Raw genomic sequence first — 230,686 nt, 5'->3', positions numbered from 1 at the left:
CAAGTGCGGCCTGCGCGAGACCGTGATCTTCGCCGACAAGCTGCTGCAGTCGGGCTTCCGCCTGGCAACCCGCGCCGGTATCTCGATCGCGATCGACGACATGCTGGTGCCGCCCGCCAAGGAGAAGATCATCGCCGAGGCCTCGGCCAAGGTGAAGGAATACGACAAGCAGTACATGTCGGGTCTGGTGACCGACCAGGAACGCTACAACAACGTCGTGGACATCTGGGGCGCCGCCGGCGACCAGGTGGGCAAGGCGATGATGGAGCAGCTCCAGCACGAAGACGTGGTCGACCGCGATGGCAAGACCGTGAAGCAAGAGTCGTTCAACTCCATCTACATGATGGCCGACTCGGGCGCACGGGGTTCCGCGGCGCAGATCCGCCAGCTGGCCGGTATGCGTGGCCTGATGGCCAAGCCGGATGGCTCGATCATTGAAACGCCGATTACGGCGAACTTCCGTGAAGGCCTGAACGTTCTGCAGTACTTCATCTCGACCCACGGTGCCCGTAAGGGTCTGGCGGATACGGCACTGAAGACCGCGAACTCGGGTTACCTGACCCGTCGTCTGGTCGACGTGACCCAGGATCTGGTCGTGGTGGAAGACGATTGCGGCACCTCCAACGGCGTGGCCATGAAGGCCCTGGTCGAAGGCGGTGAAGTGATCGAAGCCCTGCGCGACCGTATCCTCGGCCGTGTGACCGTGGCCGACGTGGTGAACCCGGAAACCCAGGAAACCGCGATCGAATCCGGCACGCTGCTGGACGAAGACCTGGTCGAGCTGATCGACAACATCGGCGTGGACGAAGTCAAGGTCCGCACCCCGCTGTCGTGCGACACGCGCTACGGCCTGTGCGCCAAGTGCTACGGCCGCGACCTCGGCCGCGGCGTGATGGTGAACTCCGGCGAAGCGGTTGGCGTGATTGCCGCCCAGTCGATCGGTGAGCCGGGCACGCAGCTGACCATGCGTACGTTCCACATCGGTGGTGCGGCATCGCGTGCGGCGGTGGCATCGAGCGTGGAAGCGAAGGCAACCGGTACCGTGCGTTTCACGGCGACCATGCGCTACGTCACCAATGCGAAGGGCGAACTGATCGTCATCTCGCGTTCGGGCGAGGCGCTGATCACCGACGACCACGGCCGCGAGCGCGAGCGCCACAAGATCCCGTACGGCGCGACGCTGCTGGTGCAGGACGGCCAGGCCATCAAGGCTGGCACGCAGCTGGCCACGTGGGATGCACTGACTCGCCCGATCGTCTCGGAATACACCGGTACGACGAAGTTCGAGAACGTCGAAGAAGGCGTGACCGTCGCCAAGCAGATGGACGAAGTGACCGGCCTGTCGACCCTGGTGGTGATCGACGCCAAGCGCCGCACGGCTGCAACCAAGGGCATCCGCCCGCAGGTGAAGCTGCTCGACGCCAACGGCCAGGAAGTGAAGATCCCGGGCACGGACCACTCCGTGACCATCGGCTTCCAGGTCGGCGCGCTGATTACCGTGAAGGACGGCCAGCAGGTGCACGTGGGTGAAGTGCTCGCACGTATCCCGACCGAATCGCAGAAGACCCGCGACATTACCGGTGGTCTGCCGCGTGTGGCCGAGCTGTTCGAAGCGCGTTCGCCGAAGGACGCCGCCGTGCTGGCGGAAGTCACGGGCACGACCTCGTTCGGCAAGGACACCAAGGGCAAGCAGCGCCTGGTCATCACTGACCTGGACGGCAATGCCCACGAGTTCTTGATCGCTAAGGAAAAGCAGGTGCTGGTGCACGACGGCCAGGTGGTGAACAAGGGCGAAATGATCGTGGAAGGTCCGGCGGACCCGCACGACATCCTGCGCCTGAAGGGCATCGAAGAGCTGGCGCACTACATCGTGGACGAAGTGCAGGACGTGTACCGTCTGCAGGGCGTGAAGATCAACGACAAGCACATCGAGGTGATCGTTCGCCAGATGCTGCGTCGTGTGCAGATCGCCGATGTGGGCGACACCAAGTTCATCCCGGGTGAACAGGTGGAGCGCTCGGAACTGCTCGACGAGAACGACCGCGTGATCGCCGAAGGCAAGCGTCCGGCAACCTACGAGAACCTGCTGCTGGGTATTACCAAGGCGTCGCTGTCGACCGACAGCTTCATCTCGGCGGCATCGTTCCAGGAAACCACGCGCGTGCTGACCGAAGCCGCGATCATGGGCAAGACCGATGACCTGCGTGGTCTGAAGGAAAACGTGATCGTGGGTCGTCTGATCCCGGCCGGTACCGGCCTGGCCTACCACCGTGCCCGCAAGGCGCGCGAGGCCTCCGAGCGCGAACGCGCCCAGGCGATCGCCGAAGAAGAGCAGTCGCTCTTCATCGAGCCGCCGCCGGTGGTGCAGGCGACGACCGAGGGTGAAGGCGACAACGCCTGATCTCGCAGTAGTGAATGCCCGCCGCAAGGCGGTCAAAAAGCCCGGCTGATCCAGCCGGGCTTTTTTTTATCCGCGCGTGGCGTGACCTTTCGTGAGAATCGTCGGAGAGTTTGCCCGCGAGGCGCGGTAGCCGGGTCCCTTAGTGGTAAGGTTACGGCTTTTCCGGCTTCAGCAATTCCGCAGTCCATGTCGCAAGCACTGGCGATCCTCAAGGATGTCTTCGGCTACCACGCCTTCCGCGGGCGCCAGGCCGAGATCATCGACCACGTTGCCGAAGGCGGCGACAGCCTGGTGCTGATGCCGACCGGCGGCGGCAAGTCGCTGTGCTACCAGATTCCGGCACTGCTGCGCCAGCGCTCAGGGCAGGGCGTCGGCATCGTGGTATCGCCGCTGATCGCGCTGATGCAGGACCAGGTCGCGGCGCTGACCGAAGCCGGCGTGCGCGCCGCGGTACTGAATTCGACGCTGACCGGTTCGGAAGCGTCCGCCGTCGAGCGCGACCTGCTCGCCGGCAGGGTGGAGATACTCTACGTCGCACCCGAGCGGCTGATGACGCCGCGCTTCCTCGACCTGCTCGAGCGTACCCGCGTCGGGCTGTTCGCCATCGACGAGGCGCATTGCGTATCGCAGTGGGGCCACGATTTCCGGCCGGAGTACATCCAGCTGTCGGTGCTGCACGAACGCTTCCCGTACGTGCCGCGCATCGCGCTGACCGCGACCGCCGACGCGCTGACGCGCAACGAGATCATCGAGCGGCTGGCGCTCGACGACGCCCGCGTTTTCATCTCCAGCTTCGACCGGCCGAATATCCGCTACCGCATCGTCGAGAAGGACAATGCGCGCCAGCAGTTGCTGGCCTTTATCAAGGCCGAGCACACCGCCGCCGACGGCACACACGACAGCGGCATCGTCTACTGCCTGTCACGCAAGAAGGTGGAAGACACCGCGGCGTGGCTGGAAGGGCAGGGCATCAACGCGCTGCCTTACCATGCCGGCATGGACCCCGGCACGCGCCAGCGCCACCAGGCACGCTTCCGCGAAGAAGAAGGGCTGGTGATGGTGGCCACCATTGCCTTCGGCATGGGGATCGACAAGCCGGACGTCCGCTTCGTCGCTCACCTTGACCTGCCCAAGAGCATGGAAGGCTACTACCAGGAGACGGGACGCGCCGGGCGCGACGGATTGCCCGCCAATGCCTGGATGGCCTACGGCCTGGGCGACGTGGTGCAGCAGAAGCGCATGATCGACGAGTCGGAGGCGGACGAGGCGTTCAAGCGCGTGTCGTCGGCCAAGCTCGATGCGCTGCTGGGTTTGTGCGAAACCGCCGGCTGCCGGCGCCAGCGCATCCTCGCGTACTTCGACGAAGCCAGCGAGCCCTGTGGCAACTGCGACACCTGCCTGGAGCCGCCGGCCACCTGGGATGGCACGCGCGAGGCGCAGATGGCGCTGTCTTGCGTGTACCGCACCGCGCAGGCAAGCCGCATCCACTTTGGTGCGACCCACCTGGTCGACGTGCTGCGCGGCAATGCCTCGGAAAAGATCAAGCAGTGGGGCCATGACAAGGTATCGACCTTCGGCATCGGCAAGGACCGATCGGTGCATGAATGGCACACGGTCTTCCGCCAGCTGATCGCCCAGGGTCTGCTGATGATCGACCATGGCGGTCACGGCGCGCTGCTGCTGGGCGAACGCGCGCGCGAGGTGCTCAGGGGCGAGCGCCAGATCATCCTGCGACGCCAGGCTGCCAAGCCGGCCAAGTCCGGCGAGCGCGCGGCGCGCGGCAACCGCATCGACCATACCGCGGACATGGACGCCGATACGCTGGCCAACTGGGAGGCGCTGCGCCGCTGGCGCACCGAGGCCGCGCGCGAGCACGGCGTGCCGGCCTACGTGATTTTCCACGACGCCACGCTGGCCGAACTGGCGCGCACGGCGCCGGACTCGCTGTCGGCGATGCAGGGCATTCCCGGGATTGGTGCATCCAAGCTGGAGCGCTACGGGCAGGGCATCCTCGACACCCTGCGCGGGGTCTAGCCGGCGCTGCTTGTCAGCCGGGTATACGGCTTGACGGTATACGATTCCCCTGCTAGAGTGCCAGATTCGAGTTTTTGGCTTTGGATTTCGCTCGCCCGTCGGATATGTGGCTTTCATGCCGCTGCCGGCAAGCCTTCCGGACCGGTTTTGATGGACCGGTGGCGGCAGATGCGGGATCCGGATGCCGGCTCGCGCTCTTTGGCATGCTGTTACCGCACAGTCCCGTCTCCAGAGCGCGTCCGCTCATCTCTCCCGCCCAAAAACTTGTAGTTGCCTCTCCATCCTGGTTCATGCCGGTGCGAGGGGCGTTTTTCGTAAAACCAAGCTGGATTGAACAATGCCAACTATCAACCAACTGGTTCGCAAGCCGCGCGTCTCTGAAGTCGTCAAGAGCAAGAGCCCGGCGCTTGAGAACTGCCCCCAGCGCCGTGGTGTGTGCACCCGCGTGTACACCACGACGCCGAAGAAGCCGAACTCGGCACTGCGTAAGGTCGCCAAGGTGCGCCTGACCAACGGTTTCGAAGTCATTTCGTACATCGGCGGTGAAGGCCACAACCTGCAGGAACACTCGGTCGTGCTGATCCGCGGCGGCCGTGTGAAGGATCTGCCGGGTGTGCGTTACCACATCGTCCGTGGCTCGCTGGACCTGCAAGGCGTGAAGGACCGCAAGCAGGCCCGTTCGAAGTACGGCGCGAAGCGTCCGAAGGCGGCCTAAGCTTAGGGTGCCTGGGTCCGAAAGACCCACAGCAGCAACAACCGATAGCCTGTGGCGCAAGTCATGGTGCTGTCACCAGGCGGCGGTACAACGGAGCGCCTTTTTGGCAACCGTGCCGTCGAGTAAGTGGTCACCCGGCGAATTTGCTGTCTATTGCATGCAAGCTAGTTGGTGGCCGGAGAGCGGAAACAACTGACCGCGCTCTCAACTGAATCTAAAGGAAAGAAGATGCCACGTCGTCGTGAAGTCCCCAAGCGGGATGTTCTGCCTGATCCGAAGTTCGGCAACGTTGAAGTTGCCAAGTTTATGAACGTGCTGATGCTGGACGGCAAGAAGTCGGTTGCCGAACGTATCGTCTATGGCGCGTTCGACCAGATCGAAAAGAAGGCAGGCAAGGCCCCCATCGAAGTGTTCTCCGTTGCCATCAACAACGTGAAGCCGGTGGTGGAAGTGAAGAGCCGTCGCGTGGGCGGCGCCAACTATCAGGTTCCGGTCGAAGTCCGTCCGTCGCGTCGTCTGGCATTGGCGATGCGTTGGCTGCGCGAGGCCGCGAAGAAACGCAGCGAGAAGTCGATGGCGCTGCGCCTGGCAGGTGAGCTGCTGGAAGCATCGGAAGGCCGTGGCGGCGCGATGAAGAAGCGCGACGAAGTGCACCGCATGGCCGAAGCCAACAAGGCGTTCTCGCACTTCCGCTTCTAAAGCGCGCGAAAACACTGTTGGTTGCCGGGCGGGCTGTGTTTTCACACATCTCGCCCGTTTGTGTTAAGGGCGCAGGTCATGAGATCTCTGCGCCTCATGGACGAATAGAGGATTAAAGTGGCTCGTAAGACTCCTATTGAGCGCTACCGTAACATCGGTATTTCGGCTCACATTGACGCGGGTAAAACCACCACGACCGAGCGGATCCTGTTCTACACCGGTGTGAACCACAAGATCGGTGAAGTGCATGATGGCGCGGCCACCATGGACTGGATGGAGCAGGAGCAGGAGCGCGGCATCACCATCACGTCTGCTGCGACCACCGCCTTCTGGAAGGGCATGGGCGGCAACTACCCCGAGCACCGCTTCAACATCATCGACACCCCGGGCCACGTGGACTTCACCATCGAGGTGGAGCGTTCCATGCGCGTGCTGGACGGCGCCTGCATGGTCTACTGCGCAGTGGGTGGCGTGCAGCCGCAGTCGGAAACCGTCTGGCGTCAGGCCAACAAGTACAAGGTGCCGCGTCTGGCGTTCGTCAACAAGATGGACCGTACCGGCGCGAACTTCTTCAAGGTCTACGACCAGCTGAAGACCCGCCTGAAGGCCAACCCGGTGCCCGTCGTGGTACCGATCGGCGCTGAAGACGGCTTCCAGGGCGTCGTCGATCTGCTGGAAATGAAGGCGATCGTTTGGGACGAAGCCAGCCAGGGCGTGAAGTTCGAATACCAGGACATCCCGGCCGAGCTGCAAGCCACCGCTGACGAATGGCGCGAGAAGATGGTCGAATCCGCCGCCGAAGCCAGCGAAGAGCTGATGGAAAAGTACCTGGGCGGCGAAGAGCTGACCCGCGCCGAGATCGTCAAGGCGCTGCGTGACCGTACCATCGCCTGCGAAATCCAGCCGATGCTGTGCGGCACCGCGTTCAAGAACAAGGGCGTGCAGCGCATGCTCGACGCCGTGATCGACTTCCTGCCGTCGCCGGTCGACATTCCGCCGGTTACGGGCACGGACGAGGACGACAGCGAGAAGAAGCTCGAGCGCAAGGCTGACGACAACGAAAAGTTCTCGGCACTGGCGTTCAAGATCATGACCGACCCGTTCGTTGGCCAGCTGATCTTCTTCCGCGTCTACTCGGGCAAGATCAATTCGGGCGACACCGTGTACAACCCGGTCAAGAGCAAGAAGGAACGCCTCGGCCGTATTCTGCAGATGCATGCCAACCAGCGCGAAGAAATCAAGGAAGTGCTGGCCGGCGACATCGCCGCTGCAGTGGGTCTGAAGGACGCCACCACGGGCGACACGCTGTGCGATCCGGCTGCACCGATCGTGCTCGAGCGCATGGTGTTCCCGGAGCCGGTGATCTCGCAGGCCGTCGAGCCGAAGACCAAGGCTGACCAGGAAAAGATGGGCATCGCCCTGAACCGCCTGGCCGCCGAAGATCCGTCGTTCCGCGTGCGTACCGATGAAGAATCGGGCCAGACCATCATTTCGGGCATGGGCGAGCTCCACCTCGAAATTCTGGTCGACCGCATGAAGCGCGAATTCGGCGTGGAAGCCAACATCGGCGCGCCGCAGGTGGCCTACCGCGAAACCATTCGCAAGACGGCCGAAGGCGTCGAGGGCAAGTTCGTCAAGCAGTCGGGCGGCCGCGGCCAGTACGGTCACGCCGTGATCACGCTGGAACCGCAAGAGCCGGGCAAGGGCTTCGAGTTCATCGACGCCATCAAGGGCGGTGTGATTCCTCGTGAATACATCCCGGCGGTCGAGAAGGGTATCGTCGACACGCTGCCGAACGGTATCCTGGCTGGCTTCCCGGTGGTGGACGTGAAGGTGACGCTGACGTTCGGTTCGTACCACGACGTGGACTCGAACGAAAACGCGTTCCGCATGGCCGGCTCGATGGCTTTCAAGGAAGCCATGCGCAAGGCCAGCCCGGTCCTGCTCGAGCCGATGATGGCCGTGGAAGTGGAAACGCCGGAAGACTACACGGGTACCGTGATGGGCGACCTGTCGTCCCGCCGCGGCATCGTGCAGGGCATGGACGACATGGTGGGTGGCGGCAAGATCATCAAGGCCGAAGTCCCGCTGTCGGAAATGTTTGGTTATTCCACGTCGCTGCGCTCGGCCACGCAAGGCCGCGCCACGTACACCATGGAATTCAAGCACTACGCTGAGGCACCGAAGAACATCGCCGAAGCCGTGATGACGGCCAAGGGCAAGTAATTCGAAGTTTGCCGCCGCGCCTGCCGGTGCGGCGGCGCGATGAAACAACAAGACTGCATTCCTATCAGGAGCTAAGAAATGGCAAAGGAAAAGTTCGAGCGGACCAAGCCGCACGTGAACGTTGGTACGATTGGTCACGTTGACCATGGCAAGACCACGCTGACCGCAGCGATCGCCACGGTGCTGGCTGCCAAGTTCGGCGGTGCCGCCAAGAAGTACGACGAAATCGACGCAGCGCCGGAAGAGAAGGCACGCGGTATTACCATCAATACCGCCCACGTCGAGTACGAGACGGCCAACCGCCACTACGCGCACGTTGACTGCCCGGGCCACGCCGACTACGTGAAGAACATGATCACGGGTGCCGCCCAGATGGACGGCGCGATCCTGGTGTGCTCGGCCGCTGACGGCCCGATGCCGCAGACGCGCGAGCACATCCTGCTGGCCCGTCAGGTTGGCGTGCCGTACATCATCGTGTTCCTGAACAAGTGCGACATGGTGGACGACGCTGAACTGCTCGAGCTGGTCGAGATGGAAGTTCGCGAGCTGCTGAGCAAGTACGAGTTCCCCGGCGACGACACCCCGATCATCAAGGGTTCGGCCAAGCTGGCCCTGGAAGGCGACAAGGGCGACCTGGGCGAAGAAGCCATCATGCGCCTGGCCGACGCGCTGGACACCTACATCCCGACGCCGGAGCGTGCCGTTGACGGTACCTTCCTGATGCCGGTGGAAGACGTGTTCTCGATCTCGGGTCGCGGCACCGTGGTGACCGGCCGTATCGAGCGCGGCATCATCAAGGTCGGCGAAGAAATCGAAATCGTCGGTATCCGCCCGACCGTGAAGACCACCTGCACCGGCGTGGAAATGTTCCGCAAGCTGCTGGACCAGGGCCAGGCTGGCGACAACGTCGGTCTGCTGCTGCGCGGCACCAAGCGTGAAGACGTCGAGCGCGGCCAGGTGCTGTGCAAGCCGGGTTCGATCAAGCCGCACACGCACTTCACCGGCGAGGTGTACATCCTGTCGAAGGACGAAGGCGGCCGTCACACCCCGTTCTTCAACAACTACCGCCCGCAGTTCTACTTCCGTACGACCGACGTGACCGGCTCGATCGAGCTGCCGAAGGACAAGGAAATGGTCATGCCGGGTGACAACGTGTCGATCACCGTCAAGCTGATCGCCCCGATCGCCATGGAAGAAGGCCTGCGCTTCGCTATCCGCGAAGGTGGCCGTACCGTCGGCGCCGGCGTCGTGGCAAAGATCCTCGACTAAGCACTTCCTGGGACATGCCTGCGGGCATGTCCCCATTTAACTGGGCACCTTGCCCAATCGCTCTTTTAAGGAAATATCATGCAGAACCAGAAGATCCGTATCCGCCTGAAGGCTTTCGACTATCGCCTGATCGACCAGTCGGCTGCCGAAATCGTGGATACCGCCAAGCGTACCGGCGCAATCGTCAAGGGCCCGGTGCCCCTGCCGACCCGCATCCAGCGCTTCGACATCCTGCGTTCGCCGCACGTCAACAAGACCAGCCGCGATCAGTTCGAGATCCGCACTCACCAGCGCCTGATGGACATCGTCGATCCGACCGACAAGACGGTTGACGCGCTGATGAAGCTCGACCTGCCGGCCGGCGTGGACGTCGAGATCAAGGTGTAAAGATGCTTTGGGCCGCGTTGGTGGCCTGATGCAGCAAAAACGGCGAACCGCAGGGTTCGCCGTTTTTGTTGGCTGACAAGTTTGAATCGCCGATTGTTTGCTCCCCTCTCCCACTTCGCGGGAGAGGGGAGCCTCTACCAGGGGCGTTGGCTTGCGTTCAGCGCGTGGTGCACGTATGCCGGTACAGATCGGACGTCAACCCGCCCCACGCCGCCGCAGCGTCTGCGCCGGACATTCACCGAATGCCCGCCGATATTCGGCGCTGAAGCGCCCCAGATGCGCAAAACCCCAGCGCAATGCCGCGGCGCTGACCGATGCCACCGATGCATCGTTCAGCAGGTCGTGCCGCACCCGCTCAAGCCGCACGGTGCGCAGGTAGGCCATCGGCCCAGTACCGCGATGCTCGCGAAAGCCGGCAAACAGGCTGCGCACACTGACGCCGGCCACCTCCGCCAGCAAGGCCGGGTTCAACGCCGCATCAGCGTTGGCATGAATGTACTCCTCCACCACCTTGACATGGCGCGGCGCCAGCGGCTTGCCGTGCTCGCGCAGCGCGTCCGACAGGCTGTGCGGCTGTGCGGTCAGCAGCGTACCGATCACCAGTTGCTCGAGCTGGCAGGCGGTGAGGGGATGCCGGGCCGATTCCGGGGCCGTCTCGAGCATCGCGGCGAGGTAGCGCATCAGCTCGTACCAGGCGCCGGTGCGCCACGCCATGCCGAGCGCAAAGCGCAGCGCGCGCTCGGGACGCCGGCCCAGGTGGGCGGCGCAGATCCGGTCGAGCGCACTGCGCTCGATGCGCACGATCAGCTGGTCGCTGTCCGCGCTCCAGCGCATCGCGAGCGCGTCGGCCGGCGTCAGCACCGAGGCGCTGTCCGGCGTGGACAGGATGTGCTGGTCGCCACAGCGGATATCGGCCTGGCCCGACAGCGGCATCTGCACCAGCAGGAAGTCGCCCAGCGGACCGGGATCGATGGTGACGTCGGCGCCGTACGCCAACCGGTTGAACGACACCGCGCCCAGCGGGGCATGGTGCATGCGCGCCTGCAGCCGGGTACCACGCACTTCCAGCCGATGCGGTTTGAACACGCGGCCGACGGCGGCGCGCGTCTCGGCTACGTCGGTCGAGGCAAACACGCACCGCGCGGGGTCGCCGAGCAGGGCGCGCACCAACGGTCCGGCGGCCGTGGCGGCGGGGGGCAGCTGCATTGTCTCGCTCCTCTGGCGTGGACCGCGGTGCTGCCGGGCAGGCTGGGCCTGGCGCCGTGCGCGCCGCATGGTCAGGGACCGGGCCGGCGGTCGAAGTCCGCCCGGCAAACGGTTTCCCACGCGATCCACTATAGCGGATGGGCCCCGGCCGCCGTGTGCCGCCGGCGCCACAGCGTTGACCGGGTCGGCAGTTTCCTGCACTAATCGGATAGCCGCTGCGCCCAGCGGCTAGTTTGCTGCGGTGCGGAGCCACCATGATGGATTCCAGCACGGCAGCCGCCCACAGGTACCGTAAAGCGAAAACGACAAGGAGAGCAGGCCATGGGCCAGACCATCCAGATCCAGACCCCAGAAGGCAGTTTCAGCGGTTATCTCGCCGTCCCGGCGGCAGGCAAGGGCCCGGGCATCGTGCTGTGCCAGGAGATTTTCGGCGTCAACGCCACCATGCGCCAGGTTGCCGACTACTACGCCGAAGAGGGCTACACGGTGCTGGTGCCCGACCTGTTCTGGCGCATCGCCCCGGGCATCGAGCTGATTGATCGCGGCGAAGACTTCCAGCGCGCGCTCGGCCTGTACCAGCAGTTCGACGAGGCCAGGGGCGTGCAGGATGTGGGCGCGGCCCTGGACGCGCTGCGCGCCCGCCCGGAATGCGCCGGCCAGACCGGCGTGCTGGGCTTCTGCCTGGGCGGCAAGCTGGCCTACCTGGCGGCTTGCCGGCTGCCGGACGTGGCTTGCGCAGTGGCCTACTATGGCGTCGGCATCGAGCATGCGCTGGCCGAGGCCGCCAATGTGCGCGGCCGCCTGGTGCTGCATATCGCGGAGAAGGACGGCTTCTGCCCGCCGAAGGCACAGGCCGCGATCCGCGAAGCGCTGGCCGGGCGCGACCACATCGAGGTCTATGTCTACCCGGGCGTCGACCATGCCTTCGCGCGCGTGGGCGGCGAGCATTTCGACAAGCCCTCCGCGCTGATGGCGCACCAGCGCGCGATTGCCGCGCTGCGCCGCGAGATGGGGCCGCACTACGATTTCTCCACGCTGTGGGACAAGCACTGCGAATATGAATTCGCCACGCGCGACGTGGATGCCACCATGGCGACGATGGTGCCGCAGCCCTACGTGAACCATATCCCGACCATGACCGGCGGCGTCGGCTACGCGCAGCTGCGGCGCTTCTACCAGAACCACTTTGTCCACAGCAATCCACCGGATACCACGCTGATTCCGCTGTCGCGAACGATCGGCACCACGCAGATCGTCGACGAACTGCTGTTCTGCTTCACGCATACCTGCGAGATCGACTGGATGCTGCCGGGCGTGCCGCCCACCGGCAAGCGCGTGGAGATCCCGCTGGTCGCCATCGTCAAGTTCCGCGGCGACAAGCTCTATCACGAGCATATCTACTGGGACCAGGCCAGCGTGCTGGTGCAGATCGGCAAGCTCGACCCGGCGGGTCTGCCGGTGGCGGGCGTGGAGACCGCGCGCAAGCTGCTGGATGAAACCTTGCCGTCGAACACGCTGATGGCGCGCTGGCAGGAGAGCGAGGGTAAGTAGCGAGCGCAAGTAGCGAGCACAACAACGATCCGGAGCGGGCCCGCAGAGGCCTGCCCGGAACACGGACACGGATGGCAAACAAGGAGACAACCATGAAGGGATTGCAGGACAAGGTGGCCATCGTCACCGGCGGCGCCACTCTGATCGGCGCTGGCGTGGCGCGGGCCTTCGTCGAGGCTGGTGCGCGCGTGGCGATCTTTGATATCGACGCCGCCAACGGTGAGCGCGTTGCCGCGGAGCTGGGCAAGGACGCGCTTTTTATCGCGGCCGATATCACGCAGGACGAACAGGTCCGCGATGCCGTGGGCCAGGTCGCGCAGCGCTTCGGCGGCGTGGACTTCCTGGTCAACCTGGCCTGCACCTATCTCGACGACGGCTTCCGCTCCAGCCGTGCCGACTGGCTGGCGGCGCTCGACGTCAACGTCGTGTCCGGCGTGATGCTGGCGCAGGCGGTGGCGCCGCTGATGCGCGCGCGCGGCGGTGGCGCCATCGTCAATTTCACCAGCATCTCGGCCAATGTCGCGCAGACCGGGCGCTGGCTATATCCGGTATCCAAGGCGGCCATCGCGCAGCTGACGCGCAATATGGCGATGGATCTGGCGCCCGACCGCATCCGCGTGAATTCGGTGTCGCCGGGCTGGACATGGTGCCGGCTGATGGACGAGGTCAGCGGCGGCAACCGCGCCCGTACCGATGCCGTCGCCGCGCCATTCCACCTGCTGGGCCGCGTGGGCGAGCCCGACGAGGTCGCGCAGGTGGTGCTGTTCCTGTGCTCTGACCATGCCAGCTTCGTCACCGGCGCGGATTACGCCGTCGACGGTGGCTACAGTGCGATGGGCCCGGAGCAGAACGTCCCGGCAATCGGCAAGCTGGCCGGCTGACGCCATCGCCGCACACGCCATCCCCATCCAATCAGGAGACCACATCATGCGCCAACGCATCGCCATCGTAGGGGCCGGGCAATCCGGCCTGCAAATGGCCCTCGGGCTGCAGGCGGCCGGCTACCAGGTCACGCTGCTGTCCAATCGCACGCCGGAGCAAGTCCGCACCGGCAAGGTCATGTCGAGCCAGTGCATGTTCGACCGCGCCTTGCAGACCGAGCGCGACCTCGGCCTCAACTGGTGGGACGAAAACTGCCCGCCGGTCGAAGGCATCGGCCTGGCCGTGCCGCATCCCGAACTACCCGGCGCGAAAGCCATCGATTGGGCCGCGCCGCTGGACCGGCCGGCACAGGCGGTCGACCAGCGGCTGAAGATGCCGGCGTGGATGGAAGCCTTCGCCGCGCGCGGCGGCGACCTGCGCATCGTCGATGTTGGCGTGGACGAACTGGAAGCGCTGACCGGCGAGCACGACCTGGTGCTGCTGGCCGCCGGCAAGGGCGAGATCGTCAGCCGCTTCGAGCGCGACGCGCAGCGCAGCCCGTTCGACAAGCCGCAACGCGCGCTGGCGCTGACCTATGTCACCGGCATGGTACCGCGCGAGCCGTTCTCGCGGGTTTGCTTCAACCTGATCCCGGGTGTCGGCGAATACTTCGTCTTCCCCGCGCTGACGCTGTCGGGGCCGTGCGAGATCATGGTGTTCGAGGGCATCCCCGGCGGCCCGATGGATCGCTGGGCCGAGGCACGCACGCCCGACCAGCACCTCGCAGAGAGCCTGCGCATCCTGCGCACCTATGCGCCGTGGGAGGCCGAGCGCTGCGAGCGGGTGGCGCTGACCGACGACAACGGCATCCTGTCGGGCCGCTTCGCGCCGACGGTGCGCAAGCCGGTGCTGACGCTGCCTTCGGGCCGGCTGGTATTCGGCATGGCCGATGCCGTGGTGGTCAACGACCCGATCACCGGGCAGGGTTCCAACAATGCCGCCAAATGCTGCAAGGTCTACCTCGACGCCATCCTCGCCCATGGCGAGCGGCCGTTCGACCGTGACTGGATGGAGCAGACCTTCGCCCGCTACTGGCAATACGCCGGCGATGTCGTGGCCTGGACCAACTCGCTGCTGACCCCGCCGCCGCCGCATATCCTGGCGCTGCTGGGCGCGGCAGGGCAGGCGCCCGCGCTGGCGGCGCGCATCGCCAACGGCTTCGACAATCCACCGGACTATTTCCCGTGGTGGATGGACGAGCAGGCTTGCCACCAGCTGATCGACCACCACCTGCCGCAGGCTGCCTGACATGGACACCACCAATCATGCCGCGCCCCTGCTCGATCCGCGCGAGTTGCGGCGGGTTTGCGGCCGCTACGCGACCGGCGTGGCGGTCATCGGTGCCTGTACCGCGCAGCTACGGCCGGTCGGCATCACCGTCAACTCGTTCGCGTCGCTGTCGCTGGCGCCGCCGCTGATCCTGTGGAGCCTGGCGTCGCACTCGCCCAACGCCGGGTTGTTCGAGCCAGGCCGGCCGTTCGGTGTCAGCATCCTGCGCGCCGGGCACGGCGACCTGGCGCGCCGCTTCGCGGCGCCGGCTGTAGACAAGTTCGCCGGCGTGCGCCATACGCGCTGCGCCCAGGGCGTGCCTTACCTTGACGAGGCGCTCGCCACGCTCGCGTGCCGCGTCGAGCGTGCCGATCCCGTGGGCGATCACCTGCTGATCGTCGGCGCGGTGGAGTCCATCTCGGCGGAAGAAGGCGAGCCGCTGGTCTTCTATAGTGGCGGCTTCGTGCGCGTCGCCGCCTGAGCCGCATGCCGGCGAGCGGCGTCTGCTGCCCGCCGCGCCGCCTTCGTGCCAGCTTTTGTGCACATCTGCTTGAATCCTGCCTACAACACCCATCGGCAAATCACAATTGCTTATTGCCCTTTCCTCGGGGAAGGGTTATAGTGTAAGGCTACCCGTGTCTCCGGGTAGTGGGTTGGCCGTTTTGGCCAGGCGCAGTCCTCTTTAGCGCAGCCCATCCGCGCACAAGCGCAAACACAGTTTTCGTGTATCAATCAGCCCCGGCCAATCGCAGCTGGGAATGGAGCAAACCATGAGCCTTGGCCTTGTAGGTCGCAAGGTTGGCATGACCCGTATTTTCACGGACGACGGTGAAGCGATTCCCGTGACCGTGGTCGAGGTCGGCGACAACCGCGTGACGCAAATCAAGACGGACGAGACCGACGGTTATACCGCGGTTCAAGTCACCTTCGGCGCACGACGCGCAAGCCGCGTCACCAAGCCGCTGGCGGGTCACCTCGCCAAAGCCGGCGTGGAAGCCGGCGAAATCATCCGCGAATTCCGTATCGATGCAGCCAAGGCTGCCGAACTGCAAGCTGGCGGTTCGCTGTCGGTCGACCTGTTCGAAGTCGGTCAGAAGATCGACGTGCAGGGCGTGACCATCGGTAAGGGCTACGCCGGTACCATCAAGCGCTATCACTTCGCCTCCGGCCGTGCCACCCACGGTAACTCGCGCTCGCACAACGTGCCGGGCTCGATCGGTATGGCGCAGGATCCGGGCCGCGTGTTCCCGGGCAAGCGCATGACCGGTCACCTGGGCGATGTCACCCGCACCGTGCAGAACCTGGAGATCGCCAAGATCGACGCAGAGCGCAAGCTGCTGCTGGTCAAGGGCGCCATCCCTGGCTCCAAGAACGGCAAGGTCATCGTTACCCCGGCCGTCAAGGCCAAAGCCAAAGCTTAAGGAGCGCATGTAATGGAACTCAAGCTCCTCCAGGACAATGGCCAGATCGGCGCGGGCGTTGCCGCTTCGCCCGAAGTGTTCGGCCGTGACTACAACGAAGCCCTCGTTCACCAGATCGTCGTCGCTTACCAGGCCAACGCGCGCAGCGGTAACCGCAAGCAGAAGGATCGTGAAGAGGTCAAGCACACGACCAAGAAGCCGTGGCGCCAGAAGGGTACGGGCCGTGCTCGTGCCGGTATGTCTTCCTCGCCGCTGTGGCGCGGGGGCGGCCGTATCTTCCCGAATTCGCCGGAAGAGAACTTCAGCCAGAAGGTCAACAAGAAGATGTTCCGTGCCGGCATGCGCTCGATTTACTCGCAGCTCGCACGTGAAGGTCGTATCAATGTGGTGGACGGTTTCACCGTCGACGCGCCCAAGACCAAGCTCTTGGCCGACAAGTTCAAGGCCATGGGCCTGGACTCGGTGCTGATCATCACCGACAGCCTCGACGAAAACCTCTACCTGGCTTCGCGCAACCTGCCGCACGTGGCAGTTGTCGAGCCGCGCCAGGCTGATCCGCTGTCGCTCGTGCACTACAAGAAGGTGCTGGTGACCAAGGCAGCCGTCGCGCAGATCGAGGAGTTGCTGAAATGACGCAAGTAGCCAAGAACGATCATCGTTTGATGCAGGTGCTGCTCGCGCCGGTGGTTTCCGAAAAGGCAACCCTGGTCGCCGACAAGAATGAACAAGTCGTGTTCGAAGTGGCCCGCGATGCCAACAAGGCAGAAGTGAAGGCCGCCGTCGAACTGCTGTTCAAGGTCGAGGTGCAGTCCGTTCAGATCCTGAACCAGAAGGGCAAGCAGAAGCGCTTCGGCCGTTTCATGGGCCGTCGCAACCACGTGAAGAAAGCTTACGTGTCGCTGAAGCCGGGTCAGGAAATCAATTTTGAAGCGGAGGCCAAGTAATCATGGCACTCGTCAAGACCAAGCCGACTTCCCCGGGTCGTCGCTCGATGGTGAAGGTCGTCAACAAGGACCTTCACAAGGGCGCCCCGCACGCTCCGCTGCTGGAAAAGCAATTCCAGAAGTCGGGTCGTAACAACAATGGTCATATCACCACCCGCCACAAGGGCGGTGGTCATAAGCACCACTACCGCGTGGTCGACTTCAAGCGCAACGACAAGGACGGCATCCCCGCCAAGGTCGAGCGCCTGGAATACGATCCGAACCGCAGCGCCAACATCGCGCTGGTCGTGTTCGCCGACGGCGAGCGCCGCTACATCATCGCCACCAAGGGCATGGTTGCCGGCCAATCGCTGCTGAATGGCTCGGAAGCGCCGATCAAGGCTGGTAACAACCTGCCGATCCGCAACATTCCGGTCGGTACCACGATCAACAACGTGGAAATGCTGCCGGGCAAGGGCGCCCAGATCGCCCGCGCTGCAGGCGGCTCCGCCGTGCTGCTGGCCCGTGAAGGCCTGTACGCCCAGGTTCGCCTGCGCTCCGGCGAAGTGCGCCGCGTGCACATCGAGTGCCGCGCCACCGTCGGTGAAGTTGGCAACGAAGAGCACAGCCTGCGCGTCATCGGCAAGGCCGGTGCGACCCGTTGGCGCGGTATCCGCCCGACGGTCCGCGGCGTTGTGATGAACCCGGTCGACCACCCGCACGGTGGTGGCGAGGGCAAGACCGCTGCTGGCCGCGATCCGGTGTCGCCGTGGGGTACCCCGACCAAGGGCTACCGCACCCGCAGCAACAAGCGCACGGACAGCATGATCGTCCAGAAGCGCCACAAGCGTTAATCGGTAGGTAGGAGCTAAAGATATGACTCGTTCCGCTAAAAAGGGTCCGTTCTGCGACGCCCACCTGCTGAAGAAGGTGGAAGTTGCAGTCAGCGGCAAGGACAAGAAGCCCATCAAGACTTGGTCGCGCCGCTCGACCATTCTGCCGGAGTTCATTGGCCTGACGATCGCCGTGCACAACGGCCGTCAACACGTGCCGGTGTACGTGACGGAAAACATGGTTGGCCACAAGCTCGGCGAATTTGCGATCACCCGCACGTTCAAGGGCCACGCGGCTGACAAGAAAGCGAAGAGGTAAGGTGCCATCATGGAAGTGAAAGCGATTCATCGCGGTGCCCGCATCTCCGCCCAGAAGACGCGCCTGGTCGCTGACCAGATCCGTGGTCTGCCGATCGAGCGCGCGCTCAATGTCCTGACGTTCAGCCCGAAAAAGGCTGCCGGGATTGTGAAGAAGGTGGTCGAATCGGCCATCGCCAACGCTGAGCACAACGAAGGCGCCGACATCGACGAACTCAAGGTCAAATCGATCTACGTCGACAAGGCGACCTCGCTCAAGCGCTTCACCGCACGGGCGAAGGGCCGCGGCAACCGCATCGAGAAACAAACCTGTCACATCACTGTGACGCTCGGCAACTAAGGAGTCACGATGGGACAGAAGATTCATCCGACTGGCTTCCGTCTGGCTGTCAGCCGTAACTGGGCTTCGCGCTGGTACGCCAGCAACACGAAGTTCGCCGGCATGCTGAAGGAAGACATCGAAGTTCGCGACTTCCTGAAGAAGAAGCTGAAGAACGCATCGGTTGGCCGCGTCGTCATCGAGCGCCCCGCCCGCAATGCCCGCATCACCATTTACAGCTCGCGTCCGGGCGTGGTGATCGGCAAGAAGGGTGAGGACATCGAACTGCTGAAGGCCGAACTGCAGCGTCGCATGGGCGTGCCCGTGCACGTGAACATCGAGGAAATCCGCAAGCCGGAAACCGATGCTCAGCTGATCGCCGACTCGATCACCCAGCAGCTCGAGCGCCGCATCATGTTCCGCCGCGCCATGAAGCGCGCCATGCAGAACGCGATGCGCCTGGGTGCCCAGGGCATCAAGATCATGAGCGCCGGCCGTCTGAACGGTATCGAAATCGCACGTACCGAGTGGTACCGCGAAGGCCGTGTGCCCCTGCACACCCTGCGCGCCGACATCGACTACGGCTTCTCCGAAGCAGAAACCACCTACGGCATCATCGGTGTCAAGGTGTGGGTCTACAAGGGTGATCACCTCGGCCGCAATGAAGCGCCGGTGGTGGAAGAGCCGCAAGACGACCGTCGTCGTCGCCCGGGTCGTCCGGAAGGCCGCCGCCGTGAAGGCGAAGGCCGTCCGGGTGGCAACCGCCGTGGCGGTGCCGGTGCCGGTCGTCGCGCTGCGCCTGGCGCAGATGGGAAGAGTGGAGAATAACGATGCTGCAACCTAAGCGCAGAAAATACCGCAAGGAGCAGAAAGGCCGCAACACGGGTAAGGCTACCCGTGGCAACGCCGTGTCTTTCGGCGAATTCGGCCTGAAGGCCATGGGCCGTGGCCGTCTGACGGCTCGCCAGATCGAGTCGGCACGTCGTGCGATGACCCGTCACATCAAGCGTGGCGGCCGCATCTGGATCCGGATCTTCCCGGACAAGCCGATCTCGAAGAAGCCCGCTGAAGTCCGTATGGGTAACGGTAAGGGCAATCCGGAGTACTACGTGGCTGAAATCCAGCCGGGCAAGATGCTGTACGAAATGGATGGCGTGAGCGAAGAGCTGGCGCGTGAGGCGTTCCGCCTCGCAGCGGCCAAGCTGCCGATCGCCACCAATTTCGTGGTGCGCCAGGTCGGGACGTAAGGAGAGCAGGGATGAAAGCATCCGAACTTCGCGGCAAGGACGCCGCAGGCCTGAACCAGGAGCTCTCCGAGCTGCTGAAGGCCCAATTTAGCCTGCGCATGCAAAAGGCAACCCAACAGCTGCAGAACACCAGCCAGCTGAAGAAGGTTCGCAAGGACATCGCGCGCGTGCAAACCGTGCTGACTGAAAAGGCGAACGCGAAATGACTGAAGCTGCACAAACGGAAAAGTCGCTTCGCCGTACCCTGGTCGGCCGTGTCGTGAGCGACAAGATGGACAAGACCGTTACGGTCTTGGTGGAAAACCGCGTCAAGCATCCCCTGTACGGCAAGTACGTGCTGCGTTCCAAGAAGTACCACGCACACGACGAAGCCAACCAGTACAAGGAAGGCGACAAGGTCGAAATCCAGGAAGGCCGTCCGCTGTCGCGGACCAAGTCCTGGGTGGTTTCCCGGCTGGTAGAGGCTGCACGCGTCATCTAAGAACAACACGTTCTTAGCTTGACTTGCAAGTCCAGGATTATGTAGCTATAATCCTGGACTTCCGCTTTATTGCGTTCGCCTTAGCAGTACCACCCGGGCGGGCCTGTTGAGCGAGCCAGGGCCAAGCGATTCGACATCAGTCAAGTTGCCAGGCTCCTACCGACTTCAAAGTTGATCAACCCATACGGTGCTGGCGCAAGGCCGGAACCGACGGGACCAAGACTGACCGACGGGCGCTATGGCACCTGGCGGATTAAGTTGGGAAGACAAACACCATGATTCAGACAGAAAGCCGGCTCGAAGTGGCCGATAACACTGGTGCGCGCGAAGTGCTGTGCATCAAGGTGCTGGGTGGCTCCAAGCGCCGCTACGCAAGCGTTGGCGACATCATCAAGGTGACCGTCAAGGACGCAGCGCCGCGCGGTCGCGTGAAGAAGGGCGACATCTACAACGCCGTCGTCGTGCGTACCGCCAAGGGCGTGCGCCGCGCTGACGGTTCGCTGATCAAGTTCGACGGCAATGCCGCCGTCCTGCTGAACAACAAGCTCGAGCCGATCGGCACCCGTATTTTCGGGCCGGTGACTCGTGAACTCCGTACCGAGCGCTTCATGAAGATCGTGTCGCTCGCTCCGGAAGTGCTGTAAGGAGCCGACATGAACAAGATTCGCAAAGGCGATGAAGTCATCGTCCTGACCGGCAAGGACAAGGGCAAGCGCGGTACCGTGCAGGCCGTGCTCGGTGACAAGGTTGCGGTGCAGGGCGTGAACATCGCCAAGAAGCATGCGCGCCCGAACCCGATGCTGGGCACCACCGGTGGCGTGGTTGACAAGGTCATGCCGCTGCATATTTCCAACGTTGCGCTCGTGGATGCCAATGGCAAGCCGTCGCGCGTCGGCATCAAGGTGGAAGACGGCAAGCGCGTGCGCGTGCTGAAGACCACCGGCGCCGTCGTGGCAGCTTGATTCTGGGCACGTTTAGGAGTTGAGCATGGCAGCACGTCTGCAAGAGTTTTACAAAGAACAGGTTGTGCCGAAGCTGATCGAACAGTTCGGCTACAAGTCGGTCATGGAAGTGCCGCGCATCACCAAGATCACCCTGAACATGGGCCTTGGCGAAGCGATCAATGACAAGAAGATCATTGAAAACGCCGTCGGCGACCTGACCAAGATCGCCGGTCAGAAGCCGGTCGTGACGAAGGCCAAGAAGGCCATCGCCGGCTTCAAGATCCGCCAGGGCTACCCCATCGGTGCGATGGTGACCCTGCGCGGCGAGCGCATGTTCGAATTCCTCGATCGTTTCGTCACCGTGGCCCTGCCGCGCGTGCGTGACTTCCGTGGTGTGTCGGGCCGTTCGTTTGACGGTCGTGGCAACTACAACATCGGTGTGAAAGAGCAGATCATTTTCCCCGAAATCGAGTACGACAAGATCGACGCACTGCGTGGTCTGAACATCAGCATCACGACGACGGCAAAGAACGACGAGGAAGCCAAGGCACTCCTCGGTGCGTTCAAGTTCCCGTTCCGCAATTAAGGGGTAACCGTGGCTAAACTGGCTCTGATTGAACGTGAGAAGAAGCGCGCCAAGCTGGTGGCGAAGTACGCCGCCAAGCGCGCCAACCTCAAGGCCATTATCGACGACCAAGAGAAGTCGGAAGAAGAGCGTTACAGCGCGCGTCTCGAGCTGCAACAGCTCCCGCGCAACGCGAACCCGACTCGCCAGCGCAATCGCTGCGCGATCACCGGTCGTCCCCGCGGTACCTTCCGCAAGTTTGGCCTGGCGCGTAACAAGATCCGCGAAATCGCCTTCAAGGGCGAAATCCCGGGTCTGACGAAAGCCAGCTGGTAATTACGCACAGGCTACAGGAGAAACAGTATGAGCATGAGCGATCCTATCGCCGATATGCTGACGCGCATCCGCAACGCCCAGGGCGTGCAGAAGGCGTCGGTTGTCATGCCGTCGTCGAAGCTGAAAGTGGCAATCGCCAAGGTCCTGAAGGACGAAGGCTACATCGACGATTACGCCGTCCAGGAAGATGGCGGCAAGGCACAACTGAGCATCGGCCTGAAGTACTACGCCGGCCGTCCGGTGATCGAGCGCATCGAGCGCGTCTCGAAGCCCGGCCTGCGCGTGTACAAGGGCCGCAGCGACATCCCGCAAGTGATGAACGGCCTGGGTGTGGCGATCATCTCGACCCCGCAGGGTCTGATGACCGACCGCAAGGCTCGCGCCACCGGCGTGGGCGGCGAAGTTCTCTGCTACGTCGCTTAAGGAGAGAACCATGTCCCGTGTAGGTAAGGCTCCCATCGCGCTCCCCAAGGGCGCGGAAGTGAACGTGGCAGCTGGCGTGCTCTCCGTGAAGGGTCCGCTGGGTACGCTGTCGCAACCGATTCACAGCCTGGTCAAGGTCAATGTCGAGAACGACACGCTGACCTTCTCGCCGGCTGACGAGTCGCGTGAAGCAAACGCCCTGCAAGGCACCATGCGCGCCCTGGCGGCGAACATGGTCAAGGGCGTGACCACCGGTTTCGAGCGCAAGCTGAACCTCGTTGGCGTGGGCTACCGTGCCCAGCTGCAAGGCGCTGCGCTGAAGCTCCAGCTTGGTTTCTCGCACGACGTGATCCATGAGATGCCGGAAGGCGTGAAGGCGGAAACGCCGACGCAGACCGAGATCATCATCAAGGGTGCGGACAAGCAGAAAGTCGGTCAGGTTGCCGCGGAAGTCCGCGCGTACCGCCCGCCCGAGCCCTACAAGGGCAAGGGTGTGCGCTACAGCGACGAGCGCGTCATCCTGAAGGAAACCAAGAAGAAGTAAGGGGTGCAATGATGAACAAGAAAGACGCTCGTTTGCGCCGTGCACGTCAGACCCGCGCCAAGATCGCGGAGATGAAAGTCAATCGTCTGACCGTGTTCCGTACGAATTCGCATATTTACGCCCAGGTCTTCTCCGAGTGCGGCACCAAGGTGCTGGCTTCGGCTTCGACCGCAGAGGTGGAAGTGCGCAAGGAACTGGATGGCAAGGGCGCTACCGCCGCTGCCGCCACCGTGGTTGGCAAGCGCATCGCCGAGAAGGCGAAGGCTGCCGGCGTGGAAACCGTCGCGTTCGATCGCGCCGGCTTCCGTTTCCATGGCCGCGTGAAGGCCCTGGCAGACGCCGCCCGCGAAGCCGGCCTGAAGTTCTAAGCGCATAGAGAGAGATACGTCATGGCAAAGATGCAAGCAAAAGTCCAACAGGACGAACGCGACGACGGCCTCCGCGAGAAGATGATCTCGGTCAACCGTGTCACCAAGGTGGTGAAGGGTGGCCGGATTCTCGGTTTCGCAGCGCTGACCGTGGTTGGTGACGGCGATGGCCGCATCGGCATGGGCAAGGGCAAGGCCAAGGAAGTGCCGGTTGCTGTTCAGAAGGCAATGGACGAAGCCCGTCGCAAGATGGTCAAGGTCTCGCTGAAGAACGGCACGCTGCAACACGAAGTCGTTGGCAAGCACGGCGCCGCCAAGGTGCTGATGATGCCCGCCAAGGAAGGTACCGGCGTGATCGCCGGCGGCCCGATGCGCGCGATCTTCGAAGTGATGGGCGTCACCAACGTGGTGACCAAGTCGCACGGCTCCACCAACCCGTACAACATGGTTCGCGCCACGCTGGACGGCCTTCAGAAGATGAGCACGCCGGGCGAAATCGCCGCGAAGCGTGGCAAGTCGGTCGAAGACATCCTGGGTTAAGGTGAACGCAATGTCGCAGAAAACCGTAAAAGTGCAACTCGTGCGCAGCCTGATCGGCACGCGCGAGGATCATCGCGCCACCGTTCGTGGCCTGGGCCTGCGCCGCATCAACTCGGTGTCGGAGCTGCAGGACACGCCCGCCGTGCGCGGCATGATCAACAAGGTCTCGTACCTGGTGAAGGTTCTGGCCTGATCGGGACTTGGAGAGCAAGATGCAACTGAACAACCTGAAACCGGCTGCCGGTTCGAAGCACGCCAAGCGTCGCGTCGGCCGCGGTATCGGCTCCGGCCTGGGCAAGACTGCCGGTCGCGGTCACAAGGGTCAGAAGTCGCGTTCGGGCGGCTTCCACAAGGTGGGTTTCGAAGGCGGTCAAATGCCGCTGTATCGTCGCCTGCCGAAGCGCGGCTTCACCTCGCTGACCAAGGCGTTCACCGCCGAAGTCACGCTGCGTGACATCGAGCGCCTGGAAGCGGCCGAAGTCGACCTGCTGGTTCTGAAGCAGGCTGGCCTGGTCAGCGACCTGGTCAAGAGCGCCAAGGTCATCAAGGCCGGCGAGCTGACCCGCAAGGTGACGATCAAGGGTCTGGGCGCCACCGCTGGCGCCAAGGCCGCGATCGAAGCCGCTGGCGGCCAGATCGCAGCCTGACAAGGCATTTATCGCAGCATAGGCAGTTATAGTCGGAGCATCGTTTGGCCACGGCGAAACCCAATGCAAGCGCGCAAGCCAGGAACACGGCGAAGTACGGCGACCTCAAGCGCCGGCTGATGTTTCTGGTGCTGGCCCTGATCGTGTACCGCATCGGCGCTCATATTCCGGTGCCCGGTATCGATCCGGAGCAGCTTGCGAAGCTTTTCCAGAGTCAGTCGGGTGGCATCCTCGGGATGTTCAACCTGTTCTCGGGCGGGGCGCTGTCGCGCTTTACCGTCTTCGCGCTCGGCATCATGCCGTACATCTCGGCGTCGATCATCATGCAGTTGCTGACGATCGTGCTGCCGCAGCTGGAGTCGCTGAAGAAGGAAGGGCAGGCAGGCCAGCGCAAGATCACGCAGTACACGCGCTACGGCACCGTGGTCCTGGCCACGTTCCAGGCGCTGTCGATTGCGGTGGCGCTGGAGTCGCAGCCGGGGCTGGTGCTGGATCCTGGCCTGATGTTCCGGGCCACGGCGGTGATCACGCTGGTGACCGGTACGATGTTCCTGATGTGGCTGGGTGAGCAGATCACCGAGCGGGGTCTGGGCAACGGCATCTCGATCATCATCTTCGGCGGTATCGCGGCGGGCCTGCCCAACGCGATCGGCGGACTGTTCGAACTGGTCCGCACGGGTTCCATGAGCATCATCGCGGCGATCTTCATCGTGGCGATCGTGATCGGTGTGACCTTCGCAGTGGTGTTCGTCGAGCGTGGCCAGCGCAAGATCCTGGTGAACTATGCCAAGCGTCAGGTCGGCAACAAGGTGTACGGCGGACAGTCGTCGCACCTGCCGCTGAAGCTGAACATGGCAGGGGTGATTCCGCCGATCTTCGCGTCGTCGATCATCCTGTTCCCGGCAACGATCGCGGGCTGGTTCACGTCTGACGCGACTGGATCGGTGGGCGGGTTCATCAAGGACCTGGCTGCCACGCTGTCGCCGGGCCAGCCGGTCTACATCCTGCTGTACGCTGCTGCGATTGTATTTTTCTGCTTCTTCTACACGGCCCTGGTCTACAACAGCCGTGAAGTGGCAGACAACCTGAAGAAAAGCGGTGCCTTCATTCCGGGCATTCGTCCGGGCGAGCAGACGACGCGCTATATCGACAAGATCCTGGTGCGTTTGACGCTGGCTGGTGCGATCTACATCACACTGGTCTGCCTGTTGCCGGAATTCCTGGTGCTGCGCTGGAACGTTCCGTTCTATTTCGGCGGAACCTCCCTGCTGATCATCGTGGTCGTCACGATGGACTTCATGGCCCAGGTTCAGTCCTATGTCATGTCGCAGCAGTATGAGTCGCTGCTGAAGAAGGCGAATTTCAAGGGTAATCTGACCTTGCGCTGACTTCGGATCGGTACAGGCTAGGTATGGCAAAAGACGACGTCATCCAGATGCAGGGCCAGGTCCTGGAGAACCTGCCCAATGCGACGTTCCGAGTCAAGCTGGAGAATGGCCATGTAGTGCTGGGCCACATCTCCGGCAAGATGAGAATGAACTACATCCGGATTCTTCCGGGTGACAAGGTGACGGTCGAGCTGACCCCATATGATCTGTCGCGCGCACGAATCGTCTTCCGGACGAAGTGAGCGAACAGGAATTGAAGGAAGAGGAAAATTATGAAAGTGCTGGCTTCTGTTAAGCGCATTTGCCGCAACTGCAAAATCATCAAGCGCAACGGTGTCGTGCGCGTGATCTGCTCGTCGGATCCCCGCCACAAGCAACGCCAAGGCTAATCGGAAAGAGGATTGACGAATGGCACGTATCGCAGGGGTTAACATCCCGAACCACAAGCATACCGAAATCGGCCTGACCGCCATTTACGGTATCGGCCGCTCGCGCGCCCGCAAGATTTGCGAGGCCACCGGTGTACCGTTTGACAAGAAGGTCAAGGATCTGACCGACGCCGACCTGGAAAAGCTTCGTGACGAAGTGGGCAAGGTCACGGTCGAGGGTGACCTGCGTCGTGAAACCACGATGAACATCAAGCGTCTGATGGACCTTGGTTGCTATCGTGGCATGCGTCACCGCAAGGGCCTGCCCATGCGCGGTCAGCGTACCCGTACCAACGCACGTACCCGCAAGGGTCCGCGCAAGGCCGGCGTGGCTCTGAAGAAGTAAAGCCGAAGGCAGAGGAAGAAACTAATGGCAAAAGGTCCGAATAACGCCGCTCGCGCGCGTAAGAAGGTCAAGAAGAACGTTGCCGACGGCATTGCGCACGTCCACGCCTCGTTCAACAACACCATCATCACGATCACCGACCGTCAGGGCAATGCCCTGTCGTGGGCGACCGCCGGTGGCCAGGGCTTCAAGGGTTCGCGCAAGTCGACCCCGTTCGCTGCCCAGGTTGCTGCCGAGAACGCCGGCCGCGTGGCGCAAGACCAGGGCATCAAGAACCTGGAAGTGCGCATCAAGGGCCCTGGCCCTGGCCGTGAGTCGGCTGTCCGCGCGCTGAACGCGCTGGGCATCAAGATCGCGATCATCGAAGACGTCACGCCGATTCCGCACAACGGCTGCCGTCCGCCGAAGCGCCGCCGCATCTAAGCGATGGCGTGTCCGAGCTCGGTGGGTTTACCTGCCGGTTTCGGATATGGTAGTATCGTGCGTTGACCTGCTGCATTTGATGCGGCAGGTTTTCGTTTTGCATCGAGGGAATGTCGCATAAAGCACATTTCGGTGTCGATGCACTGTAAATGCTTTCAGCGTCGTATCCCGGCCCCAACAGGCCAGGTCGCGCTTCATAAGCCCACCGTCCGTCACGGTCTTCCCGGGTTTCCGGGAGGTACTGCGTTGGCGGACTCGCGGCGCGTCAAGAAGGCGCCGTGATCGATCAAAGGAAGACAACGTGGCACGTTATACCGGCCCGAAGGCCAAACTTTCCCGCCGTGAAGGCACCGACCTGTTCCTGAAGAGCTCGCGCCGCTCGCTGGCCGACAAGTGCAAGCTGGACAGCAAGCCGGGCCAGCATGGCCGCACCTCGGGTGCACGCACCTCGGACTACGGCAACCAGCTGCGCGAAAAGCAGAAGGTCAAGCGCATCTACGGCGTGCTCGAGCGCCAGTTCCGCCGCTACTTCGCCGAAGCCGATCGCCGCAAGGGCAACACCGGCGAAAACCTGCTGCAACTGCTGGAATCGCGCCTGGACAACGTGGTGTACCGCATGGGCTTCGGCTCGACCCGCGCTGAAGCGCGCCAGCTGGTTTCGCACAAGGCGATCCTGGTGAACGGTCAGACCCTGAACGTGCCGTCGGCCCAGATCAAGTCGGGCGACATCATCGCCATCCGCGAGCAGTCGAAGAAGCAAGTCCGTATCGCCGAAGCGCTGTCGCTGGCCGAGCAGTCGGGCTTCCCGACCTGGGTTGCCGTGGATGCCAAGAAATTCGAAGGTACCTTCAAGCAAGTTCCGGATCGCGCCGATATCTCTGGCGACATCAACGAAAGCCTGATCGTCGAACTGTACTCGCGTTAATCCGCGAGGCAGACGGCCCAGCGCTTGCGTTCTCCGCAAAGCTTCTCTTTCAGCCCGACGCGCGCTACGCGCGGTCGGGCTTCGCCCATCGTTACGATGGGTATTTTCAGGTTCCAAACGTCAGCCTTATCGGTGTAACGAGCCGAGGGTATTGAAAAGGACAACCTAATGCAAACAGCACTCCTCAAGCCAAAAATCATCGCCGTCGAGCCTCTGGGCGACCATCACGCCAAAGTCGTGATGGAGCCGTTCGAGCGCGGCTACGGCCATACGCTCGGTAACGCCCTGCGTCGCGTGCTGCTGTCGTCGATGGTCGGCTATGCCCCGACCGAAGTCACGATCGCTGGGGTGGTCCACGAGTATTCCACCATCGACGGCGTGCAGGAAGATGTCGTCAACCTGCTGCTCAACCTGAAGGGCGTGGTGTTCAAGCTGCACAACCGTGATGAAGTCACGGTGTCGCTGCGCAAGGATGGCGAAGGCGTTGTCACGGCTGCCGATATCGAGCTGCCGCACGACGTCGAGATCATCAACCCGAACCACGTGATCGCCCACCTGTCGGCCGGCGGCAAGCTGGACATGCAGATCAAGGTCGAGCAGGGCCGTGGCTACGTGCCGGGCAACGTGCGCAAGTTCGGCGACGAGTCGGGCAAGGTCATCGGCCGCATCGTGCTGGACGCCTCGTTCTCGCCGGTGCGCCGCGTGTCGTACGCCGTTGAATCCGCTCGCGTGGAGCAGCGTACCGATCTGGACAAGCTGGTGATGAACATCGAAACCGATGGCGTGATCTCGCCCGAGGAAGCGATCCGCCAGTCGGCCCGCATCCTGGTCGACCAGCTGTCCGTGTTCGCCGCGCTGGAAGGCACCGAGTCGGCAGCCGAGGCTGCTTCGAGCCGCACGCCGCAGATCGATCCGATCCTGCTGCGCCCGGTCGACGACCTGGAGCTGACAGTGCGTTCGGCCAACTGCCTGAAGGCCGAGAACATCTACTACATCGGCGACCTGATCCAGCGTACCGAGAACGAGCTGCTGAAGACCCCGAACCTGGGTCGCAAGTCGCTCAACGAGATCAAGGAAGTCCTCGCCTCGCGTGGCCTGACCCTCGGCATGAAGCTCGAGAACTGGCCGCCCGCAGGTCTGGAAAAGTAATTGTGGCGCGGGGGCGTTAGCCCCTGCACCGCGGTAACCGCCCTGGCTTCGGCCGGGGCTCGTATGACTACCGGCCCGCGTCCGCCCGTATCGGACGATAGAAGAGCTGGTCAAACACTTAACTGAAAGGAATCATCATGCGTCACCGTCATGGTCTGCGGAAACTGAACCGCACCTCGTCGCACCGCCTCGCGATGCTGCGCAACATGTCCAACTCGCTGTTCCAGCACGAGCTGATCAAGACCACCGTGCCCAAGGCCAAGGAACTGCGCAAGGTCGTCGAGCCGCTGATCACGCTGGCCAAGAAGGACACCGTTGCCAACCGCCGCCTGGCCTTCGCCCGCCTGCGCGACCGCGACATGGTCACCAAGCTGTTCACCGAACTGGGCCCGCGCTACGCCACCCGCCCGGGCGGCTACACGCGTATCCTGAAGTTCGGCTTCCGTCAGGGCGACAATGCGCCGATGGCGCTGGTCGAACTGGTGGATCGCCCGGAAATCACCGAAGCCCCGGCCGAAGAAGCCGCGGAATAAGTGCGTTTCCTGCCCGCTGCCGTCGTGAGACGGTTCCGGGCACACCGCTTACAATCGAGCCAGGCATCCGCCTGGCTCTTTTGTTTTGGGCGCCAGCCGCCCGTGCCACCCTTGCCAGCCGTACCAGGAGAGTGCCGATGCCCGATGCCAGCAAGTCACCCGACCCCGCGGAGGTGCTCGTGGTGATCACCAATACCCCTGATGCCGAGACGGCAGCGCGGCTGTCCCGGACAGTGCTGGAGGCGCGCGCGGCGGCCTGCGTGAACCGTCTGGCCCCGGTGGAATCCGAGTACTGGTGGCAAGGCGTGCTGGAGCAGGCGCGCGAATGGCCGCTGCTGATCAAGACCACGCGCGCGCGCTACGCTGCACTCGAGGCCGTGATCCGGCAACATCACCCCTATGACGTGCCGGAGATCATCGCCGTGCCGGTGACGGCGGGCTTTGCACCGTACCTGGCGTGGGTTGGCAGCGAGACGGATACCGGCGCGCAGGCGGCGGGATAATGGACGAAGGGGGCTGCCGCGCAGCAGTGGGTACGGCAGGGCCCATCGGCCAGGACAGACAGGAAACAGCTTCATGAACATCGGTTTGGCACTTCCGGAGCGGGCACGCGGGCTGGTTCAGGCGCGGCATATTGCCGCAGGCCTGCTGGCGGTACTGGCCTGGCTTTGCCTGGCTGGTGCGGCGCTGGCGGCAACGGAGGACGACTTCCTGCCGCCGGAGCAAGCCTTCCGCTTCGCCGCGCGCCAGATCGACGACAACACCGTGGAGGTGCGTTTCGATGTCGCGCCCGGCTACTACATGTACCGGGAGCGATTCGCCTTTGCGACGGAGCCTGCCGCCGTGAAGCTCGGCACGCCGGACCTCCCGCACGGCAAGGTCAAGTTCGACGACACCTTCGGCAAGGAGATGGAGACGTACCGGGACAGCGTGACCATCCGCGTGCCGGTGGCGGCGGCGCCGGCGGACGGCAAGTGGACGCTGACGGTCACCTCGCAGGGCTGCGCCGACAAGGGCCTGTGCTATCCACCGATGGAAAGCGTCTACAAGGTCGGTGGCACCGGCCTGGCCGACCTGTTCGGCAAGCGCGGGCGCTCCGATGCGACCGCTGCCGCCCCGCTGCAGGCCCAGCCAGCCCAGCCGGCTGCCGCCGCATCGCTGCGTGCCGACGACTCCGACCGCATCGCCGGCGCGCTGGCGAGCCGCAACATGGGCCTGATCGCGGCGCTCTTCTTCGGCCTGGGCCTGCTGCTGACCTTCACGCCGTGCGTGCTGCCGATGGTGCCGATCCTGTCGTCGATCGTCATCGGCGAGCATGTCACGCGCAGCCGTGCGCTGGTGGTGTCGCTGGCCTATGTACTGGGCATGGCGGTGGTGTACACCGCCGTCGGCGTGGCTGCAGGGCTGCTGGGCGAAGGCCTGTCGGCCGCGCTGCAGACGCCATGGGTGCTGGGCCTGTTCGCCGCGCTGATGGTGGCGCTGGCACTGTCGATGTTCGGCCTGTACGAGCTGCAGCTGCCGCAGCGCTGGCAGGCGCGGCTGACGGAATCGTCCAACCGCCGCCAGGGTGGTCAGGTGGCTGGCGCGGCAGCGATGGGCGCGATCTCCGCGCTGATCGTCGGGCCCTGCGTGACCGCGCCGCTGGCGGGGGCGCTGGCCTATATCGCGCAGACGCGCGATGCGGTCATCGGTGGCGCAGCGCTGTTTGCGATGGCGATCGGCATGGGCGTGCCGCTGGTGCTGGTGGGCGTGGGTGCGGGCAACCTGCTGCCGCGCGCAGGCCGCTGGATGGAGGTGACCAAGCGCTTCTTCGGCTTCCTGCTGCTGGGGGTGGCGTTGTGGATGCTCGGGCCGGTGCTGCCGGCATGGACGACGATGCTGCTTTTGGCGGCATTGCTGCTGGTGGCCGCGGTGTTCCTCGGCGCCTTTGACGGGCTCGGGGCCGATCCGCGCAACCTGGCGCGCGTGGGCAAGGGGCTTGGTGTCTTGTTCGCGATCGCCGCGGCCATCGTGCTGATCGGCGTGGCGTCGGGCGGGCGCGATCCGCTGCAGCCGTTGTCGCACCTGAGCGCAGGCCGCGGTGGTGTGGAAAGCGCGGGCGCCGCTCAGGCGGTGCGCTTCGAGCGCGTGCGCAGCGTCGCGGAACTGGATGCCCGCGTGGCGCAGGCCGCCGCGGCCGGCAAGCCGGTGCTGCTCGATTTTTATGCCGACTGGTGCGTCAGCTGCAAGGAAATGGAGCGCATGACCTTCGTCGACCCGCGCGTGCGCGCGCGGCTGTCCGAGATCGTGCTGCTGCAGGCGGATGTGACCGCCAACAATGCCGACGACAAGGCGCTGCTCAAGCGCTTCGGGCTGTTCGGGCCGCCGGGGATCATCCTGTTCGGATCGGATGGACGCGAGCGGCCGGTGCGGGTGATTGGCTACCAGTCGGCCAACCGCTTCCTGGAGAGCCTGGAGCGCGCCTTCGGCAAGCGCACCAGCACCTGAGGCGTACCTGCGCCTGCGCTAGTGCTCCAGCTGCCGCGCCACGGCCCACAGCGCGCCCAGCACCACCACCACCGCCCCCATCAGGCCGATCGACCACCAGAATCCGTCCGGCGCCTGCAGCCAGGGCATGCGCTCGAAATTCATGCCGAAGATGCCGGTGATCAGCGTCAGCGGCATGAACAGCGCCGTGATCAGCGTCAGCATGCGCATGGTGCGGTTGGTGCGGTGGGCCACCGCCGAAAAGTGGATCTGCACCGCCGACTCGATTGAATCCTCCAGCCGCCGCGCATGCGCGAGCACGCGCTGGATATGTTCCATCACGTCGTTGATGCGCACCAGCAACAGTTCGTCGCGACCCGGGACATCTACCGGGGTGCCGTGCTGGTCGCTGCTGTAGCGGTTGTCGAGCAGGCTGTCGCGGAATTCCTGCAGCGCGTCGCGCTGTTCCTCGCTCAGGTGCTCCAGCTTGCGCAGCTGGATGCGCGCGTCGAGCAGCCCCTCCCAACTGGAAAAACTGCGGCGCGAGTTCAGCAGCGCGCGCTGCCAGCGGTCGAGCTGGCGCGTCAGCGGGGCGCGCAGTTCCAGATAGCGGTCCACCATCGCATTGAGCAGGCGCAGCATCAGATCCTCGGGCCGGTTGGGCGGGCGCACGCCGTGCAGCAGCGTCTGGCCGTTGCCGCGCGCGGGCGACGCCTGCGGCCGCGGCGCCTGGCAGAGCTCGAGCAGGCGCTGGCGCACCTGGTCGACGGTGCGCGACGGGCCGTTGCGTACCGTGACCAGCAGCGTATCGAAGACGAAGAACGTGACCGGCTGCGTATCGATTTTGGCCAGTGCGGGCAGGAAGCCGGGCGGATACCGGCGCGCACGCGCCGTCGTCGCATCGCCAGACGCTCTGGGCGCATTGGCCGGCGTTGCCTCCTGCGGCTCGGCCTCGGCGATCGCGCGGCTGGTCTCGAAGGTCAGCTTGCGGAAGATCACCATGTCATACGCGTTGGTCGTGTCGAAATACGACGGATGCGCGGCATTGGTGGCGTCGGCCAGGTGCAGGTCGAGGACCGAAGCGCCGGCGAGCTGGCGCACGTTCTCGCGCCAGGCGTCCGGGGCAGCCGTGACTTCCTCGGTGGAAAAGTCCGCCCAGACGAACAGCGCGGCGGCATTGCCGCCGAGGAAGCTGGCCGCTTCGGTCAGCGAGGCGAGCGGGTGTACCTGGCTGGCCGAGAAGCCGAGCAGTTCCATAGGCGCTTGGGTTCCCACAGAGCGATAGAGCGATCGTGCGATGCAGGTCAGGCGGCCAGCAGGCGCGCGGCGTCGCGTGCGAAATAGGTCAGGATGCCGTCGGCGCCGGCGCGGCGGAAGGCCAGCAGCGATTCCATCATGACCTTGTCGTGGTCGAGCCAGCCGTTCTGCGCGGCGGCCTTCAGCATCGCGTACTCGCCGCTGACCTGGTAGACGTAGGTCGGGAAGCGGAACTCGTCCTTCACGCGGCGCACGATATCGAGGTAAGGCATGCCGGGCTTGACCATCACCATGTCGGCGCCTTCGAGGATGTCCTGCGCCACTTCGCGCAGCGCTTCGTCGGTGTTGGCCGGGTCCATCTGGTAGGTCATCTTGTTGCCCTTGCCCAGGTTGGCGGCCGAGCCCACTGCATCGCGGAAGGGGCCGTAGAAGGCCGATGCGTACTTGGCCGAGTAGGCCATGATGCGGGTATGGATGTGGCCGTTGTCTTCCAGCGCCGTGCGCACCGCGCCGATGCGGCCGTCCATCATGTCGGACGGGGCCACGATATCGACGCCCGCGTCGGCCTGGGCCAGCGCCTGGCGCACCAGGATCTCCACGGTGGTGTCGTTGATGACGTAGCCGTTTTCATCCAGCACGCCGTCCTGGCCGTGGCTGGTGTAGGGGTCGAGCGCAACGTCGCAGAGCACGCCGAGTTCGGGAAAGCGGTCTTTCAGCGCCCGCACCGCGCGCGGCACCAGGCCGTCGGGATTGATGGCCTCGATGCCATCGGGCGTTTTCAGCGAGGGGTCGATCACCGGGAACAGCGCGAGCACCGGGATGCCGAGCTTGACGCAATCTTCGGCCACCGGCATCAGCAGGTCCACGGAGACCCGCTCGACGCCCGGCATCGACGCCACGGACTGGCGCTGGTTCTGGCCGTCGAGGATGAACACCGGGTAGATCAGGTTGTCCGGCGACAGGCGATGTTCGCGCATCATGCGGCGGGAGAAATCGTCGCGGCGCATGCGGCGCGGGCGGTACTCGGGGAAGGTCGACATGGCAGGCTTCTTGTGCTGGAGACGGGACAGAAATGTCCAATTTGCCAGCCGGCAAGCACTGCGCGCGCGGCGCAAAGTTGCCGGCTGAAGAAAAACTAAACTTTTATGCGTGCCCGCCATCATACTCGCGGACACTATGTGCGTTGCGCTTGCGTGGCGCGGTGTCCCCCGCTACTCCTCCCTGAGCGGGTACCCGCCCCAGCGGCGGGAAAGTTCGCCCCCGTTGCTTGCAACGGGGCTTTTTTTGCGCGCTGGCTACGCTGCGGCGTTATGCCGCAGGGTCTGTGGTGGCAGGAGGTTCAGCCGCCGTTGGTGCCGTGGCACCGTCCTGCGCCGCGTTCTTCTGCGCTTCCGGCAGGTTGAGCCAGCCGGCGATCACGCCCTGCGCTTCTTCGATGCCGCGACGCTTGAGGCTCGAAAACAGCTGTGCGGTCAGGGGCACCGGCGTTTCCAGCTGCTCTGCGTAGCCCTGCAGCATCTTGCGCGTCTCGCGCAGCGCCTTGGCGTTCTCGCTGTTGGTGAGCTTGTCGGCTTTGGTCAGCAGAACGTGGATCGGCTTGCCGGTGGGCAGGAACCACTCGACCATCTGGCAATCGAGATCGGTGAACGGACGGCGCGCATCCATCATCAGGATCAGTCCCGAGAGTTGCGGCCGCGTCTGCACGTAGTCGCTGAGCAGGCCCTGCCAGTGGTATTTGGCCGAGCCCGACACCTCTGCATAACCGTAGCCCGGCAGGTCGACCAGGAATGCCTGCGGGTCCGGTGCCTTGACCGGGGCCACCGTGAAATAGTTGATGTGCTGCGTGCGCCCGGGCGTGCGCGAGGAAAACGCCAGCCGCTTCTGGTTGCACAGGATGTTGATGGCGGTGGACTTGCCGGCGTTGGAGCGGCCGGCGAACGCTACTTCGGGCACGGCCGTGGCGGGCAGGTCGCGCAGGTGGTTGACGGTAATGAAGAAGCGGGCCTGGTGGAGTAGGGACATGCGCTGGAGAGGTAGGGCGGGGCGCCGCGCGGCGCGCATTGGCGCGGCCGTGGCCGGGGTACCGCCAGGGGTGGGCAGGGCTGCGGCCGGGGCCGCTCGCCGGGCTTTGATCTGGCGCAGCCCGCGGCCGGTTCAACACGGCACAGCAGGGCGCAAGGCATCAATCCGGCACATAACTTATTGTACAATACGCCGGTTTACGGTCTCCTGACCGGGTGACGCGCGACATCCTTTGCCGCGTGGCTCGGCTGCCGTTGTCCGGACGGGAAGCCTCGTTGTGTCGTCCTATCGTGGGCACGGCCTTGTTTCGCATCACGCGTTGCACCTCGGGTGCCGCGGCGGCGGAGCAGGGGCTGGCGGAGGTCTGCCGCCAGGCAAACCGCAGCGGATCGGTCATCCGCGCGGGTCGCCCCGATGTCAGGCCTTTGCCCCGGCGCGTCCTCACCGCCGGCAGAGTGCCGGTCGGCATGCATCACGGTATCCAAAACAATTCAGAGAAGGTGTGCGAATGAACCGCATTGCGAAGATTCTGGGTGTCCTGGCACTGGCCGTTCCTGCAGCCGCCCTTTCCGGACTGGCATCTGCCGCAGAGCAGGCCGCCGCGAAGGCCGACCCGGCCAAGGGTGAGACGCTGTACACGCAAGGCGCCCCCGATCGCAATGTGCCTGCCTGCCTGAGCTGCCACGGCGCAGCCGGCAACAGCGCGGCCGCCGCCAACCCCAAGCTGGCCGCCCAGCATCCGGAATACGTCCACAAGCAACTGGCCGATTTCAAGTCCAAGGCGCGCAACAACGCGATCATGGTGCCGATGGCATCGGTGCTGACCGACGACGAAATGCGCAACATCGGCGCCTACCTGGCCAAGCAGCCGATCAAGCCGGCCACCGCCAAGAACAAGAACACGATCGAGGAAGGCCAGAAGATCTACCGTGGCGGCATCGCCGCCAAGGGCGTGCCGGCCTGCGCCGCCTGCCATGGCCCCACCGGCGCCGGCATTCCGGCCCAGTATCCGCGTATCGGCGGACAGTGGTCGGAATACACCGAGGCACAGCTGGTGGCGTTCCGCCAGGGCACCCGCAAGAATAATTCGGTCATGACGACCATCGCTGCCAAGATGTCGGATGCCGAGATCAAGGCGGTGGCGGACTACGTCGCCGGCGTCCGGTAACGACGTTAGCGCAGTACGCTGGCGCCGCCGGGCGCCGGCGCTTCGGCGTGCAGCCCGCGCGGCATGCAACCGAACGCGCCTGTCAAAATCGAAAAGGGTGGCCTGCTCGTTCAAGCAAGTCCACCCTTTTTCATTTCAAAGCAGCATGTTGTCTTAGGTGTCACTGCACATGTCGACCGCTTCCACTTCAGGGCTGCACCTGAAGACCTCTCACCGCGTGTTGCGCGACGTGGTCGAATTGTTGTCCTCGATGCGCTTCGCGATCGCGCTACTGACGGTGATCTCCATCGCCAGCGTGATCGGTACCGTGCTCAAGCAGAATGAGCCGTATCCGAACTACGTCAACCAGTTCGGTCCGTTCTGGGCCGATGTGTTCCATACGCTATCGCTGCAGAAGGTCTACGGCTCGTGGTGGTTCCTGCTGATCCTGGCCTTCCTGGTGGTGTCCACCACGCTCTGCCTGGTGCGCAACACCCCCAAGATGATCGGGGACATGCGCTCATGGAAGGACCATGTGCGCGAGCGCAGCCTGCGCGCCTTCCATCATCGCGGCGAGTTCGACGGCGCGCGCGCGCGCACCGAGGCGGTCGGCAGGCTGTCGGCGCTGCTGCGCAACCGCGGCTACCGCATCAAGGCCGTCGACCATGACGGCGCCACGCTGCTGGCGGGCAAGGCGGGGGCCGCCAACAAGGTCGGCTATATCCTGGCGCATACCGCCATCGTGGTGATCTGCATCGGCGGCCTGCTCGATGGCGACATGCTGATCCGCGCGCAGATGTGGCTGGGTGGCAAGACCCCGATCAGCGGCAACGCGGTGATCAGCGAGATCCCGCCGCAGCACCGGCTGCCGGCGACCAACCCCGGTTTCCGCGGCAATGCCTATGTGCCCGAGGGGCAGACCGTGTCCACGGCCATCCTGAACGTCGCCGACGGCGCGCTGGTGCAGGACCTGCCGTTTGCGCTGACGCTCAAGAAGTTCTCGATCGACTTCTACGAGACCGGCATGCCCAAGCTGTTCGCCTCGGACGTGATCGTCACCGACCGCGTCACCGGCAAGCAGACCGAGGCCACCATCAAGGTGAACGAGCCGTTGATCGTCGACGGCATCGCCATCTACCAGTCCAGCTTCGAAGATGGCGGCTCGCGCCTGAAGTTCGTCGGCTACCCGATGCAGGGCACCGCTCGTGGCACCTTTGCCATCAATGGTGCCGTGGGCGGCAATGCGCCGCTGAAGGGCACCGGCACCGGCGCGGACAACGAAGGCGTGACGGTCGAGTTCAGCGACTTCCGGCTGATGAATATCGAGAACGTCACCGATGCCTCGGGCAAGCCTGACGCACGCGGCGTCGCGCGCAAATCGCTGAACGAGACGCTGGAAAAGCACCTGGGTGCCGCGGCCAGCGCCGACCGCGCCAAGACGCTGCGCAACGTAGGCCCGTCCGTGCAGTACAAGCTGCGCGATCGCACCGGGCAGGCGCGCGAGTACAACAACTACATGGTGCCGGTGCAGATGGACGGGCAGTCGGTGTTCCTGGCCGGCATGCGCGAATCGCCGAGCGAGCAGTTCCGCTACCTGCGCATTCCCGCCGACGACCAGGGCAGCGTTGCCGACTGGATGCGCCTGCGCGCCGCGTTGCAGGACCGCGCGCTTCGGGGCGAGGCCGCCCGCCGCTTTGCGCTGGCGTCGATGCCGGGAGACGACAAGGCCGACCTGCGCCGCCAGCTTGCCGAAAGCGCACTGCGCGCGCTCGACCTGTTTGCGGGCGCCACGCGCCCGACGCCGGACTCGCCCCCGGGCGGCTTCACCGCAATCGCGGCATTCCTGGAAAAGTCGGTGCCGCAGGCCGAGCAGCAGAAGGCCGCCGACGTCCTGCTGAAGATACTGAATGGCTCGATGTGGGAGCTGTGGCAGCTGGCGCGCGCCCAGGACAAGCTGCCGGTGGTGCCAAACAGCGCACAGAGCGGCACCTTCCTGCAGCAGGCGATCAGTGCGCTGTCAGACAGTTTTTTCTACGGCGCACCGGTATTCCTGCAACTTGACGAGTTCAAGGAGATCAAGGCCAGCGTGTTCCAGATGACCCGTGCGCCGGGCAAGAACATCGTGTATCTTGGCTGTCTGCTGCTGACACTGGGGGTGTTCGCGATGTTCTATATCCGCGAGCGCCGCGTCTGGATCTGGATCAAGGACAAGCCCGCCGAGGGAGACGCCGTGCCGTCCAGCAGCCATGTACTGATGGCGATGTCGACCCAGCGCCGCACGATGGATTTCGAAAAGGAATTCACGGCACTGCGCGACGACATCGGCCGTGCTGCCGGCGGGACCCCCGCGGAAACGCCACATCAAAACGGCAGCGATTAAACGAGCAGGTACGCTATGTCTTCAAATCTGAATCCCGGCGACCAAACCATGCGCGGCGCCACGCAAGCCACGCGCGCCACGCCTGCCCCTGGGGGCGCCGGCGACGAGGCCTATCTCGAACCTTCCTTCCTGCGCCGGCTGACGTGGGTGGATTGGCTGTTCGCGCTGGCGCTGGCCGTCGGCGCGGGCGTTGCGCTGTCGCGATACGGGCAGTGGATGGATGGCTACGACAAGGCGGTGCTGATCGGCGCCGTGCCTACCTTTGCACTGCTCGGCTGGCACTGGAAGGCGGTACGTCCGCTGATGCTGGGGCTGACGGTGCTGTCGCTGTTCGCGATCCAGCTCTACCAGGGCCAGCTCGCGCGTGCGGACCAGGCGTTCTTCCTCAAGTACTTCCTGTCGAGCCAGTCGGCCATCCTGTGGATGAGCGCGCTGGTGTTCCTGTCCACGCTGTTCTACTGGGTCGGGCTGGCCACACGCTCGAACACCGGCTACAGCATCGGCAGCAAGCTGTGCTGGGGCGCGATCGTGCTGGGCTTCACCGGCATGCTGGTGCGCTGGTACGAGTCGTACCTGATCGGCACCGACATCGGCCATATCCCCATCTCGAACCTGTATGAAGTGTTCGTGCTGTTCACGCTGATCACTTCGCTGTTCTACCTGTACTACGAAGGCCGCTACGGCACGCGCGCGCTGGGACCGTTCGTGATGCTGGTGGTATCGGCCGCGGTGGGTTTCCTGCTGTGGTACACGGTCACCCGCAACGCGCAGGAAATCCAGCCGCTGGTGCCTGCGCTGCAGAGCTGGTGGATGAAGATCCACGTGCCGGCCAACTTCATCGGCTACGGCACCTTTGCGCTGGCGGCGATGGTGTCGGTCGCATACCTGCTCAAGCAGCGCGGCATCCTGGCAGAACGGCTGCCGTCGCTGGAGCTGCTCGACGACGTGATGTACAAGGCCATCGCGGTCGGGTTTGCCTTCTTCACCATCGCCACCATCCTCGGCGCGCTGTGGGCGGCAGAAGCCTGGGGCGGTTACTGGAGCTGGGATCCGAAGGAGACCTGGGCACTGATCGTGTGGCTGAACTACGCGGCGTGGCTGCACATGCGGCTGATGAAGGGGCTGCGCGGGACGGTGGCTGCGTGGTGGGCGCTGGTCGGACTGCTGGTGACGACCTTTGCGTTTCTCGGCGTCAACATGTTCCTGTCTGGCCTGCATAGCTACGGCGAACTCTGACCGCCACTTACGACGCACCATGGTGCGATGCAAGAAAACCTGCCTCCGGGCAGGTTTTTTTTCGACTTTTTTACAAGGTGACGGAATAAAGGCATCACATCCGGTGTTTACTGTAGGAGCGGTGCCGGCTGGCGGCACCGGTTAGCATGGAGAACAAGATCATGGCACGTGTGCGTCTTACCTCTGCAGCATCCCTCGTTCGTCCCGCCGCGCTGGCGCTCGGCTGCGCGGCTGTCCTGCTCGCCGGCTGTTCCGGCATGGGCATGGGCATGGGCGGCAGCAGCGCCGGCACCATGCCGCCCACGGTGAAGGTGACCGGTGGCGTGCTGACTGACCCGCAGGGCCTGACGCTGTACACCTTCGACCGCGACACCGCCAACAGCGGCAAGAGCGCCTGCAACGGCCCCTGCGCCACCAACTGGCCGCCGCTGATGGCCGCGCCAGGCACCAACGCGTCGGGCCAATACACCATCATCACGCGCGATGACGGCGGCAAGCAGTGGGCCTATCGCGGCATGCCGCTGTACCGCTTTGCCAAGGACGCCAAGCCTGGCGACAAGACCGGCGACAACCTCAACAACGTCTGGCACGTCGCCAAGCCCTGATGGGCTGATGCCCCGGACGTACTGAAGCAAGCCACGGCATGGAAGGCTTTGAAGGCCAGCTCGTCGCGCTGGCGCCGCGGCTGCGGCGCCACGCGCGCGGCCTCACCGGCGACTCGGCGCAGGCCGACGACCTGGTGCAGGACACGCTCGAGCGCGCGCTGCGCTACCGCTGGCGCTTCCGCCTGCGCCCCGGCGCCTGGTGGGGCGACGGCGCCGACGGCCTGTTGCCGTGGCTGCTGACCCTGATGCACCGGCTGCGCCTGAACAGCTTGCGCCGCAAGGACCTGGTGGTGGCCACCGATACCCTGCCCGAGGTCAGCGCGCCCGCGGCCGACCCCGGCCTGCGCCGCGATCTGCTGCAGGCGCTGGCGCAGCTGCCCGAAGCCCAGCGCGCGGTGCTGCTGCTGGTCAGCCTGGAACAACTGACTTATGCCGAGGCGGCGCGCGTGCTCGACATCCCGCAAGGCACGGTGATGTCGCGCCTGGCGCGTGCGCGCGAGCAGATGCGGCGGCTGCTCGACGGCGGTGCCCCCGCCCAGCCGATACCTGCCGCCAGCTCACTGCAGCGGGTGAAATGATGTCCGCGATCCACGAAGCCGATCTCCATGCCTACGCCGATGGCCAGCTGTCTGGCGCGCGCCGCGCCGCGGTGGAAGCGTACCTGGCGCAGCACCCGGATGCAGCGGCGCAGGTCGCCGCGTGGCGCCGCCAGGCCGATGCGCTGCACGGCATGCTGGATCCCGTATTGAACGAGCCGGTGCCGATGGCCGCGCTGCCGCCCGCCCTGCATGGCGAGCCGCGCCAGGCCGGGCGCCGCCGCGCGCCGCGCTGGACCATGGCGCTGGCCGCGAGCTGTGCCTCGGTGGCATTGCTGGCGCTCGGGGGCGCGCTCGGCTGGATGGCCCACGATCGCATGGACACCACCACCACCGTGGCGATGGCACCCGGCGAGCGCTTTGCGCGCGAGGCGCTTGCCACGCATGTGGTGTACGCGCCGGAAATGCGCCACCCGGTGGAAGTCGCCGCCAGCGACGAGGCGCACCTGATCGCGTGGTTGTCCAAGCGCCTCGGCATGGCGCTGCAAGTGCCCGACCTGCGCGCGCAGGGCTTCCACCTGATCGGCGGACGGCTGGGCGTGGCCGAAGGCGGCCCGTCGGCCATCCTGATGTACGAAGCGGACGACGGCACGCGCCTGTCGCTGCAGTTGCGGCGCATGGCGCAAGGCACGCCCGACACCGGCTTCCGCGTCGAACGCATGGCGCGCGAAGGTTCTCGGCGGCCGGCTCCAGGCCCGGCGCCGATGGCGTTCTACTGGATCGACCGCGACCTCGGCTTTGCGCTGGCCGGGCCGCTGGAGCGCGCCCGGCTGCTGACGCTGGCGCAGGCGGTCTACCAGCAATACCAGGGCGGCTAGCCCCTGGCGTGGTGACTACGCCGCATCGAAAAAATCTGTCAGGACTGGCCCGCACGCCACGACCAAGCACTGAGTCCAACCCTGCAAGCGCCAGGCAACGAGGAAAACCATGTTGATTCCTTCCCCCAAATGGCTCCGCGGCGGCGATATCGCCGCCGACGAGATCACCCCCCGCGATGTCTTCGAGTCGCGCCGCCGCATGCTCGCGCTGGCCGCTGCAGGTGCCGCCGGCGCCACGCTGGCGCCATGGTTTGCCCGCAACGCCTGGGCGCAGGGACAGCACGGCCCGAAGCTGGCGGCCACGCCCAACAACGCCTACGTCGTGACCGAGAAGCGGACGCCCTATGAGGACGTGACCAACTACAACAACTTCTACGAGTTCGGCACCGACAAGTCCGACCCGGCCCGCAACGCCGGCACGCTGCGCCCGCGCCCGTGGCAGGTGTCGGTGGAAGGGCTGGTGAAGAAGCCCAAGGTCTACGATCTCGATGAGCTGATGAAAGTCGCGGCGATGGAGGAGCGTGTCTACCGCCTGCGCTGCGTCGAAGGATGGTCGATGGTGATCCCCTGGATCGGCTATCCGCTGGCCGAGCTGATCAAGCGCGTCGAGCCGCAACCCGGCGCGAAATACGTGCAGTTCATCACGCTCGCCGACAAGAAGCAGATGCCCGGCGTCAGCAGCAGCGTGCTCGACTGGCCCTACAGCGAAGGCCTGCGCATGGACGAGGCGATGCACCCGCTGGCGCTGCTGACCTTCGGCCTGTACGGCGAGGTGCTGCCCAACCAGAACGGCGCGCCGGTGCGCATGGTGGTGCCGTGGAAATACGGCTTCAAGAGCGCCAAGTCGATCGTGAAGATCCGCTTTGTCGACAAGCAGCCGCCCACCAGCTGGAACCTGGCGGCGCCGCAGGAATACGGCTTCTATTCCAATGTGAACCCCGACGTCGACCACCCGCGCTGGAGCCAGGCGACCGAGCGCCGCATCGGCGAGGACCGCGGCGGCGGTTTCGGCGCGCTGTTCGCGCCCAAGCGCAAGACGCTGCCGTTCAACGGCTACGGCCAGCAGGTGGCATCGCTGTACCAGGGCATGGACCTGAAGAAGAACTTCTGATGCCGGGTGAACGCATGGCCTCCACTTCCAACGCAGTGACCGCCGCGGGCGGCGTGGCGCGCAAGCCGGCCGGCCTGGCTGCCTTGTCGCCGCAGCGCGTGCGCGCCATCAAGATCGTACTGTGGCTGCTGGCCCTGTTGCCGTTCATCCGCCTGCTTTACCTGGGCGCAACCGGGCAATATGGCGCCAACCCGCTGGAATTCGTCACCCGTTCCACCGGCACCTGGACCCTGGTGATGCTGTGCCTGACGCTGGCGATCACGCCGCTGCGCCGGCTGACCGGCTGGAACTGGCTGATCAGGCTGCGCCGCATGCTGGGTTTGTTTGCGTTCTTCTATGGGGTGCAGCACTTCCTGCTGTGGATCGGCGTGGATCGCGGCTTCGACCTGGCCTACATGATCAAGGACGTGTACAAGCGCCCCTTCATTACGGTGGGGTTCACGGCCTTCATGCTGATGGTGCCGCTGGCGTTGACGTCGACCAACGGCATGGTGCGCCGCCTGGGCGGCAAGCGCTGGCAGGCGCTGCACAGGCTGGTCTATGCGACCGCCGTGCTGGCGATCCTGCACTACTGGTGGCACAAGGCGGGCAAGAACGACTTCGGCGAAGTCTCCATCTATGCCGCGGTGATGTTCGTGCTGCTGGGGATGCGGGTCTGGTGGTGGGCGCGCAAGGGCAGGGCTGCCTGATGAACTGCAGCACCGCAGCCGGCCCCATAGCCGGCTGCGCTGCGCAGATCAGTCCTGCAGCAGGCGCTCGTCGCGGAACAGGTCTTCGACCAGTTCGCGCTCGCGCACCAGGTGCACGCGGGCGCCGTCCACCATCACTTCGGCGGCGCGCGGGCGGGTGTTGTAGTTCGAGCTCATGGTGAAGCCGTACGCGCCCGCGGACATGACCGCCAGCAGGTCGCCCGGCTGCACCGACAGCGCGCGGTCGCGGCCAAGCCAGTCGCCCGACTCGCACACCGGCCCGACGATGTCGTAGGTCACCATCGCAGCGTCGCGCAGCGCGACCGGCTCGATGCGGTGGTACGCCTCGTACATCGCGGGGCGGGCCAGGTCGTTCATCGCCGCATCGACGATGCAGAAATTCTTGGCTTCGCCAGGCTTGAGGAATTCCACCTGCGTCAGCAGCACGCCGGCATTGCCCACCAGCGAACGGCCCGGCTCGAACAGCACCTCGCGGTGGCCGTGGCCTCGCGCGGCCACGCGTTCCAGCAGCGTGGTGGCAAAGCCGGTGATGTCGGGCGGGGTCTCGTCGGTATAGGTGATGCCGAGGCCGCCGCCCACGTCGATGTGCTCGAGGTTGATACCCTCGCGCTCGAGCGCCTCGACCACGTCCAGCACCTTGTCCAGCGCTTCCAGGTAGGGCTCGACCTCGGTGATCTGCGAGCCGATATGGCAGTCGATGCCGGTCACTTCCAGGTGCGGCAGCGCGGCCGCGGCGCGGTAGGTCGGCAGCACGTCCTCGAAGGCGATGCCGAACTTGTTACCCTTCAGGCCGGTGGAAATATACGGATGGGTCTTGGCGTCGACATCCGGGTTGATGCGCAGCGACACCCGGGCGCGCTTGCCGATACGGCCGGCAACCTCGTTCAGGCGGTCCAGCTCAGGGATCGACTCGACATTGAAGCAGCGTACGTCGTGCGCCAGCGCCAGTTCCATCTCCGCCGCGCTTTTGCCCACGCCCGAGAACACCACCTTGCGTGCGTCGCCGCCGGCGGCCAGCACGCGCTTGAGTTCGCCGCCCGAGACGATGTCAAACCCCGCCCCCAGCCTGGCGAACACTTGCAGCACGGCCAGGTTGGAGTTGGCCTTCATGGCGTACTGGACCTGCGCCTTGCGGCCCTGGCAGGCGGCGGCGTAGGCCTGGTACGCGGCGGTCAGCGCCGCGCGCGAATAGACATAGGTGGGCGTGCCGAACTCAGCGGCGATCTGCGCCAGCGGCACCTGCTCGACGGCAAGCGCACCGTCCTGGCGATGGAAAAAAGCGGTCATGGTTATCGGGTAGTGGGGGCGGCGGGCGACGATGCCGGCTGGCTGGCCGGAGCCTGCGCCGGAAGGGGCACCGCGTCGGTACGGCCCAGGCCGGGATCGGCCGCGGTGGGCGCAGTCGGCTCGGGCGGTACCTTGGGCATGGTCAGCGGCCCGCGGATGCCGCATCCGCCCAGCAGGGGCATCGCAAGGGTGGCGGCAAACGCCGATACAATCGCAACACGACGCAGCATCGGTTGTCCCATCGGTCGTCCTTTAGGCTGTTGGCATGACGTTGGCGGAGTCCGGCGCGGCCGGATCGCCGAGGCGCTGCGCAACATGAATTCTCAACAAAAAAGCCGTTCGCGCCACGTACGCCCGGTCCGGGCAGCGGCGGCAACGGCGGTCTCGGAGTTTAGCATGCCCCCCTTGAGCGAAAGCGAGTTCCTGGCCCTGGCCACCGAGGAACTGGACCGCATCGAAGCCGCGGTCGAAGCGGCCGCCGACGCGGCCGATGCCGATGTGGAAATCAGCCGCACCGGCAACGTGATGGAACTGGAGTTCGAGAACGGCTCCAAGATCATCATCAACAGCCAGGCGCCGATGCAGGAACTGTGGGTGGCGGCGCGCTCCGGCGGCTTCCACTTCCGCCGCGACGGCGAGCGCTGGGTCGACACGCGCAATGGCGGCGAACTGTACGCGGCGCTGTCGGGCTATGTGAGCGAGCAGGCCGGCGCCATCCTCAAGCTGGGCTGAAGCAAAGCACGCGTTGCGCAAAGAAAAAGCCGGCCATGGCCGGCTTTTCTGCATTCTGGCGATACTGCGGAGCAATCAGGCGCCGCCGAACATTTCCAGGATCTTCTTCTTCTCCTGCTCGGTATCCGGCGCCGGTGCCGTCGAGGATTCGTCCGGCTTGCCCGGCCACGGGTCGCCCAGGCCGACCGAGGCCACGCCGGCTCCGCCCGCGTTCTCCTCAAAGGTCCAGTCGCCGCCCACCATCAGCACGCCTTCGGGCGCCGGCCGCTCCGGCGACTCGGGCACGCCCTTGAGCGCCTTGCTCATGTAGCCGACCCAGATCGGCAGCGCCAGCCCGCCACCGGTCTCGCGCACGCCCAGGCTCTTGGGCTGGTCGTAGCCCATCCAGGCAATCGCCACCAGGTTAGGCGTGTAGCCGGCGAACCAGGCATCGACCGCATCGTTGGTGGTACCGGTCTTGCCGGCCAGGTCGTTGCGGCCCAGGCGCTGCTTGGCGCTGTTGGCGGTGCCAAAGCGGACCACGTCGCGCAGCATGGTGTCGGCGATAAACGCGGTGCGTGCGTCGAGCACGCGCACGGCATCGGTGCCGGCGCGTTGCGGATGGGTTTCGGAGATCACGTTGCCGCGCGCGTCCACAACCTTCTGGATCAGGTAAGGGTTGACGCGGTAGCCGCCGTTGGCAAACACCGAGTATGCGCCCGCCATCTGCAGCGGCGTCACGGCGCCGGAGCCCAGCGCCATCGGCAGATAGGCGGGATGCTTGTCGGCCTCGAAGCCGAAGCGGGTGATGTAGTCCTGCGCATACTGCGTGCCGATCGCGCGCAGGATCCGCACCGAAACCAGGTTCTTGGATTTGGCCAGCGCGCGGCGCATGGTCATCGGGCCTTCGAAGCGGCCGTCGTAGTTCTTCGGCTCCCACACCTGCCCGCCGGTATCGGGACCGATCGTCAGCGGCGCGTCGTTGATCACCGTGGCCGGCGAGAAGCCCTTCTCCAGCGCCGCCGAATAGATGAACGGCTTGAAGCTCGAACCCGGCTGGCGCCAGGCCTGCGTCACGTGGTTGAACTTGTTGCGGTTGAAGTCGAAGCCGCCCACCATGGAGCGGATCTCGCCGTCCTGCGGGTTCAGCGACACGAACGCGGCGGCTACTTCCGGCAGCTGCGTGACCGACCAGTTGCCCTTGTCATCCTGCGTCACGCGGATGATCGCGCCGGGGCGCATCTTCATCTTGGGCTGCGCGTTCGCCGACATAGACGGCGAGATAAAGCGCAGCGCCGAGCCTTCGATGGTCGCCACCTCGCCCGACAGCAGCGTGGCCTTGACCTGCTTGGATGACACGCTGGTGACCACGGCCGAGCGCAGGTCGCCGCTGCCCGGGTGCTCGACCAGCGCATCGTCGATCGCCTGCTCGCGCTCGGCCGGATCGGAAGGCAGGTCGACAAAGGCCTCGGGGCCGCGGTAGCCGTGCTTGCGCTCGTAGTTCATGATGCCGGTGCGCACGGCTTCGTACGCGGCATCCTGGTCGGGCTTGGTCAGCGTGGTGTAGACGGTCAGGCCACGCGTGTAGGTTTCTTCACGGTACTGCGCGTACATCAGCTGGCGCACGATTTCGGCGACGTACTCGGCATGGGTCGAGAACTCGTTGCCCTCGGTGCGCACCTTCAGTTCCTCGCGCACCGCCGCGTCGTATTGCTCGGGGCTGATGTAGCGCAGGTCGCGCATGCGCTGCAGGATGTATTCCTGGCGCACCTTGGCGCGGCGGGGGTTGACCACCGGGTTGTACGCCGACGGCGCCTTGGGCAGGCCGGCCAGCATCGCGGCCTCGGCCGGCGTCACGTCGCGCACCGACTTGCCGAAGTACACGCGCGCGGCGCTGTCGAAGCCGTATGCGCGCTGGCCCAGGTAGATCTGGTTCATGTACAGCTCGAGGATCTGGTCCTTGTTCAGGTTGGCCTCGATCTTGTACGCCAGCAGCATTTCGTAGATCTTGCGGGTGTAGGTCTTCTCGCTCGACAGGAAGAAGTTGCGCGCCACCTGCATGGTGATGGTCGACGCACCTTGCGACAGGCCCCCGCGCAGGTTGGCCAGTCCCGCGCGCATCACGCCGACGAAGTCGACGCCGCCGTGTTCGTAGAAGCGGTCGTCCTCGATCGCCAGGACGGCCTTTTTCATCACGTCGGGGATTTCGGCGATCGGCACGAAGTTGCGGCGCTCTTCGCCGAACTCGCCGATCAGCACATTGTCCGCCGTGTAGATCCGCAGCGGGATCTTGGGCCGGTAGTCGGTGATGGTGTCCAGCGAGGGCAGGTTGGGCGCGGCCACCAGCAGCGCATAGCCGAGCAGCAGCGCGATCATGACGGCACCGGCAACAACCAGCCCCACCGCCCAGAACATGAAGCGCGCCCAGATCGGGCGGCGGGCAGGATGCTTCTGTTGTGCTGTGGCCATAAGGAAAATACCTAGTCAGGGGTGCCGGGCATTATATCTTCCGGCATCGGGCGTGCCGGGCGCGCAGTGCCCCGCGCGTCGCTACAGTGCTGTTACAAGATGTAAGACAGCGGAAGGCGGCATGCAGGGCGAAGTTACATGCAGCAAGCTTAGGCGGAAGGGAACCCGACGACCGTGGGGTTTTGACAACGGATTGGCGAGAGCCGTCTGAAAAAGGAATCGTGGTCAGACCGGCACATTGCCACCGGTGCCGGTTTTTGTGAGAATCGGCCAACATATAAGAGCAAGTGTTTCGGTCAAGAAACAAGGCTCGCCCGATTAGAGCGTACAAGCCGTGGGCGAGTTCAAAGTCAGGGGGGTCACCTTGCGACGGGGCATTTTGTCGGGGCTTCTGCGCCGGACTACGGTCGGCGTGGATATCGGGTCTTCCAGTATCAAGGTAGTCGAGTTGTCCGTCGGTGGCGGCAAGCACGACTATCGGCTGGAAAAGTGCGCCAGCGAACTGCTGGACCGCAATGCCGTTGCCGATGGCAACGTCATCAACATTGAAGCCGTCGGGATCGCGCTCAGGCGTGCGCTCGGCAAGGCCGGCATCCGCTCGAAAGACGTGGTGCTGGGCGTGCCGTCCATGCTGACCGAGTCGCAGACCGTCAGCCTGCCGGACAACCTGTCCGAGGACGAACTGTATTCGCAGGTCGAGTCCGAGGCACACCGGCTCTATCCGCCATCGCAGGCGGTCAATTTCGACTTCGCCGTGATCGGCCCCAGCGAGACCGAGGGCGGCATCGGCGTGCGCGTCACCGCTGCCAACAGCGACCGCGTGCAGGAGCGCGTGACCGCCGCCGAGATGGCCGGGCTCAAGCCGCAGGTGATGGACGTCGAAGAGTACGCGGTGCAGCGCTCGATCGTGCAGATGCTGGGCGTGCCCCAGGAGATGTCCGAAGCCGATGCCCGCGCGCTGCCCGTGGTGGCGGTGGTCCACCTGGGCGGCAGCCGCTCCAAGGCGATCTTCTACCAGGGCTGGAAAGAGCTCTACGAACAGCCGCTGAACAGCTACGGCGACCAGCTCACGCAGAGCGCGGCGCGCATGTTCACGCTCGATGCGCTCAAGGCCGAGATCAAGAAGCGCAAGAACACGCTGCCCGAAGCGTGGCGCGCGCAACTGCTCAAGCCGTCGCTCGATGCGCTGGCGCTGGAAGTGCAGGCCGCGATCGGCAACTTCATCGCCAGCTCCAGCCTGGGACGCGTCGACGAGATCCTGCTGTCGGGCGGCCATGCCTCGCTGCTGGGCGTGCAGGCGGCGATCCAGCAGCAGACCAAGATCACCACCACGCTGGCGAATCCGTTCGCCAACATGGCGACCAACGCCAAGGTCAACGAGCGCTACCTGCAGCGCGACCTGCCGGCGTATATCGTCAGTGCCGGCCTGGCCCTGCGCGGCCTGCAATAACGCACCGGAGGCATTCGAATGTCCACGAACACGCTGCCTTCGGTCAACCTGCTGCCTTACCACGAAGCCCGCAAGGCGGCGCGGCGCAAGAAGGTCTATTCCCTGCTCGGCGGTGCGGCCGCGGCCGGTGCCGCCGTCGTGCTGCTGGGCGGGCTCTATATCGACGGTCGTATCGACTCCGTGGTCGCGCTGAACCAGGTGCTGAGCGCGGAGAACGCCAGGCTCGATGGCCAGATCCGCGAGGTCAACAACCTCAAGAAGGATATCGACGCGCTGCTGCAGCGCCAGAAGGCGGTGGAAAGCCTGCAGACCGAGCGCAACCGCCCGGTCCAGCTGCTGGAAGAACTGGTGCGCCAGGTGCCGGAAGGGGTCTACCTGACCAGTCTGAAGCAGGCGGGCGAGGCCTTCACCATCGCCGGCGTGGCCCAGTCCAACGAGCGCATCTCCGAACTGCTGCGCAACCTTGGCGACGTGCCGTGGCTGGACAAGGCCGAGCTGGTCGAGTCCAAGGCGGTCACGATGACCAACAACCTGCGCGAGCAGCGCCGGCTGTTCGATTTCTCGATGCGCTTCGCGTACCGCGCGCCGGAGGCGCCGGACGCCAATGGCAAGAAGGGTACGGCGGGCAATCCCGCCGGCGCACCTGCTTCAGCACCCGCTTCAGCTCCCGCACCTGCAGCCGCATCCGGAAAGGCAGCCTGACCATGGCGCTCAATACCGAAATCAACCTGGCCGACCTGACGAGCCAGTTCCGCGGGCTCAACCTCAACGAGCCGGAAACGTGGCCGGCCGCGCCGCGCGTGCTGTTCGCCGTGATGGCCGCGGCGCTGGTGCTGCTGCTCGGCTGGCAGTTCTACTGGAGCGGCAAGTTCGACGAGCTCGGCCGCCAGCGGCTGGAACAGGAAAACCTGAAGCAGGCGTACCAGACCAAGGTGGCGCAGGTGGCCAACCTCGACGCATTGCGCGAGCAGAAAAAGCAGGTCGAGCAACGCGTCGCGCTGCTGGAGCGGCAACTGCCCAACAAGACCGAGATGGACGCGCTGCTGGCCGACGTCAACCATGCCGGCGTGGCGCGCGGCCTGCAGTTCGAGCTGTTCAAGCCACAGGCGGCGGTGCTCAAGCCTTACTTTGCCGAGATCCCGGTGAACCTGCGCGTGACCGGCCGCTACCACGAGGTGGCGCAATTCAACGCCGACGTGGCCGCGCTGTCGCGGATCGTGTCGATGCAGAGCCTGCAGCTTGCCCATACCAAGGAGGGTGGACTCTCCATGGAGGCGGTCGCAATGGCGTACCGTGCGCTCGATCCTGACGAGCAGGCCGCGCAACGCAAGGCCGCCGCGGCTGCCGCCGCGGCCAAGACGGGAGGTGCCAAATGAGCCGCACCCATCGCACCCATTGCGCCCATCGTCCTGGCGGCCCGGCATGGCGGCGCCTGCGGGCATCGCCCCGCGTGATGGCGGCAGCGGCGCTGGCCGTCGGCCTGCTGGGCGCGTGTGGCGCCAGCGACGAAGACGCGCTGCGCCAGTGGATGGACGCCACGCGCAACGCCCGCGCCAAGCCGCCCGAGCCGTTGCCCGAAGCCAAGCCCTACGTGGCGCGCGAATATGCCGCGGCCAATGCGCCGGAGCCCTTCGCCCAGGCCAAGATCGGCGAACTGAACAAGACGCTGTCGGATTCGCCCGAAGCCGGGCGGCCGCGCCAGCCGCTGGAAGACTACCCCCTCGAGAATTTCAAGATGCTCGGGATGCTGAAGAAGCAGGGGGAAACCTTCGGCATCGTACGCGTCGATAACAAGATCCACCACGTAAAGGTGGGTCAGTATCTCGGCCAGAGTTACGGCCGGGTGGTCCGCATCACCGATCAGGAGATCGTGTTGCGCGAATTAGTCCGGGAGGGGGTATCCGAGTGGAAAGAGAAAATGACCAGCCTCAAGCTGGAGGTGTCGGCATGACCCCCGCGCGCTGGTACCGTGCGCTCGCGGGCGCCGCAAGCGCGACGCTCGCGCTGTTGCTGCTCAGTGCCGCACCGGCGGCACTGGCACAGAGCAACCGGATCAAGGCGGTGGACGTCAGCACGGTCGGCGAGCAGACCGTGTTCACGGTCGAACTCGAACGGCCGCTGGCGCAGAAGCCGATCGATTTCACCACCCAGAACCCCGCACGGCTCGCGATCGATTTTGCCGATACCGGCGTTGCCAACGGGCGCGCGCAGTATGACTACGGCGGCAAGCTGGTCAAGGCCGCCAACGTGCTGCAGATCGGCAACCGCACCCGCGTGATCCTCGAGCTTACCCGCAACGCCACCTATCGCACCGACCAGCGCGGCAATGTCTTCGTGGTGGCGCTGGATAATGTGGCGCCGGCGGTCAAGAACGCCGTGCCCACGTTCGCCCCGGCTGCGGCGACGACGCCTGCAGCCGCGGCGGCGCGGCCGTCGGTGCGCCATATCGACTTCCGGCGCGGCGCGGACGGGGCCGGGCGCGTGGTGGTGGACCTGTCCTCGCGCGATTCGGGCATCAATATCGCGCAGCAGGGCAAGAACGTGGTGGTCGATTTCCTCGGCACCACGCTGCCTGACCACCTGCGGCGGCGCTTCGATGTCAGCGACTTCGGCTCGCCGGTGCAGAGCATGCTTGCCTCCGACACCAACGGCAATGCGCGCCTGACCATCGAGCCGCGCGGCCACTGGGAATACAGTTCCTACCAGACCGACACGCAGTTCGTGGTCGAGGTGCGGCCCGTCAAGGAAGACCCGACCAAGCTGATCAGCGGCCCGGGCTACCGTGGCGAGCGCCTGTCGCTGAATTTCCAGAATATCGACATCCGTTCGCTGCTGCAGGTGTTCGCGGACTTCACCAACCTGAACATCATCACCAGCGAAAGCGTGCAGGGCAATATCACGCTGCGGCTGAAGGATGTGCCGTGGGACCAGGCCCTGCAGATTGTGATGGATGCCAAGGGGCTGGCGTCGCGCCGCAACGGCAATGTGCTGTGGGTGGCGCCCAAGGCTGAACTCCAGACCAAGGAAAAGCTCGAGCTCGAGTCGCAGCAGCAGATCAATGACCTCGAGCCCATCCGCAGCCAGGTGTTCCAGCTCAACTACCAGCGCGCCGAAGACGTGCGCCGGATGCTGTTGGGCATGGGTGCCGGCGGCGGCAGCGCTGTGACCCCCGTTGGGGCGGCGGGCGGCGCGGGGGCGAGTGCGCGCATGTTGTCCAAGCGCGGCTCGCTGACCGCCGATGCGCGCACCAACCAGCTGTTCGTGTCGGATATCGCCAGCAAGCTCGAAGAGGTGCAGAGCTTTATCGGCAAGATCGATATCCCGGTGCGCCAGGTCATCATCGAGGCGCGCATTGTCGAGGCCACCGATTCCTTCAGCCGCAACCTCGGCGTGAAGCTGGGCTTTGCCGGGCAGTACAACAACGCCAAGGTCGGCAACACCTATAACAACGTGCTGCCGGGCTCGACCTCGGACAACGGCCCGTTCCTGAGCCTGCCGGCCGCCTCGATCAACGGCACCAACCCGGCCAACATCGCGGTCAGCCTGTTCAACAGCGCGGCCACCCGTTTCCTGGCGCTGGAGCTGTCGGCGCTCGAGGCGGACGGCAAGGGCAAGATCATTTCCAGCCCGCGCGTGGTCACGGCCAACAACATCAAGGCGCTGATCGAGCAGGGCACCGAGCTGCCGTACCAGGCCGCCACCTCCAGCGGCGCCACCTCGGTGCAGTTCCGCAAGGCCAACCTGAAGCTGGAAGTGACGCCACAGATCACGCCTGAAGGCAATGTGCTGCTGGACGTGGACGTGAACAAGGACAGCGTCGGTATCCAGACCACGTCGGGCTTTGCCATCGACACCAAGCACGTGCAGACGCAGGTGCTGGTGGAAAACGGCGGCACCGTGGTGATCGGCGGCATCTACACGCAGACCGAGTCCAACGACACCGACAAGGTGCCGCTGCTGGGCGATATCCCGGTGCTGGGCTACCTCTTCAAGAACAACGCCAAGGTCCGCAACCGGACCGAGCTGCTGGTGTTCCTGACGCCGCGGATCCTGAACGAAAGCGTGTCGCTGCGGTGATCGCACCGGGGGTTCGACGCCGGATACAGTAGACTGGCAGGCCGCATCGACAGATGCGGCCTTTTTTGTTGCCGCCGGGCTGGACCGGTGGCCAGCCAGGCCAGGAGGAGGCCGGCATGCGCGGCAATACACGCGGGGATGTGGTCGATGCTGCATCCGGCACTTGCCGTGCGCACCACAACATAAGAAGATGATGCAGTTCCTAACCGGGGAGGGCGGCCCAGGCGCCGCGCTCCCGAACGACAGTCCCGTGACAGCTTCTGCGACAGGGTCGGCACCGCGCCCGCACCCCGATCGACAGGAATCCGACCGACCGGAATCCGATCGACCCAATCTCTTTTTCGTCGGCCTGATGGGCGCCGGCAAGACTACCGTGGGCCGCACGGTGGCGCGGCGTCTGCATTATCCGTTTTTCGATTCCGACCACGAGATCGAGGCGCACTGTGGCGTGCGCATCCCGGTGATCTTCGAGGTCGAGGGCGAAGCCGGCTTCCGCGACCGCGAGACCGCGATGATCCGCGAACTGGCCGGGCGCCAGGGCATCGTGCTGGCCACCGGCGGCGGCGCGGTGCTGCGCGCCGAAAACCGCGAGGTGCTGAAGGCCCGCGGCACCGTGGTCTACCTGCGCGCGAGCCCCCACGACCTGTGGCTGCGCACCCGCCACGACCGCAACCGCCCGCTGCTGCAGACCGAAGACCCCAAGGGCAAGCTCGAGGCGCTGTACGCCCAGCGCGACCCGCTCTACCGCGAGGTGGCGGATTTCATTATCGAAACCGGCAAGCCTTCGGTGGCGCAGCTTGCTAATATGGTGCTGATGCAACTCGAAATGGCCGGCTTCGCGATCGATCCCCCGCAACCGGCGCCGCAGGACCCCACCCATCCATGATCACGCTTGAAGTCGACCTGGGAGCGCGCAGCTACCCCATCCATATCGGTACCGGCCTGCTCGACAACGCCGAACTGCTGCGCCCGCACGTGCGCGGCCAGCACGCCGTCATCGTCACCAATGAGACCGTGGGGCCGCTCTATTCGGCGCGCGTCGAGGCCAGCCTGAAGTCGCTCGGCAAGATTGTGCGCACGGTCACGCTGCCCGACGGCGAGGCCTTCAAGCAGTGGGAAACGCTGAAACTGATCTTCGACGCGCTGCTGCAGGCCGGCGCCGACCGCAAGACCACGCTGGTCGCGCTGGGCGGCGGGGTGGTGGGCGACATGACCGGGTTTGCCGCCGCCTGCTATATGCGCGGCGTGCCGTTCATCCAGGTGCCGACCACGCTGCTGTCGCAGGTGGATTCATCGGTGGGCGGCAAGACCGGCATCAACCACCCGCTTGGCAAGAACATGATCGGCGCGTTCCACCAGCCCAACGCGGTGATCGCCGATATCGACACGCTGCGCACGCTGCCCCCGCGCGAACTGGCCGCCGGCATGGCCGAGGTGATCAAGCACGGCGCCATTGCCGACGCCGAGTACTTTGCCTGGATCGAGCGCAATATCAAGGCGCTGAACGACTGCGACCCCGAGCTGATGGCGGTGGCGGTGCAACGTTCGTGTGAAATCAAGGCCGGCGTGGTGGCGCAGGACGAGCGCGAGGGCGGCCTGCGTGCCATCCTCAATTTCGGCCACACCTTTGGCCATGCGATCGAGGCCGGCATGGGCTACGGCGCCTGGCTGCACGGCGAGGCGGTGGGCTGCGGCATGGTGATGGCCGCAGACCTCTCGCACCGGCTGGGCTTTATCGACACCGAGACCCGCGCCCGCATCCGCGAACTGACGCTGGCAGCCAACCTGCCGGTGGTGGCGCCGGAACTGGGCACCGACCGCTATATCGAAATGATGAAGGTCGACAAGAAGGCCGAGGCCGGCAGCATCAAGTTCATCCTGCTGAAGAAGCTCGGCGAGGCGTTCATCACCACGGTGCCGGACGCCGACCTGCGTGCCACGCTGCAGCACGCGGTGCTTAAACCTCCCACCGAGGCCACGGTCGCTTGAGTGACCGGTTATGCCTCGCAACCCAGGCCCACAAACCTACAGCCAACGGATTGCCGCATGACCGACTTTGAAAGCCACCTCGCCCCGTACGCCGCCCGCTCCGCGCAGACGCGCGGGCGGGTGCACGCCGAACCTGCGTCGCAGTCGCGCAGCGAATTCCAGCGCGACCGGGACCGGGTCATCCACAGCACCGCGTTCCGGCGGCTCGAATACAAGACCCAGGTCTTCGTCAACCATGAGGGGGACCTGTTCCGCACCCGGCTAACCCATAGCCTGGAGGTGGCGCAGATTGCCCGCTCGATCGCCCGCAACCTGCGCCTCAACGAAGACCTGGTCGAAGCCATCTCGCTGGCGCACGACCTTGGCCATACCCCCTTCGGCCACGCCGGGCAGGATGCGCTCAACGCCTGCATGAAGAACCATGGCGGCTTCGAGCACAACCTGCAGAGCCTGCTGGTGGTGGATGAGCTGGAGGAGCGCTATGGCGGCTTCAATGGCCTGAACCTGACCTTCGAGACCCGCGAGGGCATCCTGAAGCACTGCTCGCGCGTCAATGCCGCGGCGCTGGGCGAGCTGGGCCGGCGCTTCCTGGAGGGCACGCAGCCGTCGCTGGAGGCGCAGCTGGCCAACCTGGCGGACGAGATCGCCTACAACAACCACGATATCGACGACGGCCTGCGCTCCGGCCTGCTGACGCTGGAGCAGCTGGACGAGGTCCCGATGTGGGCGCGCCATCGCGCCGAGGTAGCCGATGCCTTCCCCGGCGTGAATGGCCGGCGCGCCATCAACGAGACGGTCCGGCGCATGATCAATACGCTGATCGTGGACCTGATCGAGACCACCAGCCGCAACATCGCCGCCGCCAACCCGCGCAATATCGACGCGGTGCGGGCCGCCGGCCCCCTGGTGGGCTTCAGTCCCCAACTCCATGAGGAAGCGGCGGCATTGAAGCGCTTCCTGTTCCGGCACCTGTACCGGCATTACCTGGTGATGCGAATGTCGGCCAAGGCCCAGCGCATCGTCGGCGACCTGTTCGGGGCCTTCATGTCCGATCCGCGCCTGCTGCCGCCCCAGTACCAGGCCGGCCACGGCGCCGACCAGCCGCGGCTGATCGCGCATTACATCGCCGGCATGACGGACCGCTATGCAATCCGCGAGCACCGGCGCATCTTCGCGGTCAGCGAGGGCAACTGATACGCAAGGAAGGGCTTGGGCACCTTCGGATAATTGGGGACGGATCAGGCTATCATGCGGGCATCGACGCTCGCATGACCTGCCATGGCCCGCCTTCCCCGTTTCTCCCCCGCCGGACTTCCCGCCCTGGTGTTGCAACGTGGCAACAATCGCCAGGACGTCTTCCTCGGCCCGGACGATTACCTGCATTACCTCGACTGCCTGCGCATGGCCGCGCGCGAGCATGACCTCGCCGTCCACGCGTACGCGCTGCGGCCCAATCATGTCCACATCGTGGCCACGCCCAAGGGGGCGGACTCGCTAAGCCTGACCATGCAGGCGGTCGGCCGCCGCTATGCACGCTACTTCAATCGCGTGGCCAACCGCACCGGCACGCTGTGGGAAGGGCGCTTCCGCTCGGCGGTATTCGAACCGGCGCCATGGATGCTGCCGGCCATGCTGTATGTCGAAGGCAATGCGCTGCGCGCGGGTGAGGTCTCGACGCCCGAGGCCGACCGCTGGAGCAGCTATCGCCATCACGCCGGCATCGAGGCAAGCCCACTTGTGAACGATCACTCCGCGTACTGGGAGCTGGGCAATACCCCGTTTGAACGCCAGTCGAATTACCGCATGCTGACCGCCGAGGGGCTTTCCGGCCGCACGCTGCAAGCGCTCCGCAGCCATGCCCACAGCGGTTGGCCTCTTGGTGACGAGGTATTCTTGGCGCAGCTTGAGCGGGGTGCAACGCGACGCGTGCAGCCGCTCCCGAAAGGGCGCCCCAAAAAGGTGCAAGTTTCGGCGGAAGAGGTGCTGCCCGCCACGCAAAAGTGATGTGTCCCCATTTAAGTCCGTCACCGAAACGGTGCGATATTAAATGTGTTCTGACCCCATTTAAAATTTTTGCGGGGTTTTCAGGATTCCCATATAGTTGCTCCACCCACAGTCATTGTGCGGCGCGTCACGCTCGTGTACGCCGCTGCGGCCCGCAGACAGCTTCGTCCCCATTTTCCTACCCGCCGGATCCAGTCCAGGGTGGATCTGATTAGAAAGCGCGCGGTCCCCGTTCCGGTAGTCCAGCAGTTCGCGCAGCCTTCACCGGAATTCAGCCCGTGGACCAAATGAAGAACCTTTCGGCCCAAGCGCAGACCAGCGAGCAAATCAGCGAGTCTTCCTCCGCCCTCGACCTGCACCAACTGCGTCCGCAGGCGCAAGGCATGTACGACCCGACCAACGAGCATGACGCCTGCGGCGTCGGCATGGTCGCGCACATCAAGGGCAAGAAGTCCCACGAGATCATTTCCCAGGGCCTGAAGATCCTGGAGAACCTGGACCACCGGGGTGCGGTCGGCGCGGACGCGCTGATGGGCGACGGCGCCGGCATCCTGATCCAGATTCCGGACCAGTTCTACCGCGAAGAAATGGCAGCGCAGGGCGTGAGCCTGCCGCCCGCCGGCGAATACGGCGTGGGCATGATCTTCCTGCCGAAGGAACACGCCTCGCGCCTGGCCTGCGAGCAGGAGCTGGAGCGCACGGTCCGCCTGGAAGGCCAGGTCGTGCTGGGCTGGCGCGACGTGCCGGTAGACGCCAACATGCCGATGTCGCCGACGGTGCGCAAGACCGAGCCGGTGATCCGCCAGATCTTCATCGGTCGCGGCCGCGACATCATGACCACGGACGCGCTGGAACGTAAGCTCTACGTCATCCGCAAGACCGCCAGCCACGCCATCCAGGCGCTCAAGCTCAAGCACGGCAAGGAATACTTCGTGCCGTCGATGTCGGCCCGTACCGTTGTGTACAAGGGCCTGCTGCTGGCCAACCAGGTCGGCGAGTACTACCTGGACCTGCAGGACCAGCGCGCCGTGTCGGCCCTGGCCCTGGTGCACCAGCGCTTCTCGACCAACACCTTCCCGGCCTGGGAGCTGGCCCACCCGTACCGCATGGTCGCCCACAACGGCGAAATCAACACGGTCAAGGGCAACGTCAACTGGATCAACGCGCGTACCGGCGCGATCTCGTCGCCGGTGCTGGGCGACGACCTGCCCAAGCTGTGGCCGCTGATCTACCCGGGCCAGTCCGATACGGCATCGTTCGACAACTGCCTCGAACTGCTGACGATGGCCGGCTACCCGCTCGTCCACGCGATGATGATGATGATCCCGGAAGCCTGGGAACAGCACACGCTGATGGACGACAACCGTCGCGCCTTCTACGAATACCACGCCGCCATGATGGAGCCGTGGGACGGCCCCGCCGCGATCTGCTTCACCGACGGCCGCCAGATCGGCGCGACGCTGGACCGCAACGGCCTGCGCCCGGCACGTTTCTACGTGACCGAGGACGACGTCGTGGTGCTGGCCTCGGAAGCCGGCGTGCTGCCGTTCCCCGAGTCGCGCATCGTTGAGAAGTGGCGCCTGCAGCCGGGCAAGATGTTCCTGATCGACATGGAGCAGGGCCGCATCATCGACGACAAGGAACTGAAGGACAACCTGGCCAACGCCAAGCCGTACAAGAGCTGGATCGACGCTGTCCGCATCAAGCTGGACGAGATCGACGCCAAGCCGGAAGACGTCGCTGCCGAGAAGAAGCCGGTGGCCAAGCTGCTGGACCGCCAGCAGGCCTTCGGCTACACCCAGGAAGACGTCAAGTTCCTGATGGCGCCGATGGCGCTGGCCGGCGAAGAAGCCACCGGCTCGATGGGCAACGACTCGCCGCTGGCGATCCTGTCGTCCAAGAACAAGACGCTGTACCACTACTTCAAGCAGCTGTTCGCCCAGGTCACCAACCCGCCGATCGACCCGATCCGCGAGAACATGGTGATGTCGCTGGTGTCGTTCATCGGCCCGAAGCCGAACCTGCTCGAGCTGAACAACATCAATCCGCCGATGCGCCTCGAAGTGTCCCAGCCGGTGCTGGACTTCAAGGACATCGCCAAGATCCGCAACATCGAGCACTACACCGGCGGCAAGTTCCGTTCGTACGAACTGAACATCTGCTACCCGACCGCGTGGGGCAAGGAAGGCATCGAAGCGCGCCTGGCCTCGCTGTGCGCCGAAGCCGTGGATGCGGTGCGTTCGGGCTACAACATCCTGATCGTGACCGACCGCCCGGTGGATGCCGACCACGTTGCCATCCCCGCGCTGCTGGCCACCTCCGCGATCCACCACCACCTGGTGGAGAAGGGCCTGCGCACGTCCACCGGCCTGGTTGTCGAGACCGGCACCGCGCGTGAAGTGCACCACTTCGCGCTGCTGGCCGGCTATGGCGCCGAAGCCGTGCACCCGTACCTGGCGATGGAAACCCTGGCCGACATGGCCAGCGGCCTGTCGGGCGACCTGTCGCCCGAGAAGGCGGTCAAGAACTTCGTCAAGGCGGTCGGCAAGGGCCTGTTCAAGGTGATGTCCAAGATGGGCATCTCCACCTACATGTCGTACACCGGCGCGCAGATCTTCGAAGCCATCGGCCTGTCGCGCGAGCTGGTGCAGAAGTACTTCCACGGCACGCCGTCGAACGTCGAGGGCATCGGCATCTTCGAAGTGGCCGAGGAAGCACTGCGCCTGCACAAGGACGCCTTCGGCAACAGCCCGGTGCTGGAGAACATGCTGGACGCCGGCGGCGAGTACGCCTTCCGCATCCGCGGCGAAGAGCACATGTGGACCCCGGACTCGATCGCCAAGCTGCAGCACTCGGTGCGCGCCGACGACGGCAAGGGCGCCTACCAGACGTACAAGGAATACGCAAACATCATCAACGACCAGAGCAAGCGCCACATGACGCTGCGCGGTCTGTTCGAGTTCAAGGTCGATCCGGCCAAGGCGATTCCGCTGGAAGAAGTCGAGCCGGCCAAGGAGATCGTGCGCCGCTTTGCCACGGGCGCGATGTCGCTCGGCTCGATCTCGACCGAAGCCCACACCACGCTGGCGCTGGCGATGAACCGCATCGGCGGCAAGTCCAACACCGGCGAAGGTGGCGAGGACGAGAAGCGCTACCGCAACGAGCTGCGCGGCATCCCCATCAAGCAGGGCGATACCCTGAAGAGCGTGCTGGGCGACGGCGTGATCGAGACGGACCTGGAACTGAAGGACGGCGATTCGCTGCGCTCGAAGATCAAGCAGGTGGCGTCGGGCCGTTTCGGCGTGACCGCCGAGTACCTGGCTTCGGCCGACCAGATCCAGATCAAGATGGCGCAGGGCGCCAAGCCGGGCGAAGGCGGCCAGCTGCCGGGCCACAAGGTCTCGGACTACATCGGCAAGCTGCGTTACTCGGTGCCGGGCGTGGGCCTGATCTCGCCGCCCCCGCACCACGACATCTACTCGATCGAGGATCTGGCGCAACTGATCCACGACCTGAAGAACGTCAACCCGTCGTCGGATATCTCGGTCAAGCTGGTGTCCGAAGTGGGCGTCGGCACGGTGGCCGCGGGCGTGTCCAAGGCCAAGGCCGACCACGTCGTGATCGCCGGCCATGACGGTGGCACCGGCGCCTCGCCGTGGTCGTCGATCAAGCACGCCGGCACGCCGTGGGAGCTGGGCCTGGCCGAGACGCAGCAGACGCTGCTGCTCAACGGCCTGCGCAACCGCATCCGCGTGCAGGCCGACGGCCAGATGAAGACCGGCCGTGACGTCGTCATCGGCGCGCTGCTGGGCGCCGACGAGTTCGGCTTCGCCACGGCACCGCTGGTTGCCGAGGGCTGCATCATGATGCGCAAGTGCCACCTGAACACCTGCCCGGTGGGCGTGGCCACGCAGGATCCGCAGCTGCGCAAGAAGTTCCAGGGCAAGCCGGAACACGTGGTCAACTTCTTCTTCTTTGTTGCCGAAGAAGCCCGCGAGATCATGGCCCAGCTGGGCATCCGCACCTTCGACGAGCTGATCGGCCGCGCCGACCTGCTCGACACCAAGGCTGGCATCGAGCACTGGAAGGCGCGCGGCCTGGACTTCAGCCGCATCTTCCACCAGGTGTCGCTGGGCGCGGACGTGCCGCTGTACCACACCGACGTGCAGGACCACGGCCTGTCGGCCGAAGCCGGCAAGGCGCTGGACCACGTGCTGATCGCCAAGGCCCGTCCGGCGATCGAGAAGGGCGAGCGCGTGTCGTTCATCCAGCCGGTCAAGAACGTCAACCGTACGGTGGGCGCGATGCTGTCCGGCGTGGTCGCCAAGCAGCATGGCCACGAAGGCCTGCCCGATGACACCATCCACATCCAGCTGCAAGGCACCGCCGGCCAGTCGTTCGGCGCGTTCCTGGCGCACGGCATCACGCTGGACCTGGTGGGTGACGGCAACGACTACGTCGGCAAGGGCCTGTCGGGCGGCCGCGTGATCGTGCGCGCTCCGCACGAGTTCCGCGGCGACCCGACCCGCAACATCATCGTCGGCAACACCGTGCTGTACGGTGCCATCGCCGGTGAAGCGTTCTTCAACGGCGTGGCCGGCGAGCGCTTCGCGGTGCGTAACTCGGGTGCGGTGGCAGTGGTGGAAGGCACCGGCGACCACGGTTGCGAGTACATGACCGGCGGCACGGTGGTGGTGCTGGGCGGCACGGGCCGCAACTTCGCGGCCGGCATGTCGGGCGGCGTGGCCTACGTCTATGACGAGGACGGCCTGTTCGACAAGCGCTGCAACACCTCGATGGTGGCGCTGGAAGCGGTGCTGGCCTCGGCCGACCAGGAGAAGGGCCAGCCCCAGGCTTCGTGGCACAAGGTCGACGGCAAGCGCGTGCTGGATGAAGTCATCCTGCGCAACCTGATCGAGCAGCACTTCCGCTATACCGGTTCCGAGCGCGCCAAGGCGCTGCTGGCTGACTGGACCACGGCACGCCGCAAGTTCGTCAAGGTCTTCCCGACCGAGTACAAGCGCGCGCTGGGCGAGATGTACGCCAAGGAACAGGCCGCCCGCGACAGCGACCGCGAAGCCATCGCGGCCTGAGCGCAGAACCAAGCAGCGATGGGCCGCGGCAGCCGCCGCGGCCCTGACAAGATACTGACCCCACCGCAGGCCCGGCGAAGCCGCCGGTCCCGCGCAGCATGACCAAGGACGCAACATGGGTAAGGCGACTGGCTTTCTCGAATTTCCGCGCCAGAATGAGGGCTACGAACCGGTAGTCAAGCGCGTGAAGCACTACAAGGAATTCGTGTTCGCGCTGTCCGACAGCGAAGCGAAGATCCAGGGTGCGCGCTGCATGGACTGCGGCATCCCGTTCTGCAACAACGGCTGCCCGGTCAACAACATCATTCCCGACTTCAACGACCTGGTGTACCGCCAGGACTGGAAGTCGGCGATCGAGGTCTTGCACCAGACCAACAACTTCCCCGAGTTCACCGGCCGCATCTGCCCGGCACCGTGCGAGGCCGCGTGCACGCTGGGCATCAACGAGCTGCCCGTGGGCATCAAGTCGATCGAGCACGCCATCATCGACAAGGCCTGGGAAGAAGGCTGGGTTGCACCGCAACTGCCGCGCCACAAGACCGGCAAGACCGTCGCCGTGGTCGGCTCCGGCCCCGCCGGCATGGCTGCCGCGCAGCAGCTGGCACGCGCCGGCCATGACGTAACCGTGTTCGAGAAGAACGACCGCATCGGCGGCCTGCTGCGCTACGGCATTCCCGACTTCAAGATGGAGAAGTCGCTGATCGACCGCCGCATGGAACAGATGCAGGCAGAAGGCGTGACCTTCCGCGCCGGCGTGATGGTGACCGATGGCGAACTGCCGGCCGGCATCAAGAACTACGCGCGTGAAACCATCTCGGCCCAGGCCCTGATGGACCAGTTCGACGCCGTGGTGCTGGCGGGCGGCGCGGAAGTGCCGCGCGACCTGCCGGTGCCGGGCCGCGACCTGGACGGCATTCACTTCGCGCTGGAAATGCTGATCCCGCAGAACAAGGAAGTGGCTGGCGATGGCGCCAACGACATCCGCGCCGAAGGCAAGAACGTGATCGTGATCGGTGGCGGCGATACCGGCTCCGACTGCGTGGGCACGTCCAACCGCCACGGCGCCACCTCGGTGACCCAGTTTGAGCTGCTGCCGCAGCCGCCGGAAGAAGAGAACAAGCCGCTGGTGTGGCCGTACTGGCCGATCAAGCTGCGCACCTCGTCGTCGCACGACGAAGGCTGCGAACGCGACTGGTCGGTCGCCACCAAGGAATTCATCGGCGAGAACGGCAAGGTCACCGCGCTGAAGGCCTGCCGCGTCGAGTGGAAGGATGGCCGCATGCAGGAAGTGGAAGGCAGCGAGTTCATCCTGCCGGCCGACCTGGTGCTGCTGGCGATGGGCTTCACCAACCCGGTGGGCTCGATGCTGGAAGCCTTCGGCGTCGACACCGATGCGCGCAAGAACGCCAAGGCCGCCACCGAGGGCGAGCGTGCTTACCACACCAACGTGCCCAAGGTGTTCGCCGCCGGCGACGTGCGCCGTGGCCAGTCGCTGGTGGTGTGGGCCATCCGCGAAGGCCGCCAGGCCGCGCGTTCGGTCGATGCATTCCTGATGGGGCATACCGACCTGCCGCGCTGATCCACAGCTCATTGCCGCAACAAAAAGCCCGCCTGGCGCAAGCCGGCGGGCTTTTTTCGTTGTGGACTCGGCGCCGCGGCGGGCCTCAGCCGGCCAGCGCCTTTTCCATCAGGACCGCGGCGGCGCCATAGTCCGCCAGCTTGCCAGCGTGCCGCGCCGCCGTTTCCGCCGCCGCCGGCGCGTACCCGAGCCTGCGCCACCAGGGCGCCGCCGACTGTACGGCAATCAGCCGCGAATGCTTCAGTCCGGCCGCCAGCGCAGCCGCCTGCGCTGCCGCGTACAGGCGTGGCGCCAGCCCGCCGCCGCGGCCGCCAGGCGCCACGGCCATGTCGTGGACGAACCAGGTCAGGGGCGCCGGCGTTGGCGGCTGGCGCCAGCCGCCGTCGAGCACGCCATCGAGCGGGGGCAGGCTGGTCTCGGGCCAGGCGTGGGTGAACAGGTAGGCGGCCAGCGTGCTGGGCCGGTGCGGATCGTCGGCGACCCAGCAGGTGGTGGGGGAGAGCGCCAGCCGGCTGGCCAGCGCGCCGCGGCTTTCCAGCAGCACCTCGGTATAGCAGGCGGCCTGCACGGCCAGCACGGCGGGCAGGTCGGCGGCTGTCATGCGCCGCAGGGGAAACATCGTCATCGCGCGATTATAGCCGGCGGTTCATGCCGGGCCGCGGTGCGGCAGGCACTGGGCGGTGACCTGGTCATGGCGCGTTTGGCTAGGCTGTACAAGGCCTTCAGGGTTCTCCCGGCTATGGTTTACGTGCCTGTGGCCGTCCCGGCAATGTACTTACAATTTTCAAAAAAACAACTCACGGAAACCGCCTCGCGAATCCTTTTTCCCCAGAACCAGCTCGCCGTCCCCTCAGGGGATGGGTGGGAGGAAATTGATGACCGAAGTGCGCAATATGCCGCAGCTTTGGCGAGGTAACGCAAAGTTCGCGTCGTGGCAATCCACGTGGACATTGCTCCGGCGCTGGCTCAAGCCTTTCCTGTGCCTGTATGTCCTGGGCTGTGCCACGCTCGCGCTCGCCGTACCCGCGACGCCGGTGGTAGCCGGGCCGCAGTTGGTACGCAGCATGTCGTTCCCGAACCGGCCGATGCGCCTGATCGTGCCGTTCCCGGCCGGCGGCGTGGCCGACGCGGTCGCCCGCCTGCTGGCGGAGCGCCTGTCTGAGCGGCTGGGTGTGCTGATGGAGGTCGACAACCGCCCTGGCGCAGCCGGCACTACCGCCGGCGATGTCGTCGCCAAGGCCAGCTCGGACGGCCACACGCTGCTTTTCCACCAGGCCAATATGCTGATCCAGCCGGGGCTGGAGCCGGTGCCATATGACGTGGTGCGCGATTTCACCCCGGTGGCGCGGGTCGCCACCACGCCGCTGTTCCTGGTGATCGACGCCCGGCTGCCGATGCGTACGCCGGAGCAGTGGATGACCGCGGTGAAATCCAACCCGGCTTCCTACAGCTACGGCTATGGCCAGCCGGGCAGCCCCTCCCACCTGTACGCCCAGTACGCCGTGCGCGGCATCCGCAACGGCGTGCCGCTGGTCACCGCCAAGGGCGAGGCCGCGGTGGTGCAGGAGATGCTCGCCGGCCGCATCAGCGCCTGCTTCTGTTCGTATGCCGCGGTGCAGAGCCAGGTCCGCAGTGGCGGGCTGCGGCTGATCGGCGTTACCGGCGTGGCGCGCTCGCCGCTGGCGCCGCTGGTGCCAACGCTGCAGGAGTCTGGGTTGGAAGGGTACGCGGCGGCCGCCTGGTTTGGCGTGATGGCGCCCGCCAAGACGCCGCGGGCGATCGTTGCGCGGCTGGCAATCGAACTCGACGCGGTGATGTCCGAGCGCGAGGTGCGCTCCCGGCTGCAGGCCGCCGGGCTGACGACGCTGCGCGATTCGCCGGAGGCGTTCGCCACGGCGATCCGTTCGGAATCGATCCAGTGGCAGGTGATCCTGCGGGACGTCAGCCAGGTGCAGGAACCTTAAAGCGAGAATTTTCGCTCACAGAATCAGACCCTTTCCTATTGCATCGGTCGGCAGCGATGTGGTGCCCGGCACACGGGTGCCAGCAGGGCTAGGTAGTACACCTTATAATGCGCCCCTGTCCCGACCGGTGCCAACGTGACCGACCCTGCTCAAAACCTCGTCGAACTGAATGCGGTGGATTTCGCCTATGCGGACCACGGCAAGCCCATCCTGTCCGGCCTCACCATGCAGTTCCCGCGTGGCAAGGTGATCGCGGTCATGGGCGGTTCGGGGTGCGGCAAGACCACGGTGCTGCGGCTGATCGGCGGCCAGGTGCGCCCGCAGGCGGGCACGGTCCGCTTCGACGGCACCGATATCCACCGGCTGGATACCCGCGGCCTGTACGGGGTGCGGCGCCAGATGGGCATGCTGTTCCAGTTCGGCGCGCTGTTTACCGATTTGTCGGTCTTCGACAATGTGGCCTTCCCGCTGCGCGAGCATACCGACCTGCCGGACTCGATGATCCGCGACCTGGTGCTGATGAAGCTGAACGCGGTCGGCCTGCGCGGCGCCCGCGACCTGATGCCGTCGCAGATCTCGGGCGGCATGGCGCGGCGCGTGGCGCTGGCGCGCGCGATCGCGCTCGATCCCGCGCTGCTGATGTATGACGAGCCCTTCGCCGGCCTCGACCCGATCTCGCTCGGCCTGACCGCCCGCCTGATCCGCAGCCTCAACGACGCGCTCGGCGCGACCACGATCATCGTCTCGCACGACGTGCACGAGACCTTCCAGATCGCCGACTACGTGTATTTCATTGCCGACGGGCGCATCGCCGCGCAGGGCGAGCCCGAGGCGCTGCGCGCCTCCACCGACCCCTTCGTGCACCAGTTCGTCCACGCCGAGGCCGACGGCCCGGTGCCGTTCCACTATCCGGGACCGTCGCTGGCCGAGGACTTTGCCGGAGGTGCGCGGTGATCGGCTTCCTTGCCACCATCGGCGCGGCCGTGCGCCGCAGCGTGACGGGCCTGGGCCATGCCACGCGCATGTTCCTTGCCGTGCTGGGCCTGTCGCCGGCGCTGCTGCGCCGATTCCGGCTCGTGACCGACCAGGTTTTCTTTGTCGGCAACCTGTCGCTGGTGATCATCGCCGTGTCGGGCCTGTTCGTCGGCTTCGTGCTCGGCCTGCAGGGCTATTACACGCTGAACCGCTACGGCTCGGAGCAGGCGCTGGGCCTGCTGGTGGCGCTGTCGCTGGTGCGCGAACTGGGGCCGGTGGTGACCGCGCTGCTGTTTGCGGGCCGCGCCGGCACTTCGCTGACCGCCGAGATCGGCCTGATGAAGGCGGGCGAGCAGCTGACCGCGATGGAAATGATGGCGGTGAATCCGCTGCAGCGCGTGGTTGCGCCGCGTTTCTGGGCGGGCGTGATCGCCATGCCGGTGCTGGCGGCGATCTTCAGCGCGGTGGGCATCCTGGGCGGCTACGTGGTCGGCGTGCAGCTGATCGGCGTCGACGCCGGCGCGTTCTGGTCGCAGATGCAGGGCGGCGTCGACGTGCGCGCCGACGTGCTCAACGGCGTGGTCAAGAGCTTTATTTTCGGCATTGCCGTGACGTTCATCGCCTTGTACCAGGGCTTTGAGGCCAAGCCGACGCCCGAAGGCGTCTCGCGCGCGACCACCCGCACCGTGGTGATCGCGTCGCTGGCGGTGCTGGGGCTGGATTTCCTGCTGACCGCGCTGATGTTCAGCAACTGAGGCCGCACCAGAAGCGCGGGCGATACTGACAAAAAAGACAGCGACAAGACACTACAGGGTTGAAGAAAGAGATTCCAATGAAAAAGATCACACTCGATTTCTGGGTGGGGCTGTTTGTTGCGGCGGGGTTTGTGGCCCTGCTGTTCCTGGCCCTCAAGGCGGGCAACATGAGCGCCTTTACCTTCCAGGACACTTACAGCGTGCAGGCCCGCTTCGACAATATCGGCGGGCTCAAGCCGCGCGCGCCGGTCAAGAGCGCCGGCGTGGTGGTCGGCCGCGTCGCGGCGATCCGCTTCGACGACAAGACCTACCAGGCCACCGTCGAGATGAACCTGGAGAAGCGCTACCAGTTTCCCAAGGACACCTCGGCCAAGATCCTGACCTCGGGCCTGTTGGGCGAGCAATACATCGGCCTGGAAGCCGGTGGCGACACCGCCATGCTGGCCGATGGCGCCCGCATCACCATGACGCAGTCCGCGGTGGTGCTGGAAAACCTGATCGGGCAGTTCCTGTACAACAAGGCGGCGGATGCCGGTGGTGCCAGCGGCTCGCCCGCGGCCGGCGCCAGCGCGCCGGCGCTGGGTGGGGATGCCAAATGAGGGTTGTCCCCCCCGTCAAGCCGGGCCGCGTTGCACGCCGCCCGGTGGCCGGCCTGATGGCCGCGGCGGCAGCCGCTGCGCTGATCGCCGGCTGCGCCACCGGCCCCACGGCCAACCCGAAGGATCCACTGGAGCCCTTTAACCGCGAAGTCTCGAAGATCAACGAGGACTTCGACAAGGGCATCCTGCGCCCGGTGGCCGAGCTGTACGCCGACTACATGCCGACGCCGGTGCAGCGCGCGGTGGAGAATTTCTTCTCCAACGTCAGCGATGCCTATTCGGCGGTGAACAACCTGCTGCAGGGCAAGCCCACGCGCGCCGCCGAGGATTCGATGCGGGTCGCGATGAACTCGGTGCTTGGCCTGGGCGGGCTGATCGACATCGCCACGCCGGCCGGCCTGCCCAAGTACAAGGAAGACTTCGGCCAGACGCTGGGTGTGTGGGGCGTGCCGCCAGGCCCGTACCTGGTGCTGCCGCTGTTCGGCCCGAGCTCGGTGCGCGATACCGGCGGCATGCTGGTGGACCGCCAGTTCGACCCGTCGGCCTATATCTACCCGGTATCGCTGCGCAATTCGCTGGCCGGCGTGCGCATCGTCGCGGGCCGCGCGCAGCTGCTTGGCGCGAGCAACCTGCTGGAGCAGGCGGCGCTGGACAAGTACTCGTTCCTGCGCGACTCCTACCTGCAGCGGCGCCAGTACCTGGTTTACGATGGCAATCCGCCGGAAGCCGACGACGCTGACAGCGATGGCGCCGCACCCGCAGCACCGGCTGCCCCGGATGACGCCGGCGAGAAGCCTGCTGGCGCCACCACGCCCGCGGCACCGGCACCTGCCGCACAACCGGCGGATGCGTCCGCGCCCGCGGCCACGCCGCCGGCCGATGCGTCGGCCCCGGCCGCCACGCCTCCCAAGGGCGACATCCAGCCGGAAAGCCAGAGCCTGCCGGTGCCGCCGGTGGAGCCGATGCAGCGTATCGTCCCCGGCGTGATCCGCATTCGCTAAGCGCCTTGTGCGCCAGTCCCGGGGGCCGGCGCCAGGCTGTGAATGCCCTGTCAGGGCTGAAACAATTTGTTTGGAAGTGGCGGAGAAGGCGCTGGTCCGTGCGACGCGCGGGCCGTGCTTATGTTCCAATCACCGCAAGGCCGCTGCCGGCAGGCGGCGCCAGTCCGGTGTACTTCGCCGGCAAACGTCTTTGAGAAAGAAGGAAAAATCCATGATTAAGCGACTGTTGGTCCCCTTCCTTACGGTAGTAGCCTTCGCCGGCGCTGCCCATGCACAGGTGTCGGGCACGGACGCCGCCACGCCGGACGGGCTGGTGAAGGCCGTGGTCAACGACGTAATGACGACCGTCAAGGCCGACAAGGACATGCAGGCCGGCAATATTGCCAAGATCACCGCGCTGGTCGAGCAAAAGATCATCCCCAACGCCAACTTCCAGAAGACCACGCAGATCGCGATGGGCCGCAACTGGTCGAAGGCGACGCCCGAGCAGCAGAAGCAGATCACCGAGGAGTTCAAGACCCTGCTGATCCGCACCTACGCCGGCGCCATCGCGCAGATCCGTGACCAGGCCGTGCAATACCGCCCGTACCGCGGCACGCCTGAGGACACCGATGCCACCATCCGCACCCAGGTCATCAACAAGGGCGAGCCGATCCAGATGGACTACCGCCTGGAGAAGACCGCGAACGGCTGGAAGGTCTACGACATCAACGTGCTGGGTGCGTGGCTGACCGAGGCCTACAAGGGCAGCTTCAATACCATCGTCGGCCAGCAGGGCGTCGAGGGTGTGATCAAGACGCTGCAGGACCGCAACCGCCAGCTGGCCAACGCCAAGAGCTAAGCCGCGGCGAGCGCGCGCCGCTGCAATGCAGCACAGCGCGCCGATCTTGCACTACAATGGCCGTTCGCGGCACTGGCTCCCGCCTCAGCGCGGGAGCTTTTGTTTGCGCCGCCTTGCTCTCCATCCAAGCCGATTACGTTTCCTGACGCCACCATGCTTTCGCTGGGTACCTCGCTGACCAACCAGAACGCCGCGGCCGTGCTGCGCGACGGGCTGGCGCGCGTGGCGCAGGGCGGGGCGCAGGGCAAGGTGCAGGTCGATTGCACGGGCCTGGCGCAGGTGGATTCCTCCGCAGTTGCCGTGCTGCTGGCGTGGCATCGTGCCGCAGCCGCGCGCAACCTGGCGCTGTCGCTGCGCGGGGTGCCGGCGCAGCTGTCGCAGCTGGCCGGCCTGTATGGCGTCGATGGCCTGCTGGGCCTGGCGAACGGCGCCGACGCGCTTTCCCGTCCGGGCCACCACCACCGACATTGATCCGGCATCGCCGGGCGCAGCGATTGCGTCCGAACGCGATGCCCCGGCGACGGCCTGGTGCGTCGCCGCGCCCAGCGGACCATCCGGTGGGGGATCAAGCGGGACCTACCCCTGATCCCCTATAATTCCGGGTTGTTCGCCCTTCCCCCCGCCTGATTCCGGTGCATGCCAAGCCGGCCCAGGAAATCCGGGCACACAGTAGTTCCCCATTCCAGGCGGCTGGCCCCCCAAAAAAGGCCGGACACGCCACAGACAACGGCCATGAAAGCCATTGAAATCCACGACGTCCGCAAGCGCTACCGCAACCTCCAGGCGCTCAAGGGCGTCAGCTTCACCGTCGAACGCGGCGAATTCTTCGGCCTGCTCGGGCCGAACGGCGCCGGCAAGACCACGCTGATCTCGATTCTCGCCGGCCTGAACCGCGCCGACTCCGGCGGCGTCCGTGTGCTGGGCCACGATGTCGTATCCGACTACCGGATGGCGCGGCGTATGCTTGGCGTGGTGCCGCAGGAGCTGGTGTTCGACCCGTTCTTCACGGTGCGCGAGACGCTGCGGCTGCAGTCCGGCTATTTCGGCCTGACCCGCAACGACGACTGGATCGACGAGATCATGGCCAACCTGGACCTGACCAGCAAGGCCGATTCCAATATGCGCCAGTTGTCCGGTGGCATGAAGCGCCGCGTGCTGGTGGCGCAGGCGCTGGTACACCGCCCGCCGGTGATCGTGCTGGACGAACCCACCGCCGGCGTCGACGTCGAGCTGCGCCAGACGCTGTGGAAATTCATCTCGCGCCTGAACCGGGAAGGCCACACCATCATCCTGACCACGCACTACCTGGAAGAGGCCGAGGCGCTGTGTGACCGCATCGCCATGCTCAAGTTCGGCGAAGTGGTGGCGCTGGACCGCACCAGCAACCTGCTGACGCAGTTCGCCGGGCTGCAACTGGTGCTGACTTTCGCGCAGGGCACCCTGCCGCATGCGCTGGAGCCGCTGCGTATGCCGGCCAACCCGGGCGAGCGCGCGGTGCGGCTGCGGCTGTCGGGCTACCAGGCGGTCGAGCCGATCCTGGCCGCCTGCCGCGAAGCGGGCTGTGACATCGAAGACATGGAAATCAACAAGGCCGACCTCGAAGACGTGTTTGTCCAGATCATGCGCCGCGAGGGCCACATGCCGGGCGCGCTGCCCGACCCCGCCATGGAGGCCGCGGCATGAAGCAGCCTGGCGAAATCGAACTGGTGGAAGACGCCCGCCTGGGCCCGATGGCCGTTGGCGGCCTGGTCGGCTTCCGGACCCTGCTGTACAAGGAAGTGCTGCGCTTCTGGAAGGTCAGCTTCCAGACCGTGGCCGCGCCGGTGCTGACCGCGGTGCTGTACCTGCTGATCTTCGGCCACGTGCTGGAAGACCGCGTCAAGATCTACGACCAGATCAGCTACACCGCCTTCCTGGTGCCCGGCCTGGTGATGATGAGCGTGCTGCAGAACGCCTTCGCCAACAGCTCGTCGTCGCTGATCCAGTCCAAGATCACCGGCAACCTGGTGTTCGTGCTGCTGCCGCCGCTGTCGCACTGGGAGATGTTCGGTGCCTATGTGCTGGCCTCGGTGATCCGCGGGCTGACCGTGGGCCTGGGCGTGCTGCTGGTGACGGCATGGTTTGCCAACCTGCACTTTGCCAACATCGGCTGGATCGTGGTGTTCGCACTGCTGGGCGCGGGCATCCTCGGTACGCTTGGCCTGATCGCCGGCATCTGGGCCGAGAAGTTCGACCAGCTCGCCGCGTTCCAGAACTTCCTGATCATGCCGGCCACTTTCCTGTCCGGCGTGTTCTATTCGATCCATTCGCTGCCGGCCTTCTGGCAGGCGGTGTCCCATGCCAATCCGTTCTTCTACATGATCGACGGCTTCCGCTATGGCTTCTTCGGCGTCTCGGACGTGTCGCCGCTGTTTAGCCTGGCGGTGGTGGGATCGGCCTTCGTGGTGCTGGCGGCGCTGGCGCTGCGGCTGCTGAAATCCGGCTACAAGCTGCGCCACTGAGCGCCGCCGCACTGACATCGCGCACATTCTGAATACGCTGAAGAGAACCCCATGCTGCCTACACCGGAACAAGTCAGGGAATACATTGCCCAAGGATTGCCCTGCGAACATCTGGAAGTCGAGGGCGACGGCCAGCACTTCTTTGCCACCATCGTCAGCAACGAGTTCGAAGGCAAGCGGCTGATCCAGCGCCACCAGCGTGTCTATGCCGCGCTGGGCGACCGCATGCGCGCCGAGATCCATGCGCTGTCGATGAAGACGCTGACGCCCGCCGAGTGGCAGGCAGGTGAGGGCAAGTAAGCTCAGGCCGTGCCGCACCGCGCCGCATGCGCGGTTGAAAACAATGATGCCGGGTCCAGGCCCGGCCAGAACCGACACAACATGGACAAATTCCAGATCCAGGGCAACGGTCCGCTACGGGGCGAAGTCCGCGTTTCGGGCGCCAAGAATGCCGCGCTGCCGATCCTGTGCGCGGGCTTGCTCACGGCCGATACCGTCTCGCTGGATAACGTGCCCAACCTGCAGGACGTGCGCACCACGCTCAAGCTGCTGCGCCTGATGGGCATGCGCGCCGAGCAGGATGGCGCCACCGTCGCGCTCAACGGCGCCGACGTCAACTCGCTCGAAGCCCCGTACGAGCTGGTCAAGACCATGCGCGCCTCGATCCTGGTGCTGGGTCCGCTGGTGGCGCGCTTCGGCGAGGCCCGGGTCTCGCTGCCCGGCGGCTGCGGCATCGGCGCGCGGCCGGTCGACCAGCACATCAAGGGCCTGCAGGCGATGGGCGCCGAGATCAGCATCGAGCATGGCTTTATCCATGCCCGTGCCCGGCGCCTGAAAGGCGCGCGCGTGGTCACCGACATGATCACCGTGACCGGCACCGAGAACCTGCTGATGGCCGCCACGCTGGCCGAAGGCGAAACCGTGCTGGAAAACGCCGCGCGCGAGCCGGAAGTCACCGACCTGGCTCACCTGCTGGTCAAGATGGGCGCGAAGATCGACGGCATCGGCACTGACCAGCTGGTGGTGCAGGGCGTCGACAGGCTGCACGGCGCCCGCCACAGCGTGGTCGCAGATCGCATCGAGGCCGGGACCTTCCTGTGCGCGGCGGCCGCGACGCTGGGCGAACTGGTGCTGCGCGACGTGCGCCCGGACCTGCTCGACGCCGTGCTCGACAAGCTGCGCGAAGCCGGCGCCCGCATCGAGACCGGCGCCGACTGGATCCGCCTGGCGATGCCGCACCGCGCCAGGGCGGTGAGCTTCCGCACCTCGGAATACCCCGCCTTCCCGACCGACATGCAGGCCCAGTTCATGGCGTTGAATGCCGTGGCCGAAGGCACCGCGCGCGTGACCGAGACCATCTTCGAGAACCGGTTCATGCACGTGCAGGAACTGAACCGACTCGGCGCCGACATCGCCGTGGAAGGCAACACCGCGGTGGTCAGCGGCGTGCCGCGCCTGTCCGGCGCCAGCGTGATGGCGACCGACCTGCGCGCCTCCGCCAGCCTGGTCATCGCCGGCCTGGTCGCCGAGGGCCACACCGTGATCGACCGTATCTATCACCTGGACCGCGGCTACGACCGCATGGAAGACAAGCTGTCTGCAGTGGGCGCCAAGATTCGCCGCATTGCCTGAGCACGAGGACTGACGCACGATGAGCCCCACTTTCAACGCATCGCCCAACCAGCTGACGCTGGCGCTGTCCAAGGGCCGCATCTTCACCGAGACGCTGCCGCTGCTCGAAGCCGCCGGCATCCAGGTCACCGAGGATCCCGAGACCTCGCGCAAGCTGATCCTGCCGACCTCGGACCCCGCCGTGCGCGTGGTGATCGTGCGCGCTTCGGACGTGCCGACCTACGTGCAGTACGGCGCCGCCGACTTCGGCGTGGCCGGCAAGGACGTGCTGATGGAGCATGGCATGGCCGGCCTGTACGCGCCGATCGACCTCAATATCGCCCGCTGCCGCATGTCGGTGGCGGTGCCGGCCGGGTTTGACTACGCCAGCGCGGTGCGCCAGGGCGCGCGCCTGGCGGTGGCCACCAAGTACGTGCAGACCGCGCGCGAGCATTTTGCGAAAAAGGGCGTTCACGTCGATCTGATCAAGCTGTACGGTTCGATGGAGCTGGGCCCGCTGGTGGGCCTGTCCGATGCCATCGTCGACCTGGTCAGCACCGGCAGCACGCTGCGCGCCAACAATCTGGTCGAAGTGGAAGAGATCGTGCAAATTTCGTCGCGGCTGGTGGTGAACCAGGCTGCGCTCAAACTCAAGCGCGAGCGGCTGGCGCCGATCCTCGACGCTTTCGAACGCGCTTCGGCGGCGCTGGTGTAGGGCCACATCGGGCCACATCAGGCCGGTACCGACCGAGAAGGAAAAGAAGTCATGAACGCAACCGTATCCGAAATGGAAAACCTGCCGATCCGCCGGCTTGATTCCAGCGAGCCGGGCTTTGCCGAGGCGCTGCGCCAGGTGCTGGCCTTCGAGGCCGGCGAGGACGAGGCCATCGACCGCGCCGCGGCACAGATCCTGGCCGACGTGAAGGTCCGCGGCGACGCCGCGGTGCTGGAGTACACGAAGCGCTTCGACCGCATGGAAGCGCCGTCGATCGCGGCGCTCGAGCTGTCCCAGACTGAACTGGAAGCCGCTCTCGAAGACCTCGAGCCCAAGCGCCGCGCCGCGCTGGAAGCCGCTGCCGCGCGCGTGCGTGCCTACCACGAGAAGCAGAAGATCGAGTGCGGCAGCCACAGCTGGGAGTACACCGAGGCCGACGGCACCATGCTGGGCCAGAAGGTGACGCCGCTGGACCGCGTCGGCATCTACGTGCCGGGCGGCAAGGCCGCCTACCCATCGTCGGTGCTGATGAACGCGATCCCGGCGCGTGTGGCCGGCGTGAAGGAGATCATCATGGTCGTGCCCACGCCCGGCGGCGTGCGCAACGAGCTGGTGCTGGCCGCCGCGCAGATCGCCGGCGTCGACCGCGTCTTCACCATCGGTGGCGCGCAGGCCGTGGGCGCGCTGGCCTACGGCACCGCGACGCTGCCGCAGGTCGACAAGATCGTCGGCCCGGGCAATGCCTATGTGGCCGCGGCCAAGCGGCGCGTGTTCGGCACCGTCGGCATCGACATGATCGCCGGGCCTTCCGAGATCCTGGTGATCTGCGACGGCACCACCGACCCCGACTGGGTGGCGATGGACCTGTTCTCGCAGGCCGAGCACGACGAACTGGCGCAGTCGATCCTGCTGTGCCCGGACTCGGACTACATCGCCCGCGTCGAAGCCAGCATCCAGCGCCAGCTGCCGACCATGCCGCGCCGCGACGTGATCGCTTCGTCGATCTCCGGCCGCGGCGCGCTGGTCAAGGTGCGCGACATGGAAGAAGCCTGCGAGATCGCCAACGCGATCGCGCCGGAGCACCTGGAAATCTCCGCCGAGAACCCGCGCCAGTGGAGCGAGAAGATCCGCCACGCCGGCGCCATCTTCCTCGGCCGCTATACCAGCGAATCGTTGGGCGACTACTGCGCCGGCCCCAACCACGTGTTGCCGACCTCGCGCACGGCGCGCTTCTCGTCTCCGCTGGGCGTCTATGACTTCCTGAAGCGCTCGAGCCTGATCGAGGTCAGCGAGGGCGGGGCGCAGATGCTTGGCCAGATCGCCGCCGAGCTCGCGTATGGCGAAGGTCTGCAGGCCCACGCCCGCAGCGCGGAATACCGTTTCAAGCGCAGTTGATTTACTGAACCAACGCAGTCAAACCAGGAGTTTCCATGTCAGCCGTAGAGCCCTCCCTGATCGAACGCATCATCCGTGACGACGTGCGCGCCATGGGCGCCTACCACGTCCCGGATTCGCACGGTCTGGTCAAGCTCGACGCGATGGAAAACCCGTACCGCCTGCCGCAGGAGCTGCGCCAGCAGCTGGCCGCGCGGCTGGGCGAGGTGGCGCTGAACCGCTACCCGGTGCCCAGCAGCGAAGCGCTGCGCGCCAGGCTCAAGGATGTGATGCAGGTGCCCGCCGGCATGGACGTGCTGCTGGGCAACGGCTCGGACGAGATCATCAGCATGCTGGCGCTGGCCGCGGCCAAGCCGGGCGCCACGGTGATGGCGCCGGTGCCGGGCTTTGTCATGTATGCGATGTCGGCGCAGTTTGCCGGGCTCGAGTTCGTCGGCGTACCGCTGCGCGCCGACTTCACTCTCGATCGCGACGCCATGCTGGCGGCGATGGCCGAGCACCAGCCCGCCATCATTTACCTGGCCTATCCGAACAACCCCACCGGCAACCTGTTCGACGCGGCCGACATGGAGGCCATCCTCCGTGCCGCGCAAGGCGATGTCTGCAACAGCCTGGTGGTGGTCGACGAGGCCTACCAGCCGTTCGCGCAGCAAAGCTGGATGCCGCGCCTGACGGACTTCGGCAACCTGCTGGTGATGCGCACCGTGTCCAAGCTCGGCCTGGCCGGCATCCGCCTGGGCTACCTGGCCGGGGCGCCGGAGTGGCTGGCGCAGATCGACAAGGTGCGCCCGCCCTACAACGTCAACGTGCTGACCGAGGCCGCCGCGCTCTTCGCGCTGGAGCATGTGTCGGTGCTGGACGAACAGGCCGCGCAACTGCGCGCCGAGCGCACCCGCGTGGCCGACGGCATGGCCGCGCATGCAGGCGTCACGGTGTTCCCAAGCGCCGCCAACTTCCTGCTGGCGCGCGTGCCGGATGCAGCACAGACCTTCGACCGCCTGCTGGCGCGGAAGGTATTGATCAAGAACGTGAGTAAAATGCACCCGTTGCTGGCCAATTGTCTGCGCGTCACGGTCAGCACGCCCGAAGAAAACGCGCAGTTCCTTGAGGCATTCGCAGCGTCGCTGCAGGATTAACACCATGCGTGTTGCAGAGGTCACCCGCAATACTTCGGAAACGCAAATCCGCGTTTCCCTGAATCTCGACGGCACCGGCCGCCAGAAGCTGGCGTCGGGCGTGCCGTTCCTCGACCACATGCTCGACCAGATCGCCCGGCATGGCATGTTCGACCTGGAGGTCGAAGCCACCGGCGACACGCATATCGACGACCACCACACGGTGGAAGACGTCGGCATCACGCTCGGCCAGGCCGTCGCCAGGGCCATTGGCGACAAGAAGGGCATCACCCGCTACGGCCACAGCTACGTGCCGCTGGACGAATGCCTGTCGCGCGTGGTGATCGACTTCTCCGGCCGCCCCGGCCTGGAATTCCACGTGCCGTTCACCCGTGCGCGCGTGGGCAGCTTCGACGTCGACCTGACCATCGAGTTCTTCCGCGGTTTCGTCAACCATGCGGGCGTGACCCTGCATATCGACAACCTGCGCGGCATAAATGCCCACCATCAGTGCGAAACCGTGTTCAAGGCCTTTGGCCGGGCACTGCGCATGGCGGTGGAGCTGGATCCGCGCGCGGCCAACACGATCCCGTCGACCAAGGGTACGCTCTGAGCTTCCTGAACCCGTAGGCGTGCCGGCTGGTTGCGGCGCCCGCCCACCTCTCTATCCAATACCGCCAGCGATGCTGGCAACCCGCAACCGATGGATACGCTCAAGTCGTTTATCTCGCTGCTGGCGCTGATCAACCCGATCGGGGCGATCCCGTTCTTCATCAGCCTGACCAGCCAGCAGACCGAAGCGGAAAAGCTGCGTACCATCAAGATCGCGTCGATCTCGGTGGCGATCGTGGTGGCGGTGTCGGCGTTGCTGGGGCAGCAGATCATCGAGTTCTTCAATATCTCGGTGGCATCGCTGCAGGTGGGTGGCGGCCTCATCATGATCATGATGGCCATGAACATGCTGAACGCGCAGACCGGCCGCACCAAGGCCACGCCGGAAGAAGAGGATGAGGCCGAGGTAAAGTCCAGCATCGCGGTGGTGCCGCTGGCGCTGCCGCTGCTGACCGGGCCGGGCTCGATCAGCACGGTGATCGTCTATGCCGGCAAGACCCAGCACTGGTACCAGCTGCTGATTTTGGTGGGCATTGGCGCGCTGCTGGGTTCGGTGGTGTACATGGTGTTCCGCGCGGCCGACCCGATCGCCCGGGTGATCGGCCGCACCGGCATCAATATCGGCACGCGCCTGATGGGGCTGATCCTGTCGGCGCTGGCTGTTGAATTCATCGTGGACGGGCTGAAGACATTGTTGCCTGTTTTGAAATCATGACTACCATAGCAATTGTGGATTACGGCATGGGCAACCTGCGCTCGGTGGCGCAGGCACTGCGTGCCGCGGCACCGGAAGCGGACGTGCGGGTGGTGGATGCCCCCGAAGGCATCCGCAGCGCGGATCGCGTGGTGCTGCCCGGCCAGGGCGCGATGCCGGACTGCATGTCGGCACTGGGCGCCTCGGGCTTGCAGGAAGCGGTGGTCGAGGCCGCCGGCAGCAAGCCGATGCTTGGTGTGTGCGTCGGCGAACAGATGCTGTTCGAGTTCAGCACCGAAAGTCGTGCTGGCGCGGACCGCACACCGGCGCTGGGGCTGATGCCCGGCCAGGTGGTGCGTTTTGCGCTGGACGGCATGACGCAGCCCGATGGCTCGCGTTTCAAGGTGCCGCAGATGGGCTGGAACCGGGTGCGCCAGGCGAAGCCGCACCCGCTGTGGGCCGGGATTCCCGACGACAGCTGGTTCTATTTCGTCCACAGTTACTACGTGCAGGCGCAGGATCCGGCCCATATCGCCGGCGAAACGGAGTATGGAGTCGTGTTTACCAGCGCGGTAGCCCGCGATAATATTTTCGCGACGCAGTTCCACCCCGAGAAGAGCGCGGCCCTGGGCCTGCAGCTGTACCGGAACTTCGTCCACTGGAATCCATAAGGCGCACCGGACACCCCGAATCGCTTGTTTGACGATTGTTCGACCGAGAACCAGACAGACCCGTCACCGGACCCTGACCCTGACCCTTCACGCAACCCGTCAAGCGACCAGTTCCCGATCGAACCTCGACCCCGACCTGACCGGCCTCGCCGGTCTCGCTCAACCTCACTTACTCAACCACGCTCGTCACGCATATGTTGCTCATTCCGGCCATCGACCTGAAGGACGGTCAGTGTGTACGCCTCAAACAAGGCGACATGGACCAGGCCACCGTCTTTTCCGAAGATCCCGCCGCCATGGCACGCCACTGGGTGGAGCAGGGCGCGCGGCGCCTCCACCTGGTGGACCTGAACGGCGCGTTCGTGGGCAAGCCCCGCAACGAGGCGGCCATCAAGGCCATCATCGCCGAGGTCGGCGATGAGATCCCGGTGCAACTGGGGGGCGGTATCCGCGACCTGAACACCATCGAACGCTGGCTGGACGACGGCTTGTCGTACGTCATCATCGGCACCGCGGCGGTGAAGAATCCCGGCTTCCTGAAGGACGCCTGCTCGGCCTTCGGCGGCCACATCATCGTCGGCCTCGATGCCAAGGACGGCAAGGTCGCCACCGACGGCTGGAGCAAGCTGACCGGGCATGAAGTGGCGGACCTGGCGCGCAAGTATGAAGATTACGGTGTCGAAGCCATCATCTATACCGACATCGGCCGCGACGGCATGCTGCAGGGGATCAATATCGACGCCACCGTCAAGCTGGCGCAGTCGATGTCGATCCCGGTGATCGCCAGCGGCGGCCTGTCCAACCTGGCGGATATCGACAACCTGTGCGCGGTCGAGGGCGAGGGTGTGGAAGGCGTCATCTGCGGCCGCGCGATCTACTCCGGTGATCTGAACTTTGCCGATGCGCAGGCCCGTGCCGACAAGCTGCGCGACGGCCAGTAAGGCCAACGCGGGCCCAACGCAAGCCAACGCGCCCGCGGGCGCAGCCGCTGTCGCACCGGTGCCTTGCCGGCGCGGCGGCGGACAAGGACTCTCATGCTAGCCAAACGTATCATCCCCTGCCTGGACGTGACCAACGGGCGGGTGGTCAAGGGCGTCAACTTCGTCGAGCTGCGCGATGCGGGCGACCCCGTGGAAATCGCGCGCCGCTATGACGAGCAGGGCGCCGACGAAATCACATTCCTCGACATCACCGCCACCAGCGACGGGCGCGACCTGATGCTGCATATCATCGAGGACGTCGCCTCGCAGGTGTTCATTCCGCTGACGGTCGGCGGCGGCGTGCGCACGGTCGAAGACGTGCGGCGCCTGCTCAATGCCGGCGCGGACAAGATCAGCGTCAACTCGTCGGCCATCGCCAACCCGCAGCTGGTGTCCGACGCCACCGCCAAATACGGTTCGCAGTGCATCGTGGTGGCGATCGATGCCAAGCGCAGCTCCGCCCCGGGCGAGCCGTCGCGCTGGGAAGTCTTCACCCACGGCGGGCGCAAGGCTACCGGCCTGGACGCGGTCGAATGGGCGCGTGAAATGGCCGCGCGCGGCGCCGGCGAGATCCTGCTGACCAGCATGGACCGCGACGGCACCAAGAGCGGCTTCGACCTGGAACTGACCCGCGCCGTCAGCGACGCGGTGCCGGTGCCGGTGATCGCCTCGGGCGGCGTCGGCGGGCTGCAGGACCTCGCCGACGGCATCACCAAGGGCCGCGCCGACGCGGTGCTGGCCGCCAGCATCTTCCACTACGGCCAGCATACCGTGGGCGAAGCCAAGGCATTCATGGCCCGCGAGGGCATTCCCGTGCGGATCTGATCATGGCAAAGAAGTGGCTCAACAAGGTCAAGTGGGACGATAACGGCCTGGTGCCGGTGATCGTGCAGGAAGTGGGTTCGAACGACGTGCTGATGTTCGCGTTCATGAACCGCGACGCGCTGCAGCGCACCGTGGAACTGGGCGAGGCCGTGTTCTGGTCGCGCTCGCGCAAGCGCCTGTGGCACAAGGGCGAAGAGTCCGGCCACGTGCAGAAGGTGCATGAGATCCGCCTCGACTGCGACGAGGACGTGGTGCTGCTCAAGGTCACGCAGGTGGACAGCATCGCCTGCCATACCGGGCGCCATTCCTGCTTCTTCCAGAAATTCGAGGGCGATGCGGAGGCGGGTGACTGGCAGACCGTCGAGCCCGTGTTGAAAGACCCTGCACAGATCTATACCAAGCCATGAGCGACACCCAACCGAGCAGCAGCGATGTGCTGGCACGCGTGGCCGAAGTGCTCGAATCGCGCAAGCCCGCCAATGGCGGCGACCCCGCCAAGTCCTATGTTGCCAAGCTGTACAGCAAGGGCGACGACGCGATCCTGAAGAAGATCGGCGAGGAAGCCACCGAGACCGTGATGGCGGCCAAGGACGCGCGCGCTGCCGGCCACAGCGGCAGCGAGGCCGGCAAGCTGGTCTATGAGGTGGCGGACCTGTGGTTCCACACCCTGGTGTTGCTGGCAAACTTCGGGCTGGGCCCGGACGACGTGGTCAACGAACTGGCACGGCGAGAAGGGCTCTCCGGCCTGGAAGAAAAAGCCCGGCGCAAGGAAGAGGGCTGACCTGCTGACCAGTCGCTGTGCTGGCCAGTTTCCCGCCTGCCGCGAGGCAGGCCATCGCAGAACAAGGGCAAACATGGCGAACGACTATACCGCGCAGGTTACCGGCCCCAGCAGCGAACAGCAGAGCAGCCTGCGCAAGCTGCTGCATATCCTGTACGCGCTGTACGCGATCTTCTGGCTGACCGGCGGCATCACCGCGCTGATCGCTATCATCATCGACTACGTCAAGCGCGACGACGCGCGCGGTTCGCTGTATGCCTCGCACTTCGCATGGCAGATCCGCTCGTTCTGGTGGTCGGTGGCGTGGGCGGTGCTGGGCGGCGTGCTGTTCGCCACCGTGGTGCTGATGCCGCTGGCGTTTGCGGTGTGGGCCGTGCTGTCGCTGTGGATGCTGTATCGTATCGTCAAGGGCTGGCTGTACCTCAACGACAGCAAGCCGATGTACCCGGATCAGCAGTTCTGATGCCGGGCGGACACGGTACCCTCGGGGTGCAGGGTTCGCCGCAATAAAATTTTCATGAACGTTCAGGATAATTGCATCTTCTGCAAGATCGTGGCCGGCCGGATACCGTCGCGCAAGGTGTACGAAGACGACGACATGGTGGCCTTTCACGATATCCATCCCAAGGCCCCGGTACACCTGCTGGTCATCCCCAAGTCGCATGTCGACTCGCTGGCCGATTGCGGCGCCGGCGAAGGGGAGGTGCTTGCTAGAATGATGCTGAAGGTGCCTGAACTGGCGCGCGCGGCAGGCTGTGGCAACGGCTTCCGGACGGTGATCAATACCGGGCCGGACGGCGGCCAGGAAATCTACCACCTGCATCTGCATGTGCTCGGTGGGCCGCGCCACGAGTGGAAGGGACCGCTGCCCTGAACGGGCAGCCTTGGCATGGGAGCGCCCGGGCGGCAACGCCGGGGCAAATGCTGCGCCGGCAACCGTCGCCCGGCGCGGCCATAACGGGACGGAACAACGGGTCCGGGCGACTATGACTACGCCCGAGGCTTCACCAGGAGCAAGAGATGGGTTCGTTTAGCATTTGGCACTGGCTGATCGTGCTGGTGATCGTCATGCTTGTGTTTGGCACCAAGAAGCTGCGCAATATCGGCCAGGACCTGGGCGGCGCGGTCAAGGGTTTCAAGGATGGCATGAAGGACGGCGAAGACAAGGAAAAGTCGGCCCAGGCCGCCCAGTCCAAGGAACTGCGCGACTCCACCACTATCGACGTAGAAGCCAAGGAAAAGTCGCGCCAGCAGCAGTAAGCCGGCGGTGCGCTATCCCCTTCCCGCGATCGTGGCTGCCTGTGCGCAGCCCCGCGTCCCCGCTGTCTTCCGCATGATGTCCGCATGATTGATCTCGGCATTTCCAAGCTGGCGCTGATCGGTGCCGTGGCACTGATCGTGATCGGTCCCGAGCGGCTGCCCAAGGTCGCCCGCACCGTTGGCGCTCTGGTCGGCCGCGCGCAACGCTATATCAATGACGTCAAGGCCGAGGTCAGCCGCGAAGTCGAGCTGGAAGAATTGCGCAAGATGCGCTCTGAATTCGAGGAAGCGGCGCGCGACGTCGAGCGCACCATCCACAAGGAAGTCAGCGAGCAGACCCAGGCACTGAACGAAGCGCTCGGCGGCACTGAAGCGGGCACCGAAGGCGTCAGCGCCGGCGGCGACAGCTTCGTGCCAAGCTGGGACGCGGCGCACAAGGCTCACAACGGCCGCAAGAGCTGGCGCGTGAAGCAGGGCGCGCGGCCGCTGTGGTTCAAGCGCCAGCACAATGTGCGGGTCTGGGTGCAGTCGGGCGCCGCGCGCGTGAAGCGCCACCGCCCGGCCAGCCGGCCGTCCCGTTCCTTCTTCGAGTGAGCATGTTGCGCGTGCCGGCCCATGCCGGGGCTGCCGCCGCCATCGCCATGCCCGTCCAACCGCGCCGCGCCGAGCGGCATCATCGATCCCACCTTGCCAGCCTGCGCGGCTGAGCGGTCCACGCCATGAGCGACACCCGGTCCCCAGATCCCCAAGACCCGCAAGACGAGTCGCAGCAGGAAACCTTCATTTCCCACCTGATCGAGTTGCGCCAGCGCCTGGTCAAGGCGGTGGCCGGGATCATCCTGGTCTTCGTTTGCCTGGTCTACTGGGCGCCGGTCATCTTCAACCTGTTTGCGGCGCCGCTGATGCAGTCGCTGCCCAAGGGCGGCAAGATGATCGTGACCGACGTCACCGGCTCGTTCTTCGTGCCGATGAAGGTCACGTTGCTGGTGGCGTTCCTGATCGCGCTGCCATGGGTGCTGTACCAGGTCTGGCAGTTTGTCGCGCCCGGGCTGTACCAGCATGAGAAGCGGCTGATCCTGCCGCTGGTCTCGAGCAGCTACATCCTGTTCCTCTGTGGCGTGGCGTTTGCGTACTTCCTGGTGTTCCCGACGGTGTTCCACTTCATGGCGCACTACAACGCGCCGCTGGGTGCGGACATGTCGACCGACATCGACAAGTACCTCAGCTTCGCCATGACTACCTTCCTGGCCTTCGGCATCACCTTCGAGGTGCCGGTGGTGGTGATCGTGCTCGTCCGGTTCGGCGTGGTCGAACTGGAAAAGCTCAAGCAGATCCGCCCGTATGTGATCGTGGGGGCGTTTATCATCGCCGCCATCGTGACGCCGCCCGATGTGCTGTCGCAGTTGCTGCTGGCGGTTCCGCTGGTGCTGCTCTATGAACTTGGGCTGGTCATGGCGCGCTTCGTCGGCCGTCCGGCCGCACAAACCGAGGCTTCAGCGGAAACGCAGACGGACTAATACCGCTGAGGTAGGTATACCGAGCCATCCACCCCGTTTTTGCACCAAAACGGGGATTTTTTTGCCCAGCCGTGTTGTTCGATCACAACAAAAACCGTTGGTAAGCGTGGTTTACGCCGAAAAAGCCTTCTGAGGGCTGGGGGGGCTGGCACATAATACGCAGCAGACGTGAATGTAAATACGTCGCCCAAGCACTTGGGCAACCAAGATTTCCCAATCAGTTGACAAGGAAAGTGTCGATATGAAGATGAAACTGTTTGCTGCTGCCGTCGCCGCTCTGGCCGCTGGCGGCGCGTATGCCCAATCGAGCGTGACCCTGTACGGCGTGGCTGACGTTGGCCTCGAGTACAACACCAATGCCAACGCCGCTGGCGACGACCTGTTCCGTATGGCGTCGGGTAACCAATCCGGTTCGCGCTGGGGCCTGCGTGGCGTGGAAGATCTGGGCGGCGGCCTGAAGGGCGTGTTCGTGCTGGAAAGCGGTTTCGAACTGGACAACGGTACTTCGGCCCAAGGCGGTCGTCTGTTCGGTCGTCAAGCTTACGTCGGTCTGCAAAGCCAATACGGCTCGCTGCTGCTGGGCCGTCAACAGACCTCGTTCTATGACTTCGGTCTGATCTATGACCCGATGGCCATCTCGTCGCGTTATGGCATCCTGGCTCAAGACTCCCAGTTTGCTGCTCGCGCTGACAACACCGTCAAGTACATCGGCACCTTCGGTGGCCTGACCGCATCGGCTTTCTACAGCTTCAACAACAACGGCCAAGAAACCGCTGGCGCGTTCCGCCGCGGCCAACAGTACGGCGCGCTGCTGAACTACGCAGCTGGCCCGTTCTCGGTTGGCGCTGCCTACGACGAAATCCACGGCACCGTGTCGGCTGCTGGTGTTGACCAAAGCGGTCAGCGCACCCGCCGCGCTACCGTTGGCGCCAACTACGCCTTCGGTCCGGCCAAGGTGTACGCTGGCTATCGCTGGGCCAAGGCTTTCGACGGCGCCCCGCTGACGGGCGGCACGACGGTTGACAACGGTGTTGTCACCACGTCGACCTCGTCCAACCTGTACTGGCTGGGTCTGGGCTACCAACTGACCCCGGCGTTCTCGCTGTCGGGCGCTGCTTACTACCAGGACTTCCGCAAGAGCGACGCAGATCCGTGGCAATTCGTGATCACGGCCGACTACGCGCTGTCGAAGCGTACCGACGTGTACACCTCGCTGTCGTACGCTCTGAACGACAAGGGCTCGGCCCTGGGCGTGAACGGCTTCAACACCGCCACGACCACCAACGTTCAGCCGAACAAGGATCAGTTCGGTGCTGTGGTTGGTCTGCGCCACAAGTTCTAATCCAGCGCGAGCGTAAGCTCGCTTGAGATTGGCTTGCAGAAGGCCGGCGTCCGCAAGGATGCCGGCCTTTTGTCTTGTCTGAGAAGTCTTGGCGTCGGGGCAGAGGCTCACGACCAGGCGGGAGCCAGCCGGGACCTCTGTACAGCGTCGCGGCGCGTACTGTTACGCAACAGGAGGGTCGTGGTTCGTGGCTCGGGGTTCGGGGTTCGGGCATGGGCAACGGGCTACGAGCTGAACTGGGCCGCAACGATCGGAAAAAGTGCGCGGCACTGATTCGACTTTCGCGCATTCGTTCGCTTGTCTAGCCCACCGGCAGTCGCGCCGCTGCCCGTCAACCTTCACTGGGTCAGCCCATCCTTCGCGCAATAAAAAACCCCGCCATCGCTAGCGGGGTTTTGCATCCAGGCCGGGAACGACTCGGTCTCACTCCTCCTCTTCGAACGGCATCGCCCGGCGCGGCGGAGGCGGGCGCTTGCCAATCGTTACCGTCAGTTCGGTAGGCTTGCCGCGTCGGATCACCATCATCTTGATGTCGACACCCGGCTTGAGCTGGGCGATGGCATTCAACAGCGCTGTCGTGTCGGTGATCGACGAGCCATCCACCTTGGTCAGCACATCGCCCGGCTTCACGCCGGCCTTGTCGGCCGGGCCGCCCTGGACCACCGCGGCGATCAGTGCGCCTTCCTTGGCATCGAGGCCGAACGATTCGGCGATTTCCGGCGTCATGTCCTGCGGCTCGACGCCGATCCAGCCGCGTGTGACGCTTCCGGTGGAAATTATCGACTCCATCACTTGCTTGGCCGTGGATACCGGGATCGCAAAGCCAATCCCGAGCGAGCCGCCCGAACGCGAGTAGATCGCCGTATTGATGCCCAGCAGGTTGCCCTGTGCGTCAACCAGCGCACCGCCCGAATTGCCCGGGTTGATCGCCGCGTCGGTCTGGATGAAATTCTCGAAGGTATTGATGCCGAGATGGCTCCGACCCAGCGCCGACACGATGCCCATCGTCACCGTCTGGCCCACGCCGAACGGATTGCCGATCGCCAGCACCACATCGCCGACCTTGACGTTCTCCAGCCGGCCCAGCGTGATCGCGGGCAGGTCCTTCAGCGTCACCTTGAGCACAGCCAGGTCGGTCTCGGGGTCGGAGCCGACCACCTTGGCGTTGGCCTTGCGGCCATCGGTCAGCGCGATCTCGATCTCGTCGGCGCCATCCACTACGTGGTGGTTGGTTAGAATGTAACCCTCGGCACTGACAATCACTCCTGATCCCAGGCTCGACACCGGCTCCTGCCGCTCAGGCAGGCGGTCGCCAAAGAAGAAGCGGAACCACGGATCCTCGGCCTGCGGGTTGGGCGAGCGCTTGTTGCCGTTCTTGCTGGTAAAAATATTCACCACCGCCGGCATGGCGGACTGTGCGGCTTCACTGTAAGACCCTTCGGCGGCAGGGCCGGACACGTTAGGCACGACTTCCTTGAGCGCCACGATCGGCGACCCGGATTGGACCGCGACGCGCCCCCTCTGCAGCCAATCAGGCTTGAGCGTTGCCACGACGAACCAGACCGCCAGCACGACGGTGACAGCCTGGGCAAAGAACAGCCAAAAGCGCCGCAACATATTGGAGTTTTGAGCAGGAAATGAAAACAAAAGAGCTTGAATTGTACTTGAACGACCTGTTAGAGGTTTCCCGTTACAAGGACTATTGTCCCAACGGGCTGCAAGTGCAAGGTCGACCGGAAGTCACTCACGTCGTCACCGGCGTCACGGCGAGCCTGGCACTGGTCGAGGCCGCGGCCGAAGCCGGCGCCGATGCCATCCTGGTCCATCACGGCTATTTCTGGAAAAACGAAGATGCGCGTGTGGTCGGGCAGAAGCACGCGCGTTTGAAGCGGCTGCTTGGCGCCGACATCAACCTGTTCGCCTTCCACCTGCCGCTGGACAACCATCCGGAATTCGGCAACAACGCGCAGCTCGGGCTGCAACTCGGCTTCACGCCGACCGGGCGTTTCAGCGATGACCAGCTCGGCTGGACCGGCACCTTGCCCGCGCCGATGCCGCTGTCCGCGCTGGCGGCACACGTCGGCGGCGTGCTCGGGCGCGAGCCGCTGTCAATCGGAGAGCCGGAGCAGATGATCCGCACGATCGGCTGGTGTACTGGTGGGGCGCAGGGTTATTTCGATGCGGCGGTAGCCGCGGGCGTCGATGCCTACCTCAGCGGCGAGGTCTCGGAGCAGACCACGCACCTCGCGCGCGAGAGCGGCGTGGCGTATCTGGCCGCCGGCCATCACGCCACCGAGCGCTACGGCATCCGCTCACTGGGCGAACATGTGGCGCAACGCTTCGGATTGCGGCACACATTCATCGATATTCCCAATCCTGTCTGACCCAAAACAATACGGCCCCATCGGGGCCGTTTTATCGTTCTGGGCTCAGCGCGTCTTGAGGGCGTCGCGGATCTCGCGCAGTAGCACCACTTCTTCAGGCGGCGCGGCCGGCGGCGGGGGCGGCTCCTTCTCGCGCATCTTGTTGAACGCGCGCACCATCATGAAGATGATGAAGGCCAGGATCACAAAGTTGACAACGATAGTCAGGAAACTGCCATAGGCAAATACGGGCACACCAGCCTTCTTCAACGCGTCCAGCGTCAATGGCGTTCCAGGCGGTGGATCGGCCAGCGTGACGAACATACTAGAGAAGTCCAGCTTGCCGACGACGCGGCCCACTACCGGCATGATCAGGTCATTGACCACTGAATCCACAATTTTTCCGAATGCAGCGCCAATGATCACACCGACCGCGAGGTCGATGACGTTGCCGCGCATTGCGAAGGTCCTGAATTCCGAGACCATGCCCATGGGGGGTTCTCCTTCTTGTTGCTAGCGATGAACGGTATCAAGCTGTCAGCCTGCCGCATCACTGCCCGGAAAGCAAGTCTGGAGGCGGATTCCCGGCTTGCATGTCCGATTATCGATCAAGGACAAGGCAATTTGCGCCTATCTAGTGCGCAGATGTCTAAGGTACACTTTATGGTTGACGCAAAATCTAAATTGACTTCCCCTGGGGTTTGGAATGAGTGACCAGCAAGACGTGAAGAGCGTGGATAAAGGTCGCCGCAATTGGTTGATCGCGACATCCGTCGCTGGCGGCGTCGGAGGCGTGGCGGTAGCGGTTCCTTTCGTCAGTACCTTTGCACCATCGGAGAAAGCCAAGGCCGCGGGTGCGCCAGTCGAAGCAGATATCGGTGCGCTGAAGCCGGGCGAGATGATGACTGTCGAATGGCGCGGCAAGCCGGTCTGGATCATGAAGCGGACCGAGGAACAGCTGGCGTCGCTGAAGAAGACGGACGGCGAGGTGGCCGATCCGAATTCCGAAATTCCTTTTACCATGCAGACGCCGGATTACTGCAAGAACGAAACCCGTTCGCGCGCAGAACACAAGGACGTCCTGGTCGTGGTCGGCATCTGTTCCCACCTTGGCTGCTCGCCTTCCGGCCCCTTCGCTTCCGGTGCCAATCCCCAACTCGGCGCCGATCCCGGTTTCCTTTGCCCTTGCCACGGCTCCACGTTCGACCTGGCCGGGCGCGTCTTCAAGAACAAGCCGGCTCCGCAAAATCTCGATGTTCCCCCCTACCAATTCCTGACTGACACCAAGATCGTGATCGGCAAGGATGAGAAAGGAGAAGCCTGATCATGGCGGCCGAAAAACAAGTCAAGACGACCGGCCTGATGGGCTGGATCGACGCCCGTTTCCCGGCAACGCAACTGTGGGAAGACCACCTTTCCAAGTACTACGCGCCGAAGAACTTCAACTTCTGGTACTTCTTCGGTTCGCTGGCGCTGCTGGTGCTGGTGATTCAGATCGTCACGGGTATTTTCCTGGTGATGAACTACAAGCCGGACGGCACGCTCAACGCCGCCGGCATTCCCGTGGCCTTCGCCAGCGTGGAATACATCATGCGCGAAGTCCCGTGGGGCTGGCTGGTGCGCTACATGCATTCGACCGGCGCCTCGGCCTTCTTTGTCGTGGTCTACCTGCATATGTTCCGCGGGCTGCTGTACGGTTCGTACCGCAAGCCGCGTGAACTGGTCTGGATCTTCGGCTGCCTGATCTTCCTGTGCCTGATGGCGGAAGCCTTCATGGGCTACCTGCTGCCGTGGGGCCAGATGTCGTACTGGGGCGCGCAGGTGATCGTGAACCTTTTCTCGGCGATTCCCGTGATCGGCCAGGACCTGTCGCTGTTCATCCGCGGCGACTACGTGGTGAGCGATGCCACGCTGAACCGCTTCTTCTCGTTCCACGTCATCGCGGTGCCGCTGGTGCTGCTGGCCCTGGTGATCGCGCACATCATCGCGCTGCACGAAGTGGGCTCGAACAACCCGGACGGCGTCGAGATCAAGACCAAGAAGGACGAGAACGGCGTGCCGCTGGATGGCATCCCCTTCCACCCGTACTACTCGGTGCACGACACGCTGGGCGTTGCCGGCTTCCTGATCATCTTCTCGGCGGTGATCTTCTTCTTCCCGGAAGTGGGCGGCTATTTCCTGGAGCATAACAACTTCTTCCCGGCTGACCCGCTGAAGACTCCGCCGCATATCGCGCCGGTCTGGTACTTCACGCCGTTCTACTCGATGCTGCGTGCCACCACGTCGAACTTCCTGCCGATCCTGTGGGTGTTCTTCGCGCTGCTGCTCGGCATGGTGTTCCTGCGCAGCAAGGACGCACGCGTCAAGATCGGTGCGATTGCCATCGCCGTGATCCTGGCCGTGGGCTTCTACTTCATCGACGCCAAGTTCTGGGGCGTGCTGGTGATGGGCGGCTCGGTCGTGATCCTGTTCTTCCTGCCGTGGCTGGACTGCTCGCCGGTCAAGTCCATCCGCTATCGTCCCGCTTTCCACAAGTCCATCCTGATCGTCTTTGTGGTGGTGTTCCTGGTGCTCGGCTATCTCGGCGTGCAACCGCCGTCGCCGGTTGGTGAGAAGGTTTCGCAGCTCGGTACGCTGCTGTACTTCGCCTTCTTCCTGACCATGCCGCTGTGGAGCCGTGCCGGCGAGTTCAAGCCGGTGCCTGAGCGTGTCACGTTCCACCCGCACTGAGCGACGCGAACCCCGACAAGAGCACAAGGACACAAGATGAAAAAGCTGCTTTCGATCATCGCGCTGGCCGGCGCCTGCTTTGCCGGCGCGCCCGCCATGGCATCAGAGGGAGGCTTCCCGCTGGAGCCGGCACCGGTGAACACTGCCGACCTGTCGTCGCTGCAGCGCGGCGCCAAGCTGTTCGTCAACTACTGCCTGAACTGCCACGGCGCATCGATGATGCGCTACAACCGGCTCAAGGACATCGGCCTCACCGACGACCAGATCCGCCAGAACCTGCTGTTCACAGCGGACAAGGTTGGCGAGACCATGACCATCGCCATGCAGCCGAAGGAAGCCAAGGCCTTCTTCGGCGCGCAACCGCCGGACCTGTCAGTGATCGCGCGTGCCCGCGGCGACGACTGGCTCTATACCTACCTGCGCACCTTCTACCGTGACGACAGCCGCGCGACGGGCTGGAACAACCTCGTGTTCCCGAGCGTCGGCATGCCGCACGTGCTGTGGGAACTGCAGGGCCAGCGCGCCGCCAAGTTTACGGAAGTGGAAGAGCATGGCGAGAAGGTGCACAAGTTCGCCGGCTTCGAGCAACTGAGCCAGGGCAAGATGAGCAAGGTCGAATATGACCAGGCCACCGCCGACCTGGTCGGCTTCCTCGACTGGATGGCAGAACCCGCGCAGAATCACCGCAAGCGCCTTGGCGTGTGGGTGCTGCTGTTCCTGGGCATATTCACCGTCTTTGCATGGCGCCTGAACGCGGCCTACTGGAAGGATGTGAAGTAAGTCTTGCTGGTGGCGGCCCGGAGGCGGGCAGCCACGCCGAAGGCCAGATGCGGACGTTGCGAAGGCAGCATCGCTCTGGCCTTTTTCATTGTGCCAGGGTGATGAAATATGCCGGGGTAAGTGGATTAAATGCCACTTATTTGCTTTTCGGTGTCCGCTTTTGGCAGAATGGCAGACCTTACCGTCCGACCCAGCTCCGGCTAAGCCCAAGGAATCCAACCATGATGGTGTTGTATTCGGGTACGACTTGCCCGTTTTCCCAACGTTGCCGCCTTGTCCTGTTCGAAAAGGGCATGGATTTTGAAATCCGCGACGTCGACCTGTTCAACAAGCCCGAAGATATTTCGGTGATGAACCCCTACGGCCAGGTACCCATCCTGGTCGAGCGCGACCTCATCCTGTATGAGTCGAACATCATCAACGAATACATCGACGAGCGCTTCCCGCACCCGCAGCTGATGCCGGCCGACCCGGTCCAGCGCGCCCGTGCCCGACTGTTCCTGTTCAATTTCGAAAAGGAACTGTTCACGCACGTGTACACGCTCGAGAACGAAAAGGGCAAGGCCGCGGAGAAGAACCACGAACGCGCCCGCGCCGCGATCCGCGACCGTTTGACGCAGCTCGCGCCGATCTTCGTCAAGAACAAGTACATGCTGGGCGAAGAGTTCTCGATGCTCGACGTCGCCATCGCGCCGCTGCTGTGGCGCCTGGACCACTACGGCATCGAGCTGTCGAAAAACGCCGCGCCGCTGTTGAAGTATGCTGAACGCATTTTCAGCCGTCCCGCGTACATCGAAGCGCTCACCCCCTCCGAGAAGGTGATGCGCCGCTAATCGGCACCGGCCCGAAGGCATCCGCCCTCGGGCCACCCGGCGCCACTGGAAGCACAATGCCTGAAACCTCCACCAAGCCTTACCTGATCCGCGCCATTTATGAGTGGTGCACGGATAACGGCTTCACGCCGTACATCGCCGTGTTCGTCGATGCCAACACCAACGTGCCGCGCGAGTTCGTCAAGAACAACGAGATCGTGCTCAACGTGAGCTTCGACGCCACTAGCGGCCTGGATATGGGTAACGAGTGGATCACCTTCAGTGCGCGCTTTGGCGGTGTCTCGCGCAAGATCGACGTTCCCGTCGAGAACGTGCTGGCCATCTACGCCCGCGAGAACGGGCAGGGCATGGCCTTCCCGGTCGAACGCAGCGTGCCGGAAACGCAGGCCGCCACCGAGCGCGAAAACAACCCGCCGCCCAAGCTGGCCCCGGTGGAAGCCGAGACCCCGGCCACCACCGCCGACTCCGACCCGGGCGACGACGAAACGCCGCCCCCGGTGCCTCGCATCGGCGGCAAGAAGCCAGCGTTGAAGGTGGTGAAGTAAGCCATCCCCAAGTGGGCTGCGATGCAGTAGAATCGCGGTCTGCACCAGACATGCCGGCTTAGCTCATCAGGTAGAGCAGTTGATTTGTAATCATCAGGTGGCGGGTTCGAGTCCTGCAGCCGGCACCAAAAAATTCAAAGGGTTACGGGTGATATGCCTGTAACCCTTTTGTATTTACGGGTTCCGTGTAGGCGCCATGTAGGCGTTTGCAGTCAACGTTGCTCCACGTTGATCAGCGTCGAAATCCTCGGCGCGCGTCCAATGACACCCAACCTTCCTTTCGCGAAGTCGCTAGCTCACGTCGACGCAACCCTTCATTAGATGCGCTGCCGGTATGCGAGGAGTCGGCGTTGTAGTCGCTCGGATACTTTGGTGAAGTAGGCACACCGCAAAGCACAATGGGGATGCCGCCCCGTCCGGTTGCGAATGTGGAAGTCGAAGCCCTGGATGCTGTAACAGGGACGCCTTGAATCCTTGGTCGGCAGCTTGGGCAGCCGCTAACGACGAGGGGTGAAAGGGGGCCATTAGGCCGTGTGGCTTCCAGTGTGTCCTCCGCTTCCCTGTGGCTATTTAGACCCTTTAGGCTAAACTTCTCCGGCGGCCGCAGAGCCGTACGTCGCAGAAGAGCGCTCGGCGCCGCTCAGCGGTGGGTGGCCGGCAACATCGGAGGGTAGTATGGGTCAAGGGGGTGTTGTGCTTGTCGACTTCGAGAATGTCCAGTCGATTGATTTTGCACGCTTGGGCGATGCTCGCTTGACAGTCTTCGCTGGCGAAAGCCAGAGGAAGGTTCCGATCGAGTTAGCGATGGGGCTGCATGCCCTTGGCGACAAGGCGCGCTGGGTGCGAGCGAGCGGCGCTGGGCCCAATGCGCTCGACTTCCACATCGCCTTCGAGCTCGGCCGGATGGTCGAGGCCGGCGAAAAGGGACCGGTGGTCGTTCTCTCCAAGGACAAGGGCTTCGACCCGCTGCTCGCATGGCTCAACGTCGATGCGGGCGTGTCGGCCCGAAGGGTGGCAACGCTCGAGGAGGCCTTTGGCTCGACGAGCCGTCTCGCGGCGCCATTTGACGCCGACGCGCCACAGGTGCCAAGCCTGACGGTTGAATTGTCCGTGACCAAGCTTGAAGCGGCGCCAATGCCACCAACGCTGCAGTCACTGGCTGCACCCCCGGAGAAGGAGCCGACGGCTACGACCCCGAGCTTGATCCCTGTCAAATCTTTGATACGAGGCAAGCCCGCCAAGCCTGAGAAGGCAGCCGCGACCAAAGGCGCGCCAACGAGCGCGTCAAAGGGCACGGTAAAAGCAATCGCCTTGGGGAAAACAGCCGCAGGCGGCAACGGGCCCAGCGCCGATCGTGCCCGCGAGATCTTGGCGAGATCTCGCAAGCCTGCCAGGCCTCGGCGCCGGTCGACACTTGCCAAGCACATCAAGGCTATGTTCAAGGCGCACGATCTCGCCGAGCGCGAGGTCGAGGCGATCATCGCCAAGCTTCTGGCGAACCGCTCCATCACGGAGAATCAGGGCGCGATCAGCTACAACTTCTGAACTGCGGCGCTTGGCGACGTCACGGCAAACGAACACCCACCTTGCCCTTGCCTCTGACGCGCATTCTTGATTCCTTGCAGGGGTGTTCCTTTCCTCTCCAGGGACGGCTATGCGCTTGCGCGGTGAGCATCTCAGTTTGGCCAGACACCCATCCACTTGCGGGGAGCGGGTGATGGAATGCGCAGCAATTTCCGTGCTTTGGCTCTGCTGCGAGACCTTCGCAATTACGGTGCGAATGGCACCTTCTTGATCGCTTCCCGCACGGTGTAATAGTTCTTTCTGATGGCTTGGTCGTCGACTTCCCGGCTACTCTTGGGGTAAATCTCTTGAGTGTGTGCGATGGCATCACCGAGGAAGGACTTCCTTCCCTCCTGGCGATATCGCTGGACGAGGTCCCAGCAGTACAAGCCGGACAGGATGCTCATATACCCATCGAGCCGGGATACCTGATGGTTAGCGGCGCGGCCGAACATCTCGTCATCTAAGAGTTCGTTAAGCAACTCAGATGCATTCCGATCGCGTGGGCGGCCGGACTGTCTGAACGCCGCATACTGGTAAAGAAACTCTCTGATTTGACGCTTCAAGTCCGGGATGGAAAACTCGATTTCCGGGTCCAAATCGATGCCGAAGCAGGTCACCGTTCGCTCCCCTTTCCTGCGCGCACGGAGAACGTAATCGATTCCGGGATGGAGATGAATAGGCTCGCGGATCCCACGCACGAATCTTTCCAGCTCAATTTCACTTGGCGCGTCAATGCTTCTCGCATCCCGTAGGCAGCTGGCGACAGTTTTGAGGAGCCCTAGAATATCGTTTCCCCGCAGTAGGTCGCACACCCGGAAGTAGCGAGAAGCCGGGATGATGAATTGTCTGGCATCCGCGCGAAAGATCTTTTGCATATCGTGCATGCCGCGACCAATAAGCTCGTCGAACTCGCGGGTCGGGTACAGCCGCCCGTGCCTACGCATCAGTGGAAAACCGATCTGGATCATGTCCCAAGCAACATCCATCAGGGATTCCGCGTCGATTTCGGCTTCACTCGCACCAAGGGCGATCCAGTGTTGCCTGATTCTCAGATCAATTTCCGAAAGTTGTTCAAGCTCGTGAAGGTTCGTCTCTCTTGCCGCTCGGATGGCGTACTCCAGGGGGAGCGCCTGATTGATGACGCTCTTGAGGTGGGTGTACAGGGAGTTGTCAACTTTCCGTTGCGTCATTTATTCCGTCCAAGGGCTTCCCAAGAGTATATCGATCGACGGCGATCAATTCCTTAGCATGGAGCCACTTTCCTCCATGACCTAGGAGCACAGCAATGTCTGTCAACCCGCATCCGCCGACACGGATTTTTGATCGCGCCGGTTCCGACGCCGAGCCGCCCAAGCATCCCCAACATGCCTGCAGCACGTCGCTTGCGCGGCGCCCCGCAGTCGACCGCGCGAGCGATCGCCTCCTGACGACGGAAGAACTCGCCACGGCACTGGGTATGAGCGCCCAGTCGATCCGGAAGCGCTACTCGCAGACCGGCAGCTATTTCCAACTGCGTCCGGTCAAGCTGCCGAATCGCCGGTTGCTGTGGCCTGCCGACGCAGTCGAGCAGCTAATCAACCGCTAGGGCACGCGGCCTACTGTAATCAAGAGCGCCGTATCAGGCTGCCAACATACCTGCACGAGAAATCAACGATGGACCCTCAAAATACCACCGACAGCATCACACTGGCGGATGCAGAACAGTTGATCGAACAGCTGAATGCACTACAGCCGGGCAAGCAGCAGCAAAAAGCGGGTTTATTCAAGAAGCTGTACCCAGCAATCGAGCGCGCATTAGGCCGCCAAGTGCCGCAGAAAGCGATCTTGGCTCATTTGTCCAGTATGGGATTGTTTCTCTCCATCGGCGGCTTCCGCTCGCTGCTTGAGAGCGAGCGCAAACAGCGTACGGAGAAGGGCGAGAACGTCCGTTGTAATTGTTGCGGTTCCGTCTTGCCGGCATCAAGCGACGCCGCGAAACCTGTAGGGAATGTCTCGCTGGCTAGCCTCTGTCCTAAGGATGCGACTCCTCGTGGAAGCTAAGAGCGCTGTCGACCAAATGCTCGTGAACGCCCGATTTCTCGCTGTATTCGGCCTACTCACCCGGGCTCGGGTGGGATGGATGGAGTACAACCGTGAGCTAGTCATTCTGGAGAGAAGGAGAATGAACGTCAGGAAGGAGCATGCACCTTGTTCTTCGACTCGGTGCATGTCATTGAAGATCTATACCAAACACGGGGAAAGCCTACGCGACATCATGCAAATGGCATTTGCATGCCTTGCCGGCCCAGCTACGAGGAGACTCGCATGAATTCCTTGATCACGCCTCCGCCTTACCCGTTGAGTTCGCTTCATCTCGTTATCAGGGAAGCAGTAGAGGAAGTCATGAGGCACGTTCAGGCGCCGGACGCATTGGTGGCCATGGAGTTCTTGACGAGCATGTCCGTGTCGGCGCAGGGCCTATACGACGTGCGTCTGCCGACGGGCCAGATTCGTCCGCTTTCGCTGAATCTGCTCGTGGTTGCCGATTCCGGCGAACGGAAGACGGGCGTGCACAATCTGGTCGCGGCACCACTCTACGAGTTTGACCACGCGCGTATGACGGAGCACGAGGCAGCCGCTGGAGAATACGAACTGCGGATGAGCATCTGGAAGTCGGTCGATGCAGGCCTGCGTCGTCAGATCACCAAGCTGACCCAGGAAGGGAAATCGATCGACAAGGTGCGCCATCAGATGGCCGAGCATGCAAAGGCCAAGCCAGTCAAGCCGAAATTGCGGCGCATTATGCGTCAAAACGCGACCGAACGCGCGATCATGGATGCGCTCGAGGGTGACGGCGAATCGATCGCTTTCATCAGCGATGAGGGCGAGATCATTATCAAGGGTGGTGTGCTTAACCAGACAGGATTGTTGAACAAGACCTGGGATGGCGCGCAGATGCTGACGATGGATCGCAGCGATGGCGTAAACATCGTCGTACGCAACCCGCGCGTTACCGTTGCCTACATGGTGCAGCGCCAGGTGCTCAAACAGCTTCTTGACCGGCGGGGCGATGTCATGCGCGGATCGGGGCACTGGGCGCGATACCTGGTCGGGTGTCCAGCTTCGACGCAGGGCACCCGCTTTACGTTTCAGCTAGACAATGACGGCTGGTGCCATCTGCCGAAATTCCACGCGCGAACGCGCGAACTGCTCGGCGAATTGGGGCGTCGCGTTGACGCCGGCACGCTGGAGCGAATGACATTGGAGTTTTCGGAAGACGCGATCGCGCGCTGGATTTACCATTCAAACCACGTCGAATCGATGTTGAGCCCATCGTGCTATCTACACGACATTAAGGACTTTGCGTCCAAGGTTGTGGAGATAACGGGTCGTGTCGCGGGACTGCTTCACGTGTACTCGATGCAGGAGGGAAAGATCTCGGTCGATACCCTGGATCGCGCGGTTGCTATCGTCGACTGGCACATTGACCAGTTCAAGCAAATTTTTTCACCTGAAGCTGCAATTCCGCAGGAGCAGGCGGATGCACAAGTGCTTGAGAACTACTTGCACACCCAATACTGGTCTCGGAATCTCACCTTCGCGCAGAAGAATTTGGTGCTGAGGAATGGTCCGGTTCGACCCGCGTCACGGCTGGATGCAGCCTTGAACTGCCTCATCGCCATGGGCCGCGTATGGATCCAACTCGGCCAGCGAAGAGAGCGGTACATCACTTTAAATCCGGCGTACTATGGATCGCTGAGCGTTAATGCAATGGCAACGAGATTCTGAGAGTTGGCTGTCGGCCGTACGTGGCCCGGTGCTTCGACATCATGCAGAGATTCAGGCAGTTTCGAGACGTGTGAACAGCAGGGGGAGGGGGCAAGTTGCCTCCTCTTTTTGTTTTGTGATCAGCGCAGCTTCGATCAGTTGCAGGTCATGCAAGTGCAAGGCGATGTCAATGCACGTCAGGAGTAGGTTAAGCAAGGTCAGTGCAGTGACAAACGTACTGGCTTGTTGCCCAGCATTGGACCTATCCGGAAATTTGTGTACGAGGCATATCATGAGAGGTAATGACCATGGATATGCCGATGAAGAAGAAACGTACGGTGGCGTCTCAGGCAGCGGCCCGCGGGCCGCTGCCTGCCTTGCCTGACGGCTTGCTTGATGAGTTGGTTAAAGGGCCGATGACGCCCGGCGAGGTCCAGGATCTGATGCTGGCGTTCAACAAGGCCATCATCGAGCGGGCGATGAGCGCCGAGATGAGCATGCATTTGGGCTACAAGCCAGGCGAGCCCAAGCCGGCCGAGCAGTCCAATGCGCGTAACGGTCTGAGCGGCAAGACCGTGATCACCGACCGCGGCCCGGTGCGGGTCGAACTGCCACGCGACCGCGATGGCAGTTTCGATCCGGTTCTGATCCCGAAGCACGAACGGCGCTTTACCGGCTTCGATGAGCGCATTATCGCCATGTACGCGCGCGGCATGAGCGTGCGCGAGATCCAGGCGTTTCTGGCCGAGAGCTACGGCACCGAAGTCTCCCCGGACTTCATCAGCTCGGTCACCGACGAGGTCATGGCCGAGACCATCGCCTGGCAGAACCGTCCGCTTGAGGCCATGTACCCGGTCGTGTTCTTCGACGCGTTGCGGGTCAAGATCCGCAGTGACGGCATCGTCAGCAATAAGGCCGTGTATCTGGCATTGGGAATCCAGGCAGATGGTCAGCGCGACGTGCTGGGCCTGTGGGTCGAGCAGACCGAAGGCGCCAAGTTCTGGCTCAAGGTCTTCAATGAACTCAAGAACCGAGGCTGCCAGGACATCCTGATCGCAGTGGTCGACGGCCTCAAGGGGTTGACGGAGGCCGTTGCCACGGCCTATCCCCGCACGACGGTGCAGACCTGCATTGTGCATTTGATCCGCAACAGCCTGGAATACGCCAACTATAAGGACCGCAAGGTGCTGGCACAGGCGCTGCGTCCGATCTACAGCGCGGCCAGCGAACAAGAGGCCGGGCAGGCGCTGCAGGACTTCGCCGACGGCCCGTGGGGAGCCAAGTACCCGATGATCGTGCAGTCGTGGCGACGCGCCTGGGAGCACGTCATACCGTTCTTCGTGTTCCCGCCCGACATCCGGCGTGTGATCTACACCACGGATGAAGTTGACAAGCGCCCGCTGTTCTTTCACTCGTTTATGGCGTCCGCTGTTCTTTCACTCGTTTATGGCGTCCGTATTGGTGGCCACGGAGCGCGTACCGCACTTGCCTGCGGTCGCGCTTGCTTCCAGCGCGAGAACAGGCGTTGGTAAGCCTGCTCGGCTTGCTCGCCGATTGCACGCTCCAGATCCCGGACGGACTTTAGATTGTAGGCGGCGGCAGAACCCTTGCGGCTACCGCGACGCGCAGGAGGCATGCCTGCCTGCAGTTCCAGCTCACGGGTCTTTCGCGCAGTCAGCGCTGGGCGATCCCAGGCGAAGGATTCGTTACGCGTGAGGACGTGCCAGACGATTATTGCCAGCTTGCGCGCGGTGGCAACAGCCGCGATCTGCTGACCGCGATGATCCCGGATGCGCAGGAAGAAGGCACGAATGGGGCCGGCCGTTTGCGCTGCGGCCCAGGCAGCCTCAACTAGCATGGCACGCGCGTAGGAACGTCCGCGCTTGCTGATGTGTCCGTGCTTTGCTGGTTGTAAACCGGATTGGTAGACCGAAGGATTGAGGCCAAAGTAGCTGACCAATTTCTCCGGCGATCGAAAGCGAGCAACATCGCCGATGGCCGAGAGCAAACCGATCGCAACGGTGGTGTTGACGCCGGTGATGGTCAGGAGCTTGCGCAGCCTGTCGTCCTGAATAGCGGACTGGGCCAGGACGCACTCAACCTCCTGCAGATTCTCTGCCAGCCGGTCCAGCTCATGCAACCGCTGGTCGATCCCGATGCGTTCGTCCATGGGTAGCTGCTGCAGGCTCAGCCAGGCCCGCCCTCTCTTGCCAAACAGGTCTGTCGCGGGACACCGCTCGATGAGATGTGCGGCAAGGACAGCGTGAATCTCGTTCTTGAGCCGCGTCCGCTGCCGCACGATCTGGGCGCGGCGCGACACCTGCCGCCGCATCGCTTGGGTGGCCTCGTCTGGAATCCAGACCTCGGGCAGGAAGCCACTCGCATAGAGTTGCGCGAGGATCGCCGCATCGATCTTATCCGTCTTCACGCGGGCTTCCGCAATCAGACGGACTTGCAGGGGGTTGGCGACGATGACTCTGCCGACATGACTAGTCAGCACATTCGCAATGGCGATCGTATTGCCGGTCGCCTCGAGTACCACGTGGTCGTCGGGCTTTAGCTTAGCGGCAAAGCGTTCCAGCTCATCGCGTCGCAGTCCTACGCGCCCGCCGGCGCGTAGCAGGCCGTTCTCCAAATAGGCGATCTCGGCTACGGATCGCGATACATCCAGTCCTATCACTCGCATTGGCGTCTCCCATGGGAAACATCAACAAATGGGAGCCGGTGGGACAGCACGACAACTACGGATTCGCGCTCGCAGCGCAACCGGGCGGGTCGCAGGGGCGGCCAACTACTAACACGAGCTCGCAGCTCAACGTATATGAACGGCCTGCCCACCCGAAGTGCTCCCCGGTGCCCCTGTCCCGGATGGTCGAACCATACACCACTTACTCAGTGAGGAGCGGGGGCACCGGTTCCTATCATGCCGGTTACGAATGCCATCGAGAGCTTGAACATGCAGTTGCGCAAGATCATCAAGACCCGGGGCCACTTCCCTTCGGATGAAGCTGCGATCAAGTTGCTGTGGCTGGCGCTGCGCAACGTGCTGACCAAGTCCGTTCGCACGACCTATGACTGGAAGTCCGCCATGAATCAGTTTGCTATTCTGTATGGCGAGCGATTTACTGCCGCTCGAAGCTGACAGAATTCAAAACCGCCTCGCACACAAAAATACGGACAGGCCCCCAGCATTGGTCGCGAATCCAAATGCCATCCCGCTTGCGCGGCCGCATAGAAGACGCAATGCGCCCGCATCCCGGCGGCTCACGGGCACAGTAGGCGGCATCCCGGCAGTGCAGGGTCGAACACTTCGTGCGTTTCGATTTTCCGTAAAGCCGGATTTCGCATGCGATTCATGCGACTAATCGCGCGAATCGCTCTTCTTTGGGCATGACGCTCAGCATTGGTAGGACCAGCGCGGATTGACCAGGGAATCCCACGGCTCTATCACGCAGACCATTCTACCTAACCAGGGCGTTCCAGAAGTGGGGCGCCCTTCCTGCCGCCGGCGCAAGGGCCGAAGCACGCGCAATTGCCAGAATGACTGAAGCTCACTTCAGCAGCGGCTCGCCTGCATCTCGGTGGCCGAGCGGCGTGCGACGCGTCAGCACTTGTCGAGATCACCAAAATGACATCGGTTTGCTTCGCCTTGGCATGCGTAAATACCCGTCACGTAGCTTGCCGCGCTTCGCCTGACTCTCCGCTGTATGCGAACTGCCCGTGCTCTCGCATCCAAGAGCACGGTACTTGCGAGTCATGACCTTACGTAAAGTAGGGGGCGCGCGCGAGTCCTTCTTGCCTCCACAATGCGCACCTTCTCATCTTCTGACATCTCCTGGATGCGCGATGGCCCGAGATGATGTTCCGGTGCTCGATCGATGCCTTGTTCCCTGAGTGAGCGATGATCGACCCTGGCTGGGTGTCCATATTTCTTCAGCGCGGCGTTCTGCAGTTCGGCGCATGTCTTGCGCGTTTGGATGACCTCGTCTCGCAGCGCTAGGCGGTTCTTCCCTCCGCTGTCCTTCTTGCATCCACCGCGCTCCGGCTGCTTTGCGTTGTAGCGGCTGAATGTCTGTTCAGGCGACCGCTCGACGCCGTCCTGCATGCGATCGGAGAACATTAAATGCAGATGCGTATTGGTGCTGCCTTCGAGCGATGAGTTGGGAGCATGCACCGCGTACTGGTAGGGCTTATCTCCGACCAGCGTTTTGATCATGCCACCGACCAGCTCTTTCTGTTGCTCGTGCGTCAGCTCGGCAGGTAGTGCGATTTCGTGCTCGCGATAGACGGCACCGTTAGCGCGTTCGTGTTTGTCTCCCGCCTTCCAGAATGCAGATGGATTGTCCTGCGCCCAGGCTGGCATATTGCCGTGCCCAGTGCAGACCAGATCTTCCCGCTGTCGGTATTTTCCCTGCCGGGCGATGTAGGCTGCGTGACTTGCTGCCGTGCCTTTCTTTCCGCTTTTGATCGTGTGGTGGAAGCTTGCCATGGTGTCACTACCCTTTCTTCTTTACAAATGAAAAAAGCCAGCGAACTGTTCGCTGGCTCCATCTGGAATAAGTAATTCGTGTGGTTTTGATGCCTGATAAGGAGAAAGGTTAAGTGCGCGTCCCTATATCCTTTCTTTTTATTCCTCTTGTCTCCTATTCCTCTCTTGCGGTGAACTACCATTCAATACGAATGCGCTCTCCTATACCATACATGCTGATGTAAAAAAATATATCCTGGTAATGGATTGCTACATGCCAAGTTGTATGGTGGAAATTGATTTTGCCTTGGAGTGGCGTGAGCGTGCTAGGGCTTGCTTAATTGAAATGGGGAGGAACGTCTATGCGGCAACGCAAGAAGGTGTGCGGTCGATCCCTTTATCACTACTCCATTGCCTCGCCGGATCGTTCCAGAAGCAATCTTGCTTCAAGTATAGGCCTACGCGTACTTACTAGGCTGAACGATGCGACGTTTGCGTCATACCTTTCCGAACGTCGGAGACGCACGATGAACGGTTAACGGATCTCTGACGGCGATCGTCGCTGCCCCACCCTTTAGGGACCATCAGCGTTGCCTCGACGAAAGAACTCGACTATAGCGGCTAGGGGAACACGGCAGTCGCAACTGATTGGCTATGACAGAGAAATTCCAGAACGTCGTAACCTCTGATGAACCATTGTTAAGCTGTAGGTGCTTCAAAGCGCTCGTTGCGAAATGACGCGTGGGGAAGTTTGAAAATGACGGAGCTGTGAGCCTTCACGCACCAAAGCGACCAGCGTGGTGACTATCGAAACACCGCCCAGGTATTTGCCGAAAAGTGAACCCCAACGTATGTGGGACGCTGATTCCAGTGGGACCGATGCGTGGCCATGGGGTGGCGCACCCGGTATCATCGGCGAGCCCCGTTTCTGCTCTCGCTATTCGATGAGATCGATGCGGGCCTGGAACCGTGGCCCGCCTTCGACAATGAGGTCCGCCCTACCGGGGGAGACCGGCTCATGCGGATAGCTGGTCGGCCGCCGCCACTCACGCTCCTCGACGAACACGGCCCACCTGATGTTGGAAAGCCCTGCGGGGACAGGCTCGGTCAAGGTGACTTCGGCGTGTTGCCATACCATCATGTTGGTGCCCGTAGACGCCGCGTAGACCCCTTGGGGGGCGAGATTGCACTGCCAGAGACAGTGCCGGACTAGTGCGCCGTTGGATAGCGTACCCTCGCAGACCACACGCACCAGCATCTGCAGGCGAGCGTCGGGGTCTGGCGTATCGTCGCCCGGCCGCTGCGGATTCGTGGCCAGGCCCTCGATGTGGATTTGCTCGATGATCCAGGCCGTGCCGTTCTGCCGGGCCAGAACCTTGACTTCACGGCGCGGCAGCAGTTGTGTCCACTGCACGGCCGGGAACGATACCCGTTCGTCCTTCGATTGTGCGTGCCGTTGGTAGCGTACCAACCCCAGGCGGACGAAAGGTTCGGCCTCCGTCTTCGATTCCAGATCGATATCCACGTACCACGACTCGGTTTCGATATCGAAGCGCGGAACGTAGGTTAGCAGCGCGACGGGCAGGCGGTCTCCGGAATCGTCGTTGTCTCTGCCGGATTTGGCGTCGGCCGATTCCACCGGAACGTTCTCCCATTCCAACTGAACGGCATCGTTGTCATCGGATCTCCGCGAGGCGTCGCAGAAGGCGGCGGCTGGCATGAGGATGTCTGTCGAGGTATCGCGATTGTGTCGAATTGGATCGCCGCCCCAACGTGTGATGAAGCTGCCGCCGGGACCCAGGTCGCCGTCGACGAAATTCGTCAGATCCATGGCCCGGCCCGCGTCGTTGGTCACGGTGTTGCCTGTCACGTCCGCCAGGCCATCCATTAGCGAGGGCGGCCAGATGACCAGCCCGAGTCGCTCGCCTTCGCCGGACGAGAACCAGCCTCTTCCCAGTGGCAGGCGTACGATGACACGCCGCAGGGCGCGGAATGTCCAGGTGTTATGCCCGGTTGCTCGGCTGTCATGCGTCCAGCAGAATTGCGGGATCGGCGTCCGCGCTGCCGGCTTTGCGGGACGATGGTTGGCTGGAATCCAGACGGCAAGCGTGCTGGTGGGATCGGATTCCGCCTCGGCGCCGGACCATTCAGCGCTTGGCTGCAGTTTGCGCCCATAGGGCGAGCTCTGCGTCGCGCGATTCGGCTTGCGCATCAGCTGCGTGTGGCGGGCGCGCGTGGCGATTGTCAGGAACAGCTGGCGAGCCTTGCCGTCTGGGAAGGGCGGGGGATAGACCGCCGTGCCCAACTCACTGGCGTCGTCGGCAATCGAGACCTTGCGGGTCGACTGGCCCTTGGCGTCACCGGCCGGCACGCAGTCGGCAGGGACATCGCAATTGGGCGCGGGGCGCTTGTAGTAGCGATCGAGCGACCACACATGCTTGTCGTGACCCACCGTGTCAGTAGTTATGGTTCCGGGAAGCGGAAGGTTGTCGACGGTCAGCAGCGTGATGTTCGCGCGCGGCAGCGTAACAATGCCTTGCGCCGAAACACTGAAGCCGAACAACTCCTTCGTTTCAGTGACGGCCTTCGTGGCAGGGGCGATTCGATCCTTGTCGGGCTGCTCTCTAGGCCATTCGCCGCGACGTCGCGCGCGGATGCTTCGTCCTCGATGTTCGTCGTCCCAGAGCGCCGTGCCTGGGAATACGGTGAGTGCCCTGATCTCGAAGCTCGCCACGGTCTGCAGGTCGAGCAGCAGGTCACCGTTCAGCGCATAGCCCAGACGATAGGCCGCGGTATCACCGTCGTCGTGCGCTATCGTCCGGGCGGCAACGATGGGCCTGACCTGGATGTCCTTGTCGTCGTAGCGCGGCAGGTCTGCCGCGGGTGTCGAATCGACATATGCCGTCGGATAGCCGAAGGGGAAGTCCGTCGCGTGGGTGGCACGCATGCTCTGCACGCCGGCCAGTTCCTCCAGCGGGCACCGGATCAGCACGTCATGCAACGCGGCCGCCACCGCCCGGACACTGTTGGCATCGTCGCAAGGCAGCGTACCCGCACCAACATGGCCGGCGCACGACGCACCACCGGCCGCGAACCTGGCAAGGTGCTCTGCATAGACTGTGCAGAATGGCGCAGGCAGCAGGGTTGCCAATCCGTTGTGTACCGTTGAGGACGCCGCGCCATCGTGCGGTGTTCCTGAACATTGGCTGAGCAGCGTAATCGCCTCCACCACGGCAAAGGTATGTGCCAGGCGGTTGGCGCTGGGCGCGCACCAGACATCGACCTCGAAATCTTCGCCCGGTTGCATCGTCAGATAGGCGTTCACCGTTTCCGGTAGCGGCGTGTCCAGCTTGAGGTTGGCTGGGGCCACCAGCGACAGCGCCTTGCCCGGCGCCGATACACCCTTGTGTACCGCGTTGCCGCGTGCCGCGATAATGGTCAGGCACAGGGCGCGCGCATTGGGGTGGCTGGCGTTGGGGGCGTGGTAGATGGGAACGGTCAGTGTGCCACCGCTGACATACTGCTGGGTGCCGGCGTAGCGGAGCGCGATGACGTACAGGTCTGCGGCAGGGTCGGCGTAGTAGGGCTTGGTCCTGATGGACGGTTTTGCTGCCGGCAAGTCTGCGATCGACGCGTAGACCATGTCGCCACCGGCACGCTCCGGGCGGGCTATGCTGCGGGAAGTCTCGTACGGCTCGTTGTCCAGCCCGTAGATGAACGTGGTCTCGACACTGGGAAATCCGCCACCCGGCGCATCGTACCGAATGGAAGTGAGTCCGCCAGCCGGTCTCTCAGGGGCACCCGGATGGCCAGGCCTGCGGATGTTGTCGAACACGCCATGCAGCGCGGCAAATGCCTGTGCGACATCCGGCACCGTAAAGATACGGCGGACGACAGCGGGGTGCGCCAATGCATCATCGGAGCGCGGGAACCTGACCGACCGCACGATGGCATGTCCCGCGCGCTGGGCGCCCATCCCCTTGTCGTTTTCATTCTTGGCCTCTTTGAACGGAAGCAGCAGCGTTGGGGCATTGATGCGTTCATGCCGCAGGAAGCGGCGCTGCTGGTGCGATGTCTCGGCCGCGCACTTCCGGTCGCTTGTGGGGGCTGCTGGGGTGCTGGCCGGGGCAGAGGTGGCAGGCGGGTAAGCCGTCATGCCCTGCATGTATGGGTCGCTCGGATGCGTGTAGATCTTCGCGGCCTGCTGGAGCGGCACGGAGTGCCCGCCCTGCATTACCGAGCGAACGCCAATCCGGTATGGCCAGCCAAAGCGCAGGCGCGGCAGGCGTTGGGTGCCAGATCGGGGCAAGTCGAGCGTGTATCCGATGCCAATCGGCGATGCGCAATGCTTGAATGCCTCGTCGCCCACGCAATCGACGCCCATCGGCTCACCATCCCATGTGCCAATGGCCTCGTCCACGAAGCGGGTAAAGGCATCCCCCGAGCCGTTCTCTGCGGTATCCTGCGGAACTTGCTTGACGGGCAACGCCATGTAGCCTTCGTCGAGTGTATCGGCAAGGTCGTCATGCTCTCGCGGCATCAGGGTTTGCAGCGCGAGATTGATCTCTTTGCCGAATGTGCCGGACGTTCCATATGTCAGCTTGCGGGCAAAGAGCGTACGCCATGCAAACTGCGGGCTGTGTGCCGGCCCGGTCAGCACGCCAACGTCGAACCGGTAGCCAATCAGCAGATCCTCGGCGCCCAGCGTCACGCCATCTTTAGATTGGCCTCGTTGCTGGCGCGCCACCTGTTGATTGGCCACGGCGCCTCGCTGACGGTCGATCACGGTCAGGCCCGCTGAGCGATAGGTCTTTCTTCCAAGTCGAGCGGGAGGATTGACGAGTTGGTCGGTCTTCGGCAACGTGCGGTCAATCCGTCGCAACTTCTCCGTTTCCAGGGCGGCTTGCATGGCTGCGCGCACGTCCAGGCTGGAAATCTCGAAACGCGACTGCAGCGATTTGCCGTCATCCGCCTGCGCGGCGGACAGCACCACGCCTTCATATTGGAGCGGCATGCCATTGCCGTTGTTGCAGTAGTACTGCAGTTCGCCATGGCTGGCGGGGCCGAAGTACGCGTCGTCAGCATTGCTGGTTGGCCTGTACTTTGTCAGCGAGCGGATTTCTCCGGTCACGCCCACGTTACTGTCCATGCAGGCGATGTGAAGATAGGCTTCCTTTTCGTTGCCATCTACGATGTTGTGCGTCTCCAACGCGTCTACGGGAAATTCCACGTCCACCGCGAGAAGGAACAGGCGGGACAGCGCGGGAGACGCCTGCAGCGAAAAATAGGCGGCCAGCGCCTTTCTTCTGCACGCGGTGAGCTGGGGCGGGGTTTGGGCCCCGCTGTTTGCCAAGGCTTGTGCGGCCAGTCCGGTCTGGATGCTGTCCGTCAGGGCGGGCGGCTTGTCGCTGACGGTGACCGCCTTGCGCGTATCCGTGGGGGTACACGACACGGCGTCCTTGGGCACGGTCTTGGTGTCAATCGGCTTCAGCCTCGCCTTGTACAACTTCACTTCCATGCGTTCAAGCGCGGCAATGGCATCGCTGTTTCTGCCCTCATCGAGCGCCTTCTTGACGTCGGCGTTGATGTCGGCCATTCCCTTGTCCCACTGATAATCAGCTTGCTGTTGGGCAGGAGAACAACAGGCCTGGGCAAGATCCAGGCGCGCATCGGCTACGCCAGCAGCGAGGTTGACCGTCGCGATCAGCTCGCGGGCACGCATCATCTCCAGCGCCACGGAAGCGTCCGCATGCGAGACAGGATGGATGTCGGCGGAGGCGGCCTTGGCCGTCTCCTTGGCCGCATTGGTATCCGCTTTCGCATCCGCTGGTGGGGCGTCGGCGCCGCCGGTGCGCAGGTCCCCCAGCAATTGCTGCCAATCGGCAGCCCCGGGAAGCAGGCCGTACACGCCGTGCCAGGCATTCGCCAGCCAGGCGTGGGAAACCTGCCGTTTCGGGGTGGACCCCCATTGCGCCTTGAGGTGAACCGCATGGCTCGGGATGGTCCCCTGTGCCGTCGTCTTGTCGGCACGGGAGATGCTCAGGTTCAGGACGAATTTCCTGTCAATGATGCGTTCCAGTATCGCAACCGGCCAGTCTTCGAACGCCGTGGCATGGGTGTTGTTCAGGTCCGGACTGAGCAGCAGCGTTGCGCGCAACGCACCATCGCGTATGCCCGTGGCGATGACCCTGGCGACGATCGTCATGTCAACGGTATTAGTCATGGTTCGAAGATCATGTGGGGCTGCAACGTCATGTCGTAGTAGCGAAGGTGATCGCTCCAGCTTTGGCCCTGGCAGATGGTGCTGTTGACGATCCGGCCGTTCAGCGCAGGTGCCCCGGCAGACTCGATGCAGCACTCGCACAACTGGGCGTTCTGGCCCTTGCACTGATCGCATGCGCCCCGGGGCGCTGCAACGGGCGGTGTCTTGGGTGCTGTGCTGGCGGCTTGAGACCAGCCAACCTTTAGCATGCCCTCACGCAGTGCCGCAGCGCCCAGGTAGACATCGCCATCGGCAAACGACTGGGGGTTGGCTGTGCTGCCGATATCATCGCGCGCCATGGCAGTGTGGCTGGCGCCGCCCGGTGGCGTGGCACTTGCCTGGGAATTGGAGTCCGACTTCCAGTTGACGGACTTTTCAACATGGACGTGGAACTCGATATCGTAGAAGCCAACCGAGAACGAGAAGGTGAAGAGCGCGATGCCGTGCATGGCGTCGTCTTTCTGCAGCAACTGGACGTACAGGGACGCGCCGAACGTAAACACCGAGATATTCGCCGAGCCTCCGGCAAAGAAGGTGCCGGCAAGCTGCATGGCCTGCTTGTCGTCCGTCAATTTTTCCTGGCGCACATAGATGCCGAACATCAGCCGGCCGCTGCCGGTCAGCGGCCCAAAGCTGAAAGCGCCTGCGCCGCCATACTCGAATGACGCCTCGGTCGCCACCACGCCTGTGGCGTTGGCTTCGACCGCAAAGAAGCCGCTGCCGCCATATGGCGCCACAGCGATGGTGAAGGGCGCATCCTTGCGCGACAACGACGCGCGAAAGCGTGACTCGCTGCCATCGAACGGAATGACCACCGATGCGTTCAGCGATACGTTGAAGACCGCCAGGTTGCCCACGTTGAAGGTGCCGACGTTCAGCGAATATCCAGACTCGATGCCAGGCCGGCCTGCCAGCGGCGCCAGGTAGAAGCCGCTGCCCTGTTTGGGTGTGAACAGTGATTGAAGTTGGTCCAGGAATTTCAATTTTTCCAGGATTCGGAAATCCGTGTATCGGACTGTCATCGACGACCCGCTCTTGATGCTGGACGAAAACGTCGCTCCAGCAAACTGGATTTCGACGGCCGGAAAGGCTGTGCCCACGAGGACCAGATTGAATGGCCCGATCTCGCCCTTCGACGTGAAGCTCGGTGGGCCATTGTCAAGCAGGTCGACGACCGCTTCAGCGTGGATGGTGAGATTGCAGCCGTCCCGAGGTACGAGGATGCCCGCGGTAGCCCTGGATGCATCGGTAGGCAGGTCGACGCTGTAGTCATATTGCAGTGTCCGCCTGGTGGGCAACAATTTGCGGATATAGGTATCCACTTCGTCGCGCACTGCCGCAAGATCTAGCAGTTGTTCCACCTTGGCCCGAATCTCGCCAACCAGCGCGCGCGATACCTGCGTGGCGACGACCAGCGGCGACGCACTGCCTCTTGCCCAGCCGGCAAGGAAATCCACATAAAACTTGTGGATCGCGTCGTATTTGGCGTCGTCGACGATTGATTGCCCTGATCGTCCGGCCTTGGCGTCGAGAGCCTCCCTGTCGATCGCGAGTTGGTCGTTCTTCGGCGTCAACGGATCGTTACCGGAAGTCACAAGCAGCGCTTCCTGCAACACCTGCGCGTTTAACTGCGCAAGGTCGTCGTAGATCTTGTTGCGATTCTGAAGCAGGGTGTCGTAGAGCGTGGCCAGCTGAATCTGCGAGACGATATCAAGGAAGGCGATCTCCGCCTTCGACTTCACCCATGCAGTGGTCTGCGTCAGCACCTGTACGAACTCGGCCTGCAACGCTTGTAACTGGCTGACATAGCCGCCCCGCTCGAATGCCTTGATCAGCTGCGGAGCGCAGGTGTCCGCCAGTTTCTCCAGGTCACTTTCCTCGCGGCAGGTCGCGACCTGCTGACGAATTGCATTTGCCGCCAGTGCCGCCTGCTCAAGGCGGGTCGCCACCATGGCGAGCGTGCTGTCATAGGCCTCGACGCCGCGGCCCGGCAGCCATTCCTTGATGAATGCGCCAGGCTGATTGGTGTAGATGGTGTACCAGCGCTCGCAGCTATTGAGCACAGCGGTCACATAGGCGGGGCAGGCGTCGGCAACGGCTTGCCGCGCCTTGGCCAAGGCATCCCGGAGATCGGCGTCGGCGTCGGGAATGCTTGCCGGCGGGAGCCATTGCGGCAAGCGCTGAAGCGATTCCACCGCCGCGCGGAGTAGCATGGTATGGTTCACCAGGACGTCGACAACGCGCGTGCCGACACGCGTCATCTTGTCCAGGTCGCCAAGGGCCTGGTCGGTCGCGGCCAGCAGGCGCTGGTAGGCGAAGCTGATTCGGGCGACGACGGCGGTGATGTCATCGGCGATGACATTCAAATCCGTCTGCACCTGCCCGGGCAGCTTGTGCGCGTACCTGGTGACCAGGTCGCGGAGCATGGGCGGGATCAGGACGATTGCGTCGATGGACGCCGAATCCCCGAAATGGGCTGAGAGGCTGGCAGCGAACGTGCGGTCCACGGTGACGTCCTGCACGACATCGTTTGGTGTTTCCCCCGGCGCTTGCGCCTTCTGGTCTTTCGGGAAGGTCGTGGTCAGCTTGCCGTAGACGGCGGTTGCGTCGTCCTTCCGGATAGCCTTCACCCATTTCTCGATCTGGTCGCGTACGTCGCCGGCCTTGATCAGGCTGGCTGTCTGGTCTCCGGACTGCGATGTTGGCAGCGTTGGCGCAATCCATTCATAAAGCGGGCTGGCTGCGGCGTACATCCGGCGAATCCGCGCGGGCACGTTGGGTTCGCTGGCAGCCTGAAACATTTGCCTGAGAGCATGGGCGATGCCGAGCACGCGCTGCACGTAGGGCTGAAGCACCTGGTAGTCGAAGTCTGGCTGCATGTTGGCGACGTTCGACGCGGCTTCGCCAATGGCCTTGCGCAGGGCCTCTAGCCGTTCCTCGAAGCGCTTCAGTTCGAGCTTCGCCTGCGCTTTCTCCGAATTAAGGACCCCGCTCACGGCATCGATGCCAACGCTGATGCTCGCTGTCTTGTCCAGCAGGGCATTGATCCACTGCACCACGCTGGGGGTCCATTTCCCTGCGTCCAGATCGTCCTGGGTCATGGCCAGTAACGCCGCCAGCGGCGGCTGCAGGTCGGCGGCGACAGGCCGGGCGGCCTGCTCGATCGCGGCAAACTTCGCGTTGATCCACTTCAACGTCAGCACGGGCAGGGGAAGGCTGAAAATCACGTCATCGCCGGGCGGCAGGCACTGGTTGATCAGGACTGAGCGGAATGCGTTGTCATTGCTCAGGCTGATGACCCATGCCTTCACGTTGCTATCAACGGCACTGAGCATGCCATCGACGAGACTGTGAAGTGAGGCGCCCGCCTGCGCGGCGAGTCCCTGGAGCGGATGGGTGCCGACGCGATCGATCGCCGTCACCAGCCGACGCCCACTTTCGTAAACGGCGCCGATAAGCGCCATCCATGCCACGTTGCCATTGCCTTGCCGGGCGCTGCTTGCGCCATCTGCCGCGCTGTGCACTGCCAGCACCAGGCTGCGCAGCGCGCTATCGACGTCAGGATAGGCATCGGCGAGCCCTAGCTTGATGACGCCGGAATCTGCGGGCCCCATCTTGGTGGCGTCAGACGTGTCGCTGCGCAATGTCTTGTCAAGGCTTTCCCACTGGGCTAGCAGCGCGTCAAGCTTCTCGCGCAACGGGGTCAGCAAGTCGCTCGCGATTCGCGTCGCCTCCGATTGGCCGTACGAGACAAACTCCTTCAGCTTGGGCAGCGCATCCTGATCACTTGGCCAGTTGTTGACGGCCTCGAGCAGCTTGAAGATGGGAACCAGGCCGAATAGCTTGGTACCGTCGCCGTTGAAGAACTGTTTGACCGCTTGCGGCATGGACGCATTGGGCCCGGTCACGACTGCGGGCGAGGCCGACTTGGTGGCCGGCGGCACTCTCGATCCGTAGGCGCCGACCAGGTTGCCCAGTTGTCCTGGCACGGGGTGCTCGAGCATCTTCCCGGACAGCGGGCCGTTTTTTCGGCTCAATGCGGCGATCGGTGAATTTGGCGAGAAGATGCCGCCCGAGCGATAGGCGCCGCCACCGCCCATCGACAGCGAGATGCTGTCCAGCACGTTCAGGTAGATTTCCAGCCCGTTGTCGTTGACCGCGCGCGCCGCGTCGGCATCGCCAACCGGAAAGCCGTAGGCCACGTAGTGACCGTCGAACTGGGCCCGGATGGGTGGCGTCGGTTGCCCTGCGAACTGGTCCACCTGGTCGATACGCAGCCAGGCCACTTCGATGGCGGGGTAGAACGGTGGCTGTTCGGCGGCTTCCAGCAATGGGTCGTCGAAGCCAAGGTTCTCGCCCTCCCAGCCGCCCTTGTCGCTGGCACTGGCGCCTGGTAGCGACGACGGCCCGCCCTGCGCCTTCAATTGCCACGTGTGCGTCTGGTGCGACGTGTCGCCGGGCTTGTGCTCGGGGGCATAGCGGTGCTTCTGTCCGCCCAGCGGCAATGTGCGCAAGTCGGCCGGCGTCTTGTCGGTTTGGCTGCGGATGCCGTTGTACTGGGTGATCAGCGCGCGCATCGTCCGGTCGTTGTGCGCGGCCACGTTGTCCACGAACATCAGTGGCATGCGTGATGGCAGGCCATCCACGGTGAATTCGAACCGGACTTCGGCGCCGTCGGTCTGCGCAACGCGTGGCCAGAACATCAGGCCAACGTGGTCGCTCAGCACGCGGCCACTAGGGGCCACTGCATCGCCGTTGGCCACATCGAGGGTGGGATCGATGATATCGGGCGTGGTGAGGGTCAGGATGGTGATGTCATCCACCGGCATCTGGCGCCCGCCGTTGGGCTGCCCGATCGCCGGGAAGGCCTTGCGCGGCGCGCCCACGCGTATGAACATGCGCTGCCGCAGATAGGCGCGAATCGTGCCGGCCGGCCCCTTGAGGAAGGTGCGCTCGGTACGCTTGACCAGCGAGGCGCGATGGCCCAGTGGGAACAGGAACCCCTTGTAGACCACCTCGACGAAGAGGTCGCGACCAAGCGCCGACCAGTGCTGCCAGCGCTCGATCGACAAGGCGTCGAAGGACGGGCCGAGCGCCAGGTGTCGCGCGCCGGCGGGCGGCACGAACGTGGTGTCGTGGCGGAACGTGGCGCCCAGCGCGGTCAGGCGCAGTTCCGAGACATTGAGCGGACGTGGCTGGTAGATCGCCGTGCCGGATTCCGCGTCGATGAGCCGGAATTCGTCGCCCGGCTCCACCTGGCTCGACGTGCGCAACTGCTGCAGTCGCCCGGCTGCATCGCGGCGCCCCCTGACCGGCAAGCCCCAGGCCGATGACAGCAGCACCAGTTCGTGCCGATCGAAGGCATCCATCGCGGTACGGAAGTACAGCTCAGGGTCCTTGAAGGCACCGGGCCGCTCGCACAGGTAGCGCAGCAGGTTGCGCGCCGGATGGGCGTCGAGTTTGTCGGCCTCGGTTGGGCAGGGCTTGTTCGCGTCCAGCTTCCGTGGGTCGTTATCGCCTTGGTGGTTGGGCAGAAGCTTGTTGAAGAGGTCGATGGGCGATGGCTGCCCTGGCGTACCTTCATTGGTCCCGATGGCCCAGGGCGCGCGCGGGCCGCGCGGCGGCGCGCTGACGCCCGGGAGATTGGTCCAGTAGGGCGGAACCTTGCTATCGGGCACGCGCTGCCCGAGGTCTCGCTCCATGGCATGCAGCAAGGCGCCGGGGCGCAGGTCTGGCGAATGGATGGCCCGCAGGCCGACGTCGCCATCGCTCACGGCAAGGTCCAGTGACCAGAGCAGGGCGCTCGATTGCCGGGGCTGGTGCGCGCGGCCCTGCGCTGCGGTGGTGCCATAGACCCGCGTGTGCAGGTTGGTGGGCACCATGTAGCGGGCGTTCTGCGACGTCGACAACTGCAGCCGCGACACCGCTTCGATCGATGTCTCCCACATGCCGGGAGGCGCTTGCAGGCTTGTGTACACATCGGCCAGGCGTTCCAGCAGGGTCACGTAGCGGCCGCTGCGAAAGCGGAGGCGCCGGAGCATTTCCAGCCGCGGATCGGGCGTGCCGGCGTCCTGGGAAACGCTGGGCGTCTTGTCGCGCTTATCCTTGTTGCCCTTGTTGTTCTCGTCCGGTGCCTTCTTGTCATCGCGCGTCTTGTCGTTGGCGTCCGCATCGGCCGATATCGCGCCGAAGGCCCGCGCCCGTGGTACGACGGCTGGTTCCAGGTCGGACAATGCGGTCAGCCCCGCAAGCGTGAACGGGATCGACGGTGACGCCTTGCCTGCCGGTTGCGCGTCCGTGCCATCGACGTGGAAGGCAAGCCGGGTTGGTCCGGCATAACGCGCCTGTGTACGTAGCTCAGGCTCTTCAGCGCCGCCGATCTTGCTGACATAGGCGGCGATCGCGTTGATCTGGTCGTCGTCTTGGCGCTTGTCCTTGCGCCAGTTCAGGTTGTTCTTGTTGAAGAACTCAAGGTCGATCGGGCTTGACACGGGCGGCCTCGCGTCAGCCTTGCTGGAAAGGGGCGCGTAGTACCCTGCCTTCCAGTCCCGGTAGAAGTCACGGAACTGCTGATATGCGGGAAGGCAACTGCCGATCGCCCGTTCAAGGCCCACCGCAGCTTCAAACGTGTTGGCCGCATAGGGTGTCGTCTGCGGCGTGCCCAGGTACTGACGCAACGCGGCAAGCAGGTCCAGGAAGCCGGCTGGTTTGCTGCGATCCTGCGCAACCTGGTTCGGGGGGAGCTGGAGCGAAGCTGCCTGATTCTCAGCCTGTGTGATGACGTTGTCCATCATGCCTTTCAGGCCGTCCTGGAAGAGTTCTACTTGGACCTCCCGGGCCTTGGCCCAGACGTCCGGGTCCATGCCATAGGGGCCAACGTATGCACGTTGGTCATCTGGAAGACCGGCCCAGGGTGTGGTTGACAGCTTCTTGCGCACCTTGTCGAACATGCCGCCCGGTTCCTGGGCGGCCTTGCTTTCTCCATAGGCGAGTCGGAATGAGGTGACGTCGTCAGGTGACAGCTTGCGCAGTTGCGCCAGGAATGCCTCGGGCTGGCTGCCATAGTCCTGGTTATTCCACTTGAAGGTTGGGTTCTTCAGTACCACGTCGGGCAACGGCGGCAGCTGCGGCAGGAAATACGCCCGCTCCATCATGTGTTGCGGCGGGAGCTCCACCACGATTACCGGCCGGGCCGCGCGATCGGTGCCCGGTTGTGCGTCGGATGGCGTTGCCGCAGCCTCGCGCTTGCTGCGATAGGGGCGCTCGGCGCTGAGCACCACCGACTCCTGCCCACGAGCATGGCCGGGGTGATGCACGTTCAGCCACATCCCCGCAAAACGGTAGCGCAGCCAGATCAGCTGCTGCGCGGCGCCAATGGTCAGCGTGGCGTTGTCGAGGGCAACACTGGCCATCGGCGTGGCGTTTGCCTCCGCCGCGAGCCACAGGTAGGACGGCGGCATCGATTGCCGCGTGTTGTACGGGTGCAGTAGTGTCAGTGGCGTGCGGGTGAAGACCAGCTTGCTGTCGTCGGTGTGCGTTGGCGCCAGGAATACTTGCTTGAGCCAGACTGTGCCTTCGATCTGTTCGATCTTGCAGCTTTCCAGGGCGCGAGCCTGGTTCAGCTGGCCGCCGGCATGCCTCAAGATCAGCGATAGCGTCGTACTGGTCGACGGCGCGGGCGATGACGGTGTATCGGCATCGCTGGCGGGCTTGCCATTGGGGGTTTCCGATGGGGGAGGCTGTTCCGGCTTGTCCCCGGGCTGTTGCCCGGCGTCGCGCGCGTTGTCGGTCTTGTCTGTTGTTTGTGCCGATGGCTTGTCCTGGGACGTTTCTCCAGCCGGCGCGGCCGCAGCCCCATTGTCTGCGCCAACGGTAGGCAAGTCCGCACCGGCAATGAGCATGCGCCCCACGGCCGACGTCACGGGTTGGGTTGTTGCAGGTAGCGTGAACGCCATCCGGATCTGCGTGGCATTGGTGGCCTTCGCAGGTTGCGTGAAGTCGATCGAACCCTGCAGCCCGCAAACCGGGCCGAATGCCATGTCGTCGCCGTTCTTGAGTGCAAGCGCCCATTCCCCCGACAATGTCGCCACGGTTGGTGCGGCCGAAGGTGACCAGGCGTCGTGGAAGAAGCGGTATTGGAGCCCAATGCTGGGTGTGACCTTGAGCAGTAGTGTCTTGTTGCCCGCCTTGCCGAACGGGACGACACCGGATGCACTGCACGATGTGCCCCGGGCCAGGAAGACTGGCTTGATCTGTGCACGCGTAGTGCCGTTCTGGGTGGCATTCCCGCCGGTCTGCGCGCCAATCGGTTCGCCGAGCAGGGCCGGCACGGGTGGGTCGGTGCAGACCGCCGGCAGTGGCGTGGAATTCGCCACGCACCATCCCATCTCAATGGTGGAGAGTTGTAGCGAGGTTGCCAGTGTCCTGAGCGCGGCAAGCGAATCCCTGGCGAGATCGGGTTGAATCGTCCAGGTACATGCAGCGTGGAAGCTGACCCTCATGCGGCCCTTGGCACCGACCGTGCGATGCAGCAGCGTATCCAGCGTCTTGCTGACGGCCGCAGTCGGCGGCGTCAAGGTCAACGGCTTGCCCACCTGGGAATTTGCCGGCGCGTCGCAGAAATCGCGAAACAGCACGACGTCGGATTTCGTGTCGGCGCCCCAGAACCCGGTGCGCAGCTGAATCTGCCATTTCCCGGAAGTCGCGCGGGACAGCGTGAAATGGAGCGTGCCTTTGCCATCGCCAAAACTGCCTTCGTCGATGGCCACCAGATAGGCGGTGTCCTTGAGACAGGGTTTGGCGTACACCGTATAGGTGGCGCCCGGTCCGAATGCCGCGGTGGCAATCAGCCACTCATGCGATTGGCTTTGCCCCGCAGGCGTTTCCCGGATAAGCAGAGCGCCTTTCCTGCGAAGGAATTCCAGATCCCGGGGGCCGCAGTCTTCGGCCGTGGCAGATCGCGCTCGGCCTGGGCGCATGAGGCCGGTGGCGATCATGGACCCGATAAATGTCCGTCGGGTCATGCGCAGCAGGCGTGCCTGCCAGCGGCAGACCGGCATCCAGTCAGCGAAATCGTCCATTGGCATCCCGTGCCCCAGATAGGAAACAGATGACGGCGGGCGCGGGCAGCGCGCAAACTGCCTGTCCCATACATCGACTCACCGTATCGCCACGACGCATGCTGCTCGGACGCGGCGTGTACCGGAAGGCGCCGCCGAACCGTGCACGTCAATGACTGTGGCGCGATGCTGGCTAGTTCAGGCAGTGCGTCTTGATGTTGGCACACATGCCGTTGAAATCGTCGACCATGCGATTCCTGATGGCGGCGGCGGGAGGCTGCAGCGCCTCGATGGCCTTGCGCAAGTTGGCAATGTCGGTGGTCATCTGCTGCACCGCCTTGGACTTGTCGCTGGCAGAAGCCGCGCTGTCGACCAGACTGACCATGGACATCAACTTGCTGACGACGGCGATGGCGCAATCCGGTACATCGCCCAGGACGCAGACTCCCAGCGCATAGGTGGCCATCGCGTTGCCCGTTATTGCCATGCTAATGCCAGCCCAGTCGCTAGACGCGTTTGAGGCTTTCAGTTTCGCCTGGAGGCTGTCCAGTTTTTGGAGAGCCCCGGAAACGTCCACGTTGCCGGTGGTTGGCATCGCGTTGACCTGCTGGAACAGAGCCAGCCGGCGCGATTCCAGCGCCTGGCAGCTTACGGGTGTGACGCCGTTTATGAACGTCTTGTTCTTGATGTTGAACGAGACCATGCATGAGCCTTGCATGTCCGCTGCCATAGATGGCGCGGAGAAAACAGCCAGCAACAGGACGAGTACCGAACGGAACAGAAGACTTGGCATGACGCGTCTCCATGAGTGTTTCAGCAAGTCGCAAGCCCACGGCATCGGCACGACGATCACGCCGAAGACATGATGTGAGAGTGTGGATTCCCGCTGCCTTACAGCCCCCGGCGCGCGCATGCAAGGCAATGCGATATCGCCGGGATTTCAGGTCGGGAGTTAATGCGGGTGAGGCAGCTTGCGGAGAGAGAGGGGCGTCGGCGGTGCCCTGTCGGGCTGCCTGGATGGAGCCGGTGCAACGGCACGATGACTGCACAACGATATGTATCTCATGCAACGCTCCCTTTCTTCTTGTGACTTGATAGTAGAAGAGAAGCACCAAAAGGCAACCCCCAAAGAATTGGGTAACTTGCCCACGGCGGTTATCCCAGACTGGCGTAATCCACTCAAGTGATGATGTTGCATTTCGACTTTCCTTGATTCTTCCGGAAGCTGAGCCACGTTCTGGCTGGGAATAGCAATTCTTACGGAGGCCGATTGTTGGTTTTGAGCATGGTGTGTAGTTGAATTGGACCTGTTTGCTTCTCAACCCGCGCACAGGATCAGAACATGGGGTGTTGCCGGGTGGTGGCGTATTGGACGAGCGATCGAGCGACCGCAAGCGGCCGTAGCCCTTGGCAACACGAATGACTGTGAATCGGCCAACCCGGTCTCATCTCCCGAAGCTTGGCCCTACGGAACTCGGGCGAAGTCGAGCCGGAATTCACTTTTGCCCCCAGAGCCGGATTGCGCCTTCGAAGGAGCCGTTACAGCACATTATCAAAGCTTACGTGCGCTACCCGACATTCGCGTCTACTTTCTTTCTCGCGGACGTGATAGAAGAGGGAGCGGCTCCCAGTTCGGCAACAGTGACTAATGCCGGTGCTGCTGCTAAGGAGTAACCAATGAGGGGACCAAAACAGTTTGCTGTTATCTCGTTTTGGGTCGTTATTACGGGCAAGGATGATGTACAACTCGAGTATTAAAGCATCAACGGAGGAGAGGCATGAGAATGTTCATACAGGCCGTAGATTCTGGGAAAATTGTTCAGGTGACTGACAAAATAACTCAAACCGTTGTTTTTGATAGATTTTTAGATATGGCGGAAGGGGCGGTGGCGATAAATGTTGCCTCATACGACGATAAAGAAGGCCGCGTTAAAATCATGAAGGGTGCAAGTCCACCCCCCAACACATACTCGAAGACTGATTATCCTGTGAAGAAAGATGAGCTCATCACCATTTCTGATGGTCAGGACTAATATTGGTGGCGAATAATTCGCGATCTTGCAAGGTATTCTGCAATACCAATACTGGGGGTCCGCGTGGACCGAGCAGCATTCGGTCCAGGCTATTCCAAACGATGAGCCGCTGCTCGAACGAAGCGGCGATCGAGTTAGGAGTTGGCGAATGACTGAAAGGGGGGCCGGTTGCGGTAATGCCGTTCAGTTAAGTCTGAACGGCATTTTTCTTTGCAGGGGTTGTAAACAAGGTGTCGAGCTGTTAACTTGCCGTTCCGATGCTATCGGAACAAGTCCACGCCACCCTTAAGCTTAGTGAGCCGGCCAGTTTTGCCCGGCTCAGTGAGCATCTGCCGATGGCTTGGATTGAGCAGGCGCTGGCAGCCACAGGAACAGCGTCCGTTCGCCGGCGTCGACTGCCAGCAGAGCAGGTGGTCTGGCTGGTCATCGCGCTGGCGCTCTATCGGCACCAATCGATTCCCGATGTGCTGGAGACGCTGGACCTGGCACTGCCCAACGATGCCAACGCCTGTGTCAGCAAGAGCGGGATTGCCCAAGCCCGCGAGCGGCTTGGAGACCAGCCGCTGTTGTGGCTGTTCGAGCAGACCGCGCGGGCGTGGGTGACTCAGGATGCTGCGCACTACAAATGGAAGGGCTTGGCGCTTTATGCCATGGATGGGACCACCTTCCGCACCGCCGATAGCCCTGAGAATCGCCTCCACTTTGGCGCGCAGAGCTACGCCAGCGGCAAGGTCGCCAGCTATCCACAAGTCCGCGGGGTCTCGCTCACGGCTGTTCCCACCCATCTTGTTGCCGATATCGCCTTTGGCTGTTACGGGCGCAACGAGATGCTCTATGCCAAGGAGCTCATTGAGCGGATCCCGGATCATTCGTTGACGATCTTTGACAAGGGCTTTCTGGCCGCAGAGATCCTGTGGGGCTTGCGCATGGGCGGCAGCGAGCGCCACTTCCTGATCCCCGCCAAGAAGAATCTGCAGTGGGAGCTGCTCTCAGGCAACGAGGGTGATGGCATCGTCCAGATGAAGGTCTCGCCTCAGGCTCGCCGCAAGAATCCTGCCTTGCCAGAGACTTGGACAGCTCGCGCGATCCGGGACGAGGACTCAGACCGCGTCCTGTTGACCTCGTTGACAGACCGTCGGCGCTTCAAGGCAGCCGACATCATTGGGTGCTACAAGCGCCGTTGGGAAATCGAAACCAGCTATCGGGAACTGAAGCAGACGATGCTCGGGGCCGAACTGACCTTGCGCAGCCGCCAGCCTGAGGGCGTGCATCAGGAAATCTGGGGGGCACTGATTGCGTACAACCTGGTGCGCCTGGAGATGGCCAAGGCTGCGCTCGAGGCCCGCGCCGAGCCCACCGACCTGAGCTTTGTGCTGGCCTTGCGCCTGATACAGGGCGAGTTGATCTGGGCAGCCGGCATGGCCCCAGGCAAGCTGCCGGCCCATCTGCAGCGCATGCGCGCCAAACTTCAGTTGGCGATCGTCCAAAAGCGAAAGGGGCGTAAGTGCCCCCGTGAAGTCAAAGCCCTGCCTAAGCGCTACACCGTCCGGTTCCTCAGAAAGGACCTAAACTGAACGGCATTAGGCCGGTTGCGGCCCTCTGCTTTTGGTCGGATGACCGCGTTTCGGCCGACACGGTTCATCCAGTGTGCGTGGGAAGAGGAGAAAGTTGCACCAGGACCAATTCTAGCCCGGAAGCCGAGTTTCGGCTTGGATGCGCCCGAAGCCCCGCTTTGCGGGGTCGCGTGGCACGCCCCATTCGAGACGAGCTTTTCCTGCTGAGACTGCTGGAACTGTTGCTCGAGGGGTATCGAAGAAATTAGAGCCGAACGCCTACAACAGTTTGGAGAGAGCGTACCGCCGGTTGGCCGATGCCGGCTTTGATCTTCCACCCCCTCAATGGACGGCCGACTCGGCCGAGAAGGCGGATGACAGTAGCCCCATTACGGCCGGTCAGCCTAGGGACGCACGAACGGTGGCTTGCCGATTCTGTGACGCCGCAGCGATGCAGCCGAGTTGCTTAAGCGGTGGCGCCGCACTTTCTTTGCCAAAAAAGAGTAATGAATGGGTAGAGCAGACTGGGCTTGCGCCCAGTCTGCTCTTTTGTCACGACGCTTTAGATCGGATTGATCCCGTACTTCGCCATGAATTGTTCGACATCCTGATTGCGGTCCCTGATGTGGCTGTAGTAACAGGCGTTGTCCGAGCACTTCTTCTCGACGTAGTCCGTCCACTCCTTATGGTTTTTCGGGATGTTCTCTTTCAGGGCCTTGGGCACATTGGGTGCCGCCATGATGCGTTCATAGTTCTTCTTCATCCGCAGAAGACCGCCGCTGACCGCGTATTCATAACACTGGGCGCGCTCGTATTGCGAACGCTTCATGCTGCAGATGTCAACGCCGGCATGACTGACGGTAGCGATGGTAAGAAGGGCGAGGGTGATGGTGAGCTTACGCAAGATTAGTGCTAGCTGGTGAATGAAGTTGCCCGCGATGGGTACTCGCTTTGGGCTGACATCTTTCGGCGCGAAATCGCCTACCTCCTGCCAATCGCCACGCATGTGGCAGACCAGCAAGGCGATGGGGTGAGATTCTGCATGCCTGAGCGCAGCCAACGCGCCGGGCGTCGCCACCAGACGGCCAAGCCGGAAGCGTGGGCCATGGCTGGGATGAGATTCAGTCATCAATCGATTCTCCAATAGTGAGCGCGCCCGACGCGCACAGGCGCGATGGCGCAAAGAAAAGAGGTCGGGAGAGTCTTCTGGCCGTCGCCGGAGGGGGAGGGCTGGGACGGGAGAGGCGTGGCGTTACGCCACCAATTGCCTGCGTAATTCCAGCGCTTTGGCCTGGGAGCAGCCCAGATGGCGCCGGATTTCCACAACGGTGGGACGAATCTGACCGTCGGCGATGGCGCGGTGCAGTCGGCTCAGATCGGTGTCGGGATCGGCGGGACTGTCGGCGACAGGTTCGGTCACGGCAGCTCGCGCAACGAGCACCAGGTACCAGCCGTAGCAGGCGACGCCTTCGAGCGCCGCCGCCAGGACCAGCGCAGCCAGGAACTCGATGTGAGCGGGCGTGACCCCCAGCCAGCCTGCCAGCGTGGCCACGACCGGGTCGTGACGGGCGGCGTCATGGCGAGTCGCCTCGCGACGCTGTGCCTCCAGTTGCCGGTCTTCGGCGGCTTCCCGGCGCTTGGCCTCCTGCGCCTCGACATCGAGCGCCCCAGTGTCGCCGCCAGCCCAGCCTGCCTCGCCTTGAGGTCGGCACAGTCGCCATGGCAAGGCCTGGCCTTGGCGGAGGCCAGCGCGGCGACGACCTTTGCGCGCACCGCCTGAGACCTGGCGTAACCACCCCGTGGAAGGAGTAGTCATGGCGCCGCCTCCGTCAGCGCGTCGGCCCGCCGTGCCAGCTTGTCGCGCAGGCTCGGCGAGCCAGTCGGGGCGTGACCGGCCGAGTCGTCGCAGTTACTGCCCGAGGCATCCGGGAAGAATTCCTCCGCGACGGCTGCACACTCCTCGTCACCATCCTCGAAGGCGCCGTTGCCAAAGCCGAGCCGCGCCGCCTCGTCCAGGGCTGACTGGTCGAAGCCGGCCCCGCGGCGCCTCGCATCCAACTCCCTCGCCTCGCCAATGGCGGCCTCCAGCGTGCTGCCGATCCGTACCCCCAAATCCACGTAGTAGATCGCCGAACGGAAGCTTTGCGTGGTGGACTTGCCGCGCAGCTTCAATTCCAGTGGCAGGCAAGCCAGGAGCCCGCCCGACACGGCACCGAAGTAGTGGAGTCGCGCAGCGAGCGTGCGGATCGAATTGTAGGAGGTGGTGCGGAAGAGGAAGGAGCCCAGCTCGTCGTCATCGCCAATGACGACGTTCAAGCGCCCATAGGGCTTGCAGCCGCCGGCCTTGCCGAAGCCGCAGCCATCTGGCGACGGGCAGGGCAGGGTCGCGATGCCCTCAGTGCCCGCGCGCTTGCAGGTTTCGCCGTTGCCGACACAGACCGGACGCCCGGTTTCGCGATCGAACAGGGTGTATTCGGCGCGCAGGTTCAGGTTGGGGTCATTGAAGAGAACCCGGACCGGGATGGCGCGCAGCTTGCCGGGGCTGCCTGCCTTGCGCAGGGCTTCGTCCAGCGGGTGCAAAATCCACCCGTCCCGGTTCTGCACCTGGCTGGTCAGGGTGAACTGGTCGTCCTTCTCAGGCAGCCGCTTGCCGTTCTTCTCGACGACGCGGCCGATGGAAATCCGCCCGATGACCGGCGGAGTAATGGTCAGTCCTTTGAGCATGGTATATCTCCGTGAGGATGTATCAGGAACCGGCGCGAGCCGGGCTTGGTGGTGGCATAAGGCGCCTGGAGCTCCGGGTGATCGGCAAGTAGGCGCTTCAGGTCGATGCCGGCGCCGTCCTTGCTTCGCCGGAACGTGACTTCGCCCGTCTCGAAGCGCGCGCGGGTGGCCTCGGCCATCGCCTGCTGGATCGTTTGCTTCAGACTTGCCTCCTGCGCTTCTCGCAAGGCGATTTCGGCACGTAAAGTGACCAGATCGGCGAAGACCGTGCTCAACTGGCGATCGGCCGTGAAATCCGCGGTTTCTCCGTTGTCGTGCGGATACAGGCGGCGCAGTGCAGCATCGGCGGATTCCGAGCCATCGGCCGGTGGCGGCGAGTCGGTCGTCACGTAGCGCCAGAAGTTGGCCTCCAGAAGGATCAGACGACCGATCAGGGCGTCGTCACGCTCGATCCGGTGGACCACCAGCTTCTGCCCGCACAGCAGAACGGCCACATCGGCCGCCTGCTTGCCAGTGACCGCCAACTGATGCTGGACCTGCAGTTGCACGTACTCCGGCACGCCGTCACGCCAGAGACGCGCCCCGAACTCGCCGGCCGTCTTGCACTCGAGAATCTGGACGTCAGGCGACCCGACAACTTCCCGATCCAGATTGGCCAGCATGTAGGGCACGATCGGATGCCGCAGGATGGCGTTGACCTTGCGCACCCGGCGCCCGGTCTGCTGGGTGTAGGCTGCCGCCACAATCGGTTCCAGCAGGGTCCCCCAGTAGACCGGCTCAGTCGTGTCCTGCGGGTTCGGCTTAACCAGGCCCGTATCGCGCCCGGTCTTTTCCAGCCAGAGTTCGAGTTGGCTCTGATAGGGACTGAGCCCCACGGCGGCTGCCGCATCCGAGCCGCCGATGCCGGTCTTGCGAACGGCAAGCCAGTCGTCACGGCGCAGCCGCTTCGTGTCGACCAGGCGCAGCGCCGGGCGCGCCTTGCCGGACTTCGTTTCCTGAGCGGGTTGCATTACATTCTCCTTGGCGGTCTGCCGCCGGTAATGGAAAACATCGGATTCACTGCGCCAGGCGCAAGGCCTCGTCCCAGGCCTTCTGCTTCAGCGCGGCGCCTTGGCCGAACCAAGCGGCATCGCGACGGTGGTCGTCGCTGCGCGCGCGACGGTGGTGATCGACGAACTCGGTGATGCTGTTGAGAAGGCCCCATGCCGTGCCGGCTGACGATGGCAACAAGGAACCCTTGCCACGTCCGGCGTAGAGCTCCTGCACCGCCTTGAGGGCACGGTCGTTGACGGCGACGGCGGACCGGTCTGGGGCGTTGACGACCGGATAGGTCAGCACTCGCCGGAAAAAGGCCTCAGCCGCATCGCCATGGACACGGCATTCGGAGAGCACTTTCATGCGGGCCATGAAGCCGTCCCAGGACGAGATGGCGATGCCGAGCTGCCGCTTGACGGCTTGCGCATCGAACTGACTACGGTGCGGTACCTTGACGGCGCCGCCACCGTCACCCAGGGCAATCGACAGCGTGTTATTGCACACGACTCGTACCGACGTGAACTGCGCGGTGGTGGCTAGCGTCCCGTCGCAGGCGGTGGCCAGTAGCAGGTAACCGTTGACCTTGTCGCGGCCCTTGAGCGTCGCGCTTTGGCCGGTTCGGGCCAAAGCCCAGAGCTTGCGCCCCTCCTTGAGGACGCCCGCCGTCTCCAGCTCGAAGCCGCCAACCTCGGTGAGATCCCGATAGAACTCCAGGATCTCAGACGGCTGGACGACCTGGTAGCGGTTGGAGACGACTGAAAGCGGCGCCTTGGTGTCCGAACGGTACAGGACCTTCTGCTCGGGAAAGGCGTGAATGGCCCCCAGACCAGCATTGCCCGACACAAAGCGTACTTCGGACTCCTCGATGCGCCAGTTCATGCCGGCGCGCTCGGCCCAGACTTCGAGCGATTGGTTGGGGGCGAGCTGATTGCCTAGGCCATGCCACGGGGTTTCGCCGACATAGGCCATGGTTTGAACGAGATGCATGAATTGCTCCTTTGGGAAGACAAGTGCACAAAGCCCGGCCGAGGCCGGGCTTTGCAGGGGGATATAGGTGAGGGGAGATCGATAAGCGCGTTTCGCCGTTGCGTTACGCAGAATTGACGTTCACACCGCGCTTAATCGGCGTGGAATGGCGCGTAGCCTGGATCATCGAAGAGATTCGCGTCGGAGTCGTCAGAAGGCTGCCTGGAGCCTGCATAAGGAGTGTTCTTTGCTTGGGCAAACGTGTGGGCGCAGTCCAGGCAGCGGTAGTTGTCGAGGATCTTGTCGTCGATCAATTCACCGACGGCTGAGCCTGTCGAGCAACCGGCCGCCCCACCGGCCAGTGCGCCGAGGATGGCCCCTGCGACCACGCCGAGCGTCATGCCGGTGGGGCCGGCAATTAAGCCAATCCGGCCGCCGAGCAAGCCTCCCAGTCGCACGCCCCTTAACCCTGCGACAAGGCTTGGTTAGAGCACCTGTTGCGTCGCGGTGCCCCGGTTCAGTATCCTCTTGTATAAACTGACAGCAGTATCTGCCACTTGCAGGATGCGGCGGCAATCCGTCGGCTCGTGTGATCGATCGTGTGCGAGGGTTCGGGGGCCGCTTGTGTGGCTTGAGGAGAGCTTGAGGGGGCGGAGGAAATGTCACAGGTAACCAGGCGTGCTATTGAGCGATACAGTGTCCAGTGCGCCGGCATACACGGCCGGTGTTGCCCAAGGGTCGCACTTGGTAGCAAGATGGTCGAGCGCCGACATGGGCGGCCCGGATTAATGGTGGCGTGTGCCCTCGGAAGCGTCCTGCCTCTTGGACACTGCCATATAGCCGCGGCTGCACCGTGATAGCGCCTGCTGCAATCGGTGCACTACGTCCCTACCAGCAAGGCGGTGTCGCTTTCTTGGTTGAGCACCAGGGCGCCTTGTTGGCCGACGAAATGGGGCTTGGCAAGACAGTTCAAGCGATAGCGGCCATAGCACATCTTCGCTTCGAAGTCGTCCTGGCAAGGACACTAATCGTCACCCCGACATCTCTGACATCGAATTGGATGCAGGAACTAGCTCGTTGGGCACCAGCTCTGGCTTGTCGGCGAATAATTGGAAACGCAGAGGACCGAAGGGCCACATACGGGCTTCCTATCCCTGTCCTTCTCGCGAACTACCAACAGATTCGAACGGACATCCAACAGGTCCTCGCTGACGGCCTACGGTGGGATCTCGTCGTTCTGGATGAGGCTCAGTGGATAAAGAATCGCCATTCCTCGACGAGCCTCGCGTGCAAGCTCTTACGCCGGACTCGCAGTTGGGCTCTCTCGGCGACACCCTTGGAGAACCGCCTGGAAGAGTTTGCTTCCGTGCTCGACTACGTTCTTGACCGAGCGAGTGCCTTCTCCTATACAAGGAATCAGCTGCATGAGGAGGCGGAGGGCCACTTCTTGCGTCGACGAAAGGCCGAGGTGCTGCAGGAACTGCCTCCAATGATCATCCAAGAGCTGCCGGTCGATTTACTTCCAAGTCAGCGTGCCACCTATGACGACTTGGAATCCGAGGCGATCAACATGGCGTCCGAACTAAACGCCCCCGCATCGATACTGGCGGAGATCACGCGACTCAAACAGGTATGCAACTTCGACCCTGAGACAGGCGAATCGGCCAAGCTCGAGGTACTTCAGGGAATCCTTCAATCGCTCTGCAATGCTGACGACAAGGTCATTGTCTTCTCCCAATATGTTGAAACCCTCGAGAGAGTAGCCAGCCAGATCGATTTGCCGGCTGACATTTACCATGGCGCGCTTGCATCCGCAGAACGGGACGAGGTTCTGAGCCATTTTCGGTCAGAGCCGGGTCCCCGCGTCCTGCTTGTCTCTCTCCGTGCAGGTGGAGTCGGACTCAACATTCCCGAAGCAAGTCATGTAGTACTTTTTGATCGATGGTGGAACCCCGCCGTGGAGGACCAAGCAATCCAGAGGGCGCATCGATTCGGGAGACTTTCAACCCTCATCGTAATTAAGCTAGTGGTGGTCGATTCTGTGGAGGAGAGGATCACGGAACTCCTGCACCAGAAGCGGGAACTTTTCGCGGCAGTGATTGATGATGCGCCGTCTTCCAAAATTGATAGCACAATCTTGCGCCATGTCTTGACCGGCGTCTCGCAAGCGAACACTCAAACAGAAAGGAAGGTGTCCAGTGAGCAAATTTAAAGACGTGCGGGAGCTCCCACTCGAACAGCTTGAAATTGGAAAGGCTCAGGTCAGAGTCCGCGACGTGGGCCGTGACATTGACGAACTCGCTGCCAGCATAAACAAGGTCGGACTGCTCGAGCCAATCGTCGTGTGCGAAGTCGGTGCCGACAAGTACGAGATCATTACTGGACAGCGTCGGTTCCTTGCGCACCAACGCCTCAAGGCAAAGACGATCCTGTCTGCGATTCTCAAGGATCGCGTGGACGAAACTGCGGCAAAGATACTGTCGGTCACTGAGAACTTGGTGCGGCGAGACCTCAACTCGCGTGACCTGATTGACGTTTGCACCGAGCTATACCGGAAGTACGGAACGGTCCGTGCCGTCGCTGAAGAAACGGGCTTGCCGCAAAACAAAGTCAGTCAGTATGTCAAGTACGATCGGCTGGCCCCGGCGTTGAAGGGCTTAGTCGACGACAACCAAGTTTCGATGACGGCCGCCTTGAAAGCCCAGACGGCAGCGGAGCAGCTCGGCGAGGTGGACGATGCCGAACTTGTCGAGATGGCCAAGGAAATGACGAGCATGTCCGGCGCGCAACAAAGTCGAGTCATCGAGCAATTGGCCGAGAGCCCAGCGTCGTCAATCGACAAGGTTCTGGAGGACGCAAAGTCGGGACGGAAGGTCACTCAGATCGTGGTCACCCTCACCGCGCGTGTCCATGCATCGCTTCAACAAGCTGCACGCGACGACGGGACGAATCAAGATGCCGAGGCCGGCCAGCTGATCGAGGAGGCACTTATCCAGCGCGGGCTGCTCGATGGGTGACGTATTCACCCGAGAGGAACTCAAAGGTCTGTTGCTGTCCGTCGGCTCCCACAAGGCAGAGCGTCGCCTATCTCCGGCAGAAGTCGGATTGCTGATTGAAAGGGCTCTGGCTGCCGGAAAGAGCAGCCAAGAGCTGTCCAACCTGCTCGGGATAGGCGTTACGCAGCTCAAGGAGTTCGTCAAGATCGCAGGTCTCTCTCCCGATGTCCGCGACATGGCCGGCTGGTCGGGGCGCAAGCAGGGTTTCGCGAACACGATCCCCTTCTCGTCGCTCGCCCAATTGAGCGGGCTCGACAGCGTCGACCAGAGAAGGGCTGCAGAGGCGATCCTCTCGCATGCGCTCACCTGGAAAGAGATCGTGCAGGTGATGCAGCTCCACCGCCGTGCAGCAAGGGACCTAGACGACTGCGTGAGGGAGGTAGTGGGCATGCGGACTGAAGTGGAGATCCGATACGTTCTCTTTGGCTCAATCGACGACGTCATGCTGCGGAATCGCCTCGCAGGCTTGGTGCAACGCGATCGGGACGAGTTGCTGAGATCGACGCTCCCGGACCTTGGCTCTCTTTCGAATCTCGTGTCGGCCTCGCGCCTTGGATCCAGCTCCTTCGTGCTTGTCGGGACGGCCGATCTCGCTGCATCCGAAGGTACGACACCCGAGGAGATCGAGCGACGGGTGCTGGACTCGCTTAGCAACAAGTTGGGGAATGAGGATGGCTGACGTTCGAATAACCGCAGGCGGGTGCATCTTGCTCGCAGGCCAGGTCAGCTGTGATGGCTTCATCAGGGAAGCTGGGTTGCGCGTGCAGACACACGTCCATTTGGATCACATGGATAGCTTTGAGACGAGCAAAGCGTTCCAGACCATCTTGACCAGCCGCGGTACCCATGCGTTGCTTTGTGCACAGCTGAACGCCGATCTCCCGTACAGGTCCAACTTCGTGGGCGCCGAATTCGGCAGTGTGATGAATTACGGCGACTTCCAAGTAACCTTGGAGTCGAGCGGGCATATGCTCGGGGCCGCTCAGGTCCGGGTAGAGACGCGGGAGGGTCTGCGACTTGGCTACTCGGGTGACTTTAGCTGGCCGCTGGACAAGGTGATCCAAGTTGATACGCTCGTAGTGGACCCGACGTACGGCAGCCCGAGCAGTGTCCGAGAGTACGACCAGGGTGCTGCTGAGGCGGCCCTCCTGCACGTCATACATCGAACACGTCACTTCGGACCGGTTCGCGTTCTAGCCCACCAAGGAACACTGCAGCGGGCTCTCCAGGTCGTGAGCGGGCAGCTCGGTTTCCCGATGCTGGGTTCACGGCGGCTCCTGAAAGAAATTGCGGTGTATCGGGACTTTGGCTGCGTCATTGATGACGTGCTCGATGTCGAGAGCCCGGAGGGGAAAGAGGTGGCTAAAACACGAACCTACCTCCGATGGTACGGAACCGGTGATAGCCTACCAATTCCCGATGGCGAGTCCACGGCCATCAAGCTAAGCGCGTTCATGTCGCGACAGGATGATCCGGTCCTGCACTACTCCGATCGCTCACTACGAATCGCGATGTCGAATCATGCTGACTTTGCGGGGACGCTGCAGTACATCGAAGCTTCAGGTGCGCGCACGGTCGTCGTCGATGCAAGTCGTGGTGGTAACGCGATCGCCCTTGCAGAGGCCGTCACTTCTCGCCTGGGAATCGAGTGCGTAGTGCCTGAGGTCGAGCTGAGCCGCGAGTGGGGCCGATAGGTCGAGTGAAGCGTGGCTTCCGCATGAACTGGCGCATCGAGGCGTCCAAAGTGCGCTTCGTGTCCGGCTATGCCGGTCTCGACGCGATTCACGCCTTCTCCGAGCAGAAGGTCCGAAGGTCCTGTACCGCTCGGACACCAAGGCACCGCTGACGGTTGTTTCGAGCCGCTATCAGGTCGTGCAGCCTTCCGAAATCCTGGAGTTCTACCGGGATCTCACCGAAGTCGGTGGCTTTGAGTTGGAGACGGCGGATGTGCTCAAGGAGGGGCGCAAGCTCTGGGCGCTGGCCCGCACTGGGCAGAGCGTCACGCTCAAGGGGCGTGACAAGGTCAATGGCTACCTGGCTACTGGCGACCGCCTATGGCGGGACGCTCGCCACTCCTGCCCTGGTCCGTCGTTGCCGAACTGCCGTCCATCGACGCGCCCGCTCCCTAGCTCCTGCCACCGACAGTAGTCGTCCGGCACCGTCAAGGACGGTGCTGACCGGCCCGTTACGCGTTCATGCCGGCGCGCTCGGCCCAGACTTCGAGCGGTTGATTGCGGGCGAGTTGATTGCCCAGTCCGTGCCAAGGGGTTTCGTCGACATAGGCCATGGTTTGAACGAGATGCATGCGTTGCTCCTTTGGAATGACAAATGCATAAAGCCCGGCCGAGGCCGGCCTATGCTGGGAAAAACATGAGGGTGATTGGTAGGGTGCGTTGCGCACTGCCTTACGCAGAGTCGATGTTCACATCGCGCTTTGTCGGCGTGGAATGGCGTGCGGTCCTGATCTTCGAAGTAATTCGCGTCGGAGCTGTCGGAAGGCTGCCTGGCACCTGCAAAAGGCGTGTTCGAAACATGGCCAAACGTGTGGCCGCAGTCCTGGCAGCAGTGGTTGTTGAGGATCTTGTCGTCGATCAATTCGCCGAGGGCAGAGCCAGCAGAACAACCGGCCGCCCCGCCGGCCAGTGCGCCGAGGATGGCGCCAGCGATCGCGCCGAGCGTCATGCCGGTGGGGCCGGCAACTCCTCCAACCCGGCCACCGACCCAGCCGCCTACGCGCGCGCCCTTCAGGGCTGCACCAAAGCTGCTGGCTGCACCGGCGACAGCGCCGATAGTGCCGCCGACCTTGCGCGCATAGGCGCGGGTAGCTACCCGCGACGAATGGCAAAGCGGGCAGTTTGGCGTCATGGCATCTGCCCGTTCTGGTTGACGGTCCGGGAATTGAAGCGGACGTGGGTCCAGCACGCGCCGAGCAGAAAGACAATGGCGAATGCGAGCAAATTTTCCAACGGTGAGTTACAGAGCGTCATGATCTCTCCATGGCTGATGACGGACGGACCATTGCGGTCCAACGGCGGCGGTATTTCACCGCTGTCCATGGAGTTATATAGGTTTGAAAAATTCTTCAATCCGAGAAGCGCCGCGGGTGGCACTCCCATCAATGCGCCGTCGCCGGATCGCGCGCCAACAAAGGATACGACCCCGTGAAGCGCGCTGGACCATCAGAGAAGATGGAAAGAATAGAAGGGCCCCGAGAGGGAGGTCGGCGGGGGGTATGTACGGCTTGCGAAGGCCGGCGTGGAATCCGTGCCGACATTGGGTGAACGGACGAGAGAACCAATGGAGAGCGGTTGGATAGTCGATAATCAGTGGAGGAAGCATGAGCAGGAAGTATCGGGGCCGGATCAAGGGCGATCCGGTCACCTACCAACGGCCGAGTCCAGCGGGCGGCGTGCAACTGGAAGCCTTCATGCCCTGGACGCTGGTGCGCCGGGGTCTGAAGAAGCAGGTCATCACCCGCCGGACGCCCCGCCAGAGTTCCTGGACGAGGGCGGCACCAGTGGCAGTTGCAGGCGGCGGCCCAGGACCGCCCCTTGATCCGTGCGCTGGGCCTGGCGCACCACTGGCAGCGCCTGCTCGATGAAGGGCGCTTCAGTTCGATCACCGAAATCGCGGCGGCCGAGGGGCATCGACCGTGGGCAGGCTAGCAAGATTGCCCAGTTGGCCCGCATTGCCCCCGACATCGTGGATGCCTGTTCGACCGGGCAAGGCAACGGTGTCACGCTACAGCGGCTGACCCGCACCCGATTCCGGCGCCATGGGATGTTCAGCGGGTGCAGTACGGCTGTTCCTCCTGAGTGGGCGTCCCGCTACGTCCTACATCCGGTAGTGCATGGGTGCCACTCGTTCAAGCAATTGCACGATGGCCTCCAGTTCTTGCTTGGACGCGCAGCGCTTGCCATCCCGAGCACGCTGTTCGGCAAGCGCCTCCAATGCATCAGGATGCTCGATAAAAGATTCAGCCAGTTCCAACGGCGTATTCCCAAACGAGTCGCGCTTCCAAACTAGTCCTGGTGCCAACTCCATCAGACGGTTGACCGCATGTACATTCCCCGCCCAGCTCGCTGTATGCAGCGGTGAGCGCCCCTCGCTCGTCAACTTGTCCAACTTGCACGGATGATCCAGTAGGGCATCCACGCAGCCGTCCACGCGGGATTTGCATGCTGAATGCAAAGCCGTCATACCTTGCCAGTCCTGCATTTCCGGGTCGGCTCCGGCTTGCAGCATGATTCTGACCAGCTCGGCATCCCCGTCCTCGGCCATCAGCATCAGCGGAGTTTGTCCCTTGAGATCAGTCATATTCAGCTGCTTGGGGCTTTCCTTGGCCAGTTGCCCGAAAAACTGCCGCCAATGCCCCAACATGGTTTCGAACCGACGCGCCTCGCCCTGCAGCCCAGTTGGAATCATCTGCCGCGTCGGCGGAAGCCGCTGCAGGAAGTGGGAATGCATTTTGATCAGTCCCATCAATACCGAGTTGCCGTCGACATCTGGCAGGTTTGATTTCAGCAACGGGCGATTGGCTTTGATCCATTCTTGCAGGCCGCCCTGATCGCCGGAGATGAGCAACGGCATCAGCTCTTTGAACATTTTTTCAATCACCCCGCTGGCGCGGCGCTTCTCTGCCGGAACACCCGGGTAAGGCTTGTACAGGGTGTCCCAAAAGTAGGTCGAGGCCCAGCGTGCGGTTTCCTCGAGAGGGGGGATCTCTTCGCACTCCGCCATCATTCCGCCGGCCAGCATCGCCCGGTAGTATTTTTCGTGGTTGTTGGCGCTCAATTTCTGGTCGGCTACCACCATCGCAAGACAGTCCCGCGCCACCTCGCCGCGCAGCGGCCCGTAATTGCGCTCAAGCCCAGCCTCCAATGCCTCCCTGAACAGCTTGCCTGCTCCCTCGAAGTCATTGCAGGCCAGCAGGTGTTTGGCCTTGTATTGCAAGATGGCGGCCCTCCACAGCCCGTATCCCTCGCTGGCCTCGGCTTCGTCGAGCAAGGCCTGAACCTTGGCTTGCGTGTCTTTCGGACGATGTTGGCGCTCGCCATTCAGATGGCTGTCGAGTTCCAGAAGAATGGCTTGGACGGTTTGAGCGGGTGTGGCAGCCAGTTCGCGCAAACGCTGGATGGCTGCTTGTTTCGCAAGTGGGCCAAGGTCTGGGTTCTGCACCACCTGACTGATCACCCAATAGCGCTTCTCGCCTTGCAAGGCCCGCCAAGGGGATGAGGTTTTCATGCGCGCAACCAGGCGCAATTCACTGTTTATCTCCTCGGCAAATGCAGCAACGCGTTCAACATTGCGCTGAATAATAGGCAGCGCTGATTGCGCGTCGAGCCCGATGTAATCTTCAAGTTCCGCACCTGCCTCCATCTCGCAAAAGCGGCGGGTCAGCATATGTGCGAGAGCCTGGTTGGCTGCTTCCCGACGCGAAGGCAGGATGGAAAGAAACAGGCCGTGCTTGTCCCACTCTGGCAGATGCTTCTCGAACCAGGTATTTTCAGCGGCCTCGCCCTGATCCCGGCAATGGCGCCAGGCATCGATGGTCAGGTTGTAGACAAGCTTGTAGATAGCGAAAAGTTGCAGCAGCTTGTTCTGCTGGGGATCGGCGCACTGCCGGTCAACGCCCGGGCAGAGGAATTTGAGCAGGCGGATGTAGCCATCCTGCACCGCTCGTGCGAGCAGCAGGCGCTGGCGGATAGTGTGGAGGGAAGGGGCGGCGTAACGCTCAGCCAGGCATCCGACGAACGTAGCCTGCTCCTCCTCATCGGCGTGGCCGTCCAGAATCGGCTCCAGGCGCCCTGTCTGGGTCATGGGGATTTCCAGGCGCAGCCTGTCGGCAGTCAGCTCTTTGCTTTTCACGAAGCCCAGGGCGTCGGCGAACTGCTGCGCAGGCGAGTGCTTGCTGTCCAGTGAGAAGGCGCCCTTGAAGTCCAGTCCCGCGTCGTCCGGGAAGTACTTCAGGATGGTGTCGGGCCGGATCGGGGTTGCATTGCGCCAGTTGTACAACGAACGCCGCAGACCTTCATGGCCACCGTGTGTGGATTCACTGCGCTGGTCAGCAAGTTCCTCCAGAGGCATTCCCAGCAGATCCAGTAGCCAGTCCACCACCTGGGCTACCGGCAAATGCAGGCTGGGTTTGCCATCCACCTCGCAAGGCTCGGGTAGATACCAGAAGCGCCCACCTGGCATGCCCTTGTCCAGCACTTGCGCAAGGGTCCAGAAGCCCATGCGGCGTGCTAACCCGGGCACGTAGAAATGACCCAGTAGCGTCCAGAGGATCTGGCGCTGGTCGGCAGCGAAAGTCCAGGTGTTCAGCTCGAGAAACTTGTAGGCATCCCCGAATTCCATGAGATTTCTTGTGGCATCCCCTTGCGCCTGTGGATCCATATCCAGGGCATCAAAGATGGTGCACAGGATTTCCCCACCCATGGCCTTGTGGGCCTCAAGACTGTTCTGCCCAGTCGCAAACTTGGTTTTTTTGGTTGTTTGATATGGCTCGCAGCCGAGGCTTTGATGAATTTCCAGCAGGATGGCTTCGGTGAGTGGCAGTGTGCTCATGGTCCCTGCTCTTGGGGTTGTTGAAGTTGTGGCCATTCTCCCAAGGCCTGATCACCTGGTCACTGAAATCTCCTGTACCCCCCTCACAGGTCGGGGAGAGGCAGGGGGTACACGGTGATTCATAGCGAAAAAGTTGCCCTACGGGCACCCTTCGCGGATCTCAAACCATGAAGTCCGCGTCATGCACAACCCCACCCCGCTGGTTCTCAACTGGCACCTCACCGAAGCCTGCAACTACCGTTGCCAGTACTGCTACGCCACCTGGGATGAATCCACTTGCCGGCGTGAGCTGATCCACGACCCTGAGCGAACGACAGGGCTACTGAACGAGCTGTACCAGTTTTTTCGGCCAGGCAACCGCATGAATCCATTGGCCAATCGCCTGGCCTGGAGTTCCGTGCGGCTCAATCTGGCAGGTGGCGAGCCATTGCTACATGCCGGCAAGCTTCCATCCATCGTCAGTCAGGCCCGTGGCCTTGGATTCGAAGTTTCGATGATCAGCAACGGCAGCCAGCTAAATGAAGAGCTGCTGAACCAACTGGCGCCGCAGTTGACCTGGCTGGGCATCAGCATCGATTCGGTCAACCCAGCGACCAATCGCGCCATTGGCCGCGTAGACCGCCGTAGCCGACTGCTCAACCTGGAGGGGCTGGCGAGCAACCTGGTGGGCGCCCGCCTGTCCAACCCCGGCCTGCGCATCAAACTCAACACCGTGGTCAACCAGCTCAACCATGGCGAAGACCTCGGCTCCTTGATTCAGTGCTTTGCCCCGCAAAAGTGGAAAGTCCTGCGAATGCTTCCGGTCGTGAATCAACATCTGGCCGTCAGCGACGAACAGTTCGCTGCCTTCGTCGCTCGACACCGCACCTTTGCCCGCATCCTCTGCGCCGAGGATAACCAGGACATGCGCGAGTCCTACCTGATGATCGATCCCCACGGGCGCTTCTTCCAGAGCAGCCCATTGATTGCTGGGCAGGGTTATGCCTACAGTCGGCCGATTCTCGAGGTCGGAGCTGGGGTAGCTTTCTCCGAAATGACCTTTGATCATGAGCGTTTCAGCGCGCGATATATCCCTGTCAACACGGGGATCGGCGCGTGAAGTACTGCTCAAATAAAGAAATCGACCAACTGATCCGCCAGTTGGTTCGTCAAGGCTGGAGTTTCCAGCGTGGCGGCAAGCATGGGCGGCTTACCCACCCTGACGGACGACCGACGCTGACGGTGGCTAAGTCACCCAGCGACTGTCGTAGTTTGCATAATTTCCGTCGCGATTTACGCAAGGCTACCTCATCTTCAGCCCCTGAGCCTGGATGACCAGCTCATCCAGCGGTTGTTCGGCCTCACCCTGCGCCGGAGGCCGCTCATTGCCACGTCCTTGAGCCTTCACCAATCCCGGTTCTCAACCGAAGCAGCAATTGCCATCAGCAACCGACCACGCGCTGATCCGCGTCATTGCTGGATGTAGGGCCGAAAACGCTCACGAGGCCAGTAGAGAAAAACCGAGACAGTGACGCGGGAAGTGTGCGGCGGAACAGGGCCGTTTGGAGGGCAGGCGCTCACGAGGAAAAGGTGGGAAACCGCGCCAACCCTGGCGTTCCGGGCAGAAAAAAGCCCAATCGATAAGGGTTGGGCTTTGGAGATATGGTGGTGGAAACGGGAAGCGAACCCGTGTCCGCCTTCCGATCCCAGATTCCTGGGCCTTGTGCGCGTGGATTCCACGATTTGGCTGAACGCAATCAGATGGCGGCCTCCACCCCGAACGCGCCGCCAGTCTCCGGAAGTGGCACAGCCCATCAATGCCCCATCGCCGGGGTGGCGCCGGAGACGACCCTGTGAAACGCTCGAGACCGTTCTACGAGATGTCGCGCCAGGCTCTCCAAACGTAACCAATCGTAACGTGCAAACGAGCTTTGATATAATTTCGTGACAAAACTATCACTTTGTGCTGAGTTCCGTAGGGGGTGATTTGGCTACGTGAATCAGCGACATTGTCACGTTCTGAGGAGTTAGCGGTTTTTTGACCGAGCTCCATTAGACACCAATGTATGGAAGTTTAGAGGGACAGAATGTGACCGAAATAGCACAGCCAGCCAGCGCATGGGTCAGGTTTCTGCGTAGCTACGGCCCCACGCCCAACAACCTGACAATGTTCGATGAGTACGTGGCAGGCGCAATAGGCCGGGCCAAAGTCCAGCCCATCAGCTTGTCTACGCCTCTGCTTGATGCGATGGAGGCTCACATTCAGTCCAAATCTCCCGGTTCGATGTTAATTGCTGGGACGGCGGGAGACGGCAAGACCTACCACTGCCGTGCACTTTGGGAACGCATTGGAGGCGATCCAAAAGTTTGGGCTATTAAAGGTAATGTGAAAGAGTTGCCCTTAGCCGATGGGCGTTTGGCGGTTTTCATAAAGGATCTCTCAGAGTTCAATGGCGAAGAAAGCGACCGTCCGCTGGAGCGGCTCGAAAGATCGGTGCTCGCAGGGGATAACTCCGAGGTCGTGATTCTTGCGGCCAACCATGGTCAGCTTCTTGACCGGTTGCGTGATTTGGGCAGGCGTCAAGGCCGCGTGCATCCTTTGCGCAAGCCCCTGCAAGAACGATTTCTTCAAGCAGGTCCTGCTCCTGACCGTCTCGCGGTCTTCGATCTAAGTCGGACTACTGGCCGCAAGACTCTTGACGAAATCACTAAGGCGGTGGCGGGTCACCCCGAGTGGGACAACTGCAAGCGCTGTTCGCTAGTCGCCAACGGAAAGGTTTGCCCGATCGACGAGAATCGTCGCCGGCTGTTGGGCGAAACGGATGGCAGGCAGCTTGCGCGTCGCTTGGGCGACCTGGTCGAAATTGCAAGGCTCAACGGGCTTCATCTTCCTGTTCGCGATTTGCTGGCCTTGTGTTCGAATATGATCCTTGGCTACTCCGACGCCAAGGAGGCCAAAGAGAACCTGATGACTTGCGCGGATGTCGCCAAGATCCAAGAGGGGGGCAACATCGGCAAGGCCAGCGTCTATGCCAATGCGTTCGGCGCCAACCTGCCCAAGCGTAGGACCACTGACCGCCCTATCTTCAAAGCCATGGCCAGCTTTGGCGTGGGCGAAGAGACCACCAATGCGGCTGATGGCCTGCTGGTCTATGGGAAGGACGACTCGCGGCTGCAAACCGATTTCAATCGCCTCGTCGGCTCCGATCTAATCTACGGGGGAACGGCAGCGTTTCGCGCTGCTCAGGATGCCTATTTGGAAGGGTACGAGGGTGCGCGCTTGGACGGCGGATACTCCGAATTCTTGGAAATGCTGGAGTCCCAGCGGCGTCGCCTCTATTTCACACTTCCCGAGGCAGAGGCCGAATACCCACGCTGGTCGATGACGGCCTTCCGCTTCGCGGGAGATTACCTGGACATCATTGAATCGCTCAAGGCCAAATCGCCGGTGAGCGAGACGGTCCGTGGGCGCATCGCCAAAGGGCTCAACCGCGTCATGACCGGCCTGCTGCTTGAGAACGTCGACCGCATCTTTATTGCCAGCTCGGGAGGATTCACCCAGAACCGCGTAAGCGTGCTGTGCGATCACGAGACATCTTCGCGCAGGCAGGGCGGCGTTGGCATGGCGATTCGGCTTGACGAGGAGACTAACCGACCGCACCTTGACGTGTCGCTGGCTCCTGGCGCAGGCAACTCCGTTAGCTTCGACCTTACCCCGATCCGCCATGAATTCATTTCGCGCGTGGCCGATGGAGCGCTACCGGCTAGCTTTTCCAACGAATGCCTTGAAGATCTGCTGGCGTTCAAGGCAAAGCTGCTGCGCAAGGCTGAACTCGTCCGCAAGGCTGGCTTCGCGGGAGACGATGAGGCCAGCGGTCAGGCCTCTGCGCTGACCCTTAATTTTATCGACATCGAGCCAGGAGGCCGCGGCTTCGCGCGTCCCGTGACTGTGAGGGCACCGGCATGAACGAGATCATCAAGCGGCCGGAGATCAAAAGCGTTGATTTCTGCGTGGATGAGAACATCTGGGGCCACCGCCTTTATGACGAGCAGCTTCCGCATCTCACCGTGCTGGAGTTCCTCGGTGTCCTCGGATCTAACTTGGACAAGCCGCTGCGGCCCCATGAGGGCATGGGAGGCACGGTCAAGTTCCGGCCGCAGCGCCAAATTCGCTTGCGCGGTCTGCTGTTTAATAACCCCTATGTCGAATCTATCGCCGAGAGCGCGCGGCCCGACGAGGAGAAGTGGAGGCAATGGTTCGACAAGTTCGCCCAAGGAGCGACGCGCAACGGCGATGGCGATATGGCATATCTGCGCCATTCGTTTTCGACCTTCGATGATTTCGCCAAGGCCATCGAGCTGCTGCGCTCGTCGTCTTTCGAATCGCGAAGCAACAAGCGTTGGAGTTCGAAGTTCGTTTTCCCGTTCGGCCCAGACGCACTCTACGAAGACCTGGAGATCGACTCGCGCGGCAAGATGAGCAACGACCGGCGTTTCTTCGCGCGCACGGGCGAGTTGCTCTATCTGATGCTTTCTCGTTCGGAAAAGGGTGCCCAGTTGGGCGACTCATTGGCAAAAGGACTGTTCGATCGGGATGCTCCGATGAACAGGCTGGCGAGGGCGCTTCAAGGCGATCCGCAGTTTGCCGATGATCCGCGACCAGCGGGTTATCTGCCCGAGATGAAGAACGTGCGCTTCGACCAAATCTGCGAAGACTGGCTGTCGATCCTCGCGAAGGATATGCCGATCTATGACGCGTTAGAGCATTGCATCGCCATTTCCGGCTTGAACATGCTTCTCTATTTCCTCGAGCGGGCCAAGCGCATCGCCGGAGATGACGAGCCTGTGGAGATAGTTTGCGAGATAGTCTCCAAAGAGCGGACAAAGGTGCGCACGCTCTCAGGCGACAGCTACCAGTTTAATCAGGGTCTGGCCGCCAAGGCGGTTCGAGCTCATGTCGAATCAATCCGGCAAGCTCCCCGGTGGGGCCAAGCCGCGTCGGTCGAGTTCCCGGAGGCGGAACGCGTCAAGCTCATGCGCGAGTGGTTCCAGTGGCCGCCCACAGACGACGGCGACGATGAAGATTATTCGGGCAAGAGCCCGGATGCGCTCGTCGCTGGTCTGGTCGAACTCGCGCTCGCCCGGCACGAGCAGCACGTCGGCAAGATCCATAGTGCCTGGTCGCGCGCCATCGGATTGAGTTCGCGCAGGCTCTCGCGCCGCATTCGGTACGCTCCCACTGATCGGCTGCTCAAGTCGATCGTGGTGGCGATCGTGGACGACCGCATGCAATTCGACGAGTTCTTGGCCGAAGCCAAGCGCCGATATGGCCTGGTTATCGGCGACGCGGAAGGTTCACGACTAGTCGAAGCCAAACTAGTCGACCAAGAGGAGCTCAGCGAAAACCGGGACAACCTCGAAGCCCGGCTCGTTGGATTAGGCCTGGTGCGCCGGCTATCCGACTCCTGCTCGTTTGTTGAAAACCCGTTCGCATTCAAGGGAGAGGCAGCGTGCTGACCGATCGCATCATCGGGCGCGTCGGCGCGGACATTCTCGCCAAGCGCATCTCGAATCCAGGCCAGCCGGGAGACTCGGTCGCGCTCTTCCGGCTCGACAAGCTTTCACCCAGCCAGATCGCTGCTGTGGCGCGAGCGATCCTCGCCAATGCAGACCTACTGTCCAGGGTGGAACTGATGATTCCGGAGGCCTTGGTCGAGGGCCAAGGGTTGCCCGCAGAGATCTTGAGCGCCCACAACGCCGGGTTCGTACGCAACAACGCCGAGACTGCCAAGGCAGCGATCCTTACGGCCAATGGTAATGAGCACAACCTGGCGGACACCTTGGGCCATGTGATGGCCATCGGTGCCAAGGAGATGCGGGCCGATCCGGAGCCGTGGGTTGAGGCTGCATTGCATGCCGGAGGGATCTCGCCAGTTCCGGACGACCGCGCCGTTTTTCATGCAGCCCTCGGAGGCCTTCTGACCTCGTCGGAGCTCTCTTTGGTGCAGCTCGGCGAGCTCTGTTCTGATATCGTCGAGGCCATCTCCACGCGTGGCCTGGCCATTCGAGACGCGGTGGGTTTTGCATTGCCTAGGGCGGCTTTGCCTAGGGACAGCTCCTATTTCTCCAACGCCAAGACTTTCGCGGCCTCACGCAAGCCTTGGCAGAAGGCCTTCGCCAAGCTTTTCATGCAACGTGCTCCGCTGCTGAAGAAGCTTCGCCAGAACGGCCAACCGCTTGATGCCGAGGAGCTTTCCGAGCGCATCGCGGAGCACGCCTCCGACATCGCCGATGGCGCGCGCCTTGCGCTGCAGGCGTTCGCTGCCGCTCCAGCGGGCGACCAGGAAGCCACCGCCGCGCTCGCGCAGTTCGAGTGGGAAAGTGATGGCGTTTATCTGGCATTCGACAAGCCCAAGGAAAAGCAGCTGGGTTTGGCTGACTCGACGATCCGCTTCTTCGACCACGACTGTGAACAGGAAAACGCCTTAGACACAGAAGGCCGCAAGCTACTCGAGGATTTGAAGTCGCGCGAGCGCCGATCGGATTTTAACGGCGAGGATGAAGAGTTCTTCGTCAAGAACCGCCGCCACTTGGAGGAAGACGTCAAGCTTTGCGGCCGCTGGGAGAAGGCTCTGTATGGCAAGCCCATTGAGTGCCACGACTTCTTCGATGGCTTTGCGCGCGTGGTCAACAGCTTGCACGCGGGCCTTCGAGATCCCGAGGGTGAGCGCATCCTGCGTTTCACCGTTACCAAAGGCCGCAAGGAGTGGCGCGAGCGTTTCAACTACGACGCCGGCAGTTACTTCTCGGCGATGTATCGAGGCTTGAAGGAGCTGATGGGGGCAAAGGCCGACTGGAAGGTCGAGCGCCTCGGCAACGTGAACTTGCCTGATCCCCTCTTCGATTACGAGGCGTTCTTCGCCAAGGAAAAGGAGTTGCGCAACGATAAGAAGAACAAGATCAGACCAAACGCATCGCTGTCTCGAATGGCTCTCCAAATCAAGTTCGACGTGGCCTTAGTGCAGATTACTAAGGGTAAGGAGACCGTCTTGGCCAAGACCCAACTCCTTTGGAGCTATCGCCCTACCTCGATAGGCCTCTCGATGGTTGCGGACATGCGCCGCCTCTTGGAGAAGGGGGCAGTGGGCTGTACGGAAGTCCCGCGCCGACTGGTGAGCAAAAAGGGGGGGGTGCAGAACGTGTCGCTGCTTGACACCGGCACCTTAGAGGCCACCTATTCGACGGATGCAGGTTCGCTTGTCCCGGCTGCCAACAAGCTGCGAAGCCTCCGGCACGAGATTAAAGGCCGGATCAAAGAGCTTGCCGACGAGGGGAGGCTGACTGCGCAGCAGCGTGATGAGGTTCGATCGGCGTGGGACAAGTTCGAAGAGGACTACGTCAAGGCAATGGAGGACTTCGTTGGCACAGGCCTTCATGGTGAGGCCGTCATGCGCCAGGCCGAGTCCTTCGGGGCGCTGCTGACGACCTTGATGGCACATGCTCGCGGCGATGTCTGCCGTTCGAAGCTTGTGTCCGAAGTGCTCTCCGTCGGGACTGCCCGGGTGGCTGGCGACAACCCGGCGTTGATCATCCCGCCGTGGCATCCGGAGCGCATGAAGGCGTTGGCCGTCAAGTCTCGCCGCATCGCCGGCTTCGCCACCCACTTGCTTTCGAGTCGCAGCATCCTTTATGGCGACCGCGAGATCTTCATGCGCGAGCTCTCCGATGAAATCGCCCACCCGTTCTATCCGGAGATCGCGGTCTTGAACAGGGCGGGCGCGCCGACCCTGGTGTCTGAAAGCAGTACGATCAACGGCTACAGCCTGTTGGAATCGCCCACGCGCGGCGCCGAAAACGCGATGACCGATGTCGATCCGGCCGCCGCCGCTAAGCAGGCGCGCGAACTTCTGGAGCGCTATGTCGGATTGCAACCGCACGAGGCTTCCAATCTCAGCGTGGTGCTCTACAACGCCGACGCGGCCGAGCTGCCGCTAGCTACGGTGCACGAGCTCTCTTCTATCCAGGAAGACGGCAAGCTGAAATGCAGCGTGTCGGTGCGTCATTCCGATCCAGCCAAGCTTCGCAGCGTCTATGGAGAACTCGTTAACAAGGCTGGCGATGATCCTGACCTGCCTGTGGTCAGCGAGACCAGCGACAACTTCATCTCAAAGCTGCGCATCTCGGTGACTCCGATTTCGTCGACGCCCCGCGAGAACGCCCAAGGATTTAAGGCCTTTGACGTTGCCTTCCTGCATGACGTCGTTGCTCGCGCGGCCCAATCCGAATGGCTGCCGGTTCCTTGGGCCAATGACCGGCCCAACCTGGAGCATGCGCCGTCGCGCTGGTCTTATCGTAGCGTCTCAGGCGAGAATGAGCTCAAGTCGACCACTTTCCTTGCTTGCCCCTGGCAGACCGCTTCCGGGTGGGCCTATGTGTCGGCGGTGGCGGCCGTCTGCCGGCAAACCGACGCCTTGCCCGAAGAGCGATTCCTGCCCGCCCGGCGCATTTCGCTACAAAGCCCGGCGTTGGCCGGGATGATCAAGGATGCACACGATCTAGCCGAATGGGTCGCGACCTACGACGAGCTGTTGGACAAGCGTCAGCTTCAGCACAACAACATCACAGTCGTTCGGTACCGCCGGGGATCGACGAACGGCCGCAACATGATTGTCAGTTCGACATCCGAGCTGCGCCTGTTGGGCGTATTGGTGCGGCGGCGCTTGGAGGAGTTGAACCTGCAGCTTGGCCCCAATGAGATTCAAACGGCGGCCGATAGGGCCAAGCGTGATGCATTGTCCGTCTCGGGCGACATCGTATTGCGCGCAGCCAAGCGTGGGATCTCCGCTGGGGAGATGATTGGCCTGGTGCTAAGCCGCCACTTGCTCTCCGAGGAGTTCAAGAAGGCCGCTGCCAGTGGGCAAGTTTTGACGGCTTACTTCCTGCTGGACGATTACGCGAGTTGGCTCTCGCAGCCGGAAAGTCGCATTGCGGACATTCTGGCTTTGAACGTTGAGGAGAGTGAAGAGGCTGTCCGTGTTGGCATCTCGATCGTCGAATCTAAATACGTCGGGGCCGACGGCCTCGCCAAAGCTCGCCGGGACTCCAAGGACCAGCTTTTGGCGACGTTGGGCATGTTCCGCGAAGCGCTCTTTGGTGATCCAGGTCGCCTCGATCGCGACGTGTGGTTGGCCCGATTAGCGGATTTGCTCATTGACGCCGAGATTCCTCCTGGTATGACGGGGCTGATGGAGCGCGCCAGGGCGAAGTTGCGCGAGGGTGATGTAGAAATTTCCTTGCGCGGCTATTCGCAGGTCTACGTTCACACGTCGGACGCTGGATCGACCTCGGCATCTGATCAAGAGTTGCTCGACGAGGCAGATGGCGTCCAGGCATGGCAGGAAGTCTTCGATCGGCCGGACTTGCGGAAGCTTACCGAGGCCTACGCCAAAGGGGAGAGCGCATTCGATGTCAGATCGGGTTTGGGCTCTCATCAGCCTTGGGCTTGCCACGTCTTCAAGAAGCCGGCGCCGCGCGTGCCTTGGCTGGCTGCTATGGGGCAGCTTGCGAGCGGTTCGGTGGAGACTGCCGAAGCTGTAGTTGCAGCTCAGCTGGAAGTTGCCTCAGAAGCTCCAGCGAAAAGCGTTGCCTCTGAGCCCGTCGCTCTCTTGCGGGGAGAGGCGCACCAACTTTCTGCGGCAATGGAACCGATAACTGCGCCGAGTGCCGAGGCCACGGCAACCGCATCTCCCATCGTCGGCGCTTCGCTGTCTGAATTGGTCGCGTCCAAGTTCGCTGGCGGAGCTCAGGCGGATGCGGCACGGGAGGGGTGGGCTCAAGATGTGACCAAGAACCTCAAAGCTGCCCTTAACAGCTATGGCCTGCAGGCAGCGATCCTAGGAACGCGTCTGACACCCAACGGCTGCCTTGTGCGCTTGGCCGGCTCAGACCGGCTGCGGGTCGAAGACATTGAGAACAAGCGCACGCAGCTCTTGACGACGCATGCGATCAATCTAGTCACGGTGCAGCCGAAGCCTGGCGAAATCGTCGTGACGGTCGCCGGGGCCAAGAGGCAGGCGGTATCGCTGTGGGAGCTTTGGTCTCGCCGCGAGCTTAATCGCAACATCGCCGGCATCAACACTTCTTTCTTGCTGGGTCTTCAGGAGATCAATGGGGCATTGCTCTATCTGAATCTCGGGACCGAATTTGGTGGCCTCTCGTCGCACGAACCTCATTCGCTGGTGGCAGGCGCTACTGGCAGCGGCAAGTCAGTGCTCATCCAAGCCCTGCTGCTGGACATTGCTGCGACCAACTTGAAGGAGCTGGCCCAGATCGTCTTGATCGATCCCAAGATGGGTGTGGACTACGCCCCCTTGGCTGACCTGCCGCACATGCGCGAAGAGATCGTCACGACCAAGGAGAAGGCCTCCCAAGTCCTGGAAGCACTAGTACAAGAGATGGAAGACCGCTACCGGGCCTTTGCCAAAACCAGAGCACGCGACCTGCCAACGTACAACGCGAAGGTCTCAGCGCAGGAACGCCTCCCGATGGTTTTCCTGGTCCACGACGAGTTCGCAGACTGGATGCTCGACGATGCCTACAAGGCGGCGGTCGGGGCTGCGGTGCAGCGCCTCGGTGTGAAGGCTCGCGCAGCTGGCATTCATTTGATCTTTGCGGCCCAGCGTCCAGACAAGGACGTCATGCCTATGCAGCTTCGTGAGAATCTGGGCAACCGGCTGATCTTAAAGGTGTCCAGCGAAGCGACTTCCAAGATCGCGCTCGACCGGCCCGGCGCGGAACTGCTGCTTGGGCGCGGACACCTCGCCGCGAAGCTCAATGGCGAACAAGGCTTGGTGTTTGCCCAGGCGCCATTTCTGTCCGACGAGGATATTGAAGCCGCCGTGGTGGCTATCTGTTCTGACAACAAAGATTGTCACTAGGAGTAGCCATTGTTCAGAATTACTGCACGCACTGTTTTGGAACTCGGGTCTGAGCTCATCAGTTCGGACATTATCGCCTTTTATGAACTGATTAAGAACGGCTTCGATGCTCGTTCTAAGACGGGCGTTGAGGTACGGTTCGATATTCCGCTTTCGCGTGGTTCATATCAGCGGCTTGCTAAAGAGGTAAGCTCAGGAGGCAATCTTGTTGAACTGAAAAAGCTCATCATTTCAGCGCTGGCCCCTCGCGCAAGTGCTGCGGCCGTTGATGGATTTCGTGAAGCCATTGAGGCGGCCGAAAACAGCGAGGATCTTCAAGACCGGCTAGCTGAAGCACAAGCACGCTATAACACCATTGTGGTTGCCGATACCGGTAGTGGTATGTCGCTCGATGATCTCGAGCGTAGCTTTCTCGTAATCGGTACGCCGTCGCGCAAACGCGAGGTGGAGGCTGCACTGCGCCGGGGCGAACGGGAGGTGCCTTACCTTGGAGAAAAGGGCATAGGCCGACTATCGGCAATGCGTCTTGGAGAGCGCTTGCGTGTCGAAACCGCGCGCGTCGAGGATTCGCGGCTCAATTTTCTGGAAATTGACTGGCAGGCGTTCGCGGATATCGATGCCATGCTCGACCAGATCCCGGTTAGCCCGACAGTTGGACCTCACAAGCCGAGCCCAACATGGTCAGGGACATCCATCATTATCAGTAACCTTAGCGAAAACTGGACGGAGTCCCGGGTTCGCGAGATGGCGGAGTACGATTTTGCGCGCCTCACAGACCCATTTGCTGATCCTGGAGAGCGTCCTCGCATTGCCATATTCTGGAACGGTGAGCGCAAGGCAATTCCTATTATGCCGTCTGCATTACTTTCCGCCGCTCACGCCCGCGTTGAGGGTTGTTACAGCGTCGTTGACGGATCTCCCACCCTCACCTGCACTATAGAGGCGCTCGATCTAGGGTTCGCTCACCCCAAAGAACGTGAGGTCATTACGCTGTCGGTCGAGGACTTGCAGAGTGCGATGATTGGGCGGGACCGGCACATTGAGGACAGTGCACTTAGATCCGTTGGGCCGTTCTCATTTGAGGCGCACTGGTATAACCGTCGTCGGTTGTCTAGGGTCGACGCGATTGGTGAGCAGAGGGCGGTGCGTGAGCTACAGGAGAAGTGGTCGGGGATCATGTTGTTCCGAGATCGCTTCCGAGTCTTCCCATATGGTGAAGATGAGGATGACTGGCTGGAGCTTGACCGCAGGGCATTGCGCCGATCGGGGTATACGCTTAACAAGACGCAATTTATCGGCAGGGTGAGTATTTCGCGCACAGCCAACCCGATGCTAGTCGACCAAACGAATCGGGAAGGTCTTCGGATTACTCCGGAGCAGCAGGTGTTCCTCGAGGTCATCCGCTATGCAGTGCAGGACCGGCTTGGTGCCTTCATGCGTGACGTCGAACGGCAATATAAGAACCAAAAGGTCGACCTATCGGACGCGCAAGCCCAGGTCACGCGGCTCGAGGATAGGGCGAAGAGCGCAATTCGCCGGCTAAAGCGGCTGACGCCGCCCGAAGGCGACGAGGCAATTGAAGATCTTCAGCAAACACTGTTCGAGTTCACCGAGTTCGCAGCGCGTGCCCGTCAACGAATCGCGGAGGTAGAACAGGAAAGCCGGCAGATGATTGACATGGCCGGGGTGGGCCTCATGGTGGAGGTTGTCGCGCACGAGCTCGCACGCGCTTCCGAGAATGCGCTCAAAGCACTTGATCGTCTGCGCAGCAAGGATGTACCCGACAGTCTCAGGCCACAATTTAGAACGCTCCAGGCGGAATTGAAGAGCGTTAGCAAGCGCGTTCGTATCCTCGACCCAATGAGCGTCTCCGGCCGCCAACGCACCGAGGTCTTTGCGCTGGACGAGCTGATCCGCGACACTATCGAGGCGCACGAGGCGCAATTCGACCGGCACAACATCCGAGTCTTCCCAGACCTACCTGATCGACCGGTGCGCGTTAGAGCGGTGAAAGGGATGATCGTCCAGATTCTGGAAAATCTGATCTCGAACTCAACCTACTGGCTCGACATGAGGGCTGACCGTGAGCCGCGCTTCAAACCAGAGATCCGGATCACGTTGGAAAGTGGGCCACCTACGATCACCTTTGAAGACAATGGCCGCGGAATTTCCCCAGACAACCGCGAACAAGTGTTTAAGGCGTTCTTCTCACTCAAAGACACACGTCGGCGCAGAGGCCTCGGCCTCTTTATCGCTCGCGAGGCGGCGCAGCACAATGGTGGCACGCTCACTCTCGCAGAGTCCATTAACCCCGAGACTGGTCGTCTTCACCGCTTCATTCTCGAGCTTCCGGAGGGAGCACAACTGTGAGCCTGGCTGATCTGCTTGCCGTGCGCAACATTCGAACCGCCCTAATTGTTGATGACGTATTCGATGCAGTGCCAACCAGCACCGATATCGACCCTGGAAATGAAGCGTGGTCGAATTTCAACGATGACATAACGCATGAACAGCGGGCTCGAATCATCGAGGCGTATCCTGCAGCAGCGTCGAAGCGTTTCGACGAGTGCGTTGATGACGACAACTACGTTGCGGCGATCTGGCGGCTTCGCGACGAACTTGGCGAGACTGCAGCTGGCCTCTTTGAAACCTACACCGCCGACCAGGCTACGGACGAGAGTTACGTTCGCCTCGTCAATGAGCGGCTTCACGCTCTTGGCTTGACCGTGAGAACCGCTGGACGCGATTTCGCTAATGCAGCAAGGGAGGCTGACCTTGTAGTCATCGACCTCTTCTTTGGTAAAGCACAAGATCCCGCTTCGCTGGACGAGTCTAAGAGGCGGCTCCGCGAAGCGCTGCAACTGCGGTTAGCCAATCCACCCCTAGTTATCTTAATGTCACGCAGTCCCCGCTTGGAGTCCAAGCGAGACGAGTTTCGCGACGAGGTTGGTTTGCTGGACTCCGGATTTCGCATTCTCAAGAAGGAGGACATTGAAAATACCAATCGCCTCGAACTCCAATTGGAGCGATTGGCCGAGAACAGCACCGACTCGCACGCCCTGGCCCGGTTATTTCACGCACTTGAAGTTGGGGTTAAGCAGGGCGCCGAACGGACATTGCGCCTTCTCCGCAAAATGCGCCTGTCAGATGTCGGGCAGATTCAGCAGTTGCTGCTAGATGCTGAGGGACAACCTGCTGGCAGCTACCTCGTAGACGTCTTCGATCGCGTTCTTCAGCATGAGATTGAGCGCGAAGCTGGCATCATCGACGCCGCTCTAGCTGTGAACGGTTTTTCTGCTGCAAAGCACCCCCCACCATATGTCGCCGGTTCAGCAGACCTACAAGAACTAGTACAGCGCTTGCTTACTCAGCACGAGAACCGCTTGCGGCTACCTGGGTCAGTCGGCGCGCTGGTGGCATTTGGCGATCTTTTGCGGATGCCACCTGAAGCCGACGCCAATCGGCTGCAACGAGCCATCCTTGTCGACCTTACACCTGAGCAAGTGCTCCTAGTATTGACGCCTGCCTGCGATCTCCAACGTGGGGCCGCACCACGTATTCTTCTCCTTGTTGGCACGGTCAAGCCGCTTGCGGTCAAAGATTGGTCTTATGGCGATGACGCTCGGACGTCCGCGATCCGGATCGATAATGAATTGCGTTGGGTGAAATGGAACCTTAAGCACATCGATACCGTCTCGGAAAGTCAGATCTCCAATGCGTTTGAAGCTGGTGATGTCCGCCTTGTTGGCCGACTGCGTGAGGGACATGCACTCGAATTGCAGCAGCGTGTGCTTGCAGGATTGGGAAGAATCGGTCAAATGGCAGCTCTGCCAGGCACATTCCCGGTTGAGCTTGGGCTATTCTATCCTGACGTCGAGGGGCGACTTAAGGCTCTAGACGTCAGCGCACTCGCCGATGGGGCGGTGTGCTTCGTCGGCCGCGACGAGAACGGGGGGCCGATGCTGCGTCTTGTGATGACAGAGGTGATCTGCGACGGCGTGCTTTCAGCTTTGGCTGGCGTTGAAGAAGACCATGTTGCGCCGCACGCGCGTCTCGCTTTTCAACATGTTAAAGCCACCCCGGATTTGCGACGCCTTATGGTTCAGGGTTTTGACTTAAAGGGGGTGAACGACCAAGGATGGAAGGAGATCAGCTCCGAGACAGGCGCTGAGAAAGGAGTTCGCAAGATGGGTTTGATAGCCTGGAACTACATCGTGCCGGATGCGCCATTGCCTCGCAGCAGTTTGAACAAGGCTGGCATCGTCTTTCTGATCCGCGATGCTGGCCGTGCGGACGTTCCCGGTCTCGGTGATGCGATTCGGTCCGGCTTCATCGAGCCTGCAGGGATGCAAATTCCAGCTACGCAGCTGGAAGAGTCTCCTCCGGGGTAAGACAGCAGGTATAGCCTGTGCGGGGAAGCCTGAAGGGTTCCCCGGACGTTGCGCGCTCGGTAGCGGCGCTTATCGGATCGCTTCCGGGGGTTTCTGCTGGTGTAAAAGAACAAGAGTTCCGGAGTGATGCTGAGACGCAGTACAGCCTTGAGCGGAGTCAGTAGCATTGCTTCACCGGTGCGCGCCCCGAGGTCTGATTGACTACTTACTCAGTTGGCTCATATTCGCGCTGTTTGATGGCTCCACGAGGTAAGACAATGGTCTCCGCACAGAGCGGCGGTAGTGCGGTAGTGCAGTCGCGCCAAGTGTGGTGTGCGATCTAGATCTGGGCTCGATGTCTACTTGTGGCAAACCACGCAGGCGCCGTTGCCTTCGTCCTCCCCGTAGACATCGTCGATGTCTTCCAGAGAAGACTTCGCGGGACGCAGAGGATTTATGGGAATGCTCTTACGCAGGCGCGCGCGGCGGATCTCGTATTCGGCCTTAATCTGTGCAATGCGCTCGGGCTGCTCAATATCAACGAGCGACTCGCCCTTGGACCAGGTGAAAGGCGACCCGTGCTCCAAGGCGTCCTTCTCCAACGCCTTGGCCTTTTCATAGTCTTCGGGGTGCTGCTCTTTGAGGCGAACCCATTCGATCTTCTGCTGGAAGAAGCAAAATGTGCAGCCGCTGCGGGAGCGCCACTCGTAATACTTCGGATAACCGACTCCGGAGGACTCCAAGATATCGACCACGCCTGCCTTGTCGATGCCTGCTTCACGGAATGGTAGTCTCACGAACAGGTTGGCGGCCTTGGTTGCGTACCCCTCCCGATAGTCTTCGTCCGCACGGATGGCGACATAGGAAGTTACCCTGTCGCCGACTGCGAGCCATGGGCGCACCCATTGCTCGAACGGCGCTAGCTTCAGCATCTTGGTGCACCAACGGGTTTGAGGGCTTGGGAGGAAATGGTTGTACTCCCGCAGCCAGAACCGGAAGTTTCGACGCGGGTTGAGTCTTGCGATTGGCTTGCCAAGATAGCCTTCAAGCAGACCCAAGAATTCGTAAACCTCGGGCAGCTCTTCTCCTGTGTCGGTGAAGAAGTAGTCGATGTCGAGTTCGGGATGGTGATCCCGCATGTAAACCGCCAAGGCGGCGCTGTCCTTGCCGCCCGAAATTCCGAGAACGTGTCGCTCAGCCATTGGCAGCCTCCTTTTCGATAGACGCGAGCTTCATTCCAGCCTTGGCAAGGATGGCTAACAATACATCTGTCCCCAACCCTTGACCTTCCAGCATGGAAGCAACTTCATCGGCCTTGGTCTCCACCGTCTTGCGATACCGGTCTGAAATCGCGAACGAACGTGAAATTGTCTTGGTGTTAGATCCCGCGCCGATGACGACGGCAATGGCCTCGCTATGCGCTTTTCTTCCTTGGACTGCCACAAAGGCTTCGGCTTCCCGGAAGCGCCGTGCGAACTTGGCAAGCTCCAAGATTGCTGCATCGATGTGGCGGTCCACCCACTCGCGCGGAGGCTTTTCGGCGGCCAGGCTGAGAATGCCTTCAAGCGATTCTCGGCTGCCATCGAGATTGGTCAAGCGCGTCGCGAAAGCATCCAATCGCAGCTCACCCGACACACCGGCCACTGATCTGGCCCGTTCGCGCAATGCTTCGAGGTCGTCACGGCTCGCATCAAGCGCGTCGAGCATTTTCCCTTCGACTTCCACAAGCATCTTTCCGTATGCGCTCGACAGCTCCTTCAATGGCGCGCGCAGTGCCTTCACGTAAGCCCTGCCATCCCCAGCATTGAGCAGCGATGCCAGGTCGACAAACAGCACCTTGTGCGGGTCACTAGCCTTCAAGAGCATGTCACGCATTGCCTTGGCCGTATCGCCCAAACGCTGCGTCCTTCGAGTCCACTCCGGCAGGTTGTAGACCATGGCGACAAGACCTCGAGCGGCCTCGAGCGGGTCGGCCGCTCCCGAGCTTTCACCAATCTCCGCAAGCAGTTTGGCGATACCGTCGAGGATTCGGTTCTTGTCTTCATCGATGGCCACCCAGCGCAGGGAAAATCGGCCGGGGTCTTGTAGACACTCGTCGATATCGGCATCGGTTAAGCGGGGCACGAACATCCCATCTTTGTAAACGGCGATGTTGGCTTTGTGGGCGAGCATGAATGCAGTGAGGACCACTGGCTGGATGCCTTGCTTCATGCCGAACGGTGGCGCGCTCCACAGTGCATAGATCTCATCTGCGCCCACGCGAGCAGTGGCGTCCGAGAAAAGGGTGCGGGTCGCGTTCCACAGAGGCTCAAATTGGCTGGCCAATCCGTCACCAGGTGGAACAAAGCGCCAGGCACCAGAGTCGTCTTGTCGATGCAGCTCAGTGCTCTTAAGCAGAGTCTCATAAAGCCCGCGTTCGGCAGGGAAGCCCTCGAAGCCGAGCGCCTCTTGGCCTTCGGTATTAACCATGGCGTGCAGGAGGTCCCGGCGGGCTTTCACGCTGTTGCTTGACACGCTGTCGCGGTTGACCAACTCGCTCCAAACAGGAGGCGAAGTGGTAAACAGCTCGTCAGCTAGTTCGGAGGCCACCGGCGAGAGCTTTGACCCCAGCTCGACGACTTGATCTGTTCCATTGTGCCACTTCGCCAGCGAAACCGCCGCTTGGAGCTGGTCCTCCAGACCGGCCCGCGTCGCAGCCAGGCGAGCGTAGACCTCTCGGCGGGCGACGGCGTCGCCGGATAGCTCATGGCGCTCCTTTACCTGCTCCAACGCGACCAACTCAGCCGAAAGTTCTGCGATGCGAGAGTGGTTGGTGGGGATGCCTACCATAACCGGCCATGGTCGCAGCTTGGAGCAAGCCTGCGCACGAAGCCGGGCAGCCCTGGGGCTCGTGCCACGGCTTGGCAACGCGAGGATGAATGTCCCGAACTCGCCCTTGCGCGGGCGAAAATCAGCGGCGATCTTTTCAGTCTCCTCGATGCTACAAAGCACAAGCTCCATCCATCGCATGGAGCCTGTCTCGTGGTAATGGCGTTTAGCTACCACAGGATGCAGGCCCATGAACTGCGCGAGGCGCGTGTAGTCGACGCCCGGTGATGCAGCTAGTGCTTGCGCGATGGCGGCATCGATATCGAAGTCGCTGCCCTCGAACACCGACCAAGCTCCGGTATAGCTCTTGTAGAGGGCGATCTTTAGGGCGGAGAGCTTTTGCAGCGCGGCGTCGAGCTCTTCGCTGGTCTTGTCAAAGAAAAGGGCTCCAAGAACCGCAGCGTCAGCCGCGAGGCCTGATCCGTTGCGGAACAGGTCGATGACGGCAATGCTTTTGATCAAAGCGACTAGCAGCGGATCGCCCGTCTTGGCTTCTGCACGTTCGACTGCTTCTACCGCTTGCGACCAGCGATGACCATCGGGAGAGGCTAAGATCGCCGGCTCCAAGTTCGAGCGAAGGTAGTCCCAATAGTCATTTGGGCGATACCAGGTAGCCTCCTTGACAGGGGTCGAGTTCAGGTAAGCGCGGAAGCCATGTGGTTCCACCGATGAAAGGAAACCGAAGGTGCTGCGCTCGTTTTGACCGAACTGCCGTTTGGAGATCGGCCCCAAAAGCGCCGCCATGGCCGGATGCAGCGGCCAGCATGCGGCTAATGCCTTGGCGAAATCCTGCCCCACGGCAGGGCGGCGAGAGCGGATGGCATCCGCAATGGTCTTGGATGCGTCGAGCATCCACGCAGGCCAGCGCTTGGCTTCAATCGCGCGCCCGATAAGCTCGACGACTTCGTCGCTTGCCGCCACGAATGGCAGGTCAACATAACGGCCTTGAACCTTGGACCAGTCGTCGCGCGTATCGATGCCGAGACGGGCGGAATATTGCGCGAATGATTGGTGCAGCACGCCAACGACAACCAAGCGACCCTCGGAACGGGCGGCGGCTTCGGCAAGCTCTTGGAAGAAGTAGACGTCGTCCCCGGAGCCCAAAGCGGAAGCCTCCAAGAACTTGCCCATCTCGTCGATGATGACCAGCACGCCGTCCTGTGGACGGCTCTTGGCCTCTTCGAGCAACTCCGCGATGAGACTCTGGGCGTTCGGCTTACTGCGGCCGTCGACGTTCTTGCCTTGCGCGCGCCGGACACCGGCGGCTAGTTCCGCGACAACGCTGCCGCGCCGGCCTACCGCCGGAACAAGCAACCATCCCCTGCGAACCGGGAAGGCGTTGTCGAAGGCGGGCTTAGCGTCCAAGCGCAGGACTTGGCGAGCCTTCGTTCGAAGATCCTTGTCAGGATGCAGCGCGCTCGCTAGTGCCGCGGCTAGCGAACTCTTGCCGCCGCCGAACGGGCCTGTCCAAGTGAAGCAGCGTTGATTGGTTCCGGTGAGCTGCTTGCACATGCCATCGACTACGGACGCCGCGGTGGCATGGCAGATATAGCCGCCAAGTGCATCGGCCCGACCGATATCCGCGTCCACACGGATTGAGCGTTGGTAGTGGCGCGAAATCTGAACGATGTCAGATAACACTTCTTGCTTCTTGTCAGTCATAGGCGCGCCTGATCAAATTCTTGATGTCTTCTTTGGACATGGGCTTGCGGTGGACTTGGCGTAGGCCTGCCGAGTCTGTCCAAGCCAGCTTGCGGTCCGTGAAGTCAGAGAGGGCAATCAACCGCTGGGCGATCGACTCTTCATCAAGTTTGAAGACACGCCCCGGCGAGCCTTCGGCGTAAGCGACCGCCTCGAAGGGCAGCGAGCTTTGCCCGTTGGCCTCGCGATCCCAGAAGTCGACCAATGCATAGGCGAAAATGCCGTCGTGCAACGAAGCCTTGGGGCCGCGGCGGAATGCATACTGGCTTTTGTGGACCTCTTGCAGCAGCCCCAATTCGCCCAACAGAGGCTCGGCGAAGTCTTCCGGAGAGCCGCCGGCCGCGCGCGGCGCATAGCTGCGCAGGCATGTCTCTAGGTCGCGAGAGATCGTCGAGGCGGAGAGACGGTGCTTGGGGTCAAGCTCCCGGGCATAGCGGGCCAAAGGCTCTTCCAGCTCTTGGCGCGTGAATGTTGGGGCAGTTACATAATTGAACAGCCAATACCATGTCGTCGAACGAATGCACCGCCCCGCGAGTTGCCAATGGGCGAGCCATGCCGTTGATGGACTCTCTGCGTACGGGTCGAGCCCGCCATCTTGAAGGATTTCGTAGGCGAGACGGCCAAAACGAAAGTGACTTCCCTCTTCCTGCATTACGCCACATGCCAAAGCCCAATGCCGGATTGACGCCACCATATTCTTGCCGACGCCAAACGTTGCAATAGCGTTGTCGTCGCTGAAGGTAGCCTTGGCAATCCGACCGTCAACTACCCCGTCGCAGACTTTTTTTAGCCACATTTGGCGTAAGGGAAACGTCTCATGGCCAGAGAAGTGGGCGGGCATGCCTCTAGCAGTGTCGGGTTCGTGTTTCATATCCAGCATTTTACGGCGGACTGGTGATCGTCACCAGTCCGCCGTAGTCAAGACATGATAGTTTTTATATATTGATTGTTGCATTTGATTGTTTTCCGGCAAACGTCTTCCTCGAAACGTCCCCTGGACGCCACCTGCTAAATTAGTAGCCTTACCGCCAGTTGCTGATCCGCGCCAACTGTGAAGCCTCTGGGGATTAAGCGGATGGCGTCATTTGGAATGCAGCCTCTTGGGCCGCCTTCGACGCCTGATGAAAGCTAATTCCCGCCTGCACCAGCATCCATGCCTCGATCTTGTCGTGCCACATTCGGAGCATATCGAGTGGCCGGCGTCGATAATGCTTCTCGGCCAACGCCGAAGGCTTGTGCCCTTGGATTTGCGCCACTACACCGACTGGAACCTCGCACCACTCCGACAGGGTGCCGAATGATCTGCGTAGCCCGTGCAGCGTCACATGGGGAAGGCCGGCAGCTTCGATCGCCTGGTTGTGCGCGTAGCGCGGTTCGGCAATACGACCTTTCTCGGCATTGAGGCTGTGAAATACCCAAGGTGATGGCTCCCATTTCTGTCCGCGGGCTTCCAGGCTACGCAGGCGGCGTCTGCTGGGCGGCGTTTCGTTGAGGCGCTTCAGATCGAGCAATAGGGAGGCTAGATAAGGCGTGAGGGGAATCACGCGTCCAGTTTCGGTTTCAATCTTGTCCGCGATGTGTAAGCTTCGCCATTGGAAGTCCGCGTCTTCCCAACGCAGCGCGGCCAGTTCCTCTCGGCGCGCGCCGGTAATGAGCAAGCCTTGTAAATAGGCGGACTGTACCGGGTTGTGCAGAGCGCGCACGGCGCCAAACCAAGCTGCGAGCTGTTCCCGCTGGAGGCTGTCGCCGTCCTTGGTGTTGGTGCCAGGCAACGACCCGCTTACCTTGGGAGACGTGCAGCTGTCGGGAGGAACGATGCCGGCGTACTTGTCATGGCCCTCGCACCACCTGACAAACGCCTTGAGCATTCGAAAGGCGTAGGCGGCGCTGGTTGGCCTGATCGGCACCTCCGACTCCAGCCATGCGCCAACTGCTTTAGCGGTTAGGCCGGAGAGCTTCAGTTCCATCAACGGATAAAGTGGTCCGCGTTCGGTTTGCTTGCCGCCACGCTTGGTCGGTTCCCCGCCCGGCGCAGCGAGTTTGAAATGGTCATTGATGTAGCCAGCAGACCTTGGCTTCTTGGTTTTGGGGGAGAGCTTGGTACGCAGAGATTCGACATAGTCACTCCACGCGTTGGCTACGGTTATGCTCTCGCGGACTTTCGCAGCGTGTTTTGCTTCAAAGGCAGCCTGCTGTTCTGCCTTGACTTCGCGCGGATCTTTCCCTGCGTCTATTAAAGTCTTAAGGTGGCCTGCTTCGGCGCGTGCCTTGCCTAAGTCCCACGCTCTGGTGTCACCAATGGTGACGCGTATGGTCTTCCCGAAGAGTCGAGATTCAAAGATGTAGGCCTTTGCCCCAGCTGCCGTGACCCTGATGCCAAATCCTGGCGTCTTCGCATCCCAATAAATGCTTTGCTGTTTGCCTGCTTCACAAGTGAAGCCGTCGACTCGCGCTGCCGTGAAGTTTTGTTTTGCCATTCGATATCCGTGTAGGCATCATGTAGGCAAATTCTAGTGGCGTTGAACCATGTTGGTCAATTCTGGAGGGCACGGCCTGAAGGGAAATTTCCATTAAAATCAATGGCATGATCTCATCGATCCACGTAGATCAAATCGGATCAATAGTCGACTCCTTAAGATTTGTAATCATCAGGTGGCGGGTTCGAGTCCTGCAGCCGGCACCAGGAATATAAATGGCCTCCCGATTCGGGAGGCCATTTTCATTTGGGTAGTGCATTAGCAACATTCGACGATATCTAAGATTGGCGGCATATCAGGCAGGCTCGCCAAAGTCGAGCAATATCTTGCAGCTCTCGCGCGGGTTGTGTTCGGCAAGGTCCAGGGCATCGGCGACATCGTGGAAATCGATCCGATGCGTGACGATGCAGCCGGGGTCGACCAGCCCCTGGGAGATCCAGTCGATCACGGTGGTAAACATGTCGCAGTTCAGGCGCGAGGCATAGAGCGAGAGTTCCTTCCGGGTCAGCTCCAGTTGCGGAACGGCCGATGGCATCGCGGAAAAGCCCAGTATGCCGATGCGTCCTGCCGGGGCGGCAATGCGCACGGCTTCCTCCAGGATCGATGGGTGGCAGACGGCGTCGTAGATAAGTGTCGGGCCCTCTGCCACGCCGCGTTTTGCAAGGGCCTGTCCGATGTCCTCATGTGAGGTGTTGATGACGTCATCCGCATCGGCGCCGCAATGGCGGGCCAGCGCCAGCCGTTCGTCAAGGTGGTCGGTGATCAGAACCCGTGCACCGTAGACGCGCTTGAGTACTTGCAGCAGGTTCAAACCGATAGGGCCGGCGCCATAGATCAACGCGATGTCTTCGCGCAGCACGCCTGTGCGGTGGGTCATGTTTGCCGCGACGGCGAAGGGCTCGATCACCGCCGCGCTCGTCGCCGCCAGGCCAGCCGGCACCGCGTAGGCATTGCACGCCGGCACGCACGTGTATTCGCTGAAGCCGCCGTCACGGTGCACGCCGATTACCTGCATGCGGCTGCAGACGTTGCGCCGGCCAATGCGGCAGGCGTGGCATTGGCCGCAACTGATGACCGGATCCACCACCACGCGTTCGCCGATGCGCTGCGCGCTGATGCCCGCGCCGACAGCGTCGATATGACCCATGAATTCATGGCCGATAACGCGGGGATACGCTGCGAACGGATTCTTGCCGTGGAAGATGTGCAGGTCGGAGCCGCAGATGCCGGCATAGCGCACGCGCAGGCGGACTTCGCCGGGGGCGGGGGTGGGGATGGGCCTTGCGCACAAGGACAGGCCGTGGGGTTGGTTAACGACGATGCTCAACATGTTGGGTGCTGGTGGCATGGGGGACGGCATTGTGTGGAAGTGAGCGTCATCTATCGCGTGCCAGGCTACCAGTTCCACATCGCTCCATCGCATAGCCTTGCCACAGGCAGGTAGGCACGCTCATACGGGTACCTGGCGGCCAGCGCTTCGTCGATGTCGACGCCAAGTCCAGGCACCTCGTCCATGACCAGATGGCCGTCCGCAAAGCGATAGTTGTGCGGGAACACTTCGTCGGTCAGCGCGTTGTGCGGCATCAGTTCCTGGATGCCGAAGTTCGGCGCCCACAGCCCGAAGTTGACCGCCGCCGCCATGCACACCGGCGACAGGTCGGTGGCGCCGTGGAATCCGGTGCGCACCTGGTGCATCGCGGCGAAGTCCGCGATGCGCCGCACATGCGTGATGCCGCCGGCATGGACGATGGTGGTGCGGATGAAGTCGATCAGCTGGTTGCCGATGAGGTCCTTGCAATCCCAGATCGAATTGAAGACTTCTCCTACCGCCAGCGGCGTGGTGGTGTGCTGGCGGATCAGGCGGAAGGCGTCCTGGCTTTCGGCCGGCGTGGCGTCTTCCAGCCAGAACAGGCTGAACGGCTCGAGTGCCTTGCCAAGGCGGGCCGCTTCGATCGGCGTCAGCCGGTGGTGCGCATCATGCAGCAGGTGTGGCCCGAAGCCGATGGCATCGCGCACCTTGCGGAACAGTTCCGGCGTGTGGCGCAGGTAGAGGGCAGTGTCCCACGGTTCTTCCGGCGGGAGCCCCTTCTCCGCGGGTTCATAGTGGCCGGCTTGCTTGCCCACGCCATACACCTTGGAGAGTCCCGGCACGCCGGATTGCACACGGATCGCCTTGAAGCCCTCCTCGATATGCCGGTGGACGGCATCGACGGCTTCCTCGTGGTCGCGGCCGTTGGCGTGCCCGTAGACCAGCAGCCGTTGCCGGCTCTTGCCGCCCAGCAACAGGTACACCGGCATGTTCGCCAGCTTACCGAGAATATCCCACAGCGCCATGTCGATCGCGGCGATCGCGGTCATCGTGACGGGGCCGCGCCGCCAGTAGGCGCCGCGATACAGGTATTGCCAGATGTCTTCGATGCAGCGCGGGTCGCGGCCGATGAGGCAGGGGATGACATGCGCGTCGAGGTAGGTGCTGACCGCAAGCTCGCGGCCGTTGAGCGTGGCATCGCCAACTCCGTAGACGCCCTGGTCAGTCATCACCTTGACCGTGACAAAGTTGCGGCCCGGACAGGTGACGATGGTTTGTATCCGTTCGATCTTCAAGACTTGCTCCGGCGATTGCGCGCTGCCACTGCTGCGTCATCGCATGCGATGACGCTATGGCACGGGATGCGAAGCAGGTTACCTCCCGAAGGCAGGGGCGGATACGAGAGGATTCCGCAGCGGGAAAGCGCAAGTGCCGCACAAATGTTGCGAAACGGCTGCACGTCTGCAGCATTCCCGAATGGTACGTTTTGCCATCGTCAACAGCACGGATGCCACGCACGATGCCGCAATACAAACGATCGAGGGTCAGGGCATGAGGCTGGCGCAGCGTACCGTCTGCAGCGCCGACGCCGCCGTGCAACAGCCCGGCTACGAGCGCAGCCGTCTGTCGCGCGGCGTGGTGCATATCGGGCTCGGCGCCTTCCACCGCGCGCACCAGGCGCTGTACACCGAGGCAGCGATCCATGATGGCGACACGCGCTGGGGCATCGTGGGCGTCAGCTTGCGGGAACCGCGCATGGCGCGCGCGCTGACTGCGCAGGATTGCCTGTACGCGGTCATCGAGCGACAGGGTGCCGAGGCCACGGGGCGCATCGTGGGGGCGCTGGTGCAGGCCCTGTATGCGCCGCATGCACTGGAGCAGGTGATCGGCGCCATCGCCGATCCCGCCGCGTCGGTCGTAACCTGCACCGTGACTGAAAAAGGCTACCACCGGCATCCGTCGACATCCGACCTCGACACCAGCGATCCGGAAATCCGTCATGACCTGGCCCATCCCGAGGCGCCGCGCAGCACGCTCGGCGTGCTGGCGGCGGGGATACGCCGCCGGCCGTTCGGCGCGCCGCTGAGCATTGTCTGCTGCGACAACATGGCCGACAACGGCGACACGCTGCGCAAGCTGCTGACGCAGTACGCGTCGCAGGCCGATCCGGCGCTGGCCCGGCGTATCCACGATGAGGTGGCGCTGCCGAACACCATGGTCGACCGCATTGTGCCGGCCGCAACGCCAACGTCGCTGAACTGGGCGCAGCAGCGCCTCGGACTACGCGATGAAGCCGCCATTGTCTGCGAGCCGTTCACGCAATGGGTGATCGAAGACCGCTTCGCCGGAGCGCGGCCCGCGTGGGAGGCTGGCGGCGCGTTGATGACCGGTGATGTCCGGCCGTTCCAGGCCATGAAGCTGCGCATGCTGAACGGCACGCATTCGGCGATCGCCTATGCCGCGCAGTTGTGCGGCATAGAAACCGTGGCCGGGGCGATGGCCGATCCGGTCCTCGGTGCCTTCGCGCGCGGGGTGATGGAGGACCTGCATGCCACCGTCACCGCGCCGCCGGAGTACGACGTCGCCCGCTACGGCAATGCGTTGCTGTGCCGCCTGCGCAACGCGGCGATCGCGCATCACACCGCGCAGATTGCGATGGATGGCACGCAGAAGGTCCCGGTGCGCTGGCTGCCGGCCTTGCGCGAAAGCCTGGCCGCGGGCATCGAGCGGCCATGCCTGGAGCGTGCGCTGGCGCTGTGGCTCCACTATTTGCGCTGCGACACCAACGAGCGTGGCGAGCCGCTGGCCGCCAGCGATCCCGGTGCGCCGCCGCTTGCCGCAGCGCTGTGCGGCACGGACAGCAATACGGAAGCCGTGCACCGGGCCCTGGCGCACGGCGCCGTATTTGGCGACGCCCCGTGGCCGCAGCAGTTCCGGCGCCGGCTTGCCGCACACCTGACGGTATTGCGCGAGCGCGGCGCGGCAGCACTGCTGTCCTTCCCGGCCACAACTTGAACAACAGGAGACAAGCACATCATGGCCCATCGGTTCACTCGCCGGCAGTTCGGCGCACTCGCCGCCGGCGGACTGGCGCTGGCATTGCCCGCGCGCAACGCGTTCGCCCAGAACGCCACCATCAGGCTGAAGTACGGCACGGCCTTCCCGGCCGACCATCCGGGCACGCTTCGCATCAAGGAGGCCGCCGAGGCCATTCGCCAGGACACCGGCGGCAAGGTCGACCTGCAGGTCTATCCCAATAGCCAGCTGGGCAGCGAGCCGGACATGGTCTCCCAGGTCCTCGCCGGTGCCATCGACTTCATGTCCACGGCCAGCACCAACCTGCAGACACGTGTCCCGGCCGCCAGCATCAACGGTGTGGCCTTTGCCTTCAAGGACTACGCCGCGGTGTGGGCCGCGATGGACGGCGGACTGGGCGCCTATGTCCGGGGCGCGCTGGGCAAGGTGAACCTGCACGTGTTCGAGAAGTGCCTCGACAACGGCTATCGCAACATCACCTCCGCTACCCGCCCGGTGAACACGCCAGCGGACCTGAAGGGGTTCAAGATCCGCGTCCCGGCGATCCCGCTGTGGGTCTCGATGTTCAGGATGCTGGGCGCGGCGCCGACGGTCATACCGTTCGCCGATCTCTATTCGGCGCTGCAGACACGCGTGGTGGATGGCCAGGAGACGCCGCTGTCGCTGATCCGCAGCGGCAAGCTGTATGAAGTGCAGAAGTTCTGCTCGATGACCGCGCATACCTGGGACGGCCACTTTATCTTCGGCAATGCCAGAAAATTCCAGGCACTGCCGCGCGAGGTGCAGGCTTTGCTGACGACGCGCTTCACCACCGCGGCGCTGAAGCAGCGCGAGGATATCGCGCGGCTCGACGTCGAAGCGCAGGCGGAGATGACCCGGCTTGGCATTAAGTTCAACCGGCCGGATCCGGCGCCGTTCCGCAAGCTGCTGCGGGACGCGGGCTTCTACGCCGAGTGGCGCAAGAAGTTTGGCGACGAGGCATGGCAGATGCTGGAAAAATACACCGGGCCGCTGGTCTGAAGCAGGCACCATCAAGCCGACATGCAAGAGGAGACAAAGATGGAGCACACCGCCGAGACCCTGGACCGGCCCGCCAGTACCCCCTCCACGGCCAGCGCACGCTGGAGCCGCGTCCTGGCCTGCGTGGTCGAGGTTCCGGCCGCGCTGATCGTCGTGGCCGAGACCCTGATCCTCGGGGGCGGCGCGTTTGCGCGTTATGCCTTGCATGCGCCGCTGCCCTGGACGGAGGAACTCGCCGGCATCCTGTTCCTGTGGCTGGCGATGCTCGGCGCCATCATTGCCCTGCAGCGCAGCGCGCATATGCAGCTCACCACCTTCATCAGCAAGCTGCCGCCGCACCGGCGCGCATGGCTGGATGCCTGTGGCATGTGGATGGTGGTGGCGTTCCTGTTGCTGCTGGTGCGGCCGGCTTGGGAACATCTCGTCGAACACGTGGACGTGCTGACGCCGACCCTGGAGGTCAGCGAAGCCTGGCGCGCCGGGGCGGTGCTCGCCGGCACCGTGCTGATGCTCGTGACCGCCGCGATCCGCCTGCTGGAGACCGCAAGCCGCAGGCAGGTGGCCCTCAGTGGCCTGCTGGTCGGGCTAGGCGCTGGCGCGTTGTGGCTGCTCTCGCCGGTGCTGTTGGGACTGGGCAACGCCAACCTGGTGATTTTCTTCCTGCTGATGCTGGTTGGCTGCGTTGCCATCGGCGTGCCCATTGCCTTCGCTTTCGGGCTCTCCACGCTGTGCTACCTGGCGCTGTCCACGACCACGCCGCTGTCCATCATGCCGAACCGCATGCAGGAGGGCATGTCACACCTGATCCTGCTGGCGGTCCCGCTGTTCATCTTCCTCGGCGGGCTGATCGAGATGACGGGCCTGGCGCGCGCGATGATCCAGTTCCTGGTCAGCCTGATCGGGCACGTACGCGGCGGCCTGCAGTATGTGCTGCTTGGGGCGATGTACATCGTCTCGGGCATCTCCGGTTCAAAAGCTGCCGATATGGCGGCGGTCGCGCCGGCGCTGTTCCCGGAGATGAAGCAGAGCGGCGCGAAGGATGGCGACCTGATCGGCCTGCTGTCGGCGTCCGGTGCGATGTCGGAAACGATTCCACCCAGCATCGTGCTGATCACGGTGGGGTCGGTCACGGGCGTGTCGATCACCTCGCTATTCATCGGCGGGTTGATGCCGGCGCTGGTCGGCCTGGCGATGATGGCACTGGTGGTCTGGTGGCAGACGCGCAAGGAGGACAGGGGCGGCATGGTGCGGCCATCGAGCAGGACGTTGCTGAGATTGCTGGTGGTGGCCCTGCCGGCGCTGGCGCTGCCGGTCATCATTCGCACGGCGGTGGTGGAGGGCGTGGCCACTGCCACCGAGGTATCGACCATCGGCATCTTCTATACGGTGCTGGCCGGCTTGCTGGTGTACCGGCAGTTCGAACTCCGGCGCATTTATCCGATCCTGCTCGATACCGCGGCGTTGTCCGGTGCGATCCTGCTGATCGTGGGCTGTGCCACCACCATGGCGTGGGCACTGACGCAGTCCGGGTTTGCGGAGGACCTGGTCAGCATCATGTCCGCTGTGCCGGGCGGAAAGACTGGCTTCCTGCTGGTGTCGGCGCTGGCTTTTGTGATCTTGGGCAGTTTGCTGGAAGGCATCCCGGCCATCGTGCTGTTCGGGCCGTTGCTGTTTCCGATTGCCAGGCTGGTCGGCGTGCATGAGGTGCACTACGCCATGGTGGTGATCTTCGCCATGGGGCTGGGCTTGTTCGCGCCGCCGTTCGGCGTGGGCTTCTATGCCGCCTGCGCCATCGGGCGCGTGTCGCCGGACGTTGCCATGCCGCGCGTGTGGCCGCATATGGCGGCGTTGTGCATTGCGCTGTTGCTGCTGACGCTGGTGCCGTGGTTCTCGATTGGGTTCCTGTAAGGCTGCGGGCAGGGGCTTACCAGTGGGACTGGCAAGCCTTCAGCGGCCAAGGCCGTCAGGCGGCAAGCTCCTCCGCCAATATGCCTTCCAGCTGCGCCTTCAACAGTCGAAGCAGGCAAAGCGCACTGAAGCAGCCTTCGGATGCGTCGCACAACTGGTCCAGCATGCCAAGCACGCCTTCGATGCCCGCCGCCAATGACTCAAGATTCAGCCGTGCCGCTGTGGATAACGAGTTTCCCGACATATGACCTCCGATCGTTGGATGAAGGCCTGCCGCGCGACGTGAGGGGAGGGCGGCGGGCCTGACAACGAGGGTGGAAGCCCGGTGTCACAGCCAATGCCGGTCAGCCTTGCGGCTGTCTCGTCCGGCCCGCCATAAAGCAATGGCTAGCCCGAATGGGCAAGAAGGTCGCCAACGGCGACTATCAAACTGTGACACGCGGGCTTCCACACCCGGTCATCGTTGTTCGATGACGGCCTCAGTCTCTCGCGCCTTGGCTCGCGATTCGATAAGACACTTCGCATTCCCATACGGACGCCGCATCCTGCCTGAGTGCCGTTCGCCGGCAAATAGCCAAACACCGAAACCCCTCCTCCCTCAACCCGCCCACGCCGGCGCGCTGGCGCCTTTTGCATGGCTTCCCCGGCGGCACGGCTCGCTGTCTCCCGATCGTCTCGCCTACAATGAATCAGACTGCACAATTCGCCCGGACCCACGCATTGTCGCGCGGCAGCTATCGCACAGGCAAGCAGGTCACGGACGACAGTGCGGCAAAGGAGCATGATCGATGCGCTCGCCAGCGATGGATGCCACGCGCCTGAGACGCCCCGCGACCTGGGTAGTGGCCGTCATCGTCGCGCTGGTCGCTGCCGGGCGCGTCAGCGACCTCATCGTTGACTGGCTGTGGTTTACCTCCGTTGGCTACGCCGGGGTTTTCCGCACCATATTCTCGACCCAGGCGGTGCTGTTGCTTGCCGTCTTCGGCGTGTCGGCGGGTGCGATCTGGGTATCGGGCTGGCTGGCGCACCGCTGCGCGAGGCAGGCGCAGGCCTGGACGCCGGAGGCCCGGGGCGAACCGGTCGGCGAGATGGCGATGCGCCTGCCCTGGCGCGCCGCCATTGCCGGCGTTGCCGTCTTTGTAGGGCTGCTGATGGCCGTCGGAGAGCTGTCGAGCTGGGACACTGCGCTGCGCTACATCAATCAGGTTCCATTCGGAAAGTCCGATCCGATCTTCGGCAAGGACATCGGCTTCTACTTCTTCTCGCTGCCTGCGTATCTGGCACTCAGGAACTGGCTGCTCCTGCTGCTGGGCTGCTGCGCAGTGATTGCCGGCGCGGTCTATGGGTTGCGCGGCGATATCGCGCTGGTCCAGCCGCCGCGCGGGCTTTCAGCGGCGGCCGCTATCCATGCTGCCGCGTTGCTGGGCTTGTTCTTCGCGTTGCAGGCGTGGTCCTACTGGCTTGACCGCTACCTTCTTCTCTATGGCGACAACGGCGTCGTGGTCGGCGCGAGCTATACCGACATCCATGTGGGGCTGCCGGTCCTGTGGCTGCAGTGCAGCCTGTCTGCCGCGGCTGCCGCCGCTTCATGGGCCTATCTGCGCTGGCGGGACTACCGGGTGCCTGCGGCCGGGGCAATCCTGGTGGCCGGCAGCGCGTTCCTGCTCGGCACGGTCTATCCGGCGCTGTTCCAGCGATTCTATGTCAAGCCCAACGAACTGCAACTGGAGACGCCGTACCTCGAACACAATATCGCGCTGACACGTGAGGCCTATGGCGTAACGCAGATCGAGGCAAAGCCGTTCCCGGTCGAACAGAGCCTGAATCTTGCCTCACTCCAGGCCAATCGCCCGACCATCGACAATATCCGTCTGTGGGACCTGCAGCCGCTGCGCGATACCTATGCGCAGCTGCAGGAGATCAGGACCTATTACAAGTTCCTCGCGACGGATATCGACCGCTACCAACTCGACGCCGGTTACCAGCAGGTCATGCTGTCGGCGCGGGAGCTGGAGCCGGCGCTGATCCCGCCCAATGCCCAGACCTGGGTGAACCTGCATCTCTTGTTCACCCATGGCAATGGCGTGGTCATGTCGCCGGTCACCGAGAAATCCGCCGAAGGCCTGCCCTTGCTCTATCTGCATGACATTCCACCGCTCTCCGACGGCGGCCCGGTCATCCACGAGCCGCGCCTCTACTTCGGAGAAGGCGGCAAAGGCTATGTCATCGTCAACGGCAGTGTGCCCGAGTTCGACTACCCCAAGGGCAAGGACAACGTCTATACGGCCTACCGCGGGCGCGACGGCATCGACGTCGGCAGCCTGGCGCGCCGGGTCCTGTTTGCCTGGCAGCTCGACGATCCCAATATCCTGCTGAGCGGCTACATCACGCCGCAGAGCCGCATCCTGCTCCATCGCAACATCCGGGACCGGGTGCGCACGATTGCCCCGTTCCTCATCCTCGACCGCGACCCCTATATCGTGGCAAGCGACGGGCGCCTTTACTGGATCCAGGACGCCTACACCACCAGCCGCTGGTTCCCTTACTCGCAGCCTGGCACCGGCGACGGCGACAACTACATTCGCAACGCAGTCAAGGTAGTGATCGATGCCTACAACGGCACGGTGGACTTCTACGTCAGCGACCCCGCTGATCCAATCCTGCGGGTGTACCAGCGCATCTTCCCGGGCATGTTCAGGCCGCTGGGCGCAATGCCGCGGGACCTGCAGCGGCATATCCGCTACCCGGAAGACCTGTTCCTGGTCCAGGCGCAGATCTACCGCGCCTACCACATGGAAGCGGCGGAAGTCTTCTATAACCGCGAGGATCTCTGGGAGTTCCCGCGCCAGTTGTCGGGCATGAGCGCAGGGAACACGCCCGCCGAGCGGATGATGCCCTACTACATGATCCTGCGGCTGCCTGAGGAAGCGAGCGCCGAGTTCGTGCTCATGCTGCCGATGGTGCCCAGCCAGCGCGAGAACATGATCGCGTGGCTCGCGGCGCGCTCCGATCCGCCCAACTACGGCAAGCTTGTCGCCTACACCTTCCCCAAGGAGAAGCTGGTCTACGGGCCGTTCCAGATCGAGGCGCGCATCCAGCAGAATACCGAGATCTCGCAGCAGATTTCGCTGTGGAACCAGATGGGCTCGCGCGTCATCCGCGGCCATCTGCAGGTCGTGCCGATCGAGAATTCCATCCTCTATGTCTCGCCGCTCTACCTGCGCGCGGAGTCCGGCCAGTTACCCGAACTGAAGCGGGTGATCGCCGCCTATGGTGATCGCGTGGCCATGGAGGACACCCTGGGCGCGGCCCTTGCGGCCCTTTTCGGGGGATCCGCCCCGGTGGCGATATTTGAGCAGGGCGCTGCGAACACCCGTGCGCGCGAGGCACTCGCGCACTATGACCGCGCCATCGAGCGCCTGAAAGCAGGGGACTGGGCCGGCTTCGGCGCGGAACTCGATGCCTTGCGGCCGCTGCTTGAGGCGCTCGGGGGCGGGGGTGCCGACAGGCAAAGGTGAACGGCCCGTCTAAGGCTCCGCTGTCGCCGCCCTCTGGGGGAGGGGGGCGCTGCACGAGGGCCGGCCAGAGTGCGCCGGGCTGAAGGTGTGGATGGCGCATGATCCGCTTGTACTCCTGCTGCCGCTCAAGCATAGCCCCTTGGGATCGTGGCGCCGGCGCCATCCCGCCGGGCTTCAGCCATCTCCTATCATGTAGTCACGCCTTACCTCTGAACGAGCAGGCAAACGGGGCCCGGCGCGAACCAGCTGATTCATGTCGATGGCGTCTGCGACGCCGCTCTCACGGCCGGTTACGCGGCGGCGGTTCCTCCTTTGGCTTACCTGGCGGCGCCAAAGCTGCGCGTCGCCTGAATGCGTGTTGGGAGAATGCCATGGGCGACAACCAGCAACAAACTGTCTTGGCGCTGAACCAGCTGATCGAAGCTGGCAAGGACAGCGAACTGGCCTGCATGAGCGGTGCCGGTGAAGTGCGCGATGCACAGCTTCGCGACATCCTGACCGCTACGGCGGACACCTACCGGGCGTCGGTGAAGGAATTGCAATCGATGGTCAGTGCCATGGGCGGCCGGCCGACCGACCGGGGCACCATGAATGGCACGCTGTTCCGTGGCTGGATGGCGTTCCGTCACATGCTGCAGCCAAACAACGACGACGCCGTGCTGGGAATGTGCGAGCACGAGGAAGATGCCGCCAGGCGCGAGTATCAGTCCGTCATGATGAAGACACTGCCACCCGATGCCAGCGCGACACTTCAGCGCCAATATGACGCGTTGAAGCGGCAGCATGAGCGGATACATGCCATGCGCGGCATGCAGGTTCATTGAGGGCTCGCAGTCACACCAAGCGGAGGTGCATTACCGCCGCGTTGCCGGCGGTAATGCGACTTCGCCAATCCGGCCGACGATTCGCGAAGAAGCTGTAACTAGCTTCCCGCCTTGTCCAGTTCGCGCCACGCCAGCCACAGGCGCGTGTCGAATTCCAGCTGGTGGTAGCGCGGCTCCATGTGTTCGCAGAGCCGGTAGAAGGCCTTGTTGTGGTCGCTCTCCTTTAAGTGCGAGAGCTCGTGCACGACGATCATGCGCAGGAATTCCGTCGGCGCTTCCTTGAACAGCGACGCCACGCGGATTTCCTTCTTGGCTTTCAGCTTGCCGCCCTGCACGCGCGAGATCGCGGTGTGCAGGCCCAAGGCCTTGTGCGCCGAGTCGAGCGTGGCATCGAAGCCGACCTTATGCAGCGGCGGCGCGCTGCGCAAAAATTCCTGCTTCAGTTCGGTGGCGTAGTCGTACAGCGCGCGATCGGTCTGCACGGTATGGCGGCCGGGATAGCGGCGGGCGAGGTGGTCGCCCAGGCGGCCGGCGGCGGCGAGTTCGCGCACCTGGTCGAGCACTTCGGGCGGATAGCCGCCCAGGAAGCGCATCGGGTCCTTGCCGGCGGGGCGCCAGGTTTCCGTCACTGCTGCAGCCTGCTTAGTGGTGATGGTGATGCATCCAGCTGTTGTCCAGCGAGTTCACGAAGGACTCGACTGCATCCTTGTCGCCGGTGGCGTGGCGCATCATCTCGCCGCATTTGCAGAAGCCCTGGTACGGGGTGATGTGCGAGCACGCGGACGTCTTCTGCAGGTACAGGGTGACGGGTTTCGCGCACTTCTTGCACTTGAACTTCAGGGTCAGGGCAGGTCTGCTCATGGCGATGGCTCGGAAAATCAGCGGAAAGTCGAACCTGCCATTGTACCGGCGGGGGCCAAAGCTGGCTGGGGCCGGCAGCGCGCGCCGGCGTGCCTGATACACTCCCGCCATTCCCGCACCAACACCAACACGCACCCATGGCACAGTACGTTTTCACCATGAACCGCGTGGGCAAGATCGTTCCGCCCAAGCGTCACATCCTGAAGGACATCTCGCTGTCGTTCTTCCCCGGCGCCAAGATCGGCGTGCTGGGCCTGAACGGCTCGGGCAAGTCCACGCTGCTCAAGATCATGGCCGGCCTCGACAAGGAGATCGAGGGCGAGGCCACGCCGATGCCGAACCTGAACATCGGCTACCTGCCGCAGGAGCCGCAGCTCGATCCCGAGCAGACCGTGCGCGAATCGGTGGAGGCGGCGCTGGGCGGCGTGTTCGAGGCGCGCAAGAAGCTCGATGAGATCTACGCCGCCTATGCCGAGCCGGACGCCGACTTCGACGCGCTTGCCGCCGACCAGGCCAAGTACGAAGCCATCCTGGCCGCCAGCGATGGCAACAACGTCGAGCTGCAGCTGGAGATCGCCGCCGACGCGCTGCGCCTGCCGCCGTGGGACGCGAAGATCGGCCACCTGTCCGGCGGTGAAAAGCGCCGCGTGGCGCTGTGCCGCCTGCTGCTGTCGCGCCCCGACATGCTGTTGCTCGACGAACCGACCAACCACCTGGATGCCGAGTCGGTCGACTGGCTGGAACAGTTCCTGACGCGCTTCCCGGGCACCGTGGTGGCCGTGACCCACGACCGCTACTTCCTCGACAACGCCGCCGAGTGGATCCTGGAGCTGGACCGCGGGCAGGGCATCCCCTGGAAGGGCAACTACAGCTCGTGGCTGGACCAGAAGGAAGCGCGCCTGAAGCAGGAAGAGGCCAGCGAGTCGGCGCGCCAGAAGGCCCTGCACAAGGAACTGGAGTGGGTGCGCCAGAACCCCAAGGGCCGCCAGGCCAAGTCCAAGGCGCGCCTGGCCCGCTTTGACGAGCTCAACAGCCAGGAATACCAGAAGCGCAACGAAACCCAGGAAATCTTCATCCCGGTCGGTGAGCGCCTGGGTAACGAAGTGATCGAGTTCGACAACGTCAGCAAGGGTTTCGGCGACCGCATGCTGATCGAAAACCTGAGCTTCAAGGTGCCGCCGGGCGCCATTGTCGGCATCATCGGTCCGAACGGCGCCGGCAAGTCGACGTTCTTCAAGATGCTCACCGGCAAGGAACAGCCGGACAGCGGCGAAATCAAGATCGGGCCGACCGTGAAGATGGCGTTTGTCGACCAGAGCCGCGATGCGCTGGACGGCACCAAGACCGTATTCGAGGAAATCTCCGGCGGCGCCGACGTGCTGACCGTTGGCCGTTACGAAACCCCGTCGCGCGCCTATATCGGCCGCTTCAATTTCAAGGGCGGCGACCAGCAAAAGCAGGTCGGCACGCTGTCGGGTGGCGAACGCGGCCGCCTGCACATGGCCAAGACGCTGATCGCCGGCGGCAACGTACTGCTGCTGGACGAGCCGTCGAACGACCTCGACGTGGAAACGCTGCGCGCTCTGGAAGATGCGCTGCTGGAGTTCGCCGGCTGCGTAATGGTGATCTCGCACGATCGCTGGTTCCTGGACCGGATCGCGACGCACATCCTGGCGTTCGAGGGCGACTCGCATGTGGAGTTCTTCCCGGGCAATTACCAGGAATACGAGGCGGACAAGAAGAAGCGGCTGGGTGAAGAAGGGGCCAAGCCGAAGCGGATTCGGTACAAGCCGATTGCGCGGTAAGGTACTGCTGAGTGTGAAAGAGAACCAGGCCTGCGGGCCTGGTTTTTTTATGGCTTTTTTATGGCTGTAACGCTCGCGAGCGCATTGGCGATGCTGCTTAGTCCTACGCCCGCACCAGCCGCAACCGCGTAATCTCCGAAGGCGCCCCGAACCGTTTCGGCGGCCCCCAGTACCCCGTCCCCCTGCTCACATAGACCCACATCGCGCCATGCCGCACCAGCCCCGCGGTGTACGGCTGCTGCATCGGCACGAACAGGTTCCACGGCCAGAACTGCCCCCCGTGGGTATGCCCTGATAGCTGCAAGTCAAAGCCAGCCTCCGCGGCGGCGGCGGCAGTGCGTGGCTGGTGCGCCAGCAGCACGCGCACGCCGGCCTGCGCCGGAGCGCCGGCGATGGCGCGGTGCGGGTCGCTGCGGTGGCTTTCATGGAAGCGGCCGGCGGAGTAGTCGGTCACGCCCGCCAGCACCAGCGGCTGCCCACCGTGCTCCACCACCACGTGCTCGTTCATCAGCACGCGCAGGCCGAGCCGGCGCAGTTCGTCGATCCATGGCTGCGCGCCGGCGTAATACTCATGGTTGCCGGTGACGAAGTAACTGCCATGGCGCGCCTGCAGCCGCGCCAGCGGCGCGGTATGCGCGGACAGTTCGCGCACGGTGCCGTCGACCAGGTCGCCGGTGATGGCCACGGCGTCCGGCTGCAGGCTGTTAACGCGCTCGACGATGCGGTCGAGGTAAGGCCCCTTGATGGTGGGGCCGACGTGGATGTCGCTGATCTGCGCGATGGTGAAGCCGTGCAGCGCCTCGGGCAGGTCGGCCACCGGCACGTCGACCTCGACCACGCGCGCCACGCGGCGGGCGTTGATATAGCCGGCCAGCGTGACCAGCAGTGCCAGCAGCGGCACGGCGAGGGCGCTGCCCGATGCCAGTCCGGCGGCCTGCCAGCCGAGCAGCTTGCCCGCCAGCCAGGCGGCGGCCAGCGCGACGTCGCGCGCCAGCGTCAGCACCAGCAGGGATGAGAAGAATCCCATTGCCAGCATGCCGATCCAGGAAATCCGGTCCGCCCACGGCTGGCTGAAGCGCCGCGCCAGCAGCCCGGCGGGCAGCAGCGCGCAAGACAGGGCGAGCCAGACAACAGCAAGCATCTTGACCAGCATCGGCACGGGCATTGCCGGCAAGAGGCGCAGCCCGATGTAGGCGTGCAGCAGCGCCGTGATCAGCGCGGCAGTCAGGATCGTGGTGCGAGGAGGCATGGGGCGCGGCAATAGCCAGGGAAACACTGAAGATGAGGCCGTGGCGCGGTCGCTTCAAGGGCGGCGGCTGGTGGCTGGCGCAACGGCGCATCGCGCCTCGGTGTCTTCCTGACCACCAGGCGCCGCAGGGGCGGTGCATCATGCACGCAGACGGCCCGATCTGTCTTTTTTTGCAAGCGCCCTGAATGTTTTCAAATGCGATTGTTCGCCTGTCCGGCCTAATTTAGATTGCCAGCATGGGCCGCCTGCTGTGCTGCATCGTGCCCTCCACGCTGGAGAAAGCCATGCCTTTTCGCCTCAAGCAGACCAGCGCCCTGATCGTGGCGGCGTGGCTTGCGCTCGCGCCCCTCGCGCTGCAGGCCGCTACGCCACCGCAGCCAACCGCCGCAGCGCTGGCCTGGCCGCGCAATTTCGACGCCGCCAACGACCATGTCGAGCTGTACCAGCCGCAGGTCGAGACATGGGACGGCAACCGCCTGTCGGGCCGTGCCGCCGTGGCGGTAGGCGAGAAGAGCGGCTCGCCTACCTACGGCGTCGTGCATTTTTCGGCCACCGCCGATATCGACAAGCCGTCCGGGCTGGTGCAGCTGAGTGCGCTGCGCATCGAGAGCGTGGAAGTCCCCACCAGGCCGGACGCCGCCGACCGGGTACGCCAGGCGCTGGTGTCCCGGCTGCCGGCCAACGGCCTGACGGTGCCGCTGGACCAGTTGCAGGCCAGCTATGCCGTGTCACAGCAGCTGGCCCGCGCCGGCCGCGTGCCGGTCCGCAACGACGCCCCGCAGATCCTGTTTGCGACCACGCCGACACTGCTGGTGCTGGTCGACGGCGACCCCGCCTGGCGCGCCGTTGCCGGCACGCAATATGAACGCGCGCTCAACAGCCGCGCCCTGCTGCTGCGCGAGTCGGGCGGCGAGCTGTACCTGAAGGCCGCTGGCTACTGGTACCGCTCGGAATCCGCGGGCGGCGCATGGGAGGTCATGACGACGGTGCCGAAGGCGCTGGAGCATGCCGCCACCAAGGCCGCCGCCGGCATGAAACCGGACGCGATGCTGCCCGCGGACGGCAAGCGCCCGGCGCGGGCACCGGCCATCGTTTTCGCCACCCGGCCGACCGAGCTGGTGATCACCAGCGGCGCGCCGCAGATGACGCCGGTCAGTGGCGTGGGCCTGCTGACGGTCTCCAACGCCGATCACGCCATCTTCGTCGACCCGGCCACCAACCAGTATTACGTGCTGGTGTCAGGCCGCTGGTTCCGCGCGCCGATGCTGACCGGGCCGTGGGAATACGTGCCTGGCCGCGAGTTGCCGGCCGACTTTGCCAAGATCCCGACGACCGATCCCAAGGCCAACGTGCTGGTGTCGGTGCCGGGCACGCCGCAGGCGCGCGAGGCCGAGATCGCCGCCACCATCCCGCAGACCGCCACGGTCTCGCGCAGCAAGGGCAGCCTGAACGTCACCTACGACGGCGCGCCGCGCTTTACGCCGATCACCGGTACCTCGCTCAGCTATGCGGCGAACACGGGCACGCCGGTGATCGAGGTCGATGCCAGCCACTACTACGCGGTCGCCAATGGTGTCTGGTTCGCGGCGCCCGCACCGTCGGGACCGTGGCGCGTCGCCACCGAGGTGCCGTCGGCGATCTACACCATCCCGCCGGCCTCGCCGCTCCACTACGTGACCTATGTACGGATCTACTCGGTCACGCCTGACACCGTCGTGGTCGGCTACACCCCCGGCTACATGGGCGTGGTGGTCAGCCCCGACGGCACGGTCGTGTACGGCACCGGCTACGTCTATCCGGCCTACGTCGGCGCGGTCTACTACGGCTACCCGGTTACCTATGGATACGGCGCAGGCTTTGGCGTCGGCATGGCCGAGGGGTTTGCCTTCGGCTTCGCCGCGGGTGCGTTCTGGGGTGCGGCGTCGCCGTACTGGGGACCGTACTGGTGGGGCGCCCCGTTTAACTGGAACTACGTCAATGTGAACCAGGCCAATTTCTATGGCCGCTGGGGGCAGGGCACGGTGACGCATGCGCAAGGCTGGAATGCCTGGACCGGCACCGAGTGGCGCGGCAGCGCGGCCTCGGGCATCAACCCGGCGACCGGCGCGCGCTACCAGGGCAGCCGCGGCGCGGCGTTCAACCCATATTCCGGCAACTACGCGGCCGGCCACCAGGGCTCGTTCGCCAAACCGTCGACCGGCCGCGAAGGCGCCGCGCGCGGCGGCGTGGTCGGCAACACCTATACCGGCGACTACGCGGCCGGACGCCAGGCGGCGGGCTACAACGCGCAGACCGGCCGCATCGGCGCGGGCGAGGCCGGTATTGCCGGCAACACCCGGACCGGCGCGCACACCGCCGGCAGCCGCGGTTTTGTCGCCAACCCCGGCAAGGACAACGCCCTGGTGTGGAACAACGGCAACGTCTACGCCGGCCACGACGGCTCCGTGTACCAGCACACCGACGACGGCTGGCAGAAACACACCGCCGGCGGCTGGGAACCGGTGCAGCCGAACAACGACGCCACCAGCCGGCTGGAGTCGCAGCGCCAGGCACGCGAGGTCGGCCAGCAGCGCTGGCAGGGCATGGCGCAGCACTGGCAGGGCGCAGGGCGCTTTGGCGGCGGTGGCTTCCGCGGGGGCGGCTTCCATGGCGGATTCCGGCGCTGAAGCGGTGGCCGGACAACTGCCGCCAGCCCGGTCCCGGCTGTCGAAATGAGTAAACACGGGCACAAGAAAGATTGAATTGGCGCGTCCATGGGCGCGCCTTAACCTGCCTGAACAGGCACAGGATCGGCGGCGGGCGCCGCTGCGTCCGGCATCGGGGGCGGCCATGGTTGCTGGCGGAGGAGGCTTTGTGAGGACAATGCTTAACGGGTGCGGCGTGGCGGGCCTGCTGGCCCTGCTGCTGGTGGCGGGTTGCAGCAAGGAGAAACCGGCGGCGGTGGCGCCGCCGGCAGCCGAGGTGGGTGTCATCACCGTGGCGCTGCGCGACGTGCCGCTCGTCTATGACTTCGTCGGCCAGACCCAGAGTTCGCAGCAGGTGGAGATACGTGCGCGCGTCAATGGCTTCCTGGAGAAGCGGGTCTATACGGAAGGCGCCCTGGTCAAGACGGGCGAGACCCTGTTCCTGATGGATCCCAAGCCGTTCGAGGCCACGCTGAAGGCGGCCGAGGCCGAAATGGCGCAGCAGCAGGCGCGCCTGAATACAGCACGCGCCGACCTGAACCGCGTGCGCCCGCTGGCGGCGCGCAATGCCCTCAGCCAGCGCGACCTGGATGACGCCACCGGCAAGGAGCAGGAGGCAGCAGCCGCGGTGGAGCAGGCGCGCGCCAATGTGATCAATGCCAAACTGAACCTGAGCTACACCACGATCAAGTCGCCGGTGGCGGGCCTGTCGAGCTTTGCCAAGCGGCAGGTGGGCTCCTATATCGATACCACCAACAGCCTGCTGACCTATGTCGCCAAGCTGGATCCGATGTGGGTCAACTTCAGCCTGTCCGAGAACGAGGTGCTGTCGTTCCGCTCGTCGGAGAAGTCGGGGGCGGTCCGGTACCCGGCGCAGGAAGCCTTCGACATCGTCATCGTGCTGGCCGACGGGACGGAGTTCCCGCACCACGGCAGGATCGCTTTCGCCGACGCCTCGTTCAGCCAGGAAACCGGCACCTACCTGGTCCGCGCCGAGGTCGCCAATCCGCAGGGCACGCTGAGGCCGGGCCAGTTCGTGCGGGTCAAGGTGCATGGCGCGATGCGCACGCAGGCCATTGCCGTGCCGCAGGAAGCCATCGTGCAAGGCCCGCGCGGGCAGACGGTCTGGGTGATCGGCCCGGACAGCAAGGCGCAGCAGCGCGTGGTCGACGTGGGGGAATGGACCGGCTCCAACTGGGTGGTGCGCTCGGGCCTGAAGGCCGGTGAGCGCGTGGCGGTGAGCGGCCTGGTGCGGCTGATGCCGGGCGCGACGGTCAAGGCCGTGCCGGCGACCGAACTGGCCGCGCATGGCGCGGCCAGCGGTGCCCAGCCCACGGGTGCCCAGCCTGCTGCCGCGGGCTCGGCCACTCCGGCCACTCCGGCCGCTCCGGCTGCATCCGGTGCAGGCGCGCAGCAGGCGGCGGGCTCCACCGGGGGCAAGCCATGAAGCTTGCCCATTTCTTTATCGACCGGCCGATCTTCGCATCGGTGCTGTCCATCATCATCACGGTGGGCGGCCTGGTGGCGCTGACCAAGCTGCCGATCGCCCAGTTCCCGGATATCACGCCCCCGTCCATCACGGTCACGACCAAGTACCCCGGCGCCAGCGCCGAGGTGGTGGCGCAGAACGTGGCCGCGCCGATCGAGCAGCAGGTCAACGGCGCCGACCACATGATGTACATGAACTCGACGAGTTCCTCGACCGGCGACCTGACGCTGACCACGTATTTCGAGATCGGCACCGACCCCGAGCTCGCGCAGGTGGACGTGCAGAACCGCGTCAACCTGGCGCTGCCCACGCTGCCCGATGCCGTGACGGCGCAGGGCGTCTCGGTGCAGAAGCGGTCGTCGGCGTTCATGATGGTGATTGCCATCTACTCGCCCGACAACAGCTACAACCAGACCTTCGTCGGCAACTACGCCAACATCTACGTGCTGGATGCGCTCAAGCGCATTCCCGGCGCCAACCAGTCGTCGATCTTCGGCAGCCCGGACTACGCCATGCGCATCTGGCTGCGGCCCGACCGCATGGCGTCGCTGGGCATCACCACCGAGGACGTCAAGAACGCGGTCTCCAACCAGAACCAGCAGTTCTCCGCGGGGCGCATCGGCCAGTCGCCGACCACCGGGCCGGTGCAGCAGACCTTCCCGATCGCCACCAAGGGCCGCATGACCGAGCCGGCCGAGTTCGACAACATGATCCTGCGCGCGCAGTCCGGCGACGCCGCGCTGGTGCGCCTGAAGGACATCGGCCGCGCCGAGCTCGGGTCCAAGGACTACTCGCTGCGCAGCCGCTACAACGGCAAGACCGCCACGCTGCTGGCGGTGTACCAGCAGCCGGGAGCCAATGCGCTGGATGTGGCCAAGCAGGTGCGGTCCACGCTGGCGGAGCTGAAGAAGAGCTTTCCGCCCGGGCTGGAGTACGAGATCGCGCTCGACACCACCGAGTTCGTGCAGGAGTCGATCGACGAGGTGGTGCACACGCTGCGCGACGCGGTGATCCTGGTGATCCTGGTGGTGTTCCTGTTCCTGCAGAGCCTGCGCGCCACGCTGGTGCCGATCCTGGCCGTTCCCGTGTCGATCATCGGCGCCTTCGTCGGCATGAGCGCGTTCGGCTTCTCGGTGAACATGCTGACCTTGTTCGGCATGGTGCTGGCCATCGGCATCGTGGTCGACGACGCGATCGTGGTGATCGAGAACGTCGAGCGCAACATGACGGAGTTCAACCTGCCGCCCAAGGAGGCGGCCAAGAAGGCGATGGACGAGGTCAGCGGCCCGGTGGTCGCGATCGTGCTGGTGCTGCTGGCGGTGTTCATCCCGGTGGCGTTCCTGTCGGGCATCACCGGGCAGCTGTACAAGCAGTTCGCCATCACCATCGCGGTCTCGGTGGTGCTGTCCGGCGTGGTCGCGCTGACGCTGTCGCCGGCGATGGCGGCGATCCTGCTCAAGCCCGGCCAGCACAAGAAGAACCGCTTCTTCACCTGGTTCAACAATTCCTTCGACCGGCTCATTGCCGGCTATGACAGGTCGCTGCAGATCGTGATCCGGCGCACGGTGATGTCGATCGCCATCATCCTGGCGATGGTGGCGGTCAGCGTGGTCATGTTCATGCGCATCCCGACCTCGTTCCTGCCGGTGGAGGACCAGGGCTATCTGTTCGGCGCGGTGGTCATGCCGGACGCGGCCAGCCTGGATCGCACCCAGACGCTGTCGAGCCGGGCCGAATCCTGGCTGTCCAGGCAGCCCGGCGTGTCATCGGTGGCCACGGTCGATGGCTACAGCCTGATCGATTCGCAGAACAAGGCCAATGCCGGCACGCTGTTCATCACGCTCAAGGGCTTCCATGAGCGTGGCGAGGGCGAGTCCGCGGCCGACCTGATCCAGAAGTCGATGCGGGAATTCTCGCGCTACCAGGACGGCGTCGTGATCCCGCTGAATCCGCCTTCGATCCCGGGCCTGGGCACCACCGGCGGCTTCGAGTTCTGGCTGCAGAGCACAGCGGACGGGACTTACCAGCAGCTGGAGCAGAAGGTCCACGAGTTCATCGCCAAGGCCCGCCAGCGGCCGGAGCTGACCGGCGTGAACTCCACCATCAATTCGCGCTCGCGCCAGTTCCTGGTCGAAGTCGACCGGGAGCGCTCCGAGACCCAGGGCGTGCCGGTCGAGAACGTCTATTCTGCGCTGCAGACCATGTTCGGCTCGCTCTACGTGAGCCAGTTCCCGAAGAACAGCCGCTTGTTCCAGGTGATCCTGCAGGCCGAGCCCGAGTTCCGCTCGCGCCCGGAAGACCTCGACAAGGTCTACGTGCGCAACCACAACGGCGAGATGGTGCCGATCAAGGCGGTGACCTCCACCAAGTATGTGCCGGGGGCGGACATCGTCACACGCTTCAACAACTTCCCGGCCGCCAAGGTCATGGGCGACGCCGCGCCGGGCTACAGCTCGGGGCAGGCTATCTCGGCCATGGAGGAGGTGGCGCAGGAGGTGCTGGGGCCGGGCTACGCCTATGCCTGGAGCGGCCAGGCTTATGAAGAAAAGACCGCCGGCTCCACCGCGGTCTACGTCTTCGCCTTTGCCTTGCTGATGGTGTTCCTGATCCTGGCGGCGCAGTACGAGAAGTGGTCGCTGCCGCTGGGCGTGCTGCTGGCGGTGCCGTTCGCGCTGTTCGGCGCGCTGCTCGGCATCCTGATGCGCGGCATGGAGAACGACGTCTACTTCCAGATCGGCCTGACCGTGCTGATCGCGCTGGCGGCGAAGAACGCGATCCTGATCTTCGAGTTCGCGGTGGAAATGCGCGAGAAGGAGGGGCTGAGCGCCTACGATGCCGCTATCCACGCGTCCAAGCTGCGCCTGCGGCCGATCATCATGACCTCGCTGGCCTTTATCCTGGGCTGCGTGCCGCTGGCCATCGCCAGCGGCGCCTCGGCCGCCAGCCGGCAGTCGCTCGGCACGGGCGTGATCGGCGGCATGCTCGGGGCGACGGTGATCGCGCTGTTCTTTATCCCGATGTTCTTCTGGGGCCTGGAGCGCATGTCCGAAGGCAAGCCCAGGAAGCCCGCCAAGGCCGGCGATGCACAGCAGCCACCCACTACTCCACCCACCGCGCCGTCGGCCGGAGAAACGCTATGAGCCCGCGCGTGTGGATGCTGGCGGCCTGTGCGGCGGCAACGCTGGGCGGCTGCGCGATCGGCCCCAACTACCAGCGCCCCGAGACCCCGGACGCGTCGCAGTACCGGCTCGACACCGGCGCGCTGGCGATCGCCGCCGACAGCGACTGGTGGAACCAGTTCAGCGACCCGGTGCTGAACGCGCTGGTGGATGAGGCGCTGGCAGGCAACTACGATATCCGCATCGCCGCCGCACGCATCGACGAATTCCGTGGCCAGCTGATGGTGGCGCGCGCCGGCTTTTTCCCGCAGCTCAATCTTTCCGCGTCGGCCGCGCGCCAGAGCATCGGCAGCCTGAACAGCACGCAGTTCGGCAGCGGCACCGGCAATACTTACCAGTTGCTGGCCAACGCCAACTGGGAGATCGACCTGTGGGGCCGCATCCGCCGGCAGGCCGAGGCGGCCGAGGCCAGCCTGTGGAATGCCGAGTATGCGCGCCGCGGCGTGGTGCTGGCGCTGGCGGCTTCCGTGGTGCAGGGGTATGCCACGCTGCGCGGGCTCGATGCGCAGCTCGATGTCGCGCAGCAGACGCTGGCATCGCGCGCGAGCGGGCTGGATATCTTCCGCCAGCGCTATGAAGGCGGCGTGATTTCGCAGCTTGAACTGGCACAGGCCGAGAATGACTACTACGTGGCCGAGGGCTCGATCCCGCCGCTGCGTGCCAGCATCGCGCAGACCGAGAACGCGCTGTCGGTGCTGCTGGGCCGGCCGCCGGGCCCGATCGAGCGTGGCAAGCCGATCCACGAGCTGCAGGCGCCGCCAGTCGGCGCCGACCTGCCGGCCGCCTTGCTCTCGCGCCGGCCCGATGTGCTGCAGGCCGAGCAGGCCGCCATCGCCGCCAATGCGCAGCTGGGCGCGGCGCAGGCGCTGTACCTGCCGGCGGTCAACCTGAGCGGCCTGTTCGGCGCCGTGGCGGCGTCGCCGGGCGCGCTGTGGGACAGCGCGTCGCGGGTGTGGGCGTTCGGCGCGGGGCTGACCCAGCCGATCTTCCAGGGCGGCGCCATCCGCGGGCAGGTGCAGACCGCGTCCGCGCAGCGCAACCAGGCCATGTTCGCTTACCAGGGCACGGTGCTCGCGGCGCTGGCGGATGTGAACAGCGCGCTGGCCAACGGCGTCGAGACCCGCACGCGGCTGGGCAGCCTGCGCCGGCAGGAACAGAGCCTGTTCATCTATGCCGACCAGGCTTTTGCCCGGTACGAGGGCGGGTATTCGAGCTACCTGGAGGTCACCAATGCGCGCGAGAAGCTGTTCGATGCGCAACTGGCGGCGATCCAGGGCCAGGTCGACGTGCTGACCAGCACCGCGGCGCTGTACAAGTCGCTGGGCGGCGGCTGGCCGTCGGTGCCGCAGGCCGTGCGCGAGGCGGGGATGCAAGGGGATGCGAAGGTGCTGGCGAGGTAGGACCGAAGCCGAAGCCGACGGTGTTGGGTGCTCCAAGCCGCCCGAGCTGGCCCAAGCAAGGTGTTCTCACTCTCCCCTCAGCGGGAAAGATGACCAAACCGGCGGGATGCGACAGTCATCCCTACCGCGCCGACCACTCCCCCTGCCTGACCCCCAGCGCGGTCACCACCCCATACGCCGTAATTCCCAGCGCCACCCCCAGGAAATGCCCGTCCAGCCCCATCCCGAACACATTCGCCAGCACCCAGCCGCCCCCCGCCGCCAGCGCGATCCGGCATAGCCCCGCCGCCACCGGCCAGCGCATCCGCCCGGCGCCCATCGAGGCAAAGTACAGCGCCATTCCCAGCCCGAAGCCGCCGAACGCCGGCCCCACCCATGACAGCGCGCGCGCCGCGATGGCGATGACTTCCGCATCGTTGGTGAACAGGCCGGCAAAGCGCACCGGCGCCAGCCCGACCGCCGCACCGGCCGTACCCGCGATCGCCAGCGCAAGGAAGGCGCCGACCCAAGCGGTGCGGCGCGCCGTATGCCAGTCGCCCGCACCGACCGCGCGCCCGACCAGCGCCGTCAGCGCCGAACCCACGCCGAACGCCAGCGGGATCATCAGGAATTCCAGCCGCGCCGAGATCCCATAGGCCGCCACCGCCGCGGTGCCATGATGGCGCAGCTGCGCGGTGACCAGGATGGTGGTCAGGTTGGCCACCGACGCCAGCGCGCACGCCACCAGCCCCACCGACAGGATGCGCGAGAACAGCGCCCACGACGGCCGCACCCGCAGCACCGGCACGAAGCCGGCGCCGCCGCGTGCGACCACGATCGCCATCGCCAGTGCCGCGGCCCACGAGACCGCGGCCAGCGCGGCGCCGATGCCGGCCAGCCCCATGCCGGCGGGTTCGGCCAGCAGCCATGCCAGCACCGGGAAGGCCACCCACATCAGCGCCAGCACGCGCGCCGCCAGCGCATGGCGACCGCCGCCGCGCAGCACCGAGGCCAGCGTATTGGCCAGCCACGCCGGGATCGCGCCAGCGCCGAACAGCCAGATCGCATAGCTGGCGGCAGCTTCGGCAGCGGTGCCGCCGGCCACGGCGCCGAGCACCCCGCGCGGGAAGCCGGCCAGCACCACCGCAAAGGCCAGCCCGGCCGTGACCGCGATCAGCAGCGCATGCATCACCAGCGCCGAGGCTTCCTCGCGCTTGTTGGCGCCCAGCGCCCGCGCGATCGCCGCGACCACGCCGCCGCCCATGGCGCCGGCCGACATCTGCTGCAGCAGCAGCGCAAACGGCAGCACCACCGCCCAACCCGCCAGCGCGGCGGTGCCCTGGCGCGCGGCCAGCCAGGTTTCGATCAGCTGGCCCACCGCCTGCAGCACCGCAATCAGCGCGGTCGGGCCGGCCAGGCGGCCGATGCGGCGGGCGAGTTCCGTGGCGGGGACTGTCTCGGCCGGTACGGTGCCGGCGGGCAAGGCGCCGGTTTCACTCATGTCCGTGCTCCGCGCCGTGGCCCACGCTGTCGGGTTCGCCGAAGCGGCGCTGCAGGAAGCGGCCGGCGCCAGGGCCCGGCAGCACGCGCACGTCGTCCAGCGTGATCGGCGTGCCGTCGGCGCGCGCCAGTGCGGGCTCGGCGATTTCCTGGCCGGTGCGGCGGTCCTGCAGCAGCGTCAGCGGACCTTTCTCATCGGTCATCCAGCGGTCGGCCCAGGCCTTGAGCGCGACATAGGCCGGAAAAAAGTCACGGCCCTTGTCGGTCAGCCGGTAGACATGGCGGCCGCCGCCCTCTGGCGTGACGCGGGCCAGCAGGCCGTGCGCCACCAGCGTCTTGAGCCGCGCGCTGAGGATATTGGGGGCGATGCCCAGGTTGCGTTCGAACTCGTCGAAGCGCGTGCTGCCGTAAAAGGCCTCGCGCAGCACCAGGATGGCCCAGCGCTCGCCCAGCACCGCCATGGATCGGGCGACCGGGCAGGGCATGGAAGTGAAATCGGTTGGGGTGGGTGGCATGGTCTCGGCGCCTCGGTCGGTCTCTTGCTTTCAATTTGCAAGTTTCATGAAGCATAGCTTGCAGAATGAAAGTTCGTTCAGCATCGGGAGGGGGCCGCAGGGGATTCTGTTCGATTACCGGCCACCGTCGCCAACGGGGCGGCGCTGGCTGAACCTGCCGGCCATGTCGAGCTTCAGGCTGCAAAGACTTCGATCTTGCCCAGCTCTTCCCGCATGAAGCCGATCAGCGCGCGGGTGGCCATCGACGGATGCAGGTTCGGCGTGGTGATGATGTAGAGCCGGTTGCCCAGTCCTTCCGGCCGCCAGTCCGGCAGCACGGGCACCAGCGTGCCGGCTTGCACCGCCTCCCAACCGATATAGACCGGCAGCAGGCCGATGCCATGCCCCTCGCTGACCGCGCGCGCCAGGAACAGGAAGTGCTCGGATTGCAGCGTCGGCGTCAGCGCCACGTCGACACGCTGGCCCTCGCGGTACAACGACAGCGCAAACTGGCGCGGCGTATAGGGCGGGCAAAGAAAGCTGCACCCCGCCAGGTCCGGCGGCACTCGCACGGGCGGAATGGTCGCGAGGTAATCCGGCGATGCATACAGTTGCCAGCGGATATCGCAGATTTCGCGCGCCACATGGTCCAGCGGCGGTGCCGAGGTGACCTTCAGCGCCACGTCGATCTCGGCCGCGATCAGGTCGTTGACGCGGTTGGCGAAGAACACCCGCAGCGTGATCCCGGGATGCAGCTTGGCGAAACGCAGCAGCAATGGCGCGATATAGGCGTCGCCCAGCCCGGTCGGCACGCTCACGCGCACATGGCCGCGCAGGGTCTTGCCCAGGCTGTCGATCTCCGCCTGTGCCGAAGTCACCTCCTGCAAGATGCGCACGCCGTGCTGGTACAGCGCGTGGCCGGGCTCGGTCAGCTCCAGCCGGCGCGTGGTCCGGCGTAGCAGCTGGGCGCCGGCCTGGTGCTCCAGCTCGCGCAACTGGCGGCTGACCTGCGAGCGCGTGACGCCGCGCCGCCGGCCCGCTTCGGCAAGATTGCCGGCGTCGACGATATCGACGAAGGCCTGGATCAGGTTGAGGTCCATCCGGGATTGCCTGTGGGATTGTCGAGTCTGGCGCAACATTGTGATTCCGCTGCGCGTGATTGTCGATGAATGACCGTGCCGATACAGTGGCAAGCTGATAGTCAGCTAAGCGAGAAAGGGAGACAACGGATGGCCACGGACCTCTGGTTTGAAGACATGCACCGCACCGCCGACGAACTGGTGGCGCGCGGCGCACAACTCGCCGGCGGCCTGCGCCGGCTGGGCGTTGAGCAGGGCGACGTGGTCGCCGTGCTACTGCGCAACGATCCCGCCTACGCCGACGTGGTCAACGCTTGCCGCACCGCCGGCTGCTACTACTGCCCGATCAACTGGCACTTCACCGCCGAAGAGGTGCGCTTCCTGCTGGCCGACAGCGGCGCCAAGGTGCTGCTGGTTCAGTCCGACCTGCTGGCCGCGGTGCGTGACGCCGTGCCCGCCGGCATGACGGTGCTGTCGGTCGGCGGCAGCGCCGAGGGCGCGACCGAATATGAAGGCTGGCTGGCGCAGCAGCCGGCCTATGACGGCCCGCGCGTGGCGCCGCGCGGCCATATGGCCTACACGTCCGGCACCACCGGCCGGCCCAAGGGCGTGATACGCGCTCCGGTCCCGCTGGACCAGCTCGAAGCGCAGCAGGCGCGCGCGCGCTCGCTGGTGCGGCAGACCTACGGCCTGGAGCCGGGCTGCCGCGCGCTGATGTCGGCGCCGCTGTATCACAGCGCGCCCAGCTCGTTTATCCAGAACGCGCTGCAGATGGCCGAGCGCCTGGTGATCACGCCGCGCTTCGACGCCGAGCAGGTGCTGGCGCTGATCGAAAAGCACCGCATCGACGTGGTCTACCTGGTGCCGATCATGTACGTGCGCCTGCTCAAGCTGGCGCCCGAGGTGCGCGCCAGGTACGACCTGTCGTCGCTGCGCTTCGTCGCCTCGACCGGCTCGCCGTGCGCGCCGGAGGTCAAGCGCGCCATGCTCGACTGGTTCGGCCCGATCATCCACGAGACCTATGCCTCCAGCGAGGCCGGCATGATCACCGTGGCCACGCCGGCAGACGCCGCCGCGCGTCCCGGCACCGCCGGCCGCCCGGTCGACGACGCGCAGCTGCGCATCCTGGATGAAGACGGCCGCGAGTGCGCGCCGGGCGAGATCGGCCTGGTCTACGTGCGCCAGCCCGCCTATCCCGACTTCAGCTACCGCAACAACGATGCCGCGCGCCGCGCGATCGACCGCGGCGGGCTGGTGACGCTGGGCGACATGGGCTACGTCGACGCCGACGGCTACCTGTTCATCTGCGACCGCGCGTCCGACATGGTCATCTCCGGCGGCGTCAACATCTACCCGGCCGAGATCGAGCACGAGCTGGTGCGCTATCCCGGCGTGGCCGACTGCGTGGTGTTCGGCGTCCCCGACGACGAGTACGGCGAGCGCCTGCTCGGCATGGTGCAGCCGATGCCGGGCGTGGAAATCCGCGAGGCCGAGGTCATCGAATGGCTGCGCCAGCGGCTGTCGGGCTTCAAGGTGCCGCGTAGCATCGTGGTCGAGCCGCAGCTGCCGCGCGACGAGACCGGCAAGCTCGCCAAGCGCCGGCTGCGTGACCGATACTGGGAAGGCCGCCAGCGGCGCGTCTGAGTCTACCGGGCAGCGCGGCGATACAGAGATAACCACAGGAGGAGACGCGATGCACAAGGACAAGAAAGGACGGCGGGCCTGGCTCGCCGCGATGGCAGCCGGCGCCGGATGCGCACTGGCTCTGTGGGGCGGCGCCGCGCTGGCCGCCTATCCGGACCGGCCGCTCAAGCTGGTGGTGCCGTACACGCCGGGCGGCTCGACCGACCAGTTCGGACGCGCGCTCGCCGACGGCATGTCGCGACAGCTGGGCCAGACCGTGGTGGTGGAAAACCGCCCCGGCGCCGCCACCATGATCGGCACCAACAGCGTGGCACGCGCGCCCGCCGACGGCTACACCATGGTGCTGGCGACCAACGGCAGCATGGTGCTGAACCCCATGCTGTACAAGAAGATCAGCTACGATCCGCCCAAGGACTTCAAGATCTTCACGATCGGTGCCGAGGCGCCGCTGGTGGTGGTGACCAACACCCAGGTGCCGGCCGGCAACATCAAGGAATTCGCGGCCTACGCCAAGTCGTCCGGCGGCAAGCTCAACTATGCATCGGTGGGGCTGGGCAACGCGCTGCAGCTGGCCACCGAGATGCTCAAGACCGAGCTCGGCATCAACGTCACGCATGTGCCCTACAACGGCAGCGCGCCCGCGCTGGCGGCGCTGCTGGCCAACGACGTGCAACTGATGGTCGATGTGGTCAGCACCTCGCTGCCGCATATCAAGGCCGGCAAGCTCAAGGCGCTGGCGGTCACCGGCCGCACCCGGCTGGAGGTGCTGCCCAACGTGCCGACCGTGGCCGAGAGCGGCTATCCCAATTTCCAGGCAGCGACGTGGTTCGGGCTGGCGGTGCCGGCGCAGACGCCGCCTGAAGCCGTAGCCAAACTGCAGGCGGCCGCTTCGCACGTGCTGAAGGACCCGCAGTTCCGCGCGACCTTCAGCGCGCTCGGGCTGATCGTGCAGCCGCCGCGCACGCAGGCGGAGATCGACCGGTATATCGAGGCGGACCGGGAGCATTGGGGGAAGGTGATCAAGGCGAACAATATTTCGCTGGACTGAGTACGCTGGCTTTCGCTGACTGAGGCTTTGCTCCCCTCTCCCACTTCGCGGGAGGGGAGCGTTCACCACGAGCGGCAGCTTACTCAATTGCTCGCGAGCCGATCACCGGCCACCCTTGGCCCACGCCGCAACGATGGGCGTATAGTTCTCGCTGATCCCGGCCGTGCAAGTCCCGTCACCGCGCCGAATGCCCCAGCAACGCCCCCCGTGTCATGACCGAGCGCGAGCCCACCGATCCTAAAGATCCCGATTCCGCCAATCCGTCATCCGCGGAGCCGGGGCAGCGTCCAGACGCCGAGGCCCAGCCTGACCCCACCGCACCGCATCCCGATCCCCGCCTGCTGAACAAGCTCACCCGCCGCGCCCGCGTTGCCGCCTCGCGCAAGTCGCGCCAGGCCAGCCGCATATCGCGCACCACGCTGCGCTACACGGTGTTCATGTTCGGCGCCGGTTGCGTTGGCCTGTTTTCGCTGGTGTTCGCATGGATCGCCGAGGTGGCGCTGCGTTGGAACCACCACCTGACGCAGGCCACGCCGTGGCTGGCGTTTGTAATGCTGCCGTTCGGGCTGGCAGCGCTGCGCTGGCTGACGATCCGCTTTGCGCCGCAGGCGCGCGGCAGCGGCATTCCGCAGGTGATCGCCGCGTTCACGTTGCCGCCGAATGGTCCGGCACAGACCGCGCTGGTGTCATTGCGGCAATCGATGTGGAAGGTGTTGCTGACCACGCTGGCATTACTGGCCGGCGCGTCGGTGGGCCGCGAAGGGCCATCGGTGCAGGTCGGCGCCGCGGGTATGCTGGCGTGGGGCCACTGGTGCCAGGAGAAACTGCGCTTCCGCATCGGCTTCCATCCCAATGCGCTGATCGCCGCGGGTGCGGCCGGCGGGCTGGCGGCCGCGTTCAATACACCGCTGGCCGGCGTGGTGTTCGCCATCGAGGAACTGGGGCGCGGCACCGCCGTGCGCTGGGACCGGCTGGTGCTGTCGGGTGTGCTGACCGCCGGTTTCCTGTCGCTGGCGGTGCTGGGCAACAACCCGTATTTCGTGGTCAAGGTGCCGATGCTGGTGTTGAGCAATGCGTGGGGCCCGGTGCTGGTGTGCGCGCTGCTCAATGGCGTGCTGGGCGGCTTCTTTGCCAAGGCGCTGGCCGGCGGCGTTTCCGGGCTGCTGCCCGCGCGCTGGGGCGGCCTGGCTACGCAGCATCCGGTGTGGGTGGCGTTCGGCTGCGGGCTGGTGGTGGCCGTGCTCGGCGTGGCGACCTCGGGCGCTACCTTTGGCACCGGCTACGAGCAGGCCGCGGCGCTGATCAACGGCGAGTCCCACGCCACGCTGTGGTTCGGCATCGCCAAGCTGGTGGCGACGGTGGTGTCCTACTTTGCCGGCACCCCGGGCGGGATCTTCACCCCCGCGCTGGCGATCGGCGCAGGCATCGGCCAGAACGCGGCGCAGTTCGTCACCGGCATGGCCGAGCCGCGCGTGCTGGCGCTGGTGTCGATGGCGGCGTTCCTGGCCGCGGCCACGCAGGCGCCCATCACCGCCAGCGTGATCGTGATGGAGATGACGCGCACGCAGGACCTGACCGTGTTCCTGCTGGCGGCGTCGCTGCTGTCGTCGTTTATCGCGCGGCAGTTCTCGCCGCGCCCGTTCTACCACCAGGTGAGCCACGGCTTCCGGCGCGAGGCGCAGGCGCTGGCAAGCAAGGCGCCAGCCTGAGAGTCGCACAGCGGCGCTATGTGCAGGAGCCGCCGGGGCGATCGGTTAAGCTAGCGCTCGCCCCGATCCGCAGGCTGTAAGGTGACTTGTGCGGCACTTACGTCGCAGCCCCGCTGCCATGCGTGAGCGGTGCCGCCCCCCCGGCCCGTGGAACATCCCGGCCGGGGCGCGCTCCAACCCGGAGCCGATTTCCAGGAGTCAGACTTTGAAATTCCCCGTTGCCGGGCTGGCGCTCGCCGGCCTGCTGGGCGCCGCCGGCGCCATTGCCGCCCCCGCCGCCAAGCCCGCTGCCGCGGCAGCAGAATCCAAGACCGCCAAGACAGCCAGCAGCCCCGAAAACAGCGCGCTGGCGCCGCTGCTGGGCATGCTCGAGATCGGCAATCCGCTGCCCGCGCTGCCCGACTGCGCCGACAAGCGCTCGCCCGATGGCCGCGACGTGACCGCGTTCTGCGTGGAACTGAAGGGCGACGGCCTGGTGCGCCAGGTTGGCGTGCCGCGCGACAAGCGCCCGGGCTTCATGGATGGCCCGCACTTGGTGGCCTTTGTCGACCGCAATGCGCTGGTGGGCCTGGTGGTCCCGACCGCCGGCGCCAATGCGCAGCAGGCCGCCGTCGACAGCATCAACGCGCTGTATGGCAAGCCGTTCCGCCAGGAACAGGAAGAGATGCGCGACAAGGCCGGCAAGACCGTCAAGACGATCCATGCCGGGTGGACGAAGAGGCCACTGACCGTCGAGCTGTACGCGATGCCGGAAGACCCGGCCACCGGCACCATCGAGATGCTGCTGCCCCAGGCGCGCGCGCTGATGGCGGAAAAGGATGCCGAGGTGGACGGCAAGTTGAACCCCGCATCGGCGCCCGCGGCGAAAGGCAAGGCTGACAAGCCTGAAAAGACCGAAAAGGCGGCCGCCAAGCCGCCTGCCAAGCCGGTCAATCCCGGCAGCTGGTAAGCAGCGCGAGGCTGTGGCGGCCCGCGGCCGTCACAGGCCTTCCATCACCTTGTCCAGCCCCCGCACCACGCCGCGCACGGTGTGGACCTTGCGGATCGCCAGCAGCGCGCCGGCGACATAGGGCTTGGAGCCGTCGCCGGCCTCGTGCTTGAGGTGCAGGCGCTGGCCGTCGGCGCCGAAGATCACCTCCACGCCGAGCTGGTAGCCTGGCAGCCGCACCGCGTGCACCTGCGTGCCCGACATGGTCGCGCCGCGGGTTTCCTTCGGGCCGTTGACCTGGTCCACCGGCACCGCCTGCGCGGCGGTCTTGACCTGGCCGAGCCGGTAGGCCAGTTCGCGCACCGTGCCCGACGGCACGTCGACCTTGCCGGCCTTGGCGTAGTCGATGATCTCCCAGTGTTCCAGGTGGCGCGCCGCCATCTCGGCAAACTTCTGCAGCAGCACCACGGTGATGGCGAAATTGCCGCATGCCAGCACGCCGCGCTCGGCCTGGCGCGCGGCCGCGTCGATCTCCGCGTAGTCCTCGTCGGTCAGCCCCGAAGTGCCCACCACCACGTGCGCGCCGTGCGCCAGTGCCTGCAGGATGTTGTGCTTGGCGATGGCCGGCTTGGTGTACTCGACATAGACGTCATAGGGCGTCTGTCCCAGCGCTTCGATGCTGGCAGCAGCCACGCCCGGCGTGTCGGCATGGCCGGTCAGCTGCGCCAGCGGCTGCCCGGCGGCGCCGCGCGACAGGCCTGCCACCAGCGCCATGTCGGAGGCATGCGCCACGCCGCGCGCCAGTTCACCGCCGGCCCAGCCGGTCACGCCGCCTACGGCGACACGGATCGGATTGCTCATTGGATATCTCCGCTTTGGCTTGTTCGGTCTGCGAGCATACCGCTTCAGCCGGCAGCGCGCCGGCGGTCGAGCTTGCGCGCCAGCACGATCGAGGTGGTGGTGTGGTTCACGCCGTCGAGCATGCCGATCTCGTCCAGCAGCCGGTCCAGCCGGTCGTGCGTGTCGCAACGGATCGCCACCAGGTAATCGACCGGCCCGCTGACCGAGTTGACCTCTTCGATCTCGGGCAGGCGCTGCAGCGCGCGCAGGATCGCCGGCGCGGCCTTGGGCTGCACCGAGAGCCCGCAATAGGCCAGGATCACGTTGTCTTCCATCTTCTGCCCCAGGCGCACGCCATAGCCTGCGATCACGCCGCTGCGCTCCAGCCGGGCAATGCGGGCGACCACGGTGGTGCGGGCGATGCCCAGCTGCCGTGCGAGGTTGGCGGCGCTTTCGCGCGCATTCGCCTGCAGCAACGACAGCAAATGGCGGTCGGTCACGTCGAGTTCGGTCATAACGTCGGACAGGTTCGTCGGTTCGTTCGATTATGGCGGGTTTTCGTCGTTCTTGTGCCTTCATTCCGTCGCAGCCGCTATCCATACTCCAGTCACGGGACAATCTTTCTTGTGGACGGAGGCACCATGCAACCCTCGAACCTGGGCCGGCAGGCCCCACCAGACCTGCCCAAGGCGAAACGCCCGCTGCATGTGACGGTGCTGGGCGCGGGCAAGATCGGGCGCACCATTGCCGCCATGCTGCACGACACCGGCGACTACCGCGTCAGCGTGGTCGACCATGACGCGCGCCGCCTCGACGGCCTGCCGCGGGGCGTGCTGGCGCGCGCCGGCGATCCTACCGAGCCGGGCACCTGCGCCGCGCTGCTGGCCGGCGCCGACGCGGTGCTCAATGCGCTGCCTTTCCACGCCGCCATCGCCGTGGCCTCGGTCGCGGCGCGCCTGGGCGTGCATTACTTCGACCTGACCGAGGACGTGGCCGCCACCCATGCGATCCGCCAGCTGGCGCAGAACGCGCGCTCTGTGCTGATGCCGCAGTGCGGGCTGGCGCCGGGCTTTATCGGCGTGGTCGGGAATGACCTGGCGCGGCGCTTCCTGCGTGGCGGCGGCGAGCTGCTGGACCTGCAGATGCGGGTCGGCGCGCTGCCGCGCTACCCCAGCAACGCGCTCAAGTACAACCTGACCTGGAGCACCGAGGGACTGATCAACGAATACTGCAACCCGTGCGAAGCCATCGTCGACGGCCGCCGCGTCGAACTGCCGGCGCTGGAAGGGCTGGAAAGCTTTGCGCTGGACGGTATCGAGTACGAAGCCTTTAATACATCTGGGGGCCTTGGCACGCTGCCCGAGACGCTGGCCGGCCGCGCGCGCCACGTCGACTACAAGTCCATCCGCTACCCCGGCCACTGCGCGCTGATGAAGCTGCTGCTCAACGACCTGCGCCTGCGCGAGCGCCGCGACTGGCTGCGCGAGATCTTCGATCGCGCCATCCCGGTGACCGAGCAGGACGTGGTGATCGTGTTCGCCACCGCCACCGGCTACCCGGCCGGCGGCGAACGCGGGCGCGGGCCGCTGACGCAGGCTTCGTTCTCGGCGCGCATCGGCGGGGTCGACAACAAGGACGGGCACCTCAACGCGATCCAGCTGACCACCGCGGCGGGCATCTGCACCGCGCTGGACATGGTGGCCACCGGCGCGTTGCCGCAGTCCGGCTTCGTGCGCCAGGAGACGATGCCGCTCGACGCCTTCCTCAAGAACCGCTTCGGCCGCCACTACACGCAGCATCCGCTGCAGGAGACCCACGTATGAAAGCGCAAGAGTTTGCAGCCTGCTGGGATTCGCTGGGCCTGCCGCGCCCATGGCAGGACGGCACGCCTGCCGGCGCGGTGACGGTGCGCTCGCCGGTAGACGGCGAGGCCATCGGCCATGTGCCGGCCTGCACGCCGTCGCAGGCCGATGCGCTGATCGCGCGCGCGCACGCGGCGCAGAGCACCTGGGCGCTGCTGCCGGCACCGGCACGCGGCGAGATCGTGCGGCGCTACGGCGAGGTGCTGCGCGAGCACAAGCCCGCGCTCGGCCGGCTGGTGTCGCTGGAATCCGGCAAGATCCTGCAGGAAGGGCTGGGCGAGGTGCAGGAGATGATCGACATATGCGACTTCGCCGTGGGCCTGTCGCGCCAGCTGCACGGGCTGACCATCGCCTCGGAGCGCCCGCAGCATGCCATGCGCGAGACCTGGCATCCGTACGGCCTGTGCGGCGTGATCTCGGCCTTCAATTTCCCGGTGGCGGTGTGGGCGTGGAACGCGGCGCTGGCGCTGGTGTGCGGCAACGGCGTGCTGTGGAAGCCGTCGGAGAAGGTGGCGCTGTGCGCGCTGGCCGCGCACGGGCTGCTAGAGCGCGTGCTGGCTGCGGCGGCGCCGCAGCATGCCGGCATCACCGCGGTGCTGCCGGGCGGGCGCATGCTTGGCAACCACCTGGTGCAACACGCGGCGGTGCGGCTGGTCAGCGCGACCGGCTCTACCCGCATGGGTCGCGAGGTCGGCATCGCCTGCGCCGGGCAGTTCAAGCGCAGCATTCTCGAGCTGGGCGGCAACAACGCCGCCATCGTCGCACCTTCGGCCGATATCGAGCTGGCGGTGCGGGCCATCACCTTTGCAGCGGCGGGCACGGCGGGCCAGCGCTGCACCACGCTTCGCCGCTGCTTCGTCCATGCCGACCTGATGGATACCATGGCGAGCCGGCTGGTCACGGTGTTCGACCGGCTGCCGGTCGGCGATCCGCTCGACGACGGCACGCTGATCGGCCCGCTGATCGACAACGCCGCGGGCGACGCCATGGCCAACGCGCTTGCCGCGTGCCGCGCGCAGGGCAATATCGTCACTGGCGGCGAACGGCTGCTGGCCGCGCGCTTCCCGCATGCCTGCTACGTGCGGCCGGCGCTGGTGATGACCGACGTGCAGCACGACACCATGCTGACCGAGACCTTCGCGCCGATCCTGTACCTGATGCCGTACACCAGCTTCGACGAGGCGATCGCGCTGAACAATGCCGCCGCGCACGGGCTGTCGTCGTGCATCTTCACCGAGTCGATGCGCGAGGCCGAGCGCTTCCTGTCGTCGTCGGGCAGCGACTGCGGCATCGCCAACGTCAATATCGGCACCAGCGGGGCGGAGATCGGCGGCGCCTTCGGCGGCGAGAAGGCGACCGGCGGCGGGCGCGAGTCGGGATCGGATGCGTGGAAGGGGTATATGCGCCGGGCGACCAACACCATCAACTACGGCGATTCATTGCCGCTGGCGCAGGGGATCAGGTTCGAGATCTGAAGGCGGCATCACGAGCGCCGTAGGGAACGGTAACAAGCCTTACATGCCTTTGACGCCGTATTACGCAAACTGCCCGTATAACGTCAGCAGGGCAGGCACATGCCCGTTTCCGGCCCTGAGGCCCCCTAGGAAAACACCATGAAACTGCTGACGATTGGACTGGCTGCCGCGGCGGCATCGGTCACCCTGCTGGGCGGCTGCGCCGTCTATCCCACTCCCGCCGGTCCCGCCGTGGGTCCCGCGCCGGTCTATGTTGCCCCCGCGCCGGTCGTGGTCGCTCCGCGGCCGTATTACTACGGCGGCTACGGCTACTACGGCCGTGGCTATCGTCGTTGGTAATGACAGCTGGAATGACAGCTGGAATGACAGCTGGAATGACAGCAGCACCGCCGCGATTGCCGGAGGTTGCGGCAAGGTAGGCAGGATTGAAGCAACGGCGGGGAGCCCGGCAACAGCGTTCAGTTGCCGCCCGCCGCGTCACCGGGCCGGGCGTTGAGCCCGCCCCAGCTGGGCGTGAGCGTCTGGCCGATCTCGGGCAGGTCGACCAGGTCCAGCACCCGGCCGACCGTATGGTCGACCAGCTCGGCAATGCTTTGCGGCTTCTGGTAGAAGCCCGGCACCGGCGGGAACACGATCCCGCCCATTTCCGTCACCGCCGTCATATTGCGCAGGTGCGCAAGGTTCAGCGGCGTTTCCCGCACCATCAAGACCAGCTTGCGCCGCTCCTTCAGCGTGACGTCGGCGGCGCGCGCGATCAGGTTATCCGACAGGCCATGCGCGATCGCGGCCAGCGTGCGCATGGAGCAGGGCGCCACCACCATCGCGTGGGCGCGGAACGAGCCGCTGGCAATGGTGGCGCCGATATCGCGCACGTTGTGCACGACACTGGCCAGCGCTTCCACCTCGGCACGGCCGATGTCGAGCTCGTGCTGCAGGTTCATCACGCCGGCCGGCGAAATCAGCAGGTGGGTTTCCACCGCGGGCGCCGCGCGCAGCACCTGCAGCAGGCGCACGCCGTAGATGGCGCCGGTGGCGCCCGTGATCGCGACGATCAGCCGCCGCGGTGGTACAGACCCCGCCGTGGCCGGCGGGGCAGCGCTCACGGGCATGGCGGGCTCAGCCCTTCAGCAGGGTTTGCAGCTCGCCGTTCTGGTACATCTCCATCATGATGTCCGAGCCGCCGATGAACTCGCCGTTCACGTAGAGCTGCGGGATGGTCGGCCAGCTGGCGTATTCCTTGATGCCCTGGCGGATGCTGTCGTCGTCCAGCACGTTGACCGTGGTCGGCGCGTCGACGCCGCAGGCCTTCAGGATCTGGATGGCGCGGCCCGAGAAGCCGCACATCGGGAACTGCGCGGTGCCCTTCATGAACAGGACTACCGGGTTGCCCTTGACGATCTGGTCAATCTTTTGCTGCACGTCGCTCATGGTCTGCTTTTCAGTTGGATGGCGCCGCCGTCGGGCGCCGCCTGGGAAAAGGGATGCCGCGCGGCAAGCCACGCGGCGGGAATCTGCCGCCGATTTTACCGGAATCGCCGGCGGGCTTCAGGCTTGCGCCCCAGACCAGCGTCCGCCGGTGCAGCGCTCCTGGCCGGCGAGGTCGCGCGCGGTGAAAACGTCTGTAAAGCCGGTCTCCTGCAGGAGCGCGCGCGTCGCCTGGGCCTGGTCGTAGCCGTGCTCCATCAGCAGCCAGCCGCCCGGCAGCAGCCGTTGCGGCGCGCCGTCGACGATGGTGCGCAGGTCGGACAGGCCGTCCTGGTGGTCGGTCAGCGCATCGATGGGCTCGAAGCGCAGGTCGCCTTCGGCCAGGTGCGGGTCGCCCGCGGCGATATAAGGCGGGTTGCTGACGACCAGGTGGAAGCGCAGCCCGGGCGGCAGCGCGGCGTACCAGTCCGATACCAGGAAGTTGATACGGTCGGCGCCAAGCGCGCTGGCGTTGTCCTGCGCCACCATCAGCGCGCCGGGCGAGATATCGGTCGCCCATACCTGCGCATCGGTGCGTTCTCGCGCCAGCGTCACGGCCAGGATGCCCGAGCCGGTGCCCAGGTCCAGCACCAGCGGGCGGGGCACGTCGGCCAGCCGGGCCAGCGAGGCTTCGGCGGCGATCTCGGTGTCGGGGCGCGGGATCAGCACATCGGGCGTGACGCGGAACTTGCGGCCGAAGAATTCGCGCTCGCCCAGCAGGTAGGCCATCGGCTCGCCAGCGAGGCGCCGCGCCAGCAGCGTGGCAAAGGCATCGCGCTGGGCCAGCGTGAGCGTGTCGGTATCGCGCGTGATCAGCTGCGTGCGGGTGAGGCCGGTCACGTGCGTCAGCAGCATGCGCGCTTCCAGCGTGGGCAGGCCCACCATGGCAGCGAGGGTCTGGGCTTCGCGCAGCGTTGGCGTGGCCGGCAGCGCGGCAGTGTTAGGGGAAGACATCGGGTAGGGACGGTTCTGTTGCCGGCCACAAAAAACCCCACCGGCGCAGGGCCTGGCGGGGCTTTGAGGCGGGATCTCCGGCGTTTCGCCAAGTGTACCGCCCATCGGAGGCGGGCGGCTGAAAGCCCCCCGCCGGCACGATTACTTATTGACGGCGTCCTTGGCCTTGTCGGCGCCGGCATTGACGGCGTTCTTGGCTGCCTGCTTGGCATTGGCCATGGCGCTGCCGGCTTCTTCCTTGGCCTTCTCGGCGGCAACCTGCGCGCTCGAAGCGGCATCGCTGGCGGCAGCCCTGGCGGCGTCGGCAGCGCTGCCAGCTGCTGCGGCGGCGTCGCTGGCAGCGGCCTTGGCGGATTCAGCGGCGCTTTGCATGGCGCTGTCGGCGCTGGAAGCTGCCGGGGCTTCTTCCTTCTTGCTGCAAGCGGCCATGGCTGCGGTGATCATCAACAGCGCGAGCAGTTTTTTCATGATTTCGTCCTAGGAAATGTTTTGGGAGAGACTCACCCGGCACCATTCTCCGTTTGCCGGTCGAAATCGATTATAGACAGCGCGTTTACCCCTACCAGTGCTGTTTCAAGCATTTACAAGAAATACAAAGTCTTGTGGGACGTTACGCGCTGTTCGCGCACGAAGCGGGCCTGAGCGGTGCTTAAGCCGCTTATGCGTCCTCGCCGAGCGCGGCCAGCTGGTCCGCCTGGTGCTCCGCGGCCAGCGACGACAGCAGCTCGTCCATGTCGCCGTCCATGATCATGTCGATCTTGTAGAGCGTCAGGTTGATGCGGTGGTCGGTCACGCGGCCCTGCGGGAAGTTGTAGGTGCGGATGCGGTCGCTGCGGTCGCCCGAGCCGATCAGGTTGCGCCGCGTGCTGGCTTCCTTCGCCTGTGCGGCGCGGGTCTGCATGTCCTTGATGCGCGCGGCCAGCACCTTCATCGCCTTGTCCTTGTTGCGGTGCTGCGACCGGTCGTCCTGGCACTCGACCACGATGCCGGTCGGCAGGTGGGTCAGGCGCACGGCCGAATCGGTCTTGTTCACGTGCTGGCCACCGGCGCCCGAGGCGCGGAAGGTGTCGATGCGCAGGTCGGCCGGATTGATCTCGACCTCGCCGACCTCATCGGCTTCCGGCATCACCGCCACCGTGCAGGCCGAGGTATGGATGCGCCCTTGTGCCTCGGTGGCGGGCACGCGCTGCACGCGATGGCCGCCGGATTCAAACTTCAGCTTCGAAAACGCGGCATCCCCGGCGATCCGCACGATGACTTCCCGGAAGCCGCCCAGGTCGGACTCGGACTCGCTCATGATCTCGACCTGCCAGCGCTGGCGCTCGGCGTAGCGCGTGTACATCCGCAGCAGATCTGCGGCGAACAGCGCGCTTTCTTCGCCACCGGTGCCGGCGCGGATTTCGAGCAGCAGGTTGCGGTCGTCGTTGGGATCCTTGGGCAGCAGCAGGCGCTGCAGGCTCTGCTCCAGCGCTTCCAGCCGCTCGCGCGCGCTGGCGATCTCGTCGGCGGCGAAGTCCTTCATCTCGGGATCGTCCAGCAGCGCCTGCGCGGTGCCCAGGTCGTCCTGCGCCTGGCGGTATTGCCCGTACTGCTCGGCCACCGGCGACAGCTCGGCATGCTCGCGGCTGAGCTTGCGGTACTGGTCGATGCTGGCGGTCGCGTCTTCGCGCGCGAGCAGGGCGTTGACTTCATCGAGTCGCTCGGCCAGTTGGTCGAGCTTGGCAAGCATGCTGGCTTTCATCGGGATGCGGGGGAATGGAGGGAGGCCAGTGGGCCGGGGCTGCCGGAATGCGGCGGCGTGCCAGCGCGGTCGGCGTGCGGCAAGACCGGAGCGCGGCTAGCGCTCGGAGTGGCTGCTGTGGCGGAACAGGCCCGGCACCAGGCGCAGCAGCGCCTCGCGGTCTTCGCCCTGGGTGTGGTTCAGCGCGTGGGTCGGGCCGTGCAGGAACTTGCGGGTCAGTGCGCCGGACAGGGCTTCGAGCACCGCCTCGGGGTCGTCGCCGCGTGCCAGCATGCGGCGCGCGCGCTCCAGCTCGGCCTGGCGGATGGCTTCGCCGCTGGTCTGCAGCTCGCGGATGACCGGCACCACGCTGCGCGTTTCGAGCCAGTGCATGAAGTTCTGCACGCGGCTTTCGATGATGGCTTCGGCCTGCGCGACGGCGGCCTGGCGCAGCGCGTTGCCTTCGCGCACGATCGCGCCGAGGTCGTCGACGGTGTACAGGAAGACGTCGTCCAGGCGCGCGACCTCCGGTTCCACGTCGCGCGGCACGGCCAGGTCGACCATCATGATCGGGCGGTGCTTTCGGCGCTTGACCGCGCGCTCCACCGCGCCCAGGCCGATGATCGGCAGCGAGCTGGCGGTGCAGGACACCACGATGTCGAATTCATGCAGCCGCTCGCCCAGGTCGGTCAGGCGGATCGCCTGCGTGGTCAGGCCCTGGCCGGACAATTGCTCGGCCAGTTTCTCGCCGCGCTCGACGGTGCGGTTGGCCACCACGATCTGGCGCGGCTGCTGCGCGGCGAAGTGGGTCGCGCACAGCTCGATCATCTCGCCCGCGCCGATAAACAGCACGCGCTGGGTCGAGACGCTTTCAAAAATCCGTTGCGCCAGCCGCACCGCGGCGGCGGCCATCGATACGGAATGCGCGCCGATCTCGGTCTGGCCGCGCACTTCCTTGGCCACTGCGAAAGTGCGCTGGAACAGCTGGTTCAGGTACGTCCCCAGCGAGCCGGCCTCGCCGGCGGTGCGCACCGCGTCCTTGAGCTGGCCCAGGATCTGGGTCTCGCCCAGCACCATCGAATCCAGCCCGCTGGCCACGCGGAAGGCGTGGCGCACGGCTTCGGACTGCGGCAGCGCGTACAGGTGCGGGGCCAGGTCGCCGGCCGGCACGTTGTGGTGCTGCGACAGCCACCGCAGGGTGTGCTCGAAACCTTCCTGGCCCGGCTTCAGGACGTCGGTGGCGCAGTAGATCTCGGTGCGGTTACAGGTGGAAAGGATGGCGGCTTCGGTGCCGCTGCGGCCGGACAGGTGCTCGCGCAGCGCTCCCAGTGCCGGTTTGATCTGCTCGAGCGGAAACGCCACCCGCTCGCGCAGCGAGACTGGTGCCGTCGTGTGGTTGATGCCGATCGCGAGCAGTTGCATTTGTTGGGGACAGGTACGATCCGGAGCGTGGCCGGACCGGTTGCCATTATACCGCCGGTACCACAGATTGCAGGCGCATACCCAGTATGCGTCGCAGCCGTCTGGTTTGCAGTATCGTTACGGCGCAGCCGGAAGCGGCTGTGATTCAGGCTACACAGGAGAATTGGATGCTGGGCACTTTGATCGTGGGTTTGCTGGTGGGACTGGCTGCGCGCCGGCTGCATCCGGCAGGACGCGTCGTGACCCTGCCGGCCGCGCTGATGCTGGGCGCGGCGGGCGCGGCGGCCGCTTTCTACGGTGGCCGCGCGCTGCACCTGTTCGTCGACGGGCAGCTCAGCAGCTGGCTGGCGGTGATTGCCGGCGCCGCCATCCTGGTCGGCGCCTGGGGAGCCGTCCGGCCGCGCGGACGGTAAGGACAGAACCGACGCGGCGGCCTGGAATCTGCGCGCCGCTTGATCCTGGTCAGGTGCGCACGGGATCCGCTTCAGCCCGCGCGGCCAGCAGCCGGCGCAGCACGCCATTGGAATAGTGGCTGGCCACCTCCTTCAGGAATGCCGCGAAATCCACATGGGCGGTATCGTCCGCCCGGTCCGACACCGTGCGCATGACCGCGTACGGGACGCCGTATTCATGGCACACCTGCGCCACCGCGGCGCCTTCCATTTCCACCGCCAGCAGGCCGGGCAGCCGCTCGCGCAGTTCCGCCACCGCAGCCGGGGCCCCGATAAACTGGTCGCCGCTGGCGATCATGCCCTTGTGCAGCCCCGGCGTGGCCACGCCGAAGCGGGCCAGCACCTCGGGCGGCACGTCGGCGCCCAGGTCGAGGCGCAGGAAATCCGCGGCCGCGCCTTCCAGTTCGGCGGTCAGCGCCGGGTCGGCCGGGAACTCGGCGCGGTCCAGCAGCGGCACTTCATGGCGGCCGAAGAACGGGCGCGCGTCGAGGTCGTGCTGGATCGTCCGGTCCGCGATGACGATGTCGCCGACATTGGTGTCGGCGCCGACGCCGCCCGCCAGCCCGGTAAACACCACCTGGGTGGCGCCGAACTCCCGGATCAGCGTGACCGTGGTCGCCGAGGCTGCCACCTTGCCCATGCGCGCCAGCACCAGCACGCACGGCTGGCCGTACAGGTTGCCGACGTAGTAGTCGCGCATGCCGATGGTGTGCACCGTGGCGCGGCTGTCGTCGTGGCGCATCGCGGCCACCAGGCCGTCGACTTCATCGTGGATGGCGGCAAGGATTCCCAGGGTCATGGGGCAGGCGGAGTGGAAGGCGAAACCCAGAGCATACCGGCGCCCATGCGGCAGGCATAGCGCCGGCACGCCGCAAGGTGCGGCCCGGGCTGCGCTTTGCTAAAGTCCCACGCATCGGGGCACGCAAGGGCGAGCATGCAAACCTCCACTGTGGCAAACGGCGAACGGCGCGCCATCCGCCGGGCGCTGGCCGACTGGCGCGCACGCGGACGGCTGGCTGCCGAGGCGATCGCCGCCCCCTGGGCACGCACCGAGCCGGCCGCTACCGACTGGCGCCGCTGGCTCGACCAGGCGCTGATGGCGCTGGGCACCGCCCTGCTATGCGCCGGCGTGATCGTCTTCTTTGCCTTCAACTGGCAAGACCTGCACAAGTTCTCCAAATTTGGCTTGCTCGCCGCCGCCATCACGGTGCTGGCAGCGTTCGCGTGGCTGCGACCCGCCGCCGACGCCGCCGGCCGCGCCGCGCTCGGGGGCGCGCAGGTGCTGTCCGGCGTGCTGCTCGCCGTGATCGGCCAGACCTACCAGACCGGCGCCGATGCCTGGCAGCTGTTTGCGCTGTGGGCGCTGCTGGCGGTGCCGTGGGCGCTGGCGGCGCGCGCTGCGCCGCACTGGTGGCTGGTGCTGGTGGTCGGCAACGTGGCGCTGCTGCGCTACTTCAGCATCCGTTTCGGCATGGAAGGCCTGTTTGCGCTGCTGTTCGACAGCCGCTACCTGCGCACCGCCACGCTGGCGTTGCTGGGGGCGGTGCTGCTGCAACTGGCGCTGTGGCACCTGCTGGCCGCCCGCGCGTCCGGGCTGGGCTTCCGGGGACAGACCGGCAGCCGCCTGCTGGCTGCGCTGGCCTGCGTGCAGGCCGGCTCGCTGGGCCTGACCAGCCTGTTCGACAGCCGCTTCGATGCGGCATCATTCGTGGTTGCGCTGGCCGTGCTGGCAGGTCTGGCGTGGTGGTACCGGCAACGCGCCTTCGATATCGTCGTGCTGAGCCTGACCTGCCTGACCGGCATCGTGCTGGTGGTGGCCGGACTCGGCAAGCTGCTGTTCGAGGGCAAGGGCGACTTCGGCGCATTCCTGCTGCTCGGGCTGGTCACCATTGGCCTGGCCGCAGGCGCGGCGGCGTGGCTGATGCGCGCTTATCGCGCTCAACTGCGCGCCCAACCGGAGCAGGCATGAGCACCACCTTGCAGACCGAGCAACGGCTCTGGCAGGAACTGGCCGCGCGCGGCGCGGTGCAGGGCGAATGCCCGGAGCACAGCCACGCGCCGTGGGCGGTGCGCTGCCTGATGGGCGCGGCCGGCTGGCTTGGCGCCTTGTTTTTCCAGATGTTCCTGGTTGGGACGGTGTTCGTGGCCGCGCGCGAGAACGGCATCGCCATGGCCGTGACCGGGCTGGCCATGATCGCGCTGGCCGCGTTGCTGTACTGGCGTGGCGGCGGGATCGCGGCGAGCCAGTTCGCGCTGGCGGTCAGCCTGTGCGGGCAGGGGATGGCGGTGTATGGGCTGGTGGAGGCGCTTGGCTTTGCGCGCGTGACCGGGACCGCCGGATTCTGGGCCGGCATCGCGCTGTTCGAAGGCGTGCTGGTGTTGCTGGTGCCCAACCGGTTGCACCGGCTGCTGTGCGGGCTTGGCGTGTGGATCGGGCTGGCGGGCGCACTGCATCTTGCCCTGCCGCACGGATCCTCCGATGACTGGCGCGCGCTGACGTGGACGCTCGGCTGGCTGGCGCCGCTGGGCTGCGCGCTGGTGACCGCCTTCACGCTGGCAGAGGCGCGCGTGTGCGCGGCGGGGCGGCATGCACTGCTGGAGCCGCTCGCCGATGCCACGCTGCTGGCCGCGCTCGCCATGGCGCTGGTGGTGACCGGGATGAGTCATCCGATGACGTGGCTGTTCGGTCCGGAGGCGGGGCGGCTGTCGGTCGCGCACTGGATGGGGGGCGCGCTGCTGACGCTGGTGCTGGCGGGCTTTTCCCTGGCCGAGTGCCGCCGCCTGGCCACTGGCTCCGCCATGCAGGCGGCAGTGCTCGCCGGCACGCTCGCCTTTGGCGCACTGATGGCCGCGGCGCCTGCCGTCGTGGCCGGCGCGCTGGCGCTGGCACTGGCCCTGCGCCGGGCTTCCATGGCCTGGATGGGCTTGGGCGTCACCGCCATTGCCGTCGGCTTCGTCTGGTACTACAGCGCGCTGCACTGGACCCTGCCGGCCAAGTCCGTCACGCTGGCAGCGGCGGGTGTGCTGTTGCTGGCCGGGCGCCACTGGCTGCTGCGCGGTCGCACCGGCAAGGAGTTCGCATGAAGCGCTGGATCGTGACCGCCTGGGCGCTGACCCTGGCGCTGGCCGCCGCCGGCATCGCCGGCAAAGAAACGCTGCTGGCACGCGGCGACACCGTCTTGCTGCGGCTCGCGCCGGTCGATCCGCGATCGCTGATGCAGGGCGACTACATGGCGCTGAACTTCGCCATCGGCAACCAGATCCGCACGGCGCAGGGGCCGGCGCAGCGCCCGCCGCGCGACGGCGTGGCGGTGATCCGGCGCGACGCGCAGGGCGTGGCCAGCTTCGTGCGGCTGCATGACGGCGGGCCGCTGGGCGTGGGCGAGCAGTTGCTGCGCTTCCAGGCGGCGCGGTCGCGCTGGGGCGGGGCGCAGGTGCAGGTGTCGACCGATGCGTATTTCTTCCAGGAGGGGCAGGGCGAGCGCTTTGCCCAGGCCATGTACGGGGAGTTCCGCGTGGGGGCGGACGGCCAGGCGCTGCTGGTGGGGCTGCGGGGGAAGGAAATGGAAAAGCTGTGAAGCGGCGGGCGGTTCCCCCGCGCCCGGCAGAAAACAAAAAACCCGCGAAATCGCGGGTTTTTTGGCGTCGGGGGCTGGCTCAGACGTTGAACAGGAAGTTCAGCACATCCCCATCCTTCACCACGTATTCCTTGCCTTCCGCCCGCATCTTGCCGGCTTCCTTGGCGCCGGTCTCGCCCTTGAACGAGATGTAGTCGTCGAAGGCAATGGTCTGCGCACGGATAAAGCCGCGTTCGAAGTCAGTATGGATCACGCCGGCCGCCTTGGGCGCCGTGTCGCCGACATGGATGGTCCAGGCGCGCACTTCCTTCACGCCGGCAGTGAAGTAGGTCTGCAGGCCAAGCAGCTTGAAGCCGGCGCGGATCACGCGGTCCAGGCCCGGCTCTTCCATGCCCAGGTCGGCCAGGAATTCGGCCTTGTCGGCGTCGTCCAGGTCGGCGATCTCGGCTTCGATGGCGGCGCACACGGCTACCACCGGCGAATTGGTCTGCTTGGCGTACTCGCGCACCGCGTCCAGGTGCGGGTTGTTCTCGAAGCCGTCTTCACGCACGTTGGCGACATACATGGTCGGCTTGGCGGTGATCAGGCAGAATGGACGGATGGCGTCCCATTCTTCCGGGGCCAGGTCGAGGGTGCGCACGGCCTTGGCCTGGTCGAGCACGGCTTGCGCCTTTTCCAGCACGGCGACCAGGCGCTGCGCTTCCTTGTCGCCGGCGCGGGCCGGCTTGATATAGCGGGCCAGGGCCTTTTCCACGGTGGCCAGGTCGGCCAGTGCGAGTTCGGTGTTGATGACCTCGATGTCCGACAGCGGATCGACCTTGCCGGCCACGTGGATCACGTTGTCGTCTTCGAAGCAGCGCACCACGTGGGTGATGGCATCGGTTTCGCGGATATTGGCCAGGAACTGGTTGCCCAGGCCTTCACCCTTGGAAGCGCCCGCGACCAGGCCGGCGATGTCGACGAACTCGACCGTGGCCGGCAGGATGCGCTCAGGCCTGACGATCTCGGCCAGGCTGGCGAGCCTCGGATCCGGCACTTCGACCACGCCCACATTGGGCTCGATCGTGCAGAACGGATAGTTTTCGGCGGCGATGCCGGCCTTGGTCAGGGCATTGAACAGCGTGGACTTGCCGACGTTGGGCAGGCCGACGATGCCGCATTTGAGGCTCATGGTCTTGTCTTAGAAATCAAGGGTTTGCAGGATGCGGTCCGGTGCCGGGCGGGCTGGCGACGGGCGCCTGGCGGGGCCAGTGGCGGGACTGCATCGGACGAGACAAACACGTCACATCGAGCGCGGGCTCGACGGCTATACGGGGTCTGCCACGGAAAACGGCAATTGTAACCCTATCGGGCCTCCGGGTTGCTGGCCGGTCGCCGTTCCACCCGCATATAAAACAAGACGGCCAGGAAAGTCTTCCTGGCCGTTGCGTGAGCGCCGCTTCCGCTCAATCGAGGTTCACGACGTTCATGCGCCGTCCGTGAACTGGTCCCGCTTATCCGTCGTCTTGGCGCCGTCCGTAAACATGTCGCGCCTGTCGATTGCCCTTGCACCATCCAGGAATACATCCCGCCGGTCGATTGACCGTGCTCCATCCGAATACACATCGAACTTGGAGACCTTGGCGCCGTCGGTATAAACGTCCCGCGGGCCAGTCGTGCCTCCGAATGCCGATCCCCCTGCAACCGCGATACCAACCGCGGCAATCCAAAGCGCCCTCTTCATTGCTCCACCTCCCTTCAGGTGGTTCGTCCCCGGTCAGAAACAATTCGTTTCAATATAGGCTGTGCGTTTCCGAACTTTGACCCACGCACCGACAGTTTTGTCATATGCCTAATGACCTGAGGAAATAATGACCGGCCGCGCCCGAAGGGCCCCGGAGTGACGTGGCTATAATCCAGCCATGACCCGATCCCACGCGTCCGCGCGCACCGCTGCGCGCAATTCTTCCGCTTTCCAGGTGGCCGTCGTCGGCGGCGGCATCGTCGGCAAGTCCTGTGCCTTGTTGCTGGCCCAGCAGGGCATGGACGTGGCGCTGGTGGCGCCGAAGCCGCCCCGCGGCGTCGGCCGCGCGCCAGCCGAGGATTGGGACAGCCGTATCTATGCCTTCTCCGCCAGCTCGCAGGCGCTGCTGGAGCGGATGCGCGTGTGGGAGGCGCTGGACCCGGCTCGCATCCAGCCGGTGCGCGACATGCGTGTCTTTGGCGACGTCAGCGCCGCCGAGACCTCGCCCAGCCTGGACGGCGACCTGCATTTCTCCGCGTACGCCGCGGCGGTGCCGCAACTGGCGTGGATCATCGAATCCGGCCATGTCGAGCGCGCGCTCGACACCGCGCTAGGCTTCCAGCACCAGGTGACCTGGCATGACGGCACCGCCACCGTATGCGAGCGCGATCCGGAGGGCATTACCCTGACGCTGGACAACGGCAACAAGCTGCGCACGGCGCTGGCGATCGGCGCCGACGGCGCGCGCTCGTGGCTGCGCCAGCAGTGCCATATCGGCGTCAGCACGCGCAAGTACCGCCAGCTTGGCGTGGTCGCCAACTTTGCCTGCGAGCGTCCGCACCACGAGACCGCCTGGCAGTGGTTCCTGGGCGCGCCGGAAAAGCTGATGGCCGACGAAGAGCCTGCCAACGGCGAGGTACTGGCGATGCTGCCGCTGCCGGGCAACCATGTCTCGATGGTCTGGTCGGCAGACGAAGCGCACGCGCGCGACCTGCTCGCGCTGTCGCCCGAGGCGCTTGCCGCCACCGTGATGCAGGGCGCCGCCGGCGCGGTTGGCAGCCAGTTCGGCACGTTGCGCTGCGTGACGCCGGCGCAGGGCTTCCCGCTGGTGCTGCAGCGCGCCGACCAGTTCGTGCAGCCGCACGTGGCGCTGGTCGGCGACGCCGCCCACGTGGTGCACCCGCTGGCGGGGCAGGGCATGAACCTGGGACTGCGCGATGTGGCGGAACTTGGCCGCGTGATGGCCGACAAAGAACCTTTCCGCAGCGAGGGCGACCTGCGCCTGCTGCGCCGCTACGAGCGCGCGCGCGCCACCGACCTGCTGTCGCTGACCGCGGCCACCGACGGGCTGCACCGGCTGTTCTCGCTGCCCGGCGGCGTGGCGCGGGTGGTGCGCAACACCGGCATGCGCGCGGTAGGCGGCCAGCCGCTGCTCAAGCGTTTCCTGATCGGGCGCGCGCTCGGCTGACGCCGCCACCGCGCCCCGAACGATCACCCGATCACCGAACACCCCTGGAGTCCACATGTTCCAATTCCTGCGCCGCCACCCTGTCCGCAGCGCCACCGTCACCGCCGTCGTTGGCGGCCTGGCCGCGGCCGGCTTTGCCCTGCATGCCATGGCGGCGGGTGAACCCGGCACCGACCGCATCAAGGAGTCGCTGCAGAAGGTGCTGGGCGGCCGCGCCGAGGTGAAAAGTGTCAGCAAGACTCCGGTGCCGGGGCTATTCGAGGCCAATATCGGCGGGCAGGTGGTCTACACCGACAGCACCGGCCGCTACATCCTCAACGGCGAGATGATCGACACCCGCACCGGCACCAACCTGACCGAAGAGCGGATGGCCGAGATCAACCGCATCAAGTGGTCGGACCTGCCGCTGGCGCGCGCGATCAAGTGGACCAAGGGCGATGGCAGCCGCCAGATCGCGGTGTTCTCCGACCCGAACTGCGGCTACTGCAAGCGCATCGAGCAGACCTTCCAGCAGATGGACAACATCACCGTGTACACCTTCCTGTACCCGGTGCTGTCGCCCGACTCGGAAACCAAGGCCAAGCAGGTCTGGTGCGCGGCCGACCGCACCAAGGCGTGGCGCGACTGGATGCTCAAGCAGGTCGCGCTGACCGGCAACGGCAGCTGCCAGACGCCGTTGCAGGAAAACCTGGCGCTGGGCCATAGCATGAACGTGACCGGCACGCCGGCAGTGTTCTTCATGGATGGCACCCGTATCCCGGGCGCGGCCGACGTGGCCACGCTGGAGAAGAAGCTCGCCAGCATCAAGAAATAAGCGCGCGCCGGCCCCGTCCCGGCTTGATCGACGGCCGGACTTGTCCGGCCGTTCTGCTTTCCGCATTCCCCTCATTCCCAAGCGATCGCCGCCAGGCGACTAGGAGACACCATGACGTTCCAGGCATTGCTGCTGACCCAGGCCGACGGCGCCACCCAGGCCAATCTGGCCACGCTAGACGAAGCGCAGTTGCCCGCCGATGGCGACGTGCTGGTCGCCGTGGACTACTCCACCATCAACTTCAAGGACGGCCTGGCGATCACGGGCCGCTCGCCGGTGGTGCGCAAGTGGCCGATGGTGGCGGGCATCGACGGCGCCGGCACGGTGCTGGAATCGTCCAGCGCGCGCTGGCAGGCCGGCGACAAGGTGGTGCTGAACGGCTACGGCGTGGGCGAGACCCACTGGGGCTGCCTGGCGCAGCGCGCGCGGCTGAAGGGTGACTGGCTGGTGCGCCTGCCCGATGCCTTCACCACGCGCCAGGCCATGGCGATCGGCACCGCCGGCTATACCGCGATGCTGTCGGTGCTGGCGCTGGAGCGCGGCGGCGTCAACGGCCCGGTGCAGCCCGGCGATGGCGAGGTGCTGGTGACCGGCGCTTCCGGCGGCGTGGGCTCGGTCGCGATCGCGGTGCTGAGCAAGCTGGGCTACAAGGTGGTGGCGTCGACCGGCAAGACCAATGAAGCCGACTTCCTGAAGGCGCTGGGCGCTGCCGATGTCATCGACCGCGCCGAGCTTGGCGCGCCCGGCAAGCCGCTGCAGAAGGAGCGCTGGGCCGCGGTGGTGGATTCGGTCGGCTCGCATACCCTGGTCAACGCGTGCGCGCAGGTGCACTACGGCGGCGTGGTGACGGCGTGCGGGCTGGCGCAGGGGATGGACTTCCCGGCATCGGTGGCGCCGTTCATCCTGCGCGGCGTTACGCTGCACGGCATCGACAGCGTGATGGCGGCCATGCCGCTGCGCGAGCGCGCGTGGCAGCGGCTGGCGAGCGACCTGGAGCCGGATCGCCTGAACGCGATCACGCGCGAGATCGGGCTGGCCGAGGCGATCGACGCCGGCCGCAGGATCGTGGAAGGCGGCATGCGCGGCCGCGTGGTGGTCGACGTCAATCGTGCCTGAGCGGCGACCGGCTGCTTCACCAGCGTCGGCGAGGCCAGCGGTGCGCCGACGTTACAATCCTGCCCATGACGCCGATCCGCTACGCCATCGCCCCGCTTGCGCCTGAGGCGCACCTGTTTGCCGTCACCGTCACGGTGAGCGAGCCCGATCCCGCCGGCCAGCGCTTCACGCTGCCCGCGTGGATCCCGGGCAGCTACATGATCCGCGACTTCGCCCGCCATATCGTGCGCATCCGTGCCGATGCCGGCGGCCGCGAAGTCCCGCTGACCAAGCTCGACAAGCAGAGCTGGCAGGCCGCGCCGGTGAGCCTGTCGGACGGCCCGCTGATGCTGAGCTACGAAGTCTATGCCTGGGACCTGTCGGTGCGCGCCGCGCACCTGGACGCCACCCATGGCTTCTTCAACGGCAGCTCGGTGTTCCTGTGCGTCGAAGGCCAGGCCGAGCGGCCATGCACCGTCGATATCCACGCGCCCGAAGGCGAGGCCTACCGCGGCTGGCGTGTCGCCACCGCGATGCCGGAAGCGCCGGGCCGCGACGGCGCGAAGCGCTACGGCTTCGGCCGCTACCAGGTTGCCGACTACGACGAACTGGTCGACCACCCTGTCGAGATGGGCAACTTCCAGCTCGCCAGCTTCCGTGCCTGTGGCGCGCAGCACGACGTGGTCTTCACCGGCCGCGTGCCCAACCTCGACCTCGAGCGCGTCTGCCGCGACCTCAAGCGCATCTGCGAAAACCAGATCCGCCTGTTCGAACCCCGCAGCGCCGAGGCGCCGTTCCTGGACAGCAACCGCCGCTACGTCTTCATGACGATGGTCACCACCGACGGCTACGGCGGCCTCGAGCACCGCGCCAGCACCGCGCTGATGTGCGCGCGCAATGACCTGCCGGTGCGCGGCGACAGCGACACCAGCGAGGGCTATCGCACCTTCCTGGGCCTGTGCAGCCACGAGTATTTCCACACCTGGAACGTCAAGCGCATCAAGCCCGCCGCGTTCGTGCCGTACCGGCTGGCCGACGAAGCCTACACGCCGCTGCTGTGGCTGTTCGAGGGCTTCACCAGCTACTACGACGACCTGGTGCTGGTGCGCTCGGGCTGCGTGACCGAGGCGCAGTACGTCGAGATGCTGGGCAAGACCTGGAACGGCGTGCTGCGCGGCAACGGCCGCACCAAGCAGAGCGTGGCCGAAAGCTCGTTCGATGCCTGGACCAAGTACTACCGCCAGGACGAGAACGCGCCCAACGCCATCGTCAGCTACTACACCAAGGGGTCGCTGGTGGCGCTGGCGCTGGACCTGACCATCCGCGCCAAGTCGCGCGGACGGCGCTCGCTCGACGACGTCATGCGCGCGCTGTGGCGCCGCTACGGGCGCGGCTTCTATGCGCCCGGCGCGATGCAGCGCGGCGTGACCGAGCCGGAGGTGTATGCGCTGTTCGACGATGTGACCGGCCTGAAGCTGGGCAGCCTGCTGCGCTCGCTGACCGAAGGCACCGGCGAACTGCCGCTGGCGGCGCTGTTCAGGGACTTCGGCGTCAAGGCCGAGGCGCAGAAGCCGTCGCGCACCGCGGCGCTGGGCATCAAGGTCAAGACTGACGACGGCTGGGTACGCGTCACGCAGGTGCTGGACGGCGGCGCGGCGCAGGCCGCGGGCCTGTCGGCCGGCGACCTGCTGGTGGCCATCGACGGCCTGCGCGTGGGGCCCGGCCAGGTCGACAAGCTGCTGGGACGCTACCGCACCGGCGACCGCATCGACCTGCACGCCTTCCGCCGCGACGAGCTGCAGGTGCTGCCGGTCACGCTGGCGCGCGAGCCCGCGGCGCAGTTCAAGGTCAAGCTGGCGGACGGCCGGCATGCGGCGCGCTCGCGCTGGCTGGGCCAGTGACGTAGCGCAGCGATCCCCCACAACCCAGCCACCGCCCCGGCCGCATCGCCGTATGCAATACGCGCACGACCCCCGCACCTTCCTGTATTCGCACTACGTATATCGGGGGCTGCGCTCGGCCACCGGGGTGATCGGCGCCACGCTGATCGCGCTGCATTTCTCCGACCTGCCCACCGCGATGGTGGTGTCGATGGGCGCGCTGTGCACCAGCCTGATGGACCTGCCCAGCCCGCTGAACCACAAATTCAACGAGATGCTGGCGAGCGTGCTGCTGTGCAGCGCGGTGACGCTGGTGGTGGCGCTGACCACGCCGTTCCCGCGGGTGATGCCGTTCGTGCTGGTGCTGGTGACGTTCCTCGCCGCCATGATGACGGTGTACGGCAACAAGACCTTGCCGCTGCAATTCGCCGCGCTGTTCGTGATGACGCTCACGATCAACGAGGACTTCGTGGTCGAGCGCGCGCTGGTCCATGCGGCGCAGTTCAGCGCCGGCGCGGTGGCCTACCTCGGCTACGCGATGCTGGTGAGCTGGCTGACCGAGCGGCGCACCAGGCAACAGGTACTGGCCGAGTCGCTGTACGAGCTGGCCGGCTACCTCGAGATCAAGGCCGGCTTCTACGACGCCGGCAATGACTACGATGCCCAGTTCAACCAGCTGGTGCGCCAGCAGATCGTGGTGGCCGAGCGCCAGCAGGCCGCGCGCGACCTGGTGCTGCGCGGCAACCGCACGCCGCATGACGGGCTGCTGGTGCAGGTGCACCTGCGCATGCTCGACCTGTACGAGTACGTGCTGTCCACCAACACCGACTACCCGCTGCTGCGCCAGACCTTCGGCGGCACGCCGGTGCTGGACCACCTGCGCGGGCTGGTAGTGCTGATGTGCAAGGACGTGGAAGAGATCGCCTACGAGGTCACGCGCGGGCGCGGCTCTTACGCGACGGTGGAATACCGCGAAGGCCTGCGCGCGGTCGAGGCCGAGATCGCGCAGCTGCGCCACCACCACATCAAGCCCGCGGCGATGACGGCGCTGGCCGAGACGCTGGACATGATCCGCGGCGCGATCACGCTGATCGGGCAGCTGCACGAGGCCTCGCGCACGCCGGTGGAGCCGGCCAAGGTGCTGCCGGGCAGCGACATGACGCCGTTCCTGACGCGCCAGAAGTACGAGCTGGGCGTGCTGCGCGAAAACCTGCACTGGCGCTCGCCGGCGTTCCGCTTTGCGCTGCGCATGTCGATGGCGGTGGCGCTGGGGCTGTGGATCACCAACCACCTGCCGTACGCCTCGCACAGCTACTGGATCCTGCTGACCATCATCGTCATCCTGAAGCCGAACTTCAGCATGACCAAGCAGCGCTACAACGACCGCGTGATCGGCACGCTGATCGGCTGCGTGGTGGCGGTGGGGATCCTGAAGGTGGTGGACGAGCCGCTGATACTGCTGGGCGTGCTGTTTCTGGCGCTGGTGGCCAGCGCCGCGTTCGTGACCATCAAGTACCGCTATACCGCGATCGCGGCCTGCATCCAGGTGCTCATCCAGATCAACCTGCTGATGCCGGGCAGCCCGACGGTGGCGGGTGAGCGGCTGGTCGATACGGTGATCGGCGGCATCATCGCCTCGTTGTTCAGCTTCGTGCTGCCGAGCTGGGAATACCGCGCCATCCCCAAGCTGGTGGAGAACGTGCTGCAGGCCAACCGCCGCTATATCGCCGCAACGCGCGACCTGCTGCTGCGCCGGGCCAAGGACGACTTTGCCTATCGCGTGCAGCGCAAGCAGTTCATGGACAACCTGTCGGCGCTGATCTCTTCGTTCCAGCGCATGCTGGACGAGCCCAGGAGCCGGCATCGCGCGGTCGACAACCTGAACCGCTTTATCGTGCAGAACTACCTGGTGGCGGCGCACGTGGCGGCGGCGCGGATCCAGGTGCGGCAGCACTACGATGAGCTGGATATTCCCGCGGCCGAGGCGGCCATCGAGCAGGCTACCGAAGCGGCGCGCAACAGCCTGCAGCTGGCCAGCGAGCGGCTGCATGCCGACGAGCGTGGCGGCGGGCGCGGCGCGGGCTTTATCCGCCGCGAACGCGCGCCTGTGTTGGCCGAAGCGCAGGCGCCGCTGGCGGTAGCGGCAGGGCCGGTCGTGGCCGATGTCGCTGAAGCCGAGGAGGATGCGGCGGCCGAGCGCCGCGCGCGGCTGGCGGACTCGGCGGACAAGCGCCGCACCGATACGCTGGTACAGGCTGCCGCTCTGGGCGAGTCTAGCGAGCAGGCCGGGCCGGCGTCCAGCTCCACTGGCCGTCCCGCCAACGCAGTGCTGGAGCGCCGGCTGCGCGCGCTGCGCGAGGACGCGGCCAAGATCGCGCTGCGTACCGGGGCGATCGGGCGGGCGATGCGGGCGCGTTCTTAATCACGCGTTCGAGTCCCGATGGGTTTTCTCCCCTCTCCCGCTTGCGGGAGGGGAGAAAATCTGTCGCGGCGTTAAAGGCCGTGCCCCTCCGGCATCTCATCCTCAGGCAACGTCAGCATCCCGCTGTTATAGCTGTACTCAAAGATCTCCCCATACCGCCCCCCAGCGCCGGCACCAGCACCTTCTCGGCGGTGCGGCTCTTGGACGCCAGTGCCGCGAACGCCAGCGAGAACAGCAGCGACGCCGCCAGTGCCGCCAGCATGCGGATGCTGGTGCGCATCAGGTAGTAGGGCAGGGTAGGCCACGTCCAGGTGCACCGCCAGCTGCTGGTCGGGGTGGAACGGGGCATTCATCTGCTGCGCAGCGAACGCGATCATCAGGATCACGGCCAGGATGATCGGACTTACTGGCGCATGCAGCCGGCTTCACCCGGGCGGCGCGCATCCCTTTGTAACGCCCGGCATGGCGGTCTAGTTTACTTGGTGTCGATCACAGAACGCGCACGCCTCGCGTGCGCTCACGGGGAAACGGCCATGAAGAAGGCAACCTGGCGCCTGGTCGCGCATGGGCGCGTGCAGGGCGTCGGCTATCGCGCCGCCTGCGCCGACGCCGCGGATGAACTCGGGCTGGGCGGCTGGGTGCGCAACCGGGTCGACGGCACCGTCGAGGTGATGGCGCACGGCACCGTCAAGCAGCTGGAAGCGCTGCAGGCGTGGATGGAAACGGGCCCGCCGGCGGCGCAAGTGACGTTTGTCGAGGTCGGGCGCGGGGAAGGGGAGTTCGCCGGCTTCGAGTTCCGGCCGACGATCTAGTCGATCAGGCCGCGGTCCAGTCGACCGGCGTGCGGCCGTGCGCTTCGAGCCAGCGGTTGGCTTCGCGGAAGTGGCCGCAGCCGAGAAAGCCGCGATGCGCCGACAGCGGCGAAGGATGCGGCGCTTCGAGCACGCGGTGGCCGTCGCCGAGCAACGGTTTCTTCGCCTGGGCGTGGCTGCCCCACAGCATGAACACCAGGTTCGGGCGGCTTGCCGCCAGCGCGTGGATCAGGCAGTCCGTGACCGCTTCCCAGCCGCGGCGCGCGTGGCTGGCGGCCTGGCCCTGCTCGACCGTCAGCACGGTGTTGAGCAGCAGCACGCCCTGGCGTGCCCAGCCTTCCAGGTTGCCCGAGGTGCGCGGCGGGGTGCTATCCACGCCGAACTCGGCGGCGATTTCCTTGAAGATGTTGCGCAGGCTGGGCGGCACCTTGATGCCTTCCTGCACTGAGAAGGCCAGGCCGTGCGCCTGCGGCAGCTCCACGCCGCCGACGGTGCCGGTGCCGTGGTATGGATCCTGGCCCAGGATCACCACCTTGACCGCATCCGGCGGCGTCAGGTGCAGCGCGTGGAAGACGTGGTGCGGGAACACCGGTTTGCCGGCGGCGCGTTCACCATCGACAAAGGCGGCCAGCTCCTGCCATGCCGGCACGGTGATGCAGGGCGCCAGCAGCGCGCGCCACGCGGCGGGGAGGGCATCGGCCTGGGCCTGCAGGCTGGCGGCGGGGGAGGGCTCGCCGGGGGCACAGGGCGCTTCGGCGGCGAAGAGATCGGCTTGCATGCGTAAGGAATGCCTGGCGGGGAAAACCGCGATTATGACGCCTTGCCTTCGGCGATTCCCGCGAGGCGGTAGCCGCGCGCGGCTTTGCTGAGATCGGAAGGCGCCAGCGTGGCCACGGCGCCAAGCTGTGCGGCGAAGGCGCGCAGGGCATCGGCCGCGTGCGCGGCGTCGCCGTCGAGCCATTCCAGTTCGAGTTCCTGGATGCGTTCCTGCGCGGCGCTGGCCGGCGCGGTAATGGTGCCGGTGTCGAGGGCAGCCTCGATACGCGCGCCGTCCTGCGTGACGATCCAGGTGCGGCGGATGAAGTCGGTACGGAACACCGGTGCCAGCTTGCTGACCAGTGGCGCGAGCACGGATTGCGCTTCAGCGGGGAAGGTCTGCAGCTCGATGGCCTCCCCGGCGATTCCGGTTTCCCATTCATGGCGCGTGGCCAAGCCTGCCTGGCTGCTGCCGGCGGTCTTCAGCGTCTGCAGCCATTGCGCGCCCTTGCGGCGCAGGCGCAGCGCGGCGCGGGCCTGCGCCAGGTCGTGTTCGGGCGTGTCGAGGTAGACGTTGAGCAGGGTCGCTTCGCCCTGCGGCTGGCCGTTGGCGTCGAGCCAGGCGGCCAGCGGGGCGAGGGCGGCGTCGGGGACGGCGAGTTTGAGTTCGATTTCCTGGGGCATGGCGAGGATTTAACGGTGGGCAATGGCGATGGCTTCCCAATCACCACCAGCCGGTCCCCTCTCCCGCTTGCGGGAGAGGGGAGCAAACAAGCGGTAGGTCTTTACCCTCAGCCAAACAACCGCGCCAGCTCCACCCCCGGATCCGGCGCCCGCATGAACGCCTCGCCCACCAGGAACGCATGCACATTGGCATCGCGCATGCGCTTCACATCCGCCTGGCCGAGGATGCCCGATTCGGTCACCACCAGCTTGTCAGCCGAAATATGCGGCAGCAGGCCCAGCGTATTGTCCAGCGACACCTCGAACGTGCGCAGGTTGCGGTTATTCACGCCCAGCAGCGGCGTCTTCAGCCGCAGCGCGGCGTCGAGCTCATCGTCGCCGTGCACTTCCACCAGCACGTCCATGCCGAGTTCCAGCGCACAGGCTTCCAGCTCGGCCATCAGGCCATGGTCCAGCGCGGCGACGATCAGCAGGATGCAGTCGGCGCCCCAGGTGCGGGCCTCGTAGACCTGGTACAGGTCGACCATGAAGTCCTTGCGCAGCGCAGGCAGCGGGCACGCGCCGCGCGCGCGCTTCAGGTAATCGGCATGGCCCTGGAAGAAATTCACGTCGGTCAGCACCGACAGGCAGGCCGCGCCGTGGGTGGCATAGCTCTCGGCGATGGCTTCGGGCACGAAGTTCTCGCGCAGCACGCCCTTGGACGGCGAGGCCTTCTTCACCTCCGCGATCACGCCGGCATGGCCAGCCGCGATCTTTTCGCGCAGCGCGCGCTCGAAACCGCGCGGTGCCAGGCCGGGCTCGGTGCGCAGGCTCTCGGCCTCGGCGCGCAGGCTGGGCAGGTCGCGCTTCTTGCGCGCGGCGGCCACTTCATCGGCCTTCACGGCCAGGATTTTGTCCAGGATATCTGACATATCAGCGCCTCTTATTTGAATTGCTGCGTGGCGCGCACGAACTGGTCGAGCTTCTCGCGCGCAGCGCCGCTGGCGATGGCCTCGCGCGCGCGGCGGATGCCGTCCTCGATCGAGTCGGCCACATTGGCGGCGTACAGCGCGGTGCCGGCGTTCAGCGACACGATCTCGCGCGGCGTGCCGGGCACGTCGGACAGCGCTTCCAGCAACATCTCCTTCGATTCCCCCGCATCGGCCACCTTCAGGCCGCGGTTGGAGACCATCGACAGGCCGAAGTCTTCCGGGTGGATCTCGTACTCGCGCACCTCGCCGTCCTTCAGCTCGCCGACCAGCGTGGCGGCACCGAGCGACACCTCGTCCATGCCATCCTTGCCGTAGACGACAATCGCGTGCTTTGCGCCCAGGCGCTGCATCACGCGCACCTGGATGCCGACCAGGTCGGGGTGGAACACGCCCATCAGGATATTGGGCGCATCGGCCGGGTTGGTCAGCGGGCCCAGGATATTGAAGATGGTGCGCACGCCCATTTCCTTGCGTATCGGCGCGACGTTCTTCATCGCCGGATGGTGCGTAGGGGCGAACATGAAGCCGATGCCGGTCTGCTCGATGCACTGGCCGACCTGCTCGGGCGTGAGCATGATGTTGACGCCGAGCGCCTCCAGCACGTCGGCGCTGCCCGACTTGGAGCTGACGCCACGGTTGCCGTGCTTGGCGATCTTCGCACCCGCCGCGGCGGCGACGAACATCGAAGCAGTCGAGATATTGAACGTATGCGAGCCATCGCCGCCGGTGCCGACGATATCGACGAAATTCTCGCGGTCTTTCACCGGCACCTTGTTGGCGAACTCGCGCATCACCTGCGCGGCGGCGGAGATCTCGCCGATGGTTTCCTTCTTCACGCGCAGGCCGGTCAGGATGGCGGCGGCCATCACCGGCGAGATCTGCGCCTGCATGATCTGCCGCATCAGGTGCAGCATCTCGTCATGGAAGATTTCGCGGTGCTCGATGCAGCGCGTCAGGGCTTCTTGCGGCGTGATCATGGCGTTCTCGTTGACAGTCTGGATGGCATGTTGGGTGCTGGAAGGCGCGGCGTCGAGCAGTCTCATCGCGGCGCCTTGACGAAGTTGGCCAGCATCGCATGGCCATGCTCGGACAGGATCGACTCGGGATGGAACTGCACGCCTTCGATGGCGAGCGCCTTGTGGCGCACGCCCATGATTTCGCCGTCCGGGGTCCAGGCGGTGATCTCCAGGCAATCGGGCAGGGTCTCGCGCTCGATTGCCAGTGAATGATAGCGCGTCACGTCGAAGTGCTTGGGCAGGCCGCTGAACACGCCTTGCTGCGTGGTCTCGATGGTGCTGACCTTGCCGTGCATCACCTGCTTGGCGCGGATCACCTTGCCGCCGAACGCCTCGCCGATAGCCTGGTGGCCCAGGCACACGCCCAGCATCGGCACCTTGCCGGCAAAATGCTGCAGCGCCGCCACCGAGATACCGGCTTCCTTGGGGCTGCACGGGCCGGGCGAGACGCAGATATGGTCGGGCTTCATCGCCTCGATCTCTTCGATGGTGATCTCGTCGTTGCGGTAGGTGTGCACCTCCACCCCCAGTTCGCCAAAGTATTGGACCAGGTTGTAGGTGAACGAATCGTAGTTGTCGATCATCAGCAGCATGGCGTCTGTCTCCTGTTCTCTCAGATATCGGAGTCCAGGCCATCCTGGACCTGCTCGGCGGCGCGGATCACGGCGCGCGCCTTGGCTTCGGTTTCCCTCCATTCGGCCTCGGGGTCCGAATCGGCAACGATGCCGGCGGCGGCCTGCACGTAGAGATTGCCGTCCTTGATGATGCCGGTGCGGATGGCAATGGCCAGGTCCATCTCGCCGCCGAACGACAGGTAGCCCACCGCGCCGCCGTAGATGCCGCGCTTGCGCGGCTCCAGCTCGTCGATGATTTCCATCGCATGCACCTTGGGCGCGCCCGACAGCGTGCCGGCGGGAAAGGTCGCGCGCAGCACGTCGAGGTTGCTCATGCCTTCGCGCAGCGTGCCTTCGACCGAGCTGACGATATGCTGCACGTGCGAGTACTTCTCGATCACCATCTTGTCGGTGACCTTGACCGAGCCGGTCTGGGCGATGCGGCCGATATCGTTGCGCGCCAGGTCGATCAGCATCACGTGCTCGGCGATTTCCTTGGGATCGTTGAGCAGCTCGGTGGCAAGCTGGGCGTCCTTTTCCGGCGTATTGCCGCGCGGGCGGGTGCCGGCCAGCGGGCGGATGGTGACGATGTGTTCGCTGCGGGTGTCGCCGCCGTTGTCGCCATTGGTGCCGACCTTGCGTTCCTCCTGGCGCACCAGGATTTCCGGCGACGCGCCCACCACCTGGAAGTCGCCGAAGTTGTAGAAATACATGTACGGCGACGGGTTCAGCGAACGCAGAGCGCGGTACAGCGACAGCGGCGAGTCGCGGTAGGGCTTCATCAGCCGCTGGCCGATCTGCACCTGCATCATGTCGCCGGCCATGATGTATTCCTTGGCCTTGTGCACGGCGTTCAGGTAGTCCGCCTTGGCGAATTCGCGGTAGACCTCGGTCTGCACCGACGGGCTGGTTACCGGCACGTCCACCGGCTGGCGCAGCTTCATGCGCAGCTCGCGCAGGCGCTGGCGGGCGCGGGGATAGGCTTCGGGCGTGGTCGGGTCGGCGTAGACGATCAGGTAGAGCTTGCCCGACAGGTTGTCGATCACGGCCAGCTCTTCGCACAGCAGCAGCTGGATATCGGGCAGGTTCAGGTCGTCGGGCTTCTGCGTGCTGGCGAGTTTCTTCTCGATATAGCGCACCGCGTCGTAGCCGAAGTAGCCGGCCAGGCCGCCGCAGAAGCGGGGCAGGCCCGGGCGCAGCGCGACCTTGAAGCGGCCTTCAAACTCGGCGATGAAGTCGAGCGGATTGCCTTCGTGCGTTTCCACCACCTTGCCGTCGGTCACCACCTCGGTGCGGTTGCCGAAGGCGCGCAGCAGCGTGCGCGCATGCAGGCCGATGAAGGAATAGCGCCCGAAGCGCTCGCCGCCGACCACCGACTCCAGCAGGAAGGTGTTGACCCCGCGCGTCTGCGACTGGGCCAGCTTCAGGTACAGCGACAGCGGCGTTTCCAGGTCGGCAAAGGCCTCGGCGATCAGCGGGATGCGGTTGTAGCCCTGGTCGGCCAGCGATTTGAATTCCAGTTCGGTCATGTCGGTCCTCTTGCGGTCCTCTTGTGCGGCGTCGCTGCGCGATGAGGTTGGGCGCGGCGCCGCATTTCGGCAATCAGGCTGGAGCGAATGGATACCCGCCCCGTTTGGCGGGCCGTGGTGCAGGCAAGTTGCGGACAAGACTGCACACGGCCGGGGAAGGGCGTGCGGCGCGTTCTTGAGCTAAACGTAGCAGAGAATTTCCGCTGCGCTGGCTTTTGGCGGGTTTGGGTGGGATGCCCGGCACGGGGTTGGACCCTCAGCCGGTTGTCACGACGCCCTCGGGTAGAGGGCGCGTCAGCAGACTCGCGAACGCACTTTACGCCTGTTGGAAGGCGCGCCAGCGACGCCAGGGCCAAGCCTGCCGATCACTGCCAGAAGAGATGCGTTTGCGGTTGAGAAACATTGAATGTTCAGGGATTTCAGTCGCGATCGACCTGATGATCGACCTTGTTGAGAGCGACCCTATCGATGACCTGCCCGGTGTGCCGCAAACAGCGCTGCGGCGTGGGCAATGGTGTCGACTATACCATCGGCCTCGACGGCTTGTACAGGATTGCCATGGTTGTAGCCATAGGGCACCAGCAGCACGCCCATGCCCGCCGCGCGGGCCGCCTGGGCGTCGTTTTCCGAGTCACCAAGGGCCGCCATCGCCGACGGATCCAGCCGGAACACTTCCGCCACCTTGAGCAGCGGGAACGGGTCGGGCTTGCGCAGCTGGAACGCATCGCCGCCGTAGACCAGCTCGAAATATGCCGCCAGCCCGGTCTTGGCCAGCAGCGGCTCGGTGAAGCCGAAGGGCTTGTTGGTCACGCAGGCCAGCCTCAGGCCGGCTGTCTTCATTGCCGCCAGGCCTTCGCGAACGCCCGGGTAGACCTGCGAGAACTGGCCGTTGATGCGGATGTACTCGCGGTCGTACAGCGCGTAGGCATCGGCAAAGAGGCTGTTGGCGTGCAGCGGCGAGAAGCGCGCGTCGAGCACGCGCCGGATCAGGTTTTCCGAGCCCTTGCCGACGTAGCTGACGATTTCCTGCTCGGACATCGGCGCCACCGGCCCCAGGTTGGGGTGCTGGCGGCCCAGCGCCAGCAGCATGGCGTTGATCGAGGCGTGGAAGTCGCCCGCCGTATCGACCATGGTGCCGTCCAGGTCGACGATCACCCCTTCGATGCCGCTCCAGTCGGTGCGGCGCAGTGCCACGCCCGCAGTCATCGGCCAACCTTCGCCAGTTCGCCGCGCAGCGCCGAGATGATGCCGCGGTAGCCGCCGTCGCCGTCGGGCTTGCCGAACACGGCCGAGCCCGCCACGAACGTGTCTGCGCCGGCCGCGGCGATCTCGGCGATATTGTCGACCTTCACGCCGCCGTCCACTTCCAGCAGGATGGTGCGGCCGGTGCGGGCAGTGTATGCGTCGATACGCTGGCGCACCGCGCGCAGCTTGTTCAGCGTCTCGGGGATGAACGACTGGCCGCCGAAGCCGGGGTTGACCGACATCAGCAGGATCACGTCCAGGCGGTCCATCACGTGGTCCAGGTGGTGCAGCGGGGTGGCGGGGTTGAACACCAGGCCGGCCTGGCAGCCGTTATCGCGGATCAGCGCGAGCGAGCGGTCGACGTGCTCGCTGGCTTCCGGGTGGAAGGTGATGATATTGGCGCCGGCCTTGGCAAAGTCCGGGATGATCCGGTCTACCGGGCGCACCATCAGGTGCACGTCGATGGGGGCGGTCACGTGGGGACGGATCGCCTCGCACACCAGCGGGCCCACGGTCAGGTTGGGCACGTAATGGTTGTCCATCACGTCGAAGTGGATCCAGTCGGCGCCGGCCTCGGTCACGCGGCGGACTTCCTCGCCCAGGCGGGCGAAATCGGCGGACAGGATGGAGGGGGCGATGCGGAAGGTGGGTTGGGTCATTTTGGCGGGCGGTGAATGCAGGGAATGCTGTTATCGCCGCTGCGGCGGGCCGAAGGCGCCGCCGCAGCAGGGGCGGCCGGGGCGCACGGCGGGCGGCGGCAAGGCGTTGAAAGACCGATATTCTACGCCCGCCCGGTGCGATCGCGTCCGGCCGGCACCCTTGCCCGTCCCGCGGCCATCCCGCACAATGCGGCTACCCCATTCCCCTGCCGGCCGATGCTGCCGCCGGCCCTGCCCAAGATGAGCGAATACGCCTTCTCCGTGTCGGTGCGCACCCAGTACCTGCCGGACCAGTCCGATCCCGAGCGCGGGCGCCATGCCTTCGCCTACACCATCACCATCCACAACACTGGCGAGGTGGCGGCGCAGCTGATCTCGCGCCACTGGATCATCACCGACAGCGACAACGGCACGCAGGAAGTCGCCGGCCTGGGCGTGGTGGGCCACCAGCCGCTGCTGAAGCCGGGCGAGCATTTCGAATACACCAGCTGGGCCACCATCTCGACGCCGGTCGGGTCGATGAAGGGCGAATACTTCTGCGTGGCCGAGGACGGCCACCGTTTCGAGGTGCCGATCCCCGAATTCGCGCTGGTGCTGCCGCGCATGCTGCACTGAGCGCGCGCCCAGCCGGAAGCCGGGAAGCCTCGAAGCGGGAACCTACTGGCGCTTCGCGCTGTCCTGTTCCTGCGCCGGCGTTTGCCGGCCCTGCGTGGATTCCTGCGGCTGGCGCGACGGGTGGTCGTCGGGCGCGCGGGTCGGGCGCGGGTTCTTTTTGGCCGTGCCCATGGTCCAGACCACGATAAAGATCAGCAGGAACAGCGCCACGCCGGCCTCGAGGGCGAACAGCAGCATGGGATGGGCTTCGAAGAACTTGCTCATGGCGGATGCGGCGGTGGCGATGACAGATGACAGATGACGGTGGGATTGTAGGGCAACTGCCCGGTGCGATCCCTGCCGGGCCGGCACCGGTCGCGGGACACTGCGCGGGACACTGAACAACAAGCAAGATGGCATACGCGGATTCGCTTTCGATTTCTCTCCCAGGTTTCACTGCGCGCGCTGGCGCCCGTGCCCGCGCCTGGCTGGCGCTCGCCGGCGCCGGCGCGCTGCTGGCCGGCTGCATGAGCGGCCCGCCGCCGCGCATCGAGACCGGCCCGTCCGGCAGCACGCCGCCCGCTTCGTCGACCCAGAAAGGCCAGCTGCAGGCCGCCAGCTGGAACGACATCGGCGGCTGGACCCAGGACGACGTGCGCGCAGCCTGGCCCGCGCTGCAGGCCAGCTGCCAGGCGCTGAAGAAGCGCGCCGAGTGGAGCCGAGCCTGCGCCGCCGGCATGATGGTCGACGCCGGTGACCTCAACGCCTTGCGCGCCTATTTCGAGACCAACTTCCAGCCGTTCCGCGTGGTCAACGGCGACGGCACCGACAGCGGGCTGATCACCGGCTACTACGAACCCATCCTGCACGGCTCGCGCACGCGGCAGGGGCGCTTCCAGGTGCCGCTTTACCGCAAGCCGGCGCAGTTCGGCAACCGCCCGCTGCCGGGCCGCGCCGAGCTGCTGCAGAACCCGGCCATGCGCGGCAACGAGCTGGTGTGGGTGGATGACGCGGTCGAGGCCGCCTTCCTGCAGATCCAGGGCTCGGGCCGGATCCGCATGGCGGACGGCACCATGATGCGGGTCGGCTTCGGCGGCACCAACGACCAGCCGTTCCGCTCGTTCGGCAAATGGCTGCTGGACCGCGGCGAGATCACGCCGGCGCAGGCCACCATGCAGGGCATCAAGGCGTGGGCGCGGGCCAACCCGGGGCGCGTCGACGAGATGCTGAACGTCAATCCTCGCTTCGTGTTCTTCCGCGAGCTGCCGCCGAACAATGACGGCCCGGTGGGCGCGCTGGGCGTGCCGCTGACCGCCGAGCGCTCGATCGCGGTGGACCCCGCCACCATTCCGCTGGGCGTGCCGGTGTTCCTGTCGACCACGCGCCCGCTGTCGACCGAACCGATCCAGCGGCTGATGTTTGCGCAGGATACGGGCAGCGCCATCAAGGGCGGCGTGCGCGCCGATTTCTTCTGGGGCGCCGGCGATGCGGCGGGCGAGACGGCGGGGCGGATGAAGCAGGGCGGCCGGATGTGGGTGCTGATGCCGCGTAGCTGAGGCCAGCCGATCAGGCTAATACTGCGAATGTTGTCTCCCCTCTCCCCCAACCGCTCTCCCGCAAGCGGGAGAGGGGAGCAAAGCGGCGGAATTCTTAATGGCCCTGGGCCATCACCGCGGCCGCTGGTCCACGATCCGCTTCGCCTTCCCCACCGAACGCTCGATGCCTCCCTCCGGCAGTACCTCGATGGTGGCGGTCACCCCGATATAAGACTTGATCTCGTGCGCCAGCCGCTCGCGCGCAGACTGCGCACGCGCCAGCTCGCTGCCATGGGCGCATTCCACACGCACCGTCAACGTATCCATATGGCCGTCCTTGCCCAGCACGCACTGGTAGTGCGGCGCCAGTTCGGCCTGCTTCAGGATCAGTTCCTCGATCTGTGACGGGAACACGTTGACGCCGCGCACGATCATCATGTCGTCGGTCCGGCCGGTGACCTTTTCCATGCGGCGGAAGGCCGGCCGCGCCGTACCCGGCAGCAAGCGGGTCAGGTCGCGGGTCCGGTAGCGCACCACCGGCATCGCTTCCTTGGTCAGCGAGGTAAAGACCAGCTCGCCGAATTCGCCATCGGGCAGCACTTCGCCGGTATTCGGGTCGATGATTTCCGGGTAGAAGTGGTCTTCCCAGATGGTCGGGCCGTCCTTGGTTTCGGCGCATTCATTGGCCACGCCCGGGCCCATCACCTCGGACAGCCCGTAGATATCGACCGCGGAAATGCCCATGCGCTTCTCGATCGCCAGCCGCATTTCCGGCGTCCACGGCTCGGCGCCGAAGATGCCCACGCGCAGCGAGCTGGTGGCCGGGTCGACGCCCTGGCGCTCGAACTCGTCGGCGATCGCCAGCATGTAGCTGGGCGTGACCATGATGATCTCGGGCTTGAAGTCCAGGATCAGCTGGACCTGGCGCTCGGTCTGGCCGCCGCCGAACGGGATTGCCGTCAGACCGGCTTTCTCGACGCCGTAGTGCGCGCCCAGCCCGCCGGTGAAGAGGCCGTAGCCATAGCTGATATGTACCTTGTCGCCCCGGCGCGCGCCGGAGGCCCGGATCGAGCGCGCCATCACCGTCGCCCAGTTATCAATGTCCTGGAGCGTGTAGCCGACCACCGTGGGCTTGCCGGTGGTGCCGGACGAAGCATGCACGCGCGCCACGCGGTCCTGCGGCACGGCGAACATGCCGAACGGGTAATTGTCGCGCAGGTCCTGCTTGCTGGTGAACGGAAAGCGCGCCAGGTCGGCCAGCGATTGCAGCTGGTCGGGATGGACGCCGGCCTCGTCGAACTTGCGGCGGTACACCGGCGAATTGGCGTAGGCGTGGTGGAGCGACCATTTCAGCCGCTCCAGCTGCAGGGCCTGCAGCTCGGCGCGGCTGGCGGTCTCGATCGGGTCCAGGGGCAGATCGGTCAGGCGCGTGCTCATGTCGTCTCCTGCACGGGGGGCGGTTATCTTGGTGGCTGCGGTGTTCAGGCGACGGTATCCGGCGGCACGACATGGCCCTTGATATGCGCCGACTTGCCGCGGAACAACGCCACCACCTCGCCGGCGGCGTTGGTCACGCGGATGTCGTAGATGCCGTGGCGGCCCGACAGGGTCTGCTCGATCCCCTCTGCGGTCAGCACGTCGCCGCCGTGCACGGGTTTGAGGAACTCGATGCTGCAGCCGGCTGCCACGGTATTGATGTTATGGCTGTTGCAGGCGAACGCGAAGGTCGAATCGGCCAGCGTGAACATCAGGCCGCCGTGGCAGATGCCGTGGCCGTTCAGGAATTCATTGCGTACCGGCATGGTCAGCCGGGCATAGCCGGGGCGGACCGCTTCAACGGTGATCCCGAGCCAGCGGCTGCAGGTGTCGGCTTCATACATGGCGGCCGCGGCCGCTTCGGCGAGGGCCTGGGGGTCCTTGTGCAACGTGGTCTCCTTGGGGGGCGGGGTGGCGCCGTGCAGGCGCCCTGAAGCGCTTACTTGCCGGTAAATCGGGCGGCGCGCTTTTCCAGGAAGGCATTGACGCCTTCCGCATAGTCCGCCGACTGGCCGAGGTCACGCTGCAGGTCGCGTTCCAGGTCGAGCTGGGTGTCGAGGGTGGCGGTCGCGCTGGCGTACATGGCGCGCTTGATCGAGGCCAGCGCCCGGGTCGGCTGCGCGGCCAGGTGCGTGGCCAGCGCCAGCGCCTGCTCGGGCAGCAGCGGATCGTCCATGGCTTCCCAGATCAGGCCCCATTTCTCGGCTTCCTCGGCGGACAGGCGCTCGCCGGTCATCGCCAGCCCGAGCGCGCGCGCCATGCCGATGCGCTTGGGCAGCAGCCAGGTGCCGCCGGAATCCGGCACCAGCCCGATCTTGACGAAGGCCTGGATAAAGTTGGCCGAGCGCGCGGCCAGCACCATGTCGCAGGCCAGCGCCAGGTTGGCGCCGGCGCCAGCGGCGGTGCCGTTGACTGCGGCTACCACCGGCAATGGCAGCGCCTGCAGCCGGCGGATCAGCGGGTTGAACCAGGTGTCGATCAGTTCGCCGAGGTCGGTCATCCGGCCGGGCGTGAAATCCAGGTCGGCCAGGTCCTGACCGGCGCAGAAGCCGCGCCCGGCGCCGGTCAGCAGCAGCGCCCGCGCGCCGCCGGCCTCGACATGGTCGAGCGCCTGCTGCAGCGCCTTGTGCATCTCGCGGGTGAAGCTGTTGAGCTTGTCGGGGCGGTTCAGCGTGATTACCGCGACGGACCCCTGCCATTGGAGCAGGATGGGGCCGGCATCGAGGCTGACCGGCTGGCCAGCGGGCGTGGACATCGGGGGCATGTTTGTCTCCTGCCTGGTGTTCTTTGCGGTCGGCCCGGGGCTGGCGCCGCTAAAATAAACCGACCAGTCGGTCGGCAAATGGTAGCACTAAATACTGCATGCGTGAGCTATTCGCTCAGCGTAAGGGCGCCGGACCGAGGTGCCTTATTAGTACTAACCCGCGATCGCGTTCCGCAATCGGGATGGCGACCGCAATGCCGGCACCCCGTGTCGCTCTATAATCGCGCTGCCAACAACAATTGCAGCATCGCTGGTGCCCGTTGCGCGCCGGCACGCAAGACTGTTTCACTGATTCCCCCATTTCCGCACTGGATCTCCCTATGAAGAAGTTCGCAGCACTCCTTTTGGCCTCGTCCGTGGCGCTGTTCGCCGCGTGCGGCAAGAACGAATCCGCACCGGCCGCCGGCACGGGCAGCGCCGCCGCCAGCAAGATCATCGTCGGCCTGGATGACAATTTCCCGCCCATGGGCTTCCGCGATACCAATAACGAGCTGGCCGGCTTCGATATCGATATGGCGAAAGAGGCCAGCCGCCGTCTCGGCATGGCCGTCGAATTCAAGCCGATCGACTGGAGCGCCAAGGAAGCCGAACTGAACGGCAAGCGCGTGGACGTGCTGTGGAACGGGCTGACCATCACCGACGAGCGCAAGAAGAACATCAGCTTCACCGCGCCCTATATGACCAACCACCAGATCGTCATCGTCGGCACCAATTCGCCGGTGAAGGCCAAGGCGGACCTGGCCGGCCGCATCGTCGGCGCGCAGGACGGCAGCAGCGCGGTGGACGCCATCAAGAAGGAAGGCCAGGTCTCCGCCAGCCTGAAGGAGCTCAAGACTTTCGGCGACAACGTGACAGCACTGATGGACCTGTCCGCCGGCCGCCTCGACGCGATCGTGGTGGATGAAGTGGTGGGCCGCTACCTGATCAGCAAGCGTGCCGGCGAATACCGCGTGCTCGAAGAGAACTTCGGTACCGAGGAGTACGGCGTCGGCGTCCGCAAGGATGACGCCGATCTGCTCGGCAAGCTCGACAAGACCCTGGCATCGATGAAGCAGGACGGCACCGCCGCCCGCATCGCCACCCAGTGGTTCGGCACCGATATCACCAAGTAATCCAGGCGCCAGCCGGCGCCCTGCGCGGTTCGGGCAGGGTGCCGGCTTCCTTCCGGACTCGGGCGCTGGCCGCGCGACGGCCCGCTGCCTGGAATCCTTCCTCCTTCTGTTCGCGCGAACATGGATTACGTCTTATCTCTACTGGGGCCATTGGCGCAGGGTGCGAAAGTCACGCTCACCCTGTTCGTCATCACGCTCGCCCTGTCGGTGCCGCTGGGGCTGGCGCTGGCGCTCGCGCGCATCTCGTCATGGCCGCTGCTGAGCGGTGCGGTCAATGGCTACATCTGGCTGATGCGCGGTACGCCGCTGATGCTGCAGATGCTGTTTATCTATTTCGCGCTGCCGTTCGTGCCGGTCATCGGCGTGAGGCTGCCCGATTTTCCCGCGGCGGTGGTGGCGTTCGCGCTCAACTACGCCGCGTACTTCGCGGAAATCTTCCGCGCCGGGATCAAGTCCGTCGACCGCGGCCAGTATGAAGCCAGCAAGGCGCTGGGCATGACGTACTTCCAGACCATGCGCCGGGTCGTGCTGCCGCAGATGGTCAGCCGCGTCCTGCCGCCGGTCAGCAATGAAACCATCACGCTGATCAAGGACACGTCGCTGATCTACGTGCTCGCCCTCAACGATATCCTGCGCACCGCGCGCGGCATCGTGCAGCGCGATTTCACGACCACGCCTTTCCTGGTCGCCGCGCTGTTTTATCTGGTGATGACGCTGATTCTGACCTGGTTCTTCCAGAATCTCGAAAAACGCTATGCCAAACATGATGACTAGCCCGAATGGCGCCACCTCTGACCAAGCGCCCGGCATCATGATCGCGGCGCGGGACATCTTCAAGTCGTTCGGATCGCTGCAGGTCCTGCGCGGCGTCTCGCTGACGCTGCGCAAGGGCGATGTCACCGCGGTGATCGGGCCGTCGGGCTCGGGCAAGAGCACCTTGCTGCGCTGCCTGAACCATCTCGAGGTGA

The 230,686-nt window shown here is 64.4% G+C and carries 202 protein-coding genes, 1 tRNA gene and 6 pseudogenes (2 of these 209 running past the window's edge); 148 read left to right on the top strand and 61 right to left on the bottom strand.

All coding sequences use genetic code 11. The features are described from left to right. The 7 genes from rpoC to rpsJ all read left to right on the top strand — a co-directional run. Positions 1-2,401, top strand: partial view of a DNA-directed RNA polymerase subunit beta' gene (gene rpoC / locus E0W60_RS26645; RefSeq protein ID WP_135706078.1) — the 3' portion only. The gene continues 1,847 nt to the left of window position 1, outside the view; the window shows 2,401 of its 4,248 coding nt (coding positions 1,848-4,248); the start codon falls outside the window, past its left edge; its stop codon occupies positions 2,399-2,401. Between the two features lie 186 nt (positions 2,402-2,587). Then, positions 2,588-4,435 (top strand): DNA helicase RecQ, encoded by a 1,848-nt coding sequence (recQ, locus tag E0W60_RS26640; protein WP_135706077.1) that lies wholly within the window; start codon positions 2,588-2,590, stop codon positions 4,433-4,435. A 337-nt stretch (positions 4,436-4,772) separates the two neighbouring features. Next, complete coding sequence (rpsL, locus tag E0W60_RS26635) at positions 4,773-5,150, top strand: 30S ribosomal protein S12 (protein ID WP_010810460.1); 378 nt, start codon at positions 4,773-4,775, stop codon at positions 5,148-5,150. 228 nt (positions 5,151-5,378) lie between these two features. After that, positions 5,379-5,849, top strand: coding sequence for a 30S ribosomal protein S7 (gene rpsG, locus E0W60_RS26630; protein ID WP_010810459.1), 471 nt, complete (start codon positions 5,379-5,381; stop codon positions 5,847-5,849). A 117-nt stretch (positions 5,850-5,966) separates the two neighbouring features. After that, complete coding sequence (fusA, locus tag E0W60_RS26625) at positions 5,967-8,075, top strand: elongation factor G (RefSeq protein WP_029049804.1); 2,109 nt, start codon at positions 5,967-5,969, stop codon at positions 8,073-8,075. Positions 8,076-8,153: 78 nt separating this feature from the next. Then, positions 8,154-9,344, top strand: a complete 1,191-nt coding sequence (tuf, locus tag E0W60_RS26620) for an elongation factor Tu (RefSeq protein ID WP_133098639.1) — start codon at positions 8,154-8,156, stop codon at positions 9,342-9,344. A 78-nt stretch (positions 9,345-9,422) separates the two neighbouring features. Beyond that, complete coding sequence (gene rpsJ / locus E0W60_RS26615; RefSeq protein WP_006160488.1) at positions 9,423-9,731, top strand: 30S ribosomal protein S10; 309 nt, start codon at positions 9,423-9,425, stop codon at positions 9,729-9,731. Positions 9,732-9,926: 195 nt separating this feature from the next. On the opposite strand, the gene E0W60_RS26610 is transcribed toward rpsJ, so the two are convergent. Beyond that, a complete protein-coding gene (locus E0W60_RS26610; protein WP_135706076.1) occupies positions 9,927-10,937 on the bottom strand; it encodes an AraC family transcriptional regulator in 1,011 nt (336 codons plus the stop codon). Between the two features lie 321 nt (positions 10,938-11,258). Here E0W60_RS26610 and E0W60_RS26605 point away from each other — a divergent pair, with 321 nt between their 5' ends. The 34 genes from E0W60_RS26605 to dsbD all read left to right on the top strand — a co-directional run bounded on the left by E0W60_RS26605 (position 11,259) and on the right by dsbD (position 32,266). Next, positions 11,259-12,488 (top strand): dienelactone hydrolase family protein, encoded by a 1,230-nt coding sequence (locus E0W60_RS26605; protein ID WP_133093424.1) that lies wholly within the window; start codon positions 11,259-11,261, stop codon positions 12,486-12,488. A gap of 92 nt (positions 12,489-12,580) precedes the next feature. Continuing rightward, entirely contained in the window at positions 12,581-13,369 is a 789-nt protein-coding gene (locus E0W60_RS26600) for an SDR family oxidoreductase (RefSeq protein ID WP_133093425.1), read from the top strand. Between the two features lie 46 nt (positions 13,370-13,415). Next, positions 13,416-14,657, top strand: coding sequence for a styrene monooxygenase/indole monooxygenase family protein (locus tag E0W60_RS26595; protein WP_135706075.1), 1,242 nt, complete (start codon positions 13,416-13,418; stop codon positions 14,655-14,657). Between the two features lies 1 nt (position 14,658). Next, positions 14,659-15,159, top strand: a complete 501-nt coding sequence (locus E0W60_RS26590) for a flavin reductase family protein (protein ID WP_135706074.1) — start codon at positions 14,659-14,661, stop codon at positions 15,157-15,159. Positions 15,160-15,448: 289 nt separating this feature from the next. Further along, on the top strand, positions 15,449-16,099 hold the full coding sequence (rplC, locus tag E0W60_RS26585) for a 50S ribosomal protein L3 (RefSeq protein WP_010812397.1): 651 nt from the start codon (positions 15,449-15,451) through the stop codon (positions 16,097-16,099). Positions 16,100-16,111: 12 nt separating this feature from the next. Then, on the top strand, positions 16,112-16,732 hold the full coding sequence (rplD, locus tag E0W60_RS26580) for a 50S ribosomal protein L4 (RefSeq protein ID WP_029047583.1): 621 nt from the start codon (positions 16,112-16,114) through the stop codon (positions 16,730-16,732). Next, positions 16,729-17,043 (top strand): 50S ribosomal protein L23, encoded by a 315-nt coding sequence (gene rplW / locus E0W60_RS26575; RefSeq protein WP_006576245.1) that lies wholly within the window; start codon positions 16,729-16,731, stop codon positions 17,041-17,043. The genes rplD and rplW overlap by 4 nt, the downstream gene beginning before the upstream one ends. A gap of 2 nt (positions 17,044-17,045) precedes the next feature. Then, the gene (rplB, locus tag E0W60_RS26570; RefSeq protein ID WP_029047584.1) at positions 17,046-17,876 is read left to right on the top strand and encodes a 50S ribosomal protein L2; all 831 of its coding nucleotides are present in this window, start codon (positions 17,046-17,048) and stop codon (positions 17,874-17,876) included. Between the two features lie 22 nt (positions 17,877-17,898). Continuing rightward, positions 17,899-18,174: a 30S ribosomal protein S19 gene (gene rpsS, locus E0W60_RS26565; RefSeq protein ID WP_029047585.1), complete on the top strand. Its 276-nt coding sequence runs from the start codon at positions 17,899-17,901 to the stop codon at positions 18,172-18,174. A 9-nt stretch (positions 18,175-18,183) separates the two neighbouring features. Beyond that, positions 18,184-18,513 carry a 50S ribosomal protein L22 gene (rplV, locus tag E0W60_RS26560; protein ID WP_003271370.1) on the top strand — a complete coding sequence of 110 codons (330 nt, stop codon included), beginning with the start codon at positions 18,184-18,186 and terminating at the stop codon, positions 18,511-18,513. A gap of 9 nt (positions 18,514-18,522) precedes the next feature. Beyond that, on the top strand, positions 18,523-19,320 hold the full coding sequence (gene rpsC, locus E0W60_RS26555; protein WP_029047586.1) for a 30S ribosomal protein S3: 798 nt from the start codon (positions 18,523-18,525) through the stop codon (positions 19,318-19,320). Positions 19,321-19,322: 2 nt separating this feature from the next. Further along, on the top strand, positions 19,323-19,739 hold the full coding sequence (gene rplP / locus E0W60_RS26550) for a 50S ribosomal protein L16 (protein WP_006576240.1): 417 nt from the start codon (positions 19,323-19,325) through the stop codon (positions 19,737-19,739). 11 nt (positions 19,740-19,750) lie between these two features. After that, positions 19,751-19,945 (top strand): 50S ribosomal protein L29, encoded by a 195-nt coding sequence (rpmC, locus tag E0W60_RS26545; RefSeq protein ID WP_008642937.1) that lies wholly within the window; start codon positions 19,751-19,753, stop codon positions 19,943-19,945. Further along, positions 19,942-20,220 carry a 30S ribosomal protein S17 gene (gene rpsQ, locus E0W60_RS26540; protein ID WP_010812389.1) on the top strand — a complete coding sequence of 93 codons (279 nt, stop codon included), beginning with the start codon at positions 19,942-19,944 and terminating at the stop codon, positions 20,218-20,220. The genes rpmC and rpsQ overlap by 4 nt, the downstream gene beginning before the upstream one ends. A gap of 275 nt (positions 20,221-20,495) precedes the next feature. Beyond that, positions 20,496-20,864 carry a 50S ribosomal protein L14 gene (rplN, locus tag E0W60_RS26535; protein ID WP_010812388.1) on the top strand — a complete coding sequence of 123 codons (369 nt, stop codon included), beginning with the start codon at positions 20,496-20,498 and terminating at the stop codon, positions 20,862-20,864. A gap of 9 nt (positions 20,865-20,873) precedes the next feature. After that, positions 20,874-21,182, top strand: a complete 309-nt coding sequence (gene rplX, locus E0W60_RS26530) for a 50S ribosomal protein L24 (protein ID WP_010812387.1) — start codon at positions 20,874-20,876, stop codon at positions 21,180-21,182. A gap of 25 nt (positions 21,183-21,207) precedes the next feature. After that, positions 21,208-21,750 (top strand): 50S ribosomal protein L5, encoded by a 543-nt coding sequence (gene rplE / locus E0W60_RS26525; protein ID WP_010812386.1) that lies wholly within the window; start codon positions 21,208-21,210, stop codon positions 21,748-21,750. A 9-nt stretch (positions 21,751-21,759) separates the two neighbouring features. Then, a complete protein-coding gene (gene rpsN, locus E0W60_RS26520; protein ID WP_010812385.1) occupies positions 21,760-22,065 on the top strand; it encodes a 30S ribosomal protein S14 in 306 nt (101 codons plus the stop codon). Between the two features lie 27 nt (positions 22,066-22,092). After that, the gene (rpsH, locus tag E0W60_RS26515; RefSeq protein ID WP_010812384.1) at positions 22,093-22,488 is read left to right on the top strand and encodes a 30S ribosomal protein S8; all 396 of its coding nucleotides are present in this window, start codon (positions 22,093-22,095) and stop codon (positions 22,486-22,488) included. Positions 22,489-22,498: 10 nt separating this feature from the next. Then, positions 22,499-23,032, top strand: a complete 534-nt coding sequence (rplF, locus tag E0W60_RS26510; RefSeq protein ID WP_133093429.1) for a 50S ribosomal protein L6 — start codon at positions 22,499-22,501, stop codon at positions 23,030-23,032. Positions 23,033-23,043: 11 nt separating this feature from the next. Continuing rightward, a complete protein-coding gene (gene rplR, locus E0W60_RS26505; RefSeq protein WP_010812382.1) occupies positions 23,044-23,400 on the top strand; it encodes a 50S ribosomal protein L18 in 357 nt (118 codons plus the stop codon). Positions 23,401-23,421: 21 nt separating this feature from the next. Next, positions 23,422-23,940, top strand: a complete 519-nt coding sequence (gene rpsE, locus E0W60_RS26500) for a 30S ribosomal protein S5 (RefSeq protein ID WP_006160449.1) — start codon at positions 23,422-23,424, stop codon at positions 23,938-23,940. Positions 23,941-23,950: 10 nt separating this feature from the next. Then, complete coding sequence (gene rpmD / locus E0W60_RS26495) at positions 23,951-24,133, top strand: 50S ribosomal protein L30 (protein ID WP_010812381.1); 183 nt, start codon at positions 23,951-23,953, stop codon at positions 24,131-24,133. Between the two features lie 19 nt (positions 24,134-24,152). After that, positions 24,153-24,587, top strand: a complete 435-nt coding sequence (gene rplO, locus E0W60_RS26490; protein ID WP_063241272.1) for a 50S ribosomal protein L15 — start codon at positions 24,153-24,155, stop codon at positions 24,585-24,587. Positions 24,588-24,631: 44 nt separating this feature from the next. Then, entirely contained in the window at positions 24,632-25,975 is a 1,344-nt protein-coding gene (secY, locus tag E0W60_RS26485; protein ID WP_029047589.1) for a preprotein translocase subunit SecY, read from the top strand. A 23-nt stretch (positions 25,976-25,998) separates the two neighbouring features. Then, positions 25,999-26,217: a translation initiation factor IF-1 gene (gene infA / locus E0W60_RS26480; RefSeq protein ID WP_116320343.1), complete on the top strand. Its 219-nt coding sequence runs from the start codon at positions 25,999-26,001 to the stop codon at positions 26,215-26,217. Between the two features lie 30 nt (positions 26,218-26,247). Next, positions 26,248-26,364 carry a 50S ribosomal protein L36 gene (rpmJ, locus tag E0W60_RS26475; RefSeq protein ID WP_008642959.1) on the top strand — a complete coding sequence of 39 codons (117 nt, stop codon included), beginning with the start codon at positions 26,248-26,250 and terminating at the stop codon, positions 26,362-26,364. Positions 26,365-26,383: 19 nt separating this feature from the next. Beyond that, positions 26,384-26,749: a 30S ribosomal protein S13 gene (gene rpsM, locus E0W60_RS26470; protein ID WP_008642961.1), complete on the top strand. Its 366-nt coding sequence runs from the start codon at positions 26,384-26,386 to the stop codon at positions 26,747-26,749. A 24-nt stretch (positions 26,750-26,773) separates the two neighbouring features. After that, the gene (rpsK, locus tag E0W60_RS26465; protein WP_010812376.1) at positions 26,774-27,172 is read left to right on the top strand and encodes a 30S ribosomal protein S11; all 399 of its coding nucleotides are present in this window, start codon (positions 26,774-26,776) and stop codon (positions 27,170-27,172) included. Between the two features lie 301 nt (positions 27,173-27,473). Then, positions 27,474-28,097 carry a 30S ribosomal protein S4 gene (rpsD, locus tag E0W60_RS26460; protein ID WP_133093430.1) on the top strand — a complete coding sequence of 208 codons (624 nt, stop codon included), beginning with the start codon at positions 27,474-27,476 and terminating at the stop codon, positions 28,095-28,097. Positions 28,098-28,265: 168 nt separating this feature from the next. Then, a complete protein-coding gene (locus tag E0W60_RS26455; protein WP_010812374.1) occupies positions 28,266-29,246 on the top strand; it encodes a DNA-directed RNA polymerase subunit alpha in 981 nt (326 codons plus the stop codon). 137 nt (positions 29,247-29,383) lie between these two features. Continuing rightward, positions 29,384-29,779 (top strand): 50S ribosomal protein L17, encoded by a 396-nt coding sequence (gene rplQ / locus E0W60_RS26450; RefSeq protein WP_010812373.1) that lies wholly within the window; start codon positions 29,384-29,386, stop codon positions 29,777-29,779. A 137-nt stretch (positions 29,780-29,916) separates the two neighbouring features. Next, complete coding sequence (gene cutA, locus E0W60_RS26445; RefSeq protein WP_135706073.1) at positions 29,917-30,282, top strand: divalent-cation tolerance protein CutA; 366 nt, start codon at positions 29,917-29,919, stop codon at positions 30,280-30,282. A 73-nt stretch (positions 30,283-30,355) separates the two neighbouring features. Beyond that, positions 30,356-32,266, top strand: a complete 1,911-nt coding sequence (dsbD, locus tag E0W60_RS26440) for a protein-disulfide reductase DsbD (protein WP_135706072.1) — start codon at positions 30,356-30,358, stop codon at positions 32,264-32,266. Between the two features lie 18 nt (positions 32,267-32,284). Here the strand turns inward: dsbD and E0W60_RS26435 are convergent, their stop codons facing one another. From E0W60_RS26435 to yihA, 3 genes are all read right to left on the bottom strand, one after another. Continuing rightward, positions 32,285-33,502 carry a magnesium transporter CorA family protein gene (locus tag E0W60_RS26435; protein WP_135706071.1) on the bottom strand — a complete coding sequence of 406 codons (1,218 nt, stop codon included), beginning with the start codon at positions 33,500-33,502 and terminating at the stop codon, positions 32,285-32,287. A 47-nt stretch (positions 33,503-33,549) separates the two neighbouring features. Further along, entirely contained in the window at positions 33,550-34,542 is a 993-nt protein-coding gene (gene hemB / locus E0W60_RS26430) for a porphobilinogen synthase (protein ID WP_063241266.1), read from the bottom strand. A gap of 268 nt (positions 34,543-34,810) precedes the next feature. Next, a complete protein-coding gene (gene yihA, locus E0W60_RS26425) occupies positions 34,811-35,524 on the bottom strand; it encodes a ribosome biogenesis GTP-binding protein YihA/YsxC (protein ID WP_135706070.1) in 714 nt (237 codons plus the stop codon). A 508-nt stretch (positions 35,525-36,032) separates the two neighbouring features. Between yihA and E0W60_RS26420 the strand changes: the two genes are divergently transcribed. The 8 genes from E0W60_RS26420 (at position 36,033) to msrQ (ending at position 44,106) form a co-directional block, all read left to right on the top strand. Further along, positions 36,033-36,692 (top strand): c-type cytochrome, encoded by a 660-nt coding sequence (locus E0W60_RS26420; protein WP_133093435.1) that lies wholly within the window; start codon positions 36,033-36,035, stop codon positions 36,690-36,692. Between the two features lie 169 nt (positions 36,693-36,861). Next, positions 36,862-39,051, top strand: coding sequence for a cytochrome c biogenesis protein ResB (locus E0W60_RS26415; protein ID WP_135706069.1), 2,190 nt, complete (start codon positions 36,862-36,864; stop codon positions 39,049-39,051). Between the two features lie 15 nt (positions 39,052-39,066). After that, complete coding sequence (ccsB, locus tag E0W60_RS26410; RefSeq protein WP_133093437.1) at positions 39,067-40,287, top strand: c-type cytochrome biogenesis protein CcsB; 1,221 nt, start codon at positions 39,067-39,069, stop codon at positions 40,285-40,287. A gap of 161 nt (positions 40,288-40,448) precedes the next feature. Then, entirely contained in the window at positions 40,449-40,892 is a 444-nt protein-coding gene (locus E0W60_RS26405) for a COG4315 family predicted lipoprotein (protein ID WP_133093438.1), read from the top strand. A gap of 38 nt (positions 40,893-40,930) precedes the next feature. Beyond that, positions 40,931-41,470, top strand: a complete 540-nt coding sequence (locus E0W60_RS26400) for an RNA polymerase sigma factor (RefSeq protein WP_133093439.1) — start codon at positions 40,931-40,933, stop codon at positions 41,468-41,470. Further along, the gene (locus E0W60_RS26395; protein ID WP_135706068.1) at positions 41,467-42,306 is read left to right on the top strand and encodes an anti-sigma factor family protein; all 840 of its coding nucleotides are present in this window, start codon (positions 41,467-41,469) and stop codon (positions 42,304-42,306) included. The genes E0W60_RS26400 and E0W60_RS26395 overlap by 4 nt, the downstream gene beginning before the upstream one ends. 109 nt (positions 42,307-42,415) lie before the next feature. Then, a complete protein-coding gene (msrP, locus tag E0W60_RS26390; protein WP_135706067.1) occupies positions 42,416-43,417 on the top strand; it encodes a protein-methionine-sulfoxide reductase catalytic subunit MsrP in 1,002 nt (333 codons plus the stop codon). Next, the gene (gene msrQ / locus E0W60_RS26385; RefSeq protein WP_133093442.1) at positions 43,417-44,106 is read left to right on the top strand and encodes a protein-methionine-sulfoxide reductase heme-binding subunit MsrQ; all 690 of its coding nucleotides are present in this window, start codon (positions 43,417-43,419) and stop codon (positions 44,104-44,106) included. The genes msrP and msrQ overlap by 1 nt, the downstream gene beginning before the upstream one ends. A 48-nt stretch (positions 44,107-44,154) precedes the next feature. Here the strand turns inward: msrQ and lysA are convergent, their stop codons facing one another. Both lysA and E0W60_RS26375 read right to left on the bottom strand, forming a co-directional pair. Beyond that, the gene (gene lysA, locus E0W60_RS26380) at positions 44,155-45,414 is read right to left on the bottom strand and encodes a diaminopimelate decarboxylase (protein ID WP_135706066.1); all 1,260 of its coding nucleotides are present in this window, start codon (positions 45,412-45,414) and stop codon (positions 44,155-44,157) included. A gap of 2 nt (positions 45,415-45,416) precedes the next feature. Beyond that, the gene (locus tag E0W60_RS26375) at positions 45,417-45,644 is read right to left on the bottom strand and encodes a hypothetical protein (protein WP_133093444.1); all 228 of its coding nucleotides are present in this window, start codon (positions 45,642-45,644) and stop codon (positions 45,417-45,419) included. A gap of 166 nt (positions 45,645-45,810) precedes the next feature. Between E0W60_RS26375 and cyaY the strand changes: the two genes are divergently transcribed. Beyond that, a complete protein-coding gene (cyaY, locus tag E0W60_RS26370; protein ID WP_135706065.1) occupies positions 45,811-46,146 on the top strand; it encodes an iron donor protein CyaY in 336 nt (111 codons plus the stop codon). A gap of 75 nt (positions 46,147-46,221) precedes the next feature. Here cyaY and E0W60_RS26365 read toward each other — a convergent pair whose 3' ends face one another. Next, positions 46,222-48,594: a penicillin-binding protein 1A gene (locus tag E0W60_RS26365; protein ID WP_167884601.1), complete on the bottom strand. Its 2,373-nt coding sequence runs from the start codon at positions 48,592-48,594 to the stop codon at positions 46,222-46,224. A gap of 379 nt (positions 48,595-48,973) precedes the next feature. Between E0W60_RS26365 and pilM the strand changes: the two genes are divergently transcribed. The 11 genes from pilM to E0W60_RS26310 all read left to right on the top strand — a co-directional run bounded on the left by pilM (position 48,974) and on the right by E0W60_RS26310 (position 64,786). Continuing rightward, entirely contained in the window at positions 48,974-50,044 is a 1,071-nt protein-coding gene (pilM, locus tag E0W60_RS26360) for a type IV pilus assembly protein PilM (protein ID WP_195431139.1), read from the top strand. 18 nt (positions 50,045-50,062) lie between these two features. After that, positions 50,063-50,746 carry a PilN domain-containing protein gene (locus E0W60_RS26355; protein WP_133093446.1) on the top strand — a complete coding sequence of 228 codons (684 nt, stop codon included), beginning with the start codon at positions 50,063-50,065 and terminating at the stop codon, positions 50,744-50,746. Between the two features lie 2 nt (positions 50,747-50,748). Next, positions 50,749-51,420, top strand: coding sequence for a type 4a pilus biogenesis protein PilO (locus E0W60_RS26350; RefSeq protein WP_135706064.1), 672 nt, complete (start codon positions 50,749-50,751; stop codon positions 51,418-51,420). Continuing rightward, the gene (locus tag E0W60_RS26345; RefSeq protein ID WP_431189891.1) at positions 51,417-51,995 is read left to right on the top strand and encodes a pilus assembly protein PilP; all 579 of its coding nucleotides are present in this window, start codon (positions 51,417-51,419) and stop codon (positions 51,993-51,995) included. Before E0W60_RS26350 ends, E0W60_RS26345 begins: the two co-directional genes overlap by 4 nt. After that, a complete protein-coding gene (gene pilQ / locus E0W60_RS26340; RefSeq protein ID WP_135706063.1) occupies positions 51,992-54,121 on the top strand; it encodes a type IV pilus secretin PilQ in 2,130 nt (709 codons plus the stop codon). The genes E0W60_RS26345 and pilQ overlap by 4 nt, the downstream gene beginning before the upstream one ends. A gap of 352 nt (positions 54,122-54,473) precedes the next feature. Beyond that, positions 54,474-55,007, top strand: coding sequence for a shikimate kinase (locus tag E0W60_RS26335; protein ID WP_133093536.1), 534 nt, complete (start codon positions 54,474-54,476; stop codon positions 55,005-55,007). Then, on the top strand, positions 55,004-56,110 hold the full coding sequence (gene aroB / locus E0W60_RS26330) for a 3-dehydroquinate synthase (RefSeq protein ID WP_135706062.1): 1,107 nt from the start codon (positions 55,004-55,006) through the stop codon (positions 56,108-56,110). The genes E0W60_RS26335 and aroB overlap by 4 nt, the downstream gene beginning before the upstream one ends. 57 nt (positions 56,111-56,167) lie before the next feature. Next, positions 56,168-57,304 carry a deoxyguanosinetriphosphate triphosphohydrolase gene (locus E0W60_RS26325; RefSeq protein WP_063241249.1) on the top strand — a complete coding sequence of 379 codons (1,137 nt, stop codon included), beginning with the start codon at positions 56,168-56,170 and terminating at the stop codon, positions 57,302-57,304. Positions 57,305-57,388: 84 nt separating this feature from the next. Beyond that, on the top strand, positions 57,389-58,114 hold the full coding sequence (locus tag E0W60_RS26320) for a transposase (RefSeq protein ID WP_135706061.1): 726 nt from the start codon (positions 57,389-57,391) through the stop codon (positions 58,112-58,114). 287 nt (positions 58,115-58,401) lie between these two features. Beyond that, positions 58,402-63,207: a glutamate synthase-related protein gene (locus E0W60_RS26315; RefSeq protein WP_371703147.1), complete on the top strand. Its 4,806-nt coding sequence runs from the start codon at positions 58,402-58,404 to the stop codon at positions 63,205-63,207. 115 nt (positions 63,208-63,322) lie between these two features. Next, entirely contained in the window at positions 63,323-64,786 is a 1,464-nt protein-coding gene (locus tag E0W60_RS26310) for a glutamate synthase subunit beta (protein WP_133093451.1), read from the top strand. A gap of 85 nt (positions 64,787-64,871) precedes the next feature. On the opposite strand, the gene E0W60_RS26305 is transcribed toward E0W60_RS26310, so the two are convergent. Further along, positions 64,872-65,411 carry a GNAT family N-acetyltransferase gene (locus E0W60_RS26305; RefSeq protein WP_135706060.1) on the bottom strand — a complete coding sequence of 180 codons (540 nt, stop codon included), beginning with the start codon at positions 65,409-65,411 and terminating at the stop codon, positions 64,872-64,874. A gap of 250 nt (positions 65,412-65,661) precedes the next feature. Here E0W60_RS26305 and E0W60_RS26300 point away from each other — a divergent pair, with 250 nt between their 5' ends. From E0W60_RS26300 to E0W60_RS26165, 27 genes are all read left to right on the top strand, one after another. Beyond that, positions 65,662-66,750 carry a Bug family tripartite tricarboxylate transporter substrate binding protein gene (locus tag E0W60_RS26300; RefSeq protein WP_135706059.1) on the top strand — a complete coding sequence of 363 codons (1,089 nt, stop codon included), beginning with the start codon at positions 65,662-65,664 and terminating at the stop codon, positions 66,748-66,750. A gap of 135 nt (positions 66,751-66,885) precedes the next feature. Then, positions 66,886-67,704 carry an ABC transporter ATP-binding protein gene (locus tag E0W60_RS26295; RefSeq protein ID WP_135706058.1) on the top strand — a complete coding sequence of 273 codons (819 nt, stop codon included), beginning with the start codon at positions 66,886-66,888 and terminating at the stop codon, positions 67,702-67,704. Continuing rightward, on the top strand, positions 67,701-68,480 hold the full coding sequence (mlaE, locus tag E0W60_RS26290; RefSeq protein ID WP_135706057.1) for a lipid asymmetry maintenance ABC transporter permease subunit MlaE: 780 nt from the start codon (positions 67,701-67,703) through the stop codon (positions 68,478-68,480). Before E0W60_RS26295 ends, mlaE begins: the two co-directional genes overlap by 4 nt. Before the next feature lie 77 nt (positions 68,481-68,557). Then, positions 68,558-69,079 (top strand): outer membrane lipid asymmetry maintenance protein MlaD, encoded by a 522-nt coding sequence (gene mlaD, locus E0W60_RS26285; protein WP_133093456.1) that lies wholly within the window; start codon positions 68,558-68,560, stop codon positions 69,077-69,079. After that, complete coding sequence (locus E0W60_RS26280; RefSeq protein ID WP_371703153.1) at positions 69,076-70,080, top strand: MlaA family lipoprotein; 1,005 nt, start codon at positions 69,076-69,078, stop codon at positions 70,078-70,080. Before mlaD ends, E0W60_RS26280 begins: the two co-directional genes overlap by 4 nt. A 211-nt stretch (positions 70,081-70,291) precedes the next feature. Next, positions 70,292-70,921: an MlaC/ttg2D family ABC transporter substrate-binding protein gene (locus E0W60_RS26275; protein WP_133093457.1), complete on the top strand. Its 630-nt coding sequence runs from the start codon at positions 70,292-70,294 to the stop codon at positions 70,919-70,921. Positions 70,922-71,074: 153 nt separating this feature from the next. Further along, a complete protein-coding gene (locus E0W60_RS26270; RefSeq protein WP_133093458.1) occupies positions 71,075-71,392 on the top strand; it encodes an STAS domain-containing protein in 318 nt (105 codons plus the stop codon). Between the two features lie 261 nt (positions 71,393-71,653). After that, entirely contained in the window at positions 71,654-72,604 is a 951-nt protein-coding gene (locus tag E0W60_RS26265) for an ABC transporter ATP-binding protein (RefSeq protein WP_133093459.1), read from the top strand. Then, positions 72,601-73,422, top strand: coding sequence for an ABC transporter permease (locus E0W60_RS26260; RefSeq protein WP_133093460.1), 822 nt, complete (start codon positions 72,601-72,603; stop codon positions 73,420-73,422). The genes E0W60_RS26265 and E0W60_RS26260 overlap by 4 nt, the downstream gene beginning before the upstream one ends. A 51-nt stretch (positions 73,423-73,473) precedes the next feature. Then, positions 73,474-73,722, top strand: a complete 249-nt coding sequence (locus E0W60_RS26255; RefSeq protein WP_133093461.1) for a BolA family protein — start codon at positions 73,474-73,476, stop codon at positions 73,720-73,722. Between the two features lie 81 nt (positions 73,723-73,803). Beyond that, the gene (gene murA / locus E0W60_RS26250; protein WP_135706056.1) at positions 73,804-75,054 is read left to right on the top strand and encodes a UDP-N-acetylglucosamine 1-carboxyvinyltransferase; all 1,251 of its coding nucleotides are present in this window, start codon (positions 73,804-73,806) and stop codon (positions 75,052-75,054) included. Between the two features lie 19 nt (positions 75,055-75,073). Continuing rightward, complete coding sequence (gene hisG, locus E0W60_RS26245) at positions 75,074-75,748, top strand: ATP phosphoribosyltransferase (RefSeq protein WP_029047631.1); 675 nt, start codon at positions 75,074-75,076, stop codon at positions 75,746-75,748. Between the two features lie 51 nt (positions 75,749-75,799). Then, a complete protein-coding gene (gene hisD, locus E0W60_RS26240; protein ID WP_133093463.1) occupies positions 75,800-77,143 on the top strand; it encodes a histidinol dehydrogenase in 1,344 nt (447 codons plus the stop codon). Between the two features lie 35 nt (positions 77,144-77,178). Then, complete coding sequence (gene hisC, locus E0W60_RS26235) at positions 77,179-78,279, top strand: histidinol-phosphate transaminase (protein WP_135706055.1); 1,101 nt, start codon at positions 77,179-77,181, stop codon at positions 78,277-78,279. A gap of 4 nt (positions 78,280-78,283) precedes the next feature. Continuing rightward, positions 78,284-78,871, top strand: a complete 588-nt coding sequence (hisB, locus tag E0W60_RS26230) for an imidazoleglycerol-phosphate dehydratase HisB (protein ID WP_019451384.1) — start codon at positions 78,284-78,286, stop codon at positions 78,869-78,871. Between the two features lie 90 nt (positions 78,872-78,961). Then, positions 78,962-79,585 (top strand): YchE family NAAT transporter, encoded by a 624-nt coding sequence (locus E0W60_RS26225; RefSeq protein WP_133093465.1) that lies wholly within the window; start codon positions 78,962-78,964, stop codon positions 79,583-79,585. Further along, the gene (gene hisH / locus E0W60_RS26220) at positions 79,582-80,235 is read left to right on the top strand and encodes an imidazole glycerol phosphate synthase subunit HisH (RefSeq protein ID WP_165971443.1); all 654 of its coding nucleotides are present in this window, start codon (positions 79,582-79,584) and stop codon (positions 80,233-80,235) included. Before E0W60_RS26225 ends, hisH begins: the two co-directional genes overlap by 4 nt. Positions 80,236-80,429: 194 nt before the next feature. After that, positions 80,430-81,176: a 1-(5-phosphoribosyl)-5-[(5-phosphoribosylamino)methylideneamino]imidazole-4-carboxamide isomerase gene (gene hisA / locus E0W60_RS26210; RefSeq protein WP_029047635.1), complete on the top strand. Its 747-nt coding sequence runs from the start codon at positions 80,430-80,432 to the stop codon at positions 81,174-81,176. A 93-nt stretch (positions 81,177-81,269) separates the two neighbouring features. Further along, positions 81,270-82,040 (top strand): imidazole glycerol phosphate synthase subunit HisF, encoded by a 771-nt coding sequence (gene hisF / locus E0W60_RS26205; RefSeq protein WP_063241228.1) that lies wholly within the window; start codon positions 81,270-81,272, stop codon positions 82,038-82,040. Between the two features lie 2 nt (positions 82,041-82,042). Continuing rightward, the gene (hisI, locus tag E0W60_RS26200) at positions 82,043-82,447 is read left to right on the top strand and encodes a phosphoribosyl-AMP cyclohydrolase (protein ID WP_063241227.1); all 405 of its coding nucleotides are present in this window, start codon (positions 82,043-82,045) and stop codon (positions 82,445-82,447) included. After that, positions 82,444-82,821: a phosphoribosyl-ATP diphosphatase gene (locus tag E0W60_RS26195; protein ID WP_133093467.1), complete on the top strand. Its 378-nt coding sequence runs from the start codon at positions 82,444-82,446 to the stop codon at positions 82,819-82,821. Before hisI ends, E0W60_RS26195 begins: the two co-directional genes overlap by 4 nt. A 73-nt stretch (positions 82,822-82,894) precedes the next feature. After that, the gene (locus E0W60_RS26190) at positions 82,895-83,284 is read left to right on the top strand and encodes a DUF4870 family protein (RefSeq protein WP_133093468.1); all 390 of its coding nucleotides are present in this window, start codon (positions 82,895-82,897) and stop codon (positions 83,282-83,284) included. A 54-nt stretch (positions 83,285-83,338) separates the two neighbouring features. Continuing rightward, entirely contained in the window at positions 83,339-83,695 is a 357-nt protein-coding gene (locus E0W60_RS26185) for a histidine triad nucleotide-binding protein (RefSeq protein WP_133093469.1), read from the top strand. Between the two features lie 146 nt (positions 83,696-83,841). Further along, positions 83,842-84,081 (top strand): Sec-independent protein translocase subunit TatA, encoded by a 240-nt coding sequence (tatA, locus tag E0W60_RS26180; RefSeq protein WP_133093470.1) that lies wholly within the window; start codon positions 83,842-83,844, stop codon positions 84,079-84,081. An 84-nt stretch (positions 84,082-84,165) separates the two neighbouring features. Next, positions 84,166-84,675, top strand: coding sequence for a Sec-independent protein translocase protein TatB (gene tatB / locus E0W60_RS26175; RefSeq protein WP_133093471.1), 510 nt, complete (start codon positions 84,166-84,168; stop codon positions 84,673-84,675). Positions 84,676-84,800: 125 nt separating this feature from the next. Continuing rightward, positions 84,801-85,598 carry a twin-arginine translocase subunit TatC gene (tatC, locus tag E0W60_RS26170; RefSeq protein WP_133093472.1) on the top strand — a complete coding sequence of 266 codons (798 nt, stop codon included), beginning with the start codon at positions 84,801-84,803 and terminating at the stop codon, positions 85,596-85,598. A gap of 241 nt (positions 85,599-85,839) precedes the next feature. Beyond that, positions 85,840-86,940 (top strand): porin, encoded by a 1,101-nt coding sequence (locus E0W60_RS26165; protein ID WP_133093473.1) that lies wholly within the window; start codon positions 85,840-85,842, stop codon positions 86,938-86,940. A gap of 423 nt (positions 86,941-87,363) precedes the next feature. Here E0W60_RS26165 and E0W60_RS26160 read toward each other — a convergent pair whose 3' ends face one another. Then, positions 87,364-88,557, bottom strand: coding sequence for a Do family serine endopeptidase (locus E0W60_RS26160; protein ID WP_133093474.1), 1,194 nt, complete (start codon positions 88,555-88,557; stop codon positions 87,364-87,366). Positions 88,558-88,577: 20 nt separating this feature from the next. Here E0W60_RS26160 and E0W60_RS26155 point away from each other — a divergent pair, with 20 nt between their 5' ends. Next, a complete protein-coding gene (locus E0W60_RS26155; protein ID WP_133093475.1) occupies positions 88,578-89,324 on the top strand; it encodes a Nif3-like dinuclear metal center hexameric protein in 747 nt (248 codons plus the stop codon). A 45-nt stretch (positions 89,325-89,369) separates the two neighbouring features. Here E0W60_RS26155 and mscL read toward each other — a convergent pair whose 3' ends face one another. Next, positions 89,370-89,795 (bottom strand): large conductance mechanosensitive channel protein MscL, encoded by a 426-nt coding sequence (mscL, locus tag E0W60_RS26150; protein WP_133093476.1) that lies wholly within the window; start codon positions 89,793-89,795, stop codon positions 89,370-89,372. 214 nt (positions 89,796-90,009) lie between these two features. Here mscL and petA point away from each other — a divergent pair, with 214 nt between their 5' ends. The 7 genes from petA (at position 90,010) to E0W60_RS26115 (ending at position 95,736) form a co-directional block, all read left to right on the top strand. Beyond that, positions 90,010-90,627, top strand: coding sequence for a ubiquinol-cytochrome c reductase iron-sulfur subunit (gene petA, locus E0W60_RS26145; RefSeq protein ID WP_133093477.1), 618 nt, complete (start codon positions 90,010-90,012; stop codon positions 90,625-90,627). Positions 90,628-90,629: 2 nt separating this feature from the next. Further along, the gene (locus tag E0W60_RS26140; protein WP_135706053.1) at positions 90,630-92,033 is read left to right on the top strand and encodes a cytochrome b; all 1,404 of its coding nucleotides are present in this window, start codon (positions 90,630-90,632) and stop codon (positions 92,031-92,033) included. A 36-nt stretch (positions 92,034-92,069) separates the two neighbouring features. Continuing rightward, on the top strand, positions 92,070-92,813 hold the full coding sequence (locus E0W60_RS26135; RefSeq protein WP_133093479.1) for a cytochrome c1: 744 nt from the start codon (positions 92,070-92,072) through the stop codon (positions 92,811-92,813). 221 nt (positions 92,814-93,034) lie between these two features. Further along, positions 93,035-93,646: a glutathione S-transferase N-terminal domain-containing protein gene (locus E0W60_RS26130; protein ID WP_010812311.1), complete on the top strand. Its 612-nt coding sequence runs from the start codon at positions 93,035-93,037 to the stop codon at positions 93,644-93,646. Positions 93,647-93,702: 56 nt separating this feature from the next. Next, positions 93,703-94,191, top strand: coding sequence for a ClpXP protease specificity-enhancing factor (locus tag E0W60_RS26125; protein ID WP_133093480.1), 489 nt, complete (start codon positions 93,703-93,705; stop codon positions 94,189-94,191). Between the two features lie 52 nt (positions 94,192-94,243). Next, positions 94,244-94,319: transfer RNA gene (locus tag E0W60_RS26120), tRNA-Thr, on the top strand. A 565-nt stretch (positions 94,320-94,884) separates the two neighbouring features. Further along, complete coding sequence (locus tag E0W60_RS26115) at positions 94,885-95,736, top strand: PIN domain-containing protein (protein ID WP_240745905.1); 852 nt, start codon at positions 94,885-94,887, stop codon at positions 95,734-95,736. A gap of 224 nt (positions 95,737-95,960) precedes the next feature. Here the strand turns inward: E0W60_RS26115 and E0W60_RS26110 are convergent, their stop codons facing one another. Continuing rightward, a complete protein-coding gene (locus E0W60_RS26110) occupies positions 95,961-96,947 on the bottom strand; it encodes a hypothetical protein (RefSeq protein ID WP_135706051.1) in 987 nt (328 codons plus the stop codon). A 95-nt stretch (positions 96,948-97,042) separates the two neighbouring features. Here E0W60_RS26110 and E0W60_RS37610 point away from each other — a divergent pair, with 95 nt between their 5' ends. The 4 genes and pseudogenes from E0W60_RS37610 to E0W60_RS26090 form a co-directional block, all read left to right on the top strand. Continuing rightward, positions 97,043-97,342 carry a helix-turn-helix transcriptional regulator gene (locus E0W60_RS37610; protein ID WP_240745904.1) on the top strand — a complete coding sequence of 100 codons (300 nt, stop codon included), beginning with the start codon at positions 97,043-97,045 and terminating at the stop codon, positions 97,340-97,342. A gap of 68 nt (positions 97,343-97,410) precedes the next feature. Beyond that, entirely contained in the window at positions 97,411-97,797 is a 387-nt protein-coding gene (locus tag E0W60_RS26100) for a hypothetical protein (RefSeq protein ID WP_205751641.1), read from the top strand. Between the two features lie 264 nt (positions 97,798-98,061). Continuing rightward, the gene (locus E0W60_RS26095) at positions 98,062-99,525 is read left to right on the top strand and encodes a YfjI family protein (protein WP_135706050.1); all 1,464 of its coding nucleotides are present in this window, start codon (positions 98,062-98,064) and stop codon (positions 99,523-99,525) included. Positions 99,526-99,818: 293 nt separating this feature from the next. Then, positions 99,819-100,895 (top strand): annotated as a pseudogene (locus E0W60_RS26090) (IS256 family transposase); the annotation flags it as partial. Between the two features lie 53 nt (positions 100,896-100,948). Here E0W60_RS26090 and E0W60_RS26085 read toward each other — a convergent pair. Further along, the gene (locus tag E0W60_RS26085) at positions 100,949-102,190 is read right to left on the bottom strand and encodes an IS110 family transposase (protein WP_135706049.1); all 1,242 of its coding nucleotides are present in this window, start codon (positions 102,188-102,190) and stop codon (positions 100,949-100,951) included. 234 nt (positions 102,191-102,424) lie between these two features. Between E0W60_RS26085 and E0W60_RS26080 the strand changes: the two are divergent. Then, positions 102,425-102,646 (top strand): annotated as a pseudogene (locus E0W60_RS26080) (transposase); the annotation flags it as partial. Positions 102,647-103,258: 612 nt separating this feature from the next. Here the strand turns inward: E0W60_RS26080 and E0W60_RS26075 are convergent. The 4 genes from E0W60_RS26075 to E0W60_RS26060 form a co-directional block, all read right to left on the bottom strand. After that, a complete protein-coding gene (locus E0W60_RS26075) occupies positions 103,259-103,993 on the bottom strand; it encodes a MobA/MobL family protein (RefSeq protein ID WP_135706048.1) in 735 nt (244 codons plus the stop codon). Positions 103,994-104,909: 916 nt separating this feature from the next. Beyond that, positions 104,910-110,195 (bottom strand): hypothetical protein, encoded by a 5,286-nt coding sequence (locus tag E0W60_RS26070; RefSeq protein WP_135706047.1) that lies wholly within the window; start codon positions 110,193-110,195, stop codon positions 104,910-104,912. After that, a complete protein-coding gene (locus E0W60_RS26065) occupies positions 110,192-119,314 on the bottom strand; it encodes a hypothetical protein (RefSeq protein ID WP_135706046.1) in 9,123 nt (3,040 codons plus the stop codon). The genes E0W60_RS26070 and E0W60_RS26065 overlap by 4 nt, the downstream gene beginning before the upstream one ends. A gap of 172 nt (positions 119,315-119,486) precedes the next feature. Then, positions 119,487-120,086 carry a hypothetical protein gene (locus tag E0W60_RS26060; RefSeq protein ID WP_135706045.1) on the bottom strand — a complete coding sequence of 200 codons (600 nt, stop codon included), beginning with the start codon at positions 120,084-120,086 and terminating at the stop codon, positions 119,487-119,489. Between the two features lie 985 nt (positions 120,087-121,071). Here E0W60_RS26060 and E0W60_RS26055 point away from each other — a divergent pair. Together E0W60_RS26055 and E0W60_RS26050 are read left to right on the top strand one after the other, a co-directional pair. Continuing rightward, positions 121,072-121,326, top strand: a complete 255-nt coding sequence (locus tag E0W60_RS26055) for a hypothetical protein (protein ID WP_135706044.1) — start codon at positions 121,072-121,074, stop codon at positions 121,324-121,326. Positions 121,327-121,583: 257 nt separating this feature from the next. Continuing rightward, positions 121,584-122,900: an IS4 family transposase gene (locus E0W60_RS26050; RefSeq protein WP_135706043.1), complete on the top strand. Its 1,317-nt coding sequence runs from the start codon at positions 121,584-121,586 to the stop codon at positions 122,898-122,900. 541 nt (positions 122,901-123,441) lie between these two features. Here E0W60_RS26050 and E0W60_RS26045 read toward each other — a convergent pair. The 6 genes from E0W60_RS26045 to E0W60_RS26020 form a co-directional block, all read right to left on the bottom strand. Next, on the bottom strand, positions 123,442-124,008 hold the full coding sequence (locus E0W60_RS26045) for a hypothetical protein (RefSeq protein ID WP_135706042.1): 567 nt from the start codon (positions 124,006-124,008) through the stop codon (positions 123,442-123,444). Between the two features lie 123 nt (positions 124,009-124,131). Then, positions 124,132-124,695: a hypothetical protein gene (locus E0W60_RS26040; RefSeq protein ID WP_135706041.1), complete on the bottom strand. Its 564-nt coding sequence runs from the start codon at positions 124,693-124,695 to the stop codon at positions 124,132-124,134. Continuing rightward, on the bottom strand, positions 124,692-125,603 hold the full coding sequence (locus tag E0W60_RS26035) for a hydrolase or metal-binding protein (RefSeq protein ID WP_135706040.1): 912 nt from the start codon (positions 125,601-125,603) through the stop codon (positions 124,692-124,694). Before E0W60_RS26035 ends, E0W60_RS26040 begins: the two co-directional genes overlap by 4 nt. Beyond that, positions 125,588-126,613 carry a YqaJ viral recombinase family protein gene (locus E0W60_RS26030; protein WP_135706039.1) on the bottom strand — a complete coding sequence of 342 codons (1,026 nt, stop codon included), beginning with the start codon at positions 126,611-126,613 and terminating at the stop codon, positions 125,588-125,590. The genes E0W60_RS26035 and E0W60_RS26030 overlap by 16 nt, the downstream gene beginning before the upstream one ends. Before the next feature lie 46 nt (positions 126,614-126,659). Next, positions 126,660-127,625, bottom strand: a complete 966-nt coding sequence (locus tag E0W60_RS26025) for a DUF932 domain-containing protein (protein ID WP_135706038.1) — start codon at positions 127,623-127,625, stop codon at positions 126,660-126,662. Between the two features lie 131 nt (positions 127,626-127,756). Then, on the bottom strand, positions 127,757-128,005 hold the full coding sequence (locus E0W60_RS26020; RefSeq protein ID WP_135706037.1) for a hypothetical protein: 249 nt from the start codon (positions 128,003-128,005) through the stop codon (positions 127,757-127,759). 395 nt (positions 128,006-128,400) lie between these two features. On the opposite strand from E0W60_RS26020, the gene E0W60_RS26015 reads away from it, so the two are divergent. The 5 genes and pseudogenes from E0W60_RS26015 to E0W60_RS25995 all read left to right on the top strand — a co-directional run. Further along, positions 128,401-129,816, top strand: coding sequence for a DEAD/DEAH box helicase (locus tag E0W60_RS26015; protein WP_346769554.1), 1,416 nt, complete (start codon positions 128,401-128,403; stop codon positions 129,814-129,816). Next, on the top strand, positions 129,803-130,621 hold the full coding sequence (locus E0W60_RS26010; RefSeq protein WP_135706035.1) for a ParB/RepB/Spo0J family partition protein: 819 nt from the start codon (positions 129,803-129,805) through the stop codon (positions 130,619-130,621). Before E0W60_RS26015 ends, E0W60_RS26010 begins: the two co-directional genes overlap by 14 nt. After that, on the top strand, positions 130,614-131,339 hold the full coding sequence (locus E0W60_RS26005; protein ID WP_135706034.1) for a hypothetical protein: 726 nt from the start codon (positions 130,614-130,616) through the stop codon (positions 131,337-131,339). The genes E0W60_RS26010 and E0W60_RS26005 overlap by 8 nt, the downstream gene beginning before the upstream one ends. A gap of 28 nt (positions 131,340-131,367) precedes the next feature. Further along, positions 131,368-132,354, top strand: a complete 987-nt coding sequence (locus tag E0W60_RS26000) for a hypothetical protein (protein ID WP_135706033.1) — start codon at positions 131,368-131,370, stop codon at positions 132,352-132,354. Between the two features lie 23 nt (positions 132,355-132,377). Continuing rightward, a pseudogene (locus E0W60_RS25995) lies at positions 132,378-132,740 on the top strand (DUF932 domain-containing protein); the annotation flags it as partial. Between the two features lie 111 nt (positions 132,741-132,851). On the opposite strand, the pseudogene E0W60_RS38370 reads toward E0W60_RS25995, so the two are convergent. Further along, positions 132,852-132,965: pseudogene (locus E0W60_RS38370) on the bottom strand (DUF932 domain-containing protein); the annotation flags it as partial. Positions 132,966-133,078: 113 nt separating this feature from the next. Between E0W60_RS38370 and E0W60_RS37080 the strand changes: the two are divergent. Both E0W60_RS37080 and E0W60_RS38365 read left to right on the top strand, forming a co-directional pair. Continuing rightward, entirely contained in the window at positions 133,079-133,825 is a 747-nt protein-coding gene (locus E0W60_RS37080) for a hypothetical protein (protein WP_167884600.1), read from the top strand. A 172-nt stretch (positions 133,826-133,997) separates the two neighbouring features. After that, a pseudogene (locus E0W60_RS38365) lies at positions 133,998-134,475 on the top strand (LacI family transcriptional regulator). A 19-nt stretch (positions 134,476-134,494) separates the two neighbouring features. Here E0W60_RS38365 and E0W60_RS25975 read toward each other — a convergent pair. Then, entirely contained in the window at positions 134,495-137,227 is a 2,733-nt protein-coding gene (locus E0W60_RS25975; RefSeq protein WP_135706031.1) for an ankyrin repeat domain-containing protein, read from the bottom strand. A 181-nt stretch (positions 137,228-137,408) separates the two neighbouring features. Between E0W60_RS25975 and E0W60_RS25970 the strand changes: the two genes are divergently transcribed. The 6 genes from E0W60_RS25970 (at position 137,409) to E0W60_RS25940 (ending at position 152,534) form a co-directional block, all read left to right on the top strand. Beyond that, positions 137,409-138,326: a viperin family antiviral radical SAM protein gene (locus E0W60_RS25970; RefSeq protein WP_135706030.1), complete on the top strand. Its 918-nt coding sequence runs from the start codon at positions 137,409-137,411 to the stop codon at positions 138,324-138,326. Between the two features lie 969 nt (positions 138,327-139,295). After that, positions 139,296-141,173, top strand: a complete 1,878-nt coding sequence (locus tag E0W60_RS25960) for a hypothetical protein (protein ID WP_240745903.1) — start codon at positions 139,296-139,298, stop codon at positions 141,171-141,173. Then, positions 141,170-142,723 carry a hypothetical protein gene (locus E0W60_RS25955; RefSeq protein WP_135706029.1) on the top strand — a complete coding sequence of 518 codons (1,554 nt, stop codon included), beginning with the start codon at positions 141,170-141,172 and terminating at the stop codon, positions 142,721-142,723. The genes E0W60_RS25960 and E0W60_RS25955 overlap by 4 nt, the downstream gene beginning before the upstream one ends. Continuing rightward, the gene (locus E0W60_RS25950) at positions 142,717-148,143 is read left to right on the top strand and encodes an FtsK/SpoIIIE domain-containing protein (RefSeq protein WP_135706028.1); all 5,427 of its coding nucleotides are present in this window, start codon (positions 142,717-142,719) and stop codon (positions 148,141-148,143) included. Before E0W60_RS25955 ends, E0W60_RS25950 begins: the two co-directional genes overlap by 7 nt. Positions 148,144-148,152: 9 nt before the next feature. Then, complete coding sequence (locus E0W60_RS25945) at positions 148,153-150,513, top strand: sensor histidine kinase (RefSeq protein WP_135706027.1); 2,361 nt, start codon at positions 148,153-148,155, stop codon at positions 150,511-150,513. Then, entirely contained in the window at positions 150,510-152,534 is a 2,025-nt protein-coding gene (locus E0W60_RS25940; protein ID WP_135706026.1) for a hypothetical protein, read from the top strand. Before E0W60_RS25945 ends, E0W60_RS25940 begins: the two co-directional genes overlap by 4 nt. A 338-nt stretch (positions 152,535-152,872) precedes the next feature. On the opposite strand, the gene E0W60_RS25935 is transcribed toward E0W60_RS25940, so the two are convergent. The 6 genes from E0W60_RS25935 to manD all read right to left on the bottom strand — a co-directional run bounded on the left by E0W60_RS25935 (position 152,873) and on the right by manD (position 162,163). Then, the gene (locus E0W60_RS25935; RefSeq protein ID WP_135706025.1) at positions 152,873-153,715 is read right to left on the bottom strand and encodes a phosphoadenosine phosphosulfate reductase family protein; all 843 of its coding nucleotides are present in this window, start codon (positions 153,713-153,715) and stop codon (positions 152,873-152,875) included. Further along, positions 153,708-157,043 (bottom strand): ATP-binding protein, encoded by a 3,336-nt coding sequence (locus tag E0W60_RS25930; protein WP_135706024.1) that lies wholly within the window; start codon positions 157,041-157,043, stop codon positions 153,708-153,710. Before E0W60_RS25930 ends, E0W60_RS25935 begins: the two co-directional genes overlap by 8 nt. Beyond that, positions 157,036-157,923: a DUF4007 family protein gene (locus E0W60_RS25925; RefSeq protein ID WP_135706023.1), complete on the bottom strand. Its 888-nt coding sequence runs from the start codon at positions 157,921-157,923 to the stop codon at positions 157,036-157,038. The genes E0W60_RS25930 and E0W60_RS25925 overlap by 8 nt, the downstream gene beginning before the upstream one ends. A 226-nt stretch (positions 157,924-158,149) precedes the next feature. Continuing rightward, entirely contained in the window at positions 158,150-159,559 is a 1,410-nt protein-coding gene (locus E0W60_RS25920) for a tyrosine-type recombinase/integrase (RefSeq protein ID WP_135706022.1), read from the bottom strand. 295 nt (positions 159,560-159,854) lie between these two features. Next, positions 159,855-160,889, bottom strand: coding sequence for a Zn-dependent oxidoreductase (locus tag E0W60_RS25915; RefSeq protein ID WP_135706320.1), 1,035 nt, complete (start codon positions 160,887-160,889; stop codon positions 159,855-159,857). A 65-nt stretch (positions 160,890-160,954) separates the two neighbouring features. Then, on the bottom strand, positions 160,955-162,163 hold the full coding sequence (manD, locus tag E0W60_RS25910) for a D-mannonate dehydratase ManD (RefSeq protein ID WP_135706021.1): 1,209 nt from the start codon (positions 162,161-162,163) through the stop codon (positions 160,955-160,957). Positions 162,164-162,419: 256 nt separating this feature from the next. Here manD and E0W60_RS25905 point away from each other — a divergent pair, with 256 nt between their 5' ends. From E0W60_RS25905 to E0W60_RS25895, 3 genes are read left to right on the top strand one after another with little or no spacing between them, the layout of a single operon-like run. Beyond that, positions 162,420-163,883, top strand: a complete 1,464-nt coding sequence (locus tag E0W60_RS25905; protein WP_135706319.1) for a mannitol dehydrogenase family protein — start codon at positions 162,420-162,422, stop codon at positions 163,881-163,883. A gap of 21 nt (positions 163,884-163,904) precedes the next feature. Next, positions 163,905-164,924 (top strand): TRAP transporter substrate-binding protein, encoded by a 1,020-nt coding sequence (locus E0W60_RS25900; RefSeq protein ID WP_135706020.1) that lies wholly within the window; start codon positions 163,905-163,907, stop codon positions 164,922-164,924. Between the two features lie 39 nt (positions 164,925-164,963). Beyond that, entirely contained in the window at positions 164,964-166,832 is a 1,869-nt protein-coding gene (locus E0W60_RS25895; protein WP_135706019.1) for a TRAP transporter large permease subunit, read from the top strand. Positions 166,833-166,887: 55 nt separating this feature from the next. On the opposite strand, the gene E0W60_RS25890 is transcribed toward E0W60_RS25895, so the two are convergent. Further along, positions 166,888-167,076: a hypothetical protein gene (locus E0W60_RS25890; protein ID WP_135706018.1), complete on the bottom strand. Its 189-nt coding sequence runs from the start codon at positions 167,074-167,076 to the stop codon at positions 166,888-166,890. Positions 167,077-167,620: 544 nt separating this feature from the next. Here E0W60_RS25890 and E0W60_RS25885 point away from each other — a divergent pair. Both E0W60_RS25885 and E0W60_RS25880 read left to right on the top strand, forming a co-directional pair. Further along, positions 167,621-170,350 carry a UPF0182 family membrane protein gene (locus E0W60_RS25885; RefSeq protein ID WP_135706017.1) on the top strand — a complete coding sequence of 910 codons (2,730 nt, stop codon included), beginning with the start codon at positions 167,621-167,623 and terminating at the stop codon, positions 170,348-170,350. A gap of 371 nt (positions 170,351-170,721) precedes the next feature. Then, positions 170,722-171,174 carry a PA2169 family four-helix-bundle protein gene (locus tag E0W60_RS25880; RefSeq protein WP_133093486.1) on the top strand — a complete coding sequence of 151 codons (453 nt, stop codon included), beginning with the start codon at positions 170,722-170,724 and terminating at the stop codon, positions 171,172-171,174. A gap of 98 nt (positions 171,175-171,272) precedes the next feature. Here the strand turns inward: E0W60_RS25880 and E0W60_RS25875 are convergent, their stop codons facing one another. Next, positions 171,273-171,767 carry a M48 metallopeptidase family protein gene (locus E0W60_RS25875; RefSeq protein WP_133093541.1) on the bottom strand — a complete coding sequence of 165 codons (495 nt, stop codon included), beginning with the start codon at positions 171,765-171,767 and terminating at the stop codon, positions 171,273-171,275. A gap of 49 nt (positions 171,768-171,816) precedes the next feature. Then, complete coding sequence (locus E0W60_RS25870) at positions 171,817-172,035, bottom strand: hypothetical protein (RefSeq protein ID WP_133093487.1); 219 nt, start codon at positions 172,033-172,035, stop codon at positions 171,817-171,819. 137 nt (positions 172,036-172,172) lie between these two features. Here E0W60_RS25870 and ettA point away from each other — a divergent pair, with 137 nt between their 5' ends. Then, the gene (gene ettA, locus E0W60_RS25865) at positions 172,173-173,840 is read left to right on the top strand and encodes an energy-dependent translational throttle protein EttA (protein ID WP_029048366.1); all 1,668 of its coding nucleotides are present in this window, start codon (positions 172,173-172,175) and stop codon (positions 173,838-173,840) included. Positions 173,841-173,943: 103 nt separating this feature from the next. On the opposite strand, the gene E0W60_RS25860 is transcribed toward ettA, so the two are convergent. Then, positions 173,944-175,089: a metallophosphoesterase gene (locus E0W60_RS25860; protein ID WP_133093488.1), complete on the bottom strand. Its 1,146-nt coding sequence runs from the start codon at positions 175,087-175,089 to the stop codon at positions 173,944-173,946. 284 nt (positions 175,090-175,373) lie between these two features. On the opposite strand from E0W60_RS25860, the gene E0W60_RS25855 reads away from it, so the two are divergent. From E0W60_RS25855 to E0W60_RS25840, 4 genes are all read left to right on the top strand, one after another. Continuing rightward, positions 175,374-177,755 carry a carbohydrate-binding family V/XII gene (locus E0W60_RS25855; RefSeq protein WP_135706016.1) on the top strand — a complete coding sequence of 794 codons (2,382 nt, stop codon included), beginning with the start codon at positions 175,374-175,376 and terminating at the stop codon, positions 177,753-177,755. Positions 177,756-177,951: 196 nt separating this feature from the next. Continuing rightward, the gene (locus tag E0W60_RS25850) at positions 177,952-179,220 is read left to right on the top strand and encodes an efflux RND transporter periplasmic adaptor subunit (protein WP_135706318.1); all 1,269 of its coding nucleotides are present in this window, start codon (positions 177,952-177,954) and stop codon (positions 179,218-179,220) included. Further along, a complete protein-coding gene (locus E0W60_RS25845) occupies positions 179,217-182,402 on the top strand; it encodes an efflux RND transporter permease subunit (protein ID WP_135706015.1) in 3,186 nt (1,061 codons plus the stop codon). Before E0W60_RS25850 ends, E0W60_RS25845 begins: the two co-directional genes overlap by 4 nt. Beyond that, entirely contained in the window at positions 182,399-183,841 is a 1,443-nt protein-coding gene (locus E0W60_RS25840; protein ID WP_133093491.1) for an efflux transporter outer membrane subunit, read from the top strand. Before E0W60_RS25845 ends, E0W60_RS25840 begins: the two co-directional genes overlap by 4 nt. A 121-nt stretch (positions 183,842-183,962) precedes the next feature. Here the strand turns inward: E0W60_RS25840 and E0W60_RS25835 are convergent, their stop codons facing one another. The 3 genes from E0W60_RS25835 to E0W60_RS25825 all read right to left on the bottom strand — a co-directional run bounded on the left by E0W60_RS25835 (position 183,963) and on the right by E0W60_RS25825 (position 186,914). Beyond that, a complete protein-coding gene (locus E0W60_RS25835; RefSeq protein WP_135706014.1) occupies positions 183,963-185,321 on the bottom strand; it encodes an MATE family efflux transporter in 1,359 nt (452 codons plus the stop codon). Beyond that, complete coding sequence (locus E0W60_RS25830; RefSeq protein WP_135706013.1) at positions 185,314-185,835, bottom strand: winged helix-turn-helix transcriptional regulator; 522 nt, start codon at positions 185,833-185,835, stop codon at positions 185,314-185,316. The genes E0W60_RS25835 and E0W60_RS25830 overlap by 8 nt, the downstream gene beginning before the upstream one ends. A gap of 173 nt (positions 185,836-186,008) precedes the next feature. Beyond that, complete coding sequence (locus E0W60_RS25825; protein WP_133093494.1) at positions 186,009-186,914, bottom strand: LysR family transcriptional regulator; 906 nt, start codon at positions 186,912-186,914, stop codon at positions 186,009-186,011. Positions 186,915-187,043: 129 nt separating this feature from the next. Here E0W60_RS25825 and E0W60_RS25820 point away from each other — a divergent pair, with 129 nt between their 5' ends. The 4 genes from E0W60_RS25820 to E0W60_RS25805 all read left to right on the top strand — a co-directional run bounded on the left by E0W60_RS25820 (position 187,044) and on the right by E0W60_RS25805 (position 192,243). After that, positions 187,044-188,537, top strand: a complete 1,494-nt coding sequence (locus E0W60_RS25820; protein ID WP_135706012.1) for an acyl-CoA synthetase — start codon at positions 187,044-187,046, stop codon at positions 188,535-188,537. Between the two features lie 49 nt (positions 188,538-188,586). Next, positions 188,587-189,585, top strand: coding sequence for a Bug family tripartite tricarboxylate transporter substrate binding protein (locus E0W60_RS25815; RefSeq protein ID WP_195431023.1), 999 nt, complete (start codon positions 188,587-188,589; stop codon positions 189,583-189,585). Positions 189,586-189,797: 212 nt separating this feature from the next. Continuing rightward, complete coding sequence (locus E0W60_RS25810) at positions 189,798-191,294, top strand: chloride channel protein (protein WP_135706011.1); 1,497 nt, start codon at positions 189,798-189,800, stop codon at positions 191,292-191,294. A 205-nt stretch (positions 191,295-191,499) separates the two neighbouring features. Next, positions 191,500-192,243 carry a hypothetical protein gene (locus E0W60_RS25805; RefSeq protein WP_135706010.1) on the top strand — a complete coding sequence of 248 codons (744 nt, stop codon included), beginning with the start codon at positions 191,500-191,502 and terminating at the stop codon, positions 192,241-192,243. A 30-nt stretch (positions 192,244-192,273) separates the two neighbouring features. Here the strand turns inward: E0W60_RS25805 and dapB are convergent, their stop codons facing one another. Beyond that, positions 192,274-193,083, bottom strand: a complete 810-nt coding sequence (dapB, locus tag E0W60_RS25800) for a 4-hydroxy-tetrahydrodipicolinate reductase (protein ID WP_133093498.1) — start codon at positions 193,081-193,083, stop codon at positions 192,274-192,276. A 44-nt stretch (positions 193,084-193,127) separates the two neighbouring features. Next, positions 193,128-193,577, bottom strand: a complete 450-nt coding sequence (locus E0W60_RS25795) for an Lrp/AsnC family transcriptional regulator (RefSeq protein WP_029048352.1) — start codon at positions 193,575-193,577, stop codon at positions 193,128-193,130. Between the two features lie 126 nt (positions 193,578-193,703). Between E0W60_RS25795 and E0W60_RS25790 the strand changes: the two genes are divergently transcribed. The 3 genes from E0W60_RS25790 to E0W60_RS25780 all read left to right on the top strand — a co-directional run bounded on the left by E0W60_RS25790 (position 193,704) and on the right by E0W60_RS25780 (position 196,738). Continuing rightward, a complete protein-coding gene (locus E0W60_RS25790) occupies positions 193,704-194,885 on the top strand; it encodes a saccharopine dehydrogenase C-terminal domain-containing protein (RefSeq protein WP_135706009.1) in 1,182 nt (393 codons plus the stop codon). Continuing rightward, entirely contained in the window at positions 194,882-196,399 is a 1,518-nt protein-coding gene (gene amaB / locus E0W60_RS25785; RefSeq protein WP_135706008.1) for an L-piperidine-6-carboxylate dehydrogenase, read from the top strand. The genes E0W60_RS25790 and amaB overlap by 4 nt, the downstream gene beginning before the upstream one ends. 144 nt (positions 196,400-196,543) lie before the next feature. Next, on the top strand, positions 196,544-196,738 hold the full coding sequence (locus E0W60_RS25780; protein ID WP_029048349.1) for a hypothetical protein: 195 nt from the start codon (positions 196,544-196,546) through the stop codon (positions 196,736-196,738). A 119-nt stretch (positions 196,739-196,857) separates the two neighbouring features. On the opposite strand, the gene E0W60_RS25775 is transcribed toward E0W60_RS25780, so the two are convergent. From E0W60_RS25775 to hemA, 6 genes are all read right to left on the bottom strand, one after another. After that, positions 196,858-197,508 (bottom strand): UbiX family flavin prenyltransferase, encoded by a 651-nt coding sequence (locus tag E0W60_RS25775; protein ID WP_135706007.1) that lies wholly within the window; start codon positions 197,506-197,508, stop codon positions 196,858-196,860. A 7-nt stretch (positions 197,509-197,515) separates the two neighbouring features. Beyond that, positions 197,516-197,827, bottom strand: a complete 312-nt coding sequence (grxD, locus tag E0W60_RS25770; protein WP_029048347.1) for a Grx4 family monothiol glutaredoxin — start codon at positions 197,825-197,827, stop codon at positions 197,516-197,518. 117 nt (positions 197,828-197,944) lie between these two features. Continuing rightward, on the bottom strand, positions 197,945-198,817 hold the full coding sequence (gene prmC / locus E0W60_RS25765; RefSeq protein ID WP_240745902.1) for a peptide chain release factor N(5)-glutamine methyltransferase: 873 nt from the start codon (positions 198,815-198,817) through the stop codon (positions 197,945-197,947). Between the two features lie 141 nt (positions 198,818-198,958). Beyond that, positions 198,959-199,285 (bottom strand): hypothetical protein, encoded by a 327-nt coding sequence (locus E0W60_RS25760; protein WP_135706006.1) that lies wholly within the window; start codon positions 199,283-199,285, stop codon positions 198,959-198,961. Positions 199,286-199,475: 190 nt separating this feature from the next. Then, a complete protein-coding gene (gene prfA, locus E0W60_RS25755; protein ID WP_135706005.1) occupies positions 199,476-200,558 on the bottom strand; it encodes a peptide chain release factor 1 in 1,083 nt (360 codons plus the stop codon). Between the two features lie 96 nt (positions 200,559-200,654). After that, complete coding sequence (gene hemA, locus E0W60_RS25750; protein ID WP_135706004.1) at positions 200,655-201,959, bottom strand: glutamyl-tRNA reductase; 1,305 nt, start codon at positions 201,957-201,959, stop codon at positions 200,655-200,657. A gap of 167 nt (positions 201,960-202,126) precedes the next feature. Between hemA and E0W60_RS25745 the strand changes: the two genes are divergently transcribed. Continuing rightward, a complete protein-coding gene (locus tag E0W60_RS25745) occupies positions 202,127-202,372 on the top strand; it encodes a hypothetical protein (RefSeq protein ID WP_135706003.1) in 246 nt (81 codons plus the stop codon). 49 nt (positions 202,373-202,421) lie between these two features. Here the strand turns inward: E0W60_RS25745 and E0W60_RS25740 are convergent, their stop codons facing one another. Further along, the gene (locus E0W60_RS25740; RefSeq protein WP_133093507.1) at positions 202,422-203,210 is read right to left on the bottom strand and encodes a 5'-methylthioadenosine/adenosylhomocysteine nucleosidase; all 789 of its coding nucleotides are present in this window, start codon (positions 203,208-203,210) and stop codon (positions 202,422-202,424) included. A 135-nt stretch (positions 203,211-203,345) separates the two neighbouring features. Here E0W60_RS25740 and E0W60_RS25735 point away from each other — a divergent pair, with 135 nt between their 5' ends. Genes E0W60_RS25735 through E0W60_RS25725 form a run of 3 tightly spaced genes read left to right on the top strand, consistent with a single transcriptional unit; the run spans position 203,346 to position 205,989 of the window. Beyond that, on the top strand, positions 203,346-204,380 hold the full coding sequence (locus E0W60_RS25735; RefSeq protein WP_135706002.1) for a DUF2157 domain-containing protein: 1,035 nt from the start codon (positions 203,346-203,348) through the stop codon (positions 204,378-204,380). Beyond that, on the top strand, positions 204,377-205,495 hold the full coding sequence (locus E0W60_RS25730) for a DUF4401 domain-containing protein (protein WP_135706001.1): 1,119 nt from the start codon (positions 204,377-204,379) through the stop codon (positions 205,493-205,495). The genes E0W60_RS25735 and E0W60_RS25730 overlap by 4 nt, the downstream gene beginning before the upstream one ends. After that, positions 205,492-205,989 carry a GDYXXLXY domain-containing protein gene (locus E0W60_RS25725; protein ID WP_135706000.1) on the top strand — a complete coding sequence of 166 codons (498 nt, stop codon included), beginning with the start codon at positions 205,492-205,494 and terminating at the stop codon, positions 205,987-205,989. The genes E0W60_RS25730 and E0W60_RS25725 overlap by 4 nt, the downstream gene beginning before the upstream one ends. A gap of 79 nt (positions 205,990-206,068) precedes the next feature. On the opposite strand, the gene ychF is transcribed toward E0W60_RS25725, so the two are convergent. Together ychF and E0W60_RS25715 are read right to left on the bottom strand one after the other, a co-directional pair. Next, positions 206,069-207,160 (bottom strand): redox-regulated ATPase YchF, encoded by a 1,092-nt coding sequence (gene ychF / locus E0W60_RS25720; RefSeq protein ID WP_133093511.1) that lies wholly within the window; start codon positions 207,158-207,160, stop codon positions 206,069-206,071. Between the two features lie 294 nt (positions 207,161-207,454). Then, positions 207,455-207,712, bottom strand: a complete 258-nt coding sequence (locus tag E0W60_RS25715) for a hypothetical protein (RefSeq protein ID WP_135705999.1) — start codon at positions 207,710-207,712, stop codon at positions 207,455-207,457. Between the two features lie 178 nt (positions 207,713-207,890). Here E0W60_RS25715 and E0W60_RS25710 point away from each other — a divergent pair, with 178 nt between their 5' ends. From E0W60_RS25710 to E0W60_RS25690, 5 genes are all read left to right on the top strand, one after another. Further along, complete coding sequence (locus tag E0W60_RS25710) at positions 207,891-209,180, top strand: UbiH/UbiF family hydroxylase (RefSeq protein WP_135705998.1); 1,290 nt, start codon at positions 207,891-207,893, stop codon at positions 209,178-209,180. A 55-nt stretch (positions 209,181-209,235) separates the two neighbouring features. Continuing rightward, positions 209,236-209,994, top strand: coding sequence for a DsbC family protein (locus tag E0W60_RS25705; RefSeq protein ID WP_135705997.1), 759 nt, complete (start codon positions 209,236-209,238; stop codon positions 209,992-209,994). A gap of 111 nt (positions 209,995-210,105) precedes the next feature. Next, a complete protein-coding gene (locus E0W60_RS25700) occupies positions 210,106-211,110 on the top strand; it encodes an MDR family oxidoreductase (protein ID WP_135705996.1) in 1,005 nt (334 codons plus the stop codon). A 65-nt stretch (positions 211,111-211,175) separates the two neighbouring features. Next, positions 211,176-212,990 carry a M61 family metallopeptidase gene (locus tag E0W60_RS25695; RefSeq protein WP_135705995.1) on the top strand — a complete coding sequence of 605 codons (1,815 nt, stop codon included), beginning with the start codon at positions 211,176-211,178 and terminating at the stop codon, positions 212,988-212,990. 52 nt (positions 212,991-213,042) lie between these two features. Then, positions 213,043-215,391 carry an FUSC family protein gene (locus tag E0W60_RS25690; protein WP_135705994.1) on the top strand — a complete coding sequence of 783 codons (2,349 nt, stop codon included), beginning with the start codon at positions 213,043-213,045 and terminating at the stop codon, positions 215,389-215,391. Between the two features lie 163 nt (positions 215,392-215,554). Here E0W60_RS25690 and E0W60_RS25685 read toward each other — a convergent pair. Next, positions 215,555-215,795: pseudogene (locus tag E0W60_RS25685) on the bottom strand (sulfonate ABC transporter permease); the annotation flags it as partial. Positions 215,796-215,924: 129 nt separating this feature from the next. On the opposite strand from E0W60_RS25685, the gene E0W60_RS25680 reads away from it, so the two are divergent. Next, positions 215,925-216,203 carry an acylphosphatase gene (locus E0W60_RS25680; RefSeq protein WP_029048328.1) on the top strand — a complete coding sequence of 93 codons (279 nt, stop codon included), beginning with the start codon at positions 215,925-215,927 and terminating at the stop codon, positions 216,201-216,203. A gap of 4 nt (positions 216,204-216,207) precedes the next feature. Here E0W60_RS25680 and E0W60_RS25675 read toward each other — a convergent pair whose 3' ends face one another. From E0W60_RS25675 to rpe, 8 genes are all read right to left on the bottom strand, one after another. Continuing rightward, on the bottom strand, positions 216,208-216,981 hold the full coding sequence (locus tag E0W60_RS25675) for a uracil-DNA glycosylase (RefSeq protein WP_135705993.1): 774 nt from the start codon (positions 216,979-216,981) through the stop codon (positions 216,208-216,210). Between the two features lie 32 nt (positions 216,982-217,013). Next, positions 217,014-217,643, bottom strand: coding sequence for a CYTH domain-containing protein (locus tag E0W60_RS25670; RefSeq protein WP_135705992.1), 630 nt, complete (start codon positions 217,641-217,643; stop codon positions 217,014-217,016). Positions 217,644-217,750: 107 nt separating this feature from the next. Then, a complete protein-coding gene (trpC, locus tag E0W60_RS25665) occupies positions 217,751-218,554 on the bottom strand; it encodes an indole-3-glycerol phosphate synthase TrpC (RefSeq protein WP_133093521.1) in 804 nt (267 codons plus the stop codon). Positions 218,555-218,565: 11 nt separating this feature from the next. Beyond that, positions 218,566-219,591 carry an anthranilate phosphoribosyltransferase gene (gene trpD / locus E0W60_RS25660; protein WP_133093544.1) on the bottom strand — a complete coding sequence of 342 codons (1,026 nt, stop codon included), beginning with the start codon at positions 219,589-219,591 and terminating at the stop codon, positions 218,566-218,568. A gap of 62 nt (positions 219,592-219,653) precedes the next feature. Beyond that, a complete protein-coding gene (locus E0W60_RS25655; RefSeq protein ID WP_133093522.1) occupies positions 219,654-220,223 on the bottom strand; it encodes an aminodeoxychorismate/anthranilate synthase component II in 570 nt (189 codons plus the stop codon). A gap of 20 nt (positions 220,224-220,243) precedes the next feature. Next, entirely contained in the window at positions 220,244-221,773 is a 1,530-nt protein-coding gene (gene trpE / locus E0W60_RS25650; protein WP_133093523.1) for an anthranilate synthase component I, read from the bottom strand. A 462-nt stretch (positions 221,774-222,235) separates the two neighbouring features. Further along, entirely contained in the window at positions 222,236-222,979 is a 744-nt protein-coding gene (gph, locus tag E0W60_RS25645; RefSeq protein ID WP_135705991.1) for a phosphoglycolate phosphatase, read from the bottom strand. Next, positions 222,976-223,677 (bottom strand): ribulose-phosphate 3-epimerase, encoded by a 702-nt coding sequence (gene rpe / locus E0W60_RS25640; RefSeq protein WP_133093525.1) that lies wholly within the window; start codon positions 223,675-223,677, stop codon positions 222,976-222,978. The genes gph and rpe overlap by 4 nt, the downstream gene beginning before the upstream one ends. 240 nt (positions 223,678-223,917) lie before the next feature. Between rpe and apaG the strand changes: the two genes are divergently transcribed. Beyond that, positions 223,918-224,292, top strand: coding sequence for a Co2+/Mg2+ efflux protein ApaG (gene apaG / locus E0W60_RS25635; RefSeq protein ID WP_012353991.1), 375 nt, complete (start codon positions 223,918-223,920; stop codon positions 224,290-224,292). A 42-nt stretch (positions 224,293-224,334) separates the two neighbouring features. On the opposite strand, the gene E0W60_RS25630 is transcribed toward apaG, so the two are convergent. Further along, complete coding sequence (locus E0W60_RS25630) at positions 224,335-224,556, bottom strand: hypothetical protein (RefSeq protein WP_133093526.1); 222 nt, start codon at positions 224,554-224,556, stop codon at positions 224,335-224,337. A 128-nt stretch (positions 224,557-224,684) separates the two neighbouring features. Between E0W60_RS25630 and mltA the strand changes: the two genes are divergently transcribed. Beyond that, positions 224,685-225,827, top strand: coding sequence for a murein transglycosylase A (gene mltA, locus E0W60_RS25625; protein ID WP_135705990.1), 1,143 nt, complete (start codon positions 224,685-224,687; stop codon positions 225,825-225,827). A gap of 111 nt (positions 225,828-225,938) precedes the next feature. Here the strand turns inward: mltA and paaK are convergent, their stop codons facing one another. From paaK to paaG, 3 genes are read right to left on the bottom strand one after another with little or no spacing between them, the layout of a single operon-like run. After that, positions 225,939-227,243, bottom strand: a complete 1,305-nt coding sequence (gene paaK / locus E0W60_RS25620; protein ID WP_135705989.1) for a phenylacetate--CoA ligase PaaK — start codon at positions 227,241-227,243, stop codon at positions 225,939-225,941. 44 nt (positions 227,244-227,287) lie between these two features. Beyond that, positions 227,288-227,731: a hydroxyphenylacetyl-CoA thioesterase PaaI gene (gene paaI / locus E0W60_RS25615; protein WP_133093529.1), complete on the bottom strand. Its 444-nt coding sequence runs from the start codon at positions 227,729-227,731 to the stop codon at positions 227,288-227,290. Positions 227,732-227,781: 50 nt separating this feature from the next. Further along, positions 227,782-228,606, bottom strand: a complete 825-nt coding sequence (gene paaG, locus E0W60_RS25610; RefSeq protein WP_133093530.1) for a 2-(1,2-epoxy-1,2-dihydrophenyl)acetyl-CoA isomerase PaaG — start codon at positions 228,604-228,606, stop codon at positions 227,782-227,784. Positions 228,607-228,926: 320 nt separating this feature from the next. Here paaG and E0W60_RS25605 point away from each other — a divergent pair, with 320 nt between their 5' ends. The 3 genes from E0W60_RS25605 to E0W60_RS25595 all read left to right on the top strand — a co-directional run. Beyond that, positions 228,927-229,718, top strand: coding sequence for an amino acid ABC transporter substrate-binding protein (locus tag E0W60_RS25605; protein ID WP_135705988.1), 792 nt, complete (start codon positions 228,927-228,929; stop codon positions 229,716-229,718). Between the two features lie 120 nt (positions 229,719-229,838). Further along, a complete protein-coding gene (locus E0W60_RS25600) occupies positions 229,839-230,492 on the top strand; it encodes an amino acid ABC transporter permease (protein ID WP_029048313.1) in 654 nt (217 codons plus the stop codon). Between the two features lie 37 nt (positions 230,493-230,529). Next, positions 230,530-230,686, top strand: partial view of an amino acid ABC transporter ATP-binding protein gene (locus E0W60_RS25595; RefSeq protein WP_135706316.1) — the beginning only. It continues 596 nt past the right edge of the window; only the first 157 of its 753 coding nucleotides appear in the window; it begins with the start codon at positions 230,530-230,532; its stop codon lies off the right edge, out of view.

It is taken from the genome of Cupriavidus oxalaticus (assembly GCF_004768545.1).
In the GTDB taxonomy this organism is placed as follows: domain Bacteria; phylum Pseudomonadota; class Gammaproteobacteria; order Burkholderiales; family Burkholderiaceae; genus Cupriavidus; species Cupriavidus oxalaticus_A.
The sequence above is the reverse complement of the archived record's forward strand: the minus strand, read 5'-3'. Positions and strand labels throughout refer to the sequence as shown.

Bases quoted from the DNA above. Each gene is read 5' to 3' on its own strand.
- recQ (WP_135706077.1), top strand. From the start codon at position 2,588: ATGTCGCAAGCACTGGCGATCCTCAAGGATGTCTTCGGCTACCACGCC.
- rpsL (WP_010810460.1), top strand. From the start codon at position 4,773: ATGCCAACTATCAACCAACTGGTTCGCAAGCCGCGCGTCTCTGAAGTC.
- rpsG (WP_010810459.1), top strand. From the start codon at position 5,379: ATGCCACGTCGTCGTGAAGTCCCCAAGCGGGATGTTCTGCCTGATCCG.
- tuf (WP_133098639.1), top strand. From the start codon at position 8,154: ATGGCAAAGGAAAAGTTCGAGCGGACCAAGCCGCACGTGAACGTTGGT.
- rpsJ (WP_006160488.1), top strand. From the start codon at position 9,423: ATGCAGAACCAGAAGATCCGTATCCGCCTGAAGGCTTTCGACTATCGC.
- E0W60_RS26610 (WP_135706076.1), bottom strand. From the start codon at position 10,937: ATGCAGCTGCCCCCCGCCGCCACGGCCGCCGGACCGTTGGTGCGCGCC.
- E0W60_RS26605 (WP_133093424.1), top strand. From the start codon at position 11,259: ATGGGCCAGACCATCCAGATCCAGACCCCAGAAGGCAGTTTCAGCGGT.
- E0W60_RS26600 (WP_133093425.1), top strand. From the start codon at position 12,581: ATGAAGGGATTGCAGGACAAGGTGGCCATCGTCACCGGCGGCGCCACT.
- E0W60_RS26595 (WP_135706075.1), top strand. From the start codon at position 13,416: ATGCGCCAACGCATCGCCATCGTAGGGGCCGGGCAATCCGGCCTGCAA.
- E0W60_RS26590 (WP_135706074.1), top strand. From the start codon at position 14,659: ATGGACACCACCAATCATGCCGCGCCCCTGCTCGATCCGCGCGAGTTG.
- rplC (WP_010812397.1), top strand. From the start codon at position 15,449: ATGAGCCTTGGCCTTGTAGGTCGCAAGGTTGGCATGACCCGTATTTTC.
- rplD (WP_029047583.1), top strand. From the start codon at position 16,112: ATGGAACTCAAGCTCCTCCAGGACAATGGCCAGATCGGCGCGGGCGTT.
- rplW (WP_006576245.1), top strand. From the start codon at position 16,729: ATGACGCAAGTAGCCAAGAACGATCATCGTTTGATGCAGGTGCTGCTC.
- rplB (WP_029047584.1), top strand. From the start codon at position 17,046: ATGGCACTCGTCAAGACCAAGCCGACTTCCCCGGGTCGTCGCTCGATG.
- rpsS (WP_029047585.1), top strand. From the start codon at position 17,899: ATGACTCGTTCCGCTAAAAAGGGTCCGTTCTGCGACGCCCACCTGCTG.
- rplV (WP_003271370.1), top strand. From the start codon at position 18,184: ATGGAAGTGAAAGCGATTCATCGCGGTGCCCGCATCTCCGCCCAGAAG.
- rpsC (WP_029047586.1), top strand. From the start codon at position 18,523: ATGGGACAGAAGATTCATCCGACTGGCTTCCGTCTGGCTGTCAGCCGT.
- rplP (WP_006576240.1), top strand. From the start codon at position 19,323: ATGCTGCAACCTAAGCGCAGAAAATACCGCAAGGAGCAGAAAGGCCGC.
- rpmC (WP_008642937.1), top strand. From the start codon at position 19,751: ATGAAAGCATCCGAACTTCGCGGCAAGGACGCCGCAGGCCTGAACCAG.
- rpsQ (WP_010812389.1), top strand. From the start codon at position 19,942: ATGACTGAAGCTGCACAAACGGAAAAGTCGCTTCGCCGTACCCTGGTC.
- rplN (WP_010812388.1), top strand. From the start codon at position 20,496: ATGATTCAGACAGAAAGCCGGCTCGAAGTGGCCGATAACACTGGTGCG.
- rplX (WP_010812387.1), top strand. From the start codon at position 20,874: ATGAACAAGATTCGCAAAGGCGATGAAGTCATCGTCCTGACCGGCAAG.
- rplE (WP_010812386.1), top strand. From the start codon at position 21,208: ATGGCAGCACGTCTGCAAGAGTTTTACAAAGAACAGGTTGTGCCGAAG.
- rpsH (WP_010812384.1), top strand. From the start codon at position 22,093: ATGAGCATGAGCGATCCTATCGCCGATATGCTGACGCGCATCCGCAAC.
- rplF (WP_133093429.1), top strand. From the start codon at position 22,499: ATGTCCCGTGTAGGTAAGGCTCCCATCGCGCTCCCCAAGGGCGCGGAA.
- rplR (WP_010812382.1), top strand. From the start codon at position 23,044: ATGAACAAGAAAGACGCTCGTTTGCGCCGTGCACGTCAGACCCGCGCC.
- rpsE (WP_006160449.1), top strand. From the start codon at position 23,422: ATGGCAAAGATGCAAGCAAAAGTCCAACAGGACGAACGCGACGACGGC.
- rpmD (WP_010812381.1), top strand. From the start codon at position 23,951: ATGTCGCAGAAAACCGTAAAAGTGCAACTCGTGCGCAGCCTGATCGGC.
- rplO (WP_063241272.1), top strand. From the start codon at position 24,153: ATGCAACTGAACAACCTGAAACCGGCTGCCGGTTCGAAGCACGCCAAG.
- infA (WP_116320343.1), top strand. From the start codon at position 25,999: ATGGCAAAAGACGACGTCATCCAGATGCAGGGCCAGGTCCTGGAGAAC.
- rpmJ (WP_008642959.1), top strand. From the start codon at position 26,248: ATGAAAGTGCTGGCTTCTGTTAAGCGCATTTGCCGCAACTGCAAAATC.
- rpsM (WP_008642961.1), top strand. From the start codon at position 26,384: ATGGCACGTATCGCAGGGGTTAACATCCCGAACCACAAGCATACCGAA.
- rpsK (WP_010812376.1), top strand. From the start codon at position 26,774: ATGGCAAAAGGTCCGAATAACGCCGCTCGCGCGCGTAAGAAGGTCAAG.
- E0W60_RS26455 (WP_010812374.1), top strand. From the start codon at position 28,266: ATGCAAACAGCACTCCTCAAGCCAAAAATCATCGCCGTCGAGCCTCTG.
- rplQ (WP_010812373.1), top strand. From the start codon at position 29,384: ATGCGTCACCGTCATGGTCTGCGGAAACTGAACCGCACCTCGTCGCAC.
- cutA (WP_135706073.1), top strand. From the start codon at position 29,917: ATGCCCGATGCCAGCAAGTCACCCGACCCCGCGGAGGTGCTCGTGGTG.
- dsbD (WP_135706072.1), top strand. From the start codon at position 30,356: ATGAACATCGGTTTGGCACTTCCGGAGCGGGCACGCGGGCTGGTTCAG.
- E0W60_RS26435 (WP_135706071.1), bottom strand. From the start codon at position 33,502: ATGGAACTGCTCGGCTTCTCGGCCAGCCAGGTACACCCGCTCGCCTCG.
- hemB (WP_063241266.1), bottom strand. From the start codon at position 34,542: ATGTCGACCTTCCCCGAGTACCGCCCGCGCCGCATGCGCCGCGACGAT.
- yihA (WP_135706070.1), bottom strand. From the start codon at position 35,524: ATGTCCCTACTCCACCAGGCCCGCTTCTTCATTACCGTCAACCACCTG.
- E0W60_RS26420 (WP_133093435.1), top strand. From the start codon at position 36,033: ATGAACCGCATTGCGAAGATTCTGGGTGTCCTGGCACTGGCCGTTCCT.
- E0W60_RS26415 (WP_135706069.1), top strand. From the start codon at position 36,862: ATGTCGACCGCTTCCACTTCAGGGCTGCACCTGAAGACCTCTCACCGC.
- ccsB (WP_133093437.1), top strand. From the start codon at position 39,067: ATGTCTTCAAATCTGAATCCCGGCGACCAAACCATGCGCGGCGCCACG.
- E0W60_RS26405 (WP_133093438.1), top strand. From the start codon at position 40,449: ATGGCACGTGTGCGTCTTACCTCTGCAGCATCCCTCGTTCGTCCCGCC.
- E0W60_RS26400 (WP_133093439.1), top strand. From the start codon at position 40,931: ATGGAAGGCTTTGAAGGCCAGCTCGTCGCGCTGGCGCCGCGGCTGCGG.
- E0W60_RS26395 (WP_135706068.1), top strand. From the start codon at position 41,467: ATGATGTCCGCGATCCACGAAGCCGATCTCCATGCCTACGCCGATGGC.
- msrP (WP_135706067.1), top strand. From the start codon at position 42,416: ATGTTGATTCCTTCCCCCAAATGGCTCCGCGGCGGCGATATCGCCGCC.
- msrQ (WP_133093442.1), top strand. From the start codon at position 43,417: ATGCCGGGTGAACGCATGGCCTCCACTTCCAACGCAGTGACCGCCGCG.
- lysA (WP_135706066.1), bottom strand. From the start codon at position 45,414: ATGACCGCTTTTTTCCATCGCCAGGACGGTGCGCTTGCCGTCGAGCAG.
- E0W60_RS26375 (WP_133093444.1), bottom strand. From the start codon at position 45,644: ATGCTGCGTCGTGTTGCGATTGTATCGGCGTTTGCCGCCACCCTTGCG.
- cyaY (WP_135706065.1), top strand. From the start codon at position 45,811: ATGCCCCCCTTGAGCGAAAGCGAGTTCCTGGCCCTGGCCACCGAGGAA.
- E0W60_RS26365 (WP_167884601.1), bottom strand. From the start codon at position 48,594: ATGGCCACAGCACAACAGAAGCATCCTGCCCGCCGCCCGATCTGGGCG.
- E0W60_RS26355 (WP_133093446.1), top strand. From the start codon at position 50,063: ATGTCCACGAACACGCTGCCTTCGGTCAACCTGCTGCCTTACCACGAA.
- E0W60_RS26350 (WP_135706064.1), top strand. From the start codon at position 50,749: ATGGCGCTCAATACCGAAATCAACCTGGCCGACCTGACGAGCCAGTTC.
- E0W60_RS26345 (WP_431189891.1), top strand. From the start codon at position 51,417: ATGAGCCGCACCCATCGCACCCATTGCGCCCATCGTCCTGGCGGCCCG.
- pilQ (WP_135706063.1), top strand. From the start codon at position 51,992: ATGACCCCCGCGCGCTGGTACCGTGCGCTCGCGGGCGCCGCAAGCGCG.
- E0W60_RS26335 (WP_133093536.1), top strand. From the start codon at position 54,474: ATGGGCGCCGGCAAGACTACCGTGGGCCGCACGGTGGCGCGGCGTCTG.
- aroB (WP_135706062.1), top strand. From the start codon at position 55,004: ATGATCACGCTTGAAGTCGACCTGGGAGCGCGCAGCTACCCCATCCAT.
- E0W60_RS26325 (WP_063241249.1), top strand. From the start codon at position 56,168: ATGACCGACTTTGAAAGCCACCTCGCCCCGTACGCCGCCCGCTCCGCG.
- E0W60_RS26320 (WP_135706061.1), top strand. From the start codon at position 57,389: ATGGCCCGCCTTCCCCGTTTCTCCCCCGCCGGACTTCCCGCCCTGGTG.
- E0W60_RS26315 (WP_371703147.1), top strand. From the start codon at position 58,402: ATGAAGAACCTTTCGGCCCAAGCGCAGACCAGCGAGCAAATCAGCGAG.
- E0W60_RS26310 (WP_133093451.1), top strand. From the start codon at position 63,323: ATGGGTAAGGCGACTGGCTTTCTCGAATTTCCGCGCCAGAATGAGGGC.
- E0W60_RS26305 (WP_135706060.1), bottom strand. From the start codon at position 65,411: ATGACGATGTTTCCCCTGCGGCGCATGACAGCCGCCGACCTGCCCGCC.
- E0W60_RS26300 (WP_135706059.1), top strand. From the start codon at position 65,662: ATGACCGAAGTGCGCAATATGCCGCAGCTTTGGCGAGGTAACGCAAAG.
- mlaD (WP_133093456.1), top strand. From the start codon at position 68,558: ATGAAAAAGATCACACTCGATTTCTGGGTGGGGCTGTTTGTTGCGGCG.
- E0W60_RS26280 (WP_371703153.1), top strand. From the start codon at position 69,076: ATGAGGGTTGTCCCCCCCGTCAAGCCGGGCCGCGTTGCACGCCGCCCG.
- E0W60_RS26275 (WP_133093457.1), top strand. From the start codon at position 70,292: ATGATTAAGCGACTGTTGGTCCCCTTCCTTACGGTAGTAGCCTTCGCC.
- E0W60_RS26270 (WP_133093458.1), top strand. From the start codon at position 71,075: ATGCTTTCGCTGGGTACCTCGCTGACCAACCAGAACGCCGCGGCCGTG.
- E0W60_RS26265 (WP_133093459.1), top strand. From the start codon at position 71,654: ATGAAAGCCATTGAAATCCACGACGTCCGCAAGCGCTACCGCAACCTC.
- E0W60_RS26260 (WP_133093460.1), top strand. From the start codon at position 72,601: ATGAAGCAGCCTGGCGAAATCGAACTGGTGGAAGACGCCCGCCTGGGC.
- E0W60_RS26255 (WP_133093461.1), top strand. From the start codon at position 73,474: ATGCTGCCTACACCGGAACAAGTCAGGGAATACATTGCCCAAGGATTG.
- murA (WP_135706056.1), top strand. From the start codon at position 73,804: ATGGACAAATTCCAGATCCAGGGCAACGGTCCGCTACGGGGCGAAGTC.
- hisG (WP_029047631.1), top strand. From the start codon at position 75,074: ATGAGCCCCACTTTCAACGCATCGCCCAACCAGCTGACGCTGGCGCTG.
- hisD (WP_133093463.1), top strand. From the start codon at position 75,800: ATGAACGCAACCGTATCCGAAATGGAAAACCTGCCGATCCGCCGGCTT.
- hisC (WP_135706055.1), top strand. From the start codon at position 77,179: ATGTCAGCCGTAGAGCCCTCCCTGATCGAACGCATCATCCGTGACGAC.
- hisB (WP_019451384.1), top strand. From the start codon at position 78,284: ATGCGTGTTGCAGAGGTCACCCGCAATACTTCGGAAACGCAAATCCGC.
- E0W60_RS26225 (WP_133093465.1), top strand. From the start codon at position 78,962: ATGGATACGCTCAAGTCGTTTATCTCGCTGCTGGCGCTGATCAACCCG.
- hisH (WP_165971443.1), top strand. From the start codon at position 79,582: ATGACTACCATAGCAATTGTGGATTACGGCATGGGCAACCTGCGCTCG.
- hisA (WP_029047635.1), top strand. From the start codon at position 80,430: ATGTTGCTCATTCCGGCCATCGACCTGAAGGACGGTCAGTGTGTACGC.
- hisF (WP_063241228.1), top strand. From the start codon at position 81,270: ATGCTAGCCAAACGTATCATCCCCTGCCTGGACGTGACCAACGGGCGG.
- hisI (WP_063241227.1), top strand. From the start codon at position 82,043: ATGGCAAAGAAGTGGCTCAACAAGGTCAAGTGGGACGATAACGGCCTG.
- E0W60_RS26195 (WP_133093467.1), top strand. From the start codon at position 82,444: ATGAGCGACACCCAACCGAGCAGCAGCGATGTGCTGGCACGCGTGGCC.
- E0W60_RS26190 (WP_133093468.1), top strand. From the start codon at position 82,895: ATGGCGAACGACTATACCGCGCAGGTTACCGGCCCCAGCAGCGAACAG.
- E0W60_RS26185 (WP_133093469.1), top strand. From the start codon at position 83,339: ATGAACGTTCAGGATAATTGCATCTTCTGCAAGATCGTGGCCGGCCGG.
- tatA (WP_133093470.1), top strand. From the start codon at position 83,842: ATGGGTTCGTTTAGCATTTGGCACTGGCTGATCGTGCTGGTGATCGTC.
- tatB (WP_133093471.1), top strand. From the start codon at position 84,166: ATGATTGATCTCGGCATTTCCAAGCTGGCGCTGATCGGTGCCGTGGCA.
- tatC (WP_133093472.1), top strand. From the start codon at position 84,801: ATGAGCGACACCCGGTCCCCAGATCCCCAAGACCCGCAAGACGAGTCG.
- E0W60_RS26165 (WP_133093473.1), top strand. From the start codon at position 85,840: ATGAAGATGAAACTGTTTGCTGCTGCCGTCGCCGCTCTGGCCGCTGGC.
- E0W60_RS26160 (WP_133093474.1), bottom strand. From the start codon at position 88,557: ATGTTGCGGCGCTTTTGGCTGTTCTTTGCCCAGGCTGTCACCGTCGTG.
- E0W60_RS26155 (WP_133093475.1), top strand. From the start codon at position 88,578: ATGAAAACAAAAGAGCTTGAATTGTACTTGAACGACCTGTTAGAGGTT.
- mscL (WP_133093476.1), bottom strand. From the start codon at position 89,795: ATGGGCATGGTCTCGGAATTCAGGACCTTCGCAATGCGCGGCAACGTC.
- petA (WP_133093477.1), top strand. From the start codon at position 90,010: ATGAGTGACCAGCAAGACGTGAAGAGCGTGGATAAAGGTCGCCGCAAT.
- E0W60_RS26140 (WP_135706053.1), top strand. From the start codon at position 90,630: ATGGCGGCCGAAAAACAAGTCAAGACGACCGGCCTGATGGGCTGGATC.
- E0W60_RS26135 (WP_133093479.1), top strand. From the start codon at position 92,070: ATGAAAAAGCTGCTTTCGATCATCGCGCTGGCCGGCGCCTGCTTTGCC.
- E0W60_RS26130 (WP_010812311.1), top strand. From the start codon at position 93,035: ATGATGGTGTTGTATTCGGGTACGACTTGCCCGTTTTCCCAACGTTGC.
- E0W60_RS26125 (WP_133093480.1), top strand. From the start codon at position 93,703: ATGCCTGAAACCTCCACCAAGCCTTACCTGATCCGCGCCATTTATGAG.
- E0W60_RS26110 (WP_135706051.1), bottom strand. From the start codon at position 96,947: ATGACGCAACGGAAAGTTGACAACTCCCTGTACACCCACCTCAAGAGC.
- E0W60_RS37610 (WP_240745904.1), top strand. From the start codon at position 97,043: ATGTCTGTCAACCCGCATCCGCCGACACGGATTTTTGATCGCGCCGGT.
- E0W60_RS26100 (WP_205751641.1), top strand. From the start codon at position 97,411: ATGGACCCTCAAAATACCACCGACAGCATCACACTGGCGGATGCAGAA.
- E0W60_RS26095 (WP_135706050.1), top strand. From the start codon at position 98,062: ATGAATTCCTTGATCACGCCTCCGCCTTACCCGTTGAGTTCGCTTCAT.
- E0W60_RS26085 (WP_135706049.1), bottom strand. From the start codon at position 102,190: ATGCGAGTGATAGGACTGGATGTATCGCGATCCGTAGCCGAGATCGCC.
- E0W60_RS26075 (WP_135706048.1), bottom strand. From the start codon at position 103,993: ATGGCAAGCTTCCACCACACGATCAAAAGCGGAAAGAAAGGCACGGCA.
- E0W60_RS26070 (WP_135706047.1), bottom strand. From the start codon at position 110,195: ATGACTAATACCGTTGACATGACGATCGTCGCCAGGGTCATCGCCACG.
- E0W60_RS26065 (WP_135706046.1), bottom strand. From the start codon at position 119,314: ATGGACGATTTCGCTGACTGGATGCCGGTCTGCCGCTGGCAGGCACGC.
- E0W60_RS26060 (WP_135706045.1), bottom strand. From the start codon at position 120,086: ATGCCAAGTCTTCTGTTCCGTTCGGTACTCGTCCTGTTGCTGGCTGTT.
- E0W60_RS26055 (WP_135706044.1), top strand. From the start codon at position 121,072: ATGAGAATGTTCATACAGGCCGTAGATTCTGGGAAAATTGTTCAGGTG.
- E0W60_RS26050 (WP_135706043.1), top strand. From the start codon at position 121,584: ATGCTATCGGAACAAGTCCACGCCACCCTTAAGCTTAGTGAGCCGGCC.
- E0W60_RS26045 (WP_135706042.1), bottom strand. From the start codon at position 124,008: ATGACTGAATCTCATCCCAGCCATGGCCCACGCTTCCGGCTTGGCCGT.
- E0W60_RS26040 (WP_135706041.1), bottom strand. From the start codon at position 124,695: ATGACTACTCCTTCCACGGGGTGGTTACGCCAGGTCTCAGGCGGTGCG.
- E0W60_RS26035 (WP_135706040.1), bottom strand. From the start codon at position 125,603: ATGCTCAAAGGACTGACCATTACTCCGCCGGTCATCGGGCGGATTTCC.
- E0W60_RS26030 (WP_135706039.1), bottom strand. From the start codon at position 126,613: ATGCAACCCGCTCAGGAAACGAAGTCCGGCAAGGCGCGCCCGGCGCTG.
- E0W60_RS26025 (WP_135706038.1), bottom strand. From the start codon at position 127,625: ATGCATCTCGTTCAAACCATGGCCTATGTCGGCGAAACCCCGTGGCAT.
- E0W60_RS26020 (WP_135706037.1), bottom strand. From the start codon at position 128,005: ATGACGCTCGGCGTGGTCGCAGGGGCCATCCTCGGCGCACTGGCCGGT.
- E0W60_RS26005 (WP_135706034.1), top strand. From the start codon at position 130,614: ATGGGTGACGTATTCACCCGAGAGGAACTCAAAGGTCTGTTGCTGTCC.
- E0W60_RS37080 (WP_167884600.1), top strand. From the start codon at position 133,079: ATGTTCACATCGCGCTTTGTCGGCGTGGAATGGCGTGCGGTCCTGATC.
- E0W60_RS25975 (WP_135706031.1), bottom strand. From the start codon at position 137,227: ATGAGCACACTGCCACTCACCGAAGCCATCCTGCTGGAAATTCATCAA.
- E0W60_RS25970 (WP_135706030.1), top strand. From the start codon at position 137,409: ATGCACAACCCCACCCCGCTGGTTCTCAACTGGCACCTCACCGAAGCC.
- E0W60_RS25955 (WP_135706029.1), top strand. From the start codon at position 141,170: ATGAACGAGATCATCAAGCGGCCGGAGATCAAAAGCGTTGATTTCTGC.
- E0W60_RS25935 (WP_135706025.1), bottom strand. From the start codon at position 153,715: ATGGCTGAGCGACACGTTCTCGGAATTTCGGGCGGCAAGGACAGCGCC.
- E0W60_RS25930 (WP_135706024.1), bottom strand. From the start codon at position 157,043: ATGACTGACAAGAAGCAAGAAGTGTTATCTGACATCGTTCAGATTTCG.
- E0W60_RS25925 (WP_135706023.1), bottom strand. From the start codon at position 157,923: ATGCCCGCCCACTTCTCTGGCCATGAGACGTTTCCCTTACGCCAAATG.
- E0W60_RS25920 (WP_135706022.1), bottom strand. From the start codon at position 159,559: ATGGCAAAACAAAACTTCACGGCAGCGCGAGTCGACGGCTTCACTTGT.
- E0W60_RS25915 (WP_135706320.1), bottom strand. From the start codon at position 160,889: ATGTTGAGCATCGTCGTTAACCAACCCCACGGCCTGTCCTTGTGCGCA.
- E0W60_RS25905 (WP_135706319.1), top strand. From the start codon at position 162,420: ATGAGGCTGGCGCAGCGTACCGTCTGCAGCGCCGACGCCGCCGTGCAA.
- E0W60_RS25900 (WP_135706020.1), top strand. From the start codon at position 163,905: ATGGCCCATCGGTTCACTCGCCGGCAGTTCGGCGCACTCGCCGCCGGC.
- E0W60_RS25895 (WP_135706019.1), top strand. From the start codon at position 164,964: ATGGAGCACACCGCCGAGACCCTGGACCGGCCCGCCAGTACCCCCTCC.
- E0W60_RS25890 (WP_135706018.1), bottom strand. From the start codon at position 167,076: ATGTCGGGAAACTCGTTATCCACAGCGGCACGGCTGAATCTTGAGTCA.
- E0W60_RS25885 (WP_135706017.1), top strand. From the start codon at position 167,621: ATGCGCTCGCCAGCGATGGATGCCACGCGCCTGAGACGCCCCGCGACC.
- E0W60_RS25880 (WP_133093486.1), top strand. From the start codon at position 170,722: ATGGGCGACAACCAGCAACAAACTGTCTTGGCGCTGAACCAGCTGATC.
- E0W60_RS25875 (WP_133093541.1), bottom strand. From the start codon at position 171,767: ATGCGCTTCCTGGGCGGCTATCCGCCCGAAGTGCTCGACCAGGTGCGC.
- E0W60_RS25870 (WP_133093487.1), bottom strand. From the start codon at position 172,035: ATGAGCAGACCTGCCCTGACCCTGAAGTTCAAGTGCAAGAAGTGCGCG.
- ettA (WP_029048366.1), top strand. From the start codon at position 172,173: ATGGCACAGTACGTTTTCACCATGAACCGCGTGGGCAAGATCGTTCCG.
- E0W60_RS25860 (WP_133093488.1), bottom strand. From the start codon at position 175,089: ATGCCTCCTCGCACCACGATCCTGACTGCCGCGCTGATCACGGCGCTG.
- E0W60_RS25855 (WP_135706016.1), top strand. From the start codon at position 175,374: ATGCCTTTTCGCCTCAAGCAGACCAGCGCCCTGATCGTGGCGGCGTGG.
- E0W60_RS25850 (WP_135706318.1), top strand. From the start codon at position 177,952: ATGCTTAACGGGTGCGGCGTGGCGGGCCTGCTGGCCCTGCTGCTGGTG.
- E0W60_RS25845 (WP_135706015.1), top strand. From the start codon at position 179,217: ATGAAGCTTGCCCATTTCTTTATCGACCGGCCGATCTTCGCATCGGTG.
- E0W60_RS25840 (WP_133093491.1), top strand. From the start codon at position 182,399: ATGAGCCCGCGCGTGTGGATGCTGGCGGCCTGTGCGGCGGCAACGCTG.
- E0W60_RS25835 (WP_135706014.1), bottom strand. From the start codon at position 185,321: ATGAGTGAAACCGGCGCCTTGCCCGCCGGCACCGTACCGGCCGAGACA.
- E0W60_RS25830 (WP_135706013.1), bottom strand. From the start codon at position 185,835: ATGCCACCCACCCCAACCGATTTCACTTCCATGCCCTGCCCGGTCGCC.
- E0W60_RS25825 (WP_133093494.1), bottom strand. From the start codon at position 186,914: ATGGACCTCAACCTGATCCAGGCCTTCGTCGATATCGTCGACGCCGGC.
- E0W60_RS25820 (WP_135706012.1), top strand. From the start codon at position 187,044: ATGGCCACGGACCTCTGGTTTGAAGACATGCACCGCACCGCCGACGAA.
- E0W60_RS25815 (WP_195431023.1), top strand. From the start codon at position 188,587: ATGCACAAGGACAAGAAAGGACGGCGGGCCTGGCTCGCCGCGATGGCA.
- E0W60_RS25810 (WP_135706011.1), top strand. From the start codon at position 189,798: ATGACCGAGCGCGAGCCCACCGATCCTAAAGATCCCGATTCCGCCAAT.
- dapB (WP_133093498.1), bottom strand. From the start codon at position 193,083: ATGAGCAATCCGATCCGTGTCGCCGTAGGCGGCGTGACCGGCTGGGCC.
- E0W60_RS25795 (WP_029048352.1), bottom strand. From the start codon at position 193,577: ATGACCGAACTCGACGTGACCGACCGCCATTTGCTGTCGTTGCTGCAG.
- E0W60_RS25790 (WP_135706009.1), top strand. From the start codon at position 193,704: ATGCAACCCTCGAACCTGGGCCGGCAGGCCCCACCAGACCTGCCCAAG.
- amaB (WP_135706008.1), top strand. From the start codon at position 194,882: ATGAAAGCGCAAGAGTTTGCAGCCTGCTGGGATTCGCTGGGCCTGCCG.
- E0W60_RS25775 (WP_135706007.1), bottom strand. From the start codon at position 197,508: ATGCCCGTGAGCGCTGCCCCGCCGGCCACGGCGGGGTCTGTACCACCG.
- grxD (WP_029048347.1), bottom strand. From the start codon at position 197,827: ATGAGCGACGTGCAGCAAAAGATTGACCAGATCGTCAAGGGCAACCCG.
- prmC (WP_240745902.1), bottom strand. From the start codon at position 198,817: ATGTCTTCCCCTAACACTGCCGCGCTGCCGGCCACGCCAACGCTGCGC.
- E0W60_RS25760 (WP_135706006.1), bottom strand. From the start codon at position 199,285: ATGAAAAAACTGCTCGCGCTGTTGATGATCACCGCAGCCATGGCCGCT.
- prfA (WP_135706005.1), bottom strand. From the start codon at position 200,558: ATGAAAGCCAGCATGCTTGCCAAGCTCGACCAACTGGCCGAGCGACTC.
- hemA (WP_135706004.1), bottom strand. From the start codon at position 201,959: ATGCAACTGCTCGCGATCGGCATCAACCACACGACGGCACCAGTCTCG.
- E0W60_RS25745 (WP_135706003.1), top strand. From the start codon at position 202,127: ATGCTGGGCACTTTGATCGTGGGTTTGCTGGTGGGACTGGCTGCGCGC.
- E0W60_RS25740 (WP_133093507.1), bottom strand. From the start codon at position 203,210: ATGACCCTGGGAATCCTTGCCGCCATCCACGATGAAGTCGACGGCCTG.
- E0W60_RS25735 (WP_135706002.1), top strand. From the start codon at position 203,346: ATGCAAACCTCCACTGTGGCAAACGGCGAACGGCGCGCCATCCGCCGG.
- E0W60_RS25730 (WP_135706001.1), top strand. From the start codon at position 204,377: ATGAGCACCACCTTGCAGACCGAGCAACGGCTCTGGCAGGAACTGGCC.
- E0W60_RS25725 (WP_135706000.1), top strand. From the start codon at position 205,492: ATGAAGCGCTGGATCGTGACCGCCTGGGCGCTGACCCTGGCGCTGGCC.
- ychF (WP_133093511.1), bottom strand. From the start codon at position 207,160: ATGAGCCTCAAATGCGGCATCGTCGGCCTGCCCAACGTCGGCAAGTCC.
- E0W60_RS25715 (WP_135705999.1), bottom strand. From the start codon at position 207,712: ATGAAGAGGGCGCTTTGGATTGCCGCGGTTGGTATCGCGGTTGCAGGG.
- E0W60_RS25710 (WP_135705998.1), top strand. From the start codon at position 207,891: ATGACCCGATCCCACGCGTCCGCGCGCACCGCTGCGCGCAATTCTTCC.
- E0W60_RS25705 (WP_135705997.1), top strand. From the start codon at position 209,236: ATGTTCCAATTCCTGCGCCGCCACCCTGTCCGCAGCGCCACCGTCACC.
- E0W60_RS25700 (WP_135705996.1), top strand. From the start codon at position 210,106: ATGACGTTCCAGGCATTGCTGCTGACCCAGGCCGACGGCGCCACCCAG.
- E0W60_RS25695 (WP_135705995.1), top strand. From the start codon at position 211,176: ATGACGCCGATCCGCTACGCCATCGCCCCGCTTGCGCCTGAGGCGCAC.
- E0W60_RS25690 (WP_135705994.1), top strand. From the start codon at position 213,043: ATGCAATACGCGCACGACCCCCGCACCTTCCTGTATTCGCACTACGTA.
- E0W60_RS25680 (WP_029048328.1), top strand. From the start codon at position 215,925: ATGAAGAAGGCAACCTGGCGCCTGGTCGCGCATGGGCGCGTGCAGGGC.
- E0W60_RS25675 (WP_135705993.1), bottom strand. From the start codon at position 216,981: ATGCAAGCCGATCTCTTCGCCGCCGAAGCGCCCTGTGCCCCCGGCGAG.
- E0W60_RS25670 (WP_135705992.1), bottom strand. From the start codon at position 217,643: ATGCCCCAGGAAATCGAACTCAAACTCGCCGTCCCCGACGCCGCCCTC.
- trpC (WP_133093521.1), bottom strand. From the start codon at position 218,554: ATGTCAGATATCCTGGACAAAATCCTGGCCGTGAAGGCCGATGAAGTG.
- trpD (WP_133093544.1), bottom strand. From the start codon at position 219,591: ATGATCACGCCGCAAGAAGCCCTGACGCGCTGCATCGAGCACCGCGAA.
- E0W60_RS25655 (WP_133093522.1), bottom strand. From the start codon at position 220,223: ATGCTGCTGATGATCGACAACTACGATTCGTTCACCTACAACCTGGTC.
- trpE (WP_133093523.1), bottom strand. From the start codon at position 221,773: ATGACCGAACTGGAATTCAAATCGCTGGCCGACCAGGGCTACAACCGC.
- gph (WP_135705991.1), bottom strand. From the start codon at position 222,979: ATGACTGCGGGCGTGGCACTGCGCCGCACCGACTGGAGCGGCATCGAA.
- rpe (WP_133093525.1), bottom strand. From the start codon at position 223,677: ATGACCCAACCCACCTTCCGCATCGCCCCCTCCATCCTGTCCGCCGAT.
- apaG (WP_012353991.1), top strand. From the start codon at position 223,918: ATGAGCGAATACGCCTTCTCCGTGTCGGTGCGCACCCAGTACCTGCCG.
- E0W60_RS25630 (WP_133093526.1), bottom strand. From the start codon at position 224,556: ATGAGCAAGTTCTTCGAAGCCCATCCCATGCTGCTGTTCGCCCTCGAG.
- mltA (WP_135705990.1), top strand. From the start codon at position 224,685: ATGGCATACGCGGATTCGCTTTCGATTTCTCTCCCAGGTTTCACTGCG.
- paaK (WP_135705989.1), bottom strand. From the start codon at position 227,243: ATGAGCACGCGCCTGACCGATCTGCCCCTGGACCCGATCGAGACCGCC.
- paaG (WP_133093530.1), bottom strand. From the start codon at position 228,606: ATGCCCCCGATGTCCACGCCCGCTGGCCAGCCGGTCAGCCTCGATGCC.
- E0W60_RS25605 (WP_135705988.1), top strand. From the start codon at position 228,927: ATGAAGAAGTTCGCAGCACTCCTTTTGGCCTCGTCCGTGGCGCTGTTC.
- E0W60_RS25600 (WP_029048313.1), top strand. From the start codon at position 229,839: ATGGATTACGTCTTATCTCTACTGGGGCCATTGGCGCAGGGTGCGAAA.